At 65.4% G+C, this 187,775-nt stretch carries 175 protein-coding genes, 1 tRNA gene and 2 pseudogenes (1 of these 178 only partly in view); 93 read left to right on the forward strand and 85 right to left on the reverse strand.

Features of this window, described 5'->3' with window-relative positions; genetic code table 11:
- On the forward strand, positions 1-123 hold the end of the coding sequence (locus AB4Y98_RS10330; RefSeq protein WP_089236174.1) for a superoxide dismutase. 489 nt of this gene lie to the left of the window's left edge; 123 of the gene's 612 nt are visible here — the last part of the coding sequence; its start codon lies off the left edge, out of view; the stop codon is at positions 121-123.
- Between the two features lie 153 nt (positions 124-276).
- Here AB4Y98_RS10330 and AB4Y98_RS10335 read toward each other — a convergent pair whose 3' ends face one another.
- Positions 277-1,113, reverse strand: a complete 837-nt coding sequence (locus AB4Y98_RS10335; protein WP_442244302.1) for an endonuclease/exonuclease/phosphatase family protein — start codon at positions 1,111-1,113, stop codon at positions 277-279.
- Positions 1,114-1,275: 162 nt separating this feature from the next.
- Here AB4Y98_RS10335 and AB4Y98_RS10340 point away from each other — a divergent pair, with 162 nt between their 5' ends.
- Both AB4Y98_RS10340 and AB4Y98_RS10345 read left to right on the forward strand, forming a co-directional pair.
- A complete protein-coding gene (locus AB4Y98_RS10340; protein WP_033831542.1) occupies positions 1,276-2,841 on the forward strand; it encodes a POT-type proton-dependent oligopeptide transporter in 1,566 nt (521 codons plus the stop codon).
- 7 nt (positions 2,842-2,848) lie between these two features.
- A complete protein-coding gene (locus AB4Y98_RS10345) occupies positions 2,849-3,475 on the forward strand; it encodes a rhomboid family intramembrane serine protease (protein ID WP_025876742.1) in 627 nt (208 codons plus the stop codon).
- Positions 3,476-3,533: 58 nt separating this feature from the next.
- Here AB4Y98_RS10345 and AB4Y98_RS10350 read toward each other — a convergent pair whose 3' ends face one another.
- Positions 3,534-3,695, reverse strand: coding sequence for a hypothetical protein (locus tag AB4Y98_RS10350; RefSeq protein WP_162887673.1), 162 nt, complete (start codon positions 3,693-3,695; stop codon positions 3,534-3,536).
- A 208-nt stretch (positions 3,696-3,903) separates the two neighbouring features.
- On the opposite strand from AB4Y98_RS10350, the gene AB4Y98_RS10355 reads away from it, so the two are divergent.
- The 3 genes from AB4Y98_RS10355 to cfa are packed head-to-tail and all read left to right on the forward strand — an operon-like array spanning position 3,904 to position 6,259.
- Entirely contained in the window at positions 3,904-4,206 is a 303-nt protein-coding gene (locus tag AB4Y98_RS10355; RefSeq protein ID WP_025876743.1) for a GNAT family N-acetyltransferase, read from the forward strand.
- A gap of 36 nt (positions 4,207-4,242) precedes the next feature.
- Entirely contained in the window at positions 4,243-5,124 is an 882-nt protein-coding gene (locus AB4Y98_RS10360; protein ID WP_312107036.1) for a DUF3298 and DUF4163 domain-containing protein, read from the forward strand.
- A gap of 19 nt (positions 5,125-5,143) precedes the next feature.
- Positions 5,144-6,259 (forward strand): cyclopropane fatty acyl phospholipid synthase, encoded by a 1,116-nt coding sequence (gene cfa / locus AB4Y98_RS10365; RefSeq protein WP_442244303.1) that lies wholly within the window; start codon positions 5,144-5,146, stop codon positions 6,257-6,259.
- Positions 6,260-6,398: 139 nt separating this feature from the next.
- Here cfa and AB4Y98_RS10370 read toward each other — a convergent pair whose 3' ends face one another.
- The gene (locus AB4Y98_RS10370) at positions 6,399-8,567 is read right to left on the reverse strand and encodes a M3 family metallopeptidase (RefSeq protein ID WP_312107033.1); all 2,169 of its coding nucleotides are present in this window, start codon (positions 8,565-8,567) and stop codon (positions 6,399-6,401) included.
- Positions 8,568-8,726: 159 nt separating this feature from the next.
- Between AB4Y98_RS10370 and AB4Y98_RS10375 the strand changes: the two genes are divergently transcribed.
- Positions 8,727-9,206, forward strand: a complete 480-nt coding sequence (locus AB4Y98_RS10375; protein ID WP_442244304.1) for a glutathione peroxidase — start codon at positions 8,727-8,729, stop codon at positions 9,204-9,206.
- 75 nt (positions 9,207-9,281) lie between these two features.
- Here the strand turns inward: AB4Y98_RS10375 and AB4Y98_RS10380 are convergent, their stop codons facing one another.
- The 4 genes from AB4Y98_RS10380 to AB4Y98_RS10395 all read right to left on the reverse strand — a co-directional run bounded on the left by AB4Y98_RS10380 (position 9,282) and on the right by AB4Y98_RS10395 (position 13,635).
- The gene (locus AB4Y98_RS10380; protein WP_140225775.1) at positions 9,282-10,061 is read right to left on the reverse strand and encodes a ferredoxin--NADP reductase; all 780 of its coding nucleotides are present in this window, start codon (positions 10,059-10,061) and stop codon (positions 9,282-9,284) included.
- Positions 10,062-10,140: 79 nt separating this feature from the next.
- Positions 10,141-12,012, reverse strand: a complete 1,872-nt coding sequence (locus AB4Y98_RS10385) for an ABC transporter ATP-binding protein (protein ID WP_442244305.1) — start codon at positions 12,010-12,012, stop codon at positions 10,141-10,143.
- Between the two features lie 240 nt (positions 12,013-12,252).
- Positions 12,253-12,702 (reverse strand): carboxymuconolactone decarboxylase family protein, encoded by a 450-nt coding sequence (locus tag AB4Y98_RS10390; RefSeq protein ID WP_442244306.1) that lies wholly within the window; start codon positions 12,700-12,702, stop codon positions 12,253-12,255.
- 36 nt (positions 12,703-12,738) lie between these two features.
- The gene (locus AB4Y98_RS10395; RefSeq protein WP_442244307.1) at positions 12,739-13,635 is read right to left on the reverse strand and encodes an RNA polymerase sigma-70 factor; all 897 of its coding nucleotides are present in this window, start codon (positions 13,633-13,635) and stop codon (positions 12,739-12,741) included.
- A 146-nt stretch (positions 13,636-13,781) separates the two neighbouring features.
- On the opposite strand from AB4Y98_RS10395, the gene AB4Y98_RS10400 reads away from it, so the two are divergent.
- The 3 genes from AB4Y98_RS10400 to AB4Y98_RS10410 all read left to right on the forward strand — a co-directional run bounded on the left by AB4Y98_RS10400 (position 13,782) and on the right by AB4Y98_RS10410 (position 16,541).
- The gene (locus AB4Y98_RS10400; protein WP_025876754.1) at positions 13,782-15,299 is read left to right on the forward strand and encodes a fumarate hydratase; all 1,518 of its coding nucleotides are present in this window, start codon (positions 13,782-13,784) and stop codon (positions 15,297-15,299) included.
- 208 nt (positions 15,300-15,507) lie between these two features.
- The gene (locus AB4Y98_RS10405) at positions 15,508-15,852 is read left to right on the forward strand and encodes a hypothetical protein (RefSeq protein ID WP_442244308.1); all 345 of its coding nucleotides are present in this window, start codon (positions 15,508-15,510) and stop codon (positions 15,850-15,852) included.
- A gap of 53 nt (positions 15,853-15,905) precedes the next feature.
- A complete protein-coding gene (locus tag AB4Y98_RS10410) occupies positions 15,906-16,541 on the forward strand; it encodes a glutathione S-transferase family protein (protein ID WP_442244309.1) in 636 nt (211 codons plus the stop codon).
- A 49-nt stretch (positions 16,542-16,590) separates the two neighbouring features.
- Here the strand turns inward: AB4Y98_RS10410 and arsC are convergent, their stop codons facing one another.
- The 3 genes from arsC to AB4Y98_RS10425 form a co-directional block, all read right to left on the reverse strand.
- Positions 16,591-16,932 (reverse strand): arsenate reductase (glutaredoxin), encoded by a 342-nt coding sequence (arsC, locus tag AB4Y98_RS10415; protein WP_032978833.1) that lies wholly within the window; start codon positions 16,930-16,932, stop codon positions 16,591-16,593.
- Positions 16,932-18,086, reverse strand: coding sequence for a phospholipase A (locus AB4Y98_RS10420; RefSeq protein WP_032951931.1), 1,155 nt, complete (start codon positions 18,084-18,086; stop codon positions 16,932-16,934). The genes arsC and AB4Y98_RS10420 overlap by 1 nt, the downstream gene beginning before the upstream one ends.
- A 122-nt stretch (positions 18,087-18,208) precedes the next feature.
- On the reverse strand, positions 18,209-18,694 hold the full coding sequence (locus tag AB4Y98_RS10425; RefSeq protein ID WP_033831531.1) for a DUF456 domain-containing protein: 486 nt from the start codon (positions 18,692-18,694) through the stop codon (positions 18,209-18,211).
- Positions 18,695-18,931: 237 nt separating this feature from the next.
- Between AB4Y98_RS10425 and AB4Y98_RS10430 the strand changes: the two genes are divergently transcribed.
- On the forward strand, positions 18,932-19,141 hold the full coding sequence (locus tag AB4Y98_RS10430; protein ID WP_025876765.1) for a cold-shock protein: 210 nt from the start codon (positions 18,932-18,934) through the stop codon (positions 19,139-19,141).
- An 88-nt stretch (positions 19,142-19,229) separates the two neighbouring features.
- Here AB4Y98_RS10430 and AB4Y98_RS10435 read toward each other — a convergent pair whose 3' ends face one another.
- Together AB4Y98_RS10435 and AB4Y98_RS10440 are read right to left on the reverse strand one after the other, a co-directional pair.
- On the reverse strand, positions 19,230-19,724 hold the full coding sequence (locus tag AB4Y98_RS10435; protein WP_032978839.1) for a glycine zipper 2TM domain-containing protein: 495 nt from the start codon (positions 19,722-19,724) through the stop codon (positions 19,230-19,232).
- 130 nt (positions 19,725-19,854) lie between these two features.
- Complete coding sequence (locus AB4Y98_RS10440; RefSeq protein WP_442244310.1) at positions 19,855-20,289, reverse strand: hypothetical protein; 435 nt, start codon at positions 20,287-20,289, stop codon at positions 19,855-19,857.
- A gap of 79 nt (positions 20,290-20,368) precedes the next feature.
- On the opposite strand from AB4Y98_RS10440, the gene AB4Y98_RS10445 reads away from it, so the two are divergent.
- Positions 20,369-21,196 (forward strand): tRNA threonylcarbamoyladenosine dehydratase, encoded by an 828-nt coding sequence (locus AB4Y98_RS10445; protein ID WP_309909450.1) that lies wholly within the window; start codon positions 20,369-20,371, stop codon positions 21,194-21,196.
- Between the two features lie 33 nt (positions 21,197-21,229).
- Here AB4Y98_RS10445 and AB4Y98_RS10450 read toward each other — a convergent pair whose 3' ends face one another.
- Together AB4Y98_RS10450 and AB4Y98_RS10455 are read right to left on the reverse strand one after the other, a co-directional pair.
- The gene (locus tag AB4Y98_RS10450; protein WP_442244311.1) at positions 21,230-22,003 is read right to left on the reverse strand and encodes a TatD family hydrolase; all 774 of its coding nucleotides are present in this window, start codon (positions 22,001-22,003) and stop codon (positions 21,230-21,232) included.
- Positions 22,000-22,215 carry a DUF6116 family protein gene (locus tag AB4Y98_RS10455; RefSeq protein ID WP_080148438.1) on the reverse strand — a complete coding sequence of 72 codons (216 nt, stop codon included), beginning with the start codon at positions 22,213-22,215 and terminating at the stop codon, positions 22,000-22,002. Before AB4Y98_RS10455 ends, AB4Y98_RS10450 begins: the two co-directional genes overlap by 4 nt.
- A gap of 163 nt (positions 22,216-22,378) precedes the next feature.
- Between AB4Y98_RS10455 and AB4Y98_RS10460 the strand changes: the two genes are divergently transcribed.
- The 11 genes from AB4Y98_RS10460 (at position 22,379) to AB4Y98_RS10510 (ending at position 35,982) form a co-directional block, all read left to right on the forward strand.
- The gene (locus AB4Y98_RS10460) at positions 22,379-23,218 is read left to right on the forward strand and encodes a glycine zipper 2TM domain-containing protein (RefSeq protein WP_025876774.1); all 840 of its coding nucleotides are present in this window, start codon (positions 22,379-22,381) and stop codon (positions 23,216-23,218) included.
- 98 nt (positions 23,219-23,316) lie between these two features.
- Positions 23,317-23,859, forward strand: coding sequence for a GNAT family N-acetyltransferase (locus AB4Y98_RS10465; protein ID WP_363732680.1), 543 nt, complete (start codon positions 23,317-23,319; stop codon positions 23,857-23,859).
- Between the two features lie 178 nt (positions 23,860-24,037).
- Positions 24,038-24,697 carry a glutathione S-transferase family protein gene (locus tag AB4Y98_RS10470; RefSeq protein ID WP_025876778.1) on the forward strand — a complete coding sequence of 220 codons (660 nt, stop codon included), beginning with the start codon at positions 24,038-24,040 and terminating at the stop codon, positions 24,695-24,697.
- 89 nt (positions 24,698-24,786) lie between these two features.
- Positions 24,787-27,066: a thiamine pyrophosphate-dependent enzyme gene (locus AB4Y98_RS10475; protein ID WP_442244312.1), complete on the forward strand. Its 2,280-nt coding sequence runs from the start codon at positions 24,787-24,789 to the stop codon at positions 27,064-27,066.
- 3 nt (positions 27,067-27,069) lie between these two features.
- Complete coding sequence (gene asnB / locus AB4Y98_RS10480) at positions 27,070-29,013, forward strand: asparagine synthase (glutamine-hydrolyzing) (protein WP_223495689.1); 1,944 nt, start codon at positions 27,070-27,072, stop codon at positions 29,011-29,013.
- A gap of 66 nt (positions 29,014-29,079) precedes the next feature.
- A complete protein-coding gene (locus AB4Y98_RS10485; protein ID WP_033831525.1) occupies positions 29,080-29,640 on the forward strand; it encodes an NADPH-dependent FMN reductase in 561 nt (186 codons plus the stop codon).
- Positions 29,641-29,852: 212 nt separating this feature from the next.
- Positions 29,853-31,283, forward strand: coding sequence for a replicative DNA helicase (locus AB4Y98_RS10490; protein WP_099821134.1), 1,431 nt, complete (start codon positions 29,853-29,855; stop codon positions 31,281-31,283).
- A gap of 223 nt (positions 31,284-31,506) precedes the next feature.
- On the forward strand, positions 31,507-33,750 hold the full coding sequence (locus AB4Y98_RS10495; RefSeq protein ID WP_442244313.1) for a TonB-dependent receptor domain-containing protein: 2,244 nt from the start codon (positions 31,507-31,509) through the stop codon (positions 33,748-33,750).
- Positions 33,750-35,339, forward strand: a complete 1,590-nt coding sequence (locus AB4Y98_RS10500; RefSeq protein WP_442244314.1) for an alkaline phosphatase D family protein — start codon at positions 33,750-33,752, stop codon at positions 35,337-35,339. Before AB4Y98_RS10495 ends, AB4Y98_RS10500 begins: the two co-directional genes overlap by 1 nt.
- A 167-nt stretch (positions 35,340-35,506) precedes the next feature.
- Positions 35,507-35,725 (forward strand): hypothetical protein, encoded by a 219-nt coding sequence (locus AB4Y98_RS10505; protein ID WP_100552980.1) that lies wholly within the window; start codon positions 35,507-35,509, stop codon positions 35,723-35,725.
- Entirely contained in the window at positions 35,722-35,982 is a 261-nt protein-coding gene (locus tag AB4Y98_RS10510) for a hypothetical protein (protein WP_312108798.1), read from the forward strand. Before AB4Y98_RS10505 ends, AB4Y98_RS10510 begins: the two co-directional genes overlap by 4 nt.
- Positions 35,983-36,094: 112 nt before the next feature.
- On the opposite strand, the gene AB4Y98_RS10515 is transcribed toward AB4Y98_RS10510, so the two are convergent.
- The 8 genes from AB4Y98_RS10515 to purB all read right to left on the reverse strand — a co-directional run bounded on the left by AB4Y98_RS10515 (position 36,095) and on the right by purB (position 47,556).
- A complete protein-coding gene (locus AB4Y98_RS10515) occupies positions 36,095-36,331 on the reverse strand; it encodes a hypothetical protein (protein WP_312108796.1) in 237 nt (78 codons plus the stop codon).
- A gap of 275 nt (positions 36,332-36,606) precedes the next feature.
- Complete coding sequence (lpdA, locus tag AB4Y98_RS10520) at positions 36,607-38,043, reverse strand: dihydrolipoyl dehydrogenase (RefSeq protein ID WP_032951934.1); 1,437 nt, start codon at positions 38,041-38,043, stop codon at positions 36,607-36,609.
- A 63-nt stretch (positions 38,044-38,106) separates the two neighbouring features.
- Positions 38,107-39,306: a dihydrolipoyllysine-residue succinyltransferase gene (gene sucB / locus AB4Y98_RS10525; protein WP_099821127.1), complete on the reverse strand. Its 1,200-nt coding sequence runs from the start codon at positions 39,304-39,306 to the stop codon at positions 38,107-38,109.
- A 39-nt stretch (positions 39,307-39,345) separates the two neighbouring features.
- Positions 39,346-42,177 (reverse strand): 2-oxoglutarate dehydrogenase E1 component, encoded by a 2,832-nt coding sequence (locus tag AB4Y98_RS10530; protein WP_312785638.1) that lies wholly within the window; start codon positions 42,175-42,177, stop codon positions 39,346-39,348.
- A gap of 186 nt (positions 42,178-42,363) precedes the next feature.
- Positions 42,364-43,266, reverse strand: coding sequence for a GNAT family N-acetyltransferase (locus AB4Y98_RS10535; protein ID WP_442244315.1), 903 nt, complete (start codon positions 43,264-43,266; stop codon positions 42,364-42,366).
- A 3-nt stretch (positions 43,267-43,269) separates the two neighbouring features.
- The gene (locus AB4Y98_RS10540; RefSeq protein ID WP_312112914.1) at positions 43,270-44,667 is read right to left on the reverse strand and encodes a ribosomal protein uL16 3-hydroxylase; all 1,398 of its coding nucleotides are present in this window, start codon (positions 44,665-44,667) and stop codon (positions 43,270-43,272) included.
- A 393-nt stretch (positions 44,668-45,060) separates the two neighbouring features.
- A complete protein-coding gene (locus AB4Y98_RS10545; RefSeq protein WP_442244316.1) occupies positions 45,061-45,726 on the reverse strand; it encodes a T6SS immunity protein Tdi1 domain-containing protein in 666 nt (221 codons plus the stop codon).
- Positions 45,727-46,188: 462 nt separating this feature from the next.
- Complete coding sequence (gene purB / locus AB4Y98_RS10550) at positions 46,189-47,556, reverse strand: adenylosuccinate lyase (RefSeq protein WP_363732695.1); 1,368 nt, start codon at positions 47,554-47,556, stop codon at positions 46,189-46,191.
- Positions 47,557-47,792: 236 nt separating this feature from the next.
- Between purB and AB4Y98_RS10555 the strand changes: the two genes are divergently transcribed.
- Positions 47,793-49,232, forward strand: a complete 1,440-nt coding sequence (locus AB4Y98_RS10555; RefSeq protein WP_394196565.1) for a class II fumarate hydratase — start codon at positions 47,793-47,795, stop codon at positions 49,230-49,232.
- 81 nt (positions 49,233-49,313) lie between these two features.
- Here the strand turns inward: AB4Y98_RS10555 and AB4Y98_RS10560 are convergent, their stop codons facing one another.
- The 6 genes from AB4Y98_RS10560 to AB4Y98_RS10585 form a co-directional block, all read right to left on the reverse strand.
- Entirely contained in the window at positions 49,314-49,739 is a 426-nt protein-coding gene (locus tag AB4Y98_RS10560; RefSeq protein ID WP_032951937.1) for a hypothetical protein, read from the reverse strand.
- A 107-nt stretch (positions 49,740-49,846) separates the two neighbouring features.
- A complete protein-coding gene (locus AB4Y98_RS10565; protein WP_442244317.1) occupies positions 49,847-50,449 on the reverse strand; it encodes a DUF2884 family protein in 603 nt (200 codons plus the stop codon).
- 30 nt (positions 50,450-50,479) lie between these two features.
- Complete coding sequence (locus tag AB4Y98_RS10570; RefSeq protein ID WP_312108555.1) at positions 50,480-51,364, reverse strand: GIN domain-containing protein; 885 nt, start codon at positions 51,362-51,364, stop codon at positions 50,480-50,482.
- Positions 51,365-51,387: 23 nt separating this feature from the next.
- A complete protein-coding gene (locus tag AB4Y98_RS10575; protein WP_025876815.1) occupies positions 51,388-52,413 on the reverse strand; it encodes a hypothetical protein in 1,026 nt (341 codons plus the stop codon).
- Complete coding sequence (locus AB4Y98_RS10580; protein ID WP_025876817.1) at positions 52,410-53,300, reverse strand: ABC transporter ATP-binding protein; 891 nt, start codon at positions 53,298-53,300, stop codon at positions 52,410-52,412. Before AB4Y98_RS10580 ends, AB4Y98_RS10575 begins: the two co-directional genes overlap by 4 nt.
- On the reverse strand, positions 53,300-53,659 hold the full coding sequence (locus tag AB4Y98_RS10585; protein WP_012511573.1) for a GntR family transcriptional regulator: 360 nt from the start codon (positions 53,657-53,659) through the stop codon (positions 53,300-53,302). The genes AB4Y98_RS10580 and AB4Y98_RS10585 overlap by 1 nt, the downstream gene beginning before the upstream one ends.
- Before the next feature lie 623 nt (positions 53,660-54,282).
- Here AB4Y98_RS10585 and AB4Y98_RS10590 point away from each other — a divergent pair.
- From AB4Y98_RS10590 to AB4Y98_RS10615, 6 genes are all read left to right on the forward strand, one after another.
- Positions 54,283-54,870: a glutathione peroxidase gene (locus AB4Y98_RS10590; RefSeq protein WP_312108552.1), complete on the forward strand. Its 588-nt coding sequence runs from the start codon at positions 54,283-54,285 to the stop codon at positions 54,868-54,870.
- Positions 54,871-54,966: 96 nt separating this feature from the next.
- Positions 54,967-55,944, forward strand: coding sequence for an FKBP-type peptidyl-prolyl cis-trans isomerase N-terminal domain-containing protein (locus AB4Y98_RS10595; RefSeq protein WP_223495665.1), 978 nt, complete (start codon positions 54,967-54,969; stop codon positions 55,942-55,944).
- A gap of 23 nt (positions 55,945-55,967) precedes the next feature.
- Entirely contained in the window at positions 55,968-57,317 is a 1,350-nt protein-coding gene (locus tag AB4Y98_RS10600) for a UDP-glucose dehydrogenase family protein (RefSeq protein WP_140227377.1), read from the forward strand.
- Positions 57,310-57,549 carry a SlyX family protein gene (locus AB4Y98_RS10605; protein WP_025876828.1) on the forward strand — a complete coding sequence of 80 codons (240 nt, stop codon included), beginning with the start codon at positions 57,310-57,312 and terminating at the stop codon, positions 57,547-57,549. The genes AB4Y98_RS10600 and AB4Y98_RS10605 overlap by 8 nt, the downstream gene beginning before the upstream one ends.
- A 10-nt stretch (positions 57,550-57,559) precedes the next feature.
- The gene (locus AB4Y98_RS10610; protein WP_223495660.1) at positions 57,560-58,243 is read left to right on the forward strand and encodes a DUF2058 domain-containing protein; all 684 of its coding nucleotides are present in this window, start codon (positions 57,560-57,562) and stop codon (positions 58,241-58,243) included.
- Positions 58,244-58,310: 67 nt separating this feature from the next.
- Complete coding sequence (locus AB4Y98_RS10615; RefSeq protein WP_442244318.1) at positions 58,311-60,401, forward strand: acyltransferase family protein; 2,091 nt, start codon at positions 58,311-58,313, stop codon at positions 60,399-60,401.
- 110 nt (positions 60,402-60,511) lie between these two features.
- Here the strand turns inward: AB4Y98_RS10615 and metH are convergent, their stop codons facing one another.
- Genes metH through AB4Y98_RS10630 form a run of 3 tightly spaced genes read right to left on the reverse strand, consistent with a single transcriptional unit; the run spans position 60,512 to position 65,282 of the window.
- Complete coding sequence (metH, locus tag AB4Y98_RS10620; RefSeq protein WP_442244319.1) at positions 60,512-63,196, reverse strand: methionine synthase; 2,685 nt, start codon at positions 63,194-63,196, stop codon at positions 60,512-60,514.
- Between the two features lie 54 nt (positions 63,197-63,250).
- On the reverse strand, positions 63,251-64,345 hold the full coding sequence (locus AB4Y98_RS10625) for a homocysteine S-methyltransferase family protein (RefSeq protein ID WP_428705068.1): 1,095 nt from the start codon (positions 64,343-64,345) through the stop codon (positions 63,251-63,253).
- A 7-nt stretch (positions 64,346-64,352) separates the two neighbouring features.
- Positions 64,353-65,282, reverse strand: a complete 930-nt coding sequence (locus AB4Y98_RS10630; protein WP_312110045.1) for an ArsR/SmtB family transcription factor — start codon at positions 65,280-65,282, stop codon at positions 64,353-64,355.
- A gap of 163 nt (positions 65,283-65,445) precedes the next feature.
- On the opposite strand from AB4Y98_RS10630, the gene AB4Y98_RS10635 reads away from it, so the two are divergent.
- Positions 65,446-66,594, forward strand: a complete 1,149-nt coding sequence (locus AB4Y98_RS10635) for an acyl-CoA dehydrogenase family protein (RefSeq protein ID WP_394196555.1) — start codon at positions 65,446-65,448, stop codon at positions 66,592-66,594.
- Positions 66,595-66,739: 145 nt separating this feature from the next.
- On the forward strand, positions 66,740-67,027 hold the full coding sequence (locus AB4Y98_RS10640) for a hypothetical protein (RefSeq protein ID WP_223495653.1): 288 nt from the start codon (positions 66,740-66,742) through the stop codon (positions 67,025-67,027).
- Positions 67,028-67,181: 154 nt separating this feature from the next.
- Here AB4Y98_RS10640 and AB4Y98_RS10645 read toward each other — a convergent pair whose 3' ends face one another.
- From AB4Y98_RS10645 to AB4Y98_RS10655, 3 genes are read right to left on the reverse strand one after another with little or no spacing between them, the layout of a single operon-like run.
- Positions 67,182-70,355, reverse strand: a complete 3,174-nt coding sequence (locus AB4Y98_RS10645; protein ID WP_312110053.1) for a multidrug efflux RND transporter permease subunit — start codon at positions 70,353-70,355, stop codon at positions 67,182-67,184.
- A 14-nt stretch (positions 70,356-70,369) separates the two neighbouring features.
- Complete coding sequence (locus AB4Y98_RS10650) at positions 70,370-71,635, reverse strand: efflux RND transporter periplasmic adaptor subunit (protein WP_033831510.1); 1,266 nt, start codon at positions 71,633-71,635, stop codon at positions 70,370-70,372.
- Complete coding sequence (locus AB4Y98_RS10655; RefSeq protein ID WP_025876846.1) at positions 71,635-72,291, reverse strand: TetR/AcrR family transcriptional regulator; 657 nt, start codon at positions 72,289-72,291, stop codon at positions 71,635-71,637. Before AB4Y98_RS10655 ends, AB4Y98_RS10650 begins: the two co-directional genes overlap by 1 nt.
- Before the next feature lie 250 nt (positions 72,292-72,541).
- On the opposite strand from AB4Y98_RS10655, the gene AB4Y98_RS10660 reads away from it, so the two are divergent.
- The 3 genes from AB4Y98_RS10660 (at position 72,542) to AB4Y98_RS10670 (ending at position 79,344) form a co-directional block, all read left to right on the forward strand.
- Entirely contained in the window at positions 72,542-77,518 is a 4,977-nt protein-coding gene (locus AB4Y98_RS10660; RefSeq protein WP_442244320.1) for an NAD-glutamate dehydrogenase, read from the forward strand.
- 115 nt (positions 77,519-77,633) lie between these two features.
- The gene (locus tag AB4Y98_RS10665) at positions 77,634-78,353 is read left to right on the forward strand and encodes an NAD kinase (RefSeq protein ID WP_442244321.1); all 720 of its coding nucleotides are present in this window, start codon (positions 77,634-77,636) and stop codon (positions 78,351-78,353) included.
- 46 nt (positions 78,354-78,399) lie between these two features.
- A complete protein-coding gene (locus AB4Y98_RS10670; protein WP_033831508.1) occupies positions 78,400-79,344 on the forward strand; it encodes a 5'-nucleotidase in 945 nt (314 codons plus the stop codon).
- A 72-nt stretch (positions 79,345-79,416) separates the two neighbouring features.
- Here the strand turns inward: AB4Y98_RS10670 and AB4Y98_RS10675 are convergent, their stop codons facing one another.
- The 11 genes from AB4Y98_RS10675 to asnS all read right to left on the reverse strand — a co-directional run bounded on the left by AB4Y98_RS10675 (position 79,417) and on the right by asnS (position 88,981).
- Positions 79,417-79,968 carry a DUF2939 domain-containing protein gene (locus tag AB4Y98_RS10675; protein WP_223495648.1) on the reverse strand — a complete coding sequence of 184 codons (552 nt, stop codon included), beginning with the start codon at positions 79,966-79,968 and terminating at the stop codon, positions 79,417-79,419.
- Positions 79,969-80,041: 73 nt separating this feature from the next.
- Positions 80,042-80,728, reverse strand: a complete 687-nt coding sequence (locus tag AB4Y98_RS10680) for a DUF2461 domain-containing protein (RefSeq protein WP_117310772.1) — start codon at positions 80,726-80,728, stop codon at positions 80,042-80,044.
- Entirely contained in the window at positions 80,725-82,164 is a 1,440-nt protein-coding gene (sbcB, locus tag AB4Y98_RS10685; protein WP_442244322.1) for an exodeoxyribonuclease I, read from the reverse strand. Before sbcB ends, AB4Y98_RS10680 begins: the two co-directional genes overlap by 4 nt.
- Complete coding sequence (locus tag AB4Y98_RS10690; RefSeq protein ID WP_223495644.1) at positions 82,164-83,531, reverse strand: FAD-dependent oxidoreductase; 1,368 nt, start codon at positions 83,529-83,531, stop codon at positions 82,164-82,166. Before AB4Y98_RS10690 ends, sbcB begins: the two co-directional genes overlap by 1 nt.
- Before the next feature lie 30 nt (positions 83,532-83,561).
- The gene (gene kynU / locus AB4Y98_RS10695) at positions 83,562-84,836 is read right to left on the reverse strand and encodes a kynureninase (protein WP_442244323.1); all 1,275 of its coding nucleotides are present in this window, start codon (positions 84,834-84,836) and stop codon (positions 83,562-83,564) included.
- A 167-nt stretch (positions 84,837-85,003) separates the two neighbouring features.
- The gene (locus AB4Y98_RS10700; RefSeq protein ID WP_442244324.1) at positions 85,004-85,525 is read right to left on the reverse strand and encodes a 3-hydroxyanthranilate 3,4-dioxygenase; all 522 of its coding nucleotides are present in this window, start codon (positions 85,523-85,525) and stop codon (positions 85,004-85,006) included.
- A gap of 22 nt (positions 85,526-85,547) precedes the next feature.
- Positions 85,548-86,210, reverse strand: a complete 663-nt coding sequence (gene can / locus AB4Y98_RS10705) for a carbonate dehydratase (protein ID WP_006376530.1) — start codon at positions 86,208-86,210, stop codon at positions 85,548-85,550.
- A 73-nt stretch (positions 86,211-86,283) separates the two neighbouring features.
- A complete protein-coding gene (locus AB4Y98_RS10710) occupies positions 86,284-86,922 on the reverse strand; it encodes an FMN-binding negative transcriptional regulator (protein ID WP_442244325.1) in 639 nt (212 codons plus the stop codon).
- 9 nt (positions 86,923-86,931) lie between these two features.
- Positions 86,932-87,246 (reverse strand): hypothetical protein, encoded by a 315-nt coding sequence (locus AB4Y98_RS10715; RefSeq protein WP_025876872.1) that lies wholly within the window; start codon positions 87,244-87,246, stop codon positions 86,932-86,934.
- Positions 87,247-87,253: 7 nt separating this feature from the next.
- Positions 87,254-87,553 (reverse strand): hypothetical protein, encoded by a 300-nt coding sequence (locus tag AB4Y98_RS10720; RefSeq protein WP_006376524.1) that lies wholly within the window; start codon positions 87,551-87,553, stop codon positions 87,254-87,256.
- A 33-nt stretch (positions 87,554-87,586) separates the two neighbouring features.
- Complete coding sequence (gene asnS / locus AB4Y98_RS10725) at positions 87,587-88,981, reverse strand: asparagine--tRNA ligase (protein WP_012511556.1); 1,395 nt, start codon at positions 88,979-88,981, stop codon at positions 87,587-87,589.
- Positions 88,982-89,111: 130 nt separating this feature from the next.
- Here asnS and AB4Y98_RS10730 point away from each other — a divergent pair, with 130 nt between their 5' ends.
- Positions 89,112-89,450 (forward strand): HesB/IscA family protein, encoded by a 339-nt coding sequence (locus tag AB4Y98_RS10730; RefSeq protein WP_033831500.1) that lies wholly within the window; start codon positions 89,112-89,114, stop codon positions 89,448-89,450.
- A gap of 62 nt (positions 89,451-89,512) precedes the next feature.
- On the opposite strand, the gene AB4Y98_RS10735 is transcribed toward AB4Y98_RS10730, so the two are convergent.
- On the reverse strand, positions 89,513-89,728 hold the full coding sequence (locus AB4Y98_RS10735) for a hypothetical protein (RefSeq protein WP_442244326.1): 216 nt from the start codon (positions 89,726-89,728) through the stop codon (positions 89,513-89,515).
- A gap of 47 nt (positions 89,729-89,775) precedes the next feature.
- On the opposite strand from AB4Y98_RS10735, the gene AB4Y98_RS10740 reads away from it, so the two are divergent.
- From AB4Y98_RS10740 to zipA, 6 genes are all read left to right on the forward strand, one after another.
- Positions 89,776-90,321, forward strand: a complete 546-nt coding sequence (locus tag AB4Y98_RS10740; RefSeq protein WP_442244327.1) for a CbrC family protein — start codon at positions 89,776-89,778, stop codon at positions 90,319-90,321.
- A gap of 212 nt (positions 90,322-90,533) precedes the next feature.
- Positions 90,534-90,971, forward strand: a complete 438-nt coding sequence (gene rpsF / locus AB4Y98_RS10745) for a 30S ribosomal protein S6 (RefSeq protein WP_025876882.1) — start codon at positions 90,534-90,536, stop codon at positions 90,969-90,971.
- Positions 90,972-90,982: 11 nt separating this feature from the next.
- The gene (rpsR, locus tag AB4Y98_RS10750; RefSeq protein ID WP_002804494.1) at positions 90,983-91,213 is read left to right on the forward strand and encodes a 30S ribosomal protein S18; all 231 of its coding nucleotides are present in this window, start codon (positions 90,983-90,985) and stop codon (positions 91,211-91,213) included.
- Between the two features lie 105 nt (positions 91,214-91,318).
- Positions 91,319-91,771, forward strand: coding sequence for a 50S ribosomal protein L9 (gene rplI, locus AB4Y98_RS10755; RefSeq protein ID WP_025876905.1), 453 nt, complete (start codon positions 91,319-91,321; stop codon positions 91,769-91,771).
- Positions 91,772-92,171: 400 nt separating this feature from the next.
- Positions 92,172-95,675 carry a chromosome segregation protein SMC gene (smc, locus tag AB4Y98_RS10760; protein ID WP_442244328.1) on the forward strand — a complete coding sequence of 1,168 codons (3,504 nt, stop codon included), beginning with the start codon at positions 92,172-92,174 and terminating at the stop codon, positions 95,673-95,675.
- Positions 95,676-95,721: 46 nt separating this feature from the next.
- The gene (zipA, locus tag AB4Y98_RS10765; RefSeq protein WP_363732749.1) at positions 95,722-96,459 is read left to right on the forward strand and encodes a cell division protein ZipA; all 738 of its coding nucleotides are present in this window, start codon (positions 95,722-95,724) and stop codon (positions 96,457-96,459) included.
- 105 nt (positions 96,460-96,564) lie between these two features.
- Here the strand turns inward: zipA and AB4Y98_RS10770 are convergent, their stop codons facing one another.
- Complete coding sequence (locus AB4Y98_RS10770; protein WP_442244329.1) at positions 96,565-97,689, reverse strand: pyridoxal phosphate-dependent aminotransferase; 1,125 nt, start codon at positions 97,687-97,689, stop codon at positions 96,565-96,567.
- A 181-nt stretch (positions 97,690-97,870) separates the two neighbouring features.
- Here AB4Y98_RS10770 and ligA point away from each other — a divergent pair, with 181 nt between their 5' ends.
- The 7 genes from ligA to AB4Y98_RS10805 all read left to right on the forward strand — a co-directional run bounded on the left by ligA (position 97,871) and on the right by AB4Y98_RS10805 (position 109,414).
- Complete coding sequence (ligA, locus tag AB4Y98_RS10775) at positions 97,871-100,342, forward strand: NAD-dependent DNA ligase LigA (RefSeq protein WP_442244358.1); 2,472 nt, start codon at positions 97,871-97,873, stop codon at positions 100,340-100,342.
- 51 nt (positions 100,343-100,393) lie between these two features.
- A complete protein-coding gene (locus tag AB4Y98_RS10780) occupies positions 100,394-100,879 on the forward strand; it encodes a GNAT family N-acetyltransferase (protein ID WP_025876917.1) in 486 nt (161 codons plus the stop codon).
- Positions 100,876-101,832: an EF-P lysine aminoacylase EpmA gene (epmA, locus tag AB4Y98_RS10785; RefSeq protein WP_312787270.1), complete on the forward strand. Its 957-nt coding sequence runs from the start codon at positions 100,876-100,878 to the stop codon at positions 101,830-101,832. The genes AB4Y98_RS10780 and epmA overlap by 4 nt, the downstream gene beginning before the upstream one ends.
- A gap of 134 nt (positions 101,833-101,966) precedes the next feature.
- Positions 101,967-102,698 (forward strand): DUF3011 domain-containing protein, encoded by a 732-nt coding sequence (locus tag AB4Y98_RS10790; RefSeq protein WP_442244359.1) that lies wholly within the window; start codon positions 101,967-101,969, stop codon positions 102,696-102,698.
- A 47-nt stretch (positions 102,699-102,745) separates the two neighbouring features.
- Entirely contained in the window at positions 102,746-103,810 is a 1,065-nt protein-coding gene (mtnA, locus tag AB4Y98_RS10795) for an S-methyl-5-thioribose-1-phosphate isomerase (RefSeq protein WP_059064602.1), read from the forward strand.
- A 233-nt stretch (positions 103,811-104,043) separates the two neighbouring features.
- Positions 104,044-106,758: a DNA gyrase subunit A gene (gyrA, locus tag AB4Y98_RS10800; RefSeq protein ID WP_363732757.1), complete on the forward strand. Its 2,715-nt coding sequence runs from the start codon at positions 104,044-104,046 to the stop codon at positions 106,756-106,758.
- A gap of 130 nt (positions 106,759-106,888) precedes the next feature.
- Positions 106,889-109,414 (forward strand): membrane-bound PQQ-dependent dehydrogenase, glucose/quinate/shikimate family, encoded by a 2,526-nt coding sequence (locus AB4Y98_RS10805; RefSeq protein WP_442244330.1) that lies wholly within the window; start codon positions 106,889-106,891, stop codon positions 109,412-109,414.
- Between the two features lie 84 nt (positions 109,415-109,498).
- Here AB4Y98_RS10805 and AB4Y98_RS10810 read toward each other — a convergent pair whose 3' ends face one another.
- Complete coding sequence (locus AB4Y98_RS10810) at positions 109,499-110,488, reverse strand: zinc-dependent alcohol dehydrogenase family protein (RefSeq protein ID WP_442244331.1); 990 nt, start codon at positions 110,486-110,488, stop codon at positions 109,499-109,501.
- Between the two features lie 121 nt (positions 110,489-110,609).
- Here AB4Y98_RS10810 and AB4Y98_RS10815 point away from each other — a divergent pair, with 121 nt between their 5' ends.
- From AB4Y98_RS10815 to AB4Y98_RS10825, 3 genes are all read left to right on the forward strand, one after another.
- Positions 110,610-111,518, forward strand: a complete 909-nt coding sequence (locus AB4Y98_RS10815) for a LysR substrate-binding domain-containing protein (protein ID WP_442244332.1) — start codon at positions 110,610-110,612, stop codon at positions 111,516-111,518.
- A 130-nt stretch (positions 111,519-111,648) separates the two neighbouring features.
- Positions 111,649-112,110, forward strand: coding sequence for a DUF4952 domain-containing protein (locus tag AB4Y98_RS10820; protein ID WP_442244333.1), 462 nt, complete (start codon positions 111,649-111,651; stop codon positions 112,108-112,110).
- A gap of 46 nt (positions 112,111-112,156) precedes the next feature.
- Positions 112,157-112,540 (forward strand): energy transducer TonB, encoded by a 384-nt coding sequence (locus AB4Y98_RS10825; protein ID WP_442244334.1) that lies wholly within the window; start codon positions 112,157-112,159, stop codon positions 112,538-112,540.
- Between the two features lie 4 nt (positions 112,541-112,544).
- Here AB4Y98_RS10825 and AB4Y98_RS10830 read toward each other — a convergent pair whose 3' ends face one another.
- The 4 genes and pseudogenes from AB4Y98_RS10830 to AB4Y98_RS10845 form a co-directional block, all read right to left on the reverse strand.
- The gene (locus AB4Y98_RS10830; RefSeq protein WP_442244335.1) at positions 112,545-112,937 is read right to left on the reverse strand and encodes a DUF3037 domain-containing protein; all 393 of its coding nucleotides are present in this window, start codon (positions 112,935-112,937) and stop codon (positions 112,545-112,547) included.
- Positions 112,915-113,691, reverse strand: a complete 777-nt coding sequence (locus tag AB4Y98_RS10835; protein WP_442244336.1) for a HipA family kinase — start codon at positions 113,689-113,691, stop codon at positions 112,915-112,917. The genes AB4Y98_RS10830 and AB4Y98_RS10835 overlap by 23 nt, the downstream gene beginning before the upstream one ends.
- A gap of 61 nt (positions 113,692-113,752) precedes the next feature.
- Positions 113,753-115,003, reverse strand: a pseudogene (locus AB4Y98_RS10840) (XVIPCD domain-containing protein); the annotation flags it as partial.
- Positions 114,972-115,478, reverse strand: coding sequence for a hypothetical protein (locus tag AB4Y98_RS10845; protein ID WP_312786037.1), 507 nt, complete (start codon positions 115,476-115,478; stop codon positions 114,972-114,974). The gene AB4Y98_RS10845 and the pseudogene AB4Y98_RS10840, both read right to left, overlap by 32 nt.
- A 760-nt stretch (positions 115,479-116,238) precedes the next feature.
- Here AB4Y98_RS10845 and AB4Y98_RS10850 point away from each other — a divergent pair.
- The 4 genes from AB4Y98_RS10850 to AB4Y98_RS10865 all read left to right on the forward strand — a co-directional run bounded on the left by AB4Y98_RS10850 (position 116,239) and on the right by AB4Y98_RS10865 (position 120,535).
- A complete protein-coding gene (locus AB4Y98_RS10850) occupies positions 116,239-116,574 on the forward strand; it encodes a hypothetical protein (protein WP_025876944.1) in 336 nt (111 codons plus the stop codon).
- Between the two features lie 155 nt (positions 116,575-116,729).
- The gene (locus AB4Y98_RS10855; RefSeq protein ID WP_223495599.1) at positions 116,730-119,192 is read left to right on the forward strand and encodes a S9 family peptidase; all 2,463 of its coding nucleotides are present in this window, start codon (positions 116,730-116,732) and stop codon (positions 119,190-119,192) included.
- A gap of 121 nt (positions 119,193-119,313) precedes the next feature.
- A complete protein-coding gene (locus tag AB4Y98_RS10860; RefSeq protein ID WP_442244337.1) occupies positions 119,314-120,075 on the forward strand; it encodes a hypothetical protein in 762 nt (253 codons plus the stop codon).
- Positions 120,076-120,211: 136 nt separating this feature from the next.
- Positions 120,212-120,535, forward strand: coding sequence for a hypothetical protein (locus AB4Y98_RS10865; protein ID WP_312107850.1), 324 nt, complete (start codon positions 120,212-120,214; stop codon positions 120,533-120,535).
- Positions 120,536-120,548: 13 nt separating this feature from the next.
- Here AB4Y98_RS10865 and AB4Y98_RS10870 read toward each other — a convergent pair whose 3' ends face one another.
- Positions 120,549-121,532 (reverse strand): hypothetical protein, encoded by a 984-nt coding sequence (locus AB4Y98_RS10870; protein WP_312786039.1) that lies wholly within the window; start codon positions 121,530-121,532, stop codon positions 120,549-120,551.
- Between the two features lie 140 nt (positions 121,533-121,672).
- On the opposite strand from AB4Y98_RS10870, the gene AB4Y98_RS10875 reads away from it, so the two are divergent.
- The 3 genes from AB4Y98_RS10875 (at position 121,673) to AB4Y98_RS10885 (ending at position 124,318) form a co-directional block, all read left to right on the forward strand.
- The gene (locus tag AB4Y98_RS10875) at positions 121,673-122,641 is read left to right on the forward strand and encodes a DUF2268 domain-containing putative Zn-dependent protease (protein WP_312107852.1); all 969 of its coding nucleotides are present in this window, start codon (positions 121,673-121,675) and stop codon (positions 122,639-122,641) included.
- 95 nt (positions 122,642-122,736) lie between these two features.
- A complete protein-coding gene (locus AB4Y98_RS10880) occupies positions 122,737-123,483 on the forward strand; it encodes an SGNH/GDSL hydrolase family protein (protein WP_442244360.1) in 747 nt (248 codons plus the stop codon).
- A 115-nt stretch (positions 123,484-123,598) separates the two neighbouring features.
- The gene (locus AB4Y98_RS10885; RefSeq protein WP_442244338.1) at positions 123,599-124,318 is read left to right on the forward strand and encodes a hypothetical protein; all 720 of its coding nucleotides are present in this window, start codon (positions 123,599-123,601) and stop codon (positions 124,316-124,318) included.
- Positions 124,319-124,333: 15 nt separating this feature from the next.
- Here the strand turns inward: AB4Y98_RS10885 and AB4Y98_RS10890 are convergent, their stop codons facing one another.
- Positions 124,334-124,879, reverse strand: a complete 546-nt coding sequence (locus tag AB4Y98_RS10890; protein ID WP_080148474.1) for a thioesterase family protein — start codon at positions 124,877-124,879, stop codon at positions 124,334-124,336.
- Between the two features lie 69 nt (positions 124,880-124,948).
- Between AB4Y98_RS10890 and AB4Y98_RS10895 the strand changes: the two genes are divergently transcribed.
- A complete protein-coding gene (locus AB4Y98_RS10895; protein WP_032976272.1) occupies positions 124,949-125,527 on the forward strand; it encodes a TetR/AcrR family transcriptional regulator in 579 nt (192 codons plus the stop codon).
- A gap of 12 nt (positions 125,528-125,539) precedes the next feature.
- On the opposite strand, the gene AB4Y98_RS10900 is transcribed toward AB4Y98_RS10895, so the two are convergent.
- Positions 125,540-125,848 carry a hypothetical protein gene (locus tag AB4Y98_RS10900; protein ID WP_025876962.1) on the reverse strand — a complete coding sequence of 103 codons (309 nt, stop codon included), beginning with the start codon at positions 125,846-125,848 and terminating at the stop codon, positions 125,540-125,542.
- Between the two features lie 166 nt (positions 125,849-126,014).
- On the opposite strand from AB4Y98_RS10900, the gene AB4Y98_RS10905 reads away from it, so the two are divergent.
- From AB4Y98_RS10905 to AB4Y98_RS10915, 3 genes are read left to right on the forward strand one after another with little or no spacing between them, the layout of a single operon-like run.
- Positions 126,015-126,392, forward strand: coding sequence for a VOC family protein (locus AB4Y98_RS10905; protein WP_059064590.1), 378 nt, complete (start codon positions 126,015-126,017; stop codon positions 126,390-126,392).
- A complete protein-coding gene (locus AB4Y98_RS10910; RefSeq protein WP_442244339.1) occupies positions 126,389-127,138 on the forward strand; it encodes a hypothetical protein in 750 nt (249 codons plus the stop codon). Before AB4Y98_RS10905 ends, AB4Y98_RS10910 begins: the two co-directional genes overlap by 4 nt.
- Before the next feature lie 48 nt (positions 127,139-127,186).
- Positions 127,187-127,702: a hypothetical protein gene (locus AB4Y98_RS10915; RefSeq protein WP_442244340.1), complete on the forward strand. Its 516-nt coding sequence runs from the start codon at positions 127,187-127,189 to the stop codon at positions 127,700-127,702.
- A gap of 46 nt (positions 127,703-127,748) precedes the next feature.
- Here the strand turns inward: AB4Y98_RS10915 and AB4Y98_RS10920 are convergent, their stop codons facing one another.
- The 6 genes from AB4Y98_RS10920 to hutI all read right to left on the reverse strand — a co-directional run bounded on the left by AB4Y98_RS10920 (position 127,749) and on the right by hutI (position 136,831).
- Complete coding sequence (locus AB4Y98_RS10920) at positions 127,749-129,857, reverse strand: TonB-dependent receptor family protein (RefSeq protein WP_442244341.1); 2,109 nt, start codon at positions 129,855-129,857, stop codon at positions 127,749-127,751.
- Positions 129,858-129,973: 116 nt separating this feature from the next.
- Positions 129,974-131,410 (reverse strand): serine hydrolase domain-containing protein, encoded by a 1,437-nt coding sequence (locus AB4Y98_RS10925; protein ID WP_442244342.1) that lies wholly within the window; start codon positions 131,408-131,410, stop codon positions 129,974-129,976.
- A gap of 144 nt (positions 131,411-131,554) precedes the next feature.
- A complete protein-coding gene (hutU, locus tag AB4Y98_RS10930; RefSeq protein WP_442244343.1) occupies positions 131,555-133,222 on the reverse strand; it encodes a urocanate hydratase in 1,668 nt (555 codons plus the stop codon).
- Complete coding sequence (gene hutG, locus AB4Y98_RS10935) at positions 133,219-134,073, reverse strand: N-formylglutamate deformylase (RefSeq protein ID WP_025876972.1); 855 nt, start codon at positions 134,071-134,073, stop codon at positions 133,219-133,221. Before hutG ends, hutU begins: the two co-directional genes overlap by 4 nt.
- Positions 134,070-135,611 carry a histidine ammonia-lyase gene (gene hutH, locus AB4Y98_RS10940; RefSeq protein ID WP_442244344.1) on the reverse strand — a complete coding sequence of 514 codons (1,542 nt, stop codon included), beginning with the start codon at positions 135,609-135,611 and terminating at the stop codon, positions 134,070-134,072. Before hutH ends, hutG begins: the two co-directional genes overlap by 4 nt.
- Entirely contained in the window at positions 135,608-136,831 is a 1,224-nt protein-coding gene (hutI, locus tag AB4Y98_RS10945; protein WP_442244345.1) for an imidazolonepropionase, read from the reverse strand. The genes hutH and hutI overlap by 4 nt, the downstream gene beginning before the upstream one ends.
- Positions 136,832-136,898: 67 nt before the next feature.
- On the opposite strand from hutI, the gene AB4Y98_RS10950 reads away from it, so the two are divergent.
- A complete protein-coding gene (locus tag AB4Y98_RS10950) occupies positions 136,899-138,269 on the forward strand; it encodes a formimidoylglutamate deiminase (protein ID WP_363732820.1) in 1,371 nt (456 codons plus the stop codon).
- A 28-nt stretch (positions 138,270-138,297) separates the two neighbouring features.
- A complete protein-coding gene (gene hutC / locus AB4Y98_RS10955) occupies positions 138,298-139,026 on the forward strand; it encodes a histidine utilization repressor (protein ID WP_165377534.1) in 729 nt (242 codons plus the stop codon).
- Positions 139,027-139,161: 135 nt separating this feature from the next.
- Here hutC and AB4Y98_RS10960 read toward each other — a convergent pair whose 3' ends face one another.
- From AB4Y98_RS10960 to AB4Y98_RS10970, 3 genes are all read right to left on the reverse strand, one after another.
- On the reverse strand, positions 139,162-140,178 hold the full coding sequence (locus AB4Y98_RS10960; protein WP_442244346.1) for a restriction endonuclease: 1,017 nt from the start codon (positions 140,176-140,178) through the stop codon (positions 139,162-139,164).
- A 238-nt stretch (positions 140,179-140,416) separates the two neighbouring features.
- A complete protein-coding gene (locus AB4Y98_RS10965) occupies positions 140,417-140,908 on the reverse strand; it encodes a phasin family protein (RefSeq protein WP_025876984.1) in 492 nt (163 codons plus the stop codon).
- Positions 140,909-140,988: 80 nt separating this feature from the next.
- The gene (locus AB4Y98_RS10970) at positions 140,989-141,264 is read right to left on the reverse strand and encodes a polyhydroxyalkanoic acid system family protein (protein WP_025876985.1); all 276 of its coding nucleotides are present in this window, start codon (positions 141,262-141,264) and stop codon (positions 140,989-140,991) included.
- Positions 141,265-141,389: 125 nt separating this feature from the next.
- Here AB4Y98_RS10970 and AB4Y98_RS10975 point away from each other — a divergent pair, with 125 nt between their 5' ends.
- From AB4Y98_RS10975 to aroA, 4 genes are all read left to right on the forward strand, one after another.
- Positions 141,390-142,199, forward strand: a complete 810-nt coding sequence (locus AB4Y98_RS10975) for an FHA domain-containing protein (protein WP_025876986.1) — start codon at positions 141,390-141,392, stop codon at positions 142,197-142,199.
- Between the two features lie 140 nt (positions 142,200-142,339).
- The gene (gene serC, locus AB4Y98_RS10980; RefSeq protein ID WP_312111043.1) at positions 142,340-143,425 is read left to right on the forward strand and encodes a 3-phosphoserine/phosphohydroxythreonine transaminase; all 1,086 of its coding nucleotides are present in this window, start codon (positions 142,340-142,342) and stop codon (positions 143,423-143,425) included.
- 51 nt (positions 143,426-143,476) lie between these two features.
- Positions 143,477-144,667, forward strand: a complete 1,191-nt coding sequence (gene pheA / locus AB4Y98_RS10985; protein ID WP_025878757.1) for a prephenate dehydratase — start codon at positions 143,477-143,479, stop codon at positions 144,665-144,667.
- A 74-nt stretch (positions 144,668-144,741) separates the two neighbouring features.
- Positions 144,742-146,049, forward strand: coding sequence for a 3-phosphoshikimate 1-carboxyvinyltransferase (gene aroA, locus AB4Y98_RS10990; protein ID WP_442244347.1), 1,308 nt, complete (start codon positions 144,742-144,744; stop codon positions 146,047-146,049).
- Here the strand turns inward: aroA and AB4Y98_RS10995 are convergent.
- Positions 145,983-146,543: pseudogene (locus tag AB4Y98_RS10995) on the reverse strand (TonB family protein); the annotation flags it as partial. The gene aroA and the pseudogene AB4Y98_RS10995 overlap by 67 nt on opposite strands.
- A 118-nt stretch (positions 146,544-146,661) precedes the next feature.
- Positions 146,662-147,306: an energy transducer TonB gene (locus tag AB4Y98_RS11000; protein WP_025878754.1), complete on the reverse strand. Its 645-nt coding sequence runs from the start codon at positions 147,304-147,306 to the stop codon at positions 146,662-146,664.
- A gap of 113 nt (positions 147,307-147,419) precedes the next feature.
- On the opposite strand from AB4Y98_RS11000, the gene serS reads away from it, so the two are divergent.
- Entirely contained in the window at positions 147,420-148,700 is a 1,281-nt protein-coding gene (serS, locus tag AB4Y98_RS11005) for a serine--tRNA ligase (RefSeq protein WP_025878753.1), read from the forward strand.
- 354 nt (positions 148,701-149,054) lie between these two features.
- Here the strand turns inward: serS and AB4Y98_RS11010 are convergent, their stop codons facing one another.
- Together AB4Y98_RS11010 and AB4Y98_RS11015 are read right to left on the reverse strand one after the other, a co-directional pair.
- Complete coding sequence (locus tag AB4Y98_RS11010) at positions 149,055-149,405, reverse strand: ligand-binding protein SH3 (protein WP_154880808.1); 351 nt, start codon at positions 149,403-149,405, stop codon at positions 149,055-149,057.
- A 130-nt stretch (positions 149,406-149,535) separates the two neighbouring features.
- On the reverse strand, positions 149,536-150,123 hold the full coding sequence (locus tag AB4Y98_RS11015) for an FMN-dependent NADH-azoreductase (protein ID WP_312787771.1): 588 nt from the start codon (positions 150,121-150,123) through the stop codon (positions 149,536-149,538).
- Positions 150,124-150,245: 122 nt separating this feature from the next.
- Here AB4Y98_RS11015 and AB4Y98_RS11020 point away from each other — a divergent pair, with 122 nt between their 5' ends.
- Together AB4Y98_RS11020 and AB4Y98_RS11025 are read left to right on the forward strand one after the other, a co-directional pair.
- Entirely contained in the window at positions 150,246-151,238 is a 993-nt protein-coding gene (locus AB4Y98_RS11020; protein ID WP_025878750.1) for a LysR family transcriptional regulator, read from the forward strand.
- A gap of 85 nt (positions 151,239-151,323) precedes the next feature.
- A tRNA-Ser gene (locus tag AB4Y98_RS11025) sits at positions 151,324-151,413 on the forward strand.
- 124 nt (positions 151,414-151,537) lie between these two features.
- On the opposite strand, the gene AB4Y98_RS11030 is transcribed toward AB4Y98_RS11025, so the two are convergent.
- Positions 151,538-154,291, reverse strand: a complete 2,754-nt coding sequence (locus AB4Y98_RS11030) for a UvrD-helicase domain-containing protein (protein WP_442244361.1) — start codon at positions 154,289-154,291, stop codon at positions 151,538-151,540.
- Between the two features lie 192 nt (positions 154,292-154,483).
- On the opposite strand from AB4Y98_RS11030, the gene AB4Y98_RS11035 reads away from it, so the two are divergent.
- Together AB4Y98_RS11035 and AB4Y98_RS11040 are read left to right on the forward strand one after the other, a co-directional pair.
- Positions 154,484-155,218, forward strand: a complete 735-nt coding sequence (locus AB4Y98_RS11035; RefSeq protein ID WP_442244348.1) for a hypothetical protein — start codon at positions 154,484-154,486, stop codon at positions 155,216-155,218.
- 488 nt (positions 155,219-155,706) lie between these two features.
- The gene (locus AB4Y98_RS11040) at positions 155,707-156,114 is read left to right on the forward strand and encodes a hypothetical protein (RefSeq protein WP_265951113.1); all 408 of its coding nucleotides are present in this window, start codon (positions 155,707-155,709) and stop codon (positions 156,112-156,114) included.
- A gap of 67 nt (positions 156,115-156,181) precedes the next feature.
- Here AB4Y98_RS11040 and AB4Y98_RS11045 read toward each other — a convergent pair whose 3' ends face one another.
- The gene (locus AB4Y98_RS11045) at positions 156,182-156,541 is read right to left on the reverse strand and encodes a helix-turn-helix domain-containing protein (RefSeq protein ID WP_265951112.1); all 360 of its coding nucleotides are present in this window, start codon (positions 156,539-156,541) and stop codon (positions 156,182-156,184) included.
- A gap of 175 nt (positions 156,542-156,716) precedes the next feature.
- On the opposite strand from AB4Y98_RS11045, the gene AB4Y98_RS11050 reads away from it, so the two are divergent.
- From AB4Y98_RS11050 to AB4Y98_RS11060, 3 genes are all read left to right on the forward strand, one after another.
- Positions 156,717-156,932, forward strand: coding sequence for a hypothetical protein (locus tag AB4Y98_RS11050; protein WP_265951111.1), 216 nt, complete (start codon positions 156,717-156,719; stop codon positions 156,930-156,932).
- Between the two features lie 129 nt (positions 156,933-157,061).
- Positions 157,062-157,925: a Smlt3025 familytype IV secretion system inhibitor gene (locus tag AB4Y98_RS11055; protein WP_363734387.1), complete on the forward strand. Its 864-nt coding sequence runs from the start codon at positions 157,062-157,064 to the stop codon at positions 157,923-157,925.
- Positions 157,926-157,951: 26 nt separating this feature from the next.
- Positions 157,952-159,277: a Smlt3024 family type IV secretion system effector gene (locus AB4Y98_RS11060; protein ID WP_363734386.1), complete on the forward strand. Its 1,326-nt coding sequence runs from the start codon at positions 157,952-157,954 to the stop codon at positions 159,275-159,277.
- Between the two features lie 44 nt (positions 159,278-159,321).
- On the opposite strand, the gene AB4Y98_RS11065 is transcribed toward AB4Y98_RS11060, so the two are convergent.
- From AB4Y98_RS11065 to AB4Y98_RS11095, 7 genes are all read right to left on the reverse strand, one after another.
- Complete coding sequence (locus tag AB4Y98_RS11065) at positions 159,322-159,699, reverse strand: EF-hand domain-containing protein (protein ID WP_223495521.1); 378 nt, start codon at positions 159,697-159,699, stop codon at positions 159,322-159,324.
- 31 nt (positions 159,700-159,730) lie between these two features.
- Positions 159,731-160,117: a hypothetical protein gene (locus AB4Y98_RS11070; protein ID WP_363734385.1), complete on the reverse strand. Its 387-nt coding sequence runs from the start codon at positions 160,115-160,117 to the stop codon at positions 159,731-159,733.
- Positions 160,118-160,207: 90 nt separating this feature from the next.
- Entirely contained in the window at positions 160,208-162,172 is a 1,965-nt protein-coding gene (locus AB4Y98_RS11075) for a MacB family efflux pump subunit (protein WP_363734384.1), read from the reverse strand.
- Positions 162,169-163,359 carry an efflux RND transporter periplasmic adaptor subunit gene (locus AB4Y98_RS11080; RefSeq protein ID WP_442244349.1) on the reverse strand — a complete coding sequence of 397 codons (1,191 nt, stop codon included), beginning with the start codon at positions 163,357-163,359 and terminating at the stop codon, positions 162,169-162,171. The genes AB4Y98_RS11075 and AB4Y98_RS11080 overlap by 4 nt, the downstream gene beginning before the upstream one ends.
- A 136-nt stretch (positions 163,360-163,495) precedes the next feature.
- Positions 163,496-163,915, reverse strand: coding sequence for a hypothetical protein (locus AB4Y98_RS11085; RefSeq protein ID WP_442244350.1), 420 nt, complete (start codon positions 163,913-163,915; stop codon positions 163,496-163,498).
- 321 nt (positions 163,916-164,236) lie between these two features.
- The gene (locus tag AB4Y98_RS11090) at positions 164,237-165,586 is read right to left on the reverse strand and encodes a sensor histidine kinase (protein ID WP_442244351.1); all 1,350 of its coding nucleotides are present in this window, start codon (positions 165,584-165,586) and stop codon (positions 164,237-164,239) included.
- On the reverse strand, positions 165,586-166,260 hold the full coding sequence (locus AB4Y98_RS11095; protein WP_080148505.1) for a response regulator transcription factor: 675 nt from the start codon (positions 166,258-166,260) through the stop codon (positions 165,586-165,588). The genes AB4Y98_RS11090 and AB4Y98_RS11095 overlap by 1 nt, the downstream gene beginning before the upstream one ends.
- Before the next feature lie 210 nt (positions 166,261-166,470).
- Between AB4Y98_RS11095 and AB4Y98_RS11100 the strand changes: the two genes are divergently transcribed.
- Positions 166,471-166,752 carry a hypothetical protein gene (locus tag AB4Y98_RS11100; RefSeq protein ID WP_033831436.1) on the forward strand — a complete coding sequence of 94 codons (282 nt, stop codon included), beginning with the start codon at positions 166,471-166,473 and terminating at the stop codon, positions 166,750-166,752.
- A 57-nt stretch (positions 166,753-166,809) separates the two neighbouring features.
- Here the strand turns inward: AB4Y98_RS11100 and AB4Y98_RS11105 are convergent, their stop codons facing one another.
- Both AB4Y98_RS11105 and AB4Y98_RS11110 read right to left on the reverse strand, forming a co-directional pair.
- Positions 166,810-168,951, reverse strand: a complete 2,142-nt coding sequence (locus AB4Y98_RS11105; RefSeq protein WP_442244352.1) for a TonB-dependent siderophore receptor — start codon at positions 168,949-168,951, stop codon at positions 166,810-166,812.
- A 73-nt stretch (positions 168,952-169,024) separates the two neighbouring features.
- Entirely contained in the window at positions 169,025-169,669 is a 645-nt protein-coding gene (locus AB4Y98_RS11110) for a TetR/AcrR family transcriptional regulator (RefSeq protein WP_442244353.1), read from the reverse strand.
- A gap of 82 nt (positions 169,670-169,751) precedes the next feature.
- Between AB4Y98_RS11110 and AB4Y98_RS11115 the strand changes: the two genes are divergently transcribed.
- On the forward strand, positions 169,752-171,287 hold the full coding sequence (locus AB4Y98_RS11115; RefSeq protein WP_394196468.1) for an FAD-dependent monooxygenase: 1,536 nt from the start codon (positions 169,752-169,754) through the stop codon (positions 171,285-171,287).
- Between the two features lie 38 nt (positions 171,288-171,325).
- Here AB4Y98_RS11115 and AB4Y98_RS11120 read toward each other — a convergent pair whose 3' ends face one another.
- The 4 genes from AB4Y98_RS11120 to AB4Y98_RS11135 form a co-directional block, all read right to left on the reverse strand.
- Positions 171,326-171,574, reverse strand: coding sequence for a hypothetical protein (locus AB4Y98_RS11120; RefSeq protein WP_100436505.1), 249 nt, complete (start codon positions 171,572-171,574; stop codon positions 171,326-171,328).
- A gap of 128 nt (positions 171,575-171,702) precedes the next feature.
- On the reverse strand, positions 171,703-171,972 hold the full coding sequence (locus AB4Y98_RS11125; RefSeq protein WP_312106567.1) for a hypothetical protein: 270 nt from the start codon (positions 171,970-171,972) through the stop codon (positions 171,703-171,705).
- A gap of 144 nt (positions 171,973-172,116) precedes the next feature.
- Positions 172,117-172,293, reverse strand: a complete 177-nt coding sequence (locus AB4Y98_RS11130; protein WP_223482921.1) for a hypothetical protein — start codon at positions 172,291-172,293, stop codon at positions 172,117-172,119.
- A 9-nt stretch (positions 172,294-172,302) separates the two neighbouring features.
- On the reverse strand, positions 172,303-172,551 hold the full coding sequence (locus AB4Y98_RS11135; RefSeq protein WP_025878727.1) for a hypothetical protein: 249 nt from the start codon (positions 172,549-172,551) through the stop codon (positions 172,303-172,305).
- Between the two features lie 177 nt (positions 172,552-172,728).
- Between AB4Y98_RS11135 and AB4Y98_RS11140 the strand changes: the two genes are divergently transcribed.
- Positions 172,729-173,016 (forward strand): barstar family protein, encoded by a 288-nt coding sequence (locus AB4Y98_RS11140; RefSeq protein ID WP_394196465.1) that lies wholly within the window; start codon positions 172,729-172,731, stop codon positions 173,014-173,016.
- Positions 173,017-173,107: 91 nt separating this feature from the next.
- Here the strand turns inward: AB4Y98_RS11140 and AB4Y98_RS11145 are convergent, their stop codons facing one another.
- Positions 173,108-174,316, reverse strand: a complete 1,209-nt coding sequence (locus tag AB4Y98_RS11145) for an MFS transporter (protein ID WP_394196463.1) — start codon at positions 174,314-174,316, stop codon at positions 173,108-173,110.
- A gap of 78 nt (positions 174,317-174,394) precedes the next feature.
- Positions 174,395-174,847: a phosphohydrolase gene (locus tag AB4Y98_RS11150; RefSeq protein WP_394196461.1), complete on the reverse strand. Its 453-nt coding sequence runs from the start codon at positions 174,845-174,847 to the stop codon at positions 174,395-174,397.
- Positions 174,848-174,969: 122 nt separating this feature from the next.
- Between AB4Y98_RS11150 and AB4Y98_RS11155 the strand changes: the two genes are divergently transcribed.
- The 13 genes from AB4Y98_RS11155 to AB4Y98_RS11215 form a co-directional block, all read left to right on the forward strand.
- Positions 174,970-175,227, forward strand: a complete 258-nt coding sequence (locus AB4Y98_RS11155; RefSeq protein WP_025878723.1) for a hypothetical protein — start codon at positions 174,970-174,972, stop codon at positions 175,225-175,227.
- 36 nt (positions 175,228-175,263) lie between these two features.
- Positions 175,264-176,943, forward strand: a complete 1,680-nt coding sequence (locus tag AB4Y98_RS11160; protein WP_032976218.1) for a type IV secretory system conjugative DNA transfer family protein — start codon at positions 175,264-175,266, stop codon at positions 176,941-176,943.
- 416 nt (positions 176,944-177,359) lie between these two features.
- Positions 177,360-177,806, forward strand: coding sequence for a hypothetical protein (locus AB4Y98_RS11165; RefSeq protein WP_025878721.1), 447 nt, complete (start codon positions 177,360-177,362; stop codon positions 177,804-177,806).
- Positions 177,807-177,895: 89 nt separating this feature from the next.
- Positions 177,896-178,921 carry a virB8 family protein gene (locus AB4Y98_RS11170; protein ID WP_442244354.1) on the forward strand — a complete coding sequence of 342 codons (1,026 nt, stop codon included), beginning with the start codon at positions 177,896-177,898 and terminating at the stop codon, positions 178,919-178,921.
- Positions 178,918-179,697, forward strand: coding sequence for a TrbG/VirB9 family P-type conjugative transfer protein (locus tag AB4Y98_RS11175; protein WP_176020365.1), 780 nt, complete (start codon positions 178,918-178,920; stop codon positions 179,695-179,697). The genes AB4Y98_RS11170 and AB4Y98_RS11175 overlap by 4 nt, the downstream gene beginning before the upstream one ends.
- Entirely contained in the window at positions 179,694-180,962 is a 1,269-nt protein-coding gene (locus AB4Y98_RS11180) for a TrbI/VirB10 family protein (RefSeq protein WP_363734372.1), read from the forward strand. The genes AB4Y98_RS11175 and AB4Y98_RS11180 overlap by 4 nt, the downstream gene beginning before the upstream one ends.
- A gap of 12 nt (positions 180,963-180,974) precedes the next feature.
- Entirely contained in the window at positions 180,975-182,018 is a 1,044-nt protein-coding gene (gene virB11, locus AB4Y98_RS11185; RefSeq protein WP_132824812.1) for a P-type DNA transfer ATPase VirB11, read from the forward strand.
- A 3-nt stretch (positions 182,019-182,021) separates the two neighbouring features.
- Positions 182,022-182,993 carry a lytic transglycosylase domain-containing protein gene (locus tag AB4Y98_RS11190; RefSeq protein WP_442244355.1) on the forward strand — a complete coding sequence of 324 codons (972 nt, stop codon included), beginning with the start codon at positions 182,022-182,024 and terminating at the stop codon, positions 182,991-182,993.
- Between the two features lie 73 nt (positions 182,994-183,066).
- Positions 183,067-183,477: a TrbC/VirB2 family protein gene (locus AB4Y98_RS11195; protein ID WP_154880790.1), complete on the forward strand. Its 411-nt coding sequence runs from the start codon at positions 183,067-183,069 to the stop codon at positions 183,475-183,477.
- A complete protein-coding gene (locus AB4Y98_RS11200; RefSeq protein ID WP_154880788.1) occupies positions 183,470-183,778 on the forward strand; it encodes a type IV secretion system protein VirB3 in 309 nt (102 codons plus the stop codon). The genes AB4Y98_RS11195 and AB4Y98_RS11200 overlap by 8 nt, the downstream gene beginning before the upstream one ends.
- Positions 183,779-183,862: 84 nt before the next feature.
- The gene (locus AB4Y98_RS11205; RefSeq protein WP_223495491.1) at positions 183,863-186,301 is read left to right on the forward strand and encodes a VirB4 family type IV secretion/conjugal transfer ATPase; all 2,439 of its coding nucleotides are present in this window, start codon (positions 183,863-183,865) and stop codon (positions 186,299-186,301) included.
- Between the two features lie 59 nt (positions 186,302-186,360).
- Positions 186,361-187,152 carry a hypothetical protein gene (locus AB4Y98_RS11210; protein WP_363734370.1) on the forward strand — a complete coding sequence of 264 codons (792 nt, stop codon included), beginning with the start codon at positions 186,361-186,363 and terminating at the stop codon, positions 187,150-187,152.
- Positions 187,153-187,227: 75 nt separating this feature from the next.
- Positions 187,228-187,775: type IV secretion system protein (locus AB4Y98_RS11215; protein WP_442244356.1), on the forward strand; the 548-nt coding region annotated here is incomplete at its 3' end.

A 187,775-nucleotide genomic window follows, 5' to 3' on the forward strand; every position in this document is an offset into this window, starting at 1 on the left:
GACGTGTGGGAACACGCGTACTACCTGAAGTATCAGAACCGCCGTCCGGAATACATCGGCGCGTTCTTCAACGTCATCGACTGGAACGAAGTCGAGCGTCGTTACCAGGAAGCGATCGCCTGATCGCAGTGCCTGCGTGAAGTGGAAGGCCGGGGGAGACCCCGGCCTTTTTTGTTTGCGCATCGGTGGTGCCGGCCGTTGGCCGGCAACCTCACGACGGTCCTGGCAGGAATGTTGCAGTTGCCGGCCAGCGGCCGGCACTCCCCGCGGGCGAAGTCATTCGGTAGTGGCAGGCACGTCCTGCAGCCGCAGCGTCGCCATCACGCCCAGGCGCAGGCCGGGCAGGTCGCCGTCGGCAGGCAGCATGATCGCCTGCTGGCGGATGCCGCCGAAATGCTTGACCTGGAACAGCACATCCAGCCCATGGCCACTGGCGCCGCCGCCGCTGGCCGCCGGTGCGCCGGGATTGCGCCGGGCCGGCTGGAAGCCGGGCGTGCTGCGCACCAGCTCGACGGTGCTTGCGGAAAAATCCCCTGCGATCAGGCTCGGCATGCCCTCGGCCGTGGCGCCGATCCAGGTCATCAGGTCGCTGGTCTGGTGCTGCCGGGCCGTGGCCTCATCCGGCTCCGGCCGCAGGCGCGCGACGTAGACGTTGACGTCGTTGTCGCCCAGCCGCAGGCGCATCATGCCGGCGGCACTGAAGGTGCCCGGCGGATGCAGCAGGGTGACGCCGTCCTCGCTGACCGGCAGCCGGCTGAGCATCGCGTTGCCATGCCGGACCGGCTGGCTCGGCGGGTCTGCGGTGACGAAATCGCAGCTGTAGCGCAGCCGGCTGGCCAACCAGCAGGCCGGGTTGCGCCCTTGCTGCTGCAGGACCTGCTGCACCGAGATCACATCCGGCTGCAGATCGGTCAGCAGCTGCAGCACCTGTTCGCGGCGCTGCTTCCATTGCCCTTCATCACGGCTGGGCAGTTCCAGCGCGGCGACGGTCAATTGCCGCACCTCCGTGGCAAGGCCGGCCGCCGGCGGCGCCTGCGGTCGCGCCAATGCAGGCACGGCCAGCATGAGGGCGAGGCAGCTGGACAGGATGCGGGCAAAGGGGAGGGGGCGCATAACGATAAGTTTACGCTTTTGCCGTGCAGGTTCCGTGACTTCCGGCAGGGCCGCACATGCCTGCCATGCTTTGGCGCGCCTGTCATGCAGCCCTGCAGCGTGCTTCGCACGCACAGGTTCCGGTACTCTTGCGCCTTTCGTTTTGCAGGAATGCCTTACAGGATGAGCCACGACGCAGTCGCCCCCATCGCCGGCCAGGGAAAGATGCCGCGCCAGATCCCGTACATCATCGGCAATGAGGCCTGCGAGCGGTTCAGTTTCTACGGGATGCGCAACATCCTGGTGCAGTTCCTGATCACCTCCCTGCTGCTGCAGGAAATCACGGCCGAAGGCCGTGCCGGTGAAGCCAAGGACATCATGCACAGCTTCATGATCGGCGTGTATTTCTTCCCGCTGCTCGGTGGCTGGCTGGCCGACAAGTTCTTCGGCAAGTACCACACCATCCTGTGGTTCAGCCTGGTCTACTGCATGGGCCATCTGTGCCTTGCGCTGTTCGAGGGCAGCCGTGGCGGCTTCTTCCTCGGCCTGGGCCTGATCGCGCTGGGCGCCGGTGGCATCAAGCCGCTGGTGGCCTCGTTCATGGGCGACCAGTTCGACCAGAGCAACAAGCACCTGGCCAAGATCGTCTTCGACGCCTTCTACTGGATCATCAACTTCGGCTCGTTGTTCGCCTCGCTGCTGATCCCGCTGGTGCTGAAGAACTGGGGCCCGCAGTGGGCGTTCGGTATTCCGGGCATCCTGATGTTCATCGCCACCTTCGTGTTCTGGCTGGGCCGCAAGCGCTACGTGTTGGTGCCGTTGCCGCCGAAGGACCCGCATTCGTTCGCCAATGTGGTGCGCACCGCGCTGACCACGCGGGTGGCCGGCCAGGGCCGTCCGGGCCTGGTGATCGCCGTGCTCGGCCTGGTGCTGGCGTTGGCCTCGTTCGGCCTGGTCGGCTCGCTCGGCATCGTGATCTGCCTGTGCCTGGCGCTGGTCTCGATCCTGGCGGGCATCGGTGGTGGTACCTGGCTGCAGCTGGACCGCGCGCGCGGCCAGCATCCGGCCGAAGCCGTGGAAGGCGTGCGCTCGGTGCTGCGCGTGCTGGTGATCTTCGCCCTGACCACGCCGTTCTTCTCGCTGTTCGACCAGAAAGCCTCGACCTGGGTGCTGCAGGGCCAGCAGATGCAGATGCCGAGCTGGTTCACCGCCTCGCAGATGCAGGCGCTGAATCCGCTGCTGGTGATGATCCTGATTCCGTTCAACAACCTGGTGCTGTACCCGGCCCTTCGCCGCTTCGGTTTCGAGCCGACCGCGCTGCGCCGGATGACCGCCGGCATCGCCTTCAGTGGCCTGGCCTGGATCGTAGTGGGTGGCATCCAGGTGGTGATGGATGGCGGCAATGCGATGTCGATCTTCTGGCAGATGCTGCCGTACGCGCTGCTGACCTTCGGTGAGGTGCTGGTCTCGGCCACCGGCCTGGAGTTCGCCTACAGCCAGGCCCCGCAGGCGATGAAGGGCGTGGTGATGAGCTTCTGGAACCTGACCACCACCATCGGCAACCTGTGGGTGCTGCTGTCCAACGCGGCGGTACGTAACGACACGGTCACCCACAAGATCGCCAGTACGGGCCTGAGCGAAGCGGCATTCCTGATGTTCTTCTTCGCCGGTTTCGCCTTCGTCGCGGCGTTGGCCTTCGGTTGGTATGCGAAACGCTATCGTATGGTCGACAACTACCGCACCGCCTGAGCCTGACATGACCCCCGTCAATCTGCTGTTGATCGCCATCACCGCCATCCTGTCGTGGATGGCGTTCAACAACCGCAAGCTGGCTGACCGCCTGATCCTGTGGCCGCCGGCGGTGGATCGCCACCGCCAGTACGACCGCCTGATCACCTACGGCTTCATCCATGCCGACTGGTCGCACCTGATCTTCAACATGATCACCCTGTTCTTCTTCGGGGGGTTCATCGAGAGCGTGATGGTGCAGCTGACCGGCAGCTACCTGGTCTATCCGGCGTTCTATGTCGGTGCGTTGCTGGTCTCGATCCTGCCCAGCTACCTGAAGAACCAGAAGAACCCGAACTACCTCAGCCTCGGTGCGTCCGGGGCGGTGTCGGCGGTGCTGTTCGCCTTCATCCTGATCAAGCCGTGGTCGATCATCCTGGTGTTCTTCATCCCGGCGCCGGCGATCGTCTATGCCGCGTTCTACGTCGGCTACAGCATCTGGATGGACAAGCGCGGTGGCGATCGCATCAACCACAGCGCGCACCTGGCCGGTGCGGCGTTCGGCGTGATCTTCATGCTGGCCATGCAGCCGAGCATCTTCAGTCACTTCCTGCGCGAGCTGTCCAACCCGACCTTCCGCCTCGGCGGCGGCTGAGGGTGGCCGGGGTCGGATCCACTGGATCCGACCCCCGGGGCCGCGGCCCCGCTCCGGGTCAGGCCCGGGTCTGCTGACCGTAGGTATCGAGCAGGCGGGAGAAGACTTCCTCGCCGATGCTCTGGAACGCCTGGTCTTCGGTCTGTCCCTCCACGGCCAGTTGCAGCAGGCCCTCCAGCAGGGCGTGATCGGTATCGGATTGGGAATCGCTGGGGTGCATCACGGGCCTCCACGGCAGATCGCTTGGTCAACTGTCGCAAGGGGCATGCCAGGCTGGCGCACCCCTGCAGAGGGGGTAGCGGCCGGCTGGCCTGAAGCTTGAGGGCAACAAGTGACGCAACGGGCGCAGACTTGTCCCTGTTCAGACTTCACGCGATCATGGCGCCCGCGTGCGCACCATCCACGCAGTCGCCGCAGGAGACAGTCCCATGGCTTCGGTCACGCCCCCCGGTCTGGCTTACGAGGTCGAACACGATCAGGTCAACCACCGTTTCACCGCCCGCGTGCGCGGGCAGGTGGCACTGTTGGAGTACCAGATCAAACGCAGGCGGATGGTCATCACCCATACCGAAGTGCCCGAGCCGATCGCCGGACGTGGCATTGCCGGTGAGCTGACCCGGGTCGCACTGCGTTTCGCCCGTGAGCAGAAGTACAAGGTGGTGCCGGCATGTGCCTATGCCGAGGCCTTCCTGCAGCGGCACGAGGAGTACCACGATCTGCTTGTGGGCTGAATCCAGCGGGCCACCCTTCAGCCAGGGCAGGCGATGATGCATGAACATGAACAGGGGATCCCGATGAAGATTGGAAACAACCGGCCACTGCACGCCAGCGTGCTGGCCGGCGCTATGGGCGTGCTGTTGCTGGCCGGTTGCCAGCGTGAGAACGAGGCGGCGCCGACCACCGATGCCGCACCTGCGGCCGAAGCCACCGGAACCGCCGAGGCACCCGCAGCGGAAGCGCCGTTGGATCTGCGCGATGTGATCGAGAACAACGAACGTGAGGTGGTCGGCATCAGCTACCCGGCGGGCATCGATCGTTATCCGGGCCTGGCACGCGCGCTGCAGGCCTATGCCACCTCCGCCCGCAGCGATCTGCAGCAGGCGCTGGACGGGCTGGGCAACGACAAGCCGACCATGCCCTATGAGCTGTCGCTGAGCTTCGAGAAGCTGCTGGAGACGCCGCAGCTGGTGGTGGTCAGTGCCGACGGCAGCCGCTACACCGGCGGCGCCCATGGCGAACCGCTGGTTGCTCGTTTCGTGTGGCTGCCGGCGCAGCAGCAGATGCTGAGCGCCGACAAGCTGGTGGCCGATGCCAAGGGCTGGAAAGCGATCAGCGATTTCGTCGCCGACCAGCTGCGTGAGCGTGTGGCCACCCGCCTCAGCGGCGAGGACATGGACCCGTCGCAGCTGCAGGAATCGCTGCGCAATGCCTCGCGGATGATCGCCGACGGCACCGGTCCGCAGGCCGATAACTTCAGCCAGTTCCAGCCGCTGACCGACGACAAGGGACAGATCACCGCGCTGCGCTTCGTGTTCCCGCCCTACCAGGTGGGTCCATACTCGGACGGCACCCAGACCGCCGATGTGCCGGCTTCGGTGTTGTTGCCACACGTGGCCAAGGACTACGTGGAGCTGTTCGCACGCGGGTAACCGTAGACGAGGAGGTGACGTGGATACAGGGTTGCAGGAGCGGGTCACCGGCCTGCTCCACGAGGCCGGGGTCCAGATCGATGGAACCCGCCCGCAGGATATCCAGGTGCATGACCCGCGCTTCTTCGCGCGGGTCATCGCGCACGGCTCACTCGGCCTGGGCGAGAGCTACATGGACGGCTGGTGGGATGCCAACGTCCTCGATGAATTCCTGTTCCACCTGATGCAGGCGCACCTGGACGAACGGGTGCACGGATGGCGCGAGGTGGCCGACGCCCTGAAGGCGCGCCTGTTCAACCTGCAGGCCGGGGCGGGCAGCTACGAAGTGGGGCGCCGCCACTATGACCTTGGCAATGACCTGTACCAGGCGATGCTCGGCCAGCGCCTGGTCTACAGCTGTGGTTACTGGCGCCATGCCGACGATCTGGATGGCGCGCAGGAAGCCAAGCTGGATCTGGTGTGCCGCAAGCTCGGGCTGCGTCCCGGGCAACGCGTGCTGGACATCGGCTGCGGTTGGGGTGAGGCGCTGAAGTTCGCCGCCGAGCGATACGGTGTCAGTGGCGTGGGCATCACCATCTCGCAGGAGCAGGCCGACTTCGCCCGCGAGCTGTGCGCTGGCCTGCCGATCGAGATCCGGCTGCAGGACTATCGCGAACTTGACGAACCTTTCGATGCGATCTTCTCGATCGGCATGTTCGAACACGTGGGCGACAAGAACTACCGCCGCTTTTTCGACGTGGCCCGGCGCTGCCTTTCGCCGCGGGGACTGCTGCTGTTGCATACCATTGGCAGCAACATTTCGCGCCACCGCACCGATCCGTGGATCGCCCGCTACATCTTCCCCAACTCGATGCTGCCGTCGGCAGTGCAGGTCACCAAGGCGTTCGAGGGCTGCTTCGTGCTGGAGGACTGGCATAACTTCGGCACCGACTACGACCTGACCCTGCAGGCGTGGCGGCGCAACGTGGAAGCAGCATGGCCACGGCTGGATCAACGTTACGACGAGCATTTCCGTAGCATGTGGCGTTTCTACCTGGCCGGATCGATGGCCAGCTTCCGCTGCCGGCATGCGCAGCTGTGGCAGCTGGTGCTGTCGCCGGAGGGCGTGCCCGGGGGATACGTAGCGCCGCGGTGATCTGGAAGAGCATCCACGCATGGCGTGGATCTACTGGGATCACGCAACCCTGCGGTAGATTCACGCCCTGCGTGGATGACCCAACAAAAAACCGCCCGGTTTCCCGGGCGGTTCTCATTTCACACTACCCCACTGGCGATCAGTTGCCGGTGCCGGTCAGGCCACGCTTTTCCAGGAGCGGTTCGATCTGCGGCTCGTGGCCGGCAAAATCGCGGAACAGCTGCATCGCATCCACGCTGCCACCCTTGGACAGCAGGGTCGCGCGGAAGTGGTCGCCGTTCTTGCGGCTCAGGCCGCCGTTGTCGCGGAACCACTTCTGGGTGTTGGCGTCGAGCACTTCCGACCAGATGTAGGCGTAGTAGCCGGCCGAGTAGCCGCCCATGATGTGGCTGAAATACGGGGTCTTGTAGCGCGGCGGAACCGGCGCGTAGTAGATGCCGTCCTTCTCCAGCGCGGCGCGCTCGAAGGCCATTACGTCCTTGGCGGCCGGCACCTGGTCCGGGCCGATCTGGTGCCAGCGCTGGTCGAGCATGGCGGCGCCCAGGTACTCGGTGGTGGCAAAGCCCTGGTTGAACTTGGCCGCGGCCAGCACCTTGTCCAGCAGTGCCTGCGGCATTGCCGAGCCATTCTGGTAGTGCTTGGCGTAGTTCTTCAGGATGGCCGGGTTGTCGGCCCACATCTCGTTGACCTGCGAGGGGAACTCGACGAAGTCGCGCGGCACCGCGGTGCCCGAGAAGTACGGATACTTCACATTCGAGAACATGCCGTGCAGGGCGTGACCGAACTCGTGGAAGGTGGTGCTCACTTCATCCCAGGTCAGCAGAGTCGGCTGGCCGGCCGGCGGCTTGGGAATGTTCAGGTGATTGGCCACCACCGGCTTGAAACCGGTCAGCTTGGACTGCGAGACGTACGAGTTCATCCACGCACCGCCGCGCTTGGAGGCACGTGCGTACGGGTCGAAGATGAAGATCGCCAGCTGGCTGCCATCGGCATCGAACACGTCATAGACGGTGACGTCATCGTGGTAGACCGGCAGGTCGGTGCGCTGCTTGAAGGTCAGGCCGAATTCCTGGTTGGCGGCGAAGAACACGCCGTTCTCCAGCACGTTCTTCATCTCGAAGTACGGCTTCAGCTGCGATTCGTCGAAGTTGTACTTGGCTTGGCGCACCTTCTCGCTGTAGAAGGCCCAGTCCCACGGCTCCAGCTTGAAGGTCGGCTTGCCGGCGGCCTTCTGTTCCTGGTCGATCATTGCCTGCAGGTCGGCGGCTTCGCGCTTGGCGTTGGCCACCGCTGCCGGTGCCAGCTTGCCGAGCATCGCATTGACCGCTTCGGGGGTCTTGGCGGTCTGGTTGGTCAGGTTGTAGGCGGCGAAGTTGGCAAAGCCCATCAGCTTGGCCTTGTCGGCGCGCAGCTGCATGATGCGCGCGACCAGCGCGGTGTTGTCGAACTCACCGCCGCGGCTGCCGCGGGTGGTGGACGCTTCGTAGATCTTCTGGCGCAGGGCGCGGTTGGCCAGGTTGGTCAGCGGCGGCTGGCCGGTGGTGTTGAGCAGGGTGATCACGTACTTGCCGTCCAGGCCACGGGCCTTGGCGGCTTCGGCGGCGGCAGCGATCTGCTCCTTGGACAGGCCGTCCAGTTCCTTGACGTCGTTGACGGTGATCGCCGAAGCATTCACTTCCGACTGCACGTTCTGGCTGAACTTGGTGCCGAGGTTGGCCAGCTCGGCGTTCATTTCCTTCAGCTTGGTCTTGTCGGCCTCGGACAGCTTGGCGCCGGCGCGCACGTAGTTGTCGTAGTACTTCTCGACCAGGCGAACGCCTTCAGCGTCCAGGCCCAGGGTGGCGCGGCTGTCATACAGCGCCTGGATGCGCGCGAACAGCTTGCCGTTCAGCGCGATCGCATCGCTGTGCGCGGCGAACTTCGCCGAATAGTCGGCCTGCAGCTTCTTGCGGGTGTCGTTGGTGTCGGCGCCGACCAGGCTGAAGAACACGGTGGTCGCGCGGTCCAGGGTGTCACCGCTCTTTTCCAGGGCGATGATGGTGTTGTCGAAGGTCGGCTTGGCCTTGGTGTTGGCGATCGCCTCCACTTCCTTCAGCTGCTGCGCCATGCCGGCGTCGAAGGCCGGGGCGAAGTCGCTGTCCTTGATCTTGTCGAACTGCGGGAAATGCAGCGGCAGCGGGCTGTCGGCGAAGAACGGATTGGCCTGCTGGGCATTGGCAGCGGTGGCCGGGGCGGCGGCGCTGGCCGAATAGGCGGGCAGGGCAAGGCCGAGGGTCATGGCCACGGCAAGGGCAAGGCGGGTGGTCAAGGTCGATACTCCGGTAAGGCAAACAAGGGCCCGAGGGTAACCCGGCCCGGCGCGCCCGCACTTGTGTCAAAAGGCATGTTGGCAAAGCCGCCCCGCAGCAGGGCCACCCTCTGGCTGGTTGCCCGGGTACCATGCAATCACCGCCCACGGCCCACCGCCATGACCACTGCCTACGATTTCAGCTTCCGTGACCTTGAAGGCCAGCCGCAGGCGTTGGCGCAGTACGAGGGCCGTCCGCTGCTGCTGGTCAACGTTGCCAGCCGCTGTGGCTTCACCCCGCAGTACACCGGGTTGGAACAGCTGTGGCAGGACTATCGTGATCGCGGCCTGGTGGTGATCGGATTTCCCTGCAACCAGTTCGGTGCGCAGGAGCCGGGCGATGCTGCGCAGATCCGCCAGTTCTGTTCGATTGATTACCCGGTCAGCTTCCCGCTGTCGCAGAAGATCGAGGTCAACGGCGAGGGTGCCGACCCGCTGTGGGCATGGCTGTCGCACCAGAAGCGCGGGCTGCTGGGCATCGCCCGCATCAAGTGGAACTTCAGCAAGTTCCTGGTCGATCGCCAGGGCCAGGTGGTGGATCGCTATGCGCCGACCACCAAGCCGGAGCAGCTGCGCGGCGGCATCGAAGCGCTGCTCTGAAGGTAGTGCCGGCCGCTGGCCGGCAACCCCGTGGTTGCAGCAGAACCGGCCAATGGCCGGCACTACCGTTGCAGCTTATTTCTCGACGAACGCGCGCTCGAACACGTAGTGGCCGGGCGTACCGATGCGCGGCGAGGTCTGGAAACCGCGGCTGTCCAGTACGGTGCGCAGGTCGGCCAGCATCTGCGGGCTGCCGCAGATCATCGCGCGGTCGTTTTCCGGGCTCAGCTCGGGCAGGCCGAGCGTGCGCTGCATCTCGCCGCTTTCCATCAGCGAGGTCAGGCGGCCCTGGTTCGGGAACGCCTCGCGGGTCACGGCCGGGTAGTACAGCAGCTTGTCGCCGACCATTTCGCCCAGGAACTCATGCTCGCGCAGTTCCTTCTCGAAATAATCGCGATAGGCCAGGTCCTTTTCGTAGCGCACACCGTGGCACAGGATCACCTTGTCGAAGCGCTCGTAGGTCTCCGGGTCCTTGATCACCGACAGCCACGGCGCCAGGCCGGTGCCGGTGCCCAGCAGGTACAGGTGCTTGCCCGGGTGCAGGTCGCTGATCAGCAGGGTGCCGGTGGGCTTCTTGCCGACCAGCACCTTGTCGCCCGGCTTGATGTGCTGCAGGCGCGAGGTCAGCGGGCCGTCCTGCACCTTGATGCTGAAGAATTCCAGCTGTTCTTCCCAGTTGGCGCTGGCGATGGAGTACGCGCGCAGCAGCGGCCGCGCATCGGTCTCCAGGCCGATCATCACGAACTGGCCGTTCTCGAAGCGGAAACCGCTGTCACGGGTGAGGGTGAAGCTGAAGTAGGCGTCGGTCCAGTGGCGGACCTCAAGCACCGTTTCGGCGCCGAAAGCGGAGGACATGGGCGTATCTATCGGAAGTCGTCGGGACAATTCTATCTCAAATGAGACAGGTTCTCATTAGGCGGAACGAGAGGCGTTCTCAGCGATAACCGGCCGCCTGCAGTTCGAACAGCTCGGCATAGCGACCGCCCTGTGCCATCAGCTGCTCATGCGTGCCGCTGGCTTCGATCCGGCCATCGGCCAGTACAAGGATGCGGTCGGCCATGCGCACGGATGAGAAGCGGTGGGAAATCAGCACCGCAGTGCGATTATCCGCCAACTCCCTGAACCGCTGGAACACTTCGAACTCGGCACGGGCGTCCAGCGCCGCGGTGGGTTCATCCAGGATCATCACCTGTGCATCGCGCATCCACGCCCGGGCGATGGCGATCTTCTGCCACTGGCCACCGGACAGGTCCACGCCCTGCTTGAAGCGGCGGCCGATCTGCTGGTCGTAGCCGCCGGGCAGGGCAGCGATCACTTCCTCGGCCATGCCGCGGCGGGCGGCATCGGAGATCCGCGCGCGGTCGTCCATCGCTTCAACCTGGCCGACACCGATGTTCTCGCCGGCACTGAGGTTGTAGCGCACGAAATCCTGGAAGATCACGCCCAGATTGGCGCGCAGGTCGTCCAGGTCGTAGTCGCGCAGGTCGCGCCCATCCAGCAGGATGCGGCCTTCGTCCGGTTCGTACAGGCGTGCCAGCAGCTTGACCAGGGTGGTCTTGCCCGCGCCGTTCTCGCCGACCAGCGCCAGTACTTCGCCCGCGTGCAGGTGGAAATCCAGGTGGCGCACGGCCCATTGCTCGGCATCGGGGTAGCGGAAGCCCACGTCCTCGAACACGAAGCCCTCGCGGATCGGCTGCGGCACGCGCACCGCGTCCTTTCGCGAATGGATTTCCGGTTCGATCTGGAAGAACGAATACAGGTCGTCCAGGTACAGCGCCTGGCTGGCGACCTGCGAGAACCCGATCAGCAGGCCTTCCAGCAACTGGCGCAGGCGCAGGAAGCTGCCGGCGAGGAAGGTCAGATCGCCGATCGAGAAATCGCCGCGCACCGTGCGCCAGGCGATATAGGCATACGCGGTGTAGTAGCCCAGCGTACCCAGCGCGGCCAGCAGCGTGCCCCAGAACGCACGCCGCCGGGCGAGCGCGCGGTTTGCCAGGAACAGCGCCGCCGACAAGCTGCGGTAACGGTCGACCAGGAACCGGTGCAGGTTGAAGATCTTCACTTCCTTCGCTGTTTCCACGCTGGCGCCGAGCTGGCGCAGGTAGTCCAGCTGGCGGCGCTCCGGCGTCCACAGGAAGTTGAGGCTGTATCCGGCCGCATTGAAGTGCGACTCGCCGATGAACGCCGGCACTAGCGCCAGCGCCAGCAGCAGGATCAGCCACGGCGCATAGACCAGCAGGCCGACGGCCAGGCTGGCGACGGTGATCGCATCCTGCACCTGGCCGAACAGCTGGCTCATCAGGTTCATCCGGCCCATGGTCTGGCGCCGCGCACGGTCCAGCTTGTCCTGCAGGTCCGGATCCTCGAAATCCTCCAGGTCCAGGGTCGCTGCATGTTCCATCAGGCGCACGCTGGTGGCGTTGGCGAACAGTTCCGACAACAGGGCATCGGCGTAGCTGACCAGGCGGCCGAGCAGGTCCGAGGCGATCGCCAGGCCCAATTCCAGCGCCAACAGGCCGAGCAGCGGATTGAGCAGCCCACTGGACAGCGCCTCGCCCAGCGGCGGGAAGCCAGCATCGTGCTGGCTGAGGTGCAGCGCGGTATCGATGATCAGCTTGCCGACGTAGAGCATCGCCACTGGCAGCAGCGCACGTATCAAGCGCAGGCCAAGGCTGGCCAGGGTCAGCACACGGCTGGTCTGCCACACCTGTCGCAGGAATGGCGGCAGGTTGCGCATCGCCTTGAAGCGTTGACGCAGGCTGGGTTTCTTGGCGCCGGCAGCGCCGGCAATGAGAGAGGCGGGCATGCCGCCATTGTGCGCGCCTGATACGTGCAGGTGGGGTCAGGGCAGCCGTGTGGCCGCCGGGGTCGGATCCCTTTGCTGCGCAAAGGGCTCTGACCCCACCAGCCAGATCGGGTCAGAGCCCTTCGCGTTGCGAAGGGATCCGACCCAACCACATCCACGCATGACGTGGATCTACCGTGTCGACCAAGGTCGACACCTACCAACAGCTGCAGGAACCTGACCCACCCGGCTGACTCCCTTTTACGGCAGCGGCGGCAGCAGCCCCGCCCCCAGCCGGTTCCAGGCATTGATCACTGCAATGCCCATGCTCAGGTCACTGATGCCTTTTTCATCAAAGTGCGGTGCCAGCGCATCGAACGCCGCCTGCGACGGTGCGCCATCGGTCAACCGGGTCAGCGCCTCGGCCCAGCCCAGCGCCGCGCGTTCGCGGTCGTCGAAGAAGCGGCTTTCGTGCCAGGCCGGCAACGTATCCAGCTTGCGCGGCTCGATGCCGCCCTTGCGCAGCGTGGTGGCATGCATGTCCATGCAGTGGCCGCAGCCGTTGAGCTGCGACACGCGCAGGAACACCAGTTCCATCAACGTCGGATCGATCGAACTGTCATGCACTGCCTTGCTGGTGGCCAGCAGGCCCTTGAAGGCCTCGGCGGCCAGGCGGGTGTAGGGAACGCGGGGAGAGGCGTGGTCGGACATTTTCGGCTCCACGGCGGCCACGGTGGCCGCCTTTCATTACAAGGACGCCGCAGCATCGCCGCGCGTGACAACCGACGGCAATTTGTTCGGATTGAGCACGCTGTAGAGATTGGCGATGCGGCCATCGACCACTTCGATGGTGGTGATCGAGTGCAGGTGGTCGCCTTCGAAACGCAGGATCGCCGGTTCGCCATTGACGTAGCCGAGCTGTGCCGGATGCGCCGCGCCGCGACGGGCGATGGCCCAGTACAGGCGGCCGATACGCTCGGCACCCAGCAGTGGCCGCACCGCTGCGGTGACCACGCCACCGCCATCGGAAACCAGCAGCGCGTTGGCATGCAGCAACGCCTGGATGGCCTCGCTGTCGCCCCGCTGGGAGGCGTCCATGAAACGCGCCAGCAGCTGCCGGTGCTGGCTGGCATCGGCATTGAAGCGCGGCCGCCCAGACTGCAGGCGCTGCCGGGCCCGGTGCACCAGCTGGCGGCAATTGGCCTCGCTGTGGCCGATCAGCTCGGCAATCTCGCGGTAGTCGTGGTCGAAGGCTTCCTTCAGCAGGAAGGCGGCGCGTTCCTCCGGTCCGAGCTGTTCGAGCAGGGTCAGGAAGGCCACGGAGACGCCGTCGGCCAGCGCGTGCAGCTGCGCAGGGCCGGGCGCCGGGTCGGGTTCGAGGGTGATCGCCAGCGGTTCGGCCAGCCACGGGCCGACGTAGTGCGCGCGCTCGCGCTTGGCCGCCCGCAGCCGGTCCAGGCCCAGCCGGGTGGTGGTGGTCACCAGCCAGGCCTCGGGGTCGACGATGGCGGCCGCATCGCTGCCGGCCCAGCGCAGCCAGGCGTCCTGGACCACGTCCTCGGCGTCGCTGCGGCTGCCAAGAAGGCGGTAGGCCAGCGCCATCAGGCGTGGGCGGTGGGTCTGGAAGGCGGTTTCGGCGTTCATGTGGGCAAGGACGCGCCAGCGGGGTGCAGCGTGACAGAGGGCAGGTCAGATCTTGCCGGCCAGCGGCCGGCACCACCACCCCACGGTCGAGGGAGGGGGTAAAATGGGCGGATTACCCCCGCCAGCCTTCAGCAAGCGAGCAATCCGTGACATCGATCAAGCAGGAAGACCTCATCCAGTCCGTCGCCGACGCGCTGCAGTACATCTCGTACTACCACCCGGTCGACTACATCAAGAACCTTGCCGCCGCCTATGAGCGCGAGGAGTCGCCGGCAGCGAAGGAGGCGATCGCGCAGATCCTGATCAACTCGCGGATGTGCGCCGAAGGCCATCGGCCGATCTGCCAGGACACCGGCATCGTCACCGTGTTCCTGGAAATCGGCATGGACGTGCGCTGGGATGACGCCACCATGGGCGTGGAGGACATGGCCAACGAAGGCATCCGCCGCGCCTACCTGTACCCGGACAACAAGCTGCGCGCTTCGGTGCTGGCCGATCCGGCCGGCAAGCGCATCAATACCAAGGACAACACCCCGGGCGTGGTCAACGTCAAGGTGGTGCCGGGCAACACCGTGGAGGTGATCGTTGCCGCCAAGGGCGGTGGCTCGGAAGCCAAGACCAAGTTCGCCATGCTCAACCCGTCCGACTCGATCGTCGACTGGGTGCTGAAGACCGTGCCGACCATGGGCGCGGGCTGGTGCCCGCCGGGCATGCTCGGCATCGGCATCGGCGGCACTGCCGAGAAGGCGATGCTGCTGGCCAAGGAAGCGCTGATGGAGCCGATCGACATCACCGAGCTGCAGGCCCGTGGTGCGTCCAACCGCATCGAGGAACTGCGTCTGGAGCTGTACGAGAAGGTCAACGCACTGGGTATCGGTGCGCAGGGCCTGGGTGGCCTGACCACCGTGCTCGACATCAAGATCAACGACTACCCGACCCACGCGGCCAACCTGCCGGTGGCGATGATCCCGAACTGCGCCGCCACCCGCCATGCGCACTTCACCCTGGATGGCAGCGGCCCGGTGATGCTGGACCCGCCGTCGCTGGAAGACTGGCCGAAGCTGACCTACGACGCGTCCAAGGGCACCCGCGTGGACCTGGACACGATCACCCCGGAAGACGTGGCCAGCTGGAAGCCGGGCCAGACCCTGCTGCTCAACGGCAAGCTGCTGACCGGCCGCGATGCCGCGCACAAGCGCATGGTCGACATGCTCAACAAGGGCGAGGAACTGCCGGTCGATCTGAAGGGGCGCTTCATCTACTACGTCGGCCCGGTCGATCCGGTGCGCGACGAAGTGGTAGGCCCGGCCGGTCCGACCACCGCCACCCGCATGGACAAGTTCACCGAGCAGGTGCTGGCACAGACCGGCCTGCTGGGCATGGTCGGCAAGGCCGAGCGCGGTCCGGCCGCGATCGAGGCCATCAAGAAGCACAAGTCGGCCTACCTGATGGCCGTCGGTGGGTCGGCTTATCTGGTGTCGAAGGCAATCAAGGCTGCCAAGGTCGTCGGCTTTGCGGACCTGGGCATGGAAGCGATCTACGAGTTCACCGTGGAAGACATGCCGGTGACCGTGGCCGTCGATTCCACGGGCGAGTCGGTGCACAAGACCGGCCCGCGCGAGTGGCAGGCCCGCATCGGCAAGATTCCTGTCGTGGTGGAGTGATCGGCGCGGCGTCGACCACGCCTGTCCGATTGCAGAACGGCGCCCGGGTGGCGCCGTTCTTCGTTTAACGATTGCAACCGCGCGGCTTTGCTAGGGTGTGCGCGTTGCCAGGCAAGGGAAGCTGTTTGTGCGTCAAGGAATACGCATTTTTTTCGCCGCAGTCGCCCTTGCCTGGCAGTCTTCCGGTCTATTGAACAAGGAGCGTCCTGTGAACCTGTTGCGTAGCCTTTCCTTTGTCACCCTGCTGTTTCTGGCCGGCTGCAGTACATCGTCTTCGTCGTATGGCGGTGGCGGCGGCTTCAGCGCCGGTGCCCAGTGCCAGATGCAGTGCCAGGCCAGCTATCGCAGCTGCATGGCCGAAGACCAGGGAATCGGCAGCCGCCAGTCCAGTTGCGAGCAACAGGTGGCACCGACGCCGGACAAACGCTGCAAGGACATCGAGCATCCTGAACTGCGTCGTTCCTGCGAGTTGAAGGCGCACGACTGTGCGCTGCGGGCGCCGATGATGGGCTGCGGCGAGCGTCGTGATACCTGCATGAGCACCTGCGGCTGACCACGCCGGTGACAGCGCGCATAATCAGCGGTTCCCCGCCCAGGACAGGTCCTATGCGCACCACCTTGTATGGTTCCACCAGCACCGCCTCGCTGGTGGTGCATTGGCTGCTGATCGAGCTCGGCATCGAGCACGAACTGATGCTGCTCGATTTCGAAACGCGCGAGCACAAATCAGCTGGCTACCTGGCGCTCAATCCGGCGGGCAGGGTGCCGACCCTGTTGATCGACGGCCAGGTACTGACCGAGGCGGCCGCGATCGCGCTGTATCTGGCAGACCGTCATCCGCAGGCAGGGTTGTTGCCTGCCGTCGGCACGCCGGAACGCGGCGAGGCCTATCGCTGGATGTTCTGGTGCGCCAACACCGTGCAGCCGGCCTACCGCGCCTGGTTCTATCCGCATGAAGCAGCGGGTGGCGAGTGCATCGAGGCCGTGCGTACGATGGCACGGCAGCAGCTGGAGGCGGCCTGGCAGCACGTTGCCACACACCTGCAGGACGGCGGTCCCTACCTGCTCGGCGATGCGCCGGGCGTGGTCGATTTCATGCTGGTGATGTTGATGCGCTGGTCACGCAACATGCCCACGCCCAGCGACCACTGGCCGGTGCTGAAGGCGTATGCGGATCGCCTGAAGGCGCGCCCGGCGTTCGCCGAGGTCTATCGCCGCGAAGGCATCACCGACTGGCGGTAACCCGTTCTGTAGAGCCGAGCCATGCTCGGCTCTACCAAAGCGGGGCGGGTTACAGGATCTCCAGCACCGTTTCCGGGGGCCGGCACAGGCGGGTACCCTTCGCGGTGCGTACCACCGGGCGGTTGATCAGCCGTGGGTGGGTGGCCATCGCGGCCAGCAGGGCGTCGTCATCGCTTCCCTGCAGGCCCAGGGCGGCAAACTCGGGTTCCTTGCTGCGCACCAGTCCGGTCGCGGCCAGGCCGGATTCGGCCAGTACCTGGCGCAGCGTGGCCACGTCGGGCGGGCTGCCGAGATAGTCGATCACCACCGGTTCGAAGCCGGCGTCGCGGATCAGCTGGAGCGCCCCGCGCGAGTTGCTGCACGCGGGGTTGTGCCAGATCGTCACATCCATCAGAACCACTCCAGCAGGGACACGCCCACGCCGACGTAGGTCGCCTTGTGGTTGTAATCGATCAGGCTCTCGCCATAGCCGTCGAAGATCTGCACATGGCCGCGCAGCAGGTTGCTGATCGGGAAGCCGTAGTCCAGCTGCAGCGCACCGTGCGAGCGGTCACCGGTGCGCAACGAGTGGCGCGCCATCAACGAGACCTCGTGACCCTTGTGGTTCCAGGTCAGGGTCGCGTCGCCGCGGCCCATGTAGTCCTCGATGTCCGGGTTGTTGTCGTCGCTGCGGGTCTCGGGAATGCGGTACCAGGGGCGCAGCACCAGTGCCCAGTTCTCGCGGTCGAGGCCGACGTTGAGGATCACCCGGTTCCAGCTGCGCGACAGCGGATCGGCACGGCCGTTGGACTGGTGGTTGAGGCTGATGCCGGTCATCCGCCCACGCCAGCCACCGATCGAGTAGCCGTTGCGGAACACCATCATCACTTCCGGCTCGTAGTTGGTCTCGCGGAACGGGCGCGAGTCCTCGCCGTTGTAGGCCTGCCAGCGCGAACTCTGGGTGTAGCCAGCCCAGATGTCGCCGTTGTCGCCGAACAGGTTCTCGGCGATCTTGGTCTTGAAGCTGATCTGGAACTTCAGCTCGGCGCTGTCCAGCACCTGCGGGGTGGTCACGCTGTTGGCCGGGTTCGGCGAGTGCGGCATGGTGTTGCGGTCGCTGGTCCAGAATGCTGGCAGCAGGTAGACAGGCTTGTACGCGCGCAGCTGGAACGGGCCCAGCTTGGAGTCCTCGGCCAGTTCCCAGCGGCTGTCCAGCAGCGAACCGCGGCCGGCATTGGCAAGTGCGCTGTCCGGCGCTTCGGACCGGAACAGATCGCTGACACGCTCGCGCAGCTTCTCCTCGCCCTGGCTCACCCGCGTGGTGTCGCGCTGCTCGCGACGTGCCTGTGCGGCGGCTTCGGCGGCCGCATCAGCTTCGGCGGTGGCCTGAGGCGTGCGCCCGAACTGGCGGTCGTAGCAGGCCAGACGGGCAGCATCGGTCGTGATGGCCGCGCAGGCGGCCGGCGAGGCTTCGGCGCTGGGCGCGAATTCCTGGGCAGCCACAGGCGCGCTGGCCAGGGCCAACGCCAGCGGTGCAAGGCGGGGAAACAACGGAGAGAGGGTCATTGCAGCAGGCCCTTCGGAATGAATGCGGAAAGAGGGACAGTGTGGCGGCTGCATCCGGTAACGGCCAGCCCCACGGGTTTATGCCCGGCGTGTGCGTGCGCGCTGCGTGAAGGCCGCATGCTTCACAGGAACCAGGCGAAGGCGAACAGGCCCAGCATCGCGATCACCAGCGCCAGCTTCAGCGCCAGGCCCAGCAGGATGCCAAGCCAGGTGGCCAGCCCGACCTTGGTCGAGCGGCCGAGCTCGCGGGTATGCCAGTACTCGCCCAGCAGCGCGCCCAGCAACGGCCCTGCGAACAATCCGATCGGCATGAAGAACAGGCCGACGATGCTGCCGATGAAGGTGCCCCAGAGCGCTTTGCGGCTGGCGCCCACGCGCTTGGCGCCAACTACGGTCGCCAGCACGTCGACCAGCAGCGACAGCGCGGTCAGCACGCCGAGGATCAGCAGAGTGGGCCAGCCGACATGGACGAACCCGTCTGCCCAGGCCGCCAGCACCAGCCCGATGAAGACCAGTGGGATGCCCGGCAGGGCCGGCAGGACGATGCCGGCGATGCCGATGAGGACAAAAATGACCGCTAGCAGATACAAGATGAATGAGAGGTCCATGCTGTCCAGTATGGTTGTCTTTTTGGGGTTGACAGTGAAAGGTTTTTGCCAGTTGCTTTTTCGTTTTGGTCGGGTTAAGTTGCAGTCGCTGAGCTTGGCAAGGTCACCGTGGATCGTGGCCTGATGAAGCAAGATCGTTCCGATCCGCTGCATCGATGCACCTCGCTTCCCCCTTGCTTGTCAGCCGCCCAACAGGCGTATCCAACAACAAGTAGAGAGTCAAAGGGAGTTAGTGAGATGGCTGATCGCGAGAACGGTACCGTGAAGTGGTTCAATGATGCCAAGGGCTTCGGCTTCATCAGCCGGCAGAATGGCGAGGATGTGTTCGTGCACTTCCGTGCCATCGAGACCCAGGGCTTCAAGAGCCTCAAGGAAGGCCAGGCTGTGAGCTTTGAAGTGGTGCAGGGCCAGAAGGGCCTGCAGGCTGACAAGGTCCAGCCGGCGTAATACCTGCCGCTTGCCGGCATGAAAAAGGCCCGCGCAAGCGGGCCTTTTTTTGTTGCTCCGGTTCTGATCGGCCGGGGCCCGCTGCGGTTCAGCGCAGGATGACCTTGCCGTTGACCACGCGGACATAGGTGTTTTCGCGGATGCCGCCGAGGTCGCGCTGGTTGACCACGATGGTGCGGCCGTCATCCATGCGCACGCTGATGTCATACGTATCGCTGGTGACGTTCTTCTGGATCTGGTTGCCCGCCAATGCGCCACCCACGGCGCCAGCGGCGGCGGCGATGTTCTTGTTGCCGCGGCTGCCGCCGGTGTGGTCGGAGATCTCATGGCCGGCAACCGCGCCGACGATACCGCCGAGGATCGCGCCGGTGGCGGAGGGCGCGGTACGGCCAGACTGCACGGCATTGATGCGGGTGACGATGCCGCAGTCGGCGCAGCGGCCCTGGTTGTAACCGGAGTTGTTGCCGTAGCCGCCGTTGTTGTAGCCGTTGTTGTAACCACCACCGCCGTAGCCCGGCGAGGTGGCACAGCCGGCCAGGCCGACGGTTGCGATGACACTGGCGGCGATGAGCTGGATCTTCATGGGGCATCTCCTGGCCGTGAAGGCGGGTGCGTTGGGTGGTACTGCGTCATGCAGCAGGGTCAGCGAATCCTCCTCTTTCCAACGTGAACAAGGCGCCAACCACATCGGCCTTCGCCCACTCGAAGATGAATCAGCGGAAGTCCTGATGACAGGCCCGGCAATCGTCCTGCAGTGCCTGGACCTGCTGCGCCAACGCGTTGCAGTCGATCGGCGGGCTGGCCAATGCCGCATTGAGACCGGCCCGGTACTGGCTGGCGTGCTGCTGGAACTGCCGGCTGTCCTTCAATCCGGGGAAGGCCTGGTCCAGATCGTTGGACAGCAGGCGCAGCACCTGCAGGCGCGGGACGCTGTCGGCCAGGCTGCAGCGGTTCTGCTGCTGAGCCTGCTGCAGCAGATCCGCCTGCCGCTGCATCACCTGCATCAGGCTGTCCGGGAACGGATCGCGGCGTGCCTGCAGTGCGCGGCCGACCATCACCGTGGCAATCAGGCCGATCAGCAGGCCCAGGCCGAGCACGAACAGATAGCGGTAGGCGGTGGACGGGCGGCGGGGTGGGCTGGCACTCATGGCGGGCGCTCCGGGCGTGCAACGGTGGGTTCGGCGTCGTCGTGCTGTAGTCAGGGGACCAGCACGTTAAAATAGCCCGATGAACGAACAGGTCAAACAACGCTTCGCCGGTATTGAACGGCTGTATGGCGTCGGCGCGCTCGAGCGCCTGCAGGGCAGCCGTGTTGCCGTGGTCGGCATGGGCGGCGTCGGCTCGTGGGTGGTGGAGGCGCTGGCGCGCTCGGCGGTGGGCCATCTGGCCCTGATCGATGCCGATGACATCTGCGTATCCAATACCAACCGCCAGCTGCCGGCGCTGGAAGGCAACTACGGCCGCAACAAGGCCGAGGCCATGGCCGAGCGCTGCCGGGCGATCAATCCGCAGATCGAGGTCGACGCCGTGCAGGCGTTCCTGACCCCGGCCAACATGGCCGAACTGCTGGACCGCGGTTTCGACCTGGTGATCGATGCCTGCGACAGCTTCCGGGTGAAGGTGGAAACCATCGCCTGGTGCCGCCGCCGCAAGCTGCCGTTGCTGACCGTCGGCGCGGCCGGCGGCCGTACCGATCCCACCCTGGTGCGCATCCGCGATGTCTCGCGCACCGAGCATGACGCGATGCTGGCGCTGATCCGCAAGAAGCTGCGCAGTGAATTCAACTTCCCGAAGAATGCCAAGCGCTATTTCGGTGTGCCGGCGGTGTATTCGCTGGAAAACGTGAAATATCCGCAGGCCGATGGGAGTGTCTGTGGCCTGCGGCCGAACCTGGGCGCGGATGCGGCCCTGAAGCTCGATTGCGGCGCCGGCCTGGGCGCGGCCACCCACATCACCGGTGCATTTGCATTCGCGGCCGTGGGCAAGGCGCTGGAGATGCTGCTGGAGCCGAAGAAGGTGAAGGCCGAATCGGTTGAGGCCGAGGCCGGGGTGTGATCTGGTGGTGCCGGCCAGCGGCCGGCACTACCTTCACGGTGCAGGCAGGTTGAACAGCCGCCGTGCGTTGTCCGTGGTGGCCCGCGCCACGTCTTCAATGTCCATTCCGCGCAGCGCGGCGATGTGGCGGGCGATAACCGCCAGCCGCGCCGGCTCGTTGCGCTGGCCACGGATACCCGCGTCGGGCTGGTCCGGCGCATCGGTTTCCAGCAGCAACTGTTCCAGCGGCATCTCGCGGACAAGCCGCTGCAGGCGCTGCGCACGCTCGTAGGTCAACGGTCCGCCCAGGCCAAGCAGGAATCCCAGCTTGTGCAATTGTGCGGCCTGTTCCGGGCTGCCGGAAAAGCTGTGCACCACGCCGCGCAGGCCACCGATGCGACGGATCGCCGCGATCACCGCATCCACTGCACGGCGGGCATGCACGATCACCGGCAGATCGAACTCGCGGGCCAGCTTCAGCTGGCCGAGGAAGTACTCCTGCTGGGCCTCGGCATCCAGGCTCTCGACGAAGAAGTCCAGCCCGCATTCGCCGATCGCGCAGGGCCGCTCCTGTTCGATCCATTCACGCAGCTGCGGCAGGTGTTCTGGCCGGTGCTGGTCCAAGAACATCGGGTGCAGGCCATAGGCGGGGTAGAGCCCGGTCGCCTGCTGGCAGACCTCACGCAGCTTTGGCCAGCTGGCCGCAGTGACCGCCGGAACCACCTGCATCTGCACGCCGGCAGCGCGCGCGCGGTCGATGACCGCCTCGCGGTCAACGTCGAATTCGCTGGCATCCAGATGGCAGTGGCTGTCGACCAGCAGGTTCAACGCTGCTCCAGGGGCGGTGGCGTGGTCGCGCTGCGGTTCTTCCAGTTGGCCAGCAGCAGGGTGCCCAAGCCCAGCATCAGTTCGTCGACGAACGGAATCGGGTCGGGGATGAACAGGGTCAGCGCGAACAGGCCGGCGGTCAGCTTGAACAGGGTGGGGTAGCGCAGCCGGCGCGCCCATTGCAGGACCGGCAGCAGCATCGGGTTGGCCATGGCGGAGGTCCTCCTGGGGAATGTGCAAACGCTACCACGGGCCCAGCATTTCCAGATGCTGAATGGGTTACGGCAGTGAGCAGGAAATGTGGAGATTCCGTTCAGGCACCGCATGCTGCAATCTGGCCTGAGAACGTTGCGGACGGTCCGCAAGGAGCAGGTCATGAAAAGCACAACTACAACTGTCCTGGTCGCAGCGGGCGCGCTGCTGGTCGGTGGTATCGCCACCGCCGCCTTCATGAAGAGCGGCGACAAGTCGCCGGAGCAGCTGAGCGCCGGAAACCCGAGTGAATCGCGCCTGGTCGATGGCAATGCCACCGACGATGGCGCACGTGGCGACGCAGTGGACGCCAGTGCGCCGCGTGGCCTGGAATACGCCGATGTGCTGAAGGTCGATCCGATCACCGAGAAGCAGAAGGCCTATGCCACCGTGATCGGCACCGATCCGGTACGCGAGACGTCCACCACCCAGACCCCGCATGAGGTCTGCCAGGACGTGGTGGTGCAGGAACGCCTGCCCGAGCGTGACGGCAACGTCGGTGGCACCGTGGTCGGTGCCGTGGTCGGTGGCCTGCTGGGCAACCAGGTGGGCGGCGGCAATGGCAAGAAGGCCGCGACCGCTGCCGGTGCCGTGGCCGGTGGCTTCATCGGCAACCAGGTCGACAAGCGCCATGTGGGTGGCCGCGTGGTCAACCGCACCGAGCGCCAGTGCCACACCGAAACGGCGACCTCCGAGTCGAGCCGTGTCACCGGCTACAACGTGACCTACCGCAATGAAGACGGCACCACCGGCACCATGCGCATGGGCAGCAAGCCGGGCAACCGCATTGCCATGGGCACCAGTGACGTGGTCAAGGGCTACAACGTGACCTACCGCTACGACGGCGCAGAGAAGACCGTGCGTATGGACAACAAGCCGGCCAGCGATCGCCTGCCGGTGGTGGATGGGCAGCTGGTCACCCAGACGGCTGCAGCCGGCGACGCGACCGCGAACCGTCAGTAATTCTCCGGCAACATCGGTAACGAACAGGCCAGCCTCTGCTGGCCTGTTTTTTTATGGGTGGGGTTCATCCACGCGTGGCGTGGCTCTACCATGACGCCATGAGCATCTTTGACCTGCGCATCGAAACCGAACGCCTGATCCTGCGTCCGCCGCAGCGGCAGGACTACGCTCCCTATCTGGCGTTCTGCGCCGATGAGGAAGTGATGCGCACGCTGGGCGGTGTGCAGGCACCCTCGGTGGCATGGCGCAGCTTCTGCAGCCTGGCCGGCGCATGGCAGCTGTTCGGCTTCTCGATGTTCAGCGTGATCGAGAAATCCAGCGGTGAATGGATCGGTCGCATGGGGCCGTGGCAGCCGCAGGACTGGCCCGGCACCGAGGTCGGCTGGAGCATCCGCCGGGCCAGCTGGGGCAAGGGCTACGCACCGGAGGCGGCGATCGCAGCCATCGACTGGGCGTTCGATACGCTGGGCTGGGATGAGGTGATCCACACCATCGCCGAAGACAACGAAAATTCGAAGGTGGTTGCACGCAAGCTCGGCAGTACGCTGCTGCGCATGGGGCAGTTGCCACCGCCCTATGAAGGCAAGCCGCTGGAAATCTGGGGGCAATCGCGCGGGCAGTGGCAGCAGCGCGCAAGCTGAGCGCTGCCCGGTAGTGTCGGCCGCTGGCCGACAATCGCACAAATCCAGCTGCATCAAGGTTGCCGGCCAGCGGCCGGCACTACCGAATCGCCATGCTGCACCCGCGCTTGGCAATCGCCAAGCTGCTTGCCAGACTGCGGACAGCCGGCTGCAGGCCGGGACCTCCCTGGAGCAGGCAATGGTGGAAGAACGCATTGCGTTGACGGTGCATGGCATGTCGGTCTCGGGCAATTGCCACAAGGTGCGCCTGCTGCTGGAACAGCTTGGCAGCCGCTACCGCTGGGTGGAGGTGGACAGCGCCCACGGCCAGACCCATACAGCGGAATTTCTCGCCCTCAACCCCAATGCCAAGGTGCCGTTGATCGTGCGCGACGACGGCCGCGTGCTGACCGAGTCCAATGCGATCCTGTTCTGGCTGGCCGAGGGGACGCCGTATCTTCCCGCCGACGGTTGGCAGCGTGCGCAGGCATTGAGCTGGATGTTCTTCGAGCAGTACACGCATGAACCCTGCGTGGCGGTGGCACGCTTCATCCGCGGTTGGACACCGGCCGACTCGCCACGCCGTGCTGAACTGCCGCGCCTGCATGAGCGCGCTGCCAGCGCGCTGGCGGTGATGGAGCAACATCTGCGCCAGGCGCAGTGGTTCACCGGCGATGACTACGGTATCGCCGATATCGCCTTGTTTGCCTATTCCGATGTCGCCGCCGACGGTGGCATCGCACTGGATCCATTCCCGCAGGTGCGGGCCTGGTTGCAGCGGGTGCGAGCGCAGCCTCGCTTCGTGCCCATGCCTGCGGTGACCGCCGAGGTGCGCGCGCGGTTCAACGCACCGGATTGATTCCCCTGCAGCGTCGGGCGTGCTCGACCAGCGGAAGCGTCGGGCAGCCTTGGCGTTACGGTCTGCAACAACGACACGGAGGGTGTTCGATGTTCGCTGTGGTTCCTGATCCCATTCCCGCACGCATGCGCGGTCTCAATCGCGCCGAGGTCTGTGACGTCAATTTCCTCGAGGCCGTACGCGCCTGGAGCGGCATCCCGCGGCCGCGTCCGGCGCCGGATGCGCCGATCCTGCCGGGCAGCACCCTCACCGCCGCCGCCTTCGGCGAGCTGTTCGAATCGCAGCTGCTCAGTCGCCAGCTGGACCTGATGGCGCGCGTGCTGCGCGTGCAGAACAAGGTCTTCTACACCATCGGCTCGTCCGGTCATGAAGGCAATGCGCTGCTTGCGCGCGCCTGCCGCCACACCGACCCCGCCTTCCTGCACTACCGTTCCGGCGCGTTCATGGCCGAGCGTGCGCGGCTGGTGCCCGGCATGGATCCGGTGCGCGACGCCGCGCTGTCCTTCGCCGCCAGTGCCGATGATCCGGCCAGCGGCGGCCGTCACAAAGTGTGGGGCAGCAAGCCGCTGTGGGTGCTGCCGCAGACCTCGACCATCGCCTCGCACCTGCCCAAGGCGGTGGGTACCGCGCTGGCGATCGAGAGTGGCAGGCGCCTGAGCCAGCCGCTGCCGATTCCCGCCGACAGCATCGTGATGTGCTCCTTCGGCGACGCTTCGGCCAACCATGCCACCGCGCAGACTGCGTTCAATACCGCGATGTGGTCGGCCTATCAGAAGCTGCCGGTGCCGATCCTGTTCGTCTGCGAGGACAATGGCCTGGGTATTTCGGTGAAGACCCCTGAAGGATGGATCGCAGAGCGCTTCAGCCGGCAACCGGGCCTGGACTATTTCTTTGCCGATGGCCTGGACCTGGCGGCCGGACACGCACAGGTGCAGGCGGCGGTCGAACATTGCCGGCGCATGCGGCGGCCCACCTTCCTGCACCTGCGCACCACGCGGTTGATGGGCCACGCCGGTACCGACTTCGAAGTGGAATGGCGGGCGTTGGCCGAACTGTGTGCGGCCGAGGCGCAGGACCCGCTGCTGCGCTCGGCGCAGATTGCGCTGGAATCGGGCTGGATGGATGCGGCGGGCGTCGAGGCTGCCTATGAAACCCTGCGCGCGCGCTGCATGGCCGCTGCCATCGATGCCGACACGCGGCCGAAGCTGCAGACATTGCAGGAGGTGATCACGCCGTTGGCACCCTATACGCCCGCAGCGGTGCAGGCTGAGGCCGAGCGCGTGGCGCCCATCGAGGCCCGGCAGGCGCTGTATGGCGGCGCCGATTCGCTGCCCGAAGGGCAACCGCCGCGGCATCTGGCGATACAGATCAACCACGGGCTGCAGGAGCTGCTGGGCAAGTACCCGCAGGCGTTGTTGTTTGGCGAGGACGTGGCGCAGAAAGGCGGCGTTTACACGGTGACGCGCGACCTGCTGCGCCGTTTCGGCCCGCGCCGGGTGTTCAACACGCTGCTGGACGAGACCATGATCCTGGGCATGGCCCAGGGGCTGGCCAACATGGGCATGCTGCCGATCCCGGAAATCCAGTACCTGGCCTACCTGCACAACGCCATCGACCAGGTACGTGGCGAGGCCTGCTCGCTGCAGTTCTTCTCCAACGACCAGTTCCGCAACCCGATGCTGGTACGGGTGGCCGGGCTGGGCTACCAGAAGGGGTTCGGCGGCCATTTCCACAACGACAATTCGATCACGGCGCTGCGTGACATCCCGGGACTGGTGGTGGGCTGTCCGTCGCGTGGCGATGATGCGGTGATGATGCTGCGCACATTGGCGGCATTGGCCCGCGTGGATGGCCGGGTAGCGGTGTTCCTGGAACCGATCGCCCTTTACATGACCAAGGATCTGCACGCGACCGGCGACGGCCAGTGGTTGTTCGACTACCCTGCGCCCGGGCAGGCGCTGGTGCTGGGCGAGGGCAGGGTGTACTCGCCGGATGCCACCGATCTGGTGATCTTCACCTACGGCAACGGTGTGCCGATGGCGCTGCGTGCAGCGGTCGCCATCGAGCAGCAGCTGGGCTGGCAGGTGCGTGTGGTCGACCTGCGCTGGCTGGTGCCGTTGAATGCGGCCTTCATCGGCGCCCAGGCCGCCACTGCGCAGCGGGTGCTGGTGCTGGACGAGGGGCGGCGGAGTGGTGGCGTCGGCGAAGGCGTGATCACCGCGCTGGTCGAGGCCGGCCATGGCCACCTGCCCGTGCGCCGGGTCTGCGGTGCCGATACCTATACGCCACTGGCGGGGGCAGCAATGTTCGGGCTTCCAAGCGACAATGCGGTGATTGGCGCCGCCCTCGACCTGGCGCAGGAACCCTGATGCATGTGTGGATTGGCAGGTATGTTGTTGCCGGCGGCACAGACGCCGGCCGAGGTCCTGCAGGCGCAGGCGCAGGCCATGGGCCAGGCGCTGCACCATCGCGGGCCGGATGACGGCGGTACCTGGGTAGATGCCGCCGCTGGCATTGCCCTGGCCCACCGGCGCCTGAGCATCCTCGATCTTTCACCGCTGGGCCACCAGCCGATGGCCTCGGCCGACGGCCGCTATGTGATGGCCTACAACGGCGAGGTCTACAACTTCGCCACGCTGCGCGCCGAACTGGAGCCGCTGGGGCATGCGTTCCGTGGCCATTCCGATACCGAGGTGCTGTTGGCCGCGATCCTGCAGTGGGGCGTCGAGGACACCCTGCAGCGCGCCAACGGCATGTTTGCCATCGCCCTGTGGGACCGCCAGGAACAGTGCTTGTGGCTGGCCCGCGACCGGGTCGGCAAGAAGCCGCTGTACTACGGCTGGGCCGGTGATGCCCTGGTGTTCGGCTCGGAGCTGAAGGCGCTCTGGCAGCACCCGGATTTCGACAACGATATCGACCGCGATGCGCTGACGCTGCTGCTGCGGCTGGATTACATCCCGGCACCGCACAGCATCCACCAGCGCTGCTACAAACTGATGCCCGGGCGCGTGCTGCGGCTGGATGCGGCGACGGTGGCGGCCGGGGCCAGCGCCCATCGGCCCGAGCAGGCGCAGCGTCCGTACTGGGACGCGCGCGCGCGCATGCAGGCGGCACTGGCCACACCGTTCCAGGGCCGCATCGAGGAGGCCGAGGAGCAGCTGGATGGCCTGCTGCGGGATGCGGTGGCGCTGCGCATGGTCGCCGATGTGCCGGTGGGCGTGTTCCTGTCCGGCGGCACCGATTCGTCGCTGGTGGCGGCGCTGATGCAGGCGCAGAGCGGGCAGCCGGTGCACAGCTTCAGCATCGGCTTCAGCGGCTCGCACCACGACGAGGCACCGTTGGCCAGGGAACTGGCTACCCACCTTGGCTGTGATCACACCGAGCTGTATGTCAGTGGCGCCGATGCGTTGGCGGTGGTGCCGCAGCTGCCGGCGATGTTCGACGAACCCTTTGCCGATGCCTCGCAGGTGCCGACCGCGCTGGTCGCCCGCCTCGCCCGCCAGGGCGTGACCGTTGCGTTGTCCGGCGATGGCGGCGATGAGCTGTTCTTCGGCTATACCCGCTATGTGCGTGCGCTGCGCAACTGGCAGATGCTGGGACGGGTGCCCGCGCCGCTGCGGCGTTGGATGGGCGCGCGTGCGCATCAGCAGGGCGAGGCGTCGCGCACCGGCGGGCTGGCCGCGTTGCTGGCCGAAACCGGCGCACGTGGTATCGGCGATGTGTATCGCAACCGCATCTCGCGCTGGCGCGATCCGGCGGCCGCGGTGATCGGTGCACGCGAGGCGGGCAGCTTCTACGATCTGGCCGATCCGCTGCATGGTGCCGGTACGCCGGCCGACGCGATGATGCTGGCCGACTTCGTCAGCTATCTTCCCGATGATCTGCTGTGCAAGGTCGACCGCACATCGATGGCGGTCAGCCTGGAGGCACGTGCGCCCTTGCTGGACTGGCGCGTGGCCGAGTTCGCGTGGTCGCTGCCGCTGGGCTTCAAGCGCAGTGAGTCGACCAGCAAGGTGCTGCTCAAGCGCGTGCTGGGGCGGTACGTGCCGCAGTCGATGGTGCACCGGCCCAAGCGTGGATTCGGCGCACCGGTCAGTGATTGGCTGAAGGGCGATCTGAAGCCCTGGGCGGACGAGCTGTTGCAGCCGGCGCGACTGGAACGCGAAGGCGTGCTGTCGGCCGCCGCCGTGCAGCCGCTGTGGCAGCAGTTCCTGGGCGGCCAGCGCAAGTGGCACACGCACCTGTGGAACGTGCTGATGTTCCAGGCCTGGCAGGACCACTGGCGGCAGGTGCGCGCAGGCGTGAAGCGCGCTTGATCTTCACCGGCGGGGAAGGGCGCGGCGGCTAGGCTGGCCCTCCCGCACCGTGAGGAGTATGTCCTGATGTCCGTCCCCACCATTGCTGTATTCGTCGGCAGCCTGCGCAAGGACTCATGCAACCGCAAGCTGGCCCGCGCGCTGGAGAAACTTGCGGGTGACAAGGCGCGCTTCCAGTACGTGCAGATCGGCGACCTGCCGCTGTACGACCAGGATTTCGACGCCAGCTACCCGGCACAGGGCACGCGCCTGAAGGACCAGGTACGCGCCGCCGACGCCGTGCTGTTCGTGACCCCCGAGTACAACCGTTCCGTGCCGGGCGTGTTGAAGAATGCGATCGACATCGGCTCACGCCCCTACGGCGACAGCGCTTTTGCGGGCAAGCCAGCGGCGGTGATCGGTGCTTCCATCGGCCAGATCGGCACGGCGGTGGCCCAGCAGCACCTGCGCAACAGCCTGGCCTTCCTGGACATGCACGTGCTTGGCCAGCCCGAGGCGTTCATCCACTTCAAGGATGGCCTGATCGATGCCGACGGTACGATCCACAATGAAGGCACGCAGACGTTCCTGCAGGGCTATGTGGACCGGTTCCTGGCCCTGATCGCGGTACATGCCAAGGGCGATTGACGCCAGCAGCGGCGGTTCCCATCTGCGATAATGGTCCACTCGGGCGTCGCAACGACGCCCGTCGCAGGCAATGCGACGCCCTCGCGCCAGTCTGGACAGGCTCAGGCGGATATCCCCCGTTTTTCCACGGCTTATCCACAGATTTGTCCATGGTCGCCGGGGTCGGCGCATGCCTACACTCGTCTGGCCCCTTTTGCAGGAAACACCGCAGCATGTCCGCCCGTTCCGGCTTCCGTTCCAACCGCAGAGAGCGCGGCGATGGCTTCGATCGCGATCGCGATGAATCGCGTATCGACCAGTTGCGCGTGCCGCCGCACTCGGTGGAGGCCGAACAGGCGGTGCTGGGCGGCCTGATGCTGGCACCAGACGCCTACGACCGGGTCAACGATCAGCTGACCGAGGGTGACTTCTACCGCCGCGACCATCAGATGATCTACCGGGCGATCCGCGAGCTGTCCGAGCGCGAGCGCCCCTTCGATGCGGTGACCCTGGGCGAGTGGTTCGAATCGCAGGGCAAGATGGAGCTGGTGGGCGATGGCGCCTATCTGATCGAACTGGCCAGCACCACGCCGTCGGCAGCCAATATCGTGGCCTATGCCGAGATCGTGCGCGACAAGGCGGTGCTGCGGCAGCTGATCCAGGTCGGCACCGACATCGTCAACGATGGTTTCCAGCCCGAGGGCCGTGACAGCAGCGAGCTGCTGTCCGCTGCGGAAAAGAGCGTGTTCGCCATTGCCGAACAGGGCGCGCGCGGCCGTACCGACTTCGTGGCCATGCCCGGTGCGTTGAAGGACGCGTTCGAAGAGCTGCGCAACCGCTTCGAGAATGGCGGCAACATCACCGGCCTGCCGACTGGCTACACTGATTTCGACGCGATGACCGCCGGCCTGCAGCCGACCGACCTGATCATCCTTGCCGCGCGTCCTGCAATGGGCAAGACCACCTTCGCCCTGAACATCGCCGAGTACGCGGCGATCAAGTCGAAGAAGGGCGTGGCGGTGTTCTCGATGGAAATGTCCGCATCGCAGCTGGCGATGCGCCTGATCTCCTCCAATGGCCGCATCAACGCGCAGCGCCTGCGTACCGGCCAGCTGGAGGACGAGGACTGGAGCCGGGTGACCGGTGCGATCAAGATGCTGAAGGAAACCAAGATCTTCATCGACGATACGCCAGGCGTGTCGCCGGAGATCCTGCGCTCCAAGTGCCGCCGCCTCAAGCGCGAGCACGACCTGGGCCTGATCGTGATCGACTACCTGCAGCTGATGAGCGTGCCGGGCAACAGCGAGAACCGCGCGACCGAAATTTCCGAGATCTCGCGTTCGCTGAAGGGCCTGGCCAAGGAACTGCACGTGCCGGTCATCGCGCTGTCCCAGCTCAACCGCTCGCTGGAAACGCGTACCGACAAGCGCCCGGTGATGGCCGACCTTCGCGAATCGGGCGCAATCGAGCAGGATGCGGACATGATCGTCTTCATCTACCGCGACGATTACTACAACAAGGAAAATTCGCCGGACAAGGGCCTGGCCGAGATCATCATCGGCAAGCACCGTGGTGGCCCCACCGGCTCGTGCAAGCTGAAGTTCTTCGGCGAATACACCCGTTTCGACAACCTGGCCCACGACTCGGTCGGTTCGTTCGAGTAACGGTAGTGCCGGCCGCTGGCCGGCAACGTCCACCAGGTAGCGTAGAGCCGAGGCGATGCTCGGCTCTTTTCGTTCCAGCGCACCCGGCGTCATATTCTCCACTCGGATCGCCAAAAATCCGTATGTGGCGTGTAAATGACATGTAACGCAACGCTTCTACGATTCCGCCGCTGCTGCTCCTTTGACGCCGCCCTTCGGCGTCCAGCGCGCCCAAGGAATCCCCATGTCTTGCCATGCTCCGCTTCGCCGCAATCTGCTGGCCCTGCTGGTCTGTGCCTCACTGCCATCGCTGGCCGCCGCTGAAACCGCTCCTGCCGTCGACGCGCAGTCGGCCACCACCCTGGATTCGGTCTCGGTGATCGGCCGGGGCGAGGCGCGCCAGGTCCAGCGCGTGACCGCCGAGGACATGAAGGTGCTGCCGCCCGGCGCCAACCCGCTGAAGCTGCTGGCCAGCAAGCCGGGCGTGCATTTCGAATCGGCCGATGCCACCGGTGCCTACGAGTGGTCCACCAGCATCAGTCTGCGCGGCTTCAACCAGAACCGCCTGGGCTACACGCTCGATGGCATCCCGCTGGGCAACATGAGCTATGGCAACAGCAACGGCCTGCACATCAGCCGCGCGGTGATCAGCGAGAACCTGGGCGGCGCCGAGGTCTCCACCGGCATCGGTGCGCTGGGCACGCCGTCGACCAGCAACCTGGGTGGGGTGTTCCAGTTCTATTCCATCGATCCTTCCACCGAATACGGTGTCGTGGTGGCGCAGAGCCTGGGCAGTGACAGTGCACGCCGCAGCTATGCACGCCTGGAAACCGGCGAACACCAGGGCTTCGCCGCCTACCTGTCCGGTGCGTATTCGGAGAGCGACAAGTGGAAGGGCAAGGGCTCGCATGAACTCAAGCAGTTCAACGGCAAGGCGACCTACAACTTCGGCGTCGACAGCCGCATCACCGCACTGTTCAACGCCTCGCGCCGGGTTGAGGCCGATTACCAGGACCTGTCGCTGGAGATGATCGATCGCCTGGGCTGGAACTGGGACAACTATGCGCCGGACTGGAACCGTGCACTGGCAGCTGCGCGTGGCCAGTACAGCGGCGGCGTCAACAGCCCGTGGGATGCGTATTACTCGGGCCATGGCCTGCGCAACGATGATGTCTCCAGCATCGCCGGTGACTTCGGCCTCAACGAGACGATGCGCCTGAAAGTCAACGTCTACAACCACAGCAACCGCGGCCAGGGCCACTGGTTCAGCCCGTCCAATCCTTCCAACCCGGGCACCAGTCGCGAGATTCCGATCTCGATCCGCACGACCGAGTATGCGATCGACCGCACCGGCGTGACCTCGGCGTTCACCTGGAACGTCGGCGGCCACGAACTGGAGGCCGGCCTCTGGTACGAAGACAACGGCCACAGCGTGCAGCGCAACTTCTACTACATCGATGGCCCGATCACCGACGACTTCTTCTTGCGCAATCCGGACCAGCGCGTGTGGCACCAGCGTTACACCACCATCACCCGCCAGTTCTACGTGCAGGACCGCTTCCGCCTGTTCGACGACCGCCTGACCATCGACGTCGGTGCCAAGTCGCCCAACACCCGCACCAGCGTGCGCACGCCGCTGGGCAGCTATGCCAACAACAGCAGCCTCACCGCGAAGAAGGGGCTGTTGCCGCAGGCCGGCTTCAACTTCAAGCTGGACGAGCGCAACGAGATCTTCGGTTCGTATGCGAAGAACATCGCGGCCTACGCGCTGGGTGTGGGCAGTCCGTTCAATGTTCCGCAGGTAGCGTTCGATGCCAGCGCCAAGGACCTGAAGCCGGAACAGTCGCGCACCATCGAACTGGGTTGGCGCGGTTATGGCCAGGGGTATGAAGCCTCGGTCGCGGTGTACGACGTCAAGTTCGACAACCGCCTGCTGGCCATCGCCCAGTGCGTGGGCATCCTCGGTTGCCCGGCGCTGTATTCCAACGTCGGCTCGGTCACCAGCCGCGGTGCCGAGGCGACCCTGCAGTTGAAACCGATGCGCGACCTGAGCTGGTCCAATGCGCTGTCGTGGAATGACAGCAGCTACGACAACGACTACGTCAACAACGGTGTGGTGCCGACCCGCGGCAAGAAGACGGTCGACACTCCGGAATGGATGTTCGCCAGCACCCTGGCGTGGACGCCGGGCCCGTGGGACCTGCGCCTGGCGGCCAACCATGTCGGCAAGCGCTACGTGACCTACACCAATGACGTCTCCGTGCCGAGCTACTGGCTGATCAATGCGTCGGTGGCCTATGACATGGGCAAGCTCGGCCCGGCGCAGAACCTGACCCTGGCGCTGAACCTGACCAACCTGGCCGACAAGCAGTATCTGGCGACCATCAACACCAACGGCACCTACGCTGCTGATCCCACCCGCAGCCTGGCGACCATGCAGGTCGGTGCGCCGCGGCAGGTGATGGCCACCGCGACCGTGCGCTTCTGATGGAGCGCATCGCCGATCCGGAAACCCGCCGTCGTCTGCTGCGCCTGGCCTGGCAGGGGACCGGAGCGGCGATCGCACTGGCGGCCATGCCTGGCGTAGCCGCCACCGGTCCGCGGCCGCGACTGGGGCGCGATCCGTTCACCCTCGGCATCGCCGCGGGTGATCCGGATGCGCAGGGCGCGGTGCTGTGGACGCGTCTTGCACCGGATCCCCTCAACGGCGGTGGCATGCCGTCGCGCGCGATCCCGGTGCGCTGGTTCATTGCCGAAGATCCGGCGATGCGCCGGCTGGTGCAGCGTGGCGTGGCGGCGGCCGTGCCGGAGTTGGCACATTCGGTGCACGTGGAAGTGACCGGCCTGCGTCCAGGGCGCGATTACTACTATCGATTCGCCTGCGACGGCGGCGAGGAGAGTCCGATCGGGCATTTCCGCACCGCGCCGCTGCCGGATGCGCAGCTGCAGCAGCTGCGACTGGCGTTGTGCACCTGCCAGGCCTGGAACAGCGGCTACTATCCGGTACTGGCGGATATCGCCCGCAGCGATGTCGATCTGGTGCTGCATGCCGGTGACTACCTGTACGAATACAGCCCGTTGCAGAATGCGCGTGGCAGCACCCTGGACGCACAGCGCTTCAGCGGTGAGACCCTCAGCCAGGAGCGTTATCGCGACCAGTACGCGCTGTACAAGCTCGACCCGGACCTGCAGGCCGCGCACGCCGCGCACGCCTTCGCGGTAATCTGGGACGACCACGAAGTGCAGAATGACTATTCCGGCATCCATCCGGAAAAGAGCGACGTGCCGACCGAGGACTTCATCGTTCGCCGCGCCGCTGCGTATCGCGCGTTCTACGAACACCTGCCGATGCGCAGCACGCCGGCCGGCAACGGTGGCCTGCGCGTGCACCGCCGCCTGCGCTACGGCGACCTGGCCCAGCTGACGCTGCTGGATTGCCGTCAGTTCCGTCCGGCCAACCCCTGTGGCGTCGGTGAATCGCCACGCTGCGAGGCGGCACTGGATCCGCGCATGAGCATGCTCGGAGTGGGGCAGGAGGCCTGGTTTGCGCAGTCGATGGCGGCCGCGGCTGGAACACGCTGGAACGTGGTGGTGCAGCAGCTGCTGGTGGCGCAGTTGCGGTTGGAGCAGGGCACGCCGCGCGAACGTTTCTGGAACGACGCCTGGGATGGCTACCCGGCCGCCCGCAAGCGCCTGCTGCAGGCGATGCAAGCCGGCGGGCAGGGCAACGCCATCGTACTGGGCGGTGACTGGCACTCCACGTTCGTCAATGACCTGAAGCTGGATTTCGATGCCGTGGATGCACCGGTGATCGCAACCGAGTTCATCGCCCCAGCGATCAGCAGTGGCGGCGATGACACGCCGTATGGCCCGTACTACGGTCCGTCGATCCCGCAGAATCCGCACATCCGTTATTTCGATGGCGACCGTCGTGGCTGGTGGAAGCTGCAGTTGAACCGGCAGACCGTGGACGCGGAACTGCGCTTCGCCGACAGCGTGCTGCGGCGCGATGCGGAAGTTCGCACGGCCGCGCGCTTCCAGGTGAGCCACGGTCGTCCGGGCGCAGTGCCGGTGTGAATCCGTTCGGTAGTGCCGGCCGCTGGCCGGCAACCTCCTGAATCTCCGGTTTCCCCACCATCGGTTTCATCGCCCCCAGCCGGGTTTCGTCGCAAACCGTTTGCCCGGGCTGGGGGCGGGGCGCCAAGGTGATGGCGGGCGGCGGGGTGCCGCCGAGGGAGCCTGTGATGAAGACCTTGTTCGCGCTCGGTGTGTGGTGCCTGTTGTTCGTGCTGTGCTGGCCGTTGGCGATCCTGGCGCTGGTGGCCTGGCCATTCGTGTGGCTGCTGAGCCTGCCGTTCCGCTTGGTCGGCATCACCTTCTCGGCGCTGTTCGCCTTCCTGCGCGCGCTGTTCATGCTGCCGGCACGCCTGCTGGGTGGTGGCCGCGGCGCGGTGACGGCATGAGGCCGCTTGCCATCACGACGCTGGCGCTGCTGATGGCGGCGCCGGCCTTGGCCAAGGATCCGCCGTCGGCCTACCTTGAGCGTCAGCATGCTGCCGGCAAGGCGGAAGTCAAAACGACCGACAAGGACACCGGGAAGGAAAGCTGCCGGGTGGTAAAGGAATGGAAGGTGGGTGAAGTGATCGCCCAACACCGGATCTGTGACGATCCGCCGAAGTCGGACACTACGGACCGGGAACGCACACCGCCGCAGCGTTGATGCAGGGCCACGCTGGGTCAGGCAGTCTGGGCATGTGGCCCGGTCTGCGCGGCCGGCCGTTCACTGATCCGCTGCAGATTGGCAGATGCTGCCGGGCCACACGACGAACGAATCAGCCCGATGGTGGTCGCTGGATGGCCAACGACCGGACCAGCTCTTCGCCGGTAGCGGCGATCTCGAAATCCACGCCGTCGAAGGTTACGGAATTGCCGTTTGCCAGCGCATACCTTGGCAGGCCTTCGGCCAGGTTTGTGCCGGGAAGAATCGTTGCGTCGAAGTGAGGCCAGAACTTGAATACCAACACCCTGCGGCCATCTTCGCCCCGAGTCTCGATTCGTTCGTTCTCCATGGAGATCTCCAATGTCTGAACAGCCCCACGAGCAGGTGCGGGAGCACCACCTGTCGCGCATCCGTGGCTTGGCGATGCAACGCGACCTCAGGCAGAGCCTACCGCACTGGAGGTCGACGCCCGCGTGAGGGCAGGGGTGATCCGCTCGTCTGCCGCGCGCCGGGTGCCAATGGGTCCCGTCCTTGTTCTGGAGTCATCGTGTAACAAAAAACCCCGCCGAGGCGGGGTTTTCAGCATCCAGCGATGCCGGCCAGCGGCCGGCACTGCCCGATGGATCAGTTCGCCTTGTGGATCGCGCGCTTGCTCACGGCCATCGCCGCGTCGTGCACCACTTCCGACAGCGACGGGTGGGCGTGGCAGATGCGCGCCAGGTCGTCGGCCGAACCGCTGAACTCCATGGTCAGCACGCCTTCGTGCACCAGCTCGGACACGTTGGCGCCCACCAGGTGCATGCCCAGGATGCGATCGGTTTCGGCGTGGGCCAGAACCTTCACGAAGCCTGCCGGCTCGATCATCGCCACGGCACGGCCGTTGGCGGCGAACGGGAAGCTGCCGGCCTTGTACGGGATGCCCTCGGCCTTCAGCTGCTGCTCGGTCTTGCCGACCCAGGCCAGCTCCGGCTCGGTGTAGATGACCCACGGAATGGTGTCGAAGTTGACGTGGCCCGGCAGGCCGGCGATCAGTTCGGCAACCGCGATGCCTTCCTCGAAGCCCTTGTGCGCCAGCATCGGGCCGCGCACGCAGTCACCGACCGCCCAGACGCCGTTGACGCCGGTGTGGCAGTGCGCGTCGACTTCGATCTGGCCACGCTCGTTGATCTTGACGCCGGTACCTTCGGCCAGCAGGCCCTTGGTGGCGGCGCGACGGCCGACGGCCACCAGCAGCTTGTCCACGACCAGCGACTTCTCGCCTTCGGCGTCGGTGTAGGTCAGGGCGACTTCCTTCTTCTTGCCCTTGCCGGTCACTTCGGCCTTGGAGACCTTGGCACCCAGGCGGATGTCCAGGCCCTGCTTCTTGAATTCCTTGGCGGCGGTCTTGGCCACTTCGGTATCGGCCGCAGCCAGGAAGTCCGGCAGCGCTTCCAGGATGGTCACTTCCGAACCCAGGCGCTTCCACACGCTGCCCAGTTCCAGGCCGATCACACCGGCGCCGATCACGGCCAGGCGCGCCGGCACTTCGGTGAAGTCCAGGCCGCCGACGTTGTCGACGATGGTCTCGCCGTCGAACTTGGCGAACGGCAGTTCGATCGAATCCGAACCGGCGGCGATGATGACGTTGGTGCCCTTCAGCTCGACGACCGAGCCGTCATGCTGGGTAACCTTGACCACGTTGCCCGGCTGCAGTTCGCCGAAGCCGTAATAGGCGGCGACCTTGTTGGCCTTGAACAGCATGGCGATGCCGCCGGTGAACTGCTTGACGATCTTGTCCTTGCGGCCAACCATCGCTTCGACGTCCATCTTGGCATCCTTGAAGCTGATGCCGTGGTCGCCAAAGATGTGGCCCATGTTCCAGAACTGGCGCGAGGAATCCAGCAGCGCCTTGGACGGGATGCAGCCCACGCGCAGGCAGGTGCCACCCAGGGCCGGCTTGCCGTCCTTGCCCAGCGCTGCGTCGATGCAGGCGGTCTTCAGGCCAAGCTGGGCCGCGCGGATGGCAGCGTGGTAACCGGCCGGGCCGGCACCGATGACGACGACGTCGAATTGTTCAGCCATTGAAATAGTCCTTGTTGCATTACCAGAACCCCTCCGCGCAGGCGCGGAGGGGCGGGAGGTCTCTTACAGGCCGAACAGCATGCGGCCCGGGTTTTCCAGCTGGTTCTTGATGTCCACCAGGAACTGCACCGAGTCCTTGCCGTCGATGATGCGGTGATCGTAGGACAGCGCCAGGTACATCATCGGCGCGATCACGACCTGGCCGTTCTGGGCGATCGGACGCTCCTTGATGGCGTGCATGCCCAGGATGGCGCTCTGCGGCGGGTTGATGATCGGGGTCGACAGCAGCGAACCGAAGGTGCCGCCGTTGGTCACGGTGAAGGTGCCGCCCTGCAGTTCTTCCAGGCTCAGCTTGCCGTCACGAGCCTTCTTGGCGTAGTCGGCGATGGTCTTTTCGATGTCGGCGAACGACATGCGCTCGACGTTGCGCAGCACCGGCGTGACCAGGCCCTTCTCGGTCGACACGGCGATCGAGATGTCCGAGTAGCCGTGGTAGATGATGTCGTCGCCGTCGATGGAGGCATTGACCAGCGGGAAGCGCTGCAGCGCGTTGGCGGCGGCCTTCACGAAGAAGCTCATGAAGCCGAGCTTGATGCCGTGGGCCTTGACGAACTCGTCCTGCAGTTCCTTGCGCGCCGCCGACACCTTGGACAGGTCGACTTCGTTGAAGGTGGTCAGCATGGCGGTGGAGTTCTTCGACTCCATCAGGCGCTCGGCGATGCGCTTGCGGATGCGGGTCATCGGCACGCGTTCTTCCGGACGTGCGCCACCGGCCTTGCCGGCGCCACCGTTGCGGGCGAAGTTGACGATGTCTTCCTTGGTGACGGCGCCACGACGGCCGGTGCCGTCGACGTCGGCCGGGTTCACGCCTTCGGTGATGGCGCTGAAGCGGGCGCCCGGCGGCAGCGCGTCGGCAGCCGACTTGGCAGCCGGGGCCGGGGCAGCGGCGGCGGCCGGAGCAGCAGCGGCCGGAGCGGCCTCAGCCTTCTTCTCTTCGGCAGCCGGGGCCGGTGCAGCAGCCACGGCGCCTTCTTCGATGATCGCCACGACCTGGCTGGAAGTGACGGTGTCGCCTTCCTTGAACTTGATTTCCTTGATCACGCCATCGACCGGCGACGGCACTTCCAGGACGACCTTGTCGGTTTCCAGGTCAAGCAGGTTTTCGTCGCGCTTGACGGCGTCGCCCACCTTCTTGTGCCAGGTGGCGATGGTGCCGTCGGCGACGGATTCGGGCAGTACCGGGGCTTTGACTTCGGTGGCCATGCGGGAGCTTCCTGGTTTGTCTTCTAAATAGGGGGAGAGTTATTCAGCGAACGAGTCGTTGAACGGGTTGACCAGTGCATCGGCGACCAGCTGCTGCTGTTCGCGGACGTGGTCAGCCATGTGACCGGCAGCCGGCGAAGCCGAACGTGCGCGACCGGCGTAGTGCAGGCTCTGGCCATCGGCCAGGCAGAACTGCAGGTGGTGGCGGATCTGGTACCACGCGCCCTGGTTCTGCGGTTCTTCCTGCGTCCACACCACGTCGGTGGCCTTGCCGTACTTCTTCAGTTCGGCAGCCAGCAGCGCACGCGGGAACGGATACAGCTGCTCCACGCGGATGATCGCCACGTCGTCCTGGCCACGCTTGGTCTGGTCTTCCAGCAGGTCGTAGTAGACCTTGCCCGAGCACAGCACCACGCGCTTGACCTTCTTGGCATCTGCATTGGCATCGCCGATCAGGTGCTGGAACTCGCCATTGGCCAGCTCGTCCAGGGTCGACACGGCCAGCTTGTGGCGCAGCAGCGACTTGGGCGACATCACCACCAGCGGCTTGCGGGTGGTCAGGTGCTGCTGGCGACGCAGCATGTGGAAGGCCTGCGCCGGGGTCGACGGCACCACCACCAGCATGTTCTCCAGCGCGCACAGCTGCAGGAAGCGCTCCAGGCGCGCCGAGCTGTGTTCCGGGCCCTGACCTTCATAGCCATGCGGCAGCAGCAGGGTCAGGCCGGAGATGCGGCCCCACTTTGCTTCGCCGGCGGCGATGAACTGATCGATCACTACCTGGGCGCCGTTGGCGAAGTCGCCGAACTGGCCTTCCCAGATGCACAGGGTGTTCGGATCGGTGGTCGAGAAACCGTACTCGTAGGCCATCACCGCTTCTTCGCTGAGCAGCGAATCGATGACGGTGGCCTTCTCCGGAGAATCCACCAGCTGCCGCAGCGGCAGGTAGTAGTTGTCGGTCTTCTGGTCGTGCAGGATCGCGTGGCGGTGGGTGAACGTACCGCGGCCGACGTCCTGGCCGACCAAGCGCAGCGCACTGCCTTCATCCAGCAGGGTGGCGTAGGCCAGGTTCTCGGCAAAGCCCCAGTCGCCCGGGATCTCGCCGGCAGCCATCTTGCGGCGGTCGTCGTACACCTTTGACACGCGCGAGTGCAGCTGCACTTCTTCGGGCACGGTGTTGATCAGCTTGGCCAGCGCGACCAGCTTGTCCTTGTCGACCTTCGTCGACACCGGATCGGACAGCTTGCCTTCCAGCAGCTTCGGCCAATCAACGAACAGCGGGCTGGTCGGCGGGGTCTTTTCGACCTTGGCCAGCTCCGTGGTCACTTCACCTGCATCGAGCTTCTCGCGGTACGCGTCGACCATCGCCTTGCCGGCGCCGGCGGCGATCACGCCTGCCTTTTCCAGCTGCTCGGCATACATCTCGCGGGTGGTGGCGTGCTTGCGGATCACCTGGTACATCAGCGGCTGGGTGATCGCCGGCTCGTCGGCCTCGTTGTGGCCCCAACGGCGGTAGCACATCAGGTCGATGACCACGTCCTTGGCGAACTTCTGGCGGAACTCGAAGGCCAGCTGCGCGGCGAACACCACCGCTTCGGGATCATCGCCGTTCACGTGCAGCACCGGGGCGGCGATCATCTTCGCCACGTCGGTGGCATAGCGCGTGGAGCGCGTGTCCTGCGGATTGGAGGTGGTGAAGCCGACCTGGTTGTTGACCACGATGTGCACGGTGCCGCCAACGGCGAAGCCGCGGGCCTGCGACATCTGGAACAGCTCCATGACCACGCCCTGGCCGGAGAACGCCGCGTCGCCGTGGATCAGGATCGGCATCACCTGCTTGCGTGCGGTGTCCTTGCGGCGTTCCTGGCGCGAACGCACCGAGCCGGCAACCACCGGATCGGCGATTTCCAGGTGCGACGGGTTGAATGCCAGGGCCAGATGCACCGGGCCACCCTCGGTGGCCACGTCGGCGGAGAAGCCCATGTGGTACTTCACATCGCCGGCCGAGGCGTGCTCGTCGTGCTCGAACTTGCCTTCGAATTCGTCGAACAGCTTGCGCGGGTTCTTGCCGAGGGTGTTGACCAGCACGTTCAGGCGGCCACGATGGGCCATGCCGACCACCACGTCCTTGACGCCATCCTTGCCGGCGCTGCGGATGATGGTGTCCATCATCGGGATCAGCGAGTCGCCGCCTTCCAGCGAGAAGCGCTTCTGGCCGACGTACTTGGTGTGCAGGTAGCGCTCGAGGCCTTCGGCGGCGGTCAGGCGCTCCAGCGTGCGGCGCTGGGTGTCAGCGTCCAGCTGGTAGTTGCCACCGGCCAGTTCCAGCTTCTTGTAGATCCACTGGCGCTGCTCGACCTCGGAGATGTGCATGAACTCCGCACCGATCGAACCGGTGTAGGTCGCCTTCAGGCGCGCCAGCAGGTCACGCAGCTTCATGCGCGGCTGGCCGCCCACGCCGCCGGTGCTGAACTCGCTGTTGAGGTCGGCATCGGACAGGTTGTGGAAGGGCAGGCCGAGGTCCGGGGTGTTGACCGGAGCGGCCAGGCCCAGCGGGTCCAGGCGGGCGTCCAGATGACCACGCGAACGGTAGGCGGTGATCAGGCGACCGACATTGCGCTCGCGCTCATCGCCTGCACCGGTGCCGGTGCCTGCTTTCAGCGCATCCTTGGCCGCGTCCGCGATGTGGGAAATGACGGCCGAGTGCGGAATGTCGCCTGCTTCGCGGCCCTTGAAGCCGTCAAAGTAGGTTTTCCATTTGGGATCGACACTATCCGGGGAGACCAGGTACTGCTCGTACAGGTCCTCGACATAGGAGGCGTTGCCGCCGGCGAGTTGCGAAGATTGCGCAAACTGCTTCAGTTGATTGTCCACGATGGAGGGTGCTGATTCGCTTTGTGGGGTATGGCTTCAGAAGGACCCGGCACGAAGATGAATAGCCATGCACGGGCGCGTTCAAACGGCCAAATTGTACCCCCATCCGGACACGAAGGGGCAGCGACGAGGGCATCGGGCGTCCCCCGGTCTCGGTCCCAGACAGGTTGAGCGCACCGGTCGCGGTCAGATGCCGAGTGCGCGCAATTCGCTGCATTCGCGCGAACGGTCCCAGACACGCTGCAATTGCTGCTCGAACGGCTGCGAACGTGCCGGCAGCGCGATTGCCGATTCGCCGTCGAGGCGATGGCCGATGAGACGAAAGTAGAAGTCGCCTGCATCGTTGAGCAGGCAGGCCGAGGCCAGGGCGCGATCGATGGGGTCTGCGACCTCGCGGAACTGGATCACACTGGGCAGGCGCTGGAACAGCGCCAGCAGCGGCGCACCGGCGCTGGCGATGGCTGCGGCGTCATGCACGATCACCCGCAGCTGCTTGTCGTGGCGGGCGGTGACGAAGCGGCGCAGGGCTGCCTGTACCGGTGGCGCGTCCAGCAGGCCGGGGTCCAGCTGCCGGCTGTGCAGCCACAAGCGACGGCGGGCGCGGTGGATGATCGCCGTGGTGATCGCCACCGCTTCAGCGCGGCTGTCGATGGCGGAAACGGCCTGCAGCCGGCGCCGCATCTGCTGGTGGCCAATGCCGGCCTCTTCGAATTCGGGGCCTTCCTGAAGGAAGCCCTGGCGGGCGTAGAAGTCGCGTGCCGGCAGCTGCGCATGCAGGTGCAGCTCGGCCAGGCCGAGCTGGCGCCCGGCCTGCACCAGTGCCTCAAGCAGGGCCTCGCCAATGCCGTGGCCGCGATACGCCGCCAGCACCGCCATGCGGCCGATGCGGCCATCCGGCGCCAGCCGCCCGGTGCCGACCGGATGCCCGTCGGCATCCAGCGCCAGCACGTGGGCACAGACCGGGTCCAGGGCATCGCGCTCCAGGGCGGCGTCGATGCCCTGTTCCTGCACGAACACCCGCTGGCGCACGTCGTGGATGGCGACGTGGGCCTCGGCGTGACTGACCTGCTGGACCCGCAGCGGGCTCATGGCTCAGCCGCGGCCGGCGTCGCTGTCGTCTTCGTCGTGGTCATCGAAGTTGACGATCACTTCAATACCGTCGTCGTGCACGGTCACCAGATGGACGTCATCGGACATCGAGTCAGCCTCGATCACCTCGACCTGCTCGTGGCCCTCGATCACTTCACCCAGCACCTCTTCCTCCTCGTCGGCGTACACCTCGTTCGGATCGATCAGCTGGAACACGCCGCCGACCAGCAACTGCTGGACCACCGCACGGCCCTTGTCGGACAGACTGCGGTAGGCGGCGGCGTCGAGCTGCTCGGCACCTGCCAGGCGCTGCGCGTCCTTCACCGGCAGGGCGAAATCCTGGCCGCTGACATACAGGCTGGCACCGCGCTTGGCCCGGCGCCAAGCCAGGCGCGCCCACGGGTGTCGCTGCAGCAGCAGACCCGACTGCAGGGCCTCCAGCACTTCTTCCTGCGGCGGCGCGGCCTGGTGGGCCATCACCTCGCCGGCGGCGCGGTAGGTGGTGATGAAGCGGCCGAACCAGTCACCCAGCTTGTCCGGATCGTTCATGCGGATGGCGTTGAGCGCGGTGATCACCCGCGCCATCGCCACGGTGTCGATCTCGTTCGGGTCGGCCGGTGCCTTCAGGTCGGCGTCCTGGTAGCGGATGTTCTCGTCGGCGTCGGCGATCAACGTGTCCAGATAGTCACTGATCAGCTCGGCCGAAGACGGTGCACGCATGCCGAACGAGAACGTCAGGCACGGGTCTTCGGCAACGCCGTGATGCGGCACGTTCGGCGGCAGGTACAGCATGTCGCCCGGCGCCAGCACCCAGTCGTGGGTCGGCTTGAATACTTCCAGCAGCTTCAGTTCCACGTCGGGGCGGAAGCCCAGCGGCGGGCGCTTGCCCTTGATCGATTCACTGGCATCGATCTGCCAGCGGCGGTGGCCGTGGGCCTGCAGCAGGAACACGTCGTACTGGTCGACATGGGCACCGACCGAGCCACCGGTAGCGGCGAAGCTGATCATCACATCGTCCATGCGCCAGCGCGGCAGGAAGCTGAAGTGTTCGATCAGGGCGCGCACGTCCTTGTCCCATTTGTCCACGTCCTGCACCAGCAGGGTCCAGTCGTGGTCGGGCAGGGCGGGGAAGATGTCTTCCTGGAACGGGCCGCTGCGCACGCGCCAGCTGTCCTGGGCCTTGTCGTGCTCGATCAGGCGGGCCAGCACGCCCTCTTCGCAGGCCAGGCCGGCCAGGTCTTCCGGCTGCACCGGGGTCTGGAAATCCGGGAAGGCATTGCGGATCAGCAGCGGGCGTTTCTGCCAGAAGTCACGCAGGAAGGTGGCCGGTGCCATGCCCAGCGGCTGGCCGCGGCGGGCGGTGACTTCGATCAGGGGGGAGGAGGACTTGCGGGCGGCCATGGGGGAGTTCCTTGCAGCGGAAAGCGGGAGGGGCGGCGTGGCGGGCCGCCAAGGGCTCCATTGTCCGACGTTCGATGGGATTGCGCACGTGTGCTGGTTTGTCGCGGGGTGTCCGGCCAACGGCGGAGCCCCTCGTGGCGGGTCTGGGTTGGTCGCTGAAAGCAAAAGCCGCGCTTGGCCGGGCGGGTGGGCTGCGCGGGGGACGCTGCAAGTACGTCCCTGTAAGCTTGGCCGCCGCATCCATGCGGCGGACACCCCTGCTTTTGCCATTGCGAAAAGCAGCCCGGCGTAGGCTTAGGGCTACAGGATCAGACACAGGTCGCAGAAACTACCTGGAAGTATCAAGACCCGGAGGAGATCTGTAGTTGTCGATCTGAAGATCGCCGTGTGATTTCAACTGAATGATCTGACAAGCGCCCGGGTTCCATACGATGAATACTCGTATAAGGAGAAGTCCTGTGTCTGGCACAGGATCCCTAAATGCTCAATGGCCTCGACCTTCTTCAGATTCTCGATGGTGTTCTCCCCACCCATTGAAAGCAGTGGCTGGAATCCATAGCATTCACCGATCTCTAAGGGCCCAAGCTTCTTCCGTGCTCTGGAGAATAGCCGTCTGTCATCTTTGTCGTAAGCATCGATATCCTCTGCGTCGAGCATAAATGGGATCTCGATGGCATGTTCAAGATGCATTCCGGCATCTGTATCTCGTGCAGAGGTCTCACACATCACTGAGCCATGCATAAGTTCTATCTCTCCGATGCCGAAGACTTCGTGATAGAAGAAAATATTGCCGAACGCACTATGGCAAAACGCATGGCAATTCGTACTGTTGAATTGCTCGTCGTGGTCGAACACTGCATCCAGAATGCCTTCGAAACTCCTGGGGTGGCATGTCTGGAGCTGGCCTTGCAGTGTGAAGAAAAAGCCCAGCTTAGCGAAGAGTTCGCGGAGTTGATCAGGAAGGGATGTTGGAAGTGAATTCCACTCGTCGCGGGTGAGCGAGCGACACAGCTTTGGGTGTCCATGCTCGTTGACGATGTAGTCAATTAGTTTACTCATTTCTGATCTGCAGTTTGGCCTTCGAATCTGCGGCGCGAATACGTCATCTGCCGGACTTGTTGATGGTCGAACGTATCAGGCAATACCGACGTTGGCCCGTTTTCAGAAACGGTCCCTCCGGCCTGCCTTGTCCCGGTGTGCGGCATGAAATGAGGATGGGAGCCAGAAACGACAAAAGGGACGCGGTGAAGCCGCGTCCCTCTTTCAAATTCCGTCCCGACAACCCAACGCTCTTCGATCCGTCACCGGACAACTGTCAGAGGTGGGGCGGGATGGGGTCGCGGGGGTGTCAGCCGCATGGATGCGGCTGCCAAGCCTCCACGGACGGATTCACGGCGTCCCCCGCGAACCCAACCCGCCCCGCCAAGCGCGACATAACCCAGAGCCGCCTTTGACGTTGCTGTTGCCGTTGCTGTTGCCTGCCGCAGGCAGCGCCCGCGGCCGCCGCCGCAAGGAAAACCCTTAAATCTTCTTCGCCAGCGACTCGGCCAGGCCGGTGTAGCTGCCCGGGGTCATCTCCAGCAGACGCTGCTTGGCATCGGCCGGCAGCTCCAGACCGTGCACGAAGGTGCGCATCGACTCGGCCGTGATGCCCTGGCCACGGGTGAGCGCCTTCAGCTGCTCGTACGGGTTCGGCAGCCCATGGCGGCGCATCACCGTCTGCACGGCCTCGGCCAGCACTTCCCACGCCGCATCCAGATCGGCGTCCAGGCGCTGTGGGTTCACTTCCAGCTTGCCCAGGCCCTTGGCCAGCGAATCCAGCGCCACCTGGCTGTGACCGAACGCGGTGCCCAGCGCGCGCAGCACGGTGGAATCGGTCAGGTCACGCTGCCAGCGGCTGATCGGCAGCTTCGCGCTGAAATGCTCGAACAGCGCGTTGGCGATGCCGAAGTTGCCTTCGGCGTTCTCGAAATCGATCGGGTTGACCTTGTGCGGCATCGTCGACGAACCGACTTCGCCTTCCTTCAGGCGCTGCTTGAAATAGCCCAGCGAGACGTAGCCCCAGATGTCGCGGGCCAGGTCGATCAGGATGATGTTGGCGCGGCGGGCGGCATCACCGATCTCGGCGATGTTGTCGTGCGGTTCGATCTGGGTGGTGTACGGGTTGAACACCAGGCCCAGCCCGGTCACGAAGCGCTCGGCGAAGGCCGGCCAGTCCACGTCCGGGTAGCTGGCGACGTGGGCATTGTAGTTGCCGACCGCGCCGTTGATCTTGCCGGTCAGTTCGACCGCGGCGATTTGCCGGCGCTGGCGCTCCAGGCGGGCGACCACATTGGCCAGCTCCTTGCCCAGGGTGGTCGGCGAGGCGGTCTGGCCGTGGGTGCGCGACAGCATCGGCTGGCCGGCCTGGGCGTGGGCCAGGGTGCGCAGTGCGTCGGCGACGCCGTCCAGGGTCGGCAGCACCACTTCGCGACGGGCTTGTTCCAGCATCAGGCCGTAGCTGAGGTTGTTGATGTCTTCGCTGGTGCAGGCGAAATGCACGAACTCCAGCGCCGGTGCCAGCTCGGCATCGTCCTTCAGCTGTTCCTTGATGAAGTACTCCACCGCCTTGACGTCATGGTTGGTGGTGCGCTCGATTTCCTTCACGCGCGCGGCCTGGGCCGGGCTGAAGCCGCTGGCCAGCGCACGCAGGCGGACGATGGCGGCGTCGGAGAACGCGGCCAGCTCTACGATGCCCGGCTCGGCGGCCAGGGCCAGCAGCCACTCCACTTCGACCGTGACACGGGCCTTGATCAGGCCGTACTCGGAGAAGATCGGGCGCAGGGCGTCGACCTTGCCGGCATAGCGGCCATCGAGCGGGGACAGGGCGAGCAGGGCGGATTCGGACATGTCGGCAGGGCTGGGACGAGCGGCGGGGGCCATATTCTACGACGTGCCGGTGAGGTAGTGCCGGCCGCTGGCCGGCAACCCATGGAATCGCGGGCCCCGCGGGGATGCCGGCCAGCGGCCAGCACTACCGAGCATCGGACAAGGGAGTATCGTTGTCGCAGCCGCCAGCCTGGGAAGCGACACCCTGCCAGCCGCCGCTTCCCTTTCCCCAACCGAAGTAGTGCGGAGTTGATGCAATGAGCAAAGCTGCAAGCAAGAGCGTCCCCAAGGGTTTCCGGATCGAGCACGACAGCATGGGCGAGCTGCAGGTGCCTGCCGACGCCCTGTGGGGCGCGCAGACCCAGCGCGCTGTACAGAATTTCCCGGTGTCGGGCCAGCGCATGCCGCGCGGCTTCATCCGTGCACTGGGCCTGGTCAAGGGAGCCGCCGCCGGCGTCAACGCCGAGCTGGGCCACTTGCCCAAGACCGTGGCCAAGGCCATCCAGTCTGCCGCCGCCGAAGTGGCGGACGGCACGTGGGACGCGCAGTTCCCGATCGACGTCTACCAGACCGGCTCGGGTACGTCCTCGAACATGAATGCCAACGAGGTCATCGCCACCCTGGCCAATCGCGCCGGCAAGGCCGGCAAGACCACGGTGCACCCGAACGATCACGTCAACCAGGGGCAGAGCTCCAACGATGTGATTCCGACTGCGCTGCGCGTGTCGGCCGTGCTGGCCACCCATGAGCAGCTGCTGCCGGCGCTGGTGCACCTGCGCAGGACGCTGGACAAGAAGGGCCGCAGCCTGCGCAAGGTGGTCAAGACCGGCCGCACCCATCTGATGGATGCGATGCCGCTGACCTTCGAACAGGAATTCGGTGCATGGTCGGCGCAGCTGGCCTCGGCGCAGGAGCGCATCGAGGACAGCCTCAAGCGCGTGCGCCGCCTGCCGCTCGGCGGTACCGCCATCGGCACCGGCATCAATGCCGACCCGCGCTTTGGTGCACAGGTTGCCAAGGCGCTGAAGCAGCAGACCGGCTTCAAGTTCGACAGCGCCGAGAACAAGTTCGAAGGGCTGGCCGCGCAGGACGATGCGGTGGAACTGTCGGGCCAGCTCAATGCGCTGGCGGTAGCCCTGATCAAGATCGCCAACGACCTGCGCTGGATGAACGCCGGCCCGCTGGCGGGCCTGGGCGAGATTGAACTGCCGGCACTGCAGCCGGGGTCCTCGATCATGCCGGGCAAGGTCAATCCGGTGATCCCGGAGGCGACGGTGATGGCCTGCGCGCAGGTGATCGGCCACCACACGGCGATCACCGTGGCCGGCCAGACCGGCAACTTCCAGCTCAACGTGACGCTGCCGCTGATCGCGGTGAACCTGCTCGATGGCATCGGCCTGCTGGCCAATGTGTCGACCCTGCTGGCCGACAGCGCCATCGCCGGCCTGAAGGTGCGCGAGGACCGTGTGGCCGAGGCGCTGGCGCGCAATCCGATCCTGGTGACAGCGCTGAACCCGATCATCGGTTACGAGAAGGCCGCAGCGATTGCCAAGCGCGCCTACAAGGAGCAGCGCCCGGTGCTGGACGTGGCGCTGGAAGACAGCGGCCTGGCCGAAGCCGAGCTGCGCCGCCTGCTGGATCCGGCCGCGTTGACGGCCGGTGGCATCCAGGCCGGTGGCGGTGGTGCCGGCGGCTGATCGAGCGGTGTGCGGGCCGAGGTCCGCAGCCACCACAGGCGAGAAGGAAGAACGCCGCCCGGGAGGGCGGCGTTGTTCGTTTCAGCGACGGTCGGCGACGATGTTGCCGAAAGTCTCGGTGTAATCCTTGAACTCGGGAATGGTCTGCACCAGGTCCGGCGGAATCACCTGCATGCCCTCCGGCGGCACGATCTTCACCGGCTGCATGTTGGGGTCGGCCGGTGCGGCCACCAGCGTGTTCTGGCGCAGCACCTGCAGCTTGCCGAACATCGTCTGCAGCATCTGCTTCTGTTCGGCGTTGAGCGGGATCAGGATCTCGTCGATCTTCATCTGCCCGTCCGGCAGGATGATGATGTTCGGTGCCGGCTGGCGGCGAACGGTCACGATGCTCTCGCTGACCGAGATCTTGGGTTTGCCACGCTCGGCGCGGTGGTTGCGGTAGTCCTGGTCACAGCCGACCAGGCCCAGGCAGAGCAGGGCGGCCAGCAGCAGAAACAGCTTTTTCATGGCGGTTCGATGAAGTGCATCCGGGGCCGCCATTGTAAGCCCGCCGGGGCGCAGCGGCCGGCAACGCAGGTGCGCGGCCGGCCGGGTGCGCTGATCTGTCACAGGGGTCAGCGGTTGACGACGGTGTCCTTGCCGCAGTCGTCCACATCGCTCTGGTCCATCGTGGCGTAGGGCTTGAACGCCGGCAGCGAGGCGGCCAGGGCCTGCTGGCTGGCCAGCATGGCCGGCATGCGGTCGCAGATGCGCTTGGCCTGCGCCTCGATCTTGGCGGCCTCGGCGTTGATCCGTTTCTCGATGCCTTCGCTGTCACCGCTGAAGATGCCCTTCAGTGCTTCACCGGCGGCGTTGGCGCCGAGCTTTGCGCCTGCCAGGCCGACATCCATGCCGTCCATCGCCACCGCCACCACGTGGCTGCGGTAATCAAGCAGCTGGCGACGCTGGCCATCGTCCAGCGCCACCTGCTTGCCACCGATCAGCAGCTGTCCCTGCGGGGTGATCTCCGCGCGCGGCTGGTTGTCGGCCGAGATCTTGATGTTGCCTTCGGCGATTTCCCTGCGGGCGTCATCCATCGCTTCCTTGACGGTCTGGCCGACGCCGCCCGCGGTCTCGGCCACCGCCTTGCCGGCGGTCTTGTCGGGGCTGGACGTGTCGCCACAGGCGATCAACGGCAGGCACAGCAGGGCAGCAGGCAGCAGGCGCAGCAGGTTCATGGCATTCCCCTCGTATCGGATGGTTGGGCGTTACTTGCCGCGCGGCAGGGTGATGGTGCCGGACACGTTGCGATGCTGGACATCGCCGCTGCCGCTGTGCTCGACGGTGAGGTTGCCGCGCACGCCGTCGACATCGATGTCGCCCGAGCCGTGGCTGCGCACGCGGACGTTGCCGCCGACCTGCTCGATATCGACGTTGCCGGAGCCGACCACGCCGACCTCGACGTTGCCCTGCACTTGCTTGAAGCCGATGTCGCCCGAACCGACGGTATCCAGCCGTGCGTTGCCACGCACGTCGGTCACCTTCAGGTCACCGGAGCCGACGGTGCCGACGCTGGCATCACCGCCGATGTTGCGGGCGTTGACGTCGCCCGAACCCAGCGAGAGCAGGTTGAACGATGCGGCACCATCGACGTCCAGGTCGCCCGAACCCACGGCGGCGTGCACGCTGCCACGGGTCCCGCGGGCGATGCCATCACCGGAGCCCACGTCCATGCTCAGCGACTGTGCGTTCTCGATGCTGCCATCGCCCGAGCCGATCTTGAACTGCAGCGGCAGGTTGTCCGGCACGCTGCCACGGATGTCCAGCCAGGCATAGCTGTTGCCCATCGACAGCGCGTCGCGGTTGTCGCGGCGCAGGCTCACCACCAGCTTGTCGCCCACGCGGCGCTGGTCCAGCACGAGCTGGTCCAGCCAGTCCTTGTTGGACGCGCAGGCGCGGCCTTCGAGCTGGCCGCCACCCGCGCTGGCAACCACCTTCAGGTCATGCTGGTTGATCTCGAACACCACCGCTTTGGCACCGGCCGCGTCGATCTTCAACGCGCGCGGCGCGGAGAATTTGCAGTTCGGTGCATCGGCGGCCAGCGCCGACAGCGGCAACAGCAACAGTGCAGTACAGGCAATCAAGGAACGCATGGGTGGTGCCTCCAGGTTGACGATCAGATTTCGCCAGCGCGCTTGCGCAGGCGGATGGCAATGAAGATGAAGGCTACGCCGAAGGCCGCGCCGATCCACAGGTCGGGCATCGCCAGCGACTTGAGCTGGGCAGAGGGCGCCATCAGCGCCACGATCGAGTCCAGATCCTGCCTGGATTCGCCGCCACCGGCGCGGTACAGCAGATCCATTCCCGGCATCGCACCCAGCAGCAGACGGCCGACGATGTGTTGCCAGAACCAGCCGGTGGTCAGGTCGAACAGGTGCATCAGCTTGGTGGTGCTGACGATGATGCCGGCGAACAGCGGCAGCATCACCGCCCAAAGGAACGGCTTGCTCCGTGCCCAGGCCGAGCACAGCAGCAGCCAGCCCGCAGTGGGCAGCGCCCACAGGGCGTACACCGGGATGGACACGAACATGCCCATGACCAGGCTCATCGGATTGGCAGGTCCCACGATCAGCTGCATCGCATCGCCGCCGTGGGAGACCACCACCAGGCACAGTATCAGCATGAAAACGAGCAGGGTCAGGCTGGAAGCGATGATGGCGATGAGCGGTGCGACGATCAGTGCACTGAGCACCTTGGACAGTACGGTCTGGGTGTCCGACAGCGGCAGCGACTTCCAGAACAGGATGCTGCGGTCGCGGCGATCGTCATACAGGGCGCCCAGGCAATAGAAGAACACCACAAAGGCAAGCACGATCAGTGGCCAGGACGAGGTCAATACCATCGCCAGGTCCAGGCCGTTGCCCAGGTCGGCCATGTCCTTGGCGCTGATGTCGCGGGTCAGCACGGCCAGATCCAGGCCGTTGATGTTCACGCTCTCGCCGTCGATGTGCAGGCCGCCGTCGCGGGCGGCACGATGCAGGGCGAACAGGCCCAGGCCGATGCCGATGCCGCTCATCAGCAGCGAGACGATGCCGGCGATCACGGGGGCGTACAGGAAACCACCGCGGTTTTCCCAGTATTCGCGCTTGAGCAGCCAGCGCAGGGTGCCTGCGGGGCTGACAGGATGGTTGACGGCATTCATGCGTAGGTCCCCTTCATGACAGCGACGAACAGATCGGCAAGGCCGGCGTTGCGGGTTTCACCCAGGCTGGCCAGCTGGCTGCGTGGCACCCCGTCGAACAGCAGGACGGTCTTGCCGAAGGCTTGGCTGCGCTCGTCGATGGGCTTCAGTGCGCGGGCGGTTTCAAGCTGGTCGGCACCGACCAGCAGTTCGGTATAGCGCTCGCCGACCTCGTCCATTTCCGCATTGAGCACGATGCGACCATCGCGGATGAACATCACGTCGGTGAGGATGTGTTCGATCTCTTCCACCTGGTGGGTAGTGACGATGATCGTCTTCTGCTCGTCGAAGTAGTCTTCCAGCAGGCGCTGGTAGAACTCCTTGCGGTACAGGATGTCCAGGCCGAGCGTGGGTTCGTCCAGCACCAGCACCTTGGCGTCGATGGCCATCACCAGGGCCAGGTGCAGCTGCACGATCATGCCCTTGGACAGTTCACGCACGCGCTGCTTGGGCTGCAGCTTGGTGTTGGCCAGGAAGCGTTCGCAACGGGCGCGATCGAAGCGGGGGTGCACGCCGGCGACGAAGTCGATCGCCTCACGCACCTTCAGCCAGCGCGGCAGCACGGCGACATCGGCGATGAAGCAGATGTCGTTCATCAGATCGTCGCGGTGCACGCGCGGGTCACGGCCGAGCACGCTCAGCTCGCCTTCCACCGAGGTCAGGCCGAGCACCGCCTTCAGCGCGGTGGTCTTGCCGGCACCATTGGGGCCGATCAGGCCGATGATGCGGCCCGCCGGAATGGAGAAGCTGGCGTTGTCGAGCGCGAGCGTGTTCTTGTAAGCCTTGCGAAGGCCACGGGCGGTAATGACAGCGTCGCTTGGCACAGCGGTAGTGGGACTGGCATTCATCAGAATTTCCCCTGGGGCAACAATTCGTCGAGACTCAGGCCCAGTCGCTGGATGCGTTCCAGTACGGCCGGCCATTCTTCATTGAGGAAGCGTTCGCGCTCGCTGCTGCGCAGCTGCGTGGCCGCCTGTTCGGTCATGAACATGCCCAGCCCGCGGCGCTTCTCGACCAGGCCTTCATCGGCCAGCTCCTGGTAGGCGCGCGAAACGGTGATGGGGTTGAGCTGGTAATCGGCGGCCACCTGGCGCACCGAAGGAAGGGCATCGCCCGGCTTGAGGATTCCGTCAAGCATCATCGCGATCACGCGTTCCTTCAGCTGGCGGTAGATGGGAGCGCCGTCGCTCCACTGGATGTCGCTCATATTCAGCTCCGTGGGGTCAGCGGCTGTGCGAACGAGAAATACGGCATGGACAGGGAGCTGTGCAGCCGACGCGGGGGGGAGGGGGAGGGAGCGGCATTCCCTGCCGTGGTTGCTGCTGCGTCCTGCGTACCGTCTTCGGAGAGGGCGGGGGAGGACGCGGCCGGCGGTGCCGGCATGGCCAGCCAGACCAGCACGAACAGGGTTGATACCGCGGTGACCGCGGGGGCGGCAAGGCTGCGACGCATCCGGCTGTTCATGGTTCCCCCTGTCTCAGGTGACTGGTGTTGTATGCAACTATAACACCGGCACGCCTGTGTGCAAGTCCTGCCCCCACCCAACTGATGGCAGGGGTGGTCATGGCGCTGCAATATTCGTTCAACCGCTTGATATGCATTGAAAAAATGAAACCGCGGAGGCGCGTTTTCTGTCGGCCTCCCATTCAGCCATGTCCATGCTATGTCATCAGCAGCGGGCGGGGACGCACGGCAGGACACTTCCGCCACGCCGTGCAAAGCGCGACAGCGCATGCGCTCCAGAGGCATGCAGACCCCGGTGCTATAGTTCGGCCGATTCCCGGCCGGTCACGGCCGGACCCCTGGAACGGCTACCGCGGAACGTCTCCCATGCCTTTGTCGCCTGCCTCCTCGCGCCGCCTTCGCGGCCTGTCCCTGTTGACCCTGCTGGCCACTGGCCTGGCCACTTCGGCCGGGGCGTTTGCCGCCGATCTGCTGGATCTGTCGTATCGGCCGCTGGCGGGCAAGCAGCAGGTCAACCTGCAGCAGCGCTACCACGGTCAAGTGCTGCTCGTGGTCAATACCGCCAGCAAGTGCGGCTATACCCCCCAGTACGAAGGCCTCGAAGCGTTGCAGAAGCAGTACGCCGGCAAGGGGTTTGCGGTGCTCGGCTTCCCGTCCAACGATTTCAAGGGGCAGGAACCTGGTGATGAAAAGCAGATCCAGGATTTCTGCACGCTTACTTATGGCGTGAAGTTCCCGATGTTCGAAAAGGTGCACGTGACCGGAGCGCAGGCCACGCCGCTGTATCAGCGCTTGACCGCCGCCACCGGCGTGGCGCCGGCGTGGAATTTCCACAAGTATCTGGTCGGACGCGATGGCACGGTCATTGCCCAGTTCGCCAGCAAGGTCACTCCGGATGATCCGCAGCTGAAAGCAGCCATCGACAAGGCGCTTGCAGCACCAGCTGTACATTGAACGCCGGCACGGATGCCTCGACATCGACGGCATGCGTGCGACAATACGTGTTTTCGCGCCGACGTCGGCGTCCAGTCACTTCCAGGAATGCAGCGAATGAAAATGGGAATGCGCGGCGCCGCGGCGTCGGTTCTGATTCTGGCGATGGGCACCTCCGGTGTCGCCCTGTCGCAACAACCGGCCGCTCCCTCGGCCGCCAAGGAGACCGCACCCTTGAATTCCCCCAAGCAGAAGCTCGGCTACGCCATTGGTCTGGATGTGGCCAAGTCGTTCGCGCCGATCGCCGATGAAATCGATGCGGCCGCGCTGCGCACTGCCGTGGAGCGTTCCTTCGAAGGCCTGCAGCCGCAGATCACCCAGGAACAGGCCAAGGCGACCGATGCCGCCCTGCGCCAGGTAGTGATGGCCCGCAGCGGCCAGCAGGTGCCGGGTGTTGCGCCGGGCTCGCAGCCGGCGAAAGTCGACCGGGTCAAGGTCGCGCAGATGATTGGCGCCTATTCGGTGGGTCCGTCGCTGGCACAGCTGAAGGACGATATCGATACCGCCTCGCTGTTTGACGCGATCAACACCGGCCTGAGCAAGGGTCAGCCGAAGATGACCGAAGCTGACGCCACTGCCACCATCCAGGCGTTCATGGGCACCAAGCAGGCCGAGATGCAGGCCAAGGCCGCACAGGCTGCGCAGACCAACCGTCAGGAAGGCAACGCATTCCTGGCCAAGAACAAGACCCAGCCGGGCGTGGTGACCACTCCGTCGGGCCTGCAGTACCAGGTGATCCGCCCGGGTAGCGGCGAGCGTCCGTTGCCGTCCAGCAAGGTGCGCGTGAACTACGAAGGCAAGCTGCTCAACGGCACGGTGTTTGACAGTTCCGCAGGCCGTGGTCCGGCCGAATTCGGTCTGGACCAGGTCATCAAGGGCTGGACCGAGGGCGTGGCCCTGATGCCGGTCGGCTCGAAGTACCGCTTCTGGATCCCGGGTGAACTGGCATACGGCGAGAACGGCACCCCGGGTGGTCCGATCGGTCCGAACTCCACCCTGACCTTCGACGTCGAGTTGCTGGGCGTTCTGCCGTAAGCCACCACGGAGTCAGCACGGATATGCGCGTTGCGATTTTTGGTACTGGTTATGTAGGTCTGGTGACCGGCACCTGCCTGGCCGATGTTGGCCACCAGGTGGTCTGCGTCGATATCGACCAGGCCAAGGTGGATGGCCTCAACCGGGGCATCATCCCGATCTACGAGCCCGGCCTGGAGCCGATGGTGAAGGCCAACCACGCCGCGTCGCGGTTGGTGTTCACCACCGACGCGGCGACCGCCATCGGCCACGGCCAGGTGGTGTTCATCGCCGTGGGCACGCCGCCGGACGAGGATGGCAGCGCCGATCTGCAGTACGTGCTGGCCGTGGCCCGCACCATCGGTCGGTACATTTCGGTGCCGACCGTGGTGGTCAACAAGTCGACGGTGCCGGTAGGCACCGCCGACAAGGTGCGTGCGGCCATTGCCGAGGAGCTGGCAGCGCGTGGAGCGGATATCGCCTTCGATGTGGTGTCCAACCCTGAATTCCTGAAGGAAGGTGACGCCGTTGCCGACTGCATGCGGCCTGACCGCATCATCATCGGTGCGACCAGCGCCGAGTCGGTCGCCGTGATGCGTCGCCTGTACGCACCGTTCAATCGCAACCACGACCGCGTGGTGGAGATGGATGTGCGTTCGGCCGAGCTGACCAAGTACGCCGCCAATGCAATGCTGGCAACCAAGATTTCGTTCATGAATGAAATCGCCAACATCGCCGAGCGCGTGGGCGCCGACGTCGAGCAGGTCCGCCAGGGCATCGGTTCGGATCCGCGTATTGGCTGGCACTTCATCTATCCCGGTGCCGGTTACGGCGGTTCGTGCTTCCCCAAGGACGTGCAGGCACTGGCGCGCACCGCGCAGCAGGCCGGCCTGGAGCCGAAGCTGCTGAACGCGGTGGAGGCGGTCAATGAATCGCAGAAGGGGCACCTGTTTGCCCTGATCCAGCGCCACTACGACAAGGGTGAAGACGAAGGCGTGCGCGGCAGGACGTTTGCCGTGTGGGGCCTGGCGTTCAAGCCCAATACCGACGACATGCGCGAGGCCTCCAGCCGTCGCCTGCTGGCCCAGTTGTGGGAAGGGGGTGCGACAGTGCGCGCGTACGATCCGGAGGCGATGCATGAATCGCAGCGGATCTTCGGCGATCGCGACGATCTGGTGTTCTGTGACAGCGCCGACGACGCGCTGCAGGGTGCCGATGCGTTGGTCGTAGTGACCGAGTGGAAGCAGTTCCGCAGCCCCGATTTCCAGATGCTGCGCGAGCGGCTGAAGGATGCGGTGGTGTTCGATGGCCGCAATCTGTACGAGCCGGCCGAAGTCGAGGCCGCTGGCCTTGCGTATTACGGCATTGGCCGGGGGCGTTCGCTGCATGTCTGAAGTACCGACCGAACGCGAGCAGGCGCTGGAAGCGCGCCTGGTCGAGCTGGAGATGCGCGTGTCCTTCCAGGAACACGCGCTGGCCGAACTGAGCGATGCACTTGCAGACGCGCGTATGGAAGGCAGCCGCAATGCCGGCATCCTGCGCGTGCTGCTGGAAGACCTGGGCAAGGTCCGCAATGCATTGAATTCTTCTGATCCGGCGAGCGAACCGCCGCCGCCGCACTACTGATCCATATCCTATGAGCGATACCCTCCGCGACCAGCTGATGGGCCTGGGCTTCAAGCCCGCGCCCAAGCCCGAGCGCAAGAATGATGCCCCCCGCCGTGATGGCCGCCCGCAGGGCAAGGGTGGTGCTGGCAATGGAAAGCCGCAGCAGGCTGGCAGGGGCGAACACAAGCCTGGCGAGCGGCGTGCGCATGGCAACGGCGCTCCGGGCAAGCCCGGCCAGCAGCGTGGCCAGGGCCACGGGCAGGGTCCGCGCAAGCCGCGTACCGCTGAGGAAATGGATCTGGCCAAGGCCTACGCGATCCGTGCGCAGCGCGAAAAGGAAGAGCGCATCGAGACTGAGCGCCTGAAGCAGGAAGAAGCCCGCCAGCGCCGCGAGGCCAAGGTGAAGCTGGAAGAACTGCTGAAGGACAAGAGCCTGAATGCCGAAGCGGCCGATATCGCGCGCCACTTCCCTTATGGCGGGAAGATCAAGCGCATCTACGTCACCGCCGAGCAGCTCAAGGCACTCAATGCCGGTGAACTGGGCGTGGTCCAGCTCAACGGTCGCTACCTGCTGGTGACGGCTGAAGTCCTGGCCCAGTCTGAAGCGGTGTTCGCCGCTTCGGTGGCGTTGAAGGTCGACCCGAATGCACCGGCCGAGGAAGATCCCTACGCCGACCCGCAGTACCAGGTGCCCGACGACCTGGTCTGGTAAGTCGACGCGACCATTGTTGAACGCACTGGGCGCCGAAGGGCGCCCGTTGCATGTCAGGAGCAGGGCCATGCAGGAACGCAGTCCCGGATATTTCCCGCATATCGATGGCCTGCGTGCGATCGCGGTGCTGGCGGTCATCCTCTACCACCTCAAGGCGAGCTGGTTGCCGGGTGGCTTTACCGGCGTGGACGTGTTCTTCGTCATCTCCGGCTTCGTGGTCAGTGCCTCGGTGGATCGTCTGCCGGCGATCGGAGGATGGGCAGGGTTGGCGCGCTTCTATGCACGCCGCATGCGTCGCATCGCCCCGGCGCTGGTGGTGTGCCTGCTGGTGACGGCGATGTTCAGCGCGTTGCTGATTCCCGAATCCTGGCTCAGCGAGACCAGCGACAAGACTGGCCGCATGGCGTTCTTCGGGTTGAGCAACTGGGTGTTGGCCAGCACCGGCAACGACTATTTCTCGCCGCGAACCGAGTTCAATCCCTACACGCATACCTGGTCGCTGGGTGTCGAAGAGCAGTTCTACCTGCTGTTCCCGCTGCTGTTCCTTGCTTGGGCCAAAGGCCGGCGCGGCGGCTGGCTGTCGGTGGGGCTGTTTGGCGCAGCAACTGTGGCATCGCTGGGGTATGCGGCGTTCCGCGCGGGGCAGGGCGGTCATGAGATCGATGCGTTCTACCTGACCACCACGCGGTTCTGGCAGCTTGGCGCTGGCGTGCTGCTGTTCCAGCTGTTGTCGCTGAGCGGCCGGTTCACGCCGCCGCCGGTGCCGCCACGGGGTATCAGTTGGCGCTCGCCTCTGCTGCTGCTGAGCGTGGTGGCACTGGGCTATGGGCTCTGGTCTGCGCGCCCGGGCCATTCGCCGTGGATTGATGGGCTGTGGCCGGTATTGGGCACGCTGGGATTGCTGGGCCTGCTGCAGCGCTCACCCGGGGGCTGGATCGGGCGCACGCTGGCGACCACACCGATGGTGACGATTGGCCGGCTGTCCTACTCGCTGTACCTGTGGCACTGGCCGGTCTTCGTTCTGTTCCGCTGGACGGTGGGCCTGGAGACGGTGGCCACCGGCGGCGCCGCGCTACTGTGCGTGGCAGTGTTGTCCTGGCTGTCCTGGCGCTGGGTGGAACAGCCCCTGCGGCATGGTGCGCGCTGGCGCGTCAGCAACGCGCGCTGGGTGGTGGTCGGGCTGGGCGTACTGGTGCTCGGTGCCGGCCTGCAGTCGGCGCTGACCAAGACCCAGCGGTACACCTCGCTCAGCGTGGTCAGCCGTGCTTCGCTGGACTGGTACCCGTATGCCAAGGGGCTGAAGAAGGAAATCCCGGACTGCCGCGTGCGGGTCAGCAACGTGCCGGTACTGGGCGGACAGGCACGCCTTTACGAGCGCGGCGAGTGCCCCGGACGCACTGCATCCACCCGCCAGTTGTTCGTGGCCGGCGATTCGCATGCACTGGCCTACCACGAGATGCTGCAGCGCCTTGCCGTGCTCGATGGGGCACCAATCCACCTGTACAGCAGTGGCGGCTGCGCGCTGGTCGGGTTACGAGCCTGGCAGGGCCCCAATCCGTCCTGCGAGGCCTATACGCGTAACGTGCTGGAAGATATCCAGGCACGCGCGCAGCCGGGTGATGTGGTGTTGCTGGCAGGGCTGCGCCTGCCACGCCTGTCTGAGTCGTACGCGCTGTTCGACGTTGCCCAGGTGCGTGCCGAGCATCTGAGCGAGACGGCCAGCGCGGGTCGCAAAGCCGAGATCGGGCACTGGATCGAGCAGCTCACACCGCTGGCAGAACGCGGCGTGCGCATCGTGCTGGAAGCACCCAAGCCGGTGCTGCCGGCACCGCCGTACCGCTGCTCGGATGTGTTCAACCGGCACAACCCGATCTGTGCCAACGGCATGACGGTTGCGCGCAGCGAGATCGAGCAGTTGCGCGAGCCGGTGCTGGCCGGCCTGCAGCAGGTCGCCGCAGGTCTGCCGGGTGCATCCATATGGGATCCGATGCCGTTGCTGTGCCCGGGCGAGCAGTGCCTTCCCACCCGCGACGGCAAGCCGCTGTTCTTCGATGGCGACCATCTCAGCGGATACAGCAACCGTCTGCTGCTGCCTGATTTCCAGAATCAGCTGCAGCGTCTGCAGGCGTCGTCGCCGGCACCGGCGGTCGCCCCCTGATCGGGGGCGCGTGATCAGTTACGGGTCGCAGTGTCCGGGTTGGCCCGCTTCCTGTGGTGCCTATCGGTTCGTCGTGGACGCTGGCGCCTGATCCTTGCCAGGCGCGGCGATCATTCCGGATCGTAGTCCAGGTTAGACGCCAGCCAGCGTTCGGCCTGGGCGCGGTCCACGCCCTTGCGGCGTGCGTAGTCGGTGACCTGCTCACGACCGAGGCGGCCGACCACGAAATACTGGCTCTGCGGGTGGCTGAAGTAGTAGCCCGATACCGCCGCGGTCGGCAGCATCGCGAAGCTTTCGGTGAGCTGCATGCCGGCGTTGGTTTCGGCGTCCAGCAGGTCGAACAACCGGCGTTTTTCGCTGTGCTCGGGACAGGCGGGGTAACCGGGCGCGGGACGGATGCCACGGTACTTTTCGTCGATGAGCGCTTCGTTGTCGAGCGTTTCGGTGTGGTCGTACCCCCAGAACCCGGTGCGTACGCGCTGGTGCAGGCGTTCGGCCAGGGCTTCGGCAAAGCGGTCGGCGAGCGCCTTCAGCAGAATCGCGTTGTAGTCGTCGTGGTCGGCCTCGAAACGGGCCACGTGCGCGTCGATACCGATGCCGGCGGTGACTGCGAAGGCGCCGATCCAGTCCTGCTTGCCGCTATCGGCCGGGGCAATGAAATCGGCAAGGCAGAAATCCGGGCGTTCAGCAGGCTTGTCCACCTGTTGCCGCAGGAAGTGCAGGGTGGTCTCGCCATCGGGATGCTGCACGCGTACGTCGTCGCCGATGCTGTTGGCAGGCCACAGGCCGAACACGGCCTTGGCCTGCAGCCACTTCTCGTTGACGATGCGGTGGAGCATCGCGCGCGCGTCCTGGTACAGCTCGCTGGCCTGGGTGCCGACGATCTCATCGGTGAGGATGGCCGGATATTTGCCGGCCAGCTCCCACGCCTGGAAGAACGGCGTCCAGTCGATGTAGGGCACCAGCTCGGCCAGCGGGTAGTCATCGAATACATGCAGGCCCGGCTGCTTCGGTGCGGGTGGCGTGTACGCCTGCCAGTCGCACTGGAACTTCTGGCCACGTGCATGTTCCAGCGAGACCAGGCGCTTGGCGTCACCGCGGTTGCGGTGGCGGGTGCGGATCTCGGCGTAGTCCGCCTCGTTGGCGGCGACGAACGCATCCCGCAGCTCGCGCGAGATCAGCGACTGCGCCACACCCACGGCGCGCGAGGCGTCCTTCACCCAGACCGTCGGGGCTTTGTAGTGCGGGTCGATCTTCAACGCGGTGTGCGCACGCGAGGTGGTCGCGCCGCCGATCATCAGCGGCAGATCGAAGCCCTGCCGCTGCATTTCACGGGCGACATGGCTCATTTCTTCCAGCGACGGTGTGATCAGGCCGGACAGGCCGATGATGTCGGCGTGGTGCTCGCGGGCGGCATCGAGGATCTTCTGCGCCGGAACCATCACGCCCAGATCGATCACCTCGAAGTTGTTGCAGGCCAGGACCACGCCGACGATGTTCTTGCCGATGTCGTGCACATCGCCCTTCACCGTGGCCATGATGATCTTGCCGTTGCTCTTGGCGGTGTCGCCGCTGCGGGCCTTTTCGGCTTCGATGTAGGGCAGCAGGTAGGCCACTGCCTTCTTCATCACCCGTGCCGATTTCACCACCTGCGGAAGGAACATCTTGCCGGCACCGAACAGGTCGCCGACCACGTTCATGCCGGCCATCAGCGGGCCTTCAATGACGTCCAGCGGGAGGCTGGAACGTTGCCGGGCTTCTTCGGTATCGGCTTCGACCCAGGCATCCAGGCCATGCACCAGCGCATGCGCCAACCGTGCATCCACCGGCTTCTCGCGCCAGGCCAGGTCTTCGGTCTTCGCCGCACCCTTGCTGCCCTTGTAGCGCTCGGCGATTTCAAGCAGGCGCTCGGTAGCGTCGCGGCGGCGGTTGAGGATCACGTCCTCCACCCGCTCGCGCAGGTCCGGCTCCAGTTCGTCGTAGATCGGCATGGTGCCGGCATTGACGATGCCCATGTCCATGCCCGCGGCGATGGCGTGGTACAGGAACACCGAGTGGATGGCCTGGCGTACCGTTTCGTTGCCACGGAACGAGAACGAAACGTTCGATACGCCACCGGACACATGGCAGTGCGGCAGCGTCTGCTTGATGATGCGGGTGGCTTCGATGAAGTCGACCGCGTAGTTGTCATGCTCTTCAATGCCGGTGGCGACGGCGAAGATGTTCGGGTCGAAGATGATGTCCTGCGGCGGAAAGCCGATTTCATCGACCAGCAGGCGATAGGCGCGGGTGCAGATTTCAACCTTGCGCGCGCAGGTGTCGGCCTGCCCGCTCTCATCGAAGGCCATCACCACTGCGGCCGCGCCGTAGCGCAGTACCTTGCGCGCATGCTCGCGGAACACGTCCTCGCCTTCCTTCAGCGAGATCGAATTGACCACGCTCTTGCCCTGCAGGCACTTCAGGCCAGCCTCGATCACACTCCATTTGGAGGAGTCGACCATCACCGGAATGCGCGCGATGTCCGGCTCGGACATGATCAGGTTGAGGTAGCGGGTCATCGCCGCTTCCGAATCGATCAGGCCCTCGTCCATGTTGACGTCGAGGATCTGTGCGCCGCTGGCTACCTGCTGCCGGGCCACATCCACCGCTTCCTCGTAACGGCCTTCCTTGATCAGCTTGCGGAACTGCGCGCTGCCGGTGACGTTGGTGCGTTCGCCGACATTGACGAACAGCAGGTCCGGGGTGATGACCAGCGGTTCCAGGCCGGACAGGCGGGTAGGGCGGACAGGCGTCATGATCGGCGGCAACTCAGCGGCAACAGGGGGGCGTGCGGGAGGGGGCGGAGGTGTTCATGCCGCCTGCACCTGGGCGGCAGGCAGGGCGCGCGGYGGCAGCCCGGCCACCGCCAGCGCGATCGCGCGGATGTGGTCCGGGGTGGAGCCACAGCAGCCGCCGACCAGGTTGAGCAGGCCATCTTCGGCAAAGCCACGCAGGGTGGCGGCCATCTCCTCGGGCGTTTCGTCGTACTCGCCGAAGGCGTTGGGCAGGCCGGCGTTGGGATGGGCACTGACGTAGCAGTCCGACACCTGCGACAGGGTTTCCACGTGCGGACGCATGGCATCGGCGCCGAGCGCGCAGTTCAGGCCGATCGACAACGGCCGTGCATGCGCCAGCGACGCCTGGAACGCTTCGGCGGTCTGCCCGGACAGGGTGCGCCCGGAGGCATCGGTGATGGTGCCGGAAATCATGATCGGCAGCCGCGCGCCACGTGCATCGAAGGCTTCCTCGATGGCATACAGTGCGGCCTTGGCGTTGAGCGTATCGAAGATGGTCTCGACCATGATCGTGTCGGCGCCGCCATCGATCAGCCCGTCAATGGCTTCGCGGTAGGTACCGCGCAGCTCATCGAAACTGGTGTTGCGGAAGCCGGGATCATTGACGTCCGGGCTGATCGAGGCGGTGCGGCTGGTCGGGCCGAGCACGCCGATGACGAAGCGCGGCTTGCCCGGCGTGGTCGCCGCCACCGCATCACAACAGGCACGGGCAACGGCAGCGCCCGCCTTGTTCAGCTCGTACACCAGATGTTCGAGGTGGTAGTCGGCCTGGCTGACCGAGGTGGCATTGAAGGTGTTGGTTTCCACCAGGTCCGCGCCCGCTTCCAGGTAGGCGGTGTGGATGCCTGCGATGACTTCCGGTCGGGTCAGCAGCAACAGATCGTTGTTGCCTTTCAGGTCGTGGCCTTCGGGTGTCCCGCCATGGTCGCAGCCGGGGCCATGGGCGTGGTCGTAACCACCGGCGAAGCGCTCGCCCCGGTAATCGTCTTCCTGCAGGCCGTGTCGCTGGATCATCGTTCCCATCGCGCCGTCGATGATCAGGATGCGATCACGCAGGGCAGCGAGCAGCGATTCCACGCGTTCCGGGTGCAACCAGGGCAGGGCGGGCATGTCGGCCTCAGGGCTTGTTGGCGATCAGCGAAATCACTTCGAAATGCGGCGGGCGCTTTTCGCGGGTGACCGTTTCCAGGTTGGATACCTGCAGGCCTGCCTTGTCGACGAACTTCTTCAGCTCCTTGTCGCTGAAGCCGAGGTTGACGTGGCCATAGGCATCGACCGCGGCCTTGTGCTCATGACGGGCCAGGCTGCACAGCAGCAGGCGACCGCCCGGGCGCAGCACGCGCGCGGCCTCGGTGACCGCCTGCGCCGGCTTGCTGGCGTAAGTGAGCGCGTGCATCAGCACGACCAGGTCGAAGCTGCGGTCCTTGAAGGGCAGGGCATGCATGTCACCCTCTCGCACTTCAACGTTCGGCAGGCGGCGCAGGCGTTCGCTGGCGGCAGCCACCACGCGTGCGCTGGTGTCGATGCACACGTAGCGCCGTGCATGCGGGGCGACCAGTTCGGCCAGCACGCCGTCGCCGGAGGCGATATCCAGCACGTCGCCGGTTTCCAGCAATGGTAGCGCGGTGCGCGCCAGCGCTTCCCAGGTGCGGCCCGGGGAATAGTGGCGCTCCATGTCACCGGCCACGCTGTCGGCCCAGTTCTGGTCGGCAGCGCGGTGGGCAAGCACCGCAGCGACCCGTTCAGCATCCTGGCGCAGCAACGGGTCGTCGCTTCCGTTGCTCAGGGCATGCCACAATGCACGCTGCGCCGGGTCCAGCTGACCTTCGTCGAAGCGGTAATAGGCCGACACGCCCGCACGGCGGTCGCGCACCAGGCCGGCTTCCTTCAGGCGCGCCAGATGAGTCGATACCCGCGGCTGTGCCAGCCGGGTGATGGCCGAAAGCTCGGCCACGGTCAGCTCTTCCTGCTCCAGCAGCGCCAACAGGCGCACGCGGGTAGCATCGGCGAACACCTTCAGGCGGGTCGACCAGTCTTCCAGATCCATAAATATCTACCTATCGCGATATAGAGATATATTCGCCGACCAGCCCTCTTCCGGTCAAGTCGCGGCTCCCCGCGAGTCAGCCGCCGATGCCCGGCCCCGGTACAATCGGGGCACCTGGGCGCGCGCTGCGCGGCCCATAACATCATGTACCCGGGAGGGTGTTGTGGATTTCAGCTTTACCGAAGAGCAGTTGATGCTGCAGGACGTTGCGCGCCGGATCGCGCAGGAAAAGATCGCCCCGAGCGCGGAGCACCATGACCGTACCGGTGAGTTCCCGCTGGACAACATCCGCCTGCTGGGCGAAAACGGCCTGATGGGCATCGAAGTGCCGACCGAATACGGCGGCGCGGGCATGGACCCGATCGCGTACGTGCTGGCGATGGTGGAGGTCGCCGCCGGTGATGCTGCGCATTCGACCATCATGTCGGTCAACAATTCGCTGTTCTGCAACGGCATCCTGACCCATGGCAGCGAAGCGCAGAAGCAGAAGTACGTGCGCGCCATCGCCGAAGGCGAGGCCATCGGTGCATTCGCGCTGACCGAGCCGCAGTCGGGCTCGGACGCGACTGCGATGCGTTGCCGTGCGGTCAAGCAGGCCGACGGCAGCTATGTCATCAATGGCAAGAAGAGCTGGATCACTTCCGGCCCGGTGGCCAAGTACATCGTGCTGTTCGCGATGAGCGAGCCGGACAAGGGCGCGCGTGGCATCACCGCGTTCATGATCGACACCGACAAGGCCGGATTCGGCCGCGGCAAGACCGAACCGAAGCTGGGCATCCGTGCCTCGGCCACCTGCGAGATCGAGTTCAACGATTACGTGGCGCAGGCCGAAGACGTGCTCGGCCAGGAAGGCGAGGGCTTCAAGATCGCCATGGGCGTACTCGACGCCGGTCGTATCGGCATCGCCTCGCAGGCGATCGGCATCGCCCGTGCCGCCTATGAGGCGACCCTGGAGTACGTGAAGGACCGCAAGGCCTTCGGTGCGGCCATCGGTACGTTCCAGATGACCCAGGCGAAGATTGCCGACATGAAGTGCAAGCTGGATGCGGCGCTGCTGCTGACCCTGCGTGCTGCATGGGTGAAGGGCGAGGGCAAGCGCTTCAGCAACGAGGCCGCCATCGCCAAGCTGACCGCTTCGGAAGCGGCAATGTGGATCACCCACCAGGCCGTACAGATCCATGGCGGCATGGGCTATTCCAAGGAAATGCCGCTGGAGCGCTACTTCCGTGATGCCAAGATCACCGAGATCTACGAAGGCACCTCGGAGATCCAGCGCCTGGTGATCGCCCGCAACGAAACCGGTCTGCGTTGATTTTCCCGTGCCGCGCCGCTGCAATGGCGGCGCGGCAGTAGATCCACGCCATGCGTGGATGGCGTTGTGTCCAGATGGCGTGCCCGCCTCTTGCCTGTCAGGATTCATGCTGCTCCAATGCGGATCGTTTTTCTGGAGATACCGCATGATCTACCGCGGCTGGGGCTTCATGACGCTGGTGACGCCGATCGCAGGCATCCTGTTGCTGGCGTACTTTTTCCCGCACGACGGCCCCAAGGGCAACATCCCGCTGCAGCAGGTTCTGCTGGGTGGTGGCATCGGTGCGGCAGTGAACGTGCTGCTGGGCCTGTGGCTTAACCGTGCGCCGCGGCATAAGGGTGAGGCCGCACCCCATCATTTCTTCTTCGTGCCCATGCAATGGGCCGCGCTGGTTCTCGTGGCGGTGTGCGCCGTGATCGCGCTGCTGCGCTGACACGTCGCCTTGGAGAGCGCCAACCAAGGTTGGCGGCTACCGGGCATGCCGCTGCTTTGGTAGATGCCAACCTTGGTTGGCATGGATTCAAAAGCAGCAAAGAAAAAGGCCCCGGATCGCTCCGGGGCCTTTCTCGTTTCAACTTACCGTCGGATCAACGATCCGGGCGGTGGGCGCTTTCCGCATCACGCTGGCGGCCGAGGAATTCCTTCGACGGTTCATCCAGCTTGTCGCCCAGCATGCGGCGCACCACCACGAAGAACACCGGGATCATCAGCAGGCCGAGCAGGGTGGCGAACAGCATGCCGCCGATCACGCCGGTGCCGATGGCGTGGCGCGAGTTGGCGCCGGCACCGGTGGAGATCGCCATCGGGATGACGCCCATGATGAACGCGAAGGACGTCATCAGGATCGGGCGGAATCGCAGGCGCGCCGCTTCGATGGTGGCATCGCGCAGGGTCTTGCCCGCCGCACGCTGCTCCACCGCGAACTCCACGATCAGGATCGCGTTCTTCGCGGCCAGGCCGATCACCGTGATCAGGCCGATCTTGAAGAACAGATCGTTCGGCAGGCCGCGCATCATCGACAGGGCGAGTGCGCCCAGCACGCCGAGCGGTACCACCAGCAGCACCGCCACCGGGATCGACCAGCTTTCATACAGCGCGGCCAGGCACAGGAACACCACCACGATGGACAGCACCAGCAGCAGCGTCGCGGCGTTGCCTGCCAGGATTTCCTGGTAGGACAGGCCGGACCAGTCGTAGCCGAAGCCCGCGGGCAGGTCGTCGTTGACGATGCCTTCCATGGTCTGCATCGCTTCACCCGAGCTGGTGCCCGGTGCCTGCGAGCCGACGATGTTGATCGCCGAGTAGCCGTTGTAGCGGCTCAGCGACGGCGGTGCCGAGACCCATTCGGACTTGACCACCGTGCTCAACGGAATCATCGCGTTGGTGCCATCGGCATTGGTGGTCAGGCTGGACGGGCTGTAGAAGCTCTTCAGCGATTCCTGGCCGGTGCGGTACGGACCATCAGCCTGCATGGTCACGCGCTTGATGCGGCCTTCGTAGAAGAAGTCGTTGACGTACACCGGGGCCAGCATCAGCTGGATGGTGCTGTACACGTCCGACACCGACATGCCCATCGACTGCGCCTGCACGCGGTCCACGTGCAGCTGCAGCTGCGGGGCGTTTTCCAGGCCGTTCGGGCGCACGCCCACCAGGTGGTCCGGCTTCTGCGCGGCCTGGCCGAGCAGGATGTTGCGGGCCTGGGTCAGCTGCTCGTAACCGGCACCACTACGGTCCTGCAGCCACATGTCGAAGCCACCGAACTGGCCGAGGCCCTGCACGGTCGGCAGGTTGACCACGAAGATCTGCGCTTCCTTGATGCCGTAGAACGCGCCGTTCATGTTCTGGATGAATTCCGGAGCAGTGAACTTGCGCTCTTCCCACGGCTTCAGGCGGATGAAGCCCATGCCCACGTTCTCGCCGGAGCCGACGAAGCTGAAGCCGGCCACCTGCAGCATGCCTTCATAGCCATCCTGCTTTTCCAGGATGCCGCGCATCTGGGCGAACGCTTCGTTGGTCTGGCTCTTGGTCGAGCCCGGCGGCAACTGCACGATCGCCAGTGCATAGCCCTGGTCTTCCTCAGGCAGGAAGCTGCCCGGCATGCGGGTGAACAGGAAACCGCACAGCGCGGTCAGCACCACGAACAGGATCATCCAGCGCGGTGCATGGCGCACCGCGGAGGTGATGTGGCCCACATAGGTGTGGCTGATCTTGTCGTAGTACTTGTTGAAGGTGCGGTAGATGATGTTCGGGTTGTCGTTGTGCGTCGGCTTGAGGAACGTCGCGCACAGCGCCGGGGTGAAGCCCAGTGCCAGGAACGCCGAGAACGCCATCGAGATGGCGATGGTCAGGGCGAACTGCTTGTAGATCTCACCGGCCGCACCGCCCTGCAGGGCCGAGGGGATGAACACCGCCGCCAGTACGACGGTGATGGCCACCACCGCGCCGGTGATCTGGGTCATCGCTTTCTGCGTGGCGGGCTTCGGCGCGAGGCCTTCCTCGGTCATGATGCGTTCGACGTTCTCGATCACCACGATCGCGTCATCGACCACGATGCCGATTGCCAGCACCATCGCGAACAGGGTCAGCTGGTTGATCGTGAAGCCGATCATCCACATGCCCAGGAACGTACCCAGCAGCGCTACCGGGATCACCAGCGTGGGGATCAGGGTGGCGCGGAAGTTCTGCAGGAAGATCAGCATCACCAGGAACACCAGCAACACCGCTTCGAACAGGGTCTTGACCACTTCCTGGATCGAGATCTTGACGAAGGTGGTGCTGTCATACGGCGAGAACCAGGTGACGCCGGCCGGGAAGCTGGGCTGCAGCTCGTCCATCTTGCCGCGCACGGCTTCGGCCACGTTCAGGGCGTTGGCGCCCGGCAGCAGCTGGATGGCGAAGGCACCGGTGGGCTTGCCGTTGTACTGGGTATCAAAGCCGTAGTTGTTGGCACCGAAGGCAACGCGGGCGATGTCCTTCAGCAGTACGCGCGAGCCATCGGCATTGGCGCGCAGGATGATGTTCTCGAACTCCTGCGGCGAGCTGAAGCGGCCTTCGGCCGACACCGTGGCGGTGAAGTGCTGGCCTTCCGGCGACGGGTCGGAGCCCAGCGCGCCGGCGGCGAACTGCACGTTCTGCGCGCGTACCGCCGCCAGCACCTGGCTGGCCGACAGACCATAGCCCTGCATCTTTTCCGGGTTGAGCCAGATGTTCATGGCGTACTCGGAACCGAACTGCTGGGTGCTGCCGACGCCGGGGATGCGCGAGACCTGGTCGAGCACGCGCGAACCGACGATGTCGTTCAGTGCGTCACGGTTGATGGTCGGCGTATCGGACTGCAGGGCCACCACCATCAGGAAGCCAGCGTTGGCCTTGGCCACCACCACGCCCTGCTGGGTGACTTCCGAAGGCAGTCGCGGCGTGGCCAGCGAGACCTTGTTCTGCACCTGCACCTGGGCGATATCCGGATCGGTACCGGTCTCGAAGGTCAGGGTGATCGAGGCGCGGCCGTTGGACGCGGACGAGGAGCTGAAGTACAGCAGGTGATCGATACCGGTCAGCTGCTGCTCGATCACCTGGGTGACCGATTTCTCCGTGGTATCCGCACTTGCGCCCGGGTAGGTGGCCGAGACGGTCACCTGCGGCGGGGCGATGTTGGGGTAGGACTCCACGCCGAGGTTGAGGATCGCGATCACGCCGCTGAGCGAGATCAGGATCGCCACCACCCAGGCGAAGACTGGATGTTCGATGAAAAATTTAGGCATGACGGAATGTCCCGTTACTGCTTGTTCGATTCGGTGGCGGCCGGCTCGGCCTTGTCGGCCTGGTCAGCCTTGGCCGGTGCCTTGGCGTCGGCCGGAGCTGCGGCAGGCGCACCCGGAGCAGCACCGCCGGCGGCAGGCTTGCCGTTGGCGTCCTGGCCCGGGGTCCACGGCTTGGCCGTGGCCGGCGTACCCTCCTTGACCTTCTGCACGCCGGCGACGACCACCTTGTCACCGGCAGCCAGGCCCTCGCTGACCAGCCAGTTGCCGTTCTGCGCGCCGTCGGTCTTGACGTTCTTGCGGACGACCTTGCCGTCTGCGCCCACCACCATCACATAGCCGCCGGTGGTGTCACGCAGCAGGGCCTGCTGCGGCACCAGATAGGCGTTGTTGCGCTCGCCCAGGTTGGCCTGGAAGCTGACGAAGGCGCCCGGCAGCAGGATCTTCTGCGGGTTCGGCAGCACCGCGCGCAGCGACACCGCGCCGGTGGCCGGGTCGACCGTGGTCGAGGAGAAGTCCAGCGTGCCCGGCTCGCTGTAGGTGCTGCCGTCGGCCAGCTTGACGTTGACCGTGGCCTTGCCGTCGCCGGACAGGGCCAAGGTGCCCTTGGCCTGCTGCGCACGCAGCTGGGTCAGTTCATCCACGCTCAGCGAGAAGTTCACGTACAGCGGGTCGAGCTGGTCCACGGTGGTCAACAGGGTCACATCGCCCTGGCCCACCAGCGCGCCTTCGGTGACCTGCTGCTTGTTGGCCACGCCACTGATCGGGGCGGTGACTTCGGTGTAGCCCAGGCTGATGCGCGAGGACGTGACGGTGGCTTCGGCCTGCTTGACCGCAGCCAGCGCGGTGCGCTCGGCCGACTCGGCGTTGTCCAGGTCGGCCTTGGACACGAACTTCTGCGGCGCCAGCGAACGGGCACGGTCAGCGGCGACCTTGGCGTTGGCGTAGGTCGCGCGGGCCGAAGCCAGCTGGGCCTCGGAGGCGTTGAGCGAGGCGCGCAGGGGCGCCGGGTCGATCAGGAACAGAGTCTGGCCCTGCTTGACCTCGCTGCCTTCCTGATAGACGCGCTTGAGCAGCACGCCGGGCACGCGGGCGCGCACATCGGCGCTGCGGAAAGGCGACAGGCGACCGACCAGCTCGCGCTGCAGCGGCAAGGTCTGCGGCTTGGCGTCGATCACGCCCACCTCCGGCGGTGGGGGCGTCGGCTGTTCCGGCTTCTTGCAGGCAGCTACGGCGACAGCAACGGCGCACGTCAAGGCAAGGGTGCGGAGTGGGGCGGTCATCAGGAGGAACTCCGGGGTTGGTTTGAAGACGGGGCCGGCGAGGGCTGCGGCGCGAACGCGCGCAGGAAGCCATCGACGGAGAACTCTGCCCAGCGCCGACGCAACGCTGCGTCATCACGATGGGGGGTATGGAAGCGCTGTTTGTCGAAATCCTGACCGGCGATCATGCTCAGCAGCAGTTCGGCCATGAAGTGCGGGTCGTCATGCCGCAGCAGACCGCGACTGCAAACGGTTTCAATCCATTCAGCAAGATGAAGCGTCAACGCGCCGGCGCCATGCCGGTACAGCGTACGCGCCTCTTCGGGAAACTGTGCTGCATCGGCGGCGATCAGGCGGCAGGCCTGACCGACGTGGGGCTGGTTGAAGTGCTCCAGGAAGTCGGTGGCGAACTGGAGCAGGCTGCCACGCAGGTCGTCACCGCGGAGTGCACGCAGCATGGCGCCGGTCGCGTGACCGACGTGGCGCTGCATCACCCGCCGCAGCAGGGCCTGCTTGTTGCCGTAGCGCGAGTACAGCGTCTGCTTTGAACACCCGGCGTGCTGGGCAACCGCGTCCATGCTCATCTGCATGCCCTGTTGGGCAAGCAGTTCGCGCACGGCATCGAACACGCGCTCATCACGCGCGTCGAGGGCGACAGGAAGGTAGGCCGGATTCACGCGGTGGACTATACCGTCCAGTTCAGGATTGTGGAATCGCGCCGATGTTGCCGCATGTGTCTTCCGGTAACACGTTTTGCCGATCCTGTCGGCAACGCTGTGCGACTGCGACGCCCATACCGGTGCGAACTGAATAGGGCGTCTAAACCGCAGCAAACCCGAATCTGGTTATTCCGTCCTGCAGCAAGGCCTTTTCGTGCGGTAGGGCTACAATTTCATTTTCCCAACTGAGCAAGCGCGCCGCTCTGCCATGAAACCGCAAAAAACCGCAGCCAAGACCGTGAAAAACAAAAGCAAACCAGTTGAGTCGGAGGTCGCAGTGACCGCTGGTTTCTCCCTGGAGCCGGTGTACACGGCCTTGCGCAAGCGTTACCCCGCGGCCGCCCAGGCCGAGGCAGTGGCATTTGCCTCCAGCTTCTACAAGCGCATGGAGGCCGACGAGTTCCCCCATCACAGCGCTGAGGAATGGGCCGCGCTTGCCGCCGAAACGCTGGAATTTGCCCGCGCCCGCAAATCGGGCAAGGCCAATGTCCGCGTGTTCAATCCGACGGCGAAGGCCAACGGTTGGGAATCGCCGCACACCGTGCTGCAGATCATCAACGACGACATGCCGTTCCTGGTCGACACCGTGACCATGTCGCTGGCCGAGCATGGCGTGGGCGTGCATGTGCTGGGCCACCCGGTGCTGCATTTCACCCGTGACAAGGCCGGCAAGCTGACCAAGGTCGGCGAGGGCCAGCTGGAATCGGTGATGCTGCTGGAGATCGACCGCCAGCCGGCCGAAGCCATGGCAGACATCGAGCAGGCCATCAACAAGGCGCTGGATGAAGTGCGCGCCATCGTACGCGACTGGCAGCCGATGCAGGACAAGGCGCTGGCGCTGGCCGACGACCTCGGCAGCCGCCCGCTGCCTGTCGACGCTGCCTCGCGCAAGGAAGCACAGGAATTCCTGCGCTGGGCCGCCGACAACCACTTCACCTTCTTCGGCTACCGCGAGTACCGCGTCGAGAAGCAGGGCAAGGAAGACGTGCTGGCGCCGCTGAACGACACCGGCCTGGGCCTGATGCGCGGCAAGGACAAGTCCGCTGCACGTCCGGTCAAGACCTTGGCCGCGCAGGGCCTGAACACCACGTCCGGGCTGAAGGACGCGCTGATCCTGACCAAGACCAACGCCCGTTCGCGCGTGCATCGTGCCGGTTACATGGACTACATCGGCGTGCTGGAATTCGACGCCAAGGGCAGGATCATCGGCGAACAGCGCTTCCTCGGCCTGTTTACTTCCAGCGCCTACAACCGCCGCCCGTGGGAAATCCCGCTGGTGCGCCAGCGCTACGAGCACGTGATGAAGCAGTCCGGCCTGGCTGGCTCCAGCCATAGCGGCAAGGCCCTGCGCCACATCCTGGAAACCCTGCCGCGTGAAGAACTGTTCCAGTCCAGCGAGGACGAACTGTTCCGCACCGCAATGGGCGTGCTGGGCCTGCAGGAGCGTGTGCGCAGCCGCCTGTTCCTGCGCCGCGACAAGTACAGCCGTTTCATTTCCGCGCTGGTCTACCTGCCGCGCGAGCGTTTCAACACCGACGTGCGCCTGCGCATCGAAGCGATGCTCAAGGAAGCGCTGCACGGCGAGTACGTGGACAGCTCGGTGGTGCTGGGTGAATCGCCGCTGGCCCAGGTGCACCTGATCGTGCGTCCGAAGCCGGGCGAAATGCTCGACGTCGATACTGCCGAACTGGAGCAGAAGCTGGCCCAGGTGCTGCGCAACTGGCAGGACGACCTGCGCGAAGCGCTGGTCACCCGCCATGGCGAAGCCGAAGGCCTGCGCATTGCTGCGCGTATCGGCAAGGCGCTGCCGGCCGGTTACATCGAAGACAACAGCACCGCCGTTGCCGCCAACGATGTCAGCCAGCTCGATGCGCTGACCGGTCCGGACGACCTGCGCCTGAGCCTGCAGGCCGTGCCGCGCGAATCCGGCGATGGCCTGCGCCTGAAGCTGTATCGCCAGCTGGATGACATCCCGCTGTCGGACGCGCTGCCGATGATGGAAAACATGGGCCTGCGCGTGATTGCCGAGCGCCCGTACCGCCTGTCGGTGGACAACGCGCCGGTGTACGTGCAGGACTTCGAGGTCGAGTCGACTGCCGGTGCGATCGATGCGGCCAGCGTCGATGAAGCCTTCGGTGAGACCTTTGCCCGCGTCTGGCACGGCGATGCCGAGAACGATGGCTTCAACCGCCTGGTGCTGGCTGCCGGCCTGCACTGGCGCCAGGTCGCCATGCTGCGCGGCTACTGCAAGTACCTGCTGCAGACCGGCGTGCCGTTCTCGCAGGCTTACGTCGAAGGTACCTTCACCCGCTACCCGCTGCTGGCACGCCTGCTGGTCGAGCTGTTCGAAGCCCGCTTCGATCCGGCCACCGGTCATGAAAGCAAGGAAGACATCGCCACCGGCCAGGCGCAGCTGAAGGCCCACCTCGACGTGCTGGCTGCCGGCGACGAGGCCACCCTGAAGGTGCTCAAGACCGTGGTCGACGCCCGCAAGGGTGACCGCGATGCGCAGATGCAGGCCGCGCGCGAAGCGCTGCTGAAGCTGATGGACCGCGTGTCGAGCCTGGACGAGGACCGCATCCTGCGTTCCTTCATGGGCGTGATCGATGCGACCCTGCGCACCAGCTACTACCAGACCGATGCCAACGGCCAGCACGGCCATGTCATCAGCTTCAAGTTCGATTCGGCCTTGGTGCCGGACCTGCCCAAGCCGCGCCCGTACCGCGAAATCTTCGTGTATGGCCCGCGCGTGGAAGGTACCCACCTGCGCTTCGGTGCCGTCGCCCGTGGCGGCCTGCGCTGGTCGGATCGCCGCGAAGACTTCCGTACCGAAGTGCTGGGCCTGGTCAAGGCGCAGATGGTCAAGAACACCGTCATCGTGCCGGTCGGTGCGAAGGGCGGCTTCTTCGCCAAGATGCCGCCGGTGAACGGCGATCGCGACGCGATCTTCGCCAACGGCGTGGCCTGCTACAAGCTGTTCATCCAGGGCCTGCTGGACATCACCGACAACATCGTCAACAACAAGATCGTGCCGCCGGTGGATGTCGTGCGCCATGACATGGACGATCCGTACCTGGTGGTGGCCGCCGACAAGGGCACCGCGACCTTCTCCGACATCGCCAACGGCCTGGCCATTGCCCACGGCTTCTGGATGGGTGATGCGTTCGCCTCCGGCGGTTCGGTCGGTTACGACCACAAGGGCATGGGCATCACCGCGCGCGGCGCGTGGGAGTCGGTCAAGCGCCACTTCCGTGCACTGGGCCGTGACAGCCAGACCCAGGACTTCACCGCGGTTGGCGTCGGCGACATGTCCGGCGACGTGTTCGGCAACGGCATGCTGCTGTCGCGCCACATCCGCCTGGTCGCTGCGTTCGACCACCGCCACATCTTCCTGGACCCGAATCCGGATGCAGCGACCACGTTCGTCGAACGTGAGCGTCTGTTCACCGTGCCACGTTCGAGCTGGGCGGATTACGACGCCAAGCTGATCAGCAAGGGCGGCGGCGTGTATCCGCGCAGCCTGAAGTCGATCGAGATCACCCCGCAGGTGCGTGAGGTGCTGGGCCTGGACGAGAGCGTCAAGGCGCTGTCGCCGAACGATCTGATGAGCGCCATCCTGAAGGCGCCGGTCGACCTGCTGTGGAACGGCGGCATCGGTACCTATGTCAAGGCCGCCAGCGAGCAGCACAGCGATGTCGGCGACCGCGCCAACAACGCCCTGCGCGTGAACGGTGGCGAGCTGCGCTGCAAGGTGGTGGGCGAGGGCGGCAACCTGGGCATGACCCAGCTGGGCCGCATCGAAGCCGCCCAGGCTGGCGTGCTGCTCAACACCGACTTCATCGACAACTCGGCCGGTGTGGATACCTCCGACCATGAAGTCAACATCAAGATCCTGCTCAACGATGTGGTGCGGGCCAAGAAGCTGACCGTCGAGCAGCGCAACAAGCTGCTGGCATCGATGACCGATGAAGTCGCCGCACTGGTGCTCAACGACAACTACCGCCAGAACCAGGCTCTGAGCCTGATGGAGCGGATGGCGGTCAAGCGCCTGGGTTCCAAGCAGCACTTCATCCGTACCCTGGAACAGCAGGGCCTGCTGGATCGCCAGATCGAGTTCCTGCCGTCCGATGCCGAACTGTCCCAGCGCAAGGCACGCGGCCAGGGCCTGACCCGTCCGGAACTGTCGGTGCTGCTGTCCTATTCCAAGCTGGTGGCGTTCGCCCAGCTGCTGGATTCGGACATCCCGGAAGATCCGTACCTGTCCAAGGAACTGCAGCGTTACTTCCCGACGCCACTGCAGAAGAAGTACGCCGACGCGATGGAGCGTCACCGCCTGAAGCGTGAAATCATCGCCACGGCCGTGACCAACCAGACCATCAACCGCATGGGCGCTACCTTCCTGATGCGCATGCAGGAAGACACCGGCCGTTCCATTGCCGAGGTCGCCAAGGCCTACACCATCAGCCGCGAAACGCTGGATGCACGCGCGCTGTGGGCGCAGATCGACGCCCTCGACGGCACCCTTCCGGAGTCGGTACAGATCGACGCGCTGGAAGTGATCTGGAAGCTGCAGCGTTCGTTCGTGCGTTGGCTGCTGTCGCGCCCGGGCCCGATGCCGGGCATCACCGAGGCGGTCAACCGCTACCAGGGTCCGTTCAACGACATCCGTGTTGCTTCGGGTGTGCTGCCGGATTCGCAGCGTCCGACCTACGAAGCCCTGGTGGCCGAGTGGAAGGAAAAGGGCCTGCCGTCGGCGCTGGCACAGCAGCTGGCCGAACTGCACTTCCTGGAACCGGCGTTCGACATCATCGAACTGGCCCGTACCCGCAAGCTGAAGCCGGTGGATGTGTCCAAGATCCACTTCCGCCTGGGCGATGCCCTGCAGCTGCCCTGGCTGTTCGAGCAGATCGACGCGCTGGAGGTCAATGGCCGCTGGCACGCCGTGGCCCGTGGCGTGTTGCGCGACGAGCTGGCTGCACACCACCGCAGCCTGGCCGGTCAGGTGCTGGCCACCAAGGGCAGCACCGCTGAAGCCAAGGTGGCCGCGTGGATCGGTCGTGACGACAGCAGCCTGCGCTTCACCCTGGCGATGCTGGCCGAACTGGCCGAGCAGAAGACCCTGGACTACCCGACCGTTTCGGTCGCGGTGCAGCGCCTGGGTCAGCTCGCTGCCCACGGCGCGTAAGTGATGTAGTGCCAGGCCACGCCTGGCATGCGTGAACCGGAACGGCCCCGCGAAAGCGGGGCCGTTCTTGTTTTGGGGGTAGCTCCGGCCGCTGGCCGGCAACCTCTTGGGCCAGATGGCACGCGCAGCGATGGTCTCGCGCTATGGCGACCACGCCCCGGGCCAGGCCGATGTGCTGTGCCCGCTGGGCGGCGATGGCTTCATGCTGCAGACCCTGCATCGTCACGGACACTTGGGCAGGCCGGTATTCGGTATGAAGCTGGGCACGGTGGGTTTCCTCATGAACCAGTACCGCGGCGACGACGACGTGCACGCGCGTATCGCCCGTGCCGAGCCGGCCCACCTGCGCCCGCTGGAAATGATGGCGCTGACCGAATCGGGCACCACCACCGGATCGCTCGCCTACAACGACGTCTCGCTGCTGCGCCAGACCCGGCAGGCGGCGCATATCGGCATCGACCTCAATGGCCAGGAGCGGGTGGGCGAACTGATCGGCGATGGCGTGCTGGTGGCCACCCCGGCCGGAAGCACCGCCTACAACTACTCCGCGCATGGGCCGGTGCTGCCGCTGGGCTCGCACACCATCGCCCTGACGCCGCTGGCCCCGTATCGTCCGCGGCGCTGGCGCGGCGCCATCCTCAAGGCCGACACCGAAGTGCGCTTCCGCGTGCTCGATCCGTACAAGCGTCCGGTCAGCGTCACCGCCGATTCGCACGAGACCCGCGATGTGGTCGAAGTGACGATCCGCGAGTCGCGCGAGCACCGGGTGACCCTGCTGTTCGACCCGGAGCACAACCTCGAAGACCGGATCCTGAGCGAACAGTTCGTTTTTTGACGACAATAGGCGGCCGGCACTGCCGACCGCTTGAAGGACCCCACCGATGGGCGACAACTCCCCCCGTTTGCTGACCGTCGCGGTGACCTCGCGTGCGCTGTTCGACCTGGAAGAAAGCCATGCGCTGTTCGAGAGCGATGGCGTGGCTGCCTATGCCGAGTACCAGCGCCAGCACGAGGACGACATCCTCGGGCCGGGCGTAGCCTTCCCGGTGGTGCGCAAGCTGCTGGCGCTGAACCAGGGCGCCAGCCCCGAGAACCCGCGCGTGGAAGTGATCCTGTTGTCGCGCAACTCGGCCGATACCGGCCTGCGCATCTTCAATTCCATCCAGCACTACGGCTTGGGCATCATCCGCGCGACCTTCACCGCCGGCGAGCCCACCTGGCCGTACGTGAAGCCATTCGGTACCGACCTGTTCCTGTCGGCCAATCCGGAATCGGTGCGCAGCGCGCTGCGCCACGGCATCGCCGCGGCAACCATCCTGCCCAAGCCACCGGGCGAGACCGCTGCTGCTGCCGCCGACCAGATCGACATCACCCGCCCGGCCGGGCAGCTGCGCATCGCGTTCGATGGTGATGCGGTGATCTTCGGCGATGAGAGCGAACGCATCTCGCGCGAGCAGGGCGTGGAAGCCTTCGGCCGGCACGAACGCGAGCGTGCGCGCGAGCCACTCAGTGGCGGTCCGTTCCGCGGTTTCCTCTCTGCGCTGCACACGTTGCAGGAAGTGTTCCCGGCCGGCGACAGCGCGCCCATCCGCACGGCGCTGGTGACTGCGCGGTCGGCACCGGCGCATGAGCGGGTGATCCGCACCCTGCGCGAATGGGGCGTGCGCCTGGACGAGGCGCTGTTCCTTGGCGGTCGACACAAGGGCCCGTTCCTGCAGGCGTTCGGTGCCGATATCTTCTTTGACGATTCGCAGCACAACATCGACAGTGCGCGTGAACACGTAGCTGCCGGCCATGTGCCGCATGGTGTCGCCAACGAGGGGTGATGCTTGCCCCGGTAGTTGCCAACCTTGGTTGGCAGTCGTTTGTATCAGTGTCCTCAAAGGCGGGCATACCGCTTACGGAGTGCCTGACATCCCCAACTGCAGGTCCACCACCTTCCAGCGCAGGCCCTGCGGTTCCAGCACTACTTTCAACGGCGGCTGGCCGGGGCCGCGATCGACGTCGACCACGAAGCGGTCCAGGGCTTCGAAGTGGTGTTCGGCGTTCTTCAGCGGTCGCGCCGGCTCGGTTGCACCCAAGGCCTCGCCGCCCTGCAGTTCGTTGCGGCCGCGCTTCCACAGCACGTGGCCCTGCAACATCGCGCCGATGCCGGTGGGGGTGACCATCGTGTCCACCGCGGCGCCGCCCAGCTGGTCACCCAACCCGTACAGCAGCGCGCCGAAGGGACTGGCAGCCACCTCGGGGCCGGCCTGGCGCACCAGGTAGTCATTGAGCTGGGCGCGCAGGCTGGTACGCACGCGTGGGAAGTCCACGTAGCGCTCCAGACGGGCGGTGTCCCGTTGTTCGATGGCCTTGGACAGGCCATGCACGGTCAGGTAGGGGCCGCCGAACCACCAGGCGGCCACCACAGCGATCAGCAGAACGAGGGCGCCAATGAGCTTCTTCATGGTGCACAGCCTGCCGCAAGTACGGCTGCCGGTGGTGAACGGCGGGTGATCCCAGCAATGCCACCGGCGCCGGTCAGAACTCCAGATCGAGCGCAGCGCACAGGTAGTCGACGAACGGGCCCAACGCCGCGAGGTCCTTGCCGAGCGTGGACAGCAGGCGCGGGCCGGTCATCGTGGCATCGTCCAGCGAACGCCACATCACCCAGTTGCGGTGCTTGAGGTCATCAATGAACTCGAAGTCAGCCGGGAAGCCGCGCGGTGGGCGCACCAGCTTCTCGGTTTCCTCGAAGTCGAAACGCCTGCGCAGCGCCGGTGCGTGCGCAGCCGCCTTCCAGCTGCCCGGGTTGTCGAGGATGAAGTGGCGGACGCGGCGCTGGGTTTCCGGTTCGGGATGCCACAGCCCGGCACCGACGAAGCTCTCGCCCGGCTGCAGGTGCACGTAGAACGAGGGCGCGGCCACTTCACGGCGGCGCTCATGGAACAGGCGCGCGCCCTGCCAGGTCTTGTACGGCGATTTGTCGTTGGAGAAACGCGCGTCGCGGTGGATGCGGAACAGCGAGCCGCCCACGCCACGCGTGTCTGCGCGGAAGTGTCCGCTGACCTCGGTCAGCGCCGGTTGCAGGTCGCCCAGCAGGCGCAGGAACGGCTGCCGCACGTGGTCTTCGTACTGCTGGCGATGGTCGTTGAACCAGGTCTTGTCGTTGTGCAACGCCAGGCTGCGCAGGAACTTGAAACTGGCATCGGAGAAATAGGTGCTCACAGCTCCTCCTGCAGGTGTTGGCCCCAGTCGCGCAGCGATTGCAGCAGCGCGGCGCGGCGGGCGTCGTCGGGTGCTTCGGCCGCCAGCGCATCCAGCTGCTGCTGGTACTGGGTCAGGTTGAGTTCGCCCATGCCTTCCTCGCCGAACAGGCGCTGGCGGCGATAGGCTTTCCAGCGTTCGCGTTCTTCCGGTGCGAGGCTGTCGGGATGATTGCGGGCGCGATAGCGGAACAGCAGTTCCGGCAGGCGCGGGTCGCGGAAGCGGCCTTCCAGTGCAGCCAACTGTTCCGGTGGCGTGGTCCGTGCCAGTGCCAGCAGCGGCTTGTCGCCGGCACCGAGGAAGCCGTCGTACAGCGAAGCGTCCACGTCGGAGACGCTCGCCGCACGCGGCTGGTTGTAGACCTGGCGCGCCTTCTCGGCCAGCTGCGGTGCGAACGCGCGCAGTCTTTCGGCCTTGGCCTCGATCGCTGCCACGTCCAGCCCGAGTCGTGCGTGGTCATCGGCGCGCAGGTGGTTCCAGGCCACCAGCGCCGGCACCTTGTTCAGGTGCACTTCCTTCAGCGGTACCCGGGCTACGCCTTCGGGCAGTTCGCTGGCGCGCAGGTACAGGCGCTGGGCGATCACTTCGGCGGGCAGTTCCAGCAGGTCATCGATGTCGCCGTCGAGGTCGAACACGATTACCCGGTTGTTGATGGTCGGATGTACCGCCAGCGGCAACACCGGTGCCGCGCACAGGCGGATGGCCGGGTAGCGCATCGAGATATGCAGCACCGGCTTCAGTGCGGTGATGTCGAGCAGGCTGCCGACGAAACGCTTGTCGCGCAGCTTCAGCGCGTAGTCCCACAGGCGCGGCTGCGACTGCTTGAACAGGCGCGCCATGCCGATCGTCGCGCGCACGTCCGACAGCGCTTCGTGGGCATCGCCCTCGCGCACGCCGTTGGCCTCGGCCAGATGCTCCAGCTTGAACGAGGCGGCGCCGTCCTCGCGCTCGGGCCAGTGGATGCCGTCCGGGCGGATGGCGTGCATCAGCCGCAGCATGTCCAGCAGGTCCCAGCGCGAGTTGCCGTTGCGCCACTCGCGTTCGTACGGGTCGTGGAAGTTGCGGAACAGGCCGTAGCGGATGAACTCGTCGTCGAAGCGCAGGGTGTTGTAGCCCAGCGCGCAGGTACCGGGGCGCGAGAGCTGCTCATTGATCCGATCGAACGCCTCGGCCTCGCTGATGCCTTCAGCCAGCGCCTGCTGCGGAGTGATGCCGGTGACCATCGTCGCCATCGGCGAGGGCAGCAGATCATCGGCTGGGCGAACGAAGAAGCTGACCGGCGTGTCGATCTCATTGAGGTCGCTGTCGGTACGGATTGCCGCGTACTGGGAGATACGGGTACGACGTGGATCCTGGCCGAAGGTTTCCAGGTCGTAGAACAGGAAGCTGTCGGCCATCAGTGCGCGCCCTCCAGCACCGGCAGCCGCGCATGGATCTGCGCCTCCAGTGCGTTCCAGTCGATGTTGTCCAGGGTATCGTGGCCTGCAGTGGCGGCGATCAGCATCTCGCGCTGGATGTCGGTGCGACGCAGTGCCTCGGCATAGGGCGTGTGCAGGAAGGTCACCATCGTGTAGTGCGGGACGAAGCGCGTGGGCCAGCGCCGCTGCAGTTCCTGTTCCAGCTCACGCTGCAGCAGGAAGGCCGGATCGGCCACCCGGTCGCGCATTTCCAGATAGTTCTCCAACGCCATCTGCTGGATCGCACGCGCGTTCGGCTTGCGCTCGGCCTCGAATGCGGCGAAGGCGCTCTGCAGGTCGTCCGCCGCCATCAGGTGGCGGGCCAGCGACACGCAGTCCTCGAAGGCACAGTTCATGCCCTGGCCGTGGAACGGCACCATCGCGTGCGCGGCATCGCCAATCAGCACGGCGCGGTCCTGTTGGTGCCAGCGTTCCAGGGTAAGCGTACCGAGCAGGCCCGGCGGATGCTGCTCCCAGTCCGCACGCAGGTTGGGAATCAGCGGCAGGGTATCGGCGAACTCGCGCGCGAACAGTGCTTCGGCCTGGGCGCCGGTGGTGACCGTGGCGAAGCTCGGATCGCCCTGGTTGGGCAGGAACAGGGTCACGGTGAACGTGCCCTCGTGGTTGGGCAGGGCGATGCACATGTAGCGGCCGCGCGGCCAGATGTGCAGGGCATTGCGCTCGATGCGGAAGCCGCCATCGTCGCTCGGCGGAATCTCCAGTTCCTTGTAGGAATGGTCGAGGAAGGCAATGTCCTCGCCGAGCGGTTCGCGCCGGTTCATCGCCGCACGCAGCGCCGAGCCTGCGCCGTCGGCACCCACCAGGGTATCGAAGCGGATATCGTGCGGGCTGTCGTCGCGATCATCGATGAAGCGCGCGTAGCCGGCATCGAAATCGACGGTGTGCAGGCGGCGGTGGAAATGCACGGTGGCACCGGCCTGCTCGGCCAGTTCCAGCAGCGTGGTATTCAGGTCGCTGCGATGGATCGACCAGATCACTTCGCTGTCGTCGCGACCATAACGCTGCAGCTGCGGCTCGCCCTCGCGCGGATGCACCATGCGCCCGCGCATCATCACCGCACGCGCCATCACTTCGTCTTCCACGCCGGCCTGGCGCAACGCGTTGCGCCCGCGCTCGGCCAGGGCCAGGTTGATCGAACGGCCGCTTTCGTAATCGGCGATGCGCGGATCGCCACGGCGTTCGTACAGGGTGATGCGCCAGCCCTGCCGTGACAGCAGGATGGCCAGCAGGGATCCGGCCAGGCCGGCGCCGACAATGCTCAGCGAGCGGGATGCATGTGCGATCAACGAACTGTCCAGCAGTAGGGGAGGGCGGGCTTACAGGCCGGCCCAGGCTTCCACTTCCTCGACGAAGTGGTGCACGTCGAGATAGCGGTTGTAGAGCGGAGTGGGCGAGATGCGGATCACGTCCGGTTCGCGCCAGTCACCCAGCACGCCGATGGCGCGCAGGTGTTCGAACAGGGCGCGCCCGCGCTCGCGGCCGCCGATCACCCGCAGCGACAGCTGGCAGCCGCGGCGCTCCGGCTCGGCCGGGGTGACGATCTCCAGCACCTGCGGCAGGCGCGCGCGTACCAGTGCGTCGAGCATGCCGGTCAGTGCCAGCGACTTGCTGCGCAGCGATTCCATGCCAGCGCGTTCGAACAGGTCCAGCGATGCCCGCAGCGGTGCCAGGCCGAGGATCGGCGGGTTGCTCAGCTGCCAGCCCTCGGCACCGACCGCCGGCGTGAACTGCGGTGCCATCTGGAAGCGGGTGGCTTCGTCGTGGCCCCACCAGCCGGCAAAGCGCGGCAGCGTGGTGTCGCGATGATGGCGCTCGTGCACGAAGGCACCGGCCACTGCGCCGGGGCCGCTGTTGAGGTACTTGTAGTGGCACCACACGGCAAAATCCGGCGCGATGTCATGCAGGCGCAGCGGCAGGTTGCCGACCGAGTGCGCCAGGTCGAAGCCGATGCGTGCGCCCTGCAGGCGTGCGGCGCGGGTGATCGCATCGAGGTCGAAGGCCTGGCCGCTGCGGTATTGCACACCGGGCCACAGCACCAGCGCCAGGCGCGGACCGTGCGCGGCGATCGCGCGTTCGATGGCGGCCATCGAGATCGTGCCGTTGGCTTCATCCGGCTGCACTTCCACCAGGCAGTCGGCCGGGTCGAAGCCATGGAAGCGGATCTGTGCTTCCACCGCATGGCGGTCGGTCGGGAACGCGCCGGCTTCCATCAGGATCACCGGGCGTTCGGCCGTGGGCCGGTAGAAGCTGACCATCATCAGGTGCAGGTTCACGCTCAGCGTGTTCATTGCCACCACTTCGCTGGGCAGCGCGCCGACCACGCGGGCCAGCTGTGCGCTGACCAGGCGGTGATACGACAGCCATTGGGTCGGCCCGGTGAAGTGGCCTTCCACCGCCAGTTCGCCCCACTRCTTCATCACTTCCTGCACCGCAGCCTGCGCGCCGCGCGGCTGCAGGCCCAACGAGTTGCCGACGAAGTAGGTCTGCTCACCGCCACCGTGGCGCGGAATCAGGAATTCCTGCCGCAGCGGCCGCAGCGGATCGGCGGCATCAAGGGCAATGGCGTGGGTGCGGCTGAGCAGGTCGGACATGGTCGGGCAACAGGCTGCAACGGGGTTGCCAGTGTAGCGCCTGGGGCATCACCCGGTAGCTGCGCACCCAGCGCCAGCGCCGCATGATCCGGTAGTGGCCAACCTTGGTTGGCGCACGTGCGAACAAGCGCCCACCAAGGTGGGCATCTACCGGGGGCGGAGCGCCGTCAGTCCGCCGCTGGCGCCGGCAACGGATCCACGTGGCCGCACTCGCTGCAGGTGCGCAGTTCCAGGCTGGCCTGGTAGCGCGCGAACACCTTCGGCAGGTCGGTCTCGATGTTCTGCAGCGTGAAGTACTCTTCGTACAGCTTGTGGTTGCAGCGCTCGCAATGCCAGATCACGCCATCGCGTTCATGCGGCAGGCGCTTGCGCTCGACCACCAAGCCGATGCCACCGGGCGGGCGCCGCGGTGAGTGCGGCACCTGGCCCGGAAGCAGGAAGATTTCGCCGGCACGGATCGGGATATCGCGCACCGCGCCATCCTCCTGCACCTTCAGCACCATCTCGCCTTCCAGCTGGTAGAACCACTCCGGGCCTTCGTCGTAGTGGAAATCGGTGCGGCTGTTCGGCCCGCCGACCACCATCACGATGAAATCGCCGTTGTCGATCATCTTGTTGCCGACCGGCGGCTTCAACAGATGCCGGTTTTCCTCGATCCAGCCCAGCAGGTTGATGGGGGAGGCAAGCATGGGGGGTGTCCGTAAGGGAGGGTCAGTCGCGCCGGCCGCGGCGCGGAACGTAGGACAGGGCCTTCTCGTAGGCCGGCTGCAGTTCTTCAGGTGCGCCCACGTCGATGCCCATTTCGCGCACGCGGCCGTCCTTCAGGCTGTACACCCAGCCGTGCACCATCAGCTTCTGGCCGCGGGCCCAGGCGTCCTGCACGATCGTCGAGCGGCAGGCGTTGACCACCTGCTCGATCACGTTCAGTTCGCACAGGCGGGCATGCTTCAGCTCCGGCTCCTCGATCGCATCCATGATCGCGGCGTGCTTCTGTGCCACGTCACCGACATGGCGCAGCCAGTTGTCGGCCAGGCCCACCCGCGTGTTGTTCAGGCTGGCGTGCACGCCACCGCAGCCGTAATGGCCAACGATCAGGATGTGCTTCACCTTCAGCTGGTCCACGGCGTACTGGATCACGCTCAGGCAGTTCAGGTCGGTATGCACCACCACGTTGGCCACGTTGCGATGCACGAACACCTCACCCGGGGCCATGCCGATGATCTGGTTGGCCGGCACGCGCGAGTCGGAACAGCCGATCCACAGGTATTCCGGATGCTGCTGCTTGGCCAGCTGATGGAAGAAGTCCGGATCTTCCTTCTCGATCCGGTCAGCCCATTCGCGGTTGTTCTGCAGCAGCTTGTGGATGTCTTTCATGTTCGGGGTCCCTGACGTCGGGTGGGGGCAAGGCGCGGCCGTTCTGGTCGCGTCGTCGCGGGAAACAGAGCGCTCAGCTGCCTGCGGCGGCTTCGTCGCGATACCGGCGCATCCACTGCGCCAGTTCGGTGGAATGGGGATTGTCCAGGCGTTCCAGTTCGGTCATCACCGCCTGCTGGTTGGCCTCGGGGTGGTTCTGGCTCAGCTTCAGCGTCAGCTGCACCTGCTCGACGGTGAAGCGGAAGCCGACGATGCCGCGCAGCTGGCGGCGGTGGTCGTCACGCTCGGGTTCGAACCGCCAGTCCTGGCCGACGCTGGCTTCGAAGTGGTCGCCGGTATCGCTGACCAGTTGGGCCAGGGCATCGGTGTCGTCGAACGGCTGCAACTGGCCGCGCAGCTCGGCGGCGGCGTAGTTCCAGGTGGGCACCCGCGCGGCAGGCTCCTTGTCCGGGTACCAGCTGGCCGATACATAGCCATGCGGCCCCTCCACCAGCACCTTGGCCTCACCGCTGTGGCGTGCCTGCGGGTTGGCACGGGCCCAGTGGCCGCGCAGCTCGATGTGGTCGCCGTCGCGCTGGTACAGCACCGGCAGCCGGGTCAGTTCCGGCAGGCCATCGTCACCGGCGGTCAGCACGGTGACGAACGGATCACGCGCCAGCAGGCGATCCAGCCACAGCAGGTCGGTCTCGGCGAAAGCGCGCGGGGTGAACATCGGTTGGCCTCAGGCGCGGCTGCCGAGCGACTGCACCATGCGTCCGCGCAGGCCTTCGTCGCTGCCTGCCTGCGGTGGCTGCACTTCATGCAGCGAGAAGCCGCGCACCAGCGCATCTTCTTCATCCAGGCCGTCGTACTCGACGAACTCGGCATCAAACAGCTGCGAGCGGGCAGTGTCTTCGCTGTCGTAGCTCAGCGTATTGCCATCGCTGTCCAGCACTTCGGCGGTGCCGGCCTCGCGGATGCGCAGGCGTGCCCAGATCAGGGTGTTGCCGAGGCTGGCCAGCCACCAGCTGTCGCGGACGTGGGAAAGGTCGTTCATGTATGTCTTACCAGAGCGAGGCCAGCCAGAGCAGGGCAGCCATGCCCAGTCCGGCCAGCAGGGTCAGCAGCGATACCCAGGCGGGCGTCGCCAGCCCGGACAGCGAGCGGTCCGGCTGGGTGCGGTATTCGCGCCGCAGCAGCCAGCCCAGCGCATCGGGCTTGAGGAAGGCGCCACTGCCGAAGCGCTGCGCCAGCGCCGGATGGCGATCGCGCACATGCACCAGGGTCAGCGGCCAGAAAATCACGAAGGCACTGAACCCGGCCACTGCAACGCCGACGAAACACAGGGCGAAGAACAGGGTCATGGGGGCAGTACCTCCGTGGTCGTGCGTGTGGGCTTAGAAGTCCGCGCTGCCCGGGGCGCGCGGGTAGGGGATCGCATCGCGGATGTTGGACAGGCCGCAAACGTAGACCACCAGGCGCTCGAAGCCCAGGCCGAAGCCGGCGTGCGGTACCGAGCCGTAGCGGCGGAAATCGCGGTACCAGCTGTAGTGCTCGCGATCCAGGCCGAACTGCGCCATGCGTGCATCCAGCACGTCCAGGCGCTCTTCGCGCTGGCTGCCACCGATGATCTCGCCGATGCCCGGGGCCAGCACGTCCATTGCCGCGACGGTCTTGCCGTCATCGTTCAGGCGCATGTAGAAGGCCTTGATGTGCTCGGGATAGTTGGTCACCACCACCGGGCGACCGACGTGTTCCTCGGTCAGCCAGCGCTCGTGCTCGGTCTGCAGGTCCAGGCCCCATTCGACCGGGAAGTCGAACTTCTTTCCGGACTTCTGCAGCAGGCTGACCGCATCGGTGTAATCGATGCGTTCGAACGGCGCGTTGATGAAGTCTTCCAGCTTGGTGATCGCGTTCTTGTCCACGCGCTCGGCGATGAAGGCCAGGTCGTCGCCGCGCTCGTTGAGCACCGCGCGGAACAGGTACTTCAGGAATTCCTCGGCCAGACGTGCGTCTTCGGCCAGGTCGGCGAAGGCGATTTCCGGCTCGATCATCCAGAACTCCGCCAGGTGGCGGGTGGTGTGGCTGTTCTCGGCGCGGAAGGTCGGGCCGAAGGTGTACACCTTGCTCAGCGCCAGGCAGTAGGCCTCGACGTTCAGCTGGCCGGACACGGTCAGGAAGGTCTCCTTGCCGAAGAAGTCGCGGCTGAAGTCGATCCCGCCCTGGGCGTCACGCGGCAGGTTCACCATGTCCAGGGTGGACACGCGGAACATCTGGCCGGCGCCTTCGGCATCGGAGGTGGTGATGATCGGGGTGCTGATCCAGTTGAAGCCGTTCTCGTGGAAGAAGCGGTGCACGGCCTGGGCCAGGCAGTTGCGGATGCGGGTGACCGCGCCGAACAGGTTGGTGCGCGGGCGCAGGTGCGCCACTTCACGCAGGAACTCCGGCGTCATCGGCTTGGGCTGGATCGGGTAGGTGAGCGGGTCTTCGACCCAGCCGACCACCTCGACCGCGCTGGCCTGGATCTCGAACGACTGGCCCTTGCCCTGCGACTTCACCAGCGTGCCGGTGGCCACCAGCGAGCAGCCGGTGGTCAGGCGCTTGATCTCGTCGAAGTTGGCCAGCGCGTCGCCGGCCACGACCTGGATCGGGGCGAAGCAGGAGCCGTCGGTCACATTCACGAAAGCCAGATTTGCTGAACCGCGCACCGTGCGCACCCAACCGCGTACCGTGACTTCGCCACCTTCCGGGATCTTCCCGGCAAGCGCATGTTCAACGCTGACCACCGTCATGACTTGAATCCTCTGCTGATCGACTCGATCTATGAACACGGGAGTTTACCGGTTGCAGCGTTCTGCTTGCGAGGCATTTCTGCGGTCATCGGCTCCCTATAATGTCCCGGTACCTCTGGAGTGATCCACCATGGCTGTCAGCCTGACCCCTATTGCCTTCGAGCGCGTGCAGCGCTTCGTCGCCCAGACCCCCGGAGCGCTGGGCCTGCGTTTTGGCGTGACCAAGACCGGCTGCTCGGGCTGGGGCCACATCACCGACCTGGCCCGCGACGAGCGCGCGGACGACACCGTGTTCGACCAGGACGGGGTGAAGATCTATGTCGACGCCAAGAGCCTGGCCCTGGTGGACGGCACCGTGATCGACTTCGGCAAGCACGGCCTGAGCGAGACCTTCACGTTCAGCAACCCGAATGCCACCGCCGAGTGCGGCTGCGGCGAGAGCTTCACAACCGACGCCGACAAGGCCTGAGCCCCGCTTGGGTGGGTGCTGACCTTTGGTTGGCACCGACGTTGGAGCGCCCATTGCCGTGGTCAACGGCGGTTGCGGCAGGCATCCCAGGCCAGCAACGCGCCGGCTATCGTCAGGCAGGCCGCCGCATAGCTACCTGGCAACCCTGTGGCTTCGCGCAGAAGATGCATCAGCAGTGCCGCCACCAAGCTCAGAGAGCCCAGGGCCGTAGCGCCGCTGATCGGGCCGTTGCCCACACGGAACAGGCGTCCATCGTCGCGGTTGATCCAGTGCCGCATTCGTGTGAGTCGGTCCATGGCGGGACGTTAGCGCAGAGGATCCAAGGATGGAACGTCCGGTTTTCCCCTATTCCCCCAACGCCTACGCGATCTCCTTCGAGGAGGTTGCCGGTGTCTGCGATTGCTGTGGCGAGTCGCGAACGCTGCGCTACCTGTGCAGCTTCCATTGTGCCGGCGATGCGCCGGACTATCTGTGCCCCTGGTGCATCGGCGATGGCCGGGCGGTGGAGCGTTTCCAGGGCGATTTCATCGGCTGGAGCGACATCGAGGGTGTGTCGCCGGACCCGGCCGATCCGCCTCCGACCATTCCCCGCGAACAGTTGCTGGAGATCTGCGAGCGCACACCGGGTTACTTCTCCTGGCAGCAGCCGGTCTGGCTGACCCACTGCAATACTCCTTGTGCCTTCCTGGGCTATGCCGGCCGTGATGATGTGGCGCCGATCCTGGACGAGGTCCGGCCCGACGTGGAAGCGGTCAACCCGCGTGATGCTGGCTGGGTGTTGCAGCACCTGGCCCGGGACGGAATGATGGTGGGCTGCCTGTTCCAGTGCCTGCAATGCGGCCAGCACCGCCTGCATGTGGATCTGGGGTAGTTCAGGTCGTTGAATTTGAAGGAAATATTTTTGATTTCGGGGCGCTGCCTGCGGCCCCTCATTGGCCCCTGAAGGTCCCTGCCTTGTTCACGCCCCCCATCTGCGCCATAATGCGCGGCTTCCTGCCTCCCTGGCAGGATCCCTTGCCCCACCGCGGTATCAACGGCGGGGGGCTGTCCGGCCGCAAGGCCACATCCGAAAGGTAGAAAAACATGAGTCGTCATTACGAAATCGTGTTCATGGTCCATCCGGACCAGAGCGAGCAGGTCCCGGCCATGATCGAGCGCTACAAGTCGCTGGTCGAGAACGGCAACGGCACCATCCACCGTCTGGAAGACTGGGGCCGCCGCCAGCTGGCGTACCCGATCCAGAACCTGGTGAAGGCGCACTACGTGCTGCTGAACATCGAAGTCGACCAGGCCGTTCTGACCGAACTGACCGAGAGCTTCCGCTTCAACGACGCCGTGCTGCGCAACCTGGTCATCAAGCGTGACGAGGCTGACACCGAGCAGTCGCTGATCATGAAGAGCAAGGACGAGAAGGGCGACAAGCCCGAGCGTGGTGAGCGTCGTCGTCGTGATGACGAAGAAGGCGAAACCACCCCCGCCGCTGACAACGATGCCGGCGACGACGCCGCTTCGGCCGCCTAAGGAGCACTGACATGTCCAAGTTCTTCCGTCGCCGCAAGTTCTGCAAGTTCACGGCCGAAGGTGTCAAGGAGATCGACTACAAGGATCTCAACACCCTGCGCCAGTACCTGACCGAGAACGGCAAGATCGTGCCGAGCCGCGTCACCGGTACCAAGTCGAAGTACCAGCGTCAGCTGGCGACCGCCGTCAAGCGCGCTCGCTTCCTGGCCCTGATTCCGTACACCGACAACCACGACGTCTGATGCCGGCGGGGCAGCTTCGCGCTGCCCCCGCTGTGCCAGCTATTCGGACAGCCTTTGTTGCGGGGCCCGCGCCTCGCTAACGAATAACTTATCTGGAGCAATACCATGCAGCTGATCCTCCTGCAGAAAGTCACCAACCTCGGCAACCTGGGCGACCTGGTCGACGTGAAGCCGGGCTACGGCCGTAACTTCCTCGTGCCGCAGGGCAAGGCCGTTCCGGCCACCGAGAGCAACAAGGCCGAGTTCGAAGCCAAGCGCGCCGATTACGAAGCCAAGGCCCAGTCCATCCACGCTGAAGCCGAAGCCCGCAAGGCCAAGCTGGAAGGCGCGAGCGTGACCGTCGCCGCCAACGCTTCGACCGAAGGCAAGCTGTACGGCTCGGTCGGCGCCCGCGAAATCGCCGATGCCTTCACCGCTGCCGGCCTGGCGCTGAGCAAGAGCGAAGTCATCCTGGGCGAAGGCGCCTTCCGCAACATTGGCGAGTACGAAGTCCTGGTGCACCTGCACGCGGACGTCGAGACCACCGTCAAGGTCGTGGTTGAAGCCGAAAAGGCCTGATCCCACGCCGCAAGGCCTGGTATCACCAGAACGGGCGCCCGCAAGGGTGCCCGTTTTGTTTTGGGGCGGCCCGTCCGGCCGGGTCGGTGCTTGGCGTGCGACGCCCGTGTCGATAGATCCTGGATGAATCCATGAAGATCAATGCGTTGGTCTCATTTTCCGGACCCGGGTCGGTTTACGGGGCGGTCCCCGGCAGAGCGGGGAAGCACCAGCGGGCGTGAGCGCTGAGCCTCCTCCCACGGTCATCCCGCCCGTGGAACATTGGCCCCGCTATACTCATTCCATTGCGTCACCCTTGGCCTTGTTGAATTCTTTTGAAATCAAGGGCTTGAGGTGCTGGCTGACCTGACATCCACTATGGTGGCGGCCGTAAGGCCCTTGCCCGGAACCCAATCACGCCATGCGTCTTTCCACGATCAAGCTGTCCGGCTTCAAGTCCTTCGTCGATCCGACCACCCTGCACCTGCCGACCAACATGACCGGCGTGGTAGGCCCCAATGGCTGCGGCAAGTCGAACATCATCGATGCGGTGCGTTGGGTCATGGGCGAAAGTTCGGCCAGCCGCCTGCGTGGTGACTCGCTCACCGACGTGATCTTCTCCGGTTCCAATGCCCGCAAGCCGGTCTCGCAGGCCACCGTCGAGCTGATCTTCGACAATTCCGACCACACGATCTCCGGCGAGTACGCCTCGTTCAACGAGATCTCGGTCAAGCGCACCGTCAGCCGTGACGGCAGCAGCAACTATTACCTCAACGGCACCAAGTGCCGTCGTCGCGACATCACCGACCTGTTCCTCGGCACTGGCCTGGGCCCGCGCAGCTACTCGATCATCGAGCAGGGGATGATCAGCCAGATCATCGAAGCGCGCCCGGAAGACCTGCGCGTGTACCTGGAAGAGGCCGCCGGCATCTCCAAGTACAAGGAGCGCCGCAAGGAAACCGAGACCCGCATCCGCCACACCCGCGAGAACCTGGACCGCCTTGGCGACCTGCGCGAGGAAATCACCAAGCAGCTCGAGCACCTCAAGCGGCAGGCCAAGCAGGCCGAGCAGTACCAGGCGTTGCAGGAAGAACGCCGGGTCAAGGATGCGGAGTGGAAGGCGCTGGAATACCGTGGCCTGGATGGTCGCCTGTCCAAGCTGCGCGAAGGGCTGTCGCAGGAAGAAACCAAGCTGCAGCAGCTGATTGCCGACCAGCGCGACGCTGAGGCGCGGATCGAGACTTCCCGCGTGCGCCGCGAGGAGGCTGCCGACGCGCTCAATGCCGCGCAGGCCGAGGTCTACCAGGTGGGCAGTACGCTGGCCCGTCTCGAACAGCAGATCCAGCACCAGCGCGAACTGTCGCAGCGTCTGCACAAGGCGCGCGATGAAACCCGCCAGGCACTGGCCGAGCTTGGCCAGCACATCAGTGGTGACGAAGCCAAGCTGATGGTGCTGCGCGAAGCGGTCGATGCGGCCACCCCGCAGCTGGAAGAACTGCAGGAAGAGAACGAGATCAAGCAGGAAGGCCTGCGTGAGGCCGAAGCGCGGTTGTCCGATTGGCAGCAGCGTTGGGAGCAGCACACCTCGCAGAGCTCGGAAGCCTCGCGCGCTGGCGAGGTCGAGCGCACCCGCGTGGACTACCTGGACAAGCAGATCCTTGATGCCGATCGCCGCCGCGAAGCGCTGGCGGCCGAACGTGCTGGGCTGGACGTGGATGCACTGGATGAAGTCTTCGAGCAGCTGCACCTGCAGCACGATACGCAGAAGACCGCGCTGGATGAGCTGACCGAGCAGGTCGAGGAGCGCAAGCACGGTGTCGCCGCCGTGCAGGAGCAGCAGCGCAACGGGCAGAACGAGCTGGCCGAGCTGCGCAAGCAGGTCAATGGCTTGCGCGGGCGCCTGTCTTCGCTGGAAACCCTGCAGCAGGCTGCACTCGGCCAGGAGCAGGGCGCGGCGGTGGCGTGGCTGAAGTCGCGTGGCCTGGATTCGGCCGCGCGCGTGGGCGAGCGCCTGGACGTCGATGCCGGCTGGGAAAACGCAGTGGAAAGCGCCCTCGGCCAGTTGATCGAAGGCGTGCTGGTCGATGACCCGGCCAGCTTGGTCGACGCGCTGGGCGAACTGGGCGAAGGCCGCATCGCGCTGGTTGCCAATGACGGCGCGGACCTGAAGGTTGCGCCGACCTCGCTGGCTGCACGCGTGCGTGGCCCGGCGCCGATCCGGCGCCTGCTTGCGCGCCTGCACGGTGCGCGCGACCTGGCCGAAGCCAATGCACTGCAGGCCAGCCTGCCTGAGGGTGATTCCATCATCACCCAGGGCGGTGAACGCTTGGGCGAAGGCTGGGTGCGCGTATCGCGCTCCGGCGCCGCCAAGCAGGGCGCCTTGCTGCGCGAACGCGAAATCAATGAGCTGCGCGAGCAGATAGAACAGCTGCAATCGCGCGAAGCCGAACTGGAAGAACAGTTGGCCGGTTTCCGTGAGCACCTGCTGGCGGCCGAACAGCAGCGCGAGGATGCGCAGCGCGCGCTGTACTTGGCGCACCGCGCGGTGTCCGAACTGGCCGGCCAGCTGCAGGGCCAGCAGGGCAAGGTCGAGGCGGCACGTACGCGCATCGACCGTATCGAAGGCGAGCTGAGCCAGTTGCTGGAGACCCTGGACATCAATCGCGAGCAGGCGCGTGAAGCGCGTTCGCGGCTGGAGAATGCGGTCAACAGCATGGGTGACCTGGAGTCGAACCGGCAGGGCCTGGAGGGCGAACGCCGTCAGTTGACCGAGGCGCGCGATCTGGCCCGCGACGCCGCCCGTGCGGTACGCGAGCGTTCGCACGCGTTGGCCCTGACCCTGGAATCGCAGCGCGCCCAGGTGGCCTCGTTGAGCCAGGCGCTGGAACGCATGAGCACCCAGCGTGGCCAGCTGGATTCGCGCCTGGGCGAACTGCATTCGCAGCTGGACGAAGGCGATACACCGGTCGAGTCGCTGCAGGCCGAGCACCAGAACGCGCTGGAAGAGCGCGTGCGTGCCGATCGCGTGCTGACCGAAGCGCGCACGCTGCTGGATGGCATCGATGCCGAACTGCGCAACTACGAGCAGACCCGCCACCAGCGCGACGAGCAGGCGTTGTCCCAGCGCGAGCGTATCTCGCAGCGCAAGCTGGACCAGCAGGCGCTGGTACTCAGTGCCGAAACCCTGCAGGGCGCAGTGGAGAAGGCCGGTTTCGTGCTGCAGGATGTAATCAACGCGCTGCCCGAAGAGGCGCGCTTGGGCGACTGGGAACAGGCCGTGCACCAGATCGACGGTCGCATGCGCCGGCTTGAACCGGTCAACCTGGCCGCGATCCACGAGTACGGCGAAGCCTCGCAGCGCTCGGAGTATCTGGATGCCCAGCACGTGGATCTGACCACCGCGCTGGAGACCCTGGAAGATGCGATCCGCAAGATCGACCGCGAAACCCGGGGTCGCTTCAAGGACACCTTCGACCGTGTAAACGCCGGTGTGCAGGCGCTGTATCCGCGCCTGTTCGGCGGCGGCCACGCCTACCTGGAGCTGACCGGCGAAGACCTTCTCGACACCGGTGTGACCATCATGGCGCGCCCCCCGGGCAAGCGGGTGTCGAGCATCTCGCTGCTGTCCGGTGGCGAAAAGGCGATGACCGCCGTGGCGCTGGTGTTTGCGATCTTCCAGCTCAACCCGGCGCCGTTCTGCCTGCTGGACGAAGTGGACGCGCCGCTGGATGAAGCCAACGTCGGCCGCCTGGCCAACATGGTCAAGGAAATGAGCGAGAAGGTGCAGTTCCTGTTCGTCAGCCACAACAAGGCCACGATGGAAGCGGCGCACCAGTTGTCGGGCGTGACGATGCGCGAACCGGGTGTCAGCCGCCTGGTGAGCGTGGACCTGGAAGAAGCCGCGCGATTGGCGGGCGCGGCCTGACGTGCCATCCTAGTTACCTGAATGAACTAGCCGGAGAACCTAACGAATGTCCGACACGGCACTGTTGCGCATCGGCATCCTGGCCGCCGGCCTGCTGTTGGTCGCTGCGATCTTCCTGTTTGGCCGTCCCAAGAAGAAGCCCCAGGGCCGTCGCCTCGATAGCGCTGAACCGACCAGCGGCGAACGCCGCGAGCCGGTGCTGGGCGAGGATGGCGTGCCCGTGACCGACGGCCGCGTCGAGCCTGGCATGGGCGACGCGGTCGAGCAGGCCGAACTGGGGCTGCCCGACGTCGATGGCGCGGCCAACGATCTGGGCAAGCGTGCGACCCAGGATTTCGACAAGATCGTTTCGCTGTTCGTCGCCGCCCGCGCCGGCGAACAACTGCGCGGCGAAGACATTGTCGTGGCAGCGGAAAAGACCGGTCTGGTGTTTGGCCACATGAATGTCTTCCACCGGCTGGTCGAGGGTCATCCCGAACGGGGCCCGATCTTCTCGATGGCCAGCATCATGAAACCGGGAAGCTTCGACATGGGCAACATCCGCGCCATGGAAACCCCGGCCATCGCCTTCTTCCTGACTCTTCCGGCGCCGCTGACCGCGCTGGACGCCTGGGAGAAGATGCTGCCGACCGTGCAGCGCATGGCCGAGCTGCTCGATGGCGTGGTGCTGGATGACGGCCGCAACGCGCTCGGTCGCCAGCGCATCGCCCACATCCGTGATGAGCTGCGCGCCTATGACCGCCAGCACCAGGCCCCGCCGCTGACCAAGACCCCGCGCTGGTAAGCGCGGCAGGTCCTGGCGTGCCGACCAACGGTCGGCACCCACCAGACCAGTAGATCCACGCCATGCGTGGATGGGGCGAACAAAGGTTCGCCCCTGCCAACTGTGTCAGGCCGGTACGCCTGCCACCCTCGCGAACGCGCTGCGGAAGCGCACCATCTCTTCCTCGGTGCCCACGGTCACGCGCACGCGCTGCGGCCAGATTGGCCAGCTGCGGCCGATCACCACGCCGTTGTCCGCCATGTCTTTGGCGAAGGCAGCGCCGTCGCGCTGTACATCCACCACGAAGCAGTTTGCTTCGGTCGGCAGGCAGTTGAAGCCACGCTTGCCCAGCCAGGCGATGGTGCTCTGCCGGATCCTGGCATTCTGCAGGCGTCGCTGCGGGATCAGTTGGGGGTCACGCAGGCTGGCCAGGGCTGCCGCAAGCGCAGGCACGGGCAGCGGGTTCTCGCCCAGGCTGGCCAGCTCGCGCAGGCGTTCGGGATGCGCTGCAGCCACGCCGAGGCGTAGGCCGGCCATGCCGTAGAGCTTGGAGAAGGTGCGCAGCACGATCAGGTCATCGCGCCGGGCTACCTGTGCAATCAGGCTGGGCTGTTCGCTGTACTGCAGATAGGCCTCGTCCAGCAGCACGCGGGTGCCGGCTGGCTTGTTGGCCAGCAGCCAGGCCAGTTCTTCGGCGGGACTGATCGAGCCGGTGGGATTGTTGGGATTGCACACGTACAGCAGGCCGGTCGGCTGCGCGTGCGCGGCGGCAACCATCGCGCGCAGGTCGTGCGCGCCATCGCTGCGCAGCGGTACCTTCTGCACATGGGCGCCACGCGCGGCTGCCATCTCACCCAATGTCTCGAAGGTCGGGTCGGCCACTACCAGGCCCGCCTGCGGGCCGGTCCACAGCGTCGCCGCACGGTTCAGCGGTTCGCTGGAGCCCGGATACAGGCGCACGTGGTCAGCGGGAATGCCGGCCTGGGCAACGAAGGCATCGCGTACCTCACCGGCCAGGGCGAAGCGGTAACGCCCGCAGCTGGCGATGCTGTCGCGTGCCGCCTGCTGGGCGGCGGGCGAGGGGCCATAGGGGCATTCGTTGAAGTTCAGCAGCACCGCGCCTTCATTGGCGTTTGGCGAAGTCACGGTCGCTGGCTGTGCCTGGGCCGACCGGGGCGGGCCGCTGCTGGCGAGGGCGAGTCCGGCGCCGGCCAGTTGCAGGAAGTGACGACGGGAGGCAGGCAGGGTCACAGGGGTAGTTCCGGAAGGGCGACCGACGCACGCTAGCGCTGGCAGTGATTGCCGGCAAGCGGTCGTGCAGAGTCAGGCCGCGCTCGGCTGCTGTTCGCCACCCGTTGAGCCGCGCTCGACGCTACAGACAGGCCCTGACGCGCAGGCGCGGTAGAATTCCCGGCCATCCCAGAACCCGCGGATTCCGATGAGCCCCAGCCCCGCCGAACGTGCCGAAGACCTGCGCCGGCAGATCGCCCAGGCCAATCGCGCCTATCACGAGCTGGATGCGCCGGAGATCCCCGACGTCGACTACGACCGCCTGGTGCGCGAGCTGGAGGCGCTGGAGCGCGAGCATCCTGATCTCGCCCGTGCCGACAGCCCGACCCAGCAGGTCGGGGCACGTCCGTCGGGACGTTTCGCCGAAGTCACCCATGCAGTACCGATGCTGTCGCTGTCCAATGCCTTCAGCGATGAGGAAGTGGCCGACTTCGTGCGCCGCATCGATGAGCGCCTGCGCCGCGGCACCCTGCGTTTTTCCGCCGAACCGAAGATGGACGGCCTGGCGATCAGCCTGCGTTATGAGGACGGTCATTTCGTGCTGGGCGCCACCCGGGGCGATGGCAGCACCGGTGAGGACGTGACCGCCAACCTGCGCGAGATCGGCGACATTCCCAAGCGCCTGAAAGGCAGGGACTGGCCGGATGTGCTGGAAGTGCGCGGTGAGGTCTACATGGCCCGCGCCGACTTCGAGGCCTACAACGAGCGCGCGCGCCTGCATGGTGGCAAGGTGCTGGCCAATCCGCGCAATGCCGCGGCCGGTTCGCTGCGCCAGCTTGACCCGAAGATCAGTGCGCAGCGCAGGCTCAGTTTCTTCACCTACGGTACCGGTGAAGTGCAGGGTGGTGAGCTGCCCGATACGCATTCGGGCACGCTGGCACAGCTGCGCGAATGGGGCTTCCCGGTCAGCGATCTGTGCCAGGTGGTGGAAGGTAGCGACGGCCTGCTGGCGTACTACCGTGACATCGGCGAGCGTCGCGACGGCCTGGCATTCGACATTGATGGCGTGGTCTACAAGCTCGATGACCGCGCCGGCCAGCAGGCCATGGGCTTCGTGTCGCGCGCACCACGCTGGGCCATCGCGCACAAGTTCCCGGCGCAGGAACAGAGCACTACGCTGGAGGCCATCGAAATCCAGATCGGCCGTACCGGTGCTGCCACCCCGGTGGCGCGCCTTGCGCCGGTCGCGGTGGCTGGGGTGATCGTGTCCAACGCAACCCTGCACAACGCTGACCAGATCGCGCGCCTGGATGTGCGCGTGGGCGACAGTGTGATCGTGCGCCGTGCCGGCGATGTGATTCCGGAAGTGGTCAGCGTCATCCTCGATCGCCGCCCTGCGGGCACCACGCCCTGGCAGATGCCGACCAGCTGCCCGGTGTGCGGCTCGGAAATCGTGCGCGAGGAAGGGGCTGCTGCCTGGCGTTGTTCGGGCGAGCTGTCCTGCCCGGCGCAGCGCAAGGAGGCCATCGCCCACTTCGCTTCACGACGGGCGATGGATATCGACGGCCTTGGCGATAAGTACATCGAAACCCTGGTGGACGCCGGCATCGTCAGGAGCGTGGCCGATCTGTACCGCCTCACCCGCGACCAACTGCTGCACCTGAAGCTGGTGTTGGACGCAGAAGACCCTTCGGCACTCGCGGCCAGCCTGAAACTGCACCTGCCGGCCGAAGGCAGTGGCGCGGTGCTCAACGCTGTGTTGAAACTGGATGGCAACGATACGGGGTGGCGCGCGCAGGCATTGGCGCAGCCGGCGGCCTTCGAATGGAACACGAAGAAGATCGCCACCAAGTGGGCTGACAACCTGATCGCAGCGATCGATGCCAGCCGTGATGCGACGCTGGAGCGACTGCTGTTCGCACTGGGCATCGAGCACGTCGGCGAGAGCACCGCCAAGGCATTGGCATTGTGGTTTGGCGATCTGGCGTTGATCCGCCGTCTGCCGTGGCCGCTGTTCAAGCGCGTGCCCGACATCGGTGGCGAAGTGGCGCGCTCGCTGGGCCATTTCTTCGAACAGGAAGGCAACCAGCAGGCCATCGACGCGCTGCTGCAGGTGGGGCAGGTGCGCATCAGCGACGTGCACCCGCCAAGTGCGAAGCTGCGCGAGGGGCTGGACCTTGCCCAGCTGCTGGTCGAAGCGGAGATTCCCGGCATTACCCGCCTGCGTGCCGAGAAGCTGGTGGCCGCACTGCCCAGCGCGCAGTCGGTGCTGGACGCCGAGCACGGCCAGTTCGTCAATGCCGGCCTGCCCGATGACACCGCGCGCGGCGTCGCCGACTGGCTGGACAGCGAGGGCCATGGCGCGATGTTGCTGGCCGCCGAAGTGGAAATGAAGCACATCCTGGCCACTGCGCCGGCCCTGGCCGAAGTGGTGGCCGGCCCGCTGGACGGGCAGACGGTGGTGCTTACCGGCACGCTGGCCCAGCTCAATCGCGATACCGCCAAGGAGCGTCTGGAGGCGCTGGGCGCCAAGGTGTCCGGCAGCGTGTCGAAGAAGACCAGTTTCGTGGTGGCAGGCACCGAGGCGGGTTCAAAGCTGGACAAGGCGCAATCGCTGGGCGTTCCGGTGTGGGATGAAGAGCGCCTGCTGGCCTACCTGGCCGAACACGAGTGATGAACCGGCCGGGTGCGCAGGCACCCGGCACGCAACCGCAAAGGAACACTGATGCAGACCGCTCCGCTGGATTTCCGCCTGGCCACCCGTGCCGACGAGGAACTGCTGATCGCGCTGATGCGCGATTTCTACGCCGAAGACAAGATCGAATTCGACGATGCGCGCGTACGCCGTGGTGTCGATGCGCTGCTGGCCGATCCGCGCAACGGGGAAGTACTGCTGTGGTTGGACGAGGCCGCGGCCGTCGTTGGCTATGCGGTCATCGCGATGGGCTTCAGCCTGGAGCAGGGCGGCCATTTCATGCTGCTGGACGAGCTCTACCTCAGCCACCGCGCGCGTGGCCGTGGCCGTGGCAAGCGGGCACTGGCCATCTGCGAACAACGCGCGCGCGGGCGCGGGGTCAGCCGGCTGCGGCTGGAGGTGAACCATCACAACGAACTGGCGCGCCGCCTGTACCTGGCCAGTGGCTACATCGATGACACGCGCGATCTGCTGACCCTGCCGCTAGACCATCCGCGCCCGGAGGGCATCCTGTGAGCGAGGCACTGCTGCGCAGCCTGCAACAGCGCGCCACGCTCAATGCGCTGGTGCGGCGCTTCTTCGCCGAGCGTGGCGTGCTGGAAGTGGAAACGCCGATTCTTTCCGTGGCCGGCAACACCGAGCCGAACATCGACAGCTTCCATACCGATTTCAGCGGCCACGTCGATGCGGGCGGTCGACGCCGCTGGCTGCGCACCTCGCCGGAGTTCCCGCTCAAGCGCCTGCTCGCTGCCGGCGTGGGCGATTGCTATGAGCTCGGCCGGGTGTTCCGCAATGGCGAAGCCGGTGGCCGCCACAATCCCGAGTTCACCATGCTGGAGTGGTATCGGGTTGGCTGGGACCACCATCGATTGCTGCAGGAAACCGCGGAACTGGTGGTGCAGGCACTGGCGCTGGTTGGCCGCAGCGCGACATTGCGCGTGCTGAGCTATCGCGAACTGTTCCAGCAACACGCAGGCGTGGACCCGTTCGATGCCGATGAGGGGCAACTGCGCGCTGCGCTGGGCGAGGTGCACATCGATCCGGTGGGCCTGACCCGCGATGACTGGCTGGATCTGTTGATGACCCACCGTATCCAACCGCATTTCGATGACGCGGTCATGACCGTGGTCCACGACTGGCCCGCCAGCCAAGCGGCACTGGCGCGCATCCGCCCCGGCACACCGCCATTGGCCGAGCGTTTCGAGCTGTACCTGGGCGCGGTGGAACTGGCCAACGGTTATCACGAACTGAACGATGCGGCTGAACAGCGCGCGCGTTTCCAGCATGACCTGCAGCGTCGCCATGCACGGGGGCAGGTACAGCCCGCGCTGGATGAAGCGTTGCTGCGTGCACTGCCTTCAATGCCCGCCTGTGCCGGTGTTGCCGTTGGCATTGATCGCCTGCTGATGGCGATGCACCGCACACCGCGCATCGCCGACGTGCTTGCATTCGATTTCGCCCACGCATGAGCCGATTTCCCCTGGACCTGGCAGGCTGAACGAAAACACGCGTTTGCGCGCTTGATTCAGCAAGCACGATGATGCTCTTATCACAGCCGATACCGCACACTTGCGTCGTGGTTCATCCATTCATGGGGAAGGCTTTGGTCAAGTGGTTTGCGGTCGTAGCGGCACCGATGTACTCCATGGCGATATGGGGTGGCCTGCTTCCGTCGACCGCATCGGCGCAGTCACTTGGCTATGACAACGAAGTAGTGACCTGCGAATCCCGTGACATGGGTTGGGTGCATTGCGACATCGATGTCAGCAACGGCGTCGACCTGATCCGCCAGTTGTCCAGCAACAGCTGCATCCGTGGCAGCGAGTGGGGCACCGACCGCAGTGGCGTGTGGGTGACACTGGGCTGCCGCGCCGAGTTCCGCGCGCGCCGTGCAGAGAATGATGTCGCGCCCTCGGCCGAGGGTCGCAAGCGCCTGGTGCGACGGGTGGTGCGCTGCGAGTCCAACGGTCGCCCGCAGAGCTGCCCGGTACGCCTGGACGGTGCGCCGGTACGGTTGCTGCGGCAGCTGTCGGTGCTGCCGTGCCGGGAAGGGCAGGGCTGGGGCTACAAGCGCAATGAGGTGTGGACCACCCGGGGTTGCCAGGGTGACTTCGAGGTGGCCGACGAGCAGGGCCGTTTCGTCGACATGCCGCGCCGGCTGACCTGCGAATCCAAGTCCAAGAAGCGCCGCTTCTGTGGCGCCAGCATCTCCACCAGCGCCACCATCTCCAACCAGCTTTCCAGCACCCCGTGCGAGGAAGGCAGCACCTGGGGCTGGAACCGCAACGGCATCTGGGTCGACGGCGGCTGCCGCGCCGAATTCTCGGTGAACTGACCCCGGACGGGGTCCATCCGTGCGTGGCGTGGCCCTACAATGGGGCCATGAATACCGCCACCGACCTCGATTACGCCCGCTACGACCACATCCGCCCGATCCTGTGGACCGGCGATGCCCTGCAACTGCTTGACCAGCGCAAGCTGCCGTTCGTGGTCGAGCATGTGGCCTGCCATGACAGTGATGAGGTGGCTGCCGCCATCCACGCCCTGACCGTGCGCGGTGCGCCGGCCATCGGTATCGCCGCTGCCTGGGGTGTGGTGCTGGCCGCACGTGATGTGCAGGCTGCCGATGGCGCGCATGCCCTGCAGCAGCTGGAACCGGCGCTGCAGCGGCTGAATGCCTCGCGCCCGACCGCGGTCAACCTGGCCTGGGCGCTGGCACGCATGCGACGTTGCCTGAGCGCTGCCGGCGCCGACTGGAAGGCGCTGCTGGAGGCTGAAGCGCAAGCGATCGCCGAAGAAGACCTGGCCGCCAACCGCCACATGGGCGCACTCGGTGCCGGCCTGATCGAGGCCGGCAGCGGCGTGTTGACCCATTGCAATACCGGCTCGCTGGCCACCGCCGGCTTCGGTACGGCGCTGGGCGTGATCCGCGCCGGCATGGCCCAGGACCGCATCGCCCGTGTGTTCGCAGGTGAGACCCGGCCGTGGTTGCAGGGTGCGCGCCTGACTGTATGGGAGCTGCAGCAGGACGGCATCGACGCGACGCTGATCGCCGACTCGGCCGCCTCGCACCTGATGAAGACCGGTGCGGTGCAGTGGGTGATCGTGGGCGCCGACCGCATCTGCGCCAATGGCGATACCGCCAACAAGATCGGCACCTACCAGCTGGCCATCGCGGCCCGCCACCACGGGGTGAAGTTCATGGTCGTGGCGCCGTCCTCGACGGTGGACATGGATACCGTGGACGGCAGCCAGATCGAGATCGAACAGCGCGATCCGGGCGAACTGTACGGCGTGGGGGGCACCCGCACCGTGGCCGAGGGCATCGCCGCCTGGAACCCGGTGTTCGATGTCACCCCGGGCGAGCTGATCGATGCCATTGTGACCGAGCGGGGGGTGATCCTGAACCCGACCGCAGAGAACATGCGTACCGCCTTCGGCGGTTGACGCGGGCAGGGGCGGGTGCCTTTCCGCTGGAAAGGGCTCCGACCCCGGCGTCCGGTAGTGCCGGCCGCTGGCCGGCAACCCCCTAAGTTCCTGATTTGTGCCGGTAAAATCACCGTAAAGGCAGGCGGAAAACGGCCCCGTGTGGTAGAATCCAGCGGTTGAATCGAGGTTCCGGCACGACCACCCCCGGGTGGATGCGCCGGACTGGACCGCTACCAGACAACGGAACCCGAATGGCAGAAACCGCCAAGGAAATCATCCAGGTCAACCTGGAAGACGAGATGCGCAAGAGCTACCTCGATTACGCCATGAGCGTGATCGTGGGGCGCGCGCTGCCAGATGCGCGCGATGGCCTCAAGCCGGTGCATCGTCGTGTGCTGTTTGCGATGAATGAACTCAACGCGCACAGCAACAAGCCCTACTTCAAGTCGGCACGTATCGTCGGTGACGTCATCGGTAAGTACCACCCGCATGGCGACCAGTCGGTGTACGACACGCTGGTGCGATTGGCACAGCCGTTCTCGCTGCGCTACATGCTGGTCGATGGCCAGGGTAACTTCGGTTCGGTCGACGGCGACTCCGCCGCGGCGATGCGATACACCGAGGCGCGCATGTCGCGGCTCGCGCATGAGCTGATGGCGGACATCGACAAGGAAACCGTCGATTTCCAGCCCAACTACGACGAAAAGGAACTGGAGCCGACGGTCATGCCGACCCGGTTCCCGAACCTGCTGGTCAATGGTTCGGCCGGTATCGCGGTGGGCATGGCGACCAACATTCCGCCGCACAACCTCACCGAATCGATCAATGCCTGCATCGCGCTGATCGACAATCCGGAAATCGATATCGACGGCCTGATGGAGTTCATCCCGGGCCCGGATTTCCCGACTGCGGGCATCATCAACGGCACCGCCGGCATCATCGCCGGTTACCGCACCGGCCGTGGCCGCGTGCGCATCCGTGCCAAGGCGGATGTCGAAGTGGCCGACAACGGCCGCGAATCGATCATCGTCACTGAAATTCCTTACCAGGTGAACAAGGCGCGTCTGATCGAGAAGATCGCCGAGCTGGTCAAGGAAAAGAAGATCGAAGGCATCAGCGAGCTGCGCGATGAGTCCGACAAGGACGGCATGCGCATCTACATCGAAATCAAGCGCGGCGAGTCGGCCGAGGTTGTGCTCAACAACCTCTACCAGCAGACCCAGATGGAGTCGGTGTTCGGCATCAACATGGTGGCGCTGGTCGACGGCCGCCCGCAGTTGATGAACCTCAAGCAGATGCTGGAGGCCTTCGTCCGCCACCGTCGCGAAGTGGTCACCCGCCGCACCGTGTTCGAGCTGCGCAAGGCGCGTGCCCGTGCCCACGTGCTGGAAGGCCTGACCGTTGCGCTGGCCAACATCGACGAGATGATCGAACTGATCAAGACCTCGCCGAACCCCACCGAGGCACGCGAGCGCATGCTTGCGCGCCTGTGGGAACCGGGCCTGGTCGGTTCGATGCTCGGCGCCGCCGGTGCCGAAGCCTCGCGTCCCGATGACCTGCCCAAGGGCGTGGGCCTGATCGAAGGCGGCTATCAGCTGACCGAGATCCAGGCGACCCAGATCCTGGAAATGCGCCTGCATCGCCTGACCGGGCTGGAGCAGGACCGCCTGACCGAGGAATACAAGCAGCTGCTGGAAGTGATCGCCGGGCTGATCCATATCCTGGAAGATCCCGATCGCCTGCTGCAGGTGATCCGCGAAGAGCTGATCAACGTGCGGGCCGAGTTCGGTGACGAGCGCCGTACCGAGATCCGCCACAGCGAAGAAGATCTGGACATCCTCGACCTGATCGCCCCGGAAGACGTGGTGGTCACCGTCTCCCACGCCGGCTACGTGAAGCGCCAACCGGTGAGCGTGTACCGCGCGCAGCGCCGTGGCGGCCGTGGCCGCAGCGCGGCGTCGACCAAGGAAGARGATTTCATCGAACAGCTGTGGCTGGTCAACACGCACGACACGCTGCTGACCTTCACCAGTTCGGGCAAGGTGTTCTGGCTGCCGGTGTACCAGCTGCCTGAAGCCGGTTCCAATGCCCGCGGTCGTCCGATCATCAACTGGATCCCGCTTGAGCCGGGCGAACGCGTGCAGGCCGTGCTGCCGGTGCGCGAGTACGCCGATGGCCAGTTCGTGTTCTTCGCCACCAAAAACGGTACGGTCAAGAAGACCCCTCTGGGCGAGTTCGCCTTCCGCTTGGCCCGCGGCAAGATCGCGATCAACCTCGACGAGGGCGATGCCCTGGTCGGCGTCGGCCTGACCGATGGCGAGCGCGACATCCTGCTGTTCGCCTCCAACGGCAAGACCGTGCGCTTCGGTGAAGACAAGGTCCGCTCGATGGGTCGTACCGCTACCGGCGTGCGCGGCATCAGGATGCCGGCCGGCGAGGAAGTGGTCAGCCTGATCGTGGCCGAGAGTGCTGGCGGCATCGAGGACGAGAACGAGGACGACAACGGTGTCGAGGAGGCCATCGCCACGGGCGATGCGCTGATCGAAGGTGCCGACGACGCCAACCTGCGTTACATCCTCACCGCCACCGAAAACGGCTACGGCAAGCGTACCCCGCTGCCGGATTACCCGCGCAAGGGTCGTGGCACGCAGGGCGTCATCGGCATCCAGACCACCGAGCGCAATGGCAAGCTGGTTGCCGCGGTGCTGATGGGTACCGACGATGAAGTCCTGCTGATCTCCGATGGCGGCACCCTGGTGCGTACGCGTGGTTCGGAAATCAGCCGCGTCGGCCGCAACACCCAGGGCGTGACCCTGATCCGCCTGTCCAAGGACGAGAAGCTGCAGGCGGTGGAGCGCATGGATGCCTCGATCGACGAGGACGAGGACGAGGTGGCCGCCGCCGCCCCGGCCACGACCGACGGCGCACCGGCTGCTGCCAGCAGCGAGGACGCCGCGCAGGAGTGATCCTGCCGCGATGCTGAGGTACCCGACGACGCCGGCCTTGTGCCGGCGTCGTCGTGTCTGCAGTCGAAAATACGCACGCACTTCACGGTGACGGTGGCATAAGGGCGCATGCTGCCCCCGGAGATCGACGATGTCCGCCACGCCGCAGTCTGCTTACGCGCCTCCGCCCCGCCATCCTCTCGTTACCGTGCTGGCCCTGTTGCTGATCGTGCTCGGCCTGGTCATCGGCGGCCTTGGTGCGTGGCTGCTCAGCCTCGGTGGCTCCTGGTACTACGCCATCGCCGGCCTGGGCCTGCTGGTCTGCGGCATCCTGTTGTGGGGCAATCGGCGTAGCGGTGCACTGCTGTATGCACTGGTGTTCATCGGCAGCCTGCTGTGGACCTGGTGGGAATCGGGCAGCGATTACTGGCGCTGGGTACCACGGCTGGGCCTGGTGACCGCCCTCGGCATCGTCCTGGCATTGCTGGCGCCGACCCTGCAGGCGCCGGTGCCCAGGCGGCTGTCGCGCAGCGTGGCCGCTGTACTGATGCTGGTCTTCGTGGCCGCCTTCGGCCTCGCGTTCACCCCGCATGGCATGGTCGACGGGCATCAGCCGTTCCCGGAGCCGGCGGTCAGCGCCGGGCTTGATCCCACCCGTGACACCACCGGCCTGCAGCCTGCCGACCAGCCGGCAGAAGGAGACTGGCCGGCATGGGGGCGCAGCAATGCCGCCACCCGCTATTCGCCGCTGCAGCAGGTCACCCCGGAAAACGTGGGAACCTTGCAACTGGCATGGCAGTTCCGCACGGGCGACCTGCCGAAGAAGCGCTGGGGTGCGGAAACCACGCCACTGAAGATCGGTGATCGGTTGTACCTGTGCACCGCACGCAATCAGTTGATCGCCCTCGATGCCGGCAGCGGCAAGGAGCTATGGCGTTTCGACCCGAAGGTGAAGGATGCGTCGATCCCGTATACGGCCGCCTGCCGTGGCGTGTCCTATTACGAGCTGCCCAGCGCGCCGACCCTCGCCGATGCCGCACTGGCTGACGTGGCCGCCGATCTCGCGCTGCCCGCACCGCCGCCGACCCGCACCCACCAGAGCGCGGCGCCAGGGAGCCGCTCAGCCTGCAGCGCACGCATCATCGAAGGCACGCTGGACGGCCGCCTTATCGCGGTGGACGCCGACAGCGGTCGCCCCTGCGCGAATTTCGGCAACAACGGCCAGGTCGACATCACCCTGGGCATGGGCGAGGTGCCGCCGGGTTACGTATCGATCACCTCGCCGCCGGCGATCGTCCGCGGTGTCATCGTTACCGGCCACCAGGTACTGGACGGCCAGCGCCGCGACGCGCCCTCCGGCGTCATCCAGGCCTACGACGCGATCAGCGGCAAGCTGCGCTGGGCGTGGGACATGGACCAGCCCGAGCGCAGCGGCCTGCCACCGCGCGAGCAGACCTATACACGTGGCACACCGAACATGTGGACCACCGCTACCGGCGATGAAGCACTGGGCCTGGTGTACCTGCCGATGGGCAATTCCGCAGGCGACTACTGGAGTGGCTCGCGCACCGAAAACGAGAACAGGTACGCGACCTCGCTGGTCGCCATCGATGTGGCTACCGGCAAGCCGGTCTGGCATTTCCAGGCCGTGCGCAAGGACGTCTGGGACTACGACCTGGGTTCGCAGGCCAGCCTCATCGACTACCCGACGGCATCGGGCAAGGTGCCGGCGATCCTGCTGCCCACCAAGCAGGGCGACATGTACATCCTCGACCGTCGCAACGGCCAGCTGCTGACCCCGGCCGAAGAGCGCAAGGTGCCACAGGGCGGCGTGGAGCCCGAGCAGCGCGCCGCCACCCAGCTGTTCTCGCTGTACCACACGCTGCGGCGCGACGACGCGCTGACCGAGCGTGACATGTGGGGCATCACCCCCATCGACCAGCTGGTCTGCCGAATCCAGTTCCGCAAGGCACATTACGAAGGGTTCTACACACCGCCCAGCAGCGATCACCACTCCATCGAATACCCCGGCTACAACGGTGGCTCGGACTGGGGCAGCGTGGCCATCGATACGCGGCGTGGCGTGATAGTGGCCAACTACAACGACATGCCCAACTACAACCGGCTGGTGCCGCGCGCCGAAGCCGACCGCAAGGGCTGGCTGCCGCGCGAGCAGATGCGCGCCGACAAGGGCGGTGCCGAAGGGGCAGGGGATCCGCAGGTCGGCACGCCCTATGGCATCGACGTCAACGCCGGTTGGCGGCTGCCGTTCACCGGCCTGTTGTGCAAGCAGCCGCCCTATGGCGGTATCCGTGCGATCGACCTGCGCAGCGGCAAGCTGCTGTGGGACCGGCCGTTCGGCAGCGCGCGTGGCAACGGCCCCTTCGACATCCGCTCCGGCCTGCCCATTGAAATCGGCACGCCGAACAATGGCGGTTCGGTGGTGACCGCCAGCGGCCTGATCTTCATCGCCGCAGCGACCGACGACCTGCTGCGTGCCATCGACCTGAAGACCGGCAAGGAGCTGTGGCACACCAAGCTGCCGGCGGGCGGCCAGGCCAACCCGATGGTGTACGAGCACGGCGGGCGGCAGTACTTGGTGATCATGGCCGGTGGGCACCATTTCATGGAGACGCCGGCGGGGGATTACGTGATGGCGTATGCGTTGCCGCGATGAGCCGCAGGGCAGGCAACACCGACGGTCAGCAGCGACGACCCCTGTGGGCACATTCCCAACGCCACAGGGGTATCGCGCAAGCGGTTAAACCGTGACCACCACCTTGCCGATCTGCTCATTCGATTCCAGGTAACGGTGTGCGTCCTGGATCTGCGCGAACGTAAACACCTTGGCGATCAGCGGCACCAGCACGCCCTTGTCCAGGCCATCGACGATGAATGCCTTTGCACGCGCCAGCGCCGCATCGTCAGACACGATTTCCGAGTACAGGTAGCCCTTCAGCGTCAGCGACTTGCCCAATACATTGAACAGCGGGAACGGCGTCGGCTCGCTGCTCAGCGCGCCATATTCCAGCAGGATGCCGCCGCGTGCCATCGCTTCGGTGAGCGGCACGAACTGCGGGCCGCCGATGGGATCGAACACCACGCGCGCGCCAGCACCTGCGGTGATGCGGGCAACTTCGGCCACCAGGTCCTGCTGTTGAGTGGCGATGACATGGGCGGCGCCGGCATCGAGCAGCGCCTGGCGCTTGCCCGGGCCCCGGGTTATCGCAATCGGCGTTGCGCCCACCGCATTGGCGATCTGGATGGCAGCCAGGCCAACGCTGCTTGACGCTGCAGTGATGATGACGAAATCACCGGCACCCAGCTTGGCCTGCTCCAGCAGCGCACCCCAGGCGGTGACGTACTGCATCCACACCGCTGCGGCCTGCTCGAAGCCCAACGAAGACGGATGCTTCACCACCAGTCGCGCCGGCACGTTGGCCAGCTCGCCATAGGTGCCCCAGCGGGCGATATCCAGCGGTGGCACGACGCTGACAGCATCGCCTGCAGTGAAACCGGTCACCGCGCTGCCTACGGCTTCAACCAGGCCAGCCGCTTCATAGCCGAGGCGGCTGGGGAACTCTGCCTGCTGCAGATAGGCGCCGTTGCGGAACATCACCTCGGCGCGGTTCAGGCCGATGGCCTTGACCCGGATCTGGATCTCATCGGCGGCAGGAGCGGGTACATCGATATCGTCAACGCGCAGCACATCGGCGTCGCCATAGGCGTGGATGCGGACAACCTGGGTCATGGGGGTCTCCAAAGGGAACGCCGGCTGGTGGCCGGGCGGGGGAACAGAGCGCTACTGTGCGCGTGGCCGGCGAACGAAAGAAGGGGTAATCTGGCGTTTCATTGGAAAACAATAGTTTGCAATGGACCTTATCGCACCCCTGCGCAGCTTCGCCAAGGTGGCCGAGGTGGGCTCGTTCGCCGCAGCTGCCGACGCACTGGATCTGTCGCCGCAACTGGTCGGCAAGCATGTGCAGACGCTGGAACAGCATCTGGGCGTGCGACTGCTCAACCGCACCACGCGCAAGCAGAGCCTGACCGACTTCGGGCAGGCGTACCTGGCCCGCGCGCGGGTCATCCTGGAGGAAGTGGAGAGTGCCGAGCAGTTGGCCGAGATCGCGCGCGGGCGACCGATGGGCCGGCTGCGGATCAGTGCGCCGGTCACCTTCGGCGTGCATGCGTTGGGGCCGGCGGTGGTGGCCTACATGCAGCAGTATCCCGACGTGCAGGTGGATCTGAACCTGTCCAACAGCCTGGTCAACGTGGTTGAAGACGGCTACGACCTGGTGTTCCGCACCGGTGATCTTGCCGACAGCGGCTTGGTCGCGCGGCGGCTGGGACCGTACCCGCTGGCGCTGTGCGCTGCCCCCAGCTATCTGGCTGCACGGCCACCGATCGTCCGCCCGCAGGACCTGAGCCGGCATGAATGCCTGGGTTTCGCCCACTCGGCGATCCGTACGCGGTGGAGCTTCCATGACCCACAGGGCGGCGTCTTGACCGTGCCGGTCTCCAGTCGCTTCATGGTCAACCAGGCCGAGCCGCTGCTGACCGCCGCGGTCGGTGGGCTGGGACTGATCCTGCAGCCGTTCGAGATGATGTCTGCCGCTCTGGCCAGCGGCGAACTGGTGGAAGTACTGCCTCGATTCGTGCCCGTATCCACGTCGATCAATCTGCTTTATCCCCGCCATCGCCAGGTGACGCCGAAGCTGCGCAGCTTTCTGGATTTCTGCGTGGCGCGCTTCACCGAAAAGAGCATGGCGCGTGAGCGCTGATCGAAGCGTGCGCAGTGGGTGGTGGCGTCGTTCGATTACGATGGCATTTCGTCACGCCCACGAAGGATCTGCCATCGCCCTGCTGCATCCCCCTGCGTCCTGTTTCGTCCGCCTCCGCTGCGGCGTCGGGGTGCTGCTGCTGATCGGCAGCGCCGTCACTGCCAGCGCGCAGACGCCTGCCGGTGCGCTTGCAGAATGGGAACTGCACGGCCGTGTCGAAGGCCTGGCCCGGCCCGACACCGTCTGCCAGGATTTCCTGCAGGCGATGGGACGAAAACCAGCCGAGCTGGAATACGTAGGCTGCACGCAGGACGACGATTCCTACATCCAGCCGATGGAAGCGCGGTATCGCGTCAGCGGCGCCTCGGCGGCGAAGATCGAAGCCTATCTGCAGCAGACCTTCGGTATGCCGCCACTGAAGTACGTCTGCTGTGGCTGGAGCAACGGCGCGCCTTACGTCTGGCGCGAGCAGCCGGGCAGCGTGAAGTACCAGATCGGCATGGGCGTGGAATCGCTGCATCATCCGCGCACGCAGTGGAGCGCGATTCCCTACTTCATGGTGACCGTTGCGGTGAACCGGAAAGGCCCCTGATGGCGTACGCTTGAAACCAACCACTGGCGTACAAGGAATGACAACCATGCCTCCCATGCTGCTCCGCGCTGCCGCCCTCGCGCTCACCCTGGCGATGAGTCCGATGGCCATCGCCGCGTCTCCCGAGCCGCTGCAGCTGCAGCAGGCCGAAGCGCTGACATACTGGAAGCCGGTGGAAGGCACCTTCCGCCCACGACTGAATGCCGATCCCGGGCGTGTGCAGTTTGCAGAGGAAGTGACCGTGGCCTATTCGGTCAACAAGCGCGGCCGCACGTATGACGTAAAGGTGGTGGATGCCAAGCCGTCGACGGCCTTCAGCGGCTGGGCGTTGAACGCGGTCAAGGCGATGCGCTTCACTGCAACGGACAGCAACACCGAGCGCATGCCGATCCGCAGCGAAATGACCGCACGCTGGGGCGGCGGCAAGTAGCGCGCTAGGTCGGAACACGCACCATCTTCGACATCAGGTGTTCGACCACGCCCGCCGGGTCCGCCGTGCGGCCCACATGTGTGCTGGACATCTGCACCACCGAGCTGCGCTTGGCGGTCAGGAAATGGAATCGCGCGCGCGCGGGCAGCTGCGCAATCGGGCCGGCGCCCGCATCGCCCCGGCAGATCGCCACGATGGCATCCAGCCACGGCTGCAGCGCTTCAATATCCAGCGCCGGCGCGAAGGCCTGCAGCCGCGCAGCGTCGATCTCGATCGCCGCTTCCAGGTGACGTGCGCCCGGGCAGGACACGATCACGCCGACGTTGATGAACTCCTCGCGTTCCACCCGTGGTACCACGCGGATGACGGCATAGTCATACGTGTGCAGCGTGGGCACGGATGGCCTCCTGCACGAACACCGCACGCACCTTCAGGCGATGCTTCAGGTAGTTGATGTAGCCCTGCCGGTAAGCCTGGGGGCTGTCGAAGGCCGGCTCATCGACCAGCCAACTGTCCGGCACCAGGCCGACGATGCGCTCGATTTCCGCATCAGGCAGGCGCGCAGCCAGCTCGGCATCCACCTCGGCGATGCGGCTGGCGAACGACAGCAGCACGTGGTCACGGATCAGTACGAAGGGCTTCTCGCAGGCGTCGCCAGCATTGGCCCAGTCGTGATGGAAGTACATCGCCGCACCGTGGTCGATCAGATACAGCTTGCGATGCCAGACCATCAGGTTCGGATTGCGCGTGGTGCGGTCGACGTTGCTGGTGAGTGCATCAAACCAGACGATGCGCGAGGCCAGGTCGGCGTCCACCGGCATCGCCGCCGGATCGTAGTTGATCGCGCCGGGCAGGTAATCCAGGCTCAGGTTCAGGCCTTCGCTGGCGCGGATCAGGTCCTGGATCTCCGGGTCCGGCTCGGTGCGGGCGAACTCGCTGTCCAGCTCCACGAACAGGATCTCCGGAATCGGCAGGCCCATCGCGCGTGCAATCTCGCCCGCGATCAACTCGGCAATCAGCGCCTTGGGCCCCTGTCCAGCACCACGAAACTTGAGCACCGCCATACCGTCGTCGTCGGTCTCGACCACGGCGGGCAGTGAGCCACCTTCCCGCAAGGGGGTGATGTAGCGGAGGGCATGGACGGTACGCATGGGCGCATTCTAGCGTGGCCCATGCATGGCGTGCGCSGGGCGATGCCCCGACATCTCCCGCCTGGCGGCTGAGCACCACATGATCCACGCGGTCCAGGCCGTTCTCGCGGGCCAGCACCAGCAGGCTTGCGCTCAGGCGTTCACTGGAGGCGTCGAAGCTGCGGCCATTGGCGGCATCCAGTTCTGCCACCTTGCCGCGGATCTGGTCGTGCAGGGCGCGGTCGTTGCCGCCCGCCAGCGGCGCAGCGTGGGCCTCGACCGAGGGAGTGGCGGTCGCCTGCGCGGTGATGGGCACGTGGGCGTAAGTGCCCTCGGTGTGGTCGAAATAGTGCAGCGTGGACGGCGAGGTGCTGGTATCGAAGTAGGGCTGCCGTGGCTGCGTGCCCTCACCCAGAGACAGGCCGTTCTGTTCCAGCAGGCTTTCCTGCAGGCCGAGCTTTGCCATGTTCACCGACATCCGGCTGATGCCATCGGGTGCCGGGTTCCTGGCCTCTTCCTCGCAGACCCGGCCGATGGCATAAGCAGCGTAGAAGTTCTGGTAGTCCGAATTGCCGTTGGGACCCAGCCGCGACGACACACCTTCATCGTAGTAGTGCTTGCCCATGCCCTCGATGTTGGCGGCAGTGGCGGTCATGCTCAGGTCTGCATTGAGTGTGAGGTCCGGATGCGCGGCATAGGTCATCGGCGGGCCGGGCTGCACGCGCACGAACTCCTCTGCACGGTTACTTGCTTTGTAGAGATCTTCCAGCGTGGCGTCCGGGTTGGCGGTCTTGACCATGCCTACCAATGCGTTCCAGCCCTCGATGTTCGCCGATGCCTCGTCGCGCCGGTTGGCTGCGAGCAGGGTGCCGATGGCCTGGGTGTAGTCGTGGGTCGAATCGCGTGCGGCAATGTCTGCAATATCGGAATCAAACTGCTTATAGGCTCGTTCGGTCGCTGCATCATTGAACCCATGCTGTAGCTCATGGCCCAGTACGAAAGTCAGCTCTGCAGCGTCGTGCCTGTCCCGCGCTGGTGTGGACAGACTGGATGCCGGCAGGCTGATCGTCTTTGCGCCGCCGTCGTACTCGCCGCCCACACTGCTGTCGGCAGGCAGCAGCTCAAAGCGCTGCAGATGACCGGCGGCGATGGCCGAGTCGACCTGGGCTGCCAGCGCCGGAGAGTTGGCGATGGCCTTGCGAAGGTTGTCGACCTGATCGGTCGTTACATCGGGTTTTCCTGCAAATTCGGTCAGCAGGCGTTCCGTATCCGCTGAAAGCGTAGGCATGGTGCGGTGCTCCTTACTGCACGGTGACAAGGCGGACGCAGGCATGCACCGGCTCGCCAGACGGGGTCGGATTCTCAGCCATCGTGTCGACCTTGATGCTCAGGTTCGGGCGATCGAAACGGTCATGGATGATGCGGCCGTGCTCGCCGCGGATCGTTTCACGCTTGAAGCCCGCGGCCTGCAGACCCGAGGCGAACTGATCGAAGTCGACCTGACAGATCGCCGATGCGTTGGCTTTACGCTCGGCGGTGGTGTCGATGAAATTGAGATCGAGACGCGTATCGGCGGCGCCAGCCGTCTTGATTTCGAGGCCGTAGCTCCATTCCGGCGTCAGCGTGCCGCCGTAGCCGAAGTGCCCCGGGCCGAAACTCTGCGCGGGCGCCTGCATGGCCTGCGATACCCGTTCAAGGGTCAGTTCACGGGTGGAGGTGGTGTCCTTGATCAGATCCAGCAGGCGCAACAGGAGTTGGTCTGCGGTGAGCGCAGACGGCGTTGCGGCGTCGGAGGCAGTCGATGCCATGGTAGCGGGTCCTTGAGAAGTCGACGAATGGTCAGTCGCGTGTGCGCAGGCGCAGAGCGAGGCCGCACTTAGGACGATCGTCCACGGCCGTGTGAATGCGTACCCAAGCATAAGCGTTCCTTGCATGTTGAGCGCTGACCCTAAAGTGGGCCAGGTGAATCACAGGTTAAATGGAATTGACGATTGCTGGCACCGGGGCCGGGCGATTAGAACCTCCGGTGTTTGCTGCAGGCGGAGTTGCCAGCGCCGGGCGCTCCCTGGCAGCGCGCAGTCGGCTCTGCATGCCATGGAATTTTCTTCACTTCCTCATTCCGTGAGAGGTGGCAGCATCCAGCCGTGAGTCGATCAAGCACTGGCGTGGCCTTGAATTGCAGGCCTCCCTGCCGCTTCCCCGCGACCGACACCCGCCAGCTTGTTTCCGGCACATTTGCGCAGCGTTGAACGTGGTCCTGCGAGGCCACTCCCCTCGGCAAGGAGGCCCGCGATGCACAGTCCTGTTCACGCGTATACCTACCGCATCAGCAACCAGCCTGTCGCGCAGGCAGCGTGCGCTGGTGTTGGCAGACATGCTGAAGACGTTGCTGCGGTTCATGCAGCCTCAGACAGAATTCTTCCGTGAGTTGAGCACCGATGGTTGGCTCTGCATCCCGCAGTGCGCAGAGCCACTACATGCATGCGAGTCGCCCCACGACGCTGCTTTGTTCGCAGCACTGGGCGCGCATCTCGTCCACGATGTCCACGCAGGCTTCCGAGGTGCACGATGAGCAACGAATCGAGAGGAGCCCTGCCGCCCCTGGATCTGGATGATGCCAAGGCCGCGCAGATGATTGGCAAGCTGGTGCTGGTGGGCGTTACCCGTTTTGGTGGCGATGGCCAGGTGCAGGGGCTGGAGCAGTTTGCCGGCACCGTGCTGAGGGTCAGTGCCGAAGAAGGGCTGGTGCTGGCCGATGGCGATGACGGCCATGAGCGCTACCTGCCGCCCATGCTGGACCAGTACCTGCCGGCTGCGCCGGGTGAGTACCAGTTGCGGTCCAGTGGGGTGACGGTGATCGATCCCGATTATCTGTCCACCTGGGAGTTGCACGCGCGGCAGTAGGCGAGGGGCATCCAGAGAGGGGCCGGGCCAGGCAGGGCCACGCTTTGCAGGATGGGGCGACTAGCCCTTCCGGCCCATTTCCCGGTGGGCAGGGGGTGTTAGATTCGGCCCATGCCCGCCGTGCGGGTACCCAACTCACACCCCAGGGGAAAAGGATGCTCATCCGTCGTACCTCTCTGGCGGCGGCCGTTGCCGTTGCCACGCTCGGCCTGCTGGCCGCCGGCCCGGCCTTCGCCGACTACGCCAAGCCGCCGGAACACCTGCTCAAGGTGCTCAAGGCGCCGCCGCCGCCGGCACCGAACATCGACCCCAGCGGCCAGCGCCTGCTGCTGACCACCGCGCAGACCTATCCGTCCATCACCCGCGTCGCCCAGCCGTACCTGAAGCTGGCTGGCGTGCGCCTGGAACCGAAGAACCGCAGCCGCCACGACACCCCCGGTGGCTATGGTATTCCGGCCTGTGTGGCCGACTTCACCCTGGTCGAGATCGTCAGCGGCAAGAGCACCAAGGTGAACCTCCCGCAGGGGTGCGCAGGTGGCGCACAGTGGTCGGCCGATGGCAGCCGTTTCGCTTTCCAGAATGCCGTCGATACCAGCGTGCAGCTGTGGGTGGGCGACGCCGCCACCGGCCAGGTAAAGCAGGTGCCGAACGTGCAGTTGAACCCCATCTTCGGCAGCACGGTGCAGTGGCTGGGTGGCAGCCAGAACCTGCTGGTGAAGCTGGTGCCGGCCAACCAGGGCCCGGCGCCGTCCAACGGCGGTACGCCCACCGGCCCGGACGCGCAGGAGTCGCTGGGCAGCAGTGGGGAGAGCAGTACCTATGAAGCGCGTGACACGCTGACCAGCGTGCACGATGAAAAGCTGTTCGCCTATTACGGTGCCTCGCAGTTGGCGGTGGTCGATGCCGCTGCCGGCAGCGTGCGCCCGGTTGGCCAGCCCGCGCTGTACAACGACGTCAACGCCGCGCCCGACGGTGTGCATGTGCTGACCGAAACCCTGAAGGCGCCGTTCTCGCATGCGGTGACCTACCAGCGCTTCGCCAACGATGTGGCGGTGCTGGACCTGGCTAATGGCCGCAATACGGTTCTGGCCAGCCTGCCGCTGGCCGATCGCGTGCCGGTACACGGTGTGCCGGAAGGCCCGCGGGGTTATGACTGGCGCTCCACCGACCCGGCCACCCTGGTCTATGCCGAAGCGCTGGACAAGGGCGACTGGAAGGTGAGCGTGCCGCATCGCGATCGCGTGCTGATGCTGAAGGCCCCGTTCACCAGCAAGCCGGTGGAAATCGCCCGCACTGCACAGCGCTTCGAGGGCTTTGCGTGGTCGGCCGACCCGGCCGTGTCGTTCCAGTTCGAGAACGACGAGAACCGCCACTGGATGCAGGCCCGCATCGTGGATGTGGACCAGCCGAAGAAGGAAGGTCGCCTGCTGTGGGACATGTCCAGCGATGAGCTGTACGGCAACCCGGGCAACCTGGTGTTCAAGCGCCTGCCCAGCGGTGCGCCGGTGGTGCGCCAGGAGGGCAACACCGTGTTCCTGCGCGGGCAGGGGGCCTCGCCGCAGGGCGACCGTCCGTTCCTGGATGCGCTCGATCTGGCTACGTTGAAAACCGAACGCCTGTTCCGCAGTGATGCCGATGCGTACGAGCAGTTCCTGGGGTTCAGCAATACACCGGGTCGCTTCCTGACCTGGCACCAGTCGGTGATGGACCCGCCGAACGCATTCGTGCGTCTGCTCGGTGAGCGCATCAACGATGCCAAGGCCGGCGAGGCACAGTTCCAGTCCAAGCCTGCTGCGTTGACCAAGCTGCTCGACCCGACCCCGGAAGTGCGGCAGATCCAGAAGCGCCTGGTGACCTACAAGCGCGCCGATGGCGTGGACCTGTCGTTCACCCTGTACACGCCGCCGGGCTACAAGGAAGGCCAGCGCGTGCCGGCGATCCTGTACGCATACCCGGCCGACTTCGCCAATGCCGCGCAGGCCGGGCAGGTCTCTGGTTCGCAGCAGACGTTCACCCGTCTGCAGCCGTACCGCCTGATGCTGCTGGCCGGCTACGCGATCATCGACAACGCCTCGTTCCCGATCGTGGGTGACCCGAAGAACGCCTACGACACCTATCTGGAACAGCTGGAAGCCGACGCCAAGGCGGCGGTGGACAAGGCCGTGGAGCTGGGTGTGGTGGACCGCAACCGCATCGGCGTGACCGGCCACAGCCATGGTGGCCTGATGACCGCCAACCTGATCGCCCACACCAACCTGTTCAAGGCCGGCGTGGCGACCAGTGGCTCGTACAACAAGACCTTCACCCCGTTCGGCTTCCAGAACGAGCGGCGTTCGGTATGGCAGGCGCAGGATGTGTACCTGAAGGCGTCGCCCTTCTTCTATGCCGACAAGATCAAGCTGCCGCTGCTGCTGGTCCACGGCGAGGACGATGCCAACCCGGGCACCGAGCCGTTCCAGTCGCGCAAGCTGTACCAGGCGATCCGCGGCAATGGTGGTACCACCCGTCTGGTGATGCTGCCGAACGAGCCGCACTGGTACACCGCGCTGGAATCGAACGAGCAGCTGGTGTCGGAAATGCTGAATTGGTTCGACACCTACGTGAAGAACGCGAAGTAATCCGGCAAGGCCGCCCTCCGGGGCGGCCTTTCTGTTTCAGGCGTCCAGTAGCACCGAGCCATGCCCGGTTGCTATGCACGAAGGCTGCATGTGCCACAGAATCTGCTTTCCAAGGAGCGTCATGAAGGCCTGGTTTCTCGTCGTCGTAGCCCTGTGTCCGGCCGCTATGGCTGCTGCAGCCGATGGGCCCATGCGCATCGATGTGGCCTACGACTGGTCCGGTTGGGGAGGTGTTTCGGAGCACTGGCTTATCGAGCGCGATGTACGTGGAATCACCACGCGTGTTCGTGTCACAGATTCGGCGGGAAGCCAGGAATTGCCCAAGCAGATATTGCGGGCTGCTGCGGTCGAAGCGTTCGAAGCGGCTATTGATGCTGCCCCGCTGTCCAAGGAGGCCACGATCAGTCTGATTGCCGGCCGCCTCGATCGCGCCGAGATGCTGGAGTTGGATCCGAAACTGACTTCAATGCCTCCGGCATCGTGCACCTTCGCCGATCAGCAGGCGTGGGCCCGTCGGACATTGACTGTCCAGGGGCTGCACCAGCGGGTGCAGCAGCACTTCAGGGGGGACGGGGTGGCGTGGACTGACGATTATCCGGTGATGTCGGTAACGGTGAAGCGCCAGGGCAAGCCTGACGTGGTGTTTCTGTCGAGATCGCAGAAGGCCTTGATGTTGCCATGGAAGCAGCTGTCTAGTGGGCAGGTGAATCAGCGATCACTGTCGCTCGCGCCGGATCAGTGGCGCCCCGCGCTGAGTGACGCGTTGACCCGGTTGCTGCCAGAGGGGGAGGCAACACGTGCCCGCTTCAAAAGCACCTGGCTGCAGCTTCGCTTGAAACAGGAGCTTGAGCTGGAGGCATTGAAGTGCACGACCGGGCCATGAACAGGGGGGGACTGCGACGGCACATCCAGTCCAGGTATCCCCCTGTGGGTGTTGCGTAACCATCTGTGATAAAGGCATGGATCGGCCGCAAAGCTGCGGTACGCTGCGCATCTGATGTCCGCTACGGGTTCGCTCCATGAAGGCCTTCATCCTCGCCGTATCGCTGTCGATTTCCGTTGTCCCGGGCATTGCATTCGCCCAGCCGCTGCCGGCTGAGCTGGCAGCGTTGGGCATCACTGCCGGCATGCCCTACAGCAAGGCCAAGCGCCTTCTTGATGCCGCAGGATGGCAGGCCAGCCCGCCACGCGACGCGGCCGAAGTGTTGGACGGTTTCCCGGAAGTGGGTTGCCAGAAGGGCGGCAACAATTGCAGCAGCACCTTCGCCAAGGATGGGCAGCAGGTTGCTCTGCAGGTGGGAACCACGCTGGCGGGCCAACCCTTCGTGCAGGGTGGCCGCTGAGCAGGACGCGCACTCAGCCCAGCGGTAGGTTATCCAGCGCACGCGACATCCGGTCATGCAGGTCGCGCACGCGTTCGGCCTTGGCATCCACGCGGCGCTCATCGCCGAAACTGCGGACATAGGCGCATGCAGCGAAGCCGGCGCTTTCCCTTTCGTATTCGGCGATCCACGCCAGGCGGTCGGGGTTGCTGGCCTGCTCGGCCGACCAGGCCGCTACCGGCGGGCGGATGCGCGCGATGATGCCAAGCCGCCACGGTTTGGGTGTCAGCCGCGCACGGAAGCAATGCTGCAGTGTGCACATGCGTGCATACAACGCGTCGGTGCCCAACGCCTTGAAGAAGGCATGCACCTGCGCATCCTGTGGTTCGAACGTGGCATGCATCGCCAGTATGCGCAGCCCGGCCGGGGTGCGGTAAGCGCGCAGGTGCCAGTCGGGGTGGTGCTCGACAAACGCCTGCACGCGCTGCAGTGCGATGCCCTCGACGCCGCCGGCCCGGGCGAGCCGTCGCTTGCGCCGCCCCGACAGGATCTGGTTGACCACCACCATCGCAATGCCGCCGGCCGCCAGGCCGATATTGAAGTTGCCCAGCGCACCTCCGATCAGCGCACCGGCCGCCAGCAGCCCCAGCGCACCGAGCAGCGGCAATGCGCAGCCTGAGGGAGTGGGCACGTGGTCGATATCCGCAAACAGCACATCGGGGGTGTTCAGGCACAGCGCGCCGTAACTGTTGCGGGTGACAATGACATCATCCCTGCGCTGCACGATCTGCTCGCGGATCGGGATGCCTTCGACACCGTAGTTGGTCCGTCGCTCGCGACGCGGCACGGACTGGCCGCTGAGGATGGCATCAAGCGCTTCGCGTGCACGTGCATCGGCGTGGGCCTGCGCGGTGTCCTGGTCGTCGTCGGACCAGCCGAACCGGCGTACCACCACCGGGCGGCCTCTGTACCTGTCCTGCAGACGGGCTTCGGCCCAGTAGGCTGGAACGATCATCATCCTGTCTTCCCCTTGCTTCCATGGCAGCCGCTCGCCGCGAGTCTGGCACAGCAGGGGAGGGCGTTGCACGATACGGCAGCGCATGCGCCGACGCGGTGGTAGATTGCGCGCTTCGCGTGCACTCCACCAAGGACGGAGCCATGTTCGTGTCATTGCGCTGCCTGCTTGCCCTGGCCCTCGGCGGGGTGATCGGCGCCACCCAGGCGGCGGTGTCGGGACCGGAAATCCTGACCGCCGATGCCACCCGTTTCTACGCGCTGTACGAGGCCGCTGGCGGCAAGCCCAGCGTGGCCCAGCTTGAGCAGTACCTGGCACAGGGCACGCCGAGCCTGGCCCAGTTCGCCAAGCTGCGCCGGGTGACCGCCCAGCGCATGGCCGAAGCAATGGCGCGCGAGCCTGCGGTGTATGCGAATGGGCGGGCCTGTCTGGCGGAGTTGCCGGCAGTGCGGCAGCGACTGGTGCAGGTGTTCGCCAATCTGCAGGCCATCTATCCGCAGGCGAAGTTTCCGCCGGTGGCGATCGTGGTTGGGCGCGGCAAGCCGGTGGGCATGACGTATCCCGATGGGGTGGTGATCGGCCTGGAAGCACTGTGCGCCGCCGAATTCATGAACGCCAATGCGCAGGACCGCTTCGTGCACGTGATCGCGCATGAGTATGTGCATATCCAGCAGACCGGTGTGAGCGAGTACGAAGCAGGCGACCCGCGGGCGACGGTGCTGCGCGAGTCGCTGGGCGAGGGGATCGCCGAGTTCATCGCCGAGCTGATTTCCGGCAACGTTGGCAATGGCCGGCATGCCGGTTGGACGCGGGGCAGGGAAGTGCATATCGAAAGCGCCTTCGCGCTGGACGTGGACAGCACCGATCTGACGCCCTGGCTGTACAACCACACGCCGGGTTCGCAGGAGCCCTACGACCTGGGTTACTGGGTGGGCTACCGCATCGCCAAGGCGTACTACCTGCAGGCCGGCAACAAGCGCGATGCCGTGCGCGCGCTGATCCAGCAGGACAACCCGAAGGCGATCCTGCAGGCCAGCGGCTGGACGCCAGGCATGTGGATGCCGGCCAAGGTGACGGGTGTGGCGGCAAGGGCGGCTGCATCGGCCAAGTGACCATTGGCAGGCCGCGCTAGACTGCCCCAGGTCGACAACGGAGGATGCTCATGCGCAGGAGGACTTCACTGGCCTGGCTGCTGGCCGGATCGCTCATGGCGGGGCTGGCCGCGCCAGTGTTGGTGCAGGCGGCCAGCAATCCATTGCTGACCAAGCCAGTGGAGCAGGTGCAGCCAGACGAAGTGCGCTTCATGCAGCAGCGTCTGTCCGATTGGCCGCAGCTGCAGAAGTACCGCGCAGCCAATGCTGCATTGCCCGCGCCACGGGACGGCCAGTCACGTGTGGTGTTCTTCGGCGATTCGATCACCGAGGGCTGGGGCAAGGAAGGCAGCAGCACGTTCTTCCCCGGCAAGGGTTACCTCAATCGCGGCATCAGCGGGCAGACCACCGCACAGATGCTGGTGCGCTTTTCGCAGGATGTGCTGGCGCTGCGCCCGAATGTGGTGGTGATCCTGGCCGGCACCAATGACATCGCCGGGAACACCGGCCCATCCACGCAGGCGATGATCGAGGACAACCTGCAGGCCATGCTGGATCTGGCGAAAGCGCATGGCATCGCGGTGGTGCTGGCGTCGGTGCTTCCGGTCAGCGAGTACCCGTGGATGCCGGGCATAGCACCTGCACCCAAGGTGCGTGCATTGAATGCTGCGTTGAAGCGGCAGGCTGATGCGCGGGGCTTGGTCTATCTGGACTACTACACGCCGATGGCCAACCGTGCCGGCGGACTGGATGCGCAGTTGGCAATCGATGGCGTGCATCCGACGGCGAAGGGCTATGCGCTGATGGCACCGCTGGCCGAGGCGGCGATCAAACGCGCACGGGCGAACGCGCCCAAGCGCTGAGATTGGGGTAGTGCCGGTCGCTGGCCGGCAACCTCAATCTGCATGACCACCGGGTTGCCGGCCAGCGGACCGAGCGGGCCGCGCACGGTGGCCGCCAGGGACGACGAGGCAGGGAATGCAGAACGGAATCGGCAGCAGGCTGCGCTTGGCCGGCGTGGCCACGGTACTGATGTTTGCAGGTCAGGCGAGCGCCATTGCCGCGCCTGCAGCGTCACCGGTCACACGTGAGGCGGTGGCCGGCATTTCCCTGAGCGAATGGACAGCGCGTTGGTGGCGCTGGGCTGACGCGCAGAGGGTTGCGCCTTACCTGGATCCCGATGGTCGCCTGTGCGAACTGGGCCAGGAGGGGCCGGTCTGGAACCTGGCAGGAACCAATGGCCGCTTCCAGCCACGCAGGCAGTGCGTGGTGCCCGAAGGCAGGCACCTGTTGCTGCCCATCATCAACATGGCCAGCTACCAGACCGGGGAAGACGTCTCCTGCGAGGAGCTGCAGGCCGGCGCGGCGATCAACAACGACTATCTTGTCAGCGCTGTGGTGCTGCTGGACGGGCAGCCGTTGGGTGACATGCGCCTGCACCGGGTGAAGAGCGAAGGTTGCTTCCGCATGGATCCGGATGACGACGACTCGAGATTGGCTGCGGCCGACGGCTACTGGCTGATGCTCAAGCCACTGACGCCCGGTCGGCACACCGTGAGCGTCGGCGCCAACTATGGCGCGCCCGAAGGTGGCGCGTACAGCCAGATGCGGCAGACCTTCGAGTATGTGCTGCATGTGGGTGGCCGCACGCAGATCACCTTCGTGACCCCCATGAAGGTGGAGGCGTCTGCCCCCTGATCTGCGCCGCAGGGGTCAATCATGGTCCTGCTTCAACGCCAGGTCGGCAGCCAGCAGCGCCTCGGCTGCCGCACTCAGGGCCGGCGAGGGCGGAGCAACCACGCCGATCGATTCCATCATCTGTGGCATGCCGACGAACTGACGTGCGCGGCGGTCGTAGATGCCGGTGATCAGCAGTGCACGCGTGGCGGTTTTCTGCTCCGGGCCGATCAGTACGCGCTGCTCCATGATGCCGCGTGTGCCGACCCAGCCGACCAGTCGCGTTTCCAGGGTGAAGCGCTGGAACGGCTTCAGCTCGCGCCGGAACTGGATGGTGCCGGCGCCAACAATCGGCGCCCACTTCTCACGCAGCGCCACCTTGCCCAGGCCCATGCGCAGGATCAGGTCCAGCCGGCCCAGGTCGAAGATGTTCCAGTAGCGGCCGTTGGTCATGTGCAGGTTGCTGTCCAGGTCGTTGGGCAGCACCCGGAACTGCAGGCGGGAGACGCCGAACGGGGCCTCCAGCTTCGGCCGGAACAGGCTGCACAGCAGCAGGTGGAGCAGGCGGAACCAGAGATTCATGGTTATGACGACTGTTATAGAACGGTCGATACGCTAGTCTATGACGACTGTCTTAGCAAGGAGCCGGCCGTGAGCCCGCGATCATCCGATGCCCCCCAGCGTGTGATCGATGCCGCAGCGCAGATGCTCGCGCGTGTGGGCCTCAACGCGACCAGCATCCGCGAAGTGACCAAACTGGCTGATGCGCCGCTCGGGTCCACGTATCACCACTTCCCGGGCGGCAAGCAGGAATTGTTGGCACGGGCCACCACGATGGCCGGCGACAAGGTGGAGGCGCTGCTGATCGAACTGCTGAAGGGCGGCGCGGTGCAGGGGTTGCAGCAGTTCCTGGCGCTGTGGCGCGAGCGCCTGCTGCGCACCGGTTTTCGTGCCGGCTGCCCGGTGCTGGCGGCAGCCGTCGAGGAGCCGGTGGAGGCCCTGCCGAGCCAGCCACGTGCGGCGGCCGCCGAGGTGTTTGCCCGCTGGCAGGGGCACCTGGCTGAGGCGTTCGTCGCCGATGGGCACGCGCCTGCCCAGGCGACCGGCCTGGCCAGCCTGGTGATTGCCAGTGTGGAAGGCGCAGTGGCGATGAGCCGCGCACTGCAGGACATCGCCCCGTTCGACCAGGTGGCTGCGCAGCTGTTGAAGGCAGCCGCACCGCCTGCTTGAGCGGCGCGCGGACTACTTGAAGAACATGTAGACCCACCCGGCAAACATGGGCACCATCACAGCGATACTGGATGCCACCAGCCAGCGTACATAGCGGCTGGCCGCATCGGCCCCTTGCCGTTTCAGTGCCCAGGCATGCAGAGGCAAGACCAGCAGTGCCTGCAGGAACAAGGCCGCCATTGCGCCAAGCCAAAGTGGAAACACGCCCAGGCAGCCGTCACTCATGCAATAGGTCGCGAACCACGACCCCCAGCCTGCCAGGCCGATCATCGGCAGGAACATGACGATGGCAACAGGGCGGGTGAACTGGGACGCTTGCATGCAGGAGCCGATCCGTTCCGTGGCTGCCCAGAATATAGGATCCACACCGGAATGCGGTTGCCGTGGATCGGGCGGGAACTGGACGGGACGTGACCTGTAGACGCGGCGCCACGGCAGGGTAGAATCCGGCCAGCGCAGCCCGCGCGTGCTTGGCAAGGATGTCTGCATGCTGCACCACCTCTCGTTGGGTGTCCGCGATCTCGAGCGTGCAGGTCGCTTTTACGATGCCGTTCTTGCAGCACTCGGTTACCGCCGCGTTTTCGAAGACGACACTGCGATCGGCTATGGCCTGGTCGAGGATGAAGACCTGTTGTGCCTGAAGCTGCGCGACGATGCGGTTGCGCCGGGACCTGGCTTCCATCTGGCGTTGACGGCAACTACGCGCGATGCCGTTGATACCTTCCATCGTGCTGCCTTGGCCACCGGAGGCCAGGACAACGGACCTGCCGGTCTGCGCCCGGACTACGGCGAGCGCTACTACGCTGCGTTCGTGATCGATCCAGATGGTCATCGCATCGAGGCGGTGACCAAGGCGGCGGCATGAAGCACGCACGCCAGCCTTTTTCAATGCCGGGCAGCCGCAGCAGCGAAGCGATGCGTGCACGTCGGCAGCTGCAGCATCGTGGCTGGCCGCGGCTGCAGATGGCCGTGATTGTCGTGCTGACCGGTGCCGCCGGATTCCTCGCCTCGCACGTGCTGCGCCTGGCAGGCATGGACGCGATGCTGCTGCGCTATCCGCTGGCCGTGCTGATCGCCTATGGCGTGTTCCTGCTGCTGATGTGGGTCTGGATCCGGTGGCGCTGGGATGCGGTGGCCGATGGGTTGGGTTCCGCGCCTGGCGGCGGTGACAGTCAGGCATCGCCGTGGACCGGCAGCGGCGGGCATTCCGGCGGTGGTGGCGCGTCCGCTTCCTGGGGTGAAGCCGCAGCGTCCTCCAGCGCGAGCGCCGACAGCGCATCGTTGCTGGACGTGGCCGACGGCGACGCAGGCCTGCCGTTGCTGGCCATTCTCGGCGTCATCGCGCTGGTGGCTACAGTGCTCGTGGCCAGTGCCTGGGTGGTCTGGTCGGCGCCGGTGCTGATGGCCGAGCTGCTGGTGGATGCGGCCATCGCCGGGGGTCTGTACAAGCGGATGCAGGGCATGCAGGCGCAGGGGTGGTGGCGGCTGTGCCTGTCCCATACGATCTGGCCGCTGCTGGGCCTGCTGGTGTTTTTCGCCGGGCTGGGCTGGCTTGCGCAGCAGTTGGCGCCGGATGCGGTCAGCCTGATGCAGGTATTCAAGGCGTTGTAACAGGATCTGCCACGACGTTTAATATCAATCACACGCAAGGAGAAGCGCATGGATGTCGCTGCACGCAGGAACAGGAAGTTCGTTCGTTGGCTGATGGTGGCGATGTTCGCCCTGTTGATGCCCTTCGCGGTGCTGGCCCAGTCCGGGCCTACGGCCACCCCGCCCACAACAGATGCGGCCGCCGAAGAAGCCCAGTGCCGCGCCTGCACCTATGAACGCATCGGGCACAAGGTCGACATCGGCCTGGTGGCCTTGGTGTCGCTGCTGGTGGTCGGCCTGCTGGTGGCCATTTCCCGCGAATGGGGGACGACCTCGCAGCGCTGGACCTGTCGCACGATGGCCATGCTGCTGGTGGGTATCGGGGTGGCCCTGCTGTGGTGGGCGGGCAGCATCATTTACCTGGGCTACAACCCCTGGCAGGAGGACGCGGCTCCGCTGGATGCCGCATTGGCTTCTACACTGCTCAGCACGTCGCCGAAGTGGCTGGCAGCAATGGTGTTGATCGCTTTTGCGCCAGCCCTCTGGAAGCGCAGCGAACGCCTGCCAGCGTGGCGTATCGGCTGACCTGGGGTCAGCGGCGCCGGATCAGGTCCGGCGCCGCCTGCTGGAATCAGTCGAAGCGCCAGCGCACGCCCGCATACACGCCGCGGCCTTCGCCGGGCGTCGAGCGCGCCACGTCCTTGCCGGCATCGTTGTAACCGGGGGTGACGGTGGCGGCGTAATGGCGGTCACCGATGTTGCGCATCTCCGCCCACAGCTGCCAGCGGCCGCCCGGTGCGTCGTAACCGATGCGTGTACCGAAGATGACGTGGCTGTCGGCCCAGTAGCTGTTGGCGTAGTCCACCGCGATGCGCGAGGCGTACTCGGTGTTCAGTGCTGCATACAGGCCCGAGGCGTGGTCGAAGCGCAGCTCGGCCTGGTAGGCATGGCGCGGCAGACCGGGCAGGCGGTTGCTGCCGAAGCGCGTGTCATGGCGATAGCGGAAATCGCTGAAGGTGTACGCCTGGCGCAGCGACAGACGGCCCGGTGCAGCCTGCCACAAGGTGCTGTCCAGACCGGCCTCGATGCCACGGTGCACGGTGGGGCTGGCGTTGTTCTCAGCGATGAACAGGTTCGGCACCGGCTGTAGTTCCACGCTCAGCAGCTCGTGGTTCACGTGCGCGTAGTAGCCGGTCAGTTCCCAACGACCCAGCGCCGCTTCGCCGCGTGCGCCCAGTTCCAGCGTGGTGGCGGTCTGGTTCTGCATCGGCACCGGCGCGCGCTGGCGGCCGGTGGAAGGACCATTGCCTGCGCTGAAGTACTGGTTCGAGCCCCAGATCATCGACCACGGGTGCGGCGCTTCCACCGAACGGCTGAGGTTGCCGAACCACTGCGTCTGCGGCGTCTGTTGCCAGGTGAAGCCCAGCCGCGGCGCGTAATCCCAGTCGTGGTCGCGCAGGCGGCCGCCGCTGGTCGGCCAGGTGACCTGCACATCGCGGCGGGTGTTGATCAGTGCAAAACCAGTCTGTACGCGCAGGCGTTCATTCACGGCCAGGTTGTTGCCGATGTGCAGCGTGCTGTCGGTGCCGTGGTGGCGGAAGTCGCGCGTGCGGGTGCCGGCGGCATAACCGTTGTTGGCAAAGCGCAGCGACTCGCGCACATCGGCATCCAGGTCGTGGGTAACGCGCAGGCCGATGGTGGTTTCGCTGTCCAGGCCGAACAGCATGTGCCGGCGGTGGTAGTCCAGCGTGGCGTTGAGATTGGCGTAGTCCAGCTGCTGGCGGTACAGGCTCTCGTTCAAGTCCATCGGGTATTTGTGATAGACCAGCCCGGCCTGCAGCGAGGAATCCTCGTCGATCTGCAGGGTGGTGAGATTGCCCACCCAGGTGCTGCCCGGCTGCGGACGGCGCGCATCGATGGCCAGGTTGGCCGCGTTCGCCGCGCGCGGATCATTGCGGATCTGCTCGCGGGTCAGGCGCCCGGGTGTCTCGTGGTTGGTTTCGCGGTAGCGCACGAAGAAGCGGGTCTGCAGATCGGGGGTGATCTGCCAGCCGATGTTGGCCATCGCGCCCTTGCCATCGCCGGCCGCATGGCGCTGGTAGCCATCGAATTCGGTATCGGTATAGGCCAGGAAGTAATCGACATCGCCGCTGACGCCGCCCCAGCTGATCCCGCGCTTCTGGTAGCCGCGGCTGCCGGCTTCGTAGTGCAGCTGCACGCCAGCCGAGTCGCGACCGCTGCGGCTGATGTAGTCGATGGCTCCGCCCAGGGCCAGCGCGCCGCGTTCGAAGCCGTTGGCACCGCGCAGCACTTCCACGCGCGACAGCCACAACGGTTCCAGCAGTTCGTAAGGTGTGCCGCCCGGGCCAGTCAGTGGAAGGCCGTCGATCGACACCGCGATGCCGGAAGCATGTGCACCCGGGCCGCGGTTGATGCCCGACCCGCGGATCGACACCTTGGTGCCTTCGTTGCCCGGCGACTGTGCGCTGATACCGGGCTGATAAGCCAACACGTCGGCGCTGCTGGACAGGCGGCTATCCGCCTTGGCCACGTCGATCACGTTGCTGGCGCCCGGCACGCGCTTCAGCGCCTCGCGCGCCTGCGCGCTGGCATCGGCGGCAGTGACCCGCACCGCGTCCAGCGTGGTGGCCTGAGGCGCGGCGTGGGCGGCGGTGGACAGGCCAAGCAGGATGGCCAGCGACATCGGGGAGCGGGTGGGGCGATACGGCAGAAAGGGCATGCGGACAGTCTGTAAACCAAAAAACAGGCGCGCAAGTTAACAGGTCGGGTGCGGTACGTCACCTACCGGGTGCGTATGGGCTCACCCCGATGCGTGGCGTGGATTCACAGAAGAATCTACGGCGAGGTTTTCGCCAGCCCCTTCGACTTCGCATACAGCCGATCAGCGGTCTCCTTCTCGCCCAGCGCAGCATGGCATTCGGCAAGGCTGTCCCAGGCATTGGCCGAGGTGGGATACAGGGCCGTGTTGAGGGCGAAGACCTTCAGCGCGGGCCGGTTGCCCAGATTGTTGCGGATCGCGTAGCCGGTTGCATTGATGGCCCGCTCCAGTTCGTCGGATGCAATGCCACTGCTTTCGCTCAGCCACGCACGCAGGCTGCTTTCACTGCTGCTGTCGCCGGTCAAGGCATAGCCGATCAAACGTTCGGACAGTGCTGCATGCGGAAACTCGCCTGGTGCAGCCACTGCCATAGTGCTTTCCACCAGCGTGCTCGACCAGGCATTGCGGGCGCTGCCATTGGTCAGGTACACGATCACCCAGTAGCCGCTGGCCAGCGTGCCCTTGAAGGCCAGCCGCGCGCGCACGCGGGTGCCACCATCGTGGCCGACCTGTGTATAGCCATCGCTGCGGGTCGTATCCCAGCCGGTGGAGAAGAAGTTGCTGCCGCCGCCGGTCAGTGTCTGTGGCTGCCACAGCGCTTCCAGCGTGGCCGTGCGCACCAGCTTGCCGGTCGCCAGCGCCTGCAGGAAACGGTTCATGTCGCCCACGGTGGTCTGCAGATCGGCGTGGCCCCAGCCGTAGTTCGGCCATGGATCTTCATTGGCCGGCTGCAGCTGGCCTTCCTTGCCGATGTACGGCACCGCCGCGCGCTGCGCCGGCACGCTGGCTGCTCCCCACGAGGTGCTGGTCATTTTCAGCGGCTGCAGGATGCGTTCGCGTGCAATGGCCGGATAGGGCTTGCCGTAATGGGTTTCCAGCAATGCGGTGAGCACCAGGTAGTTCGCCTGCGTGTACTGCACGCGGCTACCGGTGGCGAACTGCATCGGTGCCGAACCGGCCACCTTCAACGCAGCAGCAAGATCGGGCGCCACGCCCGGGTAACCTTTGCTCACCCAGCGGTTGTCCACGCGGTCGTAGTATTCGCCGATGCCAGAGCTGTGGTTGAGGAAGTCACGCACGTGGATGACCTGCCACGCGGTCGGCAGGTCCGGCACATAACGACTGGCGGGGGCATCCAGATCCACCTTGCCCTGGTCCACCAGCTGCATCACCAGCGTGCTGGTCAGCAGCTTGGCCATCGACTGCGCGGCGAAGATGGTATCGACGGTGGCAGGCGCGTGGGTGGCCGGGTCGCGTTCACCACTGGCGCCCTCGTACAGCACGTTGCCGTTGTGTGCGACCAGTACCGCCTGGCCGGCAATGCCATAGCGTTCGCGGTTGACCTGCAGCTGGCTGTTGAGCTGGGAAGCAAGATCTGGCGGAACATCCCGTGCCGAAGCGAACGGGGTGGCGAACAGGGCGCAGAGCAATGCAGAAGCGAGCGTGCGGTACATCGCGGTGATCCGTCAGCGGCGATGGCGCATCTTGGTCACGGCGGGGGATAGGGTCAAGCCAGGAGGGTTGTGCCGACCAAGGTCGGCATCTACCAGAGTCAAAGTGCATCGGGCGGTGCCGGCCAGCGGCCGGCACCCCTGCGATCAGCCGAGAATCCCCGGCAGATCCAGACCCTTCTCCTTCGCGCACTCAATCGCGATCTCATACCCCGCATCGGCATGGCGCATCACGCCGGTGGCCGGGTCGTTCCACAGCACGCGTGCAATGCGCTTGGCCGCCGCTTGAGTGCCATCGCAGACGATCACCATGCCGGCGTGCTGCGAGAAGCCCATGCCCACGCCGCCGCCGTGGTGCAGCGACACCCACGTCGCGCCACTGGCGGTGTTGAGCAGGGCATTGAGCAGCGGCCAGTCGGACACAGCATCGGAGCCGTCGGCCATCGCTTCGGTTTCGCGGTTCGGCGAGGCCACGCTGCCACTGTCCAGATGGTCGCGACCGATCACCACTGGCGCCTTCAGTTCACCGTTGGCCACCATCTCGTTGAAGGCCAGGCCCAGTCGATCACGATCGCCCAGACCAACCCAGCAGATGCGCGCGGGCAGGCCCTGGAACTTGATCTTCTCGGCGGCCATGTCCAGCCAGCGGTGCAGGTGCGGGTTGTCCGGAATCAGCTCCTTCACCTTGGCATCGGTCTTGGCGATGTCTTCCGGGTCGCCGCTCAGCGCGGCCCAACGGAACGGGCCGATGCCGCGGCAGAACAGCGGGCGGATGTAGGCTGGCACGAAACCCGGAAAATCGAACGCGTCCTCGACACCTTCTTCCAGCGCCATCTGCCGCAGGTTGTTGCCGTAATCCACGGTAGGCACGCCCAGCGAGTGGAAACCGAGCATGGCGCGGATGTGGTTGGCCATCGACGCACGCGCGGCCTTTTCCACGTCCTTCGGTGCGGTCACGCGCTTGGCATCCCATTCTTCCACCGTCCAGCCCTGCGGCAGGTAGCCGTTCACCGGGTCGTGGGCGGAGGTCTGGTCGGTCAGCAGGTCCGGCTTCACGCCGCGGATCAGCAGTTCGTCCAGCACGTCGGCAACGTTACCGAGCAGGCCCACCGACAGCGGCTTTTTGGCGGTGCACGATTCTTCGATCAGGCGCAGGGCCTCGTCCAGATCATCCGTCCAGGTATCCAGGTAGCCGGTACGCAGGCGCATTTCGATGCTGCTCTTGCGGCATTCCACTGCCAGGCAGGAGGCGCCGGCCATCACTGCGGCCAGCGGCTGCGCGCCACCCATGCCACCCAGACCGCCAGTGAACAGCCACTTGCCAGCCAGGCTGCCGTTGTAGTGCTGGCGGCCCATTTCCACGAAGGTCTCGTAGGTACCCTGCACGATGCCCTGCGCGCCGATGTAGATCCAGCTGCCGGCAGTCATCTGGCCATACATCGCCAGGCCTTTCTTATCCAGCTCGTTGAAGTGATCCCAGTTGGCCCAGCGCGGTACCAGGTTGGAGTTGGCAATCAGCACGCGCGGTGCATCGGCATGGGTGCGGAACACGCCCACCGGCTTGCCCGACTGCACCAGCAGGGTCTGGTCATCGTCCAGGCGCTTGAGGGTTTCGACGATGGCATCGAAGCTCTCCCAATCGCGTGCGGCACGGCCGATGCCGCCGTACACCACCAGTTCCTGCGGGCGCTCGGCCACGTCCGGGTGCAGGTTGTTCATCAGCATGCGCAGCGGCGCTTCGGTCAGCCAACTCTTGGCGGTAAGCGTGGTGCCGGTCGGTGCGGCGATGGTGCGGGACGGGTCGTTGCGGGTCATGCGGCGCTCCGGTTCGTAGCGAATTCAAGGCAGGCATTGAGCACCTGCGCCAGGGTATGGCGCAGCGGTGCGGCGTGGTCGGGGTCGAGCGGGGTGGGCCAGCTGTGCTCGTCCACCTGGTCGGGCAGGGGCTCGTGCATGTAGCCGCGGCAGGCCAGTTCCATCTGCAGGCTGTGCACACCACCGGCAATGCTGCTGTAGTGGCGGGTGATCCAGCCGCCCTTGAAGCGGCCGTTGCGCACCTGGCTCATGCCGCTGAGCGCCAGCAGGTTTTCCACCACATCGCTCAGTGCGTTGTCGCAGGAGGTGTCCGGTGCACCGGACGGCCCGGCGGTGCCGAGATTGAACTGCGGCAACTCGCCCTCGAACAGGTGCGGGATGTGCGAACGGATCGAATGCGCGTCGTACACCACCACGGTGCCGTGGCGTGCACGCAGGCGTGCGATCTGCGTGGCCAGTGCGTTGTGGTACGGCGCGAAATACGTGTCGCGGCGCCGGGCAATCTCGGCGTCGTCCGGCTCGCGACCGGCGTGGTACAGCGGCTGGTTGTCGAAGGTGGTCAGCGGGCACAGGCCGGTGGTGTTTTGCCCCGGGTACAGCGACACGCCGCTGGGGTCGCGGTTGAGGTCGATCACCGAACGCGAGATTGCCGAGCGCACGGTGGTCGCGCCCATGCCGCGTGCGAAGTCGTACAGCTCATGCACCCACCAGTCGGCATCGCGGCGCGCCAGCCACGGCGAGTGGAAATCGCCGATCAGGTCATGCGGCAGCTCGCTGCCGGTGTGCGGGAAGCTGACGATCAGCGGCGCATCGCCTTCGTGCACGGTCAGCCATTCGGGATGGCCGTTCATGCCTGCGGTTCCACCGTGGGCAACAGCTCGGCCAGGCCCTTGGCCAATGCGCCGCTGCGGACCAGATCGGTTGCGATCACCATGTCCGGGTGGAAATAGCGATCTTCCTGCAGCATCGGCACCTGTGCACGCAGCGTGGCGCGCACGTTTTCCAGTGCCTTGCTGGAGCGCAGCGGCGCATGGAAGTCGCAGCCCTGCGCAGCGGCCAGCAGCTCGATGCCGATCACGTTGGCCGCGTTCTCGGCCATCTGCATCAGGCGGCGTGCACCGTGCGCGGCCATCGACACGTGGTCTTCCTGGTTGGCCGAGGTGGGAATCGAATCGACGCTGGCCGGGTACGCGCGCTGCTTGTTTTCCGACACCAGTGCAGCGGCGGTCACCTGTGGAATCATGAAGCCGGAGTTCAAACCCGGACGCGGGGTCAGGAAGGCCGGCAGGCCGGACAGCGCAGGGTCGACCAGCATCGCCAGGCGGCGCTCGCTGATCGAACCGATTTCGCACACGGCCATCGCCAGCATGTCGGCGGCAAAGGCCACCGGCTCGGCGTGGAAGTTGCCGCCGGACAGCGCCTCACCGGTGTCGGTGAACACCAGCGGGTTGTCGGACACGCCGTTGGCTTCGATTTCCAGCGTGGTAGCAGCCTGGCGCAGGATGTCCAGCGCCGCGCCCATCACCTGCGGTTGGCAGCGCAGGCAGTACGGGTCCTGCACGCGCACGTCGTTGTCGCGGTGCGATTCGCGGATACCCGAATCCTGCATCAGCGTGCGCAGGGTGGCGGCGGTGGCGATCTGCCCACGCTGGCCACGCAGCGCATGGATACGCGGATCGAACGGCGTATCCGAGCCCTTGGCCGCTTCCACAGACAGCGCGCCGGTGACCAGTGCGGCCTGGAACACGGTTTCGATCTCAAACAGGCCGGCCAGTGCGTACGCAGTGGAGAACTGGGTGCCGTTGAGCAGGGCCAGGCCTTCCTTCGCGCCCAGTTCCACCGGCTGCAGGCCGGCGCGAGCCAGTGCGTCCATGGCGGGCAGGCGTTCTTCGCCGACGAAGGCCTCGCCGACGCCGATCATCACGCTGGCCAGATGCGAGAGCGGTGCCAGATCGCCCGAGGCACCGACCGAGCCCTGCGCCGGCACCACCGGCAGCACGCCCTTCACCAGCATTGCTTCCAGCAGCAGCAGCGTTTCCTCGCGCACGCCGGAAGCACCCTGGGCCAGGCTGACCAGCTTCAATGCCATCATCAGCCGCACCACATTCGCCGGCATCGGCTCGCCCACGCCCGCGGCATGCGAGAGCACGATGTTCCGCTGCAGGGTGRCCAGGTCCTCGCGTTCGATGCGCACGCTGGCCAGCTTGCCGAAACCGGTGTTGATGCCATACACCGGTGCGCCCTTGGCGACGATGGCAGCCACCGTTGCGGCACTGGCGCGCACCGCCGGCAACGCGGCCGGGTCAAGCGACAGCGGCGCACCGCGATACGCCTGCCGCCACTGGGCGAGGGTGACATGGCCGGGGCGAAGAACCAGGGTGTTGCTCATGTGTTGCTCCAGGAGGCAGGCAGGTCGGGCTGTCCGCGCACCACGCGCGCGTGCAGCGGGTTGAATCCAATGCGATAGACCAGGTCGGCGGGGGCGTCGATGTCCCAGATCGCCAGGTCGCAGTCCATGCCGACGGCCAGGCGGCCGATGCGCTCGCCATGGCCCAGCGCACGCGCCGCTTCACGGGTGAAGCCGGCGATGCACTCGTCCACGGTCAGGCGGAACAGGGTGGCGCCCATGTTCATTGCCAGCAGCGGGCTGGTCAGCGGCGAAGTGCCGGGGTTGCTGTCGGTGGCCAGTGCCAGCGGCACGCCGGCCGCACGCAGCGCGGCGATCGGCGGCAGGGTGGTATCACGGGTGAAGTAGAACGCGCCCGGCAACAGCACGGCGACGGTACCGGCGGCGGCCATCGCGGAAATGCCGGCGTCGTCCAGATGTTCGATATGGTCGGCCGACAGCGCACCGAAACCGGCCGCCAGTTCGGCGCCATGCTGGTTGCTCAGCTGTTCGGCATGGATCTTGATCGCCAGCCCATGCGCACGCGCAGCTTCGAATACCTGACGGGCCTGCGCCGGCGAGAACGCGATGTTCTCGCAGAAGATGTCCACGGCCTCGGCCAGGCCTTCTGCAGCGATGGCCGGAATCATCACCTCGCACACCTCATCGGTGTATTCCTGCGCCTCGCGACCGGGCGGCACCGCGTGCGCACCGAGGAAGGTCGGCACCACGTTCACCCGGCATTCCTCGCCCAGCGCGCGTGCCACCTGCAGCTGCTTGCGCTCGTCCTGCAGGGTCAGGCCGTAACCGGATTTGATTTCGATGGTGGTCACGCCTTCGGCACGCATCGCCAGCAGGCGCGGGCGGCTCTCGCGTGCCAACTGCTCTGGCGAGGCAGCACGGGTGGCGCGCACCGTAGAGACGATACCGCCACCGGCACGGGCGATCTCGGCATAGCTCACGCCCTGCAGGCGCTGCTCGAATTCGTTGGCGCGGTTGCCGGCGTAGACCAGGTGGGTGTGGCAATCGATCAGACCGGGCGAGATCCATCGGCCTTCGCCGTCGATGCGGGTGGTCGGCTGCAGATGGGCATCGCTGCCGGCGGGGCCGACATGCACGATGCGGCCATCGGTGGCGGCCAGTACTCCATCGCGCAGGACACCCAGGCCCTCGCCATCGAGGGTCATCAGGTGGACGTTGGACCAGAGGGTATCGACGTGCATGGCATCCACAACGCAGCTGTGCTTATATGTCTATACAATATAGGCGTCCAATTCGGGTTGTCCAGCCATGTCCGATTCGCGTCCCGCGCACTCCTTCCATGCCGCCCACGCCCTGCTGGCCGACGGCTGGGCCGCCGACGTCCGCCTGCAGGTGCAGGACGGGCGCATCGCCGAGGTCACGCGTGGGCAGGCTGCGCAGCAAGGCGATGCCCGCGTGGGCATCCTGGTGCCGGGCCTGCCAAACCTGCACAGCCACGCCTTCCAGCGCGGCATGGCCGGCCTGACCGAGATCGGTGGCGGCGACGGCGACAGTTTCTGGAGCTGGCGCGAACTGATGTACCGCTTCCTGGCCCATCTGCGCCCGGACGCAGTGCAGGCCATCGCCGCCCAGGCCTACATGGAAATGCTGGAAAGCGGCTTCACCCGCGTCGGCGAATTCCATTACCTGCACCACGATGCCGATGGCCGCCCCTACGCCGATCGCGCCGAGATGAGCGCGCAGATTGCAGCTGCAGCCGCGCAGACCGGCATCGGCCTGACCCTGCTGCCGGTGTTCTATGCACACGCCGATTTCGGTGGGGCGCCGCCGAACCCGGCACAGCGCCGCCTCATCCATGACGTAGACGGGTTCGCGCAGCTGCTTGATGGCGCCCGCACCGCGCTGGCCACGCTGCCCGATGCGGTGCTCGGCATCGCCCCGCACAGCCTGCGCGCGGTGACGGGCGAGGAGCTGAGCGCACTGCTGCCGCTGACCGATGGCCCGATACACATCCATATTGCCGAGCAGGTGCGCGAGGTCGAGGCCTGCCTGGCGTGGAGTGGCCGGCGACCGGTGCAGTGGCTGTACGAGCATGCCCCTGTCGATGCGCGCTGGTGCCTGGTGCACGCCACCCACATCACCGACGACGAGCGCGCGCAGATGGTCGCCAGCAACGCCGTGGCCGGGCTGTGCCCGATCACCGAGGCCAACCTGGGCGACGGCCTGTTCCCGATGCAGGCCTTCGCGCGCGAGGGCGGGCGCTTCGGTGTCGGCTCCGATTCCAACGTGCTGATCGATGCCGCAGAAGAGCTGCGCCTGCTGGAGTACGGCCAGCGCCTGACCCTGCGGGGTCGCAACGTGTTGGCCCCGGATGCCGGCCGCAGCACCGGGCGCTTCCTGTTCGAGGGTGCGCTGCAGGGCGGTGCCCAGGCGCTGGGTGTGGCCGCCGGCCTGCATGTAGGTGCCAGCGCAGACATGGTTGAACTGGACGCCGCGCACCCCGCGTTGCAGGCGCGACACGGTGACGCATGGCTTGACAGCTGGGTGTTCGCCGCACGTAATGGCGCGCTGCGATCGGTCTGGCGCCATGGCCGCCAGTGCGTGGCCGACGGCCGCCACCTGCAGCGCGAGGCCATCACCAGCGCTTTCGCCGCTGCCCTGCGTGGCGTGCTGGGCTGATCGCCTCCCACCATCGAGACTCCACCACGTGAAGGCCAGCAAGTCCGCCACGCTCAACCAGCGCATCCGCAGCGACCTGGAAAGCCGCATCCTCAGCGGAGAGTGGGCGCCGGGCTTCCGCATTCCGTACGAGCACGAGCTGATGGAGCAGTACGGGTGCTCGCGCATGACGGTGAACAAGGTGCTGACGGCGCTGGCCGAGAGCGGCATGATCGAGCGCCGCCGCCGAGCGGGCTCCTTCGTGGCTCGGCAGCCACCGCACCTGGAGCAGGTGGCGCTGGAGATCCCGGACATAGCGATGGAGGTCGGCTCGCGCGGACATCAATACGGCTACCGGCTGCTGCAGCGTGAACTGCGCCTGGCCGAGGCAGCCAATGCCGGCGAAGTGGAGTTGGCCGGCAGTGAGCAGTTGCTGGCGATGCGCTGCCTGCATCTGGCCGATGGCCGGCCGCTGGCGCTGGAGCATCGCCTGATCAGCCCGGTCGGCGTGCCCGAGGTGCTGGAGGTGGATTTCAGCACCACGGCGCCGGGCAGCTGGTTGCTGCAGAACGTGTCGTGGACGCGCGCCCAGCACCGCATCAGCGCCTGGGGCGCCGATGCGCCCACCGCCAAGCTGCTGGACGTGAAGCCCGGTACCGCCTGCCTGGTGATCGAGCGCCTGACCTGGCGCGGCGAACAGCCGATCACCCGCGTGCGTCAGATGTTCCTGGGTGATGCCTGGGATCTGGTCGCCCGTTTCGCGCCTGGGACGCGATAGGGGCGAACCCACGCTCGGCTTCTTCCCAGGGCGCTTTCAGCCAAGCGGGAATGAATCGCCGTGAGTAGATCCACGCCATGCGTGGATGCGGTGACGAGCAGCCGAGCGAGCTCGGCACCATCACGCCTCAGCCCATCAATACGTCGCGCACTGCCGCCAGCGCACCGGCTCATCCACGCCGGGGCGGGCGTTGAGCTGCACGCGCACGTTGCGCAGGGCAGGGTAGCGCAGCACTTCCTGGCAAACACGCGGCCACACGGTTTCCAGTTCGCCGGTGCGGTTGATCGCCAGCGTCTGTCGGGTCAGCCAGACACCGCTGGCGATGCCGGATTGCCCGGCCAGCGCGCGGGCCAGTTCAGCCTGGTAGCGGTCCAGCGTGGCGGTGTCGGGGTTGGGATTGCTGCGCGCGTCGTCGCCATTCTGCGCCGCGGCTGCGGCGACCATGGGAGCGGGCGCATTCGCGGCGCTTTCCGGCGCGGCGGGCGTCGGCACAGGACGTGCAGCCGGCGGCGCTACAGGTGCAACGGCCGGTGCTGGGACCGAGTCCGCCTGTTCCGGGCGCAGGCCCTGCAGGCCAAGCCCGACCAGCAGGCCCAGCGTCACTGAGGCCAGTGCGGCAATGGCGATGCGGCGCAGCGCCTCATGGCGGGCGATGGCGCGCACGCGGGTCTCAACATCGGCCGGCAGGTAGGGCTGCAGCAGTGGCCACAGGCGCGGACCATCGATTACTTCCACTGCCTGCTTTTCCGCAGCGCCCAGGCCATCGCGTTCAACCCGGCCTTCGGTGATCAGCATGCCGCCCTTGGCGCCTGCCAGCCGCGCGGCAGCACCCAGTTCGTTCACCGCAGCGGTGCCGATGCGATAGGCCAGGCCGTGCTTGCACGACACCCGCCAGTTGTTCGGACCATCGCTGAGCAGGAAATCGCTGCTCGGCTCGCGGCTTTCCTCGCTCGGATCCTGCAGTTCACGCAGGCCGCGCTGCTCGCGCAGCATGCGCTTGATCAGCGTGGAAAACTCACGCCAGTGCATGCCCGCCAGAGCCTGCAGGCCCAGTTGCATTTCGGTACGTCGACGCTTGAACCACCACAGGTACACGGTGGCCAGGGTGCAGGTAAGCAGGGCCGACAGCAGGGCCAGAATCCAGGGAAGCATGCAGGGCGACGACGGAAGGGGCGAAAACGGAAGCCCACAGTGTAAAGGGCGGACCGGTTGATTGCGTCAGGGTGTTCCCGACAACAACCGTGATGCAGCCCGCAGATCCGCACGCGCCAGACACGAAAAAACCCGCCAATCCTGAAGCCGTGAGGGGAGGGAACAAACGGCAGCCGAAGCGATTGGCGGGTTCTACGCGATTGTCAACGAAAATTTATTGCGTTGCAACAAAGGCGGTTCAGGGCGTGCTGCCCGGCGACTGATGGCTGCCCGGCGAGGGGGCGTCCACGTCGGTGGAGGCACGGTGTTCGAGCTTGGCCAGGCGCGCGGTCAGGGCATCGATGCGGGCTTCCAGCGCGGTCACCTGATCGGCGGTCGGCACGTGCAGTCGCTTGAGTACGCCCTGCACCTGGTCGTCGAAGGCCTTGTTGACCTTGTCCCAGGTTCCGGACGCCTTCTCGCGGGCTTCGTCCAGCGAGTGCTCGACGTTGTCGCGCCAGCCCGGTTCCTGCTCGCCGCTGCGTTCACGGCGGCGGGCTTCCCAGGCTTCGCCTTCCTTCACCAGGCCATCGAAGAACCGGCCTCCCTCTGCCTGCGCGCGCCCCAGGGCGCCCAAACCAGCCAGCCAGACCTGCTGTGCCGAATCGCTCAGCTTGCGCGAAAAGCGCTCTGCCTGGTCGCCGAAGCCGGCATCGTCGTCGCGGCGATCGTCATTCTCGTAACGGTTCATTGCATTCCCCGTGGGAGTTGGGCCTATCCCGAGAGTAGCGCGGCGCGCCGTTGCTGGGCCGTGATGGCCGCAGCGCAGATTCAGCCCAGCTTTTCCTTCAACACGCGCTGGATCTCGCTTTCGACCATGCCCTTCATTGCCGACAGCAGGAAGCCCAGCTTGGCCGTGACCCGTACCGCGCCCGGCTGCAGTTCGATCGCACCGTCCACGCCACTGCCGGAGAAATTCAGCACGTCGGCGGCCCACGACGACTTCAGGCCGAAGCGTTCGCCCAGCTTGGCGGCAACCTGCTCGATCGCTTCACGTGCCTGGGTGTCGGGCAGGGTGTGGGCGTGGCGGACATCGATGGTGGACATGCAGGCTCCTGGCGCAGGGCGGGGATCAATTGAGAGGGCGAGCATTGTGCGCATCGACGGCGCCCACGCCAAGCGCTCATCGCAGGTTCTTCTTCGTGGGCGGCCAACCTGCTAGTCTGCGCCGCGTGCAGAACCTGCTAGTTCACTTCAGTCAACAACAACAGCCCGACCAGCCGCTGCGGCCCGGGGTGCAGCGCATCGTGCGCCAGGCAAACGGCAGCGTGCGCCTCGGTGATGCCGGCAACGGCGCGCTGCTGCTTGCGCAGTTCTGCATGGACGACCGCGGCCTCTGGCTGCAGGTCGGCAACGGTATCCGTGGCATCCATGTGAATGGTCGCCCGGTGCGGCGCATGGCCCTGCTGAGGGCGGGCGACGCGGTCTACGTCGATGGCGTGGAAATGGTCCTGCAGGGCGAGGTCGACACCCTGCTGCAGGCACCGGCGCCGGCAGCCAGCGTCGAAGGCAGCGGTGACGAGCAGCGCCTGCTGCGCGGTGTGGGCGGCCTGCACCACGGCCGCAGCTACCCCCTGTCGCGCGCGCGGGTGATCGGCCGTGGCAGCGATGTCGACATCGAGATCGATGAGCCCGCCTTCGCCGAACAGCACGCGCGGGTGGAAGTCCACGGCGAGCGGGTACTGCTGCGCGACCTGGGCAGTGCCGATGGCACCCGGGTCAACGGCGTTGCCGTACGCCACTGCTGGCTGCAGGCCGGCGACCAGGTCGTGTTCGACGGCCAGCACCGGTTCGTGCTGGAAGTGCCGCACGACCCGCGCCGGCGACCGCCACTGGCCGATGACGAAGGCAGCGACGAAGCCGAACAGGCACCGGTGGTGCCGGTCGCCCCGCGTCGGGTGCGGCGCTGGCCGTGGCTGCTGGGCAGTGCGTTGCTGCTGGCAGCCGTGCTCAGCCTGCTGCTCTGGTTCGGCGCGCGCTGAATTCGTTCCGCCGGGCATGGCCCGGCRCTACCAGAGCCGCCGTGCCAATGGATACGGATGCAACCAAATTTCCCTTGCGCCACTAGGCCGCAAGGCTGGTGCAGTGCGGCATACTAGGGGTCTTGCCCCACAGGTGTGCCATGACGCGCGCGTTCAACTTCAGTGCCGGCCCTGCAACGTTGCCGGAATCGGTCCTGCGCCAGGCGCAGGCGGAAATGCTGGACTGGCACGGTAGCGGTGCCTCCATCGTGGAAATGAGCCATCGCGGTCCGGAGTTCATGTCCGTGGCCGCCGAGGCCGAGGCCGACCTGCGTCGCCTGCTCGACATTCCCGAGGACTATGCGGTGCTGTTCCTGCCCGGTGGCGCCACCACCCAGCAGGCGTTGATCCCGCTCAACTTCGCCAGCCCCGGCCAGCGTGCCGACTACGTGGTCACCGGCCACTGGGGCAAGACCGCAGTCAAGCAGGCCAGCCCCTACGTGGACGTCAACATCGCCGCCAGCAGCGAGGCCGAAGGGTATCGCCAGCTGCCCGAGCGCGCCGGTTGGCAGCTCTCTCCCGACGCCGCGTACGTGCACATCACTGCCAACGAGACCATCCACGGCGTCGAGTTCCGTGATGTGCCCGAGACCGGCAACGTGCCGCTGGTGGCCGACTTCAGTTCGTCCATCGCCAGCGAGCCGCTGGACGTGCGCCGCTACGGTGTCATCTATGCCGGTGCGCAGAAGAACCTGGGCCCGGTCGGCATCGCGGTGATGATCATCCGTCGCGACCTGCTGGAGCGTACTGGCCAGCCACGCGCGGACATCTTCGATTACCGCTCGCACGTCGCCCGCGATTCCATGCTCAACACCCCGCCCACCTGGAACTGGTACCTGGCCGGACTGGTGTTCAAGTGGATGCTGGCCGAAGGTGGCGTGGTCGAGTTCGCCAAGCGCAACGCCGCCAAGGCCGCGCTGGTGTACGGCGCCATTGATGCCTCCGGCGGCTTCTATCGCAACGAGGTCGCCCATTCGGCGCGCTCGCGGATGAACATCCCGTTCTTCCTGCCCAGCACCGACCTGGATGCCCGTTTCGTCGCCGATGCCAAGGCCGCCGGCCTGCTGGCGCTGAAGGGTCACAAGGTGGTCGGTGGCATCCGCGCCTCGCTTTACAACGCCATGCCGCTGGCCGGGGCGGAGGCGCTGGTCGCCTTCATGGCCGATTTCCAGCAGCGTCACGGCTGAGCAATGAACGGCGCGCATCGTCGGGTGCGCGCCCCGCAACAAGGAATTCCGATGGCAAGCAAACCCAGCAAGAAGGCGTCGAAGAAGGCCGAGCCGGCCAAGGACAGCGCCACTTCCAAGCCCAAGGGCAAGTCGAAGGCAACCGCGGTGCCGACCCTGGCGCCACTGGCACTGGCCGATGTGCGTTCGAAGATCGACCAGATCGACCGTGACATCCAGAGCCTGATCGCCGAACGCGCACAGTTCGCCCACCAGGTCGGCAAGGCCAAGGGCAAGCTCGCCGCTGCCGTCGACTACTACCGCCCCGAGCGCGAGGCGCAGGTGCTGCGCATGGTGGTGGATCGCAACGAAGGCCCGCTCAGCGATGAGCTGCTGGTGCACGTCTACCGCGAAATCATGTCGGCCTGCCTGGCCCAGCAGGAGCCGTTGAAGATCGGCTACCTCGGTCCGGAAGGTACCTTCAGCCAGCAGGCCGTGCTCAAGCACTTCGGCCGCTCGGCGCTGGGCCTGCCGATGGCCAGCATCGAAGAAGTGTTCCAGGAAGTGGAAGCGGGCAACGCTGATTTCGGCGTGGTGCCGGTGGAAAACTCGGGGCAGGGCACCATCCAGATCACCCTGGACATGTTCCTTACCTCCAACCTGAAGATCTGCGGCGAAGTGGAACTGCGCGTGCAGCAGTACCTGATGTCGCGCAGTGGCCGCATCGAGGACATCGAACGCGTCTACGGCCATCCGCAGTCGTTCATGCAGACCTCGGCATGGATGCGCGCCAACCTGCCCAAGGCCGAGAAGATCCCGGTGGCCAGCAACGCCGAAGGTGCGCGCCGTGCGCGCAACGCCGACGATGCAGCGGCCATTGGCGGCGAGAGCGCCGGCCATGTGTACGGCCTGAAGAAGGTCGTCACCAAGCCGATCCAGAACGATGCCGACAACACCACCCGTTTCCTGGTGGTGGGGCGCAACATCTTCCCGACCTCTGGCCATGATCGCACCTCGGTGCTGGTGTTCATCCATGACAAGCCGGGCGCGCTGTTCGATGTGCTCAGCCCGTTCGCGCGCCATGGCATCAGCATGAACCGCATCGAGTCGCGCCCCTCGCACCACGGCAAGTGGGAATACGGCTTCTTCATCGACCTGGCCGGTCACATCGACGACGCGCCGATGCAGGCCGCACTTGCCGAACTGGAAGCGCACTCGGCGCAGATCAAGGTGCTTGGCTCCTATCCGGTAGCCGTGCCCTGATCCCTGCTGCGGCGGCTGCGGCCGCCGCCCCTGATGCACCGCCGGCGAGCCGGCGTTTACGGAACCATTCAACGATGAGCAACGCGCAGCACTGGATCGCCCGCAAGGGCCAGCCCCTGCAGGGCAGCCTGACCATTCCCGGCGACAAGTCGGTCTCGCACCGCTCGGTGATGTTCGCCGCGCTGGCCGATGGCACCTCGCATATCGAAGGCTTCCTGGAAGGCGAAGACACCCGCGCCACCGCGCGCATCTTCAGCCAGCTGGGCGTGCGCATCGAAACCCCCAGTGCGTCGCAGCGCATCGTGCACGGCGTCGGCATCGATGGCCTGCAGGCACCCAGCGCACCGCTCGACTGTGGCAATGCCGGCACCGGCATGCGCCTGCTGGCCGGCCTGCTGGCCGGTCAGGCATTCGACTGCACGCTGGTCGGCGACGAATCGTTGTCCGGCCGTCCGATGCGCCGCGTCACCGGTCCGCTGTCGCAGATGGGCGCGAAGATCGACACCGAGGAAGACGGCACGCCGCCGCTGCACGTGCATGGCGGGCAGACGCTGCACGGCATCGACTTTGCCTCGCCGGTGGCCAGTGCGCAGATCAAGTCCGCCGTGCTGCTGGCCGCCCTGTACGCGCACGGCGAAACCAGCGTGACCGAACCGCACCCGACCCGCGACTACACCGAGCGCATGCTGTCCGCGTTCGGCGTGGACATCGCGTTCTCGCCGGGCAACGCCCGCCTGCGTGGTGGCCAGCGCCTGCGCGCGACCGATATCGTGGTGCCGGCCGACTTCTCCTCGGCCGCGTTTTTCCTGGTCGCGGCCAGCATCATTCCCGGCTCCGAACTGCGCCTGAAGCAGGTCGGCCTCAATCCGCGCCGTACCGGCCTGCTGCACGCGCTGCGCCTGATGGGCGCGGACATCACCGAACAGAACCCGGCAGAGCAGGGCGGCGAACCGGTGGCCGATCTGCTGGTGCGTTACGCGCCGCTGAAGGGTGCGCGCATTCCCGAGGAGCTGGTGCCGGACATGATCGACGAGTTCCCGGCATTGTTCGTGGCCGCTGCTGCCGCCGAAGGCCAGACCGTGGTGACCGGCGCCGCCGAGCTGCGGGTGAAGGAATCCGATCGCCTGGCCGCGATGGCGACCGGCCTGCGCGCGCTGGGCATGCAGGTGGACGAAACCGAAGATGGTGCCACCCTGCACGGGGGCGTATCGCTGGGCAGTGGCACCATTGAAAGCCACGGTGATCATCGCATCGCAATGGCCTTCGCCATTGCCGGCCAGATCAGCCATGGTGAAGTGCGCATCAACGACATCGCCAACGTCGCAACGTCCTTCCCGGATTTCGACGGACTGGCTCGCAGCGCCGGCTTCAACCTGGCCTGATCGGGGGGAGTGCCGGCCGCTGGCCGGCATCTCGCGCGTCCCGCCAAAGGTTCATGGGGTTGACTGCGCGACACGATAGCAGCGTCGGTCACGTTGCCACGCGTATCCACGTTCAAGCTGGCAACCACGCTGCCCTGCACGCCACTGCGCAGCGCGGCGGCCGGATAGTTCGGCTTGCTGTTGCTGGCCAGCGGACGCGCCTCACGGTTGCGTGCGGCCGGGGCTGCCTTGCGCTCGCTCTGCGCGGGCGCGGCCTGTCGCGCAGCCGGTGCAGGCGCGGTGGCAACCGGCGTTTCCGTGGCCGGCAGCATGCGCTCGCTTACCGGCGCAGGCGCAACGTCGTCATGGCTGGAGAAACGCAGCCAGACCAGTGCCGCGGCGAACATCGCCACGATCAGGGCCAGCCACAGCCAAGGGGAGGTCGAGCGCGGCTCGAGCGCGCCATCCTGCTGCAGTTGCGGCGAATGAAGGTTCTCGTGGGTGGTGGCAGTCATCGCAAACTCCTCACGTCAGTAACGACGCCCAGAGTGTTGCCCGAGGCGGCGTCGCAGCGTGTCAGCATTGCGTCAACGCGACCTGCAAGGTTCAGCTTTTCTGCGGGGAAGCGTTCAGTTACTGCGGCTTGAAGTCGAACGGCACTTCAATGCTGCCGGGTACCGGCTGGCCATTGCTGACTGCGGGGCTGAAGCGCCAGCGACGCACCGCGTCCGTCGCTGCACGGTCCAGTTCGCGCGAACCGCTGCGCTGGATCACCGTCACGTTGTTCGGGTAGCCGGTGGCGTCCACCTCCACCCGCACCACCACGCTGCCCGCTTCACCGCGTCGCAGGGCGGCGGCCGGGTAGGCCGGCGGCGGCGACTGGCCGGCAATCGGCATCGGCTGCGCATTGGCGGTTGCCGGTGCCGCAGTACCCGGCGCGGCCGGAGCGGGTTCAACCGTGGCCGGTGGCGGGGGCGGGGCGGTTTCCACCAGCTTCGGCGCATCTTCCTCGTCCGGCACCGGGGCCGGCTTGGCGTCTGGCATGTCGCTGGAACCGGCCGCCGCGGCCAGTGGTTCGGGCAGCGGTTCCACCTGGGCGGTTTCCTGCGGCGTCTGCGCGGCCGGGTCGGCACGGAAGAATTCCTTGTCGCGTCCGGTCAGCCAAACCAGCACGAACAGCAGGATGCCCACGCCGAAGGCGATGCCGGCGATCTTCAGGGCGTTGCGCGGGATATGCACGGTGAACGACTTGGCAGGCGACGGACGGGGAGCAGACATGGACCAGACCAGTACGGAATGCCTCGATTCTGCCACGGCCGGAATGAACCGGGCGGCAGAATTCCGTATAACAGGCGATAATCCCGTTCCTGTTACCCACCACGACGCCTGCCATGCTTGATCCAGCCCTGCTCCGCCACCAGCCCGCCGACCTCGCCGAACGCCTGCGCACCAGCCGCGGCTTCGAGCTCGACGTGTCTGCCCTGGAGTCACTGGAGGCCGATCGCAAGCGCATCCAGGTGCGGACCCAGGAGCTGCAGAGCCTGCGCAACAGCCGTTCCAAGGCTATCGGCCAGGCCAAGGCCAAGGGCGAAGACGTTTCGGCCATCATGGCCGAGGTCGCCGCGTTCGCCGATGAGCTGAAGGCCTCGGAAGTGGCCCTGGACGAGCTGCGCGAGAAGATCGACACGATCTCCATGGGCATCCCGAACATTCCCGCCGATGACGTACCGGCCGGCGCCGACGAGAGCGAGAACGTCGAGCAGTCGCGCTGGGGTACCCCGCGCCAGTTCGATTTCAAGGTGCTCGACCACGTCGAACTGGGCGCCCGCAACAAGTGGCTGGACGGCGAGACCGCCGCCAAGCTGTCCGGTTCGCGCTTCACCGTGCTGCGTGGCCCGATCGCCCGCCTGCATCGCGCCCTGGCCCAGTTCATGCTCGACCTGCACAGCGGCGAGCACGAGTACCAGGAAACCAACGTGCCGGTGATCGTCAACGCCGACAGCCTGTACGGCACCGGCCAGCTGCCCAAGTTCGAAGAGGACATGTTCATCACCCAGCTGGGTGAGCAGAAGCGTTACCTCATCTCGACCTCGGAAATCTCGCTGACCAATATTGCCCGCGACGAGATCCTCGACGCCGAGCGCCTGCCGCTGCGCATGACCGCCCATTCGCTGTGCTTCCGTTCCGAAGCCGGCAGCGGTGGCCGCGACGTGCGCGGCATGATCCGCCAGCATCAGTTCGAGAAGGTCGAGCTGGTTTCGATCTGCCGCCCGGAAGACAGCGACGCCGAACACCAGCGCATGACCCGCTGCGCCGAAGTGGTGCTGGAAAAGCTGGGCCTGCCGTACCGCAAGGTGCTGCTGTGCACCGGCGACATGGGCTTCTCGGCCATCAAGACCTACGACCTGGAAGTCTGGCTGCCGTCGCAGGAGACCTACCGCGAGATTTCCTCGTGCTCGAACTGTGGCGACTTCCAGGCCCGTCGCATGCAGGCCCGCTGGCGCAACCCGGCCACCGGCAAGCCGGAGCTGGCACACACCCTGAACGGCTCGGGCGTGGCCGTCGGCCGCGCGATGATCGCGGTGATGGAGAATTACCAGAACGCCGACGGCAGCATCACCGTGCCTGAAGCCCTGCGCCCGTACATGGGCGGTATCGAAACCATTGGCTGAACCCGGTAGATGCCATGCTTGCATGGCACTGCTCTGGCTTTGGTGGGTGCCATGCCTGCATGGCACCTCATCCACGCATGGCGTGGATCTACTGACGCGGTGCTGCATCCACGCATGGCGTGGATCTACTGAGGCGGTGCGGCATCCGCGCATGGCGTGGATCTACTGAGGCGGTGTGGCATCCGCGCATGGCGTGGATCTACTGAGGCGGTGCGGCATCCGCGCATGGCGTGGATCTACTGAGGCGGTGCGGCATCCACACATGGCGTGGATCTACTGGCGCGATGCTGCATCCAGGCGCTGGGGCTTAGGGCTTTGCAGTAGATCCACGCCATGCGTGGATGCCGCAATCCATCAACCTGCTATGCGCAGCTTCTCCAGCGGTACCCAACCGGCCTCGCCAGCTGCCGGCACACACCACGCCCACCCATTGAGCGTGCGCACGCCGCGCAGGTGCTGCCCCGGGTCCACATCAAGCTCCCGTGCGCAGTAATCCTCCGTGGCAAACGCGCCACCCTGCGCATCGCGACCGATCACCGGCGCCGGCACGAACCCCGGCTGCTGTCCCTCGGCCTCGCACAGAAACCAGTCCTCCCAACCCTCGGGCCCCTCATAACGTTCGCCCACCACCAGTGCCTGGCCACGGTGCAGGGTGATCGGATGCGGAAATTCGCTGCGGTGCGCAGCCATCACGATGTAGTTCATCGGCCCATGGTGGCAAAAAAAAGCGGCCCCGCAAAAGCAGGGCCGCCAGGGTGGGCCGGGATGGGGGAGGGAATCCCGGCCCGCGTTCAGCACCCAGACGAGGGAGAGAGGCGCCGAACGCTGGAACGCGTTACGCCGCTGCCACTTCCGCCGGCTCATGCGACGGCAGAGCTGCCAGTGCACCGGCAATGGCGTCTTCGCGATGCTGCGGCGAATAGGCGATGCCCTCGGCACGCACGAACTCGATGTCGTTGATGCCCCAGAAGGCAAACGTCTGGCGCAGGAACGGCTCCTGGAAGTCCGCCGGCGAATCGGTGTAGATGCCGCCACGGCTGCTGACCACGATCACCCGCTTGCCACCGGCCAGGCCCACCGGGCCGTTCTCGGTGTACTTGAAGGTGCGCCCGGCCACCGCCACGCGGTCGATCCAGGCCTTCAGGGTGGAGGGCACGCTGAAGTTGTACATCGGCGCGCCGATCACCACGATGTCGGCAGCCAGGAACTGCTCGAGCACCTGTTCAGCATCGGCAGCCTCGGCGGCATCGGTCTTGGCCAGCGAACCGCTGCGCAGATGCGGTACCGGATTGGCGTCAAGATCGCGATAATCAACCTGCAGGCCGTCGATCTGCTGCTTGAACTGGGCCACCACGGCGGCGGTCAGGTGGCGGGAGACGGAGTTGTCGCCAAGCACGCTGGCGTCGATGTGCAGAAGCTTCATGGCAGTACCTATGTTCGGGAGAGGTGGCGGACTTGCCGCCGACGGAGAGAACAATAGGTTGTTGCAAGGGCGGGATAAAGGTGGTTGAATGCCACTTATTGTTCTACTAATGGAACTCGGGTATGCATGACCTGAATGATCTCTACTACTTCGCGATGGTGGTCGACCACGGCGGTTTTGCCGCCGCCGAGCGCGCACTGGGCATCCCCAAGTCGCGCCTGAGCCGCCGCATCAGCCAGCTGGAAACCGACCTGGGCGTGCGCCTGCTGCAGCGCTCCACGCGGCGTTTTGCTGTCACCGACGTCGGTACCAGCGTGCACCGCCACGCCCAGACCATGCTGGCCGAGGCGCAGGCCGCGCGCGAGGTGGTGGACCGCCTCAGCGCCGAGCCACGCGGCCTGGTGCGCGCCAGCGTGCCGGTCTCGCTGGCGCAGATGCAGCTGCCCAAGCTGCTGCCCAAGTTCCTGGAGCAGTACCCGAAGGTGCGGCTGCAGCTGAACATCAGCAACCGCCGCGTGGACATCATCAACGAAGGCTACGACGTCGCCCTGCGCGTGCGTTCGCGTCTGGACGACGACGGCAGTCTGGTGATGCGCAGCTTTGGCCAGGTGCAGGAACTGCTGGTGGCCAGCCCGAAGTACCTGGACCGCGCCGGTCGCCCGAAGGACCCGGAAGAGCTGGCCAACCACGTAACCCTCAGCATCAGCGAAGACGAAGCGCGCCAGCGCTGGGAACTGCACGGACCGGAAGGCGCGGTGCGCCGGGTGGACCTGCAGCCGCGCGTGGCTGGTTTCGACTTCCCGCTGCTGCAGAGCATGGTGAAGGACGGCTTCGGCATCACCATGCTGCCGGAAACCGTCTGCGCCGATGCCGTGCGCAACGGCGAGCTGGAAGTGGTGCTGCCGGACTGGTCGCTTCCGCAGGGCGTGTGCCATGCCGTGTTCGCCTCGCGTCGCGGCCTGCTGCCGGCGGTGCGGGTATTCATCGACTTCCTGGCCGAACACCTGCCGCCGCAGCTGGAGGCCTCGCGCCTGGATTGCGGTGGCGCCTGCGAGAAGGCCAAGGAGCGGATCAAGGCCAGTGCGCTGGGTGCGTTGGCGGTGGACGCGGGCTGAGGGTTGCCTCCTAAGGAACAACGGTCTTGGGCAAATCGCCCGGCCGTGCGAGAATGCGTGCCCGGCCAGCAGGCTGGGCCGATACGGAGAGATGGCCGAGCGGTTTAAGGCACCGGTCTTGAAAACCGGCGAAGGGTTAAACCTTCCGTGGGTTCGAATCCCACTCTCTCCGCCAGCTTTTTCAAAAAGCCCCTGGAAACAGGGGTTTTTGTTGTCGCCGCAGCTGCGCGCCCATCGGACCGTCAGATCAGCATGCGCCCCTGATGTATGCACGCGCGCGTGGATGAGGCCGGGTGCGCTTACCCACGAAAACCACCTTTCGGCTTGCTATGGCACAACGGGTAACTGGAGCATGACCTGAAAGGCCCATGCGGTCCCGTTCTGTCGACAAACACCCCCACCTTGCATACGGGGCAGCGCTCGTCGTTGATAGCCGTCCCTGAAATCCCGGTGACCTCTACGGCACCTTCGTTCACCAGCTCGTCCAGGAACGGTGAGTGCTTCCCCTGCAGAGTGAACATCGCAACCGACCGTCGCGCACGCGTCAGCGCGACATAGAACAACCGTCGTTCTTCGCTCAGTGGATAAGTATCACCATCCGGCATTGCCAGGGAAAGCACCGGGTCATCCGAGCGTAGGCTCGGGAAGCTGCGATTGATCATGCCCGGCAGGATCACGTAGTCCGCCTCGCGCCCCTTCGATCGATGTGCTGTGAGGAACTCGACATCCATCGTGCTGCCGAAGGTCGTCTTCCAATCCGAAGGCACTGCACCGCGATCCGCGCGGTAGCGCCCCAGAACAAAAACGCTAACGCGCCCGTCGCGTCCCTGCGGAACCGCACCTGACAACAGCTGCTGGTGCAGCTTGGCAAGGTACTGGCGAACACCATCCTGCACCTCCTCACGCCGGTTCATCTGGAACGCCTGCAGCACCGGGCCCATTGCCGGCGTAGCAGAACGAACCGTCTTGGCAATCTGCGTCGGATTGCGGCTGATGAAGCGACTGGAGATGTCGCACAGCTCCTGCGGACAGCGGAAAGTCTGCTCCAGTTTCAGCACTTGCCCGTGCCCCACCCATTCGCGGAAATCGGTCATCACTGAAACATCGGCGCCGGCGAAGCGGTTGATCGATTGCCAGTCGTCGCCAACGGCAAACAGATAGCGGCCTGGGCGGTTGACCAGGGCGCGGCACAGGCGGGCGCGGGCGCGCGAGGCGTCCTGGAATTCGTCGGCCATCACCAGTTCGTAGGGCGATTCATAGTGGCCCTGTTCCAGCAGCCCGGCGGCCATGTTCAACATGTCTTCGAAGTCGATGCTGCCCTCGTCGGCCAGCGCGTCATCCCACGCCTGGAACACGGGCCCGGCGATTTCCAGGAAGCGCCGGTAACGCTCCTTGAACTGATCCTCGGGCATCTGCCGCAGACGCTCGGCCATGCCTTCCAGGCTCAGGCAGTTGCTCTTGGCGTGCGCAATGAAAGTGCGCATCAGCCCGATCAGATCGGCATCGGGCATCGGCTTGGCGCCGGTATCGGGTAGTTCGCGGTCCGGGTTGGGGTCCAGCTCGATGCGTGATTCGCCCAGCCGTTCCGATAGGTGGTGCAGGGCCTCGCCACTGCGCAGCCCGAACGAGGTGGTCTCGACCAGCGCGGTACCGCGTGCGGCATGCTGCTCGCGTTTCCAGCGCACGCCATCGGCGTAGTTGGCAAACTGCTGCGGCGGCTGGCCGTCGGCATCCAGCGCGAAGTGCTCGTGATACAACTCGGCGTCCGGATAATAGAAGTCCGGGCGATATTGGCGATGGGTATCGGTGGCGGTATCGAACTCGTAGCGCCGCTCGTAGTCGTAGGCCACGCCGTTGTAGAACAGCCAATCGGCAATCACGCACTCTTCCTGGCTCTTCACCCTTTCACCCTGCAGGGTGCGGATATAGGGCGTGCCATCTCGGTCGTAGCCATCGGCCAGCATCTGCGTACCCAGCGGCGGCAGGTCGCGCCCGAAGACCAGTCGGAACATGTCCCACTGGGTGCGGAAGTGGGTCGAGCGGTCCTTCAGGTTGTCCACCAGCTCGGCCAGCTTGTTGAAGCCCAGCGTTGCATCGATGGCCCATTCGGGAATATCGGGCTTGCGCCCCGTCGCCTTGGCGATGATGGACAGGCCAAGTGCATGGAAAGTGCGCGCCTCCACCACGGTATCGCCCATGCCTAGCCGCTCGAAGGATCGCTGTGCCCGATCTTCCAGCTCTTTGGCGGCATCCTTGTTGAAGGCCAGCATCACGATGCGCTCGGGGGTCACAAAGCCACGGTCGATAGCGTAAGCAGCCTTGGCCACCATAGTGGAGGTCTTGCCGGAGCCGGCTGAGGCGACCACCTGCACGCGGTTGTCGAAACAGATGACCGCGCGGGCTTGTTCTTCGGTAAGCGGCTTGCTCTCCACCCGTTGCAGGAAGTTCCTGGCCAGCACCAGTTCGCGCGTTGCCATGGACGCGTTGGCCTCGGCCCAGACGGATGGCCAATCCAGTTCCCAGTCGCGCAGGGCGTCCAGCGCGGCACGGTGGCTGTGCGCGTGCAGGTCTTCGTGTACGGCGTCATCGAGGAACAGCTGCTGCAGCTCGGACGGCTGCAGGGGCAGGGCGGGGCGCTCGGCCAGCAGTGCTTGCTGCTGTTCGTGGGTGATCCAGCGGCGGTCGGCGCTGCCGCGGTCTGTCAGGGTGTCTGCCTTGGCCAGCCAGCAGTGGATCTGCGCGAGGATGTCTGCAAAGAGCGCTTTGCGACCGCGGGTCGTGCAGGTAAACAGGACCTGCTGCACGGCGGCCGAAAGCTGGGATGCTTGGCGGTTGGGCAGGCCATCGACGGACACCGTGTGATGGTCTTCAGTCTGCAGCTCGACCCGGGCCCAGAACAGGCCCGGAATGATCCGCACGCGCGCATCATCGTCCACGTGCTGGCGGTAGTGCTTGCCACCCATGCGAATCTCGACGTATTCGCCTTCCAGCCGCAGCAACCAGTGTGCTGAACGGGTCAAACGCTGGCCCCAGCCCGAGGGGCGCCATTCCATAGACATCCAGAAACTGCCTTGCATACGTCAATGGGCGTAAAGTGCCCTTACGAGCCAATGATAAGCGGGCTTGGTGTCGCTTGTGGCTTGTACCGCCTCCGTCTGGGCGAACGCAGGCTTGCACCGGGTTACCATGGGGCCCGCAACCCGAGCTCGCCGTCGTTCAATGGTTGCAATCCAGGAAGGATTCCCATGTCGAAGCTGATGCAGCATTTCCCGCGCCGAATCCGTGTGTTGGCCGTCGCGCTGTTGGCCGCAGCACTGCCCGCCGCTGCGCAGGCAGCCGTCCAATCATTGGCGTGTGGTCTCTGGTCGGAAGAGGCTGACGGGACTTGGGACGCCCTGCGCTATGTGGATGGAGCCACCGGGGCTACGGAATCGCGCGACACTTATCAATGGACATCGAAGCAGGTCTCTTTCGGCACCGGTGCCTCGTTCAGTTGGAATCTGATCTACCACTGGCCGAGTGATGCGACCCGTCAGAAGACCGTTCCCGAGCGCGACGTGGTTGTGGGCATGGAGTTCCGGTTCAACGCAAAGGAGATCGGCCAGCCACTGAAAGACCCGGGGCATACGTGGATTCATCTGTACCGCTTCGCCGATCCGGCCAGACGGTTCTCGGTTCACTCCACCAGCCTGACCAACACCATGGACTGGACGCGCCTGCAGGATGGAAGCCTGTATGGACGAGCGTTGTTGTCGCTGGACACGGTGCTGGCATTTGGTACGGACTTGGATGCACTTGTCTGGAACATCCGTCGTGGTCCCGATCCGCTGGGTGTGACCGAGTCCGAGTTTGCGGGCGCGCTGCCCGTGTTAGCGATGCGCGGCAAGATGGCGCGGGTTCCGCAACTGCGCCTAGCGCTGGACCGCAAGGCGGCGAACTTCCGCAGTGAATGCAAGGCGCCCATCATGATGGGGCAGTAGTGACCGTGGCCATGCCCCATGCGCGCCCGTAGCAGTCTGTGGCGGAACGCGTCGAACCTGTAGGCGGGTCGTGATCTGCATGATGGCGGCGCTTTGGGTAATCCGATCGTCGTAATCGGCCATGCCGTGGGCGACGGTCGACTGCTCCGGTGCGTGCGCTTCGTCACGGCTCCACTTCGCAGAAGGCCCCGGCTGTCGCAGGCTGCACACAATGCTGTTTCTGCCTCTTTTCAGCGCCGGACGGCACGCGAATCATGGCCTCGCCAAGGCACCTGCCTAGGCCGGGATTGGCGTCCCGAACTTACGTATCACTACGGATCGTGTTGCAGCCGCAACTGCAATCACGACAATGCACCGTCTGCCAGTCCATGGCGGGCGGTGCGTGGGGATCTCTCGATCCGCCGGCTTTAGTGGTACGTATCCGGCACGCCAACCCGCACCGTCCGCCACCTTGCATCTGCAGGTGGCTACACCGCGAGGTTGCCACCATGTCTGACCTGCTTCCCGACTATCCTCGTCTGCACGCGCTGCTCGGCGATGCCGTGCGCGATCTTCCCAATGCTCTCGCCGAAAAGATGGAAGACGCACTCAGTGATGTCGCCGAGTCCGCGCCTCCCTCTGCGTTCTTCACGTTCCTGCGAGGCCACGGCAAAGGCCATCGTGCGGACGGCACACCGTGGTCCGAAAACCGCCTCACGCCCGGTCGCGCTTTCGACTTGGCCTTGGCCACCCGCAGTGCCTCGGGCATCACCGCGCTCACTGCCATGTTGCACGCCGCACACGTAGCTCGGGAGAACGATGATCCGGGCTTCTATCCGTCGGCGGCCATGGTCGATGGTCTGTTCGATGCCTGCGAGGCGCTGTCACTACAGGTAGAGCGCTGTCTTGACCCTTGATTCACCGGTGCGCGGGCAGGGGGGGGACCTCCAACCTGGTCCCCATGCCTGCGGTTCAAGCGCCGTGCTACTCGTTATCGCTTTCTGCTTGATCTGCGCCGCTCGACCGCTTCGCGCGCTCTTTTAATTCAGCGACCAGGCGTCGCTGTTCTGCGTGCGGCATTTTGGCGGCGGCGAGAATGACATTGGCCAGTGCGTCGCTATCGGCCAGAAGATAGGCCAGCGGAACACCCAGTTCGGCAGCCATCTTTCCGGCAGTGGCAAAGTCCGGCTCCGACGTGCCCTGTTCGTAACGTGTCACCCGGCTGGACACCACATCCTCAGACAAGCCAATGCGCCGGCCCAGCTCGCGCTGGGAGATGCCCATCGCCAAGCGCGCTTCTTTGAGGCGCTTGGTGAACTGGTCGCGGAGAGGTGTGGGCGACATTACCCGCCTGGGCGCATTCTGTAACGGTCTACAGGATGGCAATCGCCCCACAATTCGTATGCTACATTATTTGTAGCATCGTGGGTCGGAGTAGCGTATGAAGCCGTCTTCGCGGCCAGCGCCGCCTGGCAGCACAACATCGACAATCTGCCTTGCCTGCGGATACCGCGGCCCGATGGCCATCCGCAATGGCCGCGTGCATTGGTCTGGCTCGGGGTGGGCATTCACGCTTCTCGCGCTGCTTGGCGGTGCAGTTGGTTTCGTATTGATGGGCGTCATCGGGATGCTGGCCATGTCGATACTGATCGGCATTGTGGGTGCACTCGCGGTCCGCCCGGCATCTGCCTACCACTCCTGCCCGCAGTGCCGCGTCGATCTGCAGTGGCGTTGAAGGTGCCAACTGGCACGGCGATGGAGGTGCGTAGGAAAAATCTGATCGTGGGCGGGTAGTGATGACGTTCCTGTCCCGTTGATCGGCCTTTGCCTATAGTGGAGCCAAACCCCGCAATGGAATGGCCCGATGCACCCGATGTCCTCCGGCCGGTGCCTGGCACTCGCAATCGCCGTCGCTGTGAGCGCCAGTGCCTGCGCACGACCGCCATCCACCGAACACGAAAGGAATCCCACCATGCCTGGCGCAACGCAGACCGGCCGCACCCTAAACGGCCACACCTACACCGACGCGCCCGTGGATGTGAAGCTGGGGCCGAATACCTTCCGCATCCCCGCCAATTATCTGGACAGCCAGATTGCGCCTTGGCCGGGGGAGGGGGTGACGCTGGTTATCGAATGGCCTGACATGAAGCCGACGGCGCCGGGCGCACGGGCGAATCCGAGGACCAATGATTTCCGCAAGGAGATCGCGGTGGCGGTGAACTACATCGACAGGATTCCAATCGAAACGTCGCTTGCGCGACTGTCGTCCAACGAGGCCATCACCGAGGAGGGATCGGTGGAACGTGGTGATCCACGGGCACGCCTGGACCTGCGGATTGCCCGGCCAGCGACGCTGGGGCTGGTCCCTTATGCCATCGATGAAGAGAAGATGGCCCGCTATTCAAAGGACTACGAGGCCCGCTACGGCAAGCCTCCTGTTCGAAACCCGGCCTATGAAGATGACTGGTATGTTGCGCGCAACGAAGATGGTCAGCTCACCACATTCATAAAGTGCGAGACCATCTCGTTCCGGGGTGATGGCGTGCGCCTGGAAGGCGATCAGGTCATCGACCTCGACGACCCGGTGGCGGCAGGATGTACGCACTATTTCGTGGATGTCGAGAACAAGCTCTCGATCACCTTGAACTACAAGCGGGCATTCCTGAAGGACTGGAAGCGCATGGAAGACGCGGTACGGGATGCCTTGGCACGCACCAAGGCCAGGTGATCCGAAGACAATTCAAGGAGTAAGTCATGGGTGGACTGACCCAGAAGGACATCAGGATCCTCACTGCCTATGCGGATTCGGGCAACCGGGAGCTCTACTGGAACTATCTCTCGCAACTTCCCGGTGCAGACGGTTATGGAACGCTGGCGTTGGGTGTTGTGCGCAACGACAGCCTGCCCGGGCGGGTGGCAAACAGCTACGCCCAGGAACATGCGAGAACGCAGCACGACGATGGTTCACGCTTCCCCAATGCGGTGTTGAGTGAACGGCAATGGGAAGCCTTCGGACAGAGTCTGCTCAAGCAGGACCTCGTGTTGCGGCAGTACTGGTCGCAGCAGCAGCGCCCGGATCTTGCCTTGAACCTGCCCGGCAAGGATGTGATGACCGCGCACGACCGCGCGTTCGAGCAGCATCGCATGGATCCCAATTGCTGGACACCCCGCGTGCTGCTTCAGGCCGCACTGGAAAAGAGTGGCCCGCAGAAGCTCGAGCAGATCTGGAGCAACATGCTCGACAACGATGGGGCCGGATTGCCTCGGGTGGGAAGTACCAGCCGCGATGCCATCACCCAGATGGGATTGAGCAGGGGTAGCCAGTACCTCGGCACGCTGACGTTCCATGAAGTCACCCAGGCCCTGGGTGGCCGCTCCTCGGTCGACCCCAACGTCATTGGCGGCCTCAATTCCTACGCGTTGTACTTTGAAAAGGACAGCAAGTGGGTCAGTGTCACCTCCGGCGGTGGGCACAGTTCGCTGCGCGAGATCACCGATCCGGCCCGCATCGCCGAGCTCAACGACGCGCGCGAAGTCCGCCTTGAGCGCCAGCAGAAGGCCACCCACTTCCACCCGGAAGATCCCTACCGCTCCATCACCCGCAGCCCGCTCACTGCATCGGTCGATGGCATGCCAGGCCCCCAGCGTTCGCCAACGCGTTTGGCGGACATTGACCCGGGCCACGCCGAGTACAGTCTGCTGCAGCAGGTCAGCGGGCATGTCGCCGGCATCGATGCCAGAGCAGGACGCACGGCGGATGAAAGCAGTGAACGTCTGACCGCCAGCGTGATGGTCCTGGCCCGGCAGAACAACCTGGACCGTGCCGACCATGTGCTGCTCAGCGCGCAGACGGCGGACAGCCCAGCGGGCCGCAACGTGTTCGTGGTGCAGGGCGAGATGAACGACCCGGCACACCTGAGGGCTTCCATGCCCACCGATGTGGCCGTGCAGACGCCGGTAGAGCAGTCGTTGCACCGTCTGGAGCTGGCCAGTGCAGAACGGCAACAGGCCCTGTCCCAGCGTCAGCAGCAGGAACTGGACAACCAGGTGCGCGAGCATCCGGCAATGCGCCTGGCATAGTGCACAGCAAGGGGCAGTGGGGTATTCCCATTGCCCCGCACCCGTCACTTCCCTGGTGCGTCGGCAGTCTGCGCCGCCACCATCGCCTGCTGCATTTCCTTCAGCGACAGGTAGCCATCGCCGTCGGTATCCAGCCCCGTGAAGTACTTCGCAATTTCCGGCACCACGGTCGCTTCTTCCTTGCTGATCTTTCCGTCCTTGTTCTTGTCCATCGCAGCGAACGCGGCATCGATCGAGTCAGCCTGCTTGCTGAAGCGTGCCTGCTGATACGTAGCAAACTCGGCCTTGTCGACGCGACCGTCCTTGTTGCTGTCCATCGCGGTGAAGGTGGAATCGATATAGGCCTGTTTCGGGTCGGCTGGCGCCGCCTGTGCAAGCAGCGGGGCGGCGCACAGCGCGATCAGCAGGGCGGTTTTGTTCATATGCATTGCATGTAGTCCTTCAGCGAGGGAGTCAGCGGCAGGGGTAGGTGTAGCCATCGCGGTCGCGATAGCTGTCGGTGCGGCGGTCATAGTTGCCGTAGCGGTTCATGCAGTAATCGGCGCGCTCGCGTGTTTCCCGCTCGCGCTTCGCCGCTGCCGCGATCACGCCCGCCACCACAGCCGCGCCCACGACGCCCACCACCACGCCCGTGGTCTTGGCATCGTGCCGACGCTCACGCTCACGCTCACGTTCGCGGCGCTGCCAGTCATCGCGTTCGCGGTCACGATAGTCCTGGTTCCACTGCGGGTTGTAACGGTCGCCACGCTGCGCATGGGCATCGCCCGAGTAGGGCAGCAGCACCAGCAGTTGCGCGGCCGCTACAAGCAGCAGCACAGCCCTTCCTGTTTTCAGAAACATCGTCCAGCTCCTGTGCGGACATCGTCGGTCTCTGCAGTACACACCGCAGACATTGCGCGAACCTGCCGTCACCGCAGGCAATTGCAGTGACTACCGGACCAGTGCTTCCACCGGGTCCAGCTGCGCCGCACGACGTGCAGGCAGGAAACCGAAGCCGATACCGATCAGGCTGGAACACGCGAATGCCGCAATGATCGAGTTCGCCGAGAACACCAGGCTGAAGCCCACGTCAGCCAGTGCCAGCACTGCGCCCAGCAGCAACGCCACGCCAATGCCCAGCACGCCGCCGAGCAGACATACAAGCACCGACTCGATCAGGAACTGCTGCAGAATGTCGCTGCGCCGTGCCCCCACGGCCATGCGCACGCCAATCTCGCGGGTGCGCTCGGTTACCGACACCAGCATGATGTTCATCACTCCGATGCCGCCGACTACCAGTGCAATGGCTGCAATGGAGCTGATCATCATGGTGAGGATGCCGGTGGTCTGTTCAATCGACTGGCGGATCTGCGCGTTGTTGCTCATGTAGAAGTCGGTACTGCCGTGGCGGCGCATCAGCAAGCGTGCAATGGCCTGCTCGGCCGCGTCCATGCTGATCGCATCTGATACGCGCACGGTGATGCTGGACACATGGCTCTGGCCCAGCATCCGCGCCATGGCCGTGGTGTAGGGCATCCATACCCGTAGCAGCGAGGTGTCGCCGGCCGCGCCAGCGTCCTTCTTCACCACACCCACCACGCGCACCGGCACGGTGCCCAGCAGCAGGGTCTGCCCGATGGGGTTCTCGGCTGCGGCGAAGAAGCGCGCGCGGGTGTTGGCGTCGATGATCGCCACCTGCTGATAGCCAGCCACACCCCGCGCGTTGAAGAAGGTGCCTTCGCCCAGTTTCAATCCATGCACGCGGAAGTACTGTTCGCTGACGCCCTGCACCTGCACGCTGGCGGAGCGGTTGCCACGCATCGCGGTACCCGTGGTGGCTACGCCGGGGGTGGCACTGTCCACGAACGGTTGCCCGGCCAGGGCCACGCTGTCACCTGGGGTAAGGGTCTCCACCCGCGCCGCGTGCAGGTCGCCAAAGCCGGAGCCTGGATAGATCTCGATGGTGCTGGTACCCAGCGAAGAGATGTTGGACAGGATGGCCTGACGCGCGCCCGTACCCAGCGCGACCACCGACACCACCGAGGCGATGCCGATGATGATGCCGAGCATGGTCAGGAAGGTACGCATGCGGTGTGCATTCATGGCGCGCAGGGCCATGCGGAAAGCCTCGGAGAAGCGATCACGCACGGCCTGCCAGCTGCTGCCATCGCTGCGTTGCGGCAGCGCGGTCGGCGCCATGCCCGCTGCCGAGACAGTACCCGTCGCACGGTCATCGACAATTCGACCATCGCGGATCTCGATGATGCGCTGGGCGTGTTCGGCCACCGCCATGTCATGGGTCACCAGCACCACGGTGTGGCCCTCGGCATGCAGCTCGCCGAGGATCTTCATCACTTCCTTGCCCGACTGTGTATCCAGCGCACCGGTAGGTTCGTCGGCAAAGATCACCGCACCGCCATTCATCAGCGCGCGGGCAATCGACACGCGCTGCTGCTGGCCACCCGACAGCTCGCCGGGCAGATGCTGCATGCGTTCGCCCAGGCCCAGCCGCGCCAGCAGTTGGGCGGCCCGCGCGTGACGCGCGGGGGAGGGCATGCCGGCATAGATCGCCGGCACTTCCACGTTGCCCAGCGCGGTCAGATCGGCCAGCAGGTGGTAACGCTGGAAGATGAAGCCGAAGTGTTCGCGGCGCAGTTCGGCCAGTTCGTCGGGTGACATCTGCGCGGTCTGGCGTCCTGCAATCTGGTATTCGCCGGCAGACGGCCGATCGAGGCAGCCGAGGATGTTCATCAGCGTGGACTTGCCCGAGCCGGATTGGCCGACGATGGCCACCAGTTCACCGGCGCGGATGTCCAGGTCCACACCGTCCAGTACCACCAGCGTCTGCTCGCCGGCGGCGAATTCACGGCGTACCCCGCGCACGCTCAGCAGTGGCTCGCTCATGGGGGTGCTCATCGGGGCTGAGCGGGTGCGGCGGCGTCTTCGTCGCCGGCTTGAGCCAGAACAACCTGCTCGCCTTCTTTCAAGCCGCTGCGCACTTCCACCTGGATCTGGTCATCCAGCCCGATGGTGATACGCCGCGCCACGGCGCGCCCGTCTGCACCACGCACCTGCACGGTGTAGCTGCCATCGCCGGCCCGTGCGCCCAAGGCGGCTGGCGGAATGGTCAGCACGCTGTGGGCACGGCCGAGTACGATGCGCACCTGCGCGGTCATGTAGCTACGCAGGCGGCCGTCGGCGTTGTCCACGTCGAACTGGCCGTTGTAGTACATGGCGGTACGACTGCCACCGGAAAGCGCTGGCGACGCGAGGCTGGACGTATCTTCGTTGGTGATCGATTCGGGCGCTGGCGCGATGTCGCGCAGGGTACTGCTGTAGCGGCGGCCCGCGTCGCCAAGAATGGTGAAGAAGGCTTCCTGGCCGACCGCGGTGTGTACAACATCGGCCTCGGAGATTTCGGCGTAGACAGTCATCACGTCCTGGTTGCCGAGCATGACGATGGTGGGTGCGCTCTGTACCGCGTTTACCGTCTGTCCCTGGCGGGCCACGACCGCCAGCACCGTGCCGTCGGTGGGCGCGGTGATGCGGGTGTATTCCAGGTTGGTCTGCGCGATGTCCACGTCGGTCTGCCGCTGCACGATCTCACCGTCCAGCGCGGTGATCTGTTCGCGGGTCGCGTCCACCTTGGCCTTTGCAGCATCGAAGTCGGCACGTGCCACCAGCTGCGATGCCACCAGTTGCTGCTGCCGCCGCAGGGTCAGTTCGTACTGGCGCAGATCGGTGGCCAGTGCATCGCGGTTGGCGCGTGCGGTGCGCTGTGCCGCCTGCGCACTCAGCAGCGCATTGCGCTGGGTACGGGAGTCGATGTCGGCAATCGGGTCGCCTGCCTTCACCTTGTCGCCCAGCTTCACGTGCAGGGTTTCGATGCGTCCGGAGACCTGCGCGCCCACGCTCACCAATCGCGATGGCTTCAGGGTGCCGGTGGCTTCCACCACCTGTTCGATGTTTCCACGTACCACGGGCGCGAGCTGCAGCGGTGGCGGCGGAGCGGGTCGCAGCCAGAGCCAGGCGACAATGGCAGTGCACAGTACGGCACCAGCGATGATCAGCAGTCGGCGGTGTTTGCGCGGCGCGATGCTCATTCGCACAGCATCCAGAAGGGGCAGGTCATCGGTGGTCCTCGCGGCAGAAGAGTTGCACGCGCCGGGTGCCGGGCGTGGATGGCCGTCGAGTCTCGAGGTGCTGGGTTGCGTGAACCTTGCGGCGCTGGCGCGGTTGTCAGCCCACCGTCATGGCGATGAGGGCCACGGCGATGAACTGCAGGGCGCTGGCCAGCACTAGTAGCGCGCTGCGCAGGCGGTCGGCAGTCACGGGCACACTACAGACCTGACACAGCGCGCCGATCACCAACCCCACGACAGAGAGCGTGCTGGTCGGCTGCGCGTGTACGCCTTGAATCGCCAAGGGTACCCATGCGCTGCCCAGCATCGCCCATGCCGCATGCCTGTCGATGTAGCGCAGTGGGGCGGGGATCAGCCGTGATGTGGTTGATTGCCATGCCGACACTGCATGCAGTGCGGCATGCGCTACGACAAAGAACACTACTGCGCAGGCCATGGCTGCGTGCGCATGGCGTTGCGTCGAGATCACCAGCGCACTGCCCGGCAGCAGCAGGAACAACACGGCAAACAGACGCATCAGCACGTCCGGGCGATTCGTTGCGGGTATCACGCGCAGCCACTGCGGCCAATGCGGCAGCGCACGCATTCGATCAGCGCGCGAACGCCGATTCCAGGCAGCTGCGGTCAAACCGGATGTAGCCGGTGTCGCGCGGAATCGGGCAGAAGAGGAGGGGGGAGGAACTCCTTCGATCACGTGCGGGCTTCCTGTCGGTACGGAACGCGATGGCATCACAGATGCCACCGGTCCGATGCTGCGCAGCGAACATTGCCGCAACCTTGCCTTGCGCCGCTGCCTGCTGCGCATGGACAGGCGGCAGTCACGGATGTGTGGGCGCCTTCAGTGCTCTAGGGGTGGCGCTGAGGTCACGCCCGGATGCTGCGGGAACTCGACGCGGATCAGCGCGCCACCACCGGCGGCATCCAGAATCGTGACGTGACCACCGTGACGGTCGATCACCTGCCGCACGAGGTTCAGTCCCAGGCCGGCGCCGGTCTGACGGGGCCGCAGCCGCTGGAATGGCTCGAACACGCGTTCGCGCTGGTCCACCGGAATGCCGGGGCCATCGTCTTCCACTTCCAGGCAGCTGCCCTGCACCCGCACGATGATATGGCGGCCGCCGTGCTCGGCGGCGTTCAATACCAGGTTGGAGATCACCCGTTCCACCGCACCGGCTTCGCCCAGCACCGGGAAGTGTGGTTCCACCGCGACTGCCACCGTCTTGTCCGACTGGATCAGCAGCGGTGCCAGATCGGCCGCCACCCGTTTGGCCACCCGGGCCAGGTTGAGGGTTTCCTTCGGGCCGTCCTCTTCCATGCGGTGCAGGTCCAGCAGTTGCTCGGCCAGCGTCGCCAGACGCGCGACTTCCACAGCCAGGCTGCGCGAGGTCGAATCATCTGCGGCGTCGATCTTCACCCGCAGGATGGCGATCGGCGTGCGCAGCTCATGCGCCGCTGCGGCGATGAAACGGCGTTGCCGCTCGTGCCCTTCATCCAGGCGGCCCAAGGCATCGTTGACGGCGGTCACCAGCGGCGCGATCTCCACCGGCACGGCGGTCTCGGTCAGGCGGATGCCGCGACGGCTGGCCGAAATGTTGCGGGCTTCCTGCGCGATGCGTTCGACACCGGCCAGTGCCCGCCGCACGATGATCGGGGTCAGGATGATGGTGGCCAGCGCCAGCAGCAGGAAGATCGGCAGGGTGATGATGTGCGCGGCCAACGCCATCTGCATGGTCAGCGAATCGGTTTCGCCATGGGCCATGATGGTCAGCTTGCCGGCCGGTCCGCTGTGCTGGCGTACCACCACGGCCAGGCCATCGCTGCGATCACGCCCACGCAGGTCGCCATAGGGGATGCCATCGAGGGCGCCGACCAGCGAGGCATAGGCCGGTGGCACATGACCGAAGGTGACGTGGTGCCCATGCTTGTCCTCGGCGATGAACCAGGCACCGGGGACGATCTTCAGCAGTTCCGCCAGCTCCGGCGTGTGCTGCACGTACAGTTCGCCGTTGCGGTCGCGGTGCACCGCCTCGGCCGCCACCGGTGCGAAGGTCTGGATGGTGTAGTAGCCACCGCTGTCGGCACGCACCAGCACCATCAGCAGGGCGAAGAAGGCCACCAGCAGTGCGAGCAACTGGTAGATCAGCGTCTTGACGATCAGTGGGCGCTTCAACGACGGGCGATGCGCCATCACTTGCTTTCCCGCATCAGATAGCCAACCCCGCGAATGGCGTGGATCTCCACGCCCGCATCGGCGTCAGCGAGTTTTCTGCGCAGGCGCGAGACGTGCGAATCCAGGGTGTTGGAATGGATGCCGTCGTCGAAGCCATACACCGCCATCTCGATGGATTCACGCAGCACGGTGCGGCCCAGGCGCCGTGCGAGGGCGGCCAGCACCCGGATCTCGCGCCGCGGCAGCTCCAGCCGCTGGCCGCCCACACTGGCCTCGCCCGAGGCGGGGTCGAACACCAATCGGCCGATGCTGATGGACTCCACCTGCAATCCGCTTGGGCGACGGCCCGCAGCACGGATCCGCGCGAACAGCTCCTCCAGCGCGAAGGGCTTGGCCAGGTAGTCATCGGCGCCTTCATCCAGGCCGGCAATCCGGTCCGGCAACTGGCCCAGCGCGCTCAGCACGATGATCGGCACCCCGGGATTGCGCTCACGCAGCAGGGAAATCAACGCCAGGCCATCGCCATCGGGCAGGGTGCGGTCCAGCAGCACCAGATCGTGCAGGCCGCACAGGGCCGCCTCCCGCGCCAGTGCCAGGGTATTGGCCACGTCCACCACATAGCGCTCGCGCTGCAGGGCGGACTTGAGGGTGGCGGCCAGTTCGGCTTCGTCTTCGATCAGCAGGATGTGCATCAGCAGGGCTTGGGCAGGGAGAGGCCGCAGAAGGGCGGTTCGGCACGCGCCGGCACCGTATTACAGGAACATTGCGTGAACATGGCGTGCCTCCGCATCTGCCGGAAGGCCATGGCGGCAGGTGGTGAAGCCGAAGGTCCGGCGCAAGGTTCACGCAATCCAGGCGCTCCAGCCTTGGCGCCCTTCGCAGTTCCCATCCCTGGAGTCACCATGAAATTGTTCGTTCCGCTGCTGTTCCTCGCCACGCTGACCGGCTGCACCACCGCCAAGATGACCGTCACCCCGGATGGCCGCCGCGGCGTTTCCATCGACTGCAGCGGCTCCAGTTCCTGGAGCGGTTGCTACGAGAAGGCCGGGCAGATGTGCCCGGGCGGCTACGTGGTCTTCAGCAAGGATGGCGATGAGGGCAATGCCATCGCGGTGGGCAACAAGAACGGCTTCACCTCCACCCAGATGGCCACCCGCTCGATGCTGGTGTCCTGCTCGGGCTGACGCAGGCCGGGGAGGTGGCCATTCCACCTCCCTGAGGCGTTGCTCAATAGCGCTGGCCTAGAAGCTGTAACCGGCCTGCACATACACCCGGCGCGGCTCGCCCGGGAAATGGCCGTTGCGCTCGATGAATCCGCTGGCGGCATACACCTTGTCGAACAGGTTCTTGACGTTGGCCTGGAACTGCCACTGCTTCCACGTGGTTTTCCAGCTCATGTCGAACACGGTGTACGGCTTCACGCGCTGGCCATCCAGGCTGATGCGCTCATCCACGTAGTCGGCACCGAAGCCAACGGCCGAGTTGATCGCCGGCAGGTCGTAGCGCGTCCACAGGCCCAGCTTGTTGCGCGGTGCATTGGCGAAGCGATCGCCGGAGGCATTGGTGATGCCATTGGAGCCCGCGTCCTTCACCCGCGCGTCGTTGTAGGCGTAGGTCAGGTTCAGCACCCAGCGCTCGGTCACGTCGGCCAGAAGATCCAGTTCCATGCCGGTGCTGCGCACCAGGCCCAACGCCGCCAGCTGGTTCACTCCATTGATGACCTCGCCAGTGGCCTGCACGATGTTGCTGCGGTCGATACGGTAGGCCGCCAGGTTCAGGCTCAGGCGCTCGGCAAGCAGCGATTTCATGCCCACTTCCCACTGCCTGCTGCGCTCGGCATCGAACGGGCCGCCTGCGGCGGAATTCTGGTTGGCCGCCGACTGCGGCACGAAGCCGCTGGCCACGTTGGCATACAGGTTCAGTCCATCGCGAACGGTGAACGTACTGCCCAGGCGCCAGCTGATGTCGTTGCCATCCACGCTGCTGCCGGCAAGGCGGTCGTCGTCCTTGAAACCGTCCCAGCGCAGGCCGGCCAGCACGTGCCAGCGCGGGGTCAGGGCCAGCTCGTCCTGCAGGTAACCGCCATAACGCCTGCTGCGCGTGCTGGTGCTGCGCCAGGGCAGGCTGGACAGGTTGTAAGCGTGCCAGGTGCTGGCGCCATACACCGGATTGAACAGGTCGATGCCACGCACCGGGCCGGCGCCGCGCGCGAGGTCGGCGCTGTTGGCGGTCTGCGCGGTGAAGTCCGCATCCAGCTGGTACACGTCCGCACCGAACAGCACCTTGTGTTCCACCGGACCGGTGCTTACCCGCCACACCGCATTGGCGTTGGCGGTGAACGCCTCGTTGTCGCGGATCTGGTTGCGCAGCTGCCGGGTCATCCATTCGGCCACACCATCGCGGTCGCGGTCGATCAGGCCCATCGGCTCGTGGTACATCTGGTGTTCGTTGTTGCTGAACCAGCGCGCGGCAATATCCACGTCCAGGTTGTCGCGCGGCGCGAAACGGTACTGTGCCAGCGCCACCTTGGCCCGCATGTCCAGGAAGTCGCTGGCCTCGTTGTGGTTCCAGCGGCGGTCGGTCAGGAAATTGCCCCTGTCATCGACCGGAACACCGCGCAGGCGATTGCCGCCCAGGTTCTGGGCAATGTCGGTGAACTGCAGCACCAGCTCGCCGGTGTCGCCCACGTCGAAGGCCAGCGAGGCATCGCCGATCACGCTTTCACTGTCGGTGTTCCAGCGCACGCCCTGCTCGTTGTCGCCATACAGGCCGGCGCGGTAGCGCACCGTGCCGGCTGCATTCAACGGCCCGGTACCTTCGATCGAGCCGGCGCGGAAATCCTTGTTTCCCATCTGCAGTTCAACGCGGCGTTCGGCAGTGGCTTTCGGCTTGCGGGTCACATAGTTGATGACGCCACCAGCGTCGCCGCCCCCGTACAGCGCACCGGCCGGTCCCTTCAGCACCTCCACCCGCTCGATGTTGAACAACTGCGGTACCGAGAATCCCGCATAAGGGTCGCCCCGCAGCCCGTCATACAGCACGTTCTCCTGGCGGAAACCGCGCAGGGTCACCCCGGCATAGCTGAAGTAGCTGATGCCGCTGATGCTGCGATAGAGATCGGTCACCTGGCGTGCAGCCTGGTCGTCGATCAGCTCGCGCGGCAGTACCTGGATGGACTGCGGCACCAGTTCCAGCGGTGTATCGGTGCGGGTGCCGACAGCCGCGTCATCCACCCGGTACAACGTCTGTGCGCGGCCCCGCACCTCCACCTTGTCCAGCTCCTGCACGCGGCTGGGCCGGGCGTCGGCGGCGTATCCGGGAGTGGCAAAAGCCAGTGTCGTCGCCAGGCACAGAATGCTGCGGCGGGGCAGGAAGTGGGGCATGGGCGTATCAGGCTTGTCTGCAAATGAGAAAGATTAGCATTTGCAATGATCGGGTGCCCATCCCCCGATTGCGTCATGGACGCGCGGACGGATCCGTATACGGCGTACCGGCCAAAGCCACCAGCACGCCGGTGGCGCCGCGCACGATCAGCGGCACCATCGCCTGCCGCGGATCGCCGCCGAACGACAGGACGCGCAGTCCCTGTTCATAGGCGGCCACCATCGATGCCATCAGCATCGAGGCGCCCAGTCGCGCCTCGGCATCATCCGCGGACCGCCCCGCCGACGCGGCCATCAGCTGTGCCAGGTCATCGGTCAGCAGCGCCTGCAGCTGCCGCGCATGGGCCACCAGTACGGTGCTTTGGGCCACGGTTTTCCAGAACGACGCCGCACCGGCGTTGATCCGCAGCAGCGGATGGCCGGTGTCCAGCAATTCCCGCACCAGCGCCTGGAAGGCGGCCAGCGGCGTCATGGATGTGCGCGCGGCCATGCCTTCGCGCAGCAGCTGGCGCGCCTCCTCATCACGGTCGAACACCAGCTGTTCCTTGCTGGCGAAGTAGTTGAACACCGTCTTGCGCGAAACCCCGGCGGCATCAGCGATCTCGCTCATCGACACCGCTTCGAAGCCGCGATCGATGATCAGCCGGGTAGCGACGTCGGAAATCGCCTGCCGGGTCTCGGCTTTGCGTTGCTCGCGGCGGCCGGGTGGCGGGGCCATGGGTGGCTCACTTGTAGAAACATACACCGAGTGTAACATTGTCGCCGCCAGAGCGCCGACCCGGTGCTCACGAGGATTTCCAATGCGGTACGACGTCGTCATTGCCGGGGCTGGCCCGGTGGGACTGTTGCTGGCCTGCGAACTGGGTCAGGCAGGAAGCGCGGTGCTGGTGCTGGAGCAGGCGGCCTCGCCGGATTCGCCGCTGAAGCGCCTGCCGTTCGGGCTGCGCGGTTTGAATGCCCCGACGCTGGAGGCGCTCGACCGGCGCGGTCTGCTGGACGCGGTGGCAGCCGGCCAGGTGCTGAAGCCGGAGAAAGGCCCGCCGCCGCCGGGAACCGCGCACTGGCTCTCGCAGGGACGCAAGCTGGGTGGGCACTTCGCGGGTATTCCGTTTGCACTGGACAACGTCGACAGCGGTCGCTGGCCCTGGCGCCTGCGCAGCCCGGTCGGCACGCAGATGGCGGTGGAACTGCAGGCGCTGGAGGCCGTGCTGGCCGAGCGCGCGCAGGCGCTGGGCGCAGTGATCCTGCGTGGTGCGGGCGTGCAGAGCGTGCGGATGGGGGCCGACGAGGTCCAGGTCGAGGCGGGCGGACAGGCCTTCCGCGGGCGCTGGCTGGTCGGCTGCGATGGAGGCCGCAGCACCGTGCGCAAGCAGTGTGGTTTCAGCTTTGCTGGTACCGATCCAGAGTTCACCGGCCACTCGCTCAGTGTTGAACTGGAAGATCCGACGGTACTCAGCCCGGGGCGTCACACCACCGCGCAGGGCATGTGCAACTTCAATCCGCCGGGCACGATCGCCCTGGCCGACTTCGACGGCGGCGCGGGCCACCGCCAGCCACTTGATCGCGAATCGGCACAGGCGCTGCTGCGCCGCATCTCCGGCCGCGAAGCAACGATCACCGCGCTGCATCTGGCCACCACCTGGACCGACGGCGCACGGCAGGCTACCGCCTATCGTCGTGGCCGCGTGCTGCTGGCCGGCGATGCCGCACATGTGCATTCGCCGCTGGGTGGGCAGGGTCTGAATCTGGGCCTGGGCGATGCGATGAACCTTGGCTGGAAGCTCGCCGCCGTCGTGCGCGGCGAGGCAGCTGATGCGCTGTTGGATACCTATCAGGCCGAACGCCATCCGATCGGCGCGCGCGTGCTGGAATGGTCGCGCGCGCAGGTCGCATTGATGCGCCCAAGCGCGGGCTCACGTGCACTGGCTGCCATCGTGGCCGATCTGGCAGAAACACGTGATGGCGCCACGTATCTCGCCGAGCGCGTGTGGGGTGTGGGCCAGCAGCTGGACCTCGGCCATACCCATCCGCTGGTGGGCCGCAGCACGCCGGATTTCCTGCTGGTCGATGGTCGCCGCATGGGTGAACTACTGCGGGCAGGGCAGGCGGTGCTGCTGGTGTTCGATGCTGCTGCCTCGTTGTACGAGGCGGTTGATGTTGAACGGGCCCGCATCCTGTCCATCGCGCAGCCCGCTGTCGATTCGCTGGGCCTGTCGGCGCTGCTGGTTCGTCCGGACGGCATTGTTGCCTGGGCCAGTGATGGCGCCGATGCGGCAGGACTGGCGCAGGCGGTACAGGAATGGACGAGCTCAGTTGGCAGGGAAGCGATTGCCTGAGTTCCGGCGCAGCCCGCGCAGGGCTGTGCCGCCCTCTTTCAGAGATCCTTCTTCTTGCCGCTCAGGTCCAGCGGTTGGTCACTGCCCTTGCGCTCGCTCGACCAGACCTCGACGCTCTTGCTGCATCGGCTTTCGCGGGCGGCAACCTCAGGCGGCAGGTCCTTCACATGCGGCGACTCCTGGCAGGCGGCATGCATGGCGGAGTCATCATAGGTGGCACAGGCGCTGATCGAAGCGAGAGCAAGGAAACAGAGAGCGGAGCGGAGCAGGGGCTGCAGCAGGCGCATGGGGGGATCTCAGAAGGGCCGGTCTGGCCATCGAATTCAATCCGTGACCCGGCACACGCGCAACCCGACTGGCAGCACTTGTTATTGAGTAACAATTATGGGGATACTCGAGAGCTGCCGACTGCCGATCAGGCAATGCAGATCAGGAACACCGTCGACAGCGCCAGCATCAACACGAACACGCGCCGGCTCAAGGCCAGGCAGGTCAGGCAGGCCGCCAACGCCCATGCCGCCAGCAGCATACATCCCAGCAACCACAGCCCGACCGTCATCATCGAGCCGGCCGCTGCGGCGGACAACGCAAAGGCCTTGAACAGCGCCACGCCCAGCACACTGCCCAGCGCGCCGGCCCGCAGGGCAATAGCATCGTGGCAGGTGGGGGAAAGCTGGCGGTGCATGAGGGCTGTGTCGCGCGTGGGAAGCTGGCGTACGCAACTCTGCAGCAAGGCGGATCTACGCCGCGTGTTCGTCGCACCGCCAGCGCGCAAATGCCGTGATGAGCTCACCACGGCATGTGCATGCTGCATGCCAGTGCTGCCCGGTCAGCGCGCCGGTTGGGAGGCCAGCATGTCGCGCCCGTGTGGGGTCAGATCGATATCCGCATCTTCCGCCTGCACCGCCAGGCCTTCCTTCACGGCCCACGTTGCCGCATCGCTTCCCACAGGGTGCGCATCGGCAATGGCGCGCAGGATGGTGAACTGTTCTTCAGTCAACGGCATGGTACGTCCTCATACGCCCAGCAGGGGCGGCAGTTGCCAGTCCGAAAGGCGCGCATTGCTGATGGCCTGATGGCAGCCACAGGCATCACAACGGAACAGCGTACCGCCCGGCAGGTGCAACAGGTTTGCATCCTGGGCGCAGGTGATTTCCGCACAATGACGGCATGACACGGTAAGCGAAATGATTCGCTCCACATCGCCGGAAATGTTGAACGCGGCCTCGAAGGCATGGATGGCGAAGTGGCCGGTGTCCGGCATGGTGTTCTCGGTTGCAGACAGATGTCTCCATCCTCGTTTTCCTACCGTGATGAGGCTGTCAGGCCAGCGCGGTGGCGAAGTCAACGAGGTCCGCTGCTACGCTTCAGGGCTGCGCATGCGACTGGGATAGCATGCAGGTTGAATTTCCACTCGCCGCTGGTAACGGAGTAGCCCGCAATGGACATCGAACTGGACGGCAACCGCATCCACAGCGAGCGGGCATTCCACGAGACGCTGGCGCTCGCACTGGGTGTCGAGCGCGGTTATGGGAACAATCTCGACGCCCTCTGGGATCTGCTGAGTGCCAGCGTCGAGCGCCCGCTGCAGCTGACCTGGAACGGCCATCAGGTTTCCAGAGAGGCGCTGGGGTCTCGCTTCCAGCAGATCGTCGACGTGCTTGAGCGGGTGCAGCGCCAGGATGAGGCCATGGCACTGGACGAACGCTTCAGCTATTGCCTGCGGTAGGTGCGGTGTGCAGCCGCTGCCAGCGCGGTGCTACCTGTTGCCTCCAGGGCAACACCGTCGCCTGGGCGACGGCTGACGAACCGTGCGCAGTTCATCGGCTGCCGGCGATGGCAACCCTGCGCTTCTCCAGCATCACCGACACGCACCACAGCAGCAGGCCGCCGACCGCAGTCGCCGCACCTACGTAACCGGTGGTGGCCGGGCTGAAGCCGGCGCTGATCGCCATGCCGCCCAGCCACGGGCCGAGCGCATTGGCGGTATTGAACGCCGCATGGTTGGAGGCGGCGGCCAGGGTCTGCGCCTCGCCGGCCACGTCCATCAGGCGCGTCTGCAGTACCGCAGCCAGGGCGCCCATCGTACCCACGGTAATGATCATCGGGCCGATGGTCCACACCGATTCGGCGGCCAGCGGGTACAGCAGCAGCATCACGATCGACCACACCAGCACCACTGCAGCGGCCTTGAAGTGGAACTTGTCGACCAGCCAGCCACCAGCGATGTTGCCGATGATCGCACCGATGCCGAACACGCCTACTGCCAGCGGCATCCACGACTCGGCCACGCCGGTCACCTGCACCAGGGTCGGTGCCAGGTAGGTGAACACGCAGAACATGCCGGCAAAGCCCACCGCGCCGATCGACAGCGCCAGCCAAACCTGGGTGGTGTTGAATGCGCGCAGCTCGCGCATCGGCGAGGTCCGCACCTCATCCGGATCGGGCAGCAGGAAGCGCGCGATCATCACCACCGTGGCGATGGCCAGCACGCTGACCAGGGCGAAGGCGGTGCGCCAGCTCAGCTGCTGGCCCAGCCAGGTGGTCAGCGGATTGCCGATCAGGATCGCCACCGACAGCCCCAACAGCACGCGCGACATTGCTTGGCCGCGCTGCCCGGCCGGGCTGATCGCTGCGGCCACCAGCATCGCCACGCCGAAGTAGGCACCATGCGGCAGGCCAGCGACGAAGCGCGCCACCAGCATCGTGCCGTAGTTCGGGGCCAATGCGCTGGCCAGATTGCCGACGGCATAGAACCCCATCAGTGCCAGCAGCAGCTTGCGGCGCGGGAAGCTGGCGCCAACGAACGCCAGGATTGGTGCGCCCACCACCACGCCGATGGCGTATGCGCTGATCAGGTGGCCGACCTGTGTTTCGCTGATCGACAGGCCGCGGCTGATCTCCAGCATCAGGCCCATGCTGGCGAATTCGCTGGTGCCGATGGCAAAGCCGCCCAATGACAGGGCGAGGATGATCAGGGTGCGCTGGCGCGGCGTCAGCCGAGCGGCCAGGGGGGAATTGGGGCTCATTCGGGGGCGCAAAGGGGCGGGGGAAGCGCCCCATTGTACTGCTGCACCGCAACAGGCATCAGCCGGGCTGGGGGTAAATCAGTGTTCGATGGGTGGTGCTGCCGGCGTGGCCGGCTGGCCAAGCGCCGCCAAGGCCCGTCGGTATTTATCACGCAGGCGCTCGGCGGTGGCGGCATCCAGCGATGCCAGCCGCGCTTCATCGGCATTGTCGGCGATGTCGGCCAGCTTGACCTTCAGTGCCAGCGGATTCGCCGAAATTCGTGCGTAGTACGTGTCGGCATCCGCCGCAGACGTCCGGCTCAGCAGCCGGACCGCGTCCTGCAACGGGGCGGGAAAGGCGTGCACCTGCCCAGCGAAGGCCGGGCAGTCCTCGACCACATCATGCAGCCAGGCCACCGCCTCGGCTTCATCATCGCCGCGCACGGCAGCGGCCACCCGGCCAACGTGGCCGATGTAGGGGTGTCCCGCCTTGTCGACCTGGCCGGCATGGGCCTCCAGCGCCAGCGTGCGTGCACGTGCTACCCAGTCCATTGCGATCTCCCCGGTGCAAGCGTGTATTGTCGTACGGACTGTCTGCATGCCGCCACCACGGCCGTGCAGGCATCATCGGACGCTGCAGGAATGGCATCTGGATTCCATCAGGGAGATGAGACATGCAGGAATACACCCATCAGCTGGAACTACGCGGCCGCTTCCGTCTGGTAGCGGTGACCCACGAGCCGGTGTACGCTCCCGGCGATGTGGTCGGCCATGCGGTCATCGTCGACGGTGGGGAGCGTCTGACCGACCTGATGTCGTTGGCCGATGCGCGCCGGTACCTTGAGGAACTGGTGCGGGAAGAGGGCGTGGAGCCCGGGCTGGAGAATGAAGTCAACCTGCGGAGGAAGGCGTCGCAGCGACGCCGCCGCTAAGCCGTCGCGCCCTCGGGCGCATCATGGAGGATTCGGGTGTTGTCCAGTAAGAAGTATCTGCTCATCGCCATCATCACGCTGGCGACCCTGCTGCTTGGGTTCGTGCTTTCCGGTTACCTGACGCTGCTGCTGCTTGGTCTGGATACCAAGCTGCTCACCTGGAATACCTATTACCAGTATTTCCACGCCCTCGGCCAGCCGCAGGTTGCCCCGTTCGTGGGCAAGATCAAATGGGCCGGCTACCTCGGCTTCGGCTTGCCGCTGCTGGTGCTGGCCATCGTCGGCCTGGTCGTGCTGCTGAAGAAGGACAAGCGCTCGCTGCACGGCGACGCGCGCTTTGCCACCGGCGCCGATCTCGCCAAGCACGGCATGTTCAAGAAGAGCGGCCAGAGCATCGTGGTCGGCAGCCATGGCGGCAAGCTGGTGCGGCTGGACGGCCAGCAATTCGTGATCCTGGCGGCCCCGACCCGTTCGGGCAAGGGCGTCGGCGTGGTCATCCCGAACCTGCTGGAGTACGGCGAATCGCTGGTGGTGCTGGACATCAAGCAGGAAAACTTCGACCTGACCAGTGGTTGGCGCGCCAGCCAGGGGCAGGAGATCTACCTGTTCAACCCCTTCGCCGAAGATCGCCGCACCCATCGCTGGAACCCGCTCAGCTATGTCTCCGACGACCCGGCGTTCCGTGTCTCGGACCTGATGAGCATCGGTGCGATGCTGTATCCGGATGGCTCGGAAGACCAGAAGTTCTGGATCAGCCAGGCGCGCAATGCCTTCATCGCCTTCACCCTGTACCTGTTCGAGAACTGGGATGACGAGCGCAGCAGCGGCTTCCCGGGCGGGCAGGGCACGCCGACCCTGGGTGCGGTCTACCGCCTGTCCTCCGGCGATGGCAGCGACCTGAAGAAGTTCCTCAAGGGCCTGTCCGAGCGCCCATTCCTCAGCAGCAACGCGCGCTCGGCATTCGCCAACATGCTGTCCCAGGCCGACGAGACCTTCGCCTCGATCCTGGGTACCTTCAAGGAACCGCTGAACCCCTGGATCAACCCGGTCCTGGACAAGGCCACCAGCACCAACGACTTCCTGCTCACCGACGTGCGCAAGAAGAAGATGACCATCTACATCGGCATCCAGCCCAACAAGCTGGCCGAAAGCCGATTGATCATCAACCTGTTCTTCAGCCAGCTGATCAACCTCAACACCAAGGAACTGCCCAAGTCCAATCCGGACCTGAAGTACCAGTGCCTGCTGTTGATGGACGAATTCACCTCGATCGGCAAGGTCGAAATCATCGCCTCGGCGGTGTCCTACATGGCCGGTTACAACGTGCGCCTGCTGCCGATCATCCAGAGCATGTCGCAGCTCGATGCCACCTATGGCCGCGAGGTCTCGCGCACGATCATCACCAACCATGCGCTGCAGATCCTGTACGCCCCGCGCGAACAGCAGGATGCCAACGACTACTCGGACATGCTGGGCTACACCACCATCCGCAAGAAGAACGTCACCCACGCGCGTGAAAAGACCCATAGCTTCACCGAGGAGCGTCGCGCGCTGATGCTGCCGCAGGAGCTCAAGGCCATGGGGCCGGACAAGGAAGTCTTCCTGTACGAAGGCATCCCACATCCGGTCAAGTGCGACAAGATTCGCTATTACAAGGACCGCTATTTCACGTCACGTCTACTGCCAAAGGTTGACGTGCCGATGCTTGATGTCTAAGTTGAAGCCTTGAAAGTGTGACGGATGCACGCGTTCATTGATGTGAATTAGTGAGACGCGTCAAAGAAACGCCATACGTTGGTCAAAATTCAGATTTGTCTGACATCGAATTGACGCGTAGTTGTGCGACTCTATGCGTGGCTTGCGAATCTGTGTGATTCGTCATGCTTTCAGAGTGGCCAGGAGTTTCAGCCATGGGAACAGGGATGGTTCCGACGTTGGTGAGGGTGCGTGAAAGGGGCCTCGGATGAGGTTGCTTCACGCGACTTGGTTGGCAGCTTTCGAGCTGCAGGGGAACCGTGCCCATGTGCTGTTAAGCAGTGCATTCGTTACGTTTTCGGCGTGCATCGCGCAGTGCCGAACGACCAAGGGACCAACATCGGGACTGCTTTTTCGTACGTCAAAGTGAAGCCCGTATGAATCAGGCGTTTATTGCAAAAATGTCCATCGCCGCAGTGGCGGCGTTGATGGTGGCAGGTTGTGCTACCAAGCCCGCACCCGACTTCGGAGGGCGCTGGAAGCCGGTCAACCGTTTCGCGACGGCTCCGACCGAGATTCCGCTGTACTCCAGTTACGTCTATCAGGCGTCGCCGATGGATCGTACGCTGAAGGCGATGCTCGAGCGCTGGGCCAAGGATTCCGGTCGCACGCTGGACTATCGCCTCAGTTCGGATTTCACCCTGTATGGCGCGGTGTCGGAGATCGACACCACCAACGCACAGCAGGCCGTGATCGATCTCACGGCGGCCTATGCGGCGCAGGGCGTTTCCGTCTCCATCGTCGGCAACCAGATCGTCGTGCAGAGCGCTGGATCGACGCCAACCGCGTCGGCCCAGGATCCCGAAGCCAGCAGCGGCAGCTGAGACCGCGTCGAAATCATCGAACGTGCCGCACCCCGCGCCTGGCGCAGGGGCGTCGCGCCCATTGATGTTTCAGCAGTACGGAAGAATCCATGTTCCGCAAGAAGGATGCAGGCAACAGCCCCAAGGTCGAGCAGTCGGTCGCCAAGGCGGTCAGCTACGAGATCACCGTGGCCGACATGGCCAGGCGAAGCGAGCGTCGTGCCTGGTGGGTCGCCACCGGTTCGTTGCTGATGTCGCTGGCGTTGGCCGGTGGCTACTACTACATGCTGCCACTGAAGGAGAAAGTGCCTTTCCTGGTGATGGCTGATGCCTATACGGGTACGGCGACGGTTGCGCGCCTGCGCGGCACGTTCCAGGGCGAGACGATCACCAGCAACGAAGCGGTCAACCGCAGCAACGTCGCCCAGTACGTGCTGGCGCGTGAGTCATACGACTCGGCGGTGATGGGCCTGCGCGACTGGGAGCTGGTGTTTGTGATGTCCAGCGGTCCTGTCGCCCAGAGCATGCGTCAGCGCTATGCCGGCAACAACCCGCAGAACCCGTTCGTGATGTACGGTCGCGAGAAAGCGATCCGGGTCAAGATCCTCAGCATCACCCCCTTGGGTACTGAGGCGAACGGCAGTTTCCGCGGCGCTTCGGTGCGCATCCAGCGCAGCCTGCTCGACAAGCGTAGTGGCGCGGCTACCTATCTGGACAACCAGCTGGTGACGATGCGCTTCGAGTACAACCAGAATCTGGCGCTGTCCGAACAGGATCGTGTGCTCAACCCGCTCGCCTTCCAGGTCACCGAATACCGCGTGGACAACGATTACGCACGTGGCGTGCCGGTGCCGGACGATGGCGCGATGCAGGCGCAGGCGCAGCAGGCCGCGCAGCAGGCACAGGGCATCTATGATCCGAACAACCCTGCCGCGGCAACCATGATTGATCCTGCAACGGGCCAACCTGTGGCAGTGCCAGTCAATGAGCAGGGGCAACCGATGCAAGGCCAGTCGATGCAGGGGCAACCGATGCAGGGGCAACCGATGCAGGGGCAACCGATGCAGCAGGGGCAGGCCATGCCGCCGGCGCCGAACAATTCCACCGGAAATGCTGATGGAGCAAGCAACCGATGAGTAGTCGAAAAGTCAGGGGGAGCGCATTGGCGCTGCTGTCGTTGCTGTCGCTGGTGTTTTCCACCGCGGCGATGGCACAGGCGGTAGACCATTACGAGTATGAGAAGGACCGCATCTATCCGGTTCGCACCGGCCTGGGTCTGACCACCCAGATCGAGCTGAGCCCGAACGAAAAGATCCTCGACTACAGCACTGGTTTCAGCAGCGGCTGGGAGCTGACCCGCCGCGAGAACGTGTTCTACATCAAGCCGAAAAACGTCGATGTCGACACCAACATGATGGTGCGCACCGAGACCCATTCGTACATCTTCGAACTGAAGGTGGTGGCGACCGATTGGCGCCAGCTCGAGCAGGCCCGTCGTGCCGGCGTGCAGTACAAGATCGCCTTCAGCTACCCGAACGACACCGTGTTCGGTGTTGCCCAGGAGGCCGTGGAGGAAGAGGCACAGCCGCTGTTGAGCACGGAGTTGGCCAAGGATCGCCAGTACAACTTCAACTACTCCTATTCGACCAGCAAGGCGAAGAAGATGGGGTGGCTGATTCCGGTCAACGCGTACGACGATGGTCGTTTCACCTACCTGAAACTTCCGAACTCGCCGGAGTACAAGACCGGCATTTTCCCGGCCGTGTTCGGCCGTGAGAAGGAGTACGGCGAGGATTTCGTGGTCAACACCACCGTTGAAGGCAATACCTTGATCGTCCACGGGACCTACCCGTACCTGGTCATCCGCCACGGCGATTTCGTCGTTGGTCTGCGAAGGAACGTGAAGAAATGAGCCAGCAGAACACTCCCGGAAGCGATCCAAACAACGGGCGCGACGACAGCCAGAGCCCGTACGGCAGCGCTTCTGGCGCTGCGCCCGAGGCGTCGTCCAATCCCTATTTCGGCAACACTCAGGCTGGCCCTGCACCCGACCTGGATGCCGGCGCCCCTCAGTTGCGCTCGGCTGAGGAACAACGCCTGAATCGCAAGGCGCTGCTCTTCCTTGGCGGCATCCTGCTATTGGTGGTGGCCATGGGCTTCCTGCTGTTCCGCAAGGGGCAGGAAGACAAGGATTCCGGTTCCAAGGTTCCGGAAGTAGCGCGTGCCACTACTCCGACCCTGCCCAACGTGGGCGCAGACAATCCGGCCACGGCACCGATTCCGGTGGCCCAGCCGCTCCCGTTGCTGCCCGAGGAGCCGGTGGGACCGACCCGCGCACCGTCGCCGCTGAGCATGAGCGAGAGCGAAGGTCCGCGTGGCCCGACCCTGGCCGAGCGCCGCATGGGTGTGGGTAACGGAGGCTTCGTTGGTAACGGCGATGCTGTGGAAGGCCAGGCTGCACAGGGCGATGAGCTGACCCGTACCCTGCAGATGCAGGCGGCGATGATGGGCGGGCAGGCTGGCGCGCCAGCCAAGGTGCGTCGCGGACCGGATGTGGAAGATGTATCCAACGCCAGTTACATCCGTAGCCCCGATGCGCTGCTGGTGCGAGGTACTTACCTGCGCTGCGTACTCGAAACCCGCATCATTACCGATATTGCAGGCTACACGTCCTGCTTGGTGACCGAGCCGGTCTATTCGATCAATGGCCGCAATCTGCTGCTGCCGAAGGGCTCGAAGATCTACGGTGCATACGGTGGCGGCCCCACTGGCAAGCGCGTTGAAGTCATCTGGGATCGCATCACCACCCCGAATGGCATCGACGTTGCCATGTCGAGCCCTGGCGTGGACCAGTTGGGTGGCGCCGGTCACCCGGGCCAGTACAGCGCTCACTGGGCCAGCCGCATCGGTTCGGCGCTGATGATCAGCCTGATTGCGGATGCGTTCAAGTACGCCGCCGCAGAGCATGGTCCGGAGTCGACCACCGTCGCCAGCAATGGGTTCGCTGTCCGCTCGCCCTATGAGAGCGCTACCGCGCGCACCATGGAGCGTCTGGCCAATGAGGCCCTTAGCGAAGGTCGTCGTCCGCCGACTGTCACCATCAACCAGGGCACGATCGTGAATGTCTACGTCGCAAAGGACGTTGATTTCACCAGCGTGCTGAACCCGCGCCGGTAACCCGGAACCATCATGGACGCCGAAGTGTCACCCCTCGCCCTCGTCTCCAGCGATTTCCTGCGCTATCAGTACGAAGTGCTGGGCATCGCCGAGTACATGACCTCGCCTGACGTGACGGAAATCTGCATCAACCGTCCGGGCGAGCTGTACCTGGAGACGCGGGCAGGGTGGCAGCATGTGGATGTGCCGGGTCTGACGTTCGAGCGGGCCCGGCAGTTCTGCACCGCGGTGGTCAACGAGAGCAACACCGGTCAGCGCATCACCGATGCCGATCCGGTGGTGTCCCTGACCTTCCCGACCGGGCAGCGCGCACAGTTCGTGATTCCGCCAGCCTGCGACGCCGGCAAGGTATCAATCACGATCCGTCTGCCGTCCAAGCACACCAAGTCACTTACCCAGTATCACGAAGATGGTTTCTTCAACCAGATTCTTGAGCAGGATGGAAGCCTCAGCGAGCAGGATCGCGAACTGCTGGAGCTGCGGCAGCAGCGTGAGTACGCCGAGTTCTTCAGGCGTGCGGTGATGTACCGCAAGAACATCGTCGTCTCTGGCGCCACCGGTAGCGGCAAGACCACCTTCATGAAGGCGCTGGTCAACCATATCCCGGACAGCGAGCGCTTGGTCACCATCGAAGATGCGCGCGAACTGTTTCTGACCCAACCCAATGTCGTGCACCTGCTTTATTCCAAGGGCGGGCAGAGTGCCAGCAACGTGACGGCCAAGAGTTGCATGGAGGCCTGCCTGCGCATGAAGCCCGAACGCATCATCCTCGCCGAGCTGCGTGGCGATGAGGCGTTCTACTTCATCCGTAACTGCGCGTCTGGTCACCCCGGCTCGATCACCAGCTGCCACGCCGGCAGCCCGGAGCAGACCTGGGACCAGCTGGCGCTGATGGTGAAGGCGTCGACCGAAGGTTCGGGTCTGGAATTCAACGTCATCAAGCGTCTGCTGATGATGACCATCGACATCGTCGTGCATATCAAGGCGCATGCAGGCTCGCGCTATATCACCGGTATCGATTTCAATCCTGGGCGCGCCCAGGGGCAGGAGGGCTGAGCGATGTTGCCAGGACTTGAAATGATGGCGTGCCCGGAGATGGCCGTCTCGATGGACGTCATGCAGCACGTCATCAACGTGGAATCTTCGAGCAACCCCTACGCCATTGGCGTGGTTGGTGGTGCACTGGCGCGCCAGCCCAAGGCGCTGGACGAAGCGCTCGCCACCGTGCGCATGCTGGAGGAGAAGGGTTACAACTTCTCCATCGGCCTGGCCCAGGTCAATCGCTACAACCTGGCCAAGTACGGCCTGGATTCGTACGAAAAGGCATTCCAGCAGTGCCCGAACCTGCAGGCGGGTTCGCGCATCCTTGCCGAGTGTTACAAGCGCTCGGGCAAGGATTGGGGCAAGTCGTTCAGTTGCTACTACTCGGGCAACTTCGAAACCGGCTTCCGCCACGGTTATGTGCAGAAAGTGTATGACTCGATCCGTCGTGGACAGCAGGTTGCCTCCAATGGCGTTGCGCCGATCGACGTGATCAATCGTGGTGAGCGCCGTACCGTCAAAGTCGAGCATCACCCACAACTGGCGTCTCCGGCACAGGCACGCATCGTCGCCCAGGCCAGTACTCCGGTGTACGTGCCGTCCAACGATCCGGCACGCGCCTATACCGTCTATCCGTCTACCGGTGCGATGGCGCGCAGCAGTCTGGTCAATCTTGCCGATCAGGCGCTGTCCCGCGTTGTGCTGGGTTCGGTGGATCGAATGATGCAGCCGGAAGGCCCGGCAGGCGCAGGCTATCCGCAGTCGCCGCAGCAGATTCCGCAGCAGAATCCGCAAGGCAGGCAGGGGCAGGGCGGGCCTGTCATGCCGCAGCAGCTTCCCGGAGCCGTCGCCGGCGACGATGCCCCGGTCATGCTGCGCCCATGGAGCGAGCGGAACGCACCTGTGGCCGGAAACGGCAACGCATACAACGCGCCAGCGGCAGCGCCGGTGCAACAGATTCCCGCAGGGGATGCGGCCTTCGTGTTCTGACGAAGTCGTGGTACGACCAGTCCCCCGGCTGGTCGATTCAGTTGTGTTAGTCCATCAACAAGGAAATCAATCCATGAAGCGATCCAATCTCGACCTCGTCCAGGCCCAGCGCACGCTGAAGACCCTGCTGATGGCCACCTTCTTTGCTGGCGCCGTGTTTGCTCCGCAGGTGTTTGCCTCCGGGGCCACCGATTTCGGTGGCACCGACGAAAAGGTCTGCGGCTTCTTCAACAACATCAATGGCCTGCTGAATATTGCCTCGATCGCCGTGGTGACCATCGCGGTCATCTTCGCCGGTTACCAGATTGCGTTCGCACACAAGCGCATCTCTGATGTCGCGTCGATCCTGATCGGTGGCGTGCTGATCGGTGCCGCAGGTCAGATCGCGCGCATGCTGCTGGGTGATGGCAGCGACGGTAAGTGTGGCGGCAGCGGCGGCACGACCTACCTGATTCAGAACGCCATCCAGTACTACAGTGCATAAGAACGTTCTGTTCCGGGGTTGCACACGCCCAGCGATGTTTCTGGGCGTTCCCTACCTGCCGTTCTTTATGGTGGCCGGCGGGTTGTTGCTCTTGAGCATGTACACGAACTTCTGGTTCCTGCTGACCATTCCGGTGGCCATCTTCATCATGCGTCAGATGGCCAAGCGTGACGAGATGATCTTCCGGCTGCTGGGCCTGAGGCTGATGTTCAAGCTCCGGGTTCGCAACGTGCAGGAACACGAAGGAATGTGGGTGTTCAACCCGAATCATTACCGCAACAAACCGGCCCGAATGGATTGAGGGCTGGACCGGACCAGGTGGGCGTCAGACGCCCACCTGGTCCACTCCGAATCTTCGTCGGCAGTACCCTTTGGAAGCAGTCGTATGTTCAGCCCAGATACGTCCATCAGCGAATTCATTCCTCTGTCCTCGCATGTAGCCCCGAACGTGGTGAAGACCACGGGCGGCGACTATCTGTTGACCTGGCACCTGGAAGGGTTGCCGTTCGTGGGGCGCGAGGAGTGGGAGCTGGAACATCGGCATAACACCTTCAATCGGTTGCTGCAGACGCTGCGCGCGCCGGATTTCGTCAACGTCGCCTTCTGGGTGCATGACATCCGCCGTCGCCGCACGTTGAAGGGCAAGAGCAGCTACAAGCAGCGCTTCAACCAGGACGTGTCCGACCAGTACATGGGCATGCTGTCCTCGCAGCGCATCATGCAGAACGAGCTGTACCTGACCATGCTCTACCGGCCGGTAGTGGCCGGCAAGCGCTTCGTGGAGAAGTCGGCCAACGTCGACAAGCTCCGCGCCGAGCAGGAACAGGCCGTCGAGAAGCTGATGGAACTGGCTGGCAACGTCGAAGCCGTCATCCGCGACTACGCGCCGTACCGCCTGGGCATGTACGAAGCCAAGAACGGCGTGGTGTTCTCCGAGACCCTGGAGCTCTTCGGCTACTTGATCAATCGCATCGATGAGCCCGTGCCGGTGCTGTCGGCACCAGTGAAGGACTACCTGCCGGTCAGCCGGCACATGTTCTCGGCCAAGACCGGCGACTTCGTGATCAACACGCCCAACGGCGTCAATCACTTCGGCGCCATCCTCAACATCAAGGAGTATGCCGAGGGCACCTACCCGGGCATCCTCAATGGACTGAAGTATCTGGACTTCGAGTATGTCATCACCCATTCGTTCAGCCCGATGGGGCGCCAGGACGCGCTGAAGGTGCTCGACCGCACCAAAGGCATGATGATTTCCTCCGGTGACAAGGCCGTCAGCCAGATCGTCGAGCTCGACCAGGCGATGGACCATCTGTCATCTGGCAACTTCGTACTGGGCGAGTACCACTTCATCATGGCGGTCTATGGCGACAGCCAGGCCAAGCTGTCCCAGAACGTGGCTACCACCCGTGCCGAGCTTTCCAATGCCGGCTTCGTGACCACCAAGGAAGACTTGGCTGTCACCTCGTCGTTCTATTCGCAGATTCCGGCCAACTGGCGCTTCCGCACTCGCCTGGCCAACGTCAGCTCGCTGAACTTCCTCGGTCTGTCGCCACTGCACAACTTCGCCACCGGCAAGCAGCACAACAATCCGTGGGGCGACTGCGTCACCACGTTGCAGACGACCAACGGCCAGCCGTACTACTTCAACTTCCATGCCACCCATCCGTCGGAAAACTCGCTGGGTGAAAAGGCGATCGCCAACACCATGGTGATTGGTAAGTCGGGTACCGGTAAGACCGCGCTGATCAACTTCCTGCTCAGCCAGGTGCAGAAGTACGAGCCATCGCCGACCATCTTCTTCTTCGACAAGGACCGCGGCGCGGAGATCTTCGTGCGCGCTTGCGGTGGCAACTATCTGGCCCTGGAGAACGGCGCGCCGACCGGCTTCAATCCGTTCCAGTGCGAGAACAACGAAAGCAATGTGCAGTTCCTGGCTGACCTGATCAAGGTGCTGGCAGGCAAGCGCGAGTACAGCTCCCGCGAAGAAGAGGATATCTACCGCGCGGTGGAGAGCATGCTTGACACGCCGATGCACCTGCGCAGCATGACCAATTTCCAGAAGAGCCTGCCCAACATGGGCGACGACGGCCTGTACGCGCGCATGCGCCGCTGGACCTCGGGCAACTCGCTGGGCTGGGTGTTCGACAACCCGGTGGATACCGTGGACCTGAGCAAGGCCAACATCATCGGTTTCGACTACACCGACATCATCGACAACCCTGAAGTGCGCGTGCCGGTCATCAACTACCTGCTGCATCGCCTGGAGTCGCTGATCGACGGTCGTCCATTGATCTACGTGATGGACGAATTCTGGAAGATTCTGGACGGTGAGGGTGGCCTGAAGGAATTCGCCAAGAACAAGCAGAAGACCATCCGTAAGCAGAATGGCCTGGGCATCTTCGCGACGCAGAGTCCGGAAGATGCGCTGAAGAGCGACATTTCCGCTGCGCTGATCGAACAGACCGCAACGCTGATCCTGCTGCCCAACCCCAATGCCAGCAAGAGCGATTATATGGACGGCCTGAAGCTGACCGAGGCCGAGTTCAAGGTGGTCACCGCCTTGGATGAGCGCTCGCGCTGCTTCCTGGTCAAGCAGGGGCACGCGTCCAGCGTGTGCCAGCTCAATCTGCGCGGGATGGACGACATTCTGTCGGTGATCTCGGCGTCGACCGACAACATCGACATCATGCATCGCGTCCTGCAGACAGCCGCAGTACGCGCACGAGTGACGGTGGATGAATTGACGCCGGAACAGTGGCTTGAAGATTTCTACAAGAATCGAAAGGGTTCGGGCAAAGGGGCCCAGTCCGATGCCGCCTGACGGCGGCGCGATCAGGAGACAGGCAAGTGGATGTCAATCAGCACAAGAGGAGTTTCTTCATGGATAACGTCAAGCGTCGGGCTAACACCCGCAAGGTACTCAAGCCGGTGGCCAAAGTGCTCGGCGTTGCCTTGGCTCTTTCGGCAACGAACGCGGGTGCCCTCGGCCCCGTGCAGGAAACCGGTCCTGCACTGTTCCAGCACATCTTCAATCAGCTCAATACGCTCGCATCCAAGATTCAGGAAAAGACCCAGTACATCAAGGAAAACGCGAACTGGGTGAAAGAATGGACGCAGACGATCAAGGAGTACCAGGAGCTTCTGGTGAAGATCCAGGGCATCACCAACGATTTCGGTTTGCCTGATGCCGCCCCGTTGACCCGGGTGGCTCCCAAGTATCTGGTCGCTGAAACCTGTGGTACCGGCTCCGATCTGAAGGGCATGCTGACCTCCATCGTTTTCGATTCCACCGGTGACTGGAAGGATCAGCAGAAGCAGATCTGCGTGAATATCCGCATGATGCAGAACCGCAAGTACAACGATGCGGTCGATTTCATGGAAAGGACCGGGCCGTCCTTCATCAAGAGTCTCGATGAAATCGCTTCGATCCGTTTCGGTAGCAATCGCCTCGGCGACATGAACGCGGTTGCGAACGATTCGCTGCGTACCGCCAATGAAATGAACGCGTCGATCCAGAATTTCGAGTCGCGCATCAAGGCGTACGACTCTTACATCGAAGTGATGGAAGCCAATCAGAAGATCGTGGCGCAGCAGGCATTGAAGGGCAAGAAGGGCCTGGCCAGTGATCTGGTCAAGACCGTCGCACTGAATGCAGCGCTGAGCATCAAGTGATCGAAGCCGGAATGCGTGGATGCACCTGCCGGGTAACGGCGCCCGGCGTGAAGGAATCAGACAGGAACATCAGGAATGAACATTCGATCGATCACAAGCTTTGATTTTTCAGGCGGCCTCCACGAGCTCCTAAGTTACGCCGTGCGGGTCCAGTCGATCGGGGACTTCGTCTTCTTCCGGTCGATCCTGTCTTACCTGCGCAAGCGGATCGACGATTTCGGCATCGAGTTGCTTGGCAACATGATGGCGTGGGTCGGCGGCATTGCGTTGACCCTGATGACCCTCTGGGTGCTTATCCAGGGCTTCCGCATCGTTACCGGCCGCAGTCGCGACTCGATGATGATTCTGGTGACCAACATGGCGCGTGCCGCGTTGATCGTCAGTGTTGCCACCAGCATGGCGATGTTCGGTGGCAGCCTGAAGAACTTCCTGATCAAGGACGTCAAGAACGAGATCACCTATGTGGTGACCGGGAAGAATGATTCGCCGGAGGACCAGATCGACAAGAGCCTTGCCTGGATGCAGGTAGGCCTGTCGAGCATCGATGCGATCAAAGTGCTTGATGACGGCAACCTGCGCGACGACAAGAATCGTGCCTTGTGGGCAGTTGGCCTGGGAACCGG

It is taken from the genome of Stenotrophomonas sp. 2YAF26, from assembly GCF_052114625.1.
Lineage (GTDB): Bacteria > Pseudomonadota > Gammaproteobacteria > Xanthomonadales > Xanthomonadaceae > Stenotrophomonas > Stenotrophomonas indicatrix.

What these genes read in the sequence shown, in the direction of transcription:
- AB4Y98_RS10335 (WP_442244302.1), bottom strand. Translation starts at nt 1,113, where the DNA reads ATGCGCCCCCTCCCCTTTGCCCGCATCCTGTCCAGCTGCCTCGCCCTC.
- AB4Y98_RS10340 (WP_033831542.1), top strand. Translation starts at nt 1,276, where the DNA reads ATGAGCCACGACGCAGTCGCCCCCATCGCCGGCCAGGGAAAGATGCCG.
- AB4Y98_RS10345 (WP_025876742.1), top strand. Translation starts at nt 2,849, where the DNA reads ATGACCCCCGTCAATCTGCTGTTGATCGCCATCACCGCCATCCTGTCG.
- AB4Y98_RS10350 (WP_162887673.1), bottom strand. Translation starts at nt 3,695, where the DNA reads ATGCACCCCAGCGATTCCCAATCCGATACCGATCACGCCCTGCTGGAG.
- AB4Y98_RS10355 (WP_025876743.1), top strand. Translation starts at nt 3,904, where the DNA reads ATGGCTTCGGTCACGCCCCCCGGTCTGGCTTACGAGGTCGAACACGAT.
- AB4Y98_RS10360 (WP_312107036.1), top strand. Translation starts at nt 4,243, where the DNA reads ATGCATGAACATGAACAGGGGATCCCGATGAAGATTGGAAACAACCGG.
- AB4Y98_RS10375 (WP_442244304.1), top strand. Translation starts at nt 8,727, where the DNA reads ATGACCACTGCCTACGATTTCAGCTTCCGTGACCTTGAAGGCCAGCCG.
- AB4Y98_RS10380 (WP_140225775.1), bottom strand. Translation starts at nt 10,061, where the DNA reads ATGTCCTCCGCTTTCGGCGCCGAAACGGTGCTTGAGGTCCGCCACTGG.
- AB4Y98_RS10385 (WP_442244305.1), bottom strand. Translation starts at nt 12,012, where the DNA reads ATGCCCGCCTCTCTCATTGCCGGCGCTGCCGGCGCCAAGAAACCCAGC.
- AB4Y98_RS10390 (WP_442244306.1), bottom strand. Translation starts at nt 12,702, where the DNA reads ATGTCCGACCACGCCTCTCCCCGCGTTCCCTACACCCGCCTGGCCGCC.
- AB4Y98_RS10395 (WP_442244307.1), bottom strand. Translation starts at nt 13,635, where the DNA reads ATGAACGCCGAAACCGCCTTCCAGACCCACCGCCCACGCCTGATGGCG.
- AB4Y98_RS10410 (WP_442244309.1), top strand. Translation starts at nt 15,906, where the DNA reads ATGCGCACCACCTTGTATGGTTCCACCAGCACCGCCTCGCTGGTGGTG.
- arsC (WP_032978833.1), bottom strand. Translation starts at nt 16,932, where the DNA reads ATGGATGTGACGATCTGGCACAACCCCGCGTGCAGCAACTCGCGCGGG.
- AB4Y98_RS10420 (WP_032951931.1), bottom strand. Translation starts at nt 18,086, where the DNA reads ATGACCCTCTCTCCGTTGTTTCCCCGCCTTGCACCGCTGGCGTTGGCC.
- AB4Y98_RS10425 (WP_033831531.1), bottom strand. Translation starts at nt 18,694, where the DNA reads ATGGACCTCTCATTCATCTTGTATCTGCTAGCGGTCATTTTTGTCCTC.
- AB4Y98_RS10430 (WP_025876765.1), top strand. Translation starts at nt 18,932, where the DNA reads ATGGCTGATCGCGAGAACGGTACCGTGAAGTGGTTCAATGATGCCAAG.
- AB4Y98_RS10435 (WP_032978839.1), bottom strand. Translation starts at nt 19,724, where the DNA reads ATGAAGATCCAGCTCATCGCCGCCAGTGTCATCGCAACCGTCGGCCTG.
- AB4Y98_RS10440 (WP_442244310.1), bottom strand. Translation starts at nt 20,289, where the DNA reads ATGAGTGCCAGCCCACCCCGCCGCCCGTCCACCGCCTACCGCTATCTG.
- AB4Y98_RS10445 (WP_309909450.1), top strand. Translation starts at nt 20,369, where the DNA reads ATGAACGAACAGGTCAAACAACGCTTCGCCGGTATTGAACGGCTGTAT.
- AB4Y98_RS10455 (WP_080148438.1), bottom strand. Translation starts at nt 22,215, where the DNA reads ATGGCCAACCCGATGCTGCTGCCGGTCCTGCAATGGGCGCGCCGGCTG.
- AB4Y98_RS10460 (WP_025876774.1), top strand. Translation starts at nt 22,379, where the DNA reads ATGAAAAGCACAACTACAACTGTCCTGGTCGCAGCGGGCGCGCTGCTG.
- AB4Y98_RS10465 (WP_363732680.1), top strand. Translation starts at nt 23,317, where the DNA reads ATGAGCATCTTTGACCTGCGCATCGAAACCGAACGCCTGATCCTGCGT.
- AB4Y98_RS10470 (WP_025876778.1), top strand. Translation starts at nt 24,038, where the DNA reads ATGGTGGAAGAACGCATTGCGTTGACGGTGCATGGCATGTCGGTCTCG.
- AB4Y98_RS10475 (WP_442244312.1), top strand. Translation starts at nt 24,787, where the DNA reads ATGTTCGCTGTGGTTCCTGATCCCATTCCCGCACGCATGCGCGGTCTC.
- asnB (WP_223495689.1), top strand. Translation starts at nt 27,070, where the DNA reads ATGTGTGGATTGGCAGGTATGTTGTTGCCGGCGGCACAGACGCCGGCC.
- AB4Y98_RS10485 (WP_033831525.1), top strand. Translation starts at nt 29,080, where the DNA reads ATGTCCGTCCCCACCATTGCTGTATTCGTCGGCAGCCTGCGCAAGGAC.
- AB4Y98_RS10490 (WP_099821134.1), top strand. Translation starts at nt 29,853, where the DNA reads ATGTCCGCCCGTTCCGGCTTCCGTTCCAACCGCAGAGAGCGCGGCGAT.
- AB4Y98_RS10495 (WP_442244313.1), top strand. Translation starts at nt 31,507, where the DNA reads ATGTCTTGCCATGCTCCGCTTCGCCGCAATCTGCTGGCCCTGCTGGTC.
- AB4Y98_RS10500 (WP_442244314.1), top strand. Translation starts at nt 33,750, where the DNA reads ATGGAGCGCATCGCCGATCCGGAAACCCGCCGTCGTCTGCTGCGCCTG.
- AB4Y98_RS10505 (WP_100552980.1), top strand. Translation starts at nt 35,507, where the DNA reads ATGAAGACCTTGTTCGCGCTCGGTGTGTGGTGCCTGTTGTTCGTGCTG.
- AB4Y98_RS10510 (WP_312108798.1), top strand. Translation starts at nt 35,722, where the DNA reads ATGAGGCCGCTTGCCATCACGACGCTGGCGCTGCTGATGGCGGCGCCG.
- AB4Y98_RS10515 (WP_312108796.1), bottom strand. Translation starts at nt 36,331, where the DNA reads ATGGAGAACGAACGAATCGAGACTCGGGGCGAAGATGGCCGCAGGGTG.
- lpdA (WP_032951934.1), bottom strand. Translation starts at nt 38,043, where the DNA reads ATGGCTGAACAATTCGACGTCGTCGTCATCGGTGCCGGCCCGGCCGGT.
- sucB (WP_099821127.1), bottom strand. Translation starts at nt 39,306, where the DNA reads ATGGCCACCGAAGTCAAAGCCCCGGTACTGCCCGAATCCGTCGCCGAC.
- AB4Y98_RS10535 (WP_442244315.1), bottom strand. Translation starts at nt 43,266, where the DNA reads ATGAGCCCGCTGCGGGTCCAGCAGGTCAGTCACGCCGAGGCCCACGTC.
- AB4Y98_RS10540 (WP_312112914.1), bottom strand. Translation starts at nt 44,667, where the DNA reads ATGGCCGCCCGCAAGTCCTCCTCCCCCCTGATCGAAGTCACCGCCCGC.
- AB4Y98_RS10545 (WP_442244316.1), bottom strand. Translation starts at nt 45,726, where the DNA reads ATGAGTAAACTAATTGACTACATCGTCAACGAGCATGGACACCCAAAG.
- purB (WP_363732695.1), bottom strand. Translation starts at nt 47,556, where the DNA reads ATGTCCGAATCCGCCCTGCTCGCCCTGTCCCCGCTCGATGGCCGCTAT.
- AB4Y98_RS10555 (WP_394196565.1), top strand. Translation starts at nt 47,793, where the DNA reads ATGAGCAAAGCTGCAAGCAAGAGCGTCCCCAAGGGTTTCCGGATCGAG.
- AB4Y98_RS10560 (WP_032951937.1), bottom strand. Translation starts at nt 49,739, where the DNA reads ATGAAAAAGCTGTTTCTGCTGCTGGCCGCCCTGCTCTGCCTGGGCCTG.
- AB4Y98_RS10565 (WP_442244317.1), bottom strand. Translation starts at nt 50,449, where the DNA reads ATGAACCTGCTGCGCCTGCTGCCTGCTGCCCTGCTGTGCCTGCCGTTG.
- AB4Y98_RS10570 (WP_312108555.1), bottom strand. Translation starts at nt 51,364, where the DNA reads ATGCGTTCCTTGATTGCCTGTACTGCACTGTTGCTGTTGCCGCTGTCG.
- AB4Y98_RS10575 (WP_025876815.1), bottom strand. Translation starts at nt 52,413, where the DNA reads ATGAATGCCGTCAACCATCCTGTCAGCCCCGCAGGCACCCTGCGCTGG.
- AB4Y98_RS10580 (WP_025876817.1), bottom strand. Translation starts at nt 53,300, where the DNA reads ATGAATGCCAGTCCCACTACCGCTGTGCCAAGCGACGCTGTCATTACC.
- AB4Y98_RS10585 (WP_012511573.1), bottom strand. Translation starts at nt 53,659, where the DNA reads ATGAGCGACATCCAGTGGAGCGACGGCGCTCCCATCTACCGCCAGCTG.
- AB4Y98_RS10590 (WP_312108552.1), top strand. Translation starts at nt 54,283, where the DNA reads ATGCCTTTGTCGCCTGCCTCCTCGCGCCGCCTTCGCGGCCTGTCCCTG.
- AB4Y98_RS10595 (WP_223495665.1), top strand. Translation starts at nt 54,967, where the DNA reads ATGAAAATGGGAATGCGCGGCGCCGCGGCGTCGGTTCTGATTCTGGCG.
- AB4Y98_RS10600 (WP_140227377.1), top strand. Translation starts at nt 55,968, where the DNA reads ATGCGCGTTGCGATTTTTGGTACTGGTTATGTAGGTCTGGTGACCGGC.
- AB4Y98_RS10605 (WP_025876828.1), top strand. Translation starts at nt 57,310, where the DNA reads ATGTCTGAAGTACCGACCGAACGCGAGCAGGCGCTGGAAGCGCGCCTG.
- AB4Y98_RS10610 (WP_223495660.1), top strand. Translation starts at nt 57,560, where the DNA reads ATGAGCGATACCCTCCGCGACCAGCTGATGGGCCTGGGCTTCAAGCCC.
- AB4Y98_RS10615 (WP_442244318.1), top strand. Translation starts at nt 58,311, where the DNA reads ATGCAGGAACGCAGTCCCGGATATTTCCCGCATATCGATGGCCTGCGT.
- metH (WP_442244319.1), bottom strand. Translation starts at nt 63,196, where the DNA reads ATGACGCCTGTCCGCCCTACCCGCCTGTCCGGCCTGGAACCGCTGGTC.
- AB4Y98_RS10630 (WP_312110045.1), bottom strand. Translation starts at nt 65,282, where the DNA reads ATGGATCTGGAAGACTGGTCGACCCGCCTGAAGGTGTTCGCCGATGCT.
- AB4Y98_RS10640 (WP_223495653.1), top strand. Translation starts at nt 66,740, where the DNA reads ATGATCTACCGCGGCTGGGGCTTCATGACGCTGGTGACGCCGATCGCA.
- AB4Y98_RS10645 (WP_312110053.1), bottom strand. Translation starts at nt 70,355, where the DNA reads ATGCCTAAATTTTTCATCGAACATCCAGTCTTCGCCTGGGTGGTGGCG.
- AB4Y98_RS10650 (WP_033831510.1), bottom strand. Translation starts at nt 71,635, where the DNA reads ATGACCGCCCCACTCCGCACCCTTGCCTTGACGTGCGCCGTTGCTGTC.
- AB4Y98_RS10660 (WP_442244320.1), top strand. Translation starts at nt 72,542, where the DNA reads ATGAAACCGCAAAAAACCGCAGCCAAGACCGTGAAAAACAAAAGCAAA.
- AB4Y98_RS10665 (WP_442244321.1), top strand. Translation starts at nt 77,634, where the DNA reads ATGGCACGCGCAGCGATGGTCTCGCGCTATGGCGACCACGCCCCGGGC.
- AB4Y98_RS10670 (WP_033831508.1), top strand. Translation starts at nt 78,400, where the DNA reads ATGGGCGACAACTCCCCCCGTTTGCTGACCGTCGCGGTGACCTCGCGT.
- AB4Y98_RS10675 (WP_223495648.1), bottom strand. Translation starts at nt 79,968, where the DNA reads ATGAAGAAGCTCATTGGCGCCCTCGTTCTGCTGATCGCTGTGGTGGCC.
- sbcB (WP_442244322.1), bottom strand. Translation starts at nt 82,164, where the DNA reads ATGGCCGACAGCTTCCTGTTCTACGACCTGGAAACCTTCGGCCAGGAT.
- AB4Y98_RS10700 (WP_442244324.1), bottom strand. Translation starts at nt 85,525, where the DNA reads ATGCTTGCCTCCCCCATCAACCTGCTGGGCTGGATCGAGGAAAACCGG.
- can (WP_006376530.1), bottom strand. Translation starts at nt 86,210, where the DNA reads ATGAAAGACATCCACAAGCTGCTGCAGAACAACCGCGAATGGGCTGAC.
- AB4Y98_RS10710 (WP_442244325.1), bottom strand. Translation starts at nt 86,922, where the DNA reads ATGTTCACCCCGCGCGCTTTCGCCGAGACCGACCTGCTGTGGCTGGAT.
- AB4Y98_RS10715 (WP_025876872.1), bottom strand. Translation starts at nt 87,246, where the DNA reads ATGAACGACCTTTCCCACGTCCGCGACAGCTGGTGGCTGGCCAGCCTC.
- AB4Y98_RS10720 (WP_006376524.1), bottom strand. Translation starts at nt 87,553, where the DNA reads ATGACCCTGTTCTTCGCCCTGTGTTTCGTCGGCGTTGCAGTGGCCGGG.
- asnS (WP_012511556.1), bottom strand. Translation starts at nt 88,981, where the DNA reads ATGACGGTGGTCAGCGTTGAACATGCGCTTGCCGGGAAGATCCCGGAA.
- AB4Y98_RS10730 (WP_033831500.1), top strand. Translation starts at nt 89,112, where the DNA reads ATGGCTGTCAGCCTGACCCCTATTGCCTTCGAGCGCGTGCAGCGCTTC.
- AB4Y98_RS10735 (WP_442244326.1), bottom strand. Translation starts at nt 89,728, where the DNA reads ATGCGGCACTGGATCAACCGCGACGATGGACGCCTGTTCCGTGTGGGC.
- AB4Y98_RS10740 (WP_442244327.1), top strand. Translation starts at nt 89,776, where the DNA reads ATGGAACGTCCGGTTTTCCCCTATTCCCCCAACGCCTACGCGATCTCC.
- rpsF (WP_025876882.1), top strand. Translation starts at nt 90,534, where the DNA reads ATGAGTCGTCATTACGAAATCGTGTTCATGGTCCATCCGGACCAGAGC.
- rpsR (WP_002804494.1), top strand. Translation starts at nt 90,983, where the DNA reads ATGTCCAAGTTCTTCCGTCGCCGCAAGTTCTGCAAGTTCACGGCCGAA.
- rplI (WP_025876905.1), top strand. Translation starts at nt 91,319, where the DNA reads ATGCAGCTGATCCTCCTGCAGAAAGTCACCAACCTCGGCAACCTGGGC.
- smc (WP_442244328.1), top strand. Translation starts at nt 92,172, where the DNA reads ATGCGTCTTTCCACGATCAAGCTGTCCGGCTTCAAGTCCTTCGTCGAT.
- zipA (WP_363732749.1), top strand. Translation starts at nt 95,722, where the DNA reads ATGTCCGACACGGCACTGTTGCGCATCGGCATCCTGGCCGCCGGCCTG.
- AB4Y98_RS10780 (WP_025876917.1), top strand. Translation starts at nt 100,394, where the DNA reads ATGCAGACCGCTCCGCTGGATTTCCGCCTGGCCACCCGTGCCGACGAG.
- mtnA (WP_059064602.1), top strand. Translation starts at nt 102,746, where the DNA reads ATGAATACCGCCACCGACCTCGATTACGCCCGCTACGACCACATCCGC.
- AB4Y98_RS10805 (WP_442244330.1), top strand. Translation starts at nt 106,889, where the DNA reads ATGTCCGCCACGCCGCAGTCTGCTTACGCGCCTCCGCCCCGCCATCCT.
- AB4Y98_RS10810 (WP_442244331.1), bottom strand. Translation starts at nt 110,488, where the DNA reads ATGACCCAGGTTGTCCGCATCCACGCCTATGGCGACGCCGATGTGCTG.
- AB4Y98_RS10815 (WP_442244332.1), top strand. Translation starts at nt 110,610, where the DNA reads ATGGACCTTATCGCACCCCTGCGCAGCTTCGCCAAGGTGGCCGAGGTG.
- AB4Y98_RS10825 (WP_442244334.1), top strand. Translation starts at nt 112,157, where the DNA reads ATGCCTCCCATGCTGCTCCGCGCTGCCGCCCTCGCGCTCACCCTGGCG.
- AB4Y98_RS10835 (WP_442244336.1), bottom strand. Translation starts at nt 113,691, where the DNA reads ATGCGTACCGTCCATGCCCTCCGCTACATCACCCCCTTGCGGGAAGGT.
- AB4Y98_RS10845 (WP_312786037.1), bottom strand. Translation starts at nt 115,478, where the DNA reads ATGGCATCGACTGCCTCCGACGCCGCAACGCCGTCTGCGCTCACCGCA.
- AB4Y98_RS10850 (WP_025876944.1), top strand. Translation starts at nt 116,239, where the DNA reads ATGAGCAACGAATCGAGAGGAGCCCTGCCGCCCCTGGATCTGGATGAT.
- AB4Y98_RS10855 (WP_223495599.1), top strand. Translation starts at nt 116,730, where the DNA reads ATGCTCATCCGTCGTACCTCTCTGGCGGCGGCCGTTGCCGTTGCCACG.
- AB4Y98_RS10860 (WP_442244337.1), top strand. Translation starts at nt 119,314, where the DNA reads ATGAAGGCCTGGTTTCTCGTCGTCGTAGCCCTGTGTCCGGCCGCTATG.
- AB4Y98_RS10865 (WP_312107850.1), top strand. Translation starts at nt 120,212, where the DNA reads ATGAAGGCCTTCATCCTCGCCGTATCGCTGTCGATTTCCGTTGTCCCG.
- AB4Y98_RS10870 (WP_312786039.1), bottom strand. Translation starts at nt 121,532, where the DNA reads ATGATGATCGTTCCAGCCTACTGGGCCGAAGCCCGTCTGCAGGACAGG.
- AB4Y98_RS10875 (WP_312107852.1), top strand. Translation starts at nt 121,673, where the DNA reads ATGTTCGTGTCATTGCGCTGCCTGCTTGCCCTGGCCCTCGGCGGGGTG.
- AB4Y98_RS10880 (WP_442244360.1), top strand. Translation starts at nt 122,737, where the DNA reads ATGGCGGGGCTGGCCGCGCCAGTGTTGGTGCAGGCGGCCAGCAATCCA.
- AB4Y98_RS10885 (WP_442244338.1), top strand. Translation starts at nt 123,599, where the DNA reads ATGCAGAACGGAATCGGCAGCAGGCTGCGCTTGGCCGGCGTGGCCACG.
- AB4Y98_RS10890 (WP_080148474.1), bottom strand. Translation starts at nt 124,879, where the DNA reads ATGAATCTCTGGTTCCGCCTGCTCCACCTGCTGCTGTGCAGCCTGTTC.
- AB4Y98_RS10900 (WP_025876962.1), bottom strand. Translation starts at nt 125,848, where the DNA reads ATGCAAGCGTCCCAGTTCACCCGCCCTGTTGCCATCGTCATGTTCCTG.
- AB4Y98_RS10905 (WP_059064590.1), top strand. Translation starts at nt 126,015, where the DNA reads ATGCTGCACCACCTCTCGTTGGGTGTCCGCGATCTCGAGCGTGCAGGT.
- AB4Y98_RS10910 (WP_442244339.1), top strand. Translation starts at nt 126,389, where the DNA reads ATGAAGCACGCACGCCAGCCTTTTTCAATGCCGGGCAGCCGCAGCAGC.
- AB4Y98_RS10915 (WP_442244340.1), top strand. Translation starts at nt 127,187, where the DNA reads ATGGATGTCGCTGCACGCAGGAACAGGAAGTTCGTTCGTTGGCTGATG.
- AB4Y98_RS10920 (WP_442244341.1), bottom strand. Translation starts at nt 129,857, where the DNA reads ATGCCCTTTCTGCCGTATCGCCCCACCCGCTCCCCGATGTCGCTGGCC.
- AB4Y98_RS10925 (WP_442244342.1), bottom strand. Translation starts at nt 131,410, where the DNA reads ATGTACCGCACGCTCGCTTCTGCATTGCTCTGCGCCCTGTTCGCCACC.
- hutU (WP_442244343.1), bottom strand. Translation starts at nt 133,222, where the DNA reads ATGACCCGCAACGACCCGTCCCGCACCATCGCCGCACCGACCGGCACC.
- hutG (WP_025876972.1), bottom strand. Translation starts at nt 134,073, where the DNA reads ATGAACGGCCATCCCGAATGGCTGACCGTGCACGAAGGCGATGCGCCG.
- hutI (WP_442244345.1), bottom strand. Translation starts at nt 136,831, where the DNA reads ATGCACGTCGATACCCTCTGGTCCAACGTCCACCTGATGACCCTCGAT.
- AB4Y98_RS10950 (WP_363732820.1), top strand. Translation starts at nt 136,899, where the DNA reads ATGTCCGATTCGCGTCCCGCGCACTCCTTCCATGCCGCCCACGCCCTG.
- AB4Y98_RS10960 (WP_442244346.1), bottom strand. Translation starts at nt 140,178, where the DNA reads ATGCTTCCCTGGATTCTGGCCCTGCTGTCGGCCCTGCTTACCTGCACC.
- AB4Y98_RS10965 (WP_025876984.1), bottom strand. Translation starts at nt 140,908, where the DNA reads ATGAACCGTTACGAGAATGACGATCGCCGCGACGACGATGCCGGCTTC.
- AB4Y98_RS10970 (WP_025876985.1), bottom strand. Translation starts at nt 141,264, where the DNA reads ATGTCCACCATCGATGTCCGCCACGCCCACACCCTGCCCGACACCCAG.
- serC (WP_312111043.1), top strand. Translation starts at nt 142,340, where the DNA reads ATGACGCGCGCGTTCAACTTCAGTGCCGGCCCTGCAACGTTGCCGGAA.
- pheA (WP_025878757.1), top strand. Translation starts at nt 143,477, where the DNA reads ATGGCAAGCAAACCCAGCAAGAAGGCGTCGAAGAAGGCCGAGCCGGCC.
- aroA (WP_442244347.1), top strand. Translation starts at nt 144,742, where the DNA reads ATGAGCAACGCGCAGCACTGGATCGCCCGCAAGGGCCAGCCCCTGCAG.
- AB4Y98_RS11000 (WP_025878754.1), bottom strand. Translation starts at nt 147,306, where the DNA reads ATGTCTGCTCCCCGTCCGTCGCCTGCCAAGTCGTTCACCGTGCATATC.
- serS (WP_025878753.1), top strand. Translation starts at nt 147,420, where the DNA reads ATGCTTGATCCAGCCCTGCTCCGCCACCAGCCCGCCGACCTCGCCGAA.
- AB4Y98_RS11010 (WP_154880808.1), bottom strand. Translation starts at nt 149,405, where the DNA reads ATGAACTACATCGTGATGGCTGCGCACCGCAGCGAATTTCCGCATCCG.
- AB4Y98_RS11015 (WP_312787771.1), bottom strand. Translation starts at nt 150,123, where the DNA reads ATGAAGCTTCTGCACATCGACGCCAGCGTGCTTGGCGACAACTCCGTC.
- AB4Y98_RS11020 (WP_025878750.1), top strand. Translation starts at nt 150,246, where the DNA reads ATGCATGACCTGAATGATCTCTACTACTTCGCGATGGTGGTCGACCAC.
- AB4Y98_RS11030 (WP_442244361.1), bottom strand. Translation starts at nt 154,291, where the DNA reads ATGGAATGGCGCCCCTCGGGCTGGGGCCAGCGTTTGACCCGTTCAGCA.
- AB4Y98_RS11035 (WP_442244348.1), top strand. Translation starts at nt 154,484, where the DNA reads ATGTCGAAGCTGATGCAGCATTTCCCGCGCCGAATCCGTGTGTTGGCC.
- AB4Y98_RS11040 (WP_265951113.1), top strand. Translation starts at nt 155,707, where the DNA reads ATGTCTGACCTGCTTCCCGACTATCCTCGTCTGCACGCGCTGCTCGGC.
- AB4Y98_RS11045 (WP_265951112.1), bottom strand. Translation starts at nt 156,541, where the DNA reads ATGTCGCCCACACCTCTCCGCGACCAGTTCACCAAGCGCCTCAAAGAA.
- AB4Y98_RS11050 (WP_265951111.1), top strand. Translation starts at nt 156,717, where the DNA reads ATGGCCATCCGCAATGGCCGCGTGCATTGGTCTGGCTCGGGGTGGGCA.
- AB4Y98_RS11055 (WP_363734387.1), top strand. Translation starts at nt 157,062, where the DNA reads ATGCACCCGATGTCCTCCGGCCGGTGCCTGGCACTCGCAATCGCCGTC.
- AB4Y98_RS11060 (WP_363734386.1), top strand. Translation starts at nt 157,952, where the DNA reads ATGGGTGGACTGACCCAGAAGGACATCAGGATCCTCACTGCCTATGCG.
- AB4Y98_RS11065 (WP_223495521.1), bottom strand. Translation starts at nt 159,699, where the DNA reads ATGAACAAAACCGCCCTGCTGATCGCGCTGTGCGCCGCCCCGCTGCTT.
- AB4Y98_RS11070 (WP_363734385.1), bottom strand. Translation starts at nt 160,117, where the DNA reads ATGTTTCTGAAAACAGGAAGGGCTGTGCTGCTGCTTGTAGCGGCCGCG.
- AB4Y98_RS11075 (WP_363734384.1), bottom strand. Translation starts at nt 162,172, where the DNA reads ATGAGCACCCCCATGAGCGAGCCACTGCTGAGCGTGCGCGGGGTACGC.
- AB4Y98_RS11080 (WP_442244349.1), bottom strand. Translation starts at nt 163,359, where the DNA reads ATGAGCATCGCGCCGCGCAAACACCGCCGACTGCTGATCATCGCTGGT.
- AB4Y98_RS11085 (WP_442244350.1), bottom strand. Translation starts at nt 163,915, where the DNA reads ATGCGTCTGTTTGCCGTGTTGTTCCTGCTGCTGCCGGGCAGTGCGCTG.
- AB4Y98_RS11090 (WP_442244351.1), bottom strand. Translation starts at nt 165,586, where the DNA reads ATGGCGCATCGCCCGTCGTTGAAGCGCCCACTGATCGTCAAGACGCTG.
- AB4Y98_RS11095 (WP_080148505.1), bottom strand. Translation starts at nt 166,260, where the DNA reads ATGCACATCCTGCTGATCGAAGACGAAGCCGAACTGGCCGCCACCCTC.
- AB4Y98_RS11100 (WP_033831436.1), top strand. Translation starts at nt 166,471, where the DNA reads ATGAAATTGTTCGTTCCGCTGCTGTTCCTCGCCACGCTGACCGGCTGC.
- AB4Y98_RS11105 (WP_442244352.1), bottom strand. Translation starts at nt 168,951, where the DNA reads ATGCCCCACTTCCTGCCCCGCCGCAGCATTCTGTGCCTGGCGACGACA.
- AB4Y98_RS11110 (WP_442244353.1), bottom strand. Translation starts at nt 169,669, where the DNA reads ATGGCCCCGCCACCCGGCCGCCGCGAGCAACGCAAAGCCGAGACCCGG.
- AB4Y98_RS11115 (WP_394196468.1), top strand. Translation starts at nt 169,752, where the DNA reads ATGCGGTACGACGTCGTCATTGCCGGGGCTGGCCCGGTGGGACTGTTG.
- AB4Y98_RS11120 (WP_100436505.1), bottom strand. Translation starts at nt 171,574, where the DNA reads ATGCGCCTGCTGCAGCCCCTGCTCCGCTCCGCTCTCTGTTTCCTTGCT.
- AB4Y98_RS11125 (WP_312106567.1), bottom strand. Translation starts at nt 171,972, where the DNA reads ATGCACCGCCAGCTTTCCCCCACCTGCCACGATGCTATTGCCCTGCGG.
- AB4Y98_RS11130 (WP_223482921.1), bottom strand. Translation starts at nt 172,293, where the DNA reads ATGCCGTTGACTGAAGAACAGTTCACCATCCTGCGCGCCATTGCCGAT.
- AB4Y98_RS11135 (WP_025878727.1), bottom strand. Translation starts at nt 172,551, where the DNA reads ATGCCGGACACCGGCCACTTCGCCATCCATGCCTTCGAGGCCGCGTTC.
- AB4Y98_RS11140 (WP_394196465.1), top strand. Translation starts at nt 172,729, where the DNA reads ATGGACATCGAACTGGACGGCAACCGCATCCACAGCGAGCGGGCATTC.
- AB4Y98_RS11145 (WP_394196463.1), bottom strand. Translation starts at nt 174,316, where the DNA reads ATGAGCCCCAATTCCCCCCTGGCCGCTCGGCTGACGCCGCGCCAGCGC.
- AB4Y98_RS11150 (WP_394196461.1), bottom strand. Translation starts at nt 174,847, where the DNA reads ATGGACTGGGTAGCACGTGCACGCACGCTGGCGCTGGAGGCCCATGCC.
- AB4Y98_RS11155 (WP_025878723.1), top strand. Translation starts at nt 174,970, where the DNA reads ATGCAGGAATACACCCATCAGCTGGAACTACGCGGCCGCTTCCGTCTG.
- AB4Y98_RS11165 (WP_025878721.1), top strand. Translation starts at nt 177,360, where the DNA reads ATGAATCAGGCGTTTATTGCAAAAATGTCCATCGCCGCAGTGGCGGCG.
- AB4Y98_RS11170 (WP_442244354.1), top strand. Translation starts at nt 177,896, where the DNA reads ATGTTCCGCAAGAAGGATGCAGGCAACAGCCCCAAGGTCGAGCAGTCG.
- AB4Y98_RS11175 (WP_176020365.1), top strand. Translation starts at nt 178,918, where the DNA reads ATGAGTAGTCGAAAAGTCAGGGGGAGCGCATTGGCGCTGCTGTCGTTG.
- AB4Y98_RS11180 (WP_363734372.1), top strand. Translation starts at nt 179,694, where the DNA reads ATGAGCCAGCAGAACACTCCCGGAAGCGATCCAAACAACGGGCGCGAC.
- virB11 (WP_132824812.1), top strand. Translation starts at nt 180,975, where the DNA reads ATGGACGCCGAAGTGTCACCCCTCGCCCTCGTCTCCAGCGATTTCCTG.
- AB4Y98_RS11190 (WP_442244355.1), top strand. Translation starts at nt 182,022, where the DNA reads ATGTTGCCAGGACTTGAAATGATGGCGTGCCCGGAGATGGCCGTCTCG.
- AB4Y98_RS11195 (WP_154880790.1), top strand. Translation starts at nt 183,067, where the DNA reads ATGAAGCGATCCAATCTCGACCTCGTCCAGGCCCAGCGCACGCTGAAG.
- AB4Y98_RS11205 (WP_223495491.1), top strand. Translation starts at nt 183,863, where the DNA reads ATGTTCAGCCCAGATACGTCCATCAGCGAATTCATTCCTCTGTCCTCG.
- AB4Y98_RS11210 (WP_363734370.1), top strand. Translation starts at nt 186,361, where the DNA reads ATGGATAACGTCAAGCGTCGGGCTAACACCCGCAAGGTACTCAAGCCG.